The 225,543-nt window shown below is 72.2% G+C and carries 219 protein-coding genes and 8 tRNA genes (2 of these 227 cut by a window edge); 138 read left to right on the top strand and 89 right to left on the bottom strand.

The genetic code is table 11. The features are described 5' to 3' along the window. A protein-coding gene (locus tag E5082_RS19670; protein WP_135792572.1) for a ribonuclease FAU-1 family protein crosses the window boundary here: on the bottom strand, positions 1-87 show its start. 411 nt of this gene lie to the left of the window's left edge; the window shows 87 of its 498 coding nt (coding positions 1-87); it begins with the start codon at positions 85-87; its stop codon lies beyond the left edge, outside the window. After that, positions 68-997 (bottom strand): GNAT family N-acetyltransferase, encoded by a 930-nt coding sequence (locus E5082_RS19675; protein WP_167514103.1) that lies wholly within the window; start codon positions 995-997, stop codon positions 68-70. The genes E5082_RS19670 and E5082_RS19675 overlap by 20 nt, the downstream gene beginning before the upstream one ends. Before the next feature lie 70 nt (positions 998-1,067). Here E5082_RS19675 and E5082_RS19680 point away from each other — a divergent pair, with 70 nt between their 5' ends. Further along, entirely contained in the window at positions 1,068-1,433 is a 366-nt protein-coding gene (locus tag E5082_RS19680; protein WP_167514104.1) for a GntR family transcriptional regulator, read from the top strand. Positions 1,434-1,440: 7 nt separating this feature from the next. Here E5082_RS19680 and E5082_RS19685 read toward each other — a convergent pair whose 3' ends face one another. Continuing rightward, positions 1,441-2,211, bottom strand: coding sequence for a DUF72 domain-containing protein (locus E5082_RS19685; protein WP_135792573.1), 771 nt, complete (start codon positions 2,209-2,211; stop codon positions 1,441-1,443). Between the two features lie 89 nt (positions 2,212-2,300). Continuing rightward, on the bottom strand, positions 2,301-3,419 hold the full coding sequence (locus E5082_RS19690; protein ID WP_135792574.1) for a DUF5925 domain-containing protein: 1,119 nt from the start codon (positions 3,417-3,419) through the stop codon (positions 2,301-2,303). A gap of 110 nt (positions 3,420-3,529) precedes the next feature. Between E5082_RS19690 and E5082_RS19695 the strand changes: the two genes are divergently transcribed. Continuing rightward, entirely contained in the window at positions 3,530-4,945 is a 1,416-nt protein-coding gene (locus E5082_RS19695) for a GH39 family glycosyl hydrolase (protein ID WP_135792575.1), read from the top strand. Between the two features lie 15 nt (positions 4,946-4,960). Here the strand turns inward: E5082_RS19695 and E5082_RS19700 are convergent, their stop codons facing one another. The 5 genes from E5082_RS19700 to E5082_RS19720 all read right to left on the bottom strand — a co-directional run bounded on the left by E5082_RS19700 (position 4,961) and on the right by E5082_RS19720 (position 11,897). Next, on the bottom strand, positions 4,961-8,470 hold the full coding sequence (locus E5082_RS19700; protein ID WP_135792576.1) for a lipopolysaccharide biosynthesis protein: 3,510 nt from the start codon (positions 8,468-8,470) through the stop codon (positions 4,961-4,963). After that, complete coding sequence (locus E5082_RS19705) at positions 8,463-9,263, bottom strand: polysaccharide deacetylase family protein (protein ID WP_135792577.1); 801 nt, start codon at positions 9,261-9,263, stop codon at positions 8,463-8,465. Before E5082_RS19705 ends, E5082_RS19700 begins: the two co-directional genes overlap by 8 nt. Next, complete coding sequence (locus E5082_RS19710) at positions 9,260-10,246, bottom strand: glycosyltransferase family 2 protein (RefSeq protein WP_135792578.1); 987 nt, start codon at positions 10,244-10,246, stop codon at positions 9,260-9,262. The genes E5082_RS19705 and E5082_RS19710 overlap by 4 nt, the downstream gene beginning before the upstream one ends. After that, positions 10,243-11,061 (bottom strand): glycosyltransferase family 2 protein, encoded by an 819-nt coding sequence (locus E5082_RS19715; RefSeq protein WP_135792579.1) that lies wholly within the window; start codon positions 11,059-11,061, stop codon positions 10,243-10,245. The genes E5082_RS19710 and E5082_RS19715 overlap by 4 nt, the downstream gene beginning before the upstream one ends. Before the next feature lie 350 nt (positions 11,062-11,411). Further along, positions 11,412-11,897, bottom strand: a complete 486-nt coding sequence (locus tag E5082_RS19720; protein ID WP_308437563.1) for a hypothetical protein — start codon at positions 11,895-11,897, stop codon at positions 11,412-11,414. 276 nt (positions 11,898-12,173) lie between these two features. Between E5082_RS19720 and E5082_RS19725 the strand changes: the two genes are divergently transcribed. Next, a complete protein-coding gene (locus E5082_RS19725) occupies positions 12,174-12,968 on the top strand; it encodes an SGNH/GDSL hydrolase family protein (RefSeq protein ID WP_135792580.1) in 795 nt (264 codons plus the stop codon). A gap of 68 nt (positions 12,969-13,036) precedes the next feature. Here E5082_RS19725 and E5082_RS19730 read toward each other — a convergent pair whose 3' ends face one another. The 4 genes from E5082_RS19730 to E5082_RS19745 form a co-directional block, all read right to left on the bottom strand. Beyond that, entirely contained in the window at positions 13,037-14,575 is a 1,539-nt protein-coding gene (locus tag E5082_RS19730; protein ID WP_135792581.1) for a serine/threonine-protein kinase, read from the bottom strand. A 45-nt stretch (positions 14,576-14,620) separates the two neighbouring features. Beyond that, positions 14,621-16,267 (bottom strand): HoxN/HupN/NixA family nickel/cobalt transporter, encoded by a 1,647-nt coding sequence (locus E5082_RS19735; RefSeq protein ID WP_135792582.1) that lies wholly within the window; start codon positions 16,265-16,267, stop codon positions 14,621-14,623. After that, positions 16,264-17,646, bottom strand: coding sequence for a tetratricopeptide repeat protein (locus E5082_RS19740; protein WP_190045355.1), 1,383 nt, complete (start codon positions 17,644-17,646; stop codon positions 16,264-16,266). Before E5082_RS19740 ends, E5082_RS19735 begins: the two co-directional genes overlap by 4 nt. 97 nt (positions 17,647-17,743) lie before the next feature. Further along, positions 17,744-19,279: a DUF4331 domain-containing protein gene (locus E5082_RS19745; RefSeq protein ID WP_135792583.1), complete on the bottom strand. Its 1,536-nt coding sequence runs from the start codon at positions 19,277-19,279 to the stop codon at positions 17,744-17,746. Between the two features lie 158 nt (positions 19,280-19,437). On the opposite strand from E5082_RS19745, the gene E5082_RS19750 reads away from it, so the two are divergent. The 3 genes from E5082_RS19750 (at position 19,438) to E5082_RS19760 (ending at position 21,235) form a co-directional block, all read left to right on the top strand. Then, the gene (locus E5082_RS19750) at positions 19,438-20,025 is read left to right on the top strand and encodes a sigma-70 family RNA polymerase sigma factor (protein ID WP_086690663.1); all 588 of its coding nucleotides are present in this window, start codon (positions 19,438-19,440) and stop codon (positions 20,023-20,025) included. Then, positions 20,022-20,837 (top strand): anti-sigma factor, encoded by an 816-nt coding sequence (locus tag E5082_RS19755; RefSeq protein ID WP_135792584.1) that lies wholly within the window; start codon positions 20,022-20,024, stop codon positions 20,835-20,837. The genes E5082_RS19750 and E5082_RS19755 overlap by 4 nt, the downstream gene beginning before the upstream one ends. A gap of 128 nt (positions 20,838-20,965) precedes the next feature. Further along, on the top strand, positions 20,966-21,235 hold the full coding sequence (locus tag E5082_RS19760; RefSeq protein WP_135792585.1) for a hypothetical protein: 270 nt from the start codon (positions 20,966-20,968) through the stop codon (positions 21,233-21,235). Positions 21,236-21,329: 94 nt separating this feature from the next. Here the strand turns inward: E5082_RS19760 and E5082_RS19765 are convergent, their stop codons facing one another. From E5082_RS19765 to hmgA, 4 genes are read right to left on the bottom strand one after another with little or no spacing between them, the layout of a single operon-like run. Next, positions 21,330-22,526, bottom strand: a complete 1,197-nt coding sequence (locus E5082_RS19765) for a CaiB/BaiF CoA transferase family protein (RefSeq protein ID WP_135792849.1) — start codon at positions 22,524-22,526, stop codon at positions 21,330-21,332. Between the two features lie 47 nt (positions 22,527-22,573). Next, positions 22,574-23,710 (bottom strand): type ISP restriction/modification enzyme, encoded by a 1,137-nt coding sequence (locus E5082_RS19770; RefSeq protein WP_135792850.1) that lies wholly within the window; start codon positions 23,708-23,710, stop codon positions 22,574-22,576. 44 nt (positions 23,711-23,754) lie between these two features. Further along, positions 23,755-24,504, bottom strand: a complete 750-nt coding sequence (locus E5082_RS19775; RefSeq protein WP_135792586.1) for a GntR family transcriptional regulator — start codon at positions 24,502-24,504, stop codon at positions 23,755-23,757. Between the two features lie 60 nt (positions 24,505-24,564). Continuing rightward, a complete protein-coding gene (gene hmgA / locus E5082_RS19780; RefSeq protein ID WP_135792587.1) occupies positions 24,565-25,914 on the bottom strand; it encodes a homogentisate 1,2-dioxygenase in 1,350 nt (449 codons plus the stop codon). Positions 25,915-26,109: 195 nt separating this feature from the next. Between hmgA and E5082_RS19785 the strand changes: the two genes are divergently transcribed. The 3 genes from E5082_RS19785 to E5082_RS19795 all read left to right on the top strand — a co-directional run bounded on the left by E5082_RS19785 (position 26,110) and on the right by E5082_RS19795 (position 30,243). Then, entirely contained in the window at positions 26,110-26,724 is a 615-nt protein-coding gene (locus tag E5082_RS19785; protein ID WP_135792851.1) for a TetR/AcrR family transcriptional regulator, read from the top strand. A 90-nt stretch (positions 26,725-26,814) separates the two neighbouring features. After that, positions 26,815-29,073 carry a molybdopterin oxidoreductase family protein gene (locus E5082_RS19790; RefSeq protein ID WP_135792588.1) on the top strand — a complete coding sequence of 753 codons (2,259 nt, stop codon included), beginning with the start codon at positions 26,815-26,817 and terminating at the stop codon, positions 29,071-29,073. Positions 29,074-29,160: 87 nt separating this feature from the next. Beyond that, positions 29,161-30,243, top strand: coding sequence for a zinc-binding dehydrogenase (locus E5082_RS19795; protein ID WP_135792589.1), 1,083 nt, complete (start codon positions 29,161-29,163; stop codon positions 30,241-30,243). A 21-nt stretch (positions 30,244-30,264) separates the two neighbouring features. On the opposite strand, the gene E5082_RS19800 is transcribed toward E5082_RS19795, so the two are convergent. The 3 genes from E5082_RS19800 to E5082_RS19810 are packed head-to-tail and all read right to left on the bottom strand — an operon-like array spanning position 30,265 to position 32,631. Continuing rightward, positions 30,265-31,197 carry a DMT family transporter gene (locus tag E5082_RS19800; RefSeq protein WP_135792590.1) on the bottom strand — a complete coding sequence of 311 codons (933 nt, stop codon included), beginning with the start codon at positions 31,195-31,197 and terminating at the stop codon, positions 30,265-30,267. A 38-nt stretch (positions 31,198-31,235) separates the two neighbouring features. Then, a complete protein-coding gene (locus tag E5082_RS19805; protein WP_135792591.1) occupies positions 31,236-31,949 on the bottom strand; it encodes an ArsR/SmtB family transcription factor in 714 nt (237 codons plus the stop codon). 40 nt (positions 31,950-31,989) lie between these two features. After that, a complete protein-coding gene (locus tag E5082_RS19810; protein ID WP_135792592.1) occupies positions 31,990-32,631 on the bottom strand; it encodes a TetR/AcrR family transcriptional regulator in 642 nt (213 codons plus the stop codon). Between the two features lie 106 nt (positions 32,632-32,737). Between E5082_RS19810 and E5082_RS19815 the strand changes: the two genes are divergently transcribed. The 3 genes from E5082_RS19815 to E5082_RS19825 all read left to right on the top strand — a co-directional run bounded on the left by E5082_RS19815 (position 32,738) and on the right by E5082_RS19825 (position 34,959). Further along, the gene (locus E5082_RS19815) at positions 32,738-33,892 is read left to right on the top strand and encodes an acyl-CoA dehydrogenase family protein (protein WP_135792852.1); all 1,155 of its coding nucleotides are present in this window, start codon (positions 32,738-32,740) and stop codon (positions 33,890-33,892) included. A gap of 76 nt (positions 33,893-33,968) precedes the next feature. Continuing rightward, positions 33,969-34,277 carry a YiaA/YiaB family inner membrane protein gene (locus E5082_RS19820; protein ID WP_030812545.1) on the top strand — a complete coding sequence of 103 codons (309 nt, stop codon included), beginning with the start codon at positions 33,969-33,971 and terminating at the stop codon, positions 34,275-34,277. Between the two features lie 58 nt (positions 34,278-34,335). After that, a complete protein-coding gene (locus E5082_RS19825) occupies positions 34,336-34,959 on the top strand; it encodes a TetR/AcrR family transcriptional regulator (protein ID WP_135792593.1) in 624 nt (207 codons plus the stop codon). A 22-nt stretch (positions 34,960-34,981) separates the two neighbouring features. Here E5082_RS19825 and E5082_RS19830 read toward each other — a convergent pair whose 3' ends face one another. Then, positions 34,982-35,443 (bottom strand): MaoC family dehydratase, encoded by a 462-nt coding sequence (locus E5082_RS19830; RefSeq protein WP_086695364.1) that lies wholly within the window; start codon positions 35,441-35,443, stop codon positions 34,982-34,984. A gap of 106 nt (positions 35,444-35,549) precedes the next feature. Here E5082_RS19830 and soxR point away from each other — a divergent pair, with 106 nt between their 5' ends. Then, positions 35,550-36,026 (top strand): redox-sensitive transcriptional activator SoxR, encoded by a 477-nt coding sequence (gene soxR / locus E5082_RS19835; protein ID WP_135792594.1) that lies wholly within the window; start codon positions 35,550-35,552, stop codon positions 36,024-36,026. Next, positions 36,013-36,735: a hypothetical protein gene (locus E5082_RS19840; protein ID WP_135792595.1), complete on the top strand. Its 723-nt coding sequence runs from the start codon at positions 36,013-36,015 to the stop codon at positions 36,733-36,735. Before soxR ends, E5082_RS19840 begins: the two co-directional genes overlap by 14 nt. Here E5082_RS19840 and E5082_RS19845 read toward each other — a convergent pair. Beyond that, positions 36,720-37,442, bottom strand: a complete 723-nt coding sequence (locus E5082_RS19845) for a 3-keto-5-aminohexanoate cleavage protein (protein ID WP_135792596.1) — start codon at positions 37,440-37,442, stop codon at positions 36,720-36,722. The genes E5082_RS19840 and E5082_RS19845 overlap by 16 nt on opposite strands. A gap of 20 nt (positions 37,443-37,462) precedes the next feature. After that, entirely contained in the window at positions 37,463-38,065 is a 603-nt protein-coding gene (locus tag E5082_RS19850) for a hypothetical protein (RefSeq protein WP_135792597.1), read from the bottom strand. 256 nt (positions 38,066-38,321) lie between these two features. Between E5082_RS19850 and E5082_RS19855 the strand changes: the two genes are divergently transcribed. Then, positions 38,322-41,114 (top strand): penicillin acylase family protein, encoded by a 2,793-nt coding sequence (locus E5082_RS19855; RefSeq protein WP_135792598.1) that lies wholly within the window; start codon positions 38,322-38,324, stop codon positions 41,112-41,114. 40 nt (positions 41,115-41,154) lie between these two features. Here E5082_RS19855 and E5082_RS19860 read toward each other — a convergent pair whose 3' ends face one another. After that, entirely contained in the window at positions 41,155-42,396 is a 1,242-nt protein-coding gene (locus E5082_RS19860) for an exo-beta-N-acetylmuramidase NamZ family protein (protein WP_135792599.1), read from the bottom strand. Between the two features lie 182 nt (positions 42,397-42,578). On the opposite strand from E5082_RS19860, the gene E5082_RS19865 reads away from it, so the two are divergent. Both E5082_RS19865 and E5082_RS19870 read left to right on the top strand, forming a co-directional pair. Continuing rightward, positions 42,579-43,352: an SDR family oxidoreductase gene (locus E5082_RS19865; RefSeq protein WP_135792600.1), complete on the top strand. Its 774-nt coding sequence runs from the start codon at positions 42,579-42,581 to the stop codon at positions 43,350-43,352. A gap of 97 nt (positions 43,353-43,449) precedes the next feature. Then, positions 43,450-44,043 (top strand): TetR/AcrR family transcriptional regulator, encoded by a 594-nt coding sequence (locus E5082_RS19870; RefSeq protein WP_135792601.1) that lies wholly within the window; start codon positions 43,450-43,452, stop codon positions 44,041-44,043. A gap of 54 nt (positions 44,044-44,097) precedes the next feature. On the opposite strand, the gene E5082_RS19875 is transcribed toward E5082_RS19870, so the two are convergent. The 6 genes from E5082_RS19875 to E5082_RS19900 form a co-directional block, all read right to left on the bottom strand. Further along, on the bottom strand, positions 44,098-45,312 hold the full coding sequence (locus tag E5082_RS19875) for an acyl-CoA dehydrogenase (RefSeq protein ID WP_135792602.1): 1,215 nt from the start codon (positions 45,310-45,312) through the stop codon (positions 44,098-44,100). 5 nt (positions 45,313-45,317) lie between these two features. Next, entirely contained in the window at positions 45,318-46,340 is a 1,023-nt protein-coding gene (locus E5082_RS19880) for a phosphotransferase family protein (protein WP_135792603.1), read from the bottom strand. A 274-nt stretch (positions 46,341-46,614) separates the two neighbouring features. Beyond that, complete coding sequence (locus tag E5082_RS19885) at positions 46,615-46,929, bottom strand: DUF202 domain-containing protein (protein WP_135792604.1); 315 nt, start codon at positions 46,927-46,929, stop codon at positions 46,615-46,617. Beyond that, a complete protein-coding gene (locus E5082_RS19890) occupies positions 46,926-47,318 on the bottom strand; it encodes a YidH family protein (protein WP_135792605.1) in 393 nt (130 codons plus the stop codon). The genes E5082_RS19885 and E5082_RS19890 overlap by 4 nt, the downstream gene beginning before the upstream one ends. Positions 47,319-47,339: 21 nt before the next feature. After that, a complete protein-coding gene (locus tag E5082_RS19895) occupies positions 47,340-47,855 on the bottom strand; it encodes an NUDIX domain-containing protein (RefSeq protein ID WP_135792606.1) in 516 nt (171 codons plus the stop codon). A 17-nt stretch (positions 47,856-47,872) separates the two neighbouring features. Then, positions 47,873-48,784 carry a DMT family transporter gene (locus E5082_RS19900; RefSeq protein WP_190045354.1) on the bottom strand — a complete coding sequence of 304 codons (912 nt, stop codon included), beginning with the start codon at positions 48,782-48,784 and terminating at the stop codon, positions 47,873-47,875. 325 nt (positions 48,785-49,109) lie between these two features. On the opposite strand from E5082_RS19900, the gene E5082_RS19905 reads away from it, so the two are divergent. From E5082_RS19905 to E5082_RS19915, 3 genes are read left to right on the top strand one after another with little or no spacing between them, the layout of a single operon-like run. Then, on the top strand, positions 49,110-50,084 hold the full coding sequence (locus tag E5082_RS19905) for a hypothetical protein (protein ID WP_373310088.1): 975 nt from the start codon (positions 49,110-49,112) through the stop codon (positions 50,082-50,084). Positions 50,085-50,133: 49 nt separating this feature from the next. Next, positions 50,134-50,889 (top strand): molybdopterin-dependent oxidoreductase, encoded by a 756-nt coding sequence (locus tag E5082_RS19910; protein ID WP_229918949.1) that lies wholly within the window; start codon positions 50,134-50,136, stop codon positions 50,887-50,889. Continuing rightward, positions 50,873-51,499 (top strand): cytochrome b/b6 domain-containing protein, encoded by a 627-nt coding sequence (locus E5082_RS19915; RefSeq protein WP_135792610.1) that lies wholly within the window; start codon positions 50,873-50,875, stop codon positions 51,497-51,499. Before E5082_RS19910 ends, E5082_RS19915 begins: the two co-directional genes overlap by 17 nt. Before the next feature lie 10 nt (positions 51,500-51,509). On the opposite strand, the gene E5082_RS19920 is transcribed toward E5082_RS19915, so the two are convergent. The 3 genes from E5082_RS19920 to E5082_RS19930 form a co-directional block, all read right to left on the bottom strand. Continuing rightward, a complete protein-coding gene (locus tag E5082_RS19920; protein ID WP_135792611.1) occupies positions 51,510-52,274 on the bottom strand; it encodes an SDR family oxidoreductase in 765 nt (254 codons plus the stop codon). A gap of 8 nt (positions 52,275-52,282) precedes the next feature. Beyond that, positions 52,283-53,680 carry a GntP family permease gene (locus E5082_RS19925; RefSeq protein ID WP_135792612.1) on the bottom strand — a complete coding sequence of 466 codons (1,398 nt, stop codon included), beginning with the start codon at positions 53,678-53,680 and terminating at the stop codon, positions 52,283-52,285. Positions 53,681-53,778: 98 nt separating this feature from the next. After that, positions 53,779-54,291: a gluconokinase gene (locus E5082_RS19930; protein ID WP_135792613.1), complete on the bottom strand. Its 513-nt coding sequence runs from the start codon at positions 54,289-54,291 to the stop codon at positions 53,779-53,781. A gap of 141 nt (positions 54,292-54,432) precedes the next feature. Here E5082_RS19930 and E5082_RS19935 point away from each other — a divergent pair, with 141 nt between their 5' ends. Next, positions 54,433-55,134, top strand: a complete 702-nt coding sequence (locus E5082_RS19935) for a FadR/GntR family transcriptional regulator (protein WP_086693408.1) — start codon at positions 54,433-54,435, stop codon at positions 55,132-55,134. Positions 55,135-55,142: 8 nt separating this feature from the next. Here E5082_RS19935 and E5082_RS19940 read toward each other — a convergent pair whose 3' ends face one another. Both E5082_RS19940 and E5082_RS19945 read right to left on the bottom strand, forming a co-directional pair. Next, positions 55,143-55,553, bottom strand: coding sequence for a YchJ family protein (locus tag E5082_RS19940; protein ID WP_373310085.1), 411 nt, complete (start codon positions 55,551-55,553; stop codon positions 55,143-55,145). A gap of 73 nt (positions 55,554-55,626) precedes the next feature. Beyond that, a tRNA-Leu gene (locus E5082_RS19945) sits at positions 55,627-55,714 on the bottom strand. A gap of 187 nt (positions 55,715-55,901) precedes the next feature. On the opposite strand from E5082_RS19945, the gene E5082_RS19950 reads away from it, so the two are divergent. The 3 genes from E5082_RS19950 (at position 55,902) to E5082_RS19960 (ending at position 58,620) form a co-directional block, all read left to right on the top strand. After that, positions 55,902-57,227 carry a M20/M25/M40 family metallo-hydrolase gene (locus tag E5082_RS19950; protein ID WP_135792614.1) on the top strand — a complete coding sequence of 442 codons (1,326 nt, stop codon included), beginning with the start codon at positions 55,902-55,904 and terminating at the stop codon, positions 57,225-57,227. Between the two features lie 147 nt (positions 57,228-57,374). Next, a complete protein-coding gene (gene chpH, locus E5082_RS19955; protein ID WP_135792615.1) occupies positions 57,375-57,608 on the top strand; it encodes a chaplin ChpH in 234 nt (77 codons plus the stop codon). 121 nt (positions 57,609-57,729) lie between these two features. After that, a complete protein-coding gene (locus E5082_RS19960) occupies positions 57,730-58,620 on the top strand; it encodes a chaplin family protein (protein ID WP_135792616.1) in 891 nt (296 codons plus the stop codon). Between the two features lie 94 nt (positions 58,621-58,714). Here E5082_RS19960 and E5082_RS19965 read toward each other — a convergent pair whose 3' ends face one another. Further along, entirely contained in the window at positions 58,715-58,903 is a 189-nt protein-coding gene (locus tag E5082_RS19965) for a DUF5703 family protein (RefSeq protein WP_046732800.1), read from the bottom strand. Between the two features lie 47 nt (positions 58,904-58,950). On the opposite strand from E5082_RS19965, the gene E5082_RS19970 reads away from it, so the two are divergent. Then, positions 58,951-59,646, top strand: coding sequence for a hypothetical protein (locus tag E5082_RS19970; protein WP_135792617.1), 696 nt, complete (start codon positions 58,951-58,953; stop codon positions 59,644-59,646). Positions 59,647-59,702: 56 nt separating this feature from the next. Here E5082_RS19970 and E5082_RS19975 read toward each other — a convergent pair whose 3' ends face one another. Further along, positions 59,703-62,099: an ATP-dependent DNA helicase gene (locus E5082_RS19975; protein WP_167514107.1), complete on the bottom strand. Its 2,397-nt coding sequence runs from the start codon at positions 62,097-62,099 to the stop codon at positions 59,703-59,705. Further along, on the bottom strand, positions 62,096-63,079 hold the full coding sequence (locus tag E5082_RS19980) for an aldo/keto reductase (RefSeq protein ID WP_135792619.1): 984 nt from the start codon (positions 63,077-63,079) through the stop codon (positions 62,096-62,098). The genes E5082_RS19975 and E5082_RS19980 overlap by 4 nt, the downstream gene beginning before the upstream one ends. 170 nt (positions 63,080-63,249) lie before the next feature. Between E5082_RS19980 and E5082_RS19985 the strand changes: the two genes are divergently transcribed. Beyond that, positions 63,250-64,305 carry an LLM class F420-dependent oxidoreductase gene (locus E5082_RS19985; protein WP_030812647.1) on the top strand — a complete coding sequence of 352 codons (1,056 nt, stop codon included), beginning with the start codon at positions 63,250-63,252 and terminating at the stop codon, positions 64,303-64,305. A 209-nt stretch (positions 64,306-64,514) separates the two neighbouring features. Then, positions 64,515-65,303 carry a ferritin-like domain-containing protein gene (locus tag E5082_RS19990; protein WP_135792620.1) on the top strand — a complete coding sequence of 263 codons (789 nt, stop codon included), beginning with the start codon at positions 64,515-64,517 and terminating at the stop codon, positions 65,301-65,303. A gap of 1 nt (position 65,304) precedes the next feature. Here the strand turns inward: E5082_RS19990 and corA are convergent, their stop codons facing one another. Further along, positions 65,305-66,303 carry a magnesium/cobalt transporter CorA gene (gene corA / locus E5082_RS19995; protein WP_135792621.1) on the bottom strand — a complete coding sequence of 333 codons (999 nt, stop codon included), beginning with the start codon at positions 66,301-66,303 and terminating at the stop codon, positions 65,305-65,307. A gap of 100 nt (positions 66,304-66,403) precedes the next feature. Between corA and E5082_RS20000 the strand changes: the two genes are divergently transcribed. The 4 genes from E5082_RS20000 to mshC all read left to right on the top strand — a co-directional run bounded on the left by E5082_RS20000 (position 66,404) and on the right by mshC (position 69,948). Continuing rightward, positions 66,404-67,090: a histidine phosphatase family protein gene (locus E5082_RS20000; protein ID WP_135792622.1), complete on the top strand. Its 687-nt coding sequence runs from the start codon at positions 66,404-66,406 to the stop codon at positions 67,088-67,090. 106 nt (positions 67,091-67,196) lie between these two features. Further along, on the top strand, positions 67,197-67,787 hold the full coding sequence (locus E5082_RS20005) for a DUF3090 domain-containing protein (RefSeq protein ID WP_135792623.1): 591 nt from the start codon (positions 67,197-67,199) through the stop codon (positions 67,785-67,787). Further along, complete coding sequence (locus E5082_RS20010) at positions 67,751-68,596, top strand: SCO1664 family protein (RefSeq protein WP_135792624.1); 846 nt, start codon at positions 67,751-67,753, stop codon at positions 68,594-68,596. The genes E5082_RS20005 and E5082_RS20010 overlap by 37 nt, the downstream gene beginning before the upstream one ends. A gap of 122 nt (positions 68,597-68,718) precedes the next feature. Continuing rightward, positions 68,719-69,948 (top strand): cysteine--1-D-myo-inosityl 2-amino-2-deoxy-alpha-D-glucopyranoside ligase, encoded by a 1,230-nt coding sequence (mshC, locus tag E5082_RS20015; protein WP_135792625.1) that lies wholly within the window; start codon positions 68,719-68,721, stop codon positions 69,946-69,948. Between the two features lie 59 nt (positions 69,949-70,007). Here the strand turns inward: mshC and E5082_RS20020 are convergent, their stop codons facing one another. From E5082_RS20020 to E5082_RS20040, 5 genes are all read right to left on the bottom strand, one after another. After that, positions 70,008-71,003, bottom strand: a complete 996-nt coding sequence (locus tag E5082_RS20020; RefSeq protein WP_135792626.1) for a PAC2 family protein — start codon at positions 71,001-71,003, stop codon at positions 70,008-70,010. 483 nt (positions 71,004-71,486) lie between these two features. Further along, the gene (locus E5082_RS20025; protein ID WP_135792627.1) at positions 71,487-73,106 is read right to left on the bottom strand and encodes a glycerol-3-phosphate dehydrogenase/oxidase; all 1,620 of its coding nucleotides are present in this window, start codon (positions 73,104-73,106) and stop codon (positions 71,487-71,489) included. 40 nt (positions 73,107-73,146) lie between these two features. Then, entirely contained in the window at positions 73,147-74,685 is a 1,539-nt protein-coding gene (gene glpK / locus E5082_RS20030; RefSeq protein ID WP_135792628.1) for a glycerol kinase GlpK, read from the bottom strand. A gap of 89 nt (positions 74,686-74,774) precedes the next feature. After that, positions 74,775-75,566, bottom strand: coding sequence for an MIP/aquaporin family protein (locus tag E5082_RS20035; RefSeq protein ID WP_135792629.1), 792 nt, complete (start codon positions 75,564-75,566; stop codon positions 74,775-74,777). A 219-nt stretch (positions 75,567-75,785) separates the two neighbouring features. Further along, positions 75,786-76,550: an IclR family transcriptional regulator gene (locus tag E5082_RS20040; RefSeq protein ID WP_135792630.1), complete on the bottom strand. Its 765-nt coding sequence runs from the start codon at positions 76,548-76,550 to the stop codon at positions 75,786-75,788. A gap of 293 nt (positions 76,551-76,843) precedes the next feature. Here E5082_RS20040 and metH point away from each other — a divergent pair, with 293 nt between their 5' ends. The 4 genes from metH to E5082_RS20060 all read left to right on the top strand — a co-directional run bounded on the left by metH (position 76,844) and on the right by E5082_RS20060 (position 84,917). Continuing rightward, positions 76,844-80,362, top strand: a complete 3,519-nt coding sequence (gene metH, locus E5082_RS20045) for a methionine synthase (protein WP_135792631.1) — start codon at positions 76,844-76,846, stop codon at positions 80,360-80,362. Positions 80,363-80,492: 130 nt separating this feature from the next. Then, positions 80,493-81,233 (top strand): HAD family hydrolase, encoded by a 741-nt coding sequence (locus E5082_RS20050; protein ID WP_135792632.1) that lies wholly within the window; start codon positions 80,493-80,495, stop codon positions 81,231-81,233. A gap of 435 nt (positions 81,234-81,668) precedes the next feature. Beyond that, positions 81,669-83,273 (top strand): ABC transporter substrate-binding protein, encoded by a 1,605-nt coding sequence (locus tag E5082_RS20055; RefSeq protein WP_135792633.1) that lies wholly within the window; start codon positions 81,669-81,671, stop codon positions 83,271-83,273. Positions 83,274-83,342: 69 nt separating this feature from the next. Beyond that, complete coding sequence (locus tag E5082_RS20060) at positions 83,343-84,917, top strand: ABC transporter substrate-binding protein (RefSeq protein ID WP_229918948.1); 1,575 nt, start codon at positions 83,343-83,345, stop codon at positions 84,915-84,917. A 59-nt stretch (positions 84,918-84,976) separates the two neighbouring features. Here the strand turns inward: E5082_RS20060 and E5082_RS20065 are convergent, their stop codons facing one another. Both E5082_RS20065 and E5082_RS20070 read right to left on the bottom strand, forming a co-directional pair. After that, positions 84,977-85,648 carry a response regulator gene (locus tag E5082_RS20065; protein WP_030812688.1) on the bottom strand — a complete coding sequence of 224 codons (672 nt, stop codon included), beginning with the start codon at positions 85,646-85,648 and terminating at the stop codon, positions 84,977-84,979. A gap of 15 nt (positions 85,649-85,663) precedes the next feature. Continuing rightward, positions 85,664-86,593, bottom strand: coding sequence for a RecB family exonuclease (locus E5082_RS20070; protein ID WP_135792635.1), 930 nt, complete (start codon positions 86,591-86,593; stop codon positions 85,664-85,666). 165 nt (positions 86,594-86,758) lie between these two features. Here E5082_RS20070 and E5082_RS20075 point away from each other — a divergent pair, with 165 nt between their 5' ends. The 3 genes from E5082_RS20075 to E5082_RS20085 all read left to right on the top strand — a co-directional run bounded on the left by E5082_RS20075 (position 86,759) and on the right by E5082_RS20085 (position 89,908). Beyond that, positions 86,759-88,144, top strand: coding sequence for a site-2 protease family protein (locus E5082_RS20075; protein WP_135792636.1), 1,386 nt, complete (start codon positions 86,759-86,761; stop codon positions 88,142-88,144). 53 nt (positions 88,145-88,197) lie between these two features. Beyond that, complete coding sequence (locus E5082_RS20080) at positions 88,198-89,100, top strand: tRNA (adenine-N1)-methyltransferase (protein ID WP_030812697.1); 903 nt, start codon at positions 88,198-88,200, stop codon at positions 89,098-89,100. 220 nt (positions 89,101-89,320) lie between these two features. Then, positions 89,321-89,908, top strand: a complete 588-nt coding sequence (locus tag E5082_RS20085) for a hypothetical protein (protein WP_135792637.1) — start codon at positions 89,321-89,323, stop codon at positions 89,906-89,908. Between the two features lie 68 nt (positions 89,909-89,976). Here E5082_RS20085 and E5082_RS20090 read toward each other — a convergent pair whose 3' ends face one another. Then, positions 89,977-90,279: a ferredoxin gene (locus E5082_RS20090; protein WP_135792638.1), complete on the bottom strand. Its 303-nt coding sequence runs from the start codon at positions 90,277-90,279 to the stop codon at positions 89,977-89,979. A gap of 285 nt (positions 90,280-90,564) precedes the next feature. On the opposite strand from E5082_RS20090, the gene arc reads away from it, so the two are divergent. The 6 genes from arc (at position 90,565) to prcA (ending at position 96,728) form a co-directional block, all read left to right on the top strand. Continuing rightward, positions 90,565-92,331 (top strand): proteasome ATPase, encoded by a 1,767-nt coding sequence (gene arc, locus E5082_RS20100; RefSeq protein ID WP_135792640.1) that lies wholly within the window; start codon positions 90,565-90,567, stop codon positions 92,329-92,331. A 233-nt stretch (positions 92,332-92,564) separates the two neighbouring features. Beyond that, complete coding sequence (gene dop / locus E5082_RS20105; RefSeq protein WP_341866578.1) at positions 92,565-94,076, top strand: depupylase/deamidase Dop; 1,512 nt, start codon at positions 92,565-92,567, stop codon at positions 94,074-94,076. A 167-nt stretch (positions 94,077-94,243) separates the two neighbouring features. Continuing rightward, positions 94,244-94,462 (top strand): ubiquitin-like protein Pup, encoded by a 219-nt coding sequence (locus E5082_RS20110; RefSeq protein WP_135792641.1) that lies wholly within the window; start codon positions 94,244-94,246, stop codon positions 94,460-94,462. A gap of 44 nt (positions 94,463-94,506) precedes the next feature. Next, positions 94,507-95,100 carry an endonuclease VII domain-containing protein gene (locus E5082_RS20115; RefSeq protein WP_135792642.1) on the top strand — a complete coding sequence of 198 codons (594 nt, stop codon included), beginning with the start codon at positions 94,507-94,509 and terminating at the stop codon, positions 95,098-95,100. Further along, positions 95,052-95,897 carry a proteasome subunit beta gene (gene prcB / locus E5082_RS20120; RefSeq protein ID WP_135792643.1) on the top strand — a complete coding sequence of 282 codons (846 nt, stop codon included), beginning with the start codon at positions 95,052-95,054 and terminating at the stop codon, positions 95,895-95,897. The genes E5082_RS20115 and prcB overlap by 49 nt, the downstream gene beginning before the upstream one ends. Positions 95,898-95,963: 66 nt before the next feature. Beyond that, entirely contained in the window at positions 95,964-96,728 is a 765-nt protein-coding gene (gene prcA / locus E5082_RS20125) for a proteasome subunit alpha (RefSeq protein WP_135792644.1), read from the top strand. Positions 96,729-96,809: 81 nt separating this feature from the next. Here the strand turns inward: prcA and E5082_RS20130 are convergent, their stop codons facing one another. After that, on the bottom strand, positions 96,810-97,826 hold the full coding sequence (locus E5082_RS20130; RefSeq protein ID WP_135792645.1) for a LacI family DNA-binding transcriptional regulator: 1,017 nt from the start codon (positions 97,824-97,826) through the stop codon (positions 96,810-96,812). Between the two features lie 140 nt (positions 97,827-97,966). Between E5082_RS20130 and E5082_RS20135 the strand changes: the two genes are divergently transcribed. From E5082_RS20135 to E5082_RS20210, 16 genes are all read left to right on the top strand, one after another. Then, positions 97,967-99,226 (top strand): MFS transporter, encoded by a 1,260-nt coding sequence (locus E5082_RS20135; protein ID WP_135792646.1) that lies wholly within the window; start codon positions 97,967-97,969, stop codon positions 99,224-99,226. A 9-nt stretch (positions 99,227-99,235) separates the two neighbouring features. After that, positions 99,236-100,597, top strand: coding sequence for a Pup--protein ligase (pafA, locus tag E5082_RS20140; RefSeq protein WP_030812727.1), 1,362 nt, complete (start codon positions 99,236-99,238; stop codon positions 100,595-100,597). Positions 100,598-100,741: 144 nt separating this feature from the next. Beyond that, entirely contained in the window at positions 100,742-101,743 is a 1,002-nt protein-coding gene (locus E5082_RS20145) for an FKBP-type peptidyl-prolyl cis-trans isomerase (RefSeq protein ID WP_135792647.1), read from the top strand. Between the two features lie 74 nt (positions 101,744-101,817). Then, positions 101,818-102,198, top strand: a complete 381-nt coding sequence (locus E5082_RS20150; RefSeq protein ID WP_135792648.1) for an FKBP-type peptidyl-prolyl cis-trans isomerase — start codon at positions 101,818-101,820, stop codon at positions 102,196-102,198. A gap of 181 nt (positions 102,199-102,379) precedes the next feature. Continuing rightward, positions 102,380-103,333: a helix-turn-helix transcriptional regulator gene (locus E5082_RS20155; protein ID WP_135792649.1), complete on the top strand. Its 954-nt coding sequence runs from the start codon at positions 102,380-102,382 to the stop codon at positions 103,331-103,333. Between the two features lie 17 nt (positions 103,334-103,350). Further along, entirely contained in the window at positions 103,351-104,346 is a 996-nt protein-coding gene (locus E5082_RS20160; protein ID WP_078858540.1) for a helix-turn-helix transcriptional regulator, read from the top strand. A gap of 56 nt (positions 104,347-104,402) precedes the next feature. Further along, entirely contained in the window at positions 104,403-104,636 is a 234-nt protein-coding gene (locus tag E5082_RS20165; protein ID WP_229918952.1) for a hypothetical protein, read from the top strand. A 31-nt stretch (positions 104,637-104,667) separates the two neighbouring features. Continuing rightward, positions 104,668-104,862: a hypothetical protein gene (locus tag E5082_RS20170; protein ID WP_086693401.1), complete on the top strand. Its 195-nt coding sequence runs from the start codon at positions 104,668-104,670 to the stop codon at positions 104,860-104,862. Between the two features lie 257 nt (positions 104,863-105,119). Beyond that, the gene (gene tatA, locus E5082_RS20175; protein WP_135792650.1) at positions 105,120-105,395 is read left to right on the top strand and encodes a Sec-independent protein translocase subunit TatA; all 276 of its coding nucleotides are present in this window, start codon (positions 105,120-105,122) and stop codon (positions 105,393-105,395) included. A gap of 90 nt (positions 105,396-105,485) precedes the next feature. After that, on the top strand, positions 105,486-106,382 hold the full coding sequence (gene tatC, locus E5082_RS20180; RefSeq protein ID WP_135792855.1) for a twin-arginine translocase subunit TatC: 897 nt from the start codon (positions 105,486-105,488) through the stop codon (positions 106,380-106,382). Positions 106,383-106,504: 122 nt separating this feature from the next. Then, on the top strand, positions 106,505-109,357 hold the full coding sequence (locus E5082_RS20185; protein ID WP_135792651.1) for a DEAD/DEAH box helicase: 2,853 nt from the start codon (positions 106,505-106,507) through the stop codon (positions 109,355-109,357). Positions 109,358-109,650: 293 nt separating this feature from the next. Beyond that, a complete protein-coding gene (locus E5082_RS20190) occupies positions 109,651-111,294 on the top strand; it encodes an ATP-binding protein (RefSeq protein WP_229918947.1) in 1,644 nt (547 codons plus the stop codon). Continuing rightward, a complete protein-coding gene (locus tag E5082_RS20195; RefSeq protein WP_030812755.1) occupies positions 111,291-111,698 on the top strand; it encodes a roadblock/LC7 domain-containing protein in 408 nt (135 codons plus the stop codon). The genes E5082_RS20190 and E5082_RS20195 overlap by 4 nt, the downstream gene beginning before the upstream one ends. Then, positions 111,695-112,105 carry a DUF742 domain-containing protein gene (locus E5082_RS20200; protein WP_135792652.1) on the top strand — a complete coding sequence of 137 codons (411 nt, stop codon included), beginning with the start codon at positions 111,695-111,697 and terminating at the stop codon, positions 112,103-112,105. The genes E5082_RS20195 and E5082_RS20200 overlap by 4 nt, the downstream gene beginning before the upstream one ends. Continuing rightward, complete coding sequence (locus E5082_RS20205; RefSeq protein ID WP_135792653.1) at positions 112,086-112,715, top strand: GTP-binding protein; 630 nt, start codon at positions 112,086-112,088, stop codon at positions 112,713-112,715. Before E5082_RS20200 ends, E5082_RS20205 begins: the two co-directional genes overlap by 20 nt. A 44-nt stretch (positions 112,716-112,759) precedes the next feature. Continuing rightward, positions 112,760-114,280: a cytochrome P450 gene (locus E5082_RS20210; RefSeq protein WP_229918946.1), complete on the top strand. Its 1,521-nt coding sequence runs from the start codon at positions 112,760-112,762 to the stop codon at positions 114,278-114,280. A 9-nt stretch (positions 114,281-114,289) separates the two neighbouring features. Here E5082_RS20210 and E5082_RS20215 read toward each other — a convergent pair whose 3' ends face one another. Then, positions 114,290-115,243, bottom strand: coding sequence for a pseudouridine synthase (locus tag E5082_RS20215; protein ID WP_135792654.1), 954 nt, complete (start codon positions 115,241-115,243; stop codon positions 114,290-114,292). Between the two features lie 70 nt (positions 115,244-115,313). Between E5082_RS20215 and E5082_RS20220 the strand changes: the two genes are divergently transcribed. Beyond that, complete coding sequence (locus E5082_RS20220; RefSeq protein WP_135792655.1) at positions 115,314-115,895, top strand: GNAT family N-acetyltransferase; 582 nt, start codon at positions 115,314-115,316, stop codon at positions 115,893-115,895. Positions 115,896-115,904: 9 nt separating this feature from the next. On the opposite strand, the gene E5082_RS20225 is transcribed toward E5082_RS20220, so the two are convergent. Then, on the bottom strand, positions 115,905-116,747 hold the full coding sequence (locus E5082_RS20225; protein WP_135792656.1) for a siderophore-interacting protein: 843 nt from the start codon (positions 116,745-116,747) through the stop codon (positions 115,905-115,907). Positions 116,748-116,859: 112 nt separating this feature from the next. Further along, positions 116,860-117,780 carry a 5'-3' exonuclease gene (locus E5082_RS20230; RefSeq protein WP_135792657.1) on the bottom strand — a complete coding sequence of 307 codons (921 nt, stop codon included), beginning with the start codon at positions 117,778-117,780 and terminating at the stop codon, positions 116,860-116,862. 187 nt (positions 117,781-117,967) lie between these two features. Here E5082_RS20230 and E5082_RS20235 point away from each other — a divergent pair, with 187 nt between their 5' ends. The 4 genes from E5082_RS20235 to E5082_RS20250 all read left to right on the top strand — a co-directional run bounded on the left by E5082_RS20235 (position 117,968) and on the right by E5082_RS20250 (position 122,500). Then, positions 117,968-119,050, top strand: coding sequence for a quaternary amine ABC transporter ATP-binding protein (locus E5082_RS20235; RefSeq protein WP_135792658.1), 1,083 nt, complete (start codon positions 117,968-117,970; stop codon positions 119,048-119,050). Next, positions 119,043-120,851, top strand: a complete 1,809-nt coding sequence (locus E5082_RS20240; protein WP_135792659.1) for an ABC transporter permease/substrate binding protein — start codon at positions 119,043-119,045, stop codon at positions 120,849-120,851. The genes E5082_RS20235 and E5082_RS20240 overlap by 8 nt, the downstream gene beginning before the upstream one ends. Positions 120,852-121,197: 346 nt before the next feature. After that, positions 121,198-121,770 carry a helix-turn-helix domain-containing protein gene (locus E5082_RS20245; protein WP_135792660.1) on the top strand — a complete coding sequence of 191 codons (573 nt, stop codon included), beginning with the start codon at positions 121,198-121,200 and terminating at the stop codon, positions 121,768-121,770. A gap of 10 nt (positions 121,771-121,780) precedes the next feature. Beyond that, the gene (locus E5082_RS20250) at positions 121,781-122,500 is read left to right on the top strand and encodes a helical backbone metal receptor (protein ID WP_135792661.1); all 720 of its coding nucleotides are present in this window, start codon (positions 121,781-121,783) and stop codon (positions 122,498-122,500) included. Here E5082_RS20250 and E5082_RS20255 read toward each other — a convergent pair. Then, positions 122,412-123,533 (bottom strand): TDT family transporter, encoded by a 1,122-nt coding sequence (locus E5082_RS20255; RefSeq protein WP_135792662.1) that lies wholly within the window; start codon positions 123,531-123,533, stop codon positions 122,412-122,414. The genes E5082_RS20250 and E5082_RS20255 overlap by 89 nt on opposite strands. Positions 123,534-123,603: 70 nt before the next feature. On the opposite strand from E5082_RS20255, the gene E5082_RS20260 reads away from it, so the two are divergent. Next, a complete protein-coding gene (locus E5082_RS20260) occupies positions 123,604-124,518 on the top strand; it encodes a LysR family transcriptional regulator (protein ID WP_135792663.1) in 915 nt (304 codons plus the stop codon). Here the strand turns inward: E5082_RS20260 and E5082_RS20265 are convergent. Both E5082_RS20265 and E5082_RS20270 read right to left on the bottom strand, forming a co-directional pair. Beyond that, entirely contained in the window at positions 124,515-125,213 is a 699-nt protein-coding gene (locus tag E5082_RS20265; protein ID WP_135792857.1) for a gamma-glutamyl-gamma-aminobutyrate hydrolase family protein, read from the bottom strand. The two genes, E5082_RS20260 and E5082_RS20265, sit on opposite strands and share 4 nt — an antisense overlap. Positions 125,214-125,256: 43 nt before the next feature. Continuing rightward, positions 125,257-125,994 (bottom strand): FadR/GntR family transcriptional regulator, encoded by a 738-nt coding sequence (locus E5082_RS20270; RefSeq protein ID WP_135792664.1) that lies wholly within the window; start codon positions 125,992-125,994, stop codon positions 125,257-125,259. 91 nt (positions 125,995-126,085) lie between these two features. Between E5082_RS20270 and E5082_RS20275 the strand changes: the two genes are divergently transcribed. The 4 genes from E5082_RS20275 to E5082_RS20290 all read left to right on the top strand — a co-directional run bounded on the left by E5082_RS20275 (position 126,086) and on the right by E5082_RS20290 (position 130,962). Next, entirely contained in the window at positions 126,086-127,444 is a 1,359-nt protein-coding gene (locus E5082_RS20275; RefSeq protein WP_135792665.1) for a glutamine synthetase family protein, read from the top strand. Between the two features lie 69 nt (positions 127,445-127,513). After that, entirely contained in the window at positions 127,514-128,884 is a 1,371-nt protein-coding gene (locus E5082_RS20280) for an aldehyde dehydrogenase family protein (RefSeq protein WP_135792666.1), read from the top strand. Continuing rightward, positions 128,885-129,673 carry a 3-oxoacyl-ACP reductase gene (locus E5082_RS20285; RefSeq protein WP_135792667.1) on the top strand — a complete coding sequence of 263 codons (789 nt, stop codon included), beginning with the start codon at positions 128,885-128,887 and terminating at the stop codon, positions 129,671-129,673. 50 nt (positions 129,674-129,723) lie between these two features. Continuing rightward, on the top strand, positions 129,724-130,962 hold the full coding sequence (locus E5082_RS20290) for an HAD family hydrolase (protein WP_135792668.1): 1,239 nt from the start codon (positions 129,724-129,726) through the stop codon (positions 130,960-130,962). Positions 130,963-130,969: 7 nt separating this feature from the next. Here E5082_RS20290 and E5082_RS20295 read toward each other — a convergent pair whose 3' ends face one another. Then, positions 130,970-132,172 (bottom strand): amino acid deaminase/aldolase, encoded by a 1,203-nt coding sequence (locus E5082_RS20295; RefSeq protein ID WP_135792669.1) that lies wholly within the window; start codon positions 132,170-132,172, stop codon positions 130,970-130,972. Positions 132,173-132,445: 273 nt separating this feature from the next. Here E5082_RS20295 and E5082_RS20300 point away from each other — a divergent pair, with 273 nt between their 5' ends. Further along, on the top strand, positions 132,446-133,630 hold the full coding sequence (locus E5082_RS20300) for a hypothetical protein (RefSeq protein ID WP_229918945.1): 1,185 nt from the start codon (positions 132,446-132,448) through the stop codon (positions 133,628-133,630). Continuing rightward, entirely contained in the window at positions 133,627-134,796 is a 1,170-nt protein-coding gene (gene mycP / locus E5082_RS20305; RefSeq protein ID WP_135792670.1) for a type VII secretion-associated serine protease mycosin, read from the top strand. The genes E5082_RS20300 and mycP overlap by 4 nt, the downstream gene beginning before the upstream one ends. On the opposite strand, the gene E5082_RS20310 is transcribed toward mycP, so the two are convergent. Further along, the gene (locus E5082_RS20310) at positions 134,797-135,486 is read right to left on the bottom strand and encodes a serine hydrolase (protein ID WP_135792671.1); all 690 of its coding nucleotides are present in this window, start codon (positions 135,484-135,486) and stop codon (positions 134,797-134,799) included. A 51-nt stretch (positions 135,487-135,537) separates the two neighbouring features. Between E5082_RS20310 and E5082_RS20315 the strand changes: the two genes are divergently transcribed. Next, positions 135,538-136,269 carry an SseB family protein gene (locus E5082_RS20315; protein ID WP_135792672.1) on the top strand — a complete coding sequence of 244 codons (732 nt, stop codon included), beginning with the start codon at positions 135,538-135,540 and terminating at the stop codon, positions 136,267-136,269. Positions 136,270-136,272: 3 nt separating this feature from the next. Here E5082_RS20315 and E5082_RS20320 read toward each other — a convergent pair whose 3' ends face one another. After that, positions 136,273-136,629, bottom strand: coding sequence for a DUF1844 domain-containing protein (locus E5082_RS20320; protein ID WP_030812829.1), 357 nt, complete (start codon positions 136,627-136,629; stop codon positions 136,273-136,275). A gap of 411 nt (positions 136,630-137,040) precedes the next feature. On the opposite strand from E5082_RS20320, the gene infC reads away from it, so the two are divergent. From infC to E5082_RS20365, 9 genes are all read left to right on the top strand, one after another. Next, entirely contained in the window at positions 137,041-137,703 is a 663-nt protein-coding gene (infC, locus tag E5082_RS20325; RefSeq protein ID WP_086691928.1) for a translation initiation factor IF-3, read from the top strand. A gap of 113 nt (positions 137,704-137,816) precedes the next feature. Beyond that, positions 137,817-138,011, top strand: coding sequence for a 50S ribosomal protein L35 (rpmI, locus tag E5082_RS20330; RefSeq protein WP_018549118.1), 195 nt, complete (start codon positions 137,817-137,819; stop codon positions 138,009-138,011). 105 nt (positions 138,012-138,116) lie between these two features. Next, positions 138,117-138,500, top strand: coding sequence for a 50S ribosomal protein L20 (gene rplT / locus E5082_RS20335; RefSeq protein WP_030812835.1), 384 nt, complete (start codon positions 138,117-138,119; stop codon positions 138,498-138,500). Positions 138,501-138,687: 187 nt separating this feature from the next. Then, positions 138,688-139,548, top strand: coding sequence for a TrmH family RNA methyltransferase (locus E5082_RS20340; protein WP_135792673.1), 861 nt, complete (start codon positions 138,688-138,690; stop codon positions 139,546-139,548). A 51-nt stretch (positions 139,549-139,599) separates the two neighbouring features. After that, positions 139,600-140,715 (top strand): sensor histidine kinase, encoded by a 1,116-nt coding sequence (locus E5082_RS20345; protein WP_135792674.1) that lies wholly within the window; start codon positions 139,600-139,602, stop codon positions 140,713-140,715. Between the two features lie 136 nt (positions 140,716-140,851). After that, entirely contained in the window at positions 140,852-141,973 is a 1,122-nt protein-coding gene (gene pheS, locus E5082_RS20350) for a phenylalanine--tRNA ligase subunit alpha (RefSeq protein ID WP_135792675.1), read from the top strand. Beyond that, positions 141,973-144,486, top strand: a complete 2,514-nt coding sequence (gene pheT / locus E5082_RS20355; RefSeq protein WP_135792676.1) for a phenylalanine--tRNA ligase subunit beta — start codon at positions 141,973-141,975, stop codon at positions 144,484-144,486. The genes pheS and pheT overlap by 1 nt, the downstream gene beginning before the upstream one ends. A gap of 394 nt (positions 144,487-144,880) precedes the next feature. After that, the gene (locus E5082_RS20360) at positions 144,881-146,221 is read left to right on the top strand and encodes an NsdA family TPR-like regulatory protein (RefSeq protein WP_135792677.1); all 1,341 of its coding nucleotides are present in this window, start codon (positions 144,881-144,883) and stop codon (positions 146,219-146,221) included. 96 nt (positions 146,222-146,317) lie between these two features. Continuing rightward, positions 146,318-146,857 (top strand): NUDIX hydrolase, encoded by a 540-nt coding sequence (locus tag E5082_RS20365; protein ID WP_135792678.1) that lies wholly within the window; start codon positions 146,318-146,320, stop codon positions 146,855-146,857. Here E5082_RS20365 and E5082_RS20370 read toward each other — a convergent pair. Then, positions 146,851-147,108 (bottom strand): hypothetical protein, encoded by a 258-nt coding sequence (locus E5082_RS20370; protein WP_030812856.1) that lies wholly within the window; start codon positions 147,106-147,108, stop codon positions 146,851-146,853. The two genes, E5082_RS20365 and E5082_RS20370, sit on opposite strands and share 7 nt — an antisense overlap. A 212-nt stretch (positions 147,109-147,320) precedes the next feature. Next, complete coding sequence (locus E5082_RS20375) at positions 147,321-148,193, bottom strand: 3-hydroxybutyryl-CoA dehydrogenase (RefSeq protein WP_190045352.1); 873 nt, start codon at positions 148,191-148,193, stop codon at positions 147,321-147,323. Between the two features lie 169 nt (positions 148,194-148,362). On the opposite strand from E5082_RS20375, the gene E5082_RS20380 reads away from it, so the two are divergent. Continuing rightward, entirely contained in the window at positions 148,363-149,619 is a 1,257-nt protein-coding gene (locus tag E5082_RS20380) for a glycoside hydrolase family 10-like protein (protein ID WP_135792679.1), read from the top strand. Between the two features lie 15 nt (positions 149,620-149,634). Here E5082_RS20380 and E5082_RS20385 read toward each other — a convergent pair whose 3' ends face one another. Both E5082_RS20385 and E5082_RS20390 read right to left on the bottom strand, forming a co-directional pair. Next, positions 149,635-149,832 carry a DUF1918 domain-containing protein gene (locus E5082_RS20385; protein ID WP_135792680.1) on the bottom strand — a complete coding sequence of 66 codons (198 nt, stop codon included), beginning with the start codon at positions 149,830-149,832 and terminating at the stop codon, positions 149,635-149,637. 19 nt (positions 149,833-149,851) lie between these two features. Then, positions 149,852-150,763, bottom strand: a complete 912-nt coding sequence (locus E5082_RS20390; protein ID WP_135792681.1) for a DMT family transporter — start codon at positions 150,761-150,763, stop codon at positions 149,852-149,854. Here E5082_RS20390 and E5082_RS20395 point away from each other — a divergent pair. After that, complete coding sequence (locus E5082_RS20395) at positions 150,762-152,195, top strand: aminotransferase-like domain-containing protein (RefSeq protein WP_190045351.1); 1,434 nt, start codon at positions 150,762-150,764, stop codon at positions 152,193-152,195. The genes E5082_RS20390 and E5082_RS20395 overlap by 2 nt on opposite strands. Positions 152,196-152,318: 123 nt before the next feature. Further along, positions 152,319-152,912: a histidine phosphatase family protein gene (locus tag E5082_RS20400; RefSeq protein ID WP_135792682.1), complete on the top strand. Its 594-nt coding sequence runs from the start codon at positions 152,319-152,321 to the stop codon at positions 152,910-152,912. Here the strand turns inward: E5082_RS20400 and E5082_RS20405 are convergent. Both E5082_RS20405 and E5082_RS20410 read right to left on the bottom strand, forming a co-directional pair. Beyond that, positions 152,894-153,340: a DUF6314 family protein gene (locus tag E5082_RS20405; protein WP_135792683.1), complete on the bottom strand. Its 447-nt coding sequence runs from the start codon at positions 153,338-153,340 to the stop codon at positions 152,894-152,896. The genes E5082_RS20400 and E5082_RS20405 overlap by 19 nt on opposite strands. Beyond that, a complete protein-coding gene (locus E5082_RS20410) occupies positions 153,337-153,570 on the bottom strand; it encodes a hypothetical protein (RefSeq protein ID WP_135792684.1) in 234 nt (77 codons plus the stop codon). The genes E5082_RS20405 and E5082_RS20410 overlap by 4 nt, the downstream gene beginning before the upstream one ends. 479 nt (positions 153,571-154,049) lie before the next feature. Here E5082_RS20410 and rox point away from each other — a divergent pair, with 479 nt between their 5' ends. After that, on the top strand, positions 154,050-155,528 hold the full coding sequence (rox, locus tag E5082_RS20415; protein WP_135792685.1) for a rifampin monooxygenase: 1,479 nt from the start codon (positions 154,050-154,052) through the stop codon (positions 155,526-155,528). Here rox and E5082_RS20420 read toward each other — a convergent pair. Then, positions 155,479-157,359: a GMC family oxidoreductase gene (locus E5082_RS20420; RefSeq protein ID WP_135792686.1), complete on the bottom strand. Its 1,881-nt coding sequence runs from the start codon at positions 157,357-157,359 to the stop codon at positions 155,479-155,481. The genes rox and E5082_RS20420 overlap by 50 nt on opposite strands. Positions 157,360-157,500: 141 nt before the next feature. Here E5082_RS20420 and hchA point away from each other — a divergent pair, with 141 nt between their 5' ends. Next, positions 157,501-158,373: a glyoxalase III HchA gene (hchA, locus tag E5082_RS20425; protein ID WP_135792687.1), complete on the top strand. Its 873-nt coding sequence runs from the start codon at positions 157,501-157,503 to the stop codon at positions 158,371-158,373. 3 nt (positions 158,374-158,376) lie between these two features. Here the strand turns inward: hchA and E5082_RS20430 are convergent, their stop codons facing one another. Both E5082_RS20430 and E5082_RS20435 read right to left on the bottom strand, forming a co-directional pair. Continuing rightward, positions 158,377-159,117 carry a VOC family protein gene (locus E5082_RS20430; RefSeq protein WP_135792688.1) on the bottom strand — a complete coding sequence of 247 codons (741 nt, stop codon included), beginning with the start codon at positions 159,115-159,117 and terminating at the stop codon, positions 158,377-158,379. A 45-nt stretch (positions 159,118-159,162) separates the two neighbouring features. After that, positions 159,163-159,696 (bottom strand): hypothetical protein, encoded by a 534-nt coding sequence (locus tag E5082_RS20435; RefSeq protein WP_135792689.1) that lies wholly within the window; start codon positions 159,694-159,696, stop codon positions 159,163-159,165. 73 nt (positions 159,697-159,769) lie between these two features. Between E5082_RS20435 and E5082_RS20440 the strand changes: the two genes are divergently transcribed. From E5082_RS20440 to E5082_RS20450, 3 genes are all read left to right on the top strand, one after another. Continuing rightward, positions 159,770-160,099: a deoxyxylulose-5-phosphate synthase gene (locus E5082_RS20440; RefSeq protein ID WP_135792690.1), complete on the top strand. Its 330-nt coding sequence runs from the start codon at positions 159,770-159,772 to the stop codon at positions 160,097-160,099. A gap of 101 nt (positions 160,100-160,200) precedes the next feature. After that, positions 160,201-160,365 carry a WCX domain-containing protein gene (locus E5082_RS20445; protein WP_208766245.1) on the top strand — a complete coding sequence of 55 codons (165 nt, stop codon included), beginning with the start codon at positions 160,201-160,203 and terminating at the stop codon, positions 160,363-160,365. Between the two features lie 114 nt (positions 160,366-160,479). After that, the gene (locus tag E5082_RS20450; protein ID WP_135792692.1) at positions 160,480-161,529 is read left to right on the top strand and encodes an anti-sigma factor; all 1,050 of its coding nucleotides are present in this window, start codon (positions 160,480-160,482) and stop codon (positions 161,527-161,529) included. Here E5082_RS20450 and E5082_RS20455 read toward each other — a convergent pair. After that, positions 161,526-162,110, bottom strand: a complete 585-nt coding sequence (locus tag E5082_RS20455) for a CGNR zinc finger domain-containing protein (RefSeq protein ID WP_135792693.1) — start codon at positions 162,108-162,110, stop codon at positions 161,526-161,528. The two genes, E5082_RS20450 and E5082_RS20455, sit on opposite strands and share 4 nt — an antisense overlap. Positions 162,111-162,192: 82 nt before the next feature. Between E5082_RS20455 and E5082_RS20460 the strand changes: the two genes are divergently transcribed. Continuing rightward, positions 162,193-163,416 carry an epoxide hydrolase family protein gene (locus E5082_RS20460; protein WP_135792694.1) on the top strand — a complete coding sequence of 408 codons (1,224 nt, stop codon included), beginning with the start codon at positions 162,193-162,195 and terminating at the stop codon, positions 163,414-163,416. A gap of 293 nt (positions 163,417-163,709) precedes the next feature. On the opposite strand, the gene E5082_RS20470 is transcribed toward E5082_RS20460, so the two are convergent. Further along, the gene (locus E5082_RS20470) at positions 163,710-164,540 is read right to left on the bottom strand and encodes a hypothetical protein (protein WP_135792861.1); all 831 of its coding nucleotides are present in this window, start codon (positions 164,538-164,540) and stop codon (positions 163,710-163,712) included. A gap of 131 nt (positions 164,541-164,671) precedes the next feature. Between E5082_RS20470 and argC the strand changes: the two genes are divergently transcribed. From argC to E5082_RS20495, 5 genes are read left to right on the top strand one after another with little or no spacing between them, the layout of a single operon-like run. Further along, the gene (gene argC, locus E5082_RS20475) at positions 164,672-165,700 is read left to right on the top strand and encodes an N-acetyl-gamma-glutamyl-phosphate reductase (protein WP_135792695.1); all 1,029 of its coding nucleotides are present in this window, start codon (positions 164,672-164,674) and stop codon (positions 165,698-165,700) included. Then, a complete protein-coding gene (gene argJ / locus E5082_RS20480) occupies positions 165,697-166,848 on the top strand; it encodes a bifunctional glutamate N-acetyltransferase/amino-acid acetyltransferase ArgJ (RefSeq protein WP_135792696.1) in 1,152 nt (383 codons plus the stop codon). The genes argC and argJ overlap by 4 nt, the downstream gene beginning before the upstream one ends. After that, entirely contained in the window at positions 166,845-167,759 is a 915-nt protein-coding gene (argB, locus tag E5082_RS20485; protein ID WP_135792697.1) for an acetylglutamate kinase, read from the top strand. Before argJ ends, argB begins: the two co-directional genes overlap by 4 nt. Next, positions 167,756-168,952 (top strand): acetylornithine transaminase, encoded by a 1,197-nt coding sequence (locus E5082_RS20490; RefSeq protein ID WP_135792698.1) that lies wholly within the window; start codon positions 167,756-167,758, stop codon positions 168,950-168,952. The genes argB and E5082_RS20490 overlap by 4 nt, the downstream gene beginning before the upstream one ends. A gap of 7 nt (positions 168,953-168,959) precedes the next feature. Next, the gene (locus E5082_RS20495; RefSeq protein ID WP_030812919.1) at positions 168,960-169,502 is read left to right on the top strand and encodes an arginine repressor; all 543 of its coding nucleotides are present in this window, start codon (positions 168,960-168,962) and stop codon (positions 169,500-169,502) included. A 28-nt stretch (positions 169,503-169,530) separates the two neighbouring features. Here the strand turns inward: E5082_RS20495 and E5082_RS20500 are convergent, their stop codons facing one another. The 5 genes from E5082_RS20500 to E5082_RS20520 form a co-directional block, all read right to left on the bottom strand. Continuing rightward, the gene (locus E5082_RS20500) at positions 169,531-170,271 is read right to left on the bottom strand and encodes an FAD:protein FMN transferase (RefSeq protein ID WP_373310087.1); all 741 of its coding nucleotides are present in this window, start codon (positions 170,269-170,271) and stop codon (positions 169,531-169,533) included. Positions 170,272-170,326: 55 nt separating this feature from the next. Then, positions 170,327-171,094, bottom strand: a complete 768-nt coding sequence (locus E5082_RS20505) for an FMN-binding protein (protein WP_190045350.1) — start codon at positions 171,092-171,094, stop codon at positions 170,327-170,329. Between the two features lie 17 nt (positions 171,095-171,111). Then, the gene (locus tag E5082_RS20510) at positions 171,112-172,494 is read right to left on the bottom strand and encodes a ferredoxin reductase family protein (RefSeq protein WP_167514108.1); all 1,383 of its coding nucleotides are present in this window, start codon (positions 172,492-172,494) and stop codon (positions 171,112-171,114) included. 88 nt (positions 172,495-172,582) lie between these two features. Beyond that, complete coding sequence (locus tag E5082_RS20515) at positions 172,583-173,278, bottom strand: L,D-transpeptidase family protein (RefSeq protein ID WP_135792699.1); 696 nt, start codon at positions 173,276-173,278, stop codon at positions 172,583-172,585. Between the two features lie 3 nt (positions 173,279-173,281). Continuing rightward, entirely contained in the window at positions 173,282-173,869 is a 588-nt protein-coding gene (locus E5082_RS20520; RefSeq protein WP_135792700.1) for a pyridoxamine 5'-phosphate oxidase family protein, read from the bottom strand. A gap of 91 nt (positions 173,870-173,960) precedes the next feature. Between E5082_RS20520 and E5082_RS20525 the strand changes: the two genes are divergently transcribed. The 5 genes from E5082_RS20525 to E5082_RS20545 all read left to right on the top strand — a co-directional run bounded on the left by E5082_RS20525 (position 173,961) and on the right by E5082_RS20545 (position 179,907). Further along, on the top strand, positions 173,961-175,154 hold the full coding sequence (locus E5082_RS20525; RefSeq protein ID WP_190045349.1) for an argininosuccinate synthase: 1,194 nt from the start codon (positions 173,961-173,963) through the stop codon (positions 175,152-175,154). Between the two features lie 93 nt (positions 175,155-175,247). Continuing rightward, entirely contained in the window at positions 175,248-176,708 is a 1,461-nt protein-coding gene (gene argH, locus E5082_RS20530; RefSeq protein ID WP_135792702.1) for an argininosuccinate lyase, read from the top strand. A 101-nt stretch (positions 176,709-176,809) separates the two neighbouring features. After that, positions 176,810-177,781 carry an aldo/keto reductase gene (locus E5082_RS20535; RefSeq protein ID WP_135792703.1) on the top strand — a complete coding sequence of 324 codons (972 nt, stop codon included), beginning with the start codon at positions 176,810-176,812 and terminating at the stop codon, positions 177,779-177,781. 54 nt (positions 177,782-177,835) lie between these two features. Next, a complete protein-coding gene (locus E5082_RS20540) occupies positions 177,836-178,387 on the top strand; it encodes a TetR/AcrR family transcriptional regulator (protein ID WP_135792704.1) in 552 nt (183 codons plus the stop codon). After that, positions 178,384-179,907: an MFS transporter gene (locus tag E5082_RS20545; protein WP_135792705.1), complete on the top strand. Its 1,524-nt coding sequence runs from the start codon at positions 178,384-178,386 to the stop codon at positions 179,905-179,907. Before E5082_RS20540 ends, E5082_RS20545 begins: the two co-directional genes overlap by 4 nt. Positions 179,908-180,002: 95 nt before the next feature. Here E5082_RS20545 and E5082_RS20550 read toward each other — a convergent pair whose 3' ends face one another. Then, the gene (locus E5082_RS20550; protein WP_373310086.1) at positions 180,003-180,632 is read right to left on the bottom strand and encodes a lysophospholipid acyltransferase family protein; all 630 of its coding nucleotides are present in this window, start codon (positions 180,630-180,632) and stop codon (positions 180,003-180,005) included. A 329-nt stretch (positions 180,633-180,961) separates the two neighbouring features. Between E5082_RS20550 and E5082_RS20555 the strand changes: the two genes are divergently transcribed. The 3 genes from E5082_RS20555 to E5082_RS20565 all read left to right on the top strand — a co-directional run bounded on the left by E5082_RS20555 (position 180,962) and on the right by E5082_RS20565 (position 183,287). Further along, on the top strand, positions 180,962-182,137 hold the full coding sequence (locus E5082_RS20555; RefSeq protein WP_135792706.1) for a glycerophosphodiester phosphodiesterase: 1,176 nt from the start codon (positions 180,962-180,964) through the stop codon (positions 182,135-182,137). A gap of 101 nt (positions 182,138-182,238) precedes the next feature. Next, positions 182,239-182,745: a sigma-70 family RNA polymerase sigma factor gene (locus E5082_RS20560; protein ID WP_135792707.1), complete on the top strand. Its 507-nt coding sequence runs from the start codon at positions 182,239-182,241 to the stop codon at positions 182,743-182,745. Positions 182,746-182,789: 44 nt separating this feature from the next. Further along, positions 182,790-183,287: a GNAT family N-acetyltransferase gene (locus tag E5082_RS20565; RefSeq protein ID WP_130339775.1), complete on the top strand. Its 498-nt coding sequence runs from the start codon at positions 182,790-182,792 to the stop codon at positions 183,285-183,287. Positions 183,288-183,309: 22 nt separating this feature from the next. On the opposite strand, the gene E5082_RS20570 is transcribed toward E5082_RS20565, so the two are convergent. Then, positions 183,310-183,729: a hypothetical protein gene (locus E5082_RS20570; RefSeq protein ID WP_135792708.1), complete on the bottom strand. Its 420-nt coding sequence runs from the start codon at positions 183,727-183,729 to the stop codon at positions 183,310-183,312. A 1-nt stretch (position 183,730) separates the two neighbouring features. Continuing rightward, entirely contained in the window at positions 183,731-184,090 is a 360-nt protein-coding gene (locus E5082_RS20575; RefSeq protein ID WP_031180113.1) for a hypothetical protein, read from the bottom strand. Positions 184,091-184,664: 574 nt separating this feature from the next. Here E5082_RS20575 and E5082_RS20580 point away from each other — a divergent pair. From E5082_RS20580 to E5082_RS20620, 9 genes are all read left to right on the top strand, one after another. Then, positions 184,665-185,705 carry a methionine ABC transporter ATP-binding protein gene (locus E5082_RS20580; protein WP_135792709.1) on the top strand — a complete coding sequence of 347 codons (1,041 nt, stop codon included), beginning with the start codon at positions 184,665-184,667 and terminating at the stop codon, positions 185,703-185,705. Next, positions 185,702-186,436 carry a methionine ABC transporter permease gene (locus tag E5082_RS20585; RefSeq protein ID WP_135792710.1) on the top strand — a complete coding sequence of 245 codons (735 nt, stop codon included), beginning with the start codon at positions 185,702-185,704 and terminating at the stop codon, positions 186,434-186,436. Before E5082_RS20580 ends, E5082_RS20585 begins: the two co-directional genes overlap by 4 nt. A 78-nt stretch (positions 186,437-186,514) precedes the next feature. Then, complete coding sequence (locus tag E5082_RS20590; RefSeq protein WP_135792711.1) at positions 186,515-187,345, top strand: MetQ/NlpA family ABC transporter substrate-binding protein; 831 nt, start codon at positions 186,515-186,517, stop codon at positions 187,343-187,345. Positions 187,346-187,400: 55 nt separating this feature from the next. After that, complete coding sequence (locus E5082_RS20595) at positions 187,401-188,234, top strand: MetQ/NlpA family ABC transporter substrate-binding protein (protein ID WP_135792712.1); 834 nt, start codon at positions 187,401-187,403, stop codon at positions 188,232-188,234. 150 nt (positions 188,235-188,384) lie between these two features. Next, the gene (locus E5082_RS20600; RefSeq protein WP_135792713.1) at positions 188,385-189,023 is read left to right on the top strand and encodes a GNAT family N-acetyltransferase; all 639 of its coding nucleotides are present in this window, start codon (positions 188,385-188,387) and stop codon (positions 189,021-189,023) included. A 97-nt stretch (positions 189,024-189,120) separates the two neighbouring features. Further along, positions 189,121-190,338 (top strand): precorrin-6y C5,15-methyltransferase (decarboxylating) subunit CbiE, encoded by a 1,218-nt coding sequence (gene cbiE, locus E5082_RS20605; protein WP_135792714.1) that lies wholly within the window; start codon positions 189,121-189,123, stop codon positions 190,336-190,338. A gap of 384 nt (positions 190,339-190,722) precedes the next feature. After that, positions 190,723-193,995, top strand: a complete 3,273-nt coding sequence (gene cobT, locus E5082_RS20610; RefSeq protein WP_135792715.1) for a nicotinate-nucleotide--dimethylbenzimidazole phosphoribosyltransferase — start codon at positions 190,723-190,725, stop codon at positions 193,993-193,995. Between the two features lie 160 nt (positions 193,996-194,155). Continuing rightward, complete coding sequence (gene cobA / locus E5082_RS20615; RefSeq protein WP_135792716.1) at positions 194,156-195,391, top strand: uroporphyrinogen-III C-methyltransferase; 1,236 nt, start codon at positions 194,156-194,158, stop codon at positions 195,389-195,391. A gap of 31 nt (positions 195,392-195,422) precedes the next feature. Further along, positions 195,423-196,244, top strand: coding sequence for a TrmH family RNA methyltransferase (locus E5082_RS20620; protein WP_135792717.1), 822 nt, complete (start codon positions 195,423-195,425; stop codon positions 196,242-196,244). Here E5082_RS20620 and E5082_RS20625 read toward each other — a convergent pair. Beyond that, complete coding sequence (locus E5082_RS20625) at positions 196,226-197,536, bottom strand: serine/threonine-protein kinase (protein ID WP_135792718.1); 1,311 nt, start codon at positions 197,534-197,536, stop codon at positions 196,226-196,228. The two genes, E5082_RS20620 and E5082_RS20625, sit on opposite strands and share 19 nt — an antisense overlap. A 590-nt stretch (positions 197,537-198,126) precedes the next feature. Between E5082_RS20625 and E5082_RS20630 the strand changes: the two genes are divergently transcribed. The 3 genes from E5082_RS20630 to E5082_RS20640 all read left to right on the top strand — a co-directional run bounded on the left by E5082_RS20630 (position 198,127) and on the right by E5082_RS20640 (position 199,775). Beyond that, positions 198,127-198,303 carry a hypothetical protein gene (locus E5082_RS20630; RefSeq protein ID WP_086695998.1) on the top strand — a complete coding sequence of 59 codons (177 nt, stop codon included), beginning with the start codon at positions 198,127-198,129 and terminating at the stop codon, positions 198,301-198,303. 155 nt (positions 198,304-198,458) lie between these two features. Next, complete coding sequence (locus E5082_RS20635) at positions 198,459-199,400, top strand: phosphotransferase family protein (RefSeq protein WP_135792719.1); 942 nt, start codon at positions 198,459-198,461, stop codon at positions 199,398-199,400. 81 nt (positions 199,401-199,481) lie between these two features. Further along, positions 199,482-199,775, top strand: coding sequence for a TFIIB-type zinc ribbon-containing protein (locus E5082_RS20640; RefSeq protein ID WP_135792720.1), 294 nt, complete (start codon positions 199,482-199,484; stop codon positions 199,773-199,775). Between the two features lie 52 nt (positions 199,776-199,827). On the opposite strand, the gene E5082_RS20645 is transcribed toward E5082_RS20640, so the two are convergent. From E5082_RS20645 to E5082_RS20665, 5 genes are all read right to left on the bottom strand, one after another. After that, positions 199,828-199,899: transfer RNA gene (locus E5082_RS20645), tRNA-Val, on the bottom strand. Between the two features lie 62 nt (positions 199,900-199,961). Next, positions 199,962-200,033: transfer RNA gene (locus tag E5082_RS20650), tRNA-Val, on the bottom strand. A 26-nt stretch (positions 200,034-200,059) separates the two neighbouring features. After that, positions 200,060-200,131, bottom strand: a tRNA-Val gene (locus E5082_RS20655). A 1-nt stretch (position 200,132) separates the two neighbouring features. Then, positions 200,133-200,206, bottom strand: a tRNA-Cys gene (locus E5082_RS20660). Between the two features lie 38 nt (positions 200,207-200,244). Beyond that, positions 200,245-200,317: transfer RNA gene (locus E5082_RS20665), tRNA-Gly, on the bottom strand. Positions 200,318-200,496: 179 nt separating this feature from the next. Between E5082_RS20665 and E5082_RS20670 the strand changes: the two genes are divergently transcribed. From E5082_RS20670 to E5082_RS20680, 3 genes are all read left to right on the top strand, one after another. After that, entirely contained in the window at positions 200,497-201,570 is a 1,074-nt protein-coding gene (locus E5082_RS20670; RefSeq protein WP_135792721.1) for a chorismate-binding protein, read from the top strand. Further along, positions 201,567-202,388 carry an aminotransferase class IV gene (locus tag E5082_RS20675; RefSeq protein WP_135792722.1) on the top strand — a complete coding sequence of 274 codons (822 nt, stop codon included), beginning with the start codon at positions 201,567-201,569 and terminating at the stop codon, positions 202,386-202,388. Before E5082_RS20670 ends, E5082_RS20675 begins: the two co-directional genes overlap by 4 nt. Positions 202,389-202,458: 70 nt before the next feature. Continuing rightward, complete coding sequence (locus E5082_RS20680; RefSeq protein WP_135792723.1) at positions 202,459-203,283, top strand: GNAT family N-acetyltransferase; 825 nt, start codon at positions 202,459-202,461, stop codon at positions 203,281-203,283. Positions 203,284-203,287: 4 nt separating this feature from the next. On the opposite strand, the gene E5082_RS20685 is transcribed toward E5082_RS20680, so the two are convergent. After that, a complete protein-coding gene (locus tag E5082_RS20685) occupies positions 203,288-203,812 on the bottom strand; it encodes a DsbA family protein (RefSeq protein ID WP_135792724.1) in 525 nt (174 codons plus the stop codon). Positions 203,813-204,055: 243 nt separating this feature from the next. Here E5082_RS20685 and E5082_RS20690 point away from each other — a divergent pair, with 243 nt between their 5' ends. Both E5082_RS20690 and E5082_RS32435 read left to right on the top strand, forming a co-directional pair. Next, positions 204,056-204,499, top strand: a complete 444-nt coding sequence (locus E5082_RS20690; RefSeq protein WP_135792725.1) for a hypothetical protein — start codon at positions 204,056-204,058, stop codon at positions 204,497-204,499. Positions 204,500-204,688: 189 nt separating this feature from the next. Continuing rightward, complete coding sequence (locus E5082_RS32435; protein ID WP_165425682.1) at positions 204,689-204,841, top strand: hypothetical protein; 153 nt, start codon at positions 204,689-204,691, stop codon at positions 204,839-204,841. Positions 204,842-204,913: 72 nt separating this feature from the next. On the opposite strand, the gene E5082_RS20695 is transcribed toward E5082_RS32435, so the two are convergent. Then, positions 204,914-205,474, bottom strand: a complete 561-nt coding sequence (locus E5082_RS20695) for a CGNR zinc finger domain-containing protein (RefSeq protein WP_135792726.1) — start codon at positions 205,472-205,474, stop codon at positions 204,914-204,916. Positions 205,475-205,762: 288 nt separating this feature from the next. Next, a complete protein-coding gene (locus E5082_RS20700) occupies positions 205,763-206,176 on the bottom strand; it encodes an SsgA family sporulation/cell division regulator (RefSeq protein WP_135792727.1) in 414 nt (137 codons plus the stop codon). A gap of 190 nt (positions 206,177-206,366) precedes the next feature. Between E5082_RS20700 and E5082_RS20705 the strand changes: the two genes are divergently transcribed. From E5082_RS20705 to E5082_RS20715, 3 genes are all read left to right on the top strand, one after another. Then, positions 206,367-206,819: a TIGR02611 family protein gene (locus tag E5082_RS20705; protein ID WP_135792728.1), complete on the top strand. Its 453-nt coding sequence runs from the start codon at positions 206,367-206,369 to the stop codon at positions 206,817-206,819. A 61-nt stretch (positions 206,820-206,880) separates the two neighbouring features. Beyond that, positions 206,881-206,952: transfer RNA gene (locus E5082_RS20710), tRNA-Val, on the top strand. A gap of 282 nt (positions 206,953-207,234) precedes the next feature. Further along, positions 207,235-207,306 (top strand) — tRNA-Val (locus E5082_RS20715). A 72-nt stretch (positions 207,307-207,378) separates the two neighbouring features. On the opposite strand, the gene E5082_RS20720 is transcribed toward E5082_RS20715, so the two are convergent. Beyond that, complete coding sequence (locus E5082_RS20720) at positions 207,379-208,104, bottom strand: 3'-5' exonuclease (RefSeq protein ID WP_135792729.1); 726 nt, start codon at positions 208,102-208,104, stop codon at positions 207,379-207,381. A 169-nt stretch (positions 208,105-208,273) separates the two neighbouring features. On the opposite strand from E5082_RS20720, the gene E5082_RS20725 reads away from it, so the two are divergent. The 3 genes from E5082_RS20725 to thrS all read left to right on the top strand — a co-directional run bounded on the left by E5082_RS20725 (position 208,274) and on the right by thrS (position 212,143). Beyond that, complete coding sequence (locus tag E5082_RS20725; protein WP_135792730.1) at positions 208,274-208,840, top strand: DUF4365 domain-containing protein; 567 nt, start codon at positions 208,274-208,276, stop codon at positions 208,838-208,840. After that, complete coding sequence (locus E5082_RS20730; protein ID WP_135792731.1) at positions 208,837-210,072, top strand: hypothetical protein; 1,236 nt, start codon at positions 208,837-208,839, stop codon at positions 210,070-210,072. Before E5082_RS20725 ends, E5082_RS20730 begins: the two co-directional genes overlap by 4 nt. A 94-nt stretch (positions 210,073-210,166) precedes the next feature. After that, complete coding sequence (gene thrS / locus E5082_RS20735) at positions 210,167-212,143, top strand: threonine--tRNA ligase (protein ID WP_135792732.1); 1,977 nt, start codon at positions 210,167-210,169, stop codon at positions 212,141-212,143. A 31-nt stretch (positions 212,144-212,174) separates the two neighbouring features. On the opposite strand, the gene E5082_RS20740 is transcribed toward thrS, so the two are convergent. Continuing rightward, on the bottom strand, positions 212,175-212,834 hold the full coding sequence (locus E5082_RS20740) for a potassium channel family protein (protein WP_135792733.1): 660 nt from the start codon (positions 212,832-212,834) through the stop codon (positions 212,175-212,177). Positions 212,835-212,901: 67 nt separating this feature from the next. Between E5082_RS20740 and E5082_RS20745 the strand changes: the two genes are divergently transcribed. Further along, positions 212,902-213,462: an HIT family protein gene (locus E5082_RS20745; RefSeq protein WP_135792734.1), complete on the top strand. Its 561-nt coding sequence runs from the start codon at positions 212,902-212,904 to the stop codon at positions 213,460-213,462. A 6-nt stretch (positions 213,463-213,468) separates the two neighbouring features. On the opposite strand, the gene E5082_RS20750 is transcribed toward E5082_RS20745, so the two are convergent. Further along, on the bottom strand, positions 213,469-215,112 hold the full coding sequence (locus E5082_RS20750; RefSeq protein ID WP_135792735.1) for a hypothetical protein: 1,644 nt from the start codon (positions 215,110-215,112) through the stop codon (positions 213,469-213,471). A gap of 197 nt (positions 215,113-215,309) precedes the next feature. After that, positions 215,310-217,508 (bottom strand): elongation factor G-like protein EF-G2, encoded by a 2,199-nt coding sequence (locus tag E5082_RS20755; protein WP_135792736.1) that lies wholly within the window; start codon positions 217,506-217,508, stop codon positions 215,310-215,312. 279 nt (positions 217,509-217,787) lie between these two features. Between E5082_RS20755 and pgsA the strand changes: the two genes are divergently transcribed. The 10 genes from pgsA to ruvB all read left to right on the top strand — a co-directional run. Next, complete coding sequence (gene pgsA / locus E5082_RS20760) at positions 217,788-218,456, top strand: phosphatidylinositol phosphate synthase (protein WP_135792737.1); 669 nt, start codon at positions 217,788-217,790, stop codon at positions 218,454-218,456. Next, a complete protein-coding gene (locus E5082_RS20765; protein WP_135792738.1) occupies positions 218,453-219,361 on the top strand; it encodes a phosphatidylinositol mannoside acyltransferase in 909 nt (302 codons plus the stop codon). The genes pgsA and E5082_RS20765 overlap by 4 nt, the downstream gene beginning before the upstream one ends. Further along, complete coding sequence (locus E5082_RS20770) at positions 219,358-220,566, top strand: glycosyltransferase family 4 protein (RefSeq protein ID WP_135792739.1); 1,209 nt, start codon at positions 219,358-219,360, stop codon at positions 220,564-220,566. The genes E5082_RS20765 and E5082_RS20770 overlap by 4 nt, the downstream gene beginning before the upstream one ends. After that, positions 220,563-221,105 (top strand): LemA family protein, encoded by a 543-nt coding sequence (locus E5082_RS20775; protein ID WP_030810699.1) that lies wholly within the window; start codon positions 220,563-220,565, stop codon positions 221,103-221,105. Before E5082_RS20770 ends, E5082_RS20775 begins: the two co-directional genes overlap by 4 nt. A 127-nt stretch (positions 221,106-221,232) precedes the next feature. Further along, positions 221,233-222,138: a pyridoxal 5'-phosphate synthase lyase subunit PdxS gene (pdxS, locus tag E5082_RS20780; RefSeq protein ID WP_030810697.1), complete on the top strand. Its 906-nt coding sequence runs from the start codon at positions 221,233-221,235 to the stop codon at positions 222,136-222,138. 12 nt (positions 222,139-222,150) lie between these two features. After that, positions 222,151-222,756 (top strand): pyridoxal 5'-phosphate synthase glutaminase subunit PdxT, encoded by a 606-nt coding sequence (pdxT, locus tag E5082_RS20785; RefSeq protein ID WP_135792740.1) that lies wholly within the window; start codon positions 222,151-222,153, stop codon positions 222,754-222,756. 79 nt (positions 222,757-222,835) lie between these two features. Continuing rightward, positions 222,836-223,588 (top strand): YebC/PmpR family DNA-binding transcriptional regulator, encoded by a 753-nt coding sequence (locus tag E5082_RS20790; RefSeq protein WP_086693874.1) that lies wholly within the window; start codon positions 222,836-222,838, stop codon positions 223,586-223,588. A gap of 206 nt (positions 223,589-223,794) precedes the next feature. Further along, positions 223,795-224,370 carry a crossover junction endodeoxyribonuclease RuvC gene (gene ruvC, locus E5082_RS20795; protein WP_135792741.1) on the top strand — a complete coding sequence of 192 codons (576 nt, stop codon included), beginning with the start codon at positions 223,795-223,797 and terminating at the stop codon, positions 224,368-224,370. Continuing rightward, on the top strand, positions 224,367-224,972 hold the full coding sequence (gene ruvA, locus E5082_RS20800) for a Holliday junction branch migration protein RuvA (protein WP_135792742.1): 606 nt from the start codon (positions 224,367-224,369) through the stop codon (positions 224,970-224,972). Before ruvC ends, ruvA begins: the two co-directional genes overlap by 4 nt. Before the next feature lie 30 nt (positions 224,973-225,002). Next, positions 225,003-225,543, top strand: partial view of a Holliday junction branch migration DNA helicase RuvB gene (ruvB, locus tag E5082_RS20805; protein WP_135792743.1) — the 5' portion only. It continues 530 nt past the right edge of the window; only the first 541 of its 1,071 coding nucleotides appear in the window; it begins with the start codon at positions 225,003-225,005; the stop codon falls past the right edge of the window.

Below are 225,543 nucleotides of genomic sequence, written 5' to 3' on the forward strand. Positions count from 1 at the left end.
CGCCGCCGGGTAACGGATCTTCGTGCGCCCCGCCTTGACGAGGACGACTTCCAACTGGTCGGCTGTGTCAGCCGAGTTCACGGACATACCGCACCTCCGTGGCACAGAACTCGTAGCCGAGCCACTTGTTGATGGCGATCATCGGGCCGTTGCCCGCGTCGTTCCCGGTGAACGCCTCGGTGTGGCCGGCCGCGCGCGCCCGGTGCAGCGAGTGCAGCTTGGCGAGCTTGGCCAGGCCCCGGCCCCGGTGGGCGCGGGAGGTACCGGTCATCGCGGTGAAGTAGCGGGTGGCGCCGTCGGAGTAGGCCACGCTGAAGGCGACGGGGCGGCCGTCCACCACCGCGACCACCGTCAGGTCGAGGTCCAGCAGCGGGTGCTCCCAGGTCTCCGCCAGCCACGCCTCGTAGTCGGAGTAGGCGATCGTGACCTCGCCGGGCTCGTCCGCCACGGTCTCGGCGTCCAGCTCGAACAGCGGGCGGGGGTCGGCCGCGAAGTCGGCGGCCGTGCGCAGCTCCACCCCGGCCGGGGTCTCCGGGAGCGGCGGGAGGGTGCCGTGCGCCAGGTCGAGGCGGAGGAAGCGGGCCGGGCGGCCGGCCCGGTAGCCGTGCCGTTCGGCGAAGCGCACGCTGGCGGGCTCGTCCAGCACCCAGGAGTACAGCCGGGTGGCGCCCAGCGACGCGAGGTACTCCTCGGCGGTGGCGACCAGCAGATGCCCCGCGCCCCGGCCGGTGCGCTCCGGGTGGACATGGACGTTGACGTACGCCTGTCCCGGCTCCGTGCTCTCGTGCGCGAGCGCCACCTGCGCCGTGCCGATCACCTCGCCGTCCTCCTCCGCGACCAGCGAGCGGAACTTCGCGTCCGGATGGCTCCGGGTGAGGACATGGCGTACCGACTCGGGGGTGAACAGGATGTAGGGCAGCGCCAGCCGTCGGACCCGGGCGAAGCCCTCGGTGTCGGCCGGCACGTCGGGGCGCAGGTCGCGCACGAGTACGGTCATGAGCAGGCACCGTACGGGCGGGACCGCCGGAGTGCCTCTCATTTTTCGCCCGGTGCGGGAGAATCGCCCTGTGAGCCTGAGGATCCACATCGATGACAGCGCGCCGCCGTACGAGCAGGTCCGGGCGCAGATCTCCGAGCAGGCGCGGGCGGGCGCGCTCCCGGCCGGGTACCGGCTGCCCACCGTGCGCGGCCTGGCTGAGTCCCTCGGCCTCGCCGTGAACACCGTCGCCAAGGCGTACCGCGCGCTGGAGGCGGACGGCGTGATCGAGACCCGCGGCCGCAACGGCACCTTCATCGCCGCCCCCGCCGCCACCCGCGAGGCCAGCACCGCCGCACAGGCGTACGCGGAACGCGCCCGCCGCCTCGGCCTGGACCACGACACCGCCCTGGCCACCGTCCGCGACGCACTCCGCGCCGGCTACGGCACCGACTGACCGGCGCTCACCGCCGCGCCCAGGGCTCCGGTGTCCGCGTGACCTCCAGCCCCGCCCGGCGGGCCAGGCTGCCGAATTCGGCCGCGTCCTTGACCGCCGCGCCTCTCGGGTCGTTGTTGAAGTAGGCGTAGACGTCCTGGCCCTCCGGCCAGGTGGTGGCGATGCGGTCGACCCAGGACTGGAGTGCCTGGGTGCCGTACCGGGGCCAGGGCTTGGCGCGGCCGCGGTGGAAGCGGACGTAGCCCCAGTCGGCGGTGCGCCACAGCGGGCCGGCCGGGCGGCCCAGCTGGTCCGCCCAGCACAGGGCGGCCTTCCGCGCCTCGAGCACCTCACGGGTCTGCGGGGTCCACCAGGAGTCGTGCCGTGGTTCGACCGCCACCCGGGTCTTCGCCGGGAAGCAGGCCAGGCAGGCGTCCAGCAGCGGGGGATCCGCGCGCAGGGTCGGCGGGAGCTGGAGCAGCACCGGCCCGAGGGCCGCGCCCAGCCCCTCGGCGTGGCTCATCAGCCGGTGCACCGGCTCCTCGGGGTCCCGCAGCCGCTTGATGTGGGTCAGATAGCGGCTCGCCTTCACCGCCACCACGAAGCCCTCGGGCAGCCGGTCCCGCCACGCCTCGAAGTTCTCGCGGGACGGCAGCCGGTAGAACGCGTTGTTCAGCTCCACCGTGGCGAAGTGCTCCGCGTACTCCTCCAGCCACCGGCGCACCGGTACGCCCGCCGGGTACAGCACGCCCCGCCAGCTCTTGTACTGCCACCCCGACGTACCGACGAACAGGGTCATGGGTCCATCAAAACATCCGCGCGCGGGCCGGGCGGGCGGACGGACCGCGCCCACCGGAACGGCCCACTCCGGGATGCGGGCCCGCGCGGTTACAGGTACAGCCCCGCGTCCGCCCCGTCCCGCGCCCCCGGCACCGAGGTCGGTGCCGTGCCCCGCCGCAGCGCGTACAGCTCGGCCAGCGTCGAGCCGTCCCGGCCCAGCTCGTTCTGCAGCTCCGGGGCCTGGTCGCCGAGCCAGCTCACCGCCTCCGGGCGGGTCAGCGGGCCCACCTCGATCCGGGCCAGACAGCGGCCGGGCCGGACCACGGCCGGGTGCAGCCGCTCCAGGTCCTCGTTGGTCGTGACCCCCACCAGGACGTTGCGGCCCTGGCCCAGCAGCCCGTCGGTCAGGTTCAGCAGCCGGGACAGCGCCTGGCCCGCGGTGTGCCGGGCCTCGCCCCGGATCAGCTCGTCGCAGTCCTCCAGCAGGAGCAGCCGCCAGCGGCCCTTGCCGGTGCCGTCCTCCTCGCCGATGGCGATGTCCATCAGATAGCCCACGTCGGAGAAGAGCCGCTCCGGGTCCAGTACGCAGTCCACCTGGCACCACTCCCGCCAGGACCGGGCCAGCGTGCGCAGCGCGGAGGTCTTGCCGGTGCCCGGCGGGCCGTGCAGCAGCAGGAGCCGGCCCGCGATGTCCTCCGGTGTGGTCTCCATCAGCCGGTCCATCGCCCGGGCCACCGGCGCGGTGTAGTTGGACCGCACCTCCTCCCAGGTGCCGGCCGAGATCTGCCGGGTGGTGCGGTGCGGGCCGCGCCGGGGCGAGACGTACCAGAAGCCCATCGTCACGTTGTCCGGCTGCGGGGCGGGCTCGTCGGCCGCGCCGTCGGTGGCCCGGCCCAGGACCTCCTTGGCCAGCTCGGCCGTGGTCGCGGTCACCGTGACGTCCGCGCCCCGGTTCCAGCGGGAGACCAGCAGGGTCCAGCCGTCGCCCTCCGCGAGGGTCGCGCTGCGGTCCTCGTCCCGTGCCACCCGCAGCACCCGGGCGCCGTCGGGCAGCAGGGTCGCCTCGGAACGGACCCGGTCGATGTTGGCCGCGTGCGCGTACGGCTGCTCACCCGTGGCGAAACGGCCGAGGAACAGCGCGTCGACGACGTCGGAGGGCGAGTCGGAGTCGTCGACGTTCAGCCGGATCGGCAGCACGTCGTGCGGGTTCCGCGGGTTCACAGACATGTCGCCATGATCGGGCACCGGCACAGCGCGCGCACGGCAATTCCGCCGCTTGTCCCCAGGTGTTCCCAACTCACGCCCGACGCCGGGTTTCCGCCGTTACTGTGGAGCTGATGGGCAGTCATCGGTGGTACACGGGGGCACGGAGGTGGCGGCTCACCGCCCTGCTCGGCGTGTGCGTGACCGCACTGGCCCTGCTGGTGACCCTCCTGAACACCCTCCCCGGACGCGGCGCCGACACCAGCGGCACCACCCGCGACGGCGACCGGCCGCACGGCACGCCCGCCGCCCGGTCCGGGCCCGTACGCCCCGATGTGGGCTGGGGTTTCACCCACACCCAGTACAGCGCCGACCAGGGCGGCGGGAGCGAACGTGTGGCCCGGCTGCTCAAGGGCGACCGCGGACTCCCGCAGGACCAGGCCGTGATGGGCTGGGGCGCCGACAATCCCGAACCGGTGAAGGGGCGCTACGACTTCGGCGCCCTGGACCGCCGTATCGACTTCATCCGCGCCTCCGGCGGCACCCCCGTCATCACCCTGTGCTGCGCCCCCGACTGGATGAAGGGCGGCAAGGCCGGTGTCGGTGCCACCGACTGGAGCCAGGACTCGCTGGAACGGGCGCCCGCCCCGGAGCACTACCAGGACTTCGCCGACCTCGCCGCCACCGTCGCCCGCCGCTACCCCGACGTACGGCACTTCGTCGTCTGGAACGAGTTCAAGGGGTTCTGGAGCGAGACGAAGGGCCGCTGGGACCACGAGGGCTACACCAAGCTGTACAACCTGGTGCGGGCGGCGCTGAAGAAGGCCGACCCGGACAACCTCGTCGGCGGTCCCTACCTGCCCATGGACAGCGTCGACCCCCGCGCCTCCGACGCCTCCGCCCGGGTGCGCGGGCCCTGGGGCGCGATGGACCAACGCGTGCTGGACGCCTTCGACTACTGGAACGCCCACAAGTCCGGCGCCGACTTCGTCGTGGTCGACGGCTCCAGCTACACCAACGACGACGAGCTGCTCCCCGACGAGTTCGCCGCCACCGCCAAGTTCACGGCCGTGGGGGAGTGGGTGCGCGAGCGCACGCACGGCCTCCCGCTGTGGTGGGCCGAGTACTACGTCGAGCCCGCCGACTCCCGGGACCGGCGCGCGGGCTGGTCCGAGGACCGCCGGATCGCCGTGCACGCCGCCGGGCTGATCGCCATGGCCCGGGGCGGCGCCGAATCCGGCTTCTACTGGAACCCCGAGAGGAAGAGCGGCGCCGACTGCCCCGGCTGCCTGTGGACCCCGACCGGCGACAGCGACGGCGGCCGCGAACTGCCCATGTACGGCCTGGTGTCCCGCTTCGGCAAGGCGTTCCCGCCCGGCACCCGGTACGCGAAGGTGTCCGTCGCCGCCGACGACCGGCCCAACCTCCGCGTCCTGGCGAGCCGGGACACCGTCCTCGTGGTGAACACGCTGGACCGCCCGGTCAGCGCCCTCGTCGACGGCAAGCGGTTCCAGATGCGCGGCTACGAGGTGAAGTGGCTCGGCCGCTGAACCACTTCACCCCCCTCAGCTCATCGTGAGGAACCGCTGCACCAGCGAGGCCAGCACCACCGCCAGCAGCGGCAGCGCGAACCAGAACACGCTCTGCGACCGCCGCAGCCGTCCCACGCTCGGCCGGCCCGCCACCCGGAGCACCTCGCGCCCGGCGAGCAGCAGGATCAGCACCCCGGCGGCGAGCGCGCCCACCACCGACCACGGTGTCCAGGTGATCTGCGGCCCGACCGGACCGGGGTCCGGCTCGGGCACCGCCGCCGATCCGCCGCCGCGCAGCGCGTACACAGTCGCGTCCCCGTTCACCAGCACCTTGGACAGCTCGGCACGGCCGTCCAGTGTCCGGGTCAGCCGGGACTCCCAGGACGCCGGGTAGCCCGCGTCCAGCTCCAGATAGCGGACCTGGCTCTCGTTGACGATCAGGTACGAGTTGGGGCCCGCGTCCTTCAGCGACTTCACCAGCCCGGACACCAGCACCGGGTCGGGAGGGGCGAGCGTCGGCACATAGGTCACCCGCTCCATGTCCCGTGCGCCCCAGGCCAGCGCCGGAGTCACGTCGTTGACCGTGTCGGTGGTCAGCCACAGCAGCCGTACGGTCGGCTTGTCATGGGCGTACACCCAGTTCATCGCCGCGACCTCGCCGGGCCGGGTCCGTTCGAACGGCTCGTTGCCCCAGCGGGCCACCAGGAAGCCGCCGATCAGCAGCAGTCCCGCGAGCAGCGCGGCGGGCGCCCCCAGGCTCATCCGCCGCCGCTCGTCCGCACCGGTACGCGGGAACAGCGCGAGCGCCCCCAGCAGGGCCGCGCCCGGCAGCGCGAACATGAAGACGCGCAGCGCCATCTCCCCGCCGTACGACTGCATGCCGAAGCCGAGGAACGGTACGAACGCGAGGACCAGCAGGGAGCGTTCGCGGTAGCCGTGCCCGCGGCGCCGCCACCAGCCCCAGCAGGCCAGCGCCAGCACGGAACCGGCCAGCAGCACCCGCGTGTACAGCACCAGCTTGTGGGTCGAACTCCCGCCCGCGATACGGCCGGAGACGGAGGTCGACACATTGCCGCCGACCCCGCCGAGGCCGCCGAACAGCTCGTCGAAGTGCCCCGACCAGTACGGCTCCGCCATGAAGCCCACCCACACCGCCACCACCACGGCGAACAGCAGAGGCAGCCCGCGCAGTTCGCAGCGGCGCAGCAGCACCAGGGCCGCGAGCACCCCCAGCATCACGAACGGGGTGAGCTGGTGGGCCGGGACGCAGGCCAGGAACAGGGCGATCAACACCATCAGCAGCACGACCCGTTGGCGCCGGTCGGTGGGCTCCACCTCGGCCTCGCCGGGCCGGAACCGGGACCAGATCATGTGCGGGGCCCGGAACCACACCAGCAGGATCGCCACGAACACCAGGTACAGCAGATAGGTGAAGCCCTGCGGGGAGAAGTAGTCCTGCCCGACCCAGCCGCTCAGCGCGAACAGCCACACCCCGGTCCACCGGGCCCGCCAGCTCGCCCGGAGCGACCGGGCGAGCAGGAACATCGGGGCCAGGTAGGCGAGTTGGACCGCCGTCGGCCACCAGCGGATCACCTCGGTGAAGTCCGACACCCCGCACGCCTCGGCGACGAAGGCGGTGACCGCGAAGAAGCCCGGCCAGCTCCAGCGGGCGTCCAGGTCGGGCACGGTCGAGCCGGTGCGGTCGATGTGGTCCAGGAAGCCCAGGTGTTGCCAGGCCGTGGGGAACCGGGGCGCGCTCTCGATCACGGCGGGCAGCGCGTGCAGCGAGAACACCGTCGCCACCAGGGTGAGCAGCAGCAGCGCCCGGTGTTCCCGGCGCAGCCTGAGCAGCGCGGCGAACACCGTGACCAGCAGCGCGGCACCGGCCAGCGTCGGCAGCGGCAGCACCGAGACCAGACCGAGGCCGCCCATCCGGTCCAGGTCGGCGTCGGTCAGGCGCAGCGCCGGGAGCCAGTACAGGAGGAGTCCGGCGGTGAGGAGGCAGCCGAGGACCAGGCCGGTGCGGGTCGGGGAGCGCCGGCGCCGAGGCGGGGGAGGCCCGGCGGGGGCCCGCTTCTCTGCCGGCGGAGCGACCGGCGGGGCCACGTCGAAGGGCGCGTCCGCCTGCTCGGTCTCCTTGACCCAGGAGGGCGCCGGCCGGGCGGCCTCGCGCGGTCCCAGATCGGCCAGGTCGCCGTCCGGGGCCGCGGTAACCGGGCCGGGCCGGATCACCTGCCACAGGCGCGGCGCGGCGACGGCCACGATCACCGCCAGGCTGCAGATCTCCGCGACGCCCGCGCCGGTCAGCCCCATCCGGGGCAGGAGCAGCAGCGTCAGGGCCAGCACCAGCACGCACAGCAGCCCTTGGAGCCAGGCCAGTCCGGCGGTCCGGCTCTGTGCCCGGAGCACCGCGAAGTACGTCTCCATCACCACCCGCAGCACCGCGCCGACCGCGAACCAGCGCAGCAGCGGGGTCGCCGCGTCGGCGTACCCCGCGCCGAACACGCCGAGGATCCACGGGGCGCCGACGAAGAGGACGCCCGCGACCGGCAGCATGATCCGGGCCATCCGTTTCAGCGCCGCCCGCGTGTTGGCGGCCAGCCGCGCCGGGTCGTGTGAGCCCTCCACGGTGAGGGAGGCGCCCATGTTGATGGCGAGCAGGTTGGTGGTGCCGCCGATGGTGGTGGTGATGTAGAAGTACGCGTTGTCCTCGGCGCTGACCTGCGACGCGATGATCACCGGGACGAGGTAGACCACCCCGAGCGAGAACAGCGAGCCGGTGTAGTCGCCGGCCAGGAACCGGCCGATCTCCCGCAGCGTCGGCGGATGCGCCCGCCCCTCGGTCGCCGCCGTGTGCCGGGGTACCAGCCGCCGGAACACCAGCCAGCCCAGCGGGAGTACGGAGGTGGCGATGGCCGCGACCCAGGAGACGAACACCCCGGCGGTAGGGATCGCCACCGCGAACGCCACCAGCAGCCCCAGCTTCACCGCGGAGAACACGGTGTTGCCCACCGGCACCCACGGCGCGCTGCGCAGCCCGGTCAGCACCCCGTCCTGGAGGGTCAGCACGTTCCAGGCGACGACCGCCGCGAGGAACCCGAGCCCGTTCACCGGGCCGTGCAGGAACCGGTACGACGGCCCCCACACGTCCAGTGTCAGCAGGAAGACTCCCGCCGCCACCGCCACCACCAGCGAACTTCCGGCGTAGGTACGGAAGATCAGCCGAGCGGTGGCGCGTCCGGCGACCGGGATGAAGCGGGCCAGGGCACCGGTCAGGGTCACCGCGGTCAGCCCTGCGAGGAGCTTCATCGCGGCGATGGCGGCCGAGCCCTGCCCGACCGCCGACTCCGAGTAGTAGCGTGCCGCCGCCAGCCAGAAGCCGAGACCGAGGACGGCGGAGATGCCGGTGTTCAGCATCAGCGCGTAGGCGTTGCGGAACAGCGGGTTGCCGCCGAACGCGCGGCCCAGTAGGGGCAGTCGCGGGCGGCGCCCCGGCGCGGAGACGGCCGGGGCGGCCTCTTGGGCGGTGGTCGTGTCAGACACGGGAGCGGATGGCCTTCCGGCAGACCTGGCGTGTTCTTCGCACGAGTGCGTATCCCTTGGTGAGCGCACGGTCCCTGGCGAAGTTCCGTGCGATGGACCGTCCTTCGAGCAGCCGCTCGAACTCGGCCACCCCCGTGCTTCGCCGCACGGTGACCCGGCGGAGCGCGTACGGGCCCTGCCGGCGCCGGGCCAGCGCGTTGCCGACCGCCAGCGCCTGGGTGTACCCCGCCGCCCGCACCGCCTGGCGGACACGGCGGCTGGAATAACCGTAGGGGTAGGCGAACGACAGCGGGCGGACGCCCAGTTCGTCGGTGAGGATGCCGGTGCTGTGCTCCAGCTCGGCGGCGAGCGTGGCGTCGTCCAACTGGTCGAGCTGCGGGTGGCTGTGGGTGTGGCCGCCGATCTCCACACCGCTGTCGGCCAGTTCGCGCACCTGGTCCCAGTCGAGCATGGCGTCCAGGCCGCCCCCGGTGTCGTACGGGCCCCTGAGCCAGCCGGTGGAGGCGAACAGGGTGGCCGGGAAACCGTGCTTGGCGAGCACCGGCAGGGCGTGCCGGTGGACGCCCTCGTAGCCGTCGTCGAAGGTGATCAGCACGGGCCGGGCGGGCAGCGGGCGCCGGTGGCGCCAGTGCGCCGCGAGCGCGGCGGTGGTGAGCGGGGTCAGTCCCAGGTCGCCGATGAGCGCCATCTGCTCCGCGAACGCCTCCGGCGCGACCGACAGGGCGCGGGTCGCGTCGTTGGGCGCGGCCGCCACCGCGTGGTACATCAGGATCGGTACGGCCGTCCCGGTCATCCGCCCACCTCCACCGGCGGCACCGCGAACCGGGGGCCGCCGCGCCGGGCCCGTACGCTGCCCACCACATAGCCGCCGGCCGCGCCGAGCACGCCCGCCACGATCGCCCCGGCCCGTCCCGCGCCGCCCGGCCGGGCGAGCACCGCGTCCCGCAGACCGCGCGCGATCCCGGCGGGCAACACCCGTGTGGTGTACCGGCGTTCCGACTCCAGCCCCTTCGCCGCGCCCACGCTCCGGGCCACCAGCGCCTTGGACAGGCCCTCGGCGTACGTCCGGGTGCGGAAGTAGGCGAAGCGCTCGCGGACCTCCGGCACCCGGTGGTGGATCACCGCACGGTCGTCGATGAGGAGCACGGCGTCGGGGCGGGCGCGGCTGATCCGGATGCACAGTTCGGTCTCCTCGCAGCCCAGCGGGCGCCGGTCGCCGTCCCGGCCGATCCCGGTGGCGAAACCGCCCGCCAGCTCGAACGCGGTGCGCCGGAAGGAGGCGTTGCCGCCCAGCACGTTGCGCACCCGGACCCGGCCGGGCGGCAGCCCCCGGTAGGTGCAGCCCACCACCCAGTCGAACTCCTCCGGGAACCACGGCGGGCGCCGCCCCGAGGCCCACACCGGCTCGGTCCGGCCGCCGACCGCCAGCACGCGCGGGTCGGCGTACCCCTCGGCGAAGTGGCGCAGCCAGTCCCGTCCGGCCACCGCGTCGTCGTCGAGGAACGCGATCACCTCGCCCTTCGAAGCGGCGACCCCGGTGTTGCGGCCCGCGGACAGGCCGCGCGGACCGGCGTTGGCGAGTACCCGGACCGGGCCGTCCGCCTCCTTGTACTCGGCGGCCAGCCGGTCCAGCAGGGCGGTGTTGTGGTCCACCACCAGCAGGGTCTCCAGCGCCGGGTGGGACTGGGCGCGCACCGAGGCGACCGCCGCGAGGATGTCCTCCCAGCGGTCCTCGGTGTACACGCAGATCACGACGGAGACGGCCGGAGCGGTCAAGACGCCGCTCCCCGCCGGGAGTCCGCCAGCGGCGAGCGGCGTCCCCGGCGCAGCGCGCGGCGGTTGGAACGCTCCTGGAGGATCACTCTGAGCACCCGGAGTCCGTCCCGCACGGCCCGCAGATTGCTGGTGCCGTGGATGCGGAGGTACTCGTGGCTGGGGATCTCCTGCACCTTCAGGCCGGCCTTGACCACTCTGATGTTCATCAGCGTCTCGACCTCGAAGCCGGTGCAGTCCAGGTCGATCTTGTCCAGGCAGTGCCGCCAGAAGGCGTTGTAGCCGTAGCAGAGGTCGGTGTAGCGGGCGCCGAACTTTCGGTTGACGACCGTGCACAGCGCCCAGTTGCCCAGCTTGCGGATCAGGGTCATGTCATCGGTGCCGCCGCCGTTGGCGAACCGGGAGCCCTTGGCGAAGTCGGCGCCGGAGACCAGCGCGGAGACATAGCTGACGATCTCGTTGCCGTCGGCCGAGCCGTCCGCGTCGACCATCACGACGATGTCGCCGGAGCACGCCTCGAACCCGCTGATCAGGGCGTCCCCCTTGCCCTTGCCGCGCTGGGCGACCACCTTCACGTCCGGCCACAGCGAGCGGGCCACGTCCACGGTGTCGTCGGTGGAGTCGCCGTCGACCAGGACCACTTCATGGATCCAGTCCGGCAGCGTCTTGAACACGTACGGCAGGTTCTCCGCCTCGTTCATGGCGGGGATCACCACGCTCACCGGCGGAGTGATCGCCAGGTGCGAGGAGATGGGCCGGTAGTGGGCCGCGAGCAGCGGTTCGCGGTCCGGACCCGGCGTGCGCAGAACAGAACTCATGACTGTGGTCCCTCTCGTCCGGTGGACCGCCCGCCCCTCGGGCGGCCCGGCTGTGTGTCCGGTTCGAAAGGGGGGTTCTCGTCCCTGGCCGCGGCACGGCGAAAAGCGCTCCGGGCCGGAAAGGACGAGCTGGCAAAGCTGACCGGGCCCCCGAGCGTGCAGGGACCTCCGGTCGCGCGGCACGGCCCGGTCACCTGGTGCGGTCACCGAGCACGGCACCCCCCTACCGCGCCTCACCCCGGTGCGTCACGGCTCCGAGCCCTCCCCTGAACCGTGGGCGACGGACCGATCGGGTGAGATGTACGACGGTATTGACGATAGAAGCAGAATCGCAAGACCTGGACGTGGTCTCACGAATCAGTTGGTTTGGCCGTTACGAAACTTTGGCCTGTTTTACTCCCCTCCGGTGTCCCCTCCCGCGAACCCGCCCCCTGTCGCACCCAGGTGGCCAGGAGGATCAGCAGGCTGAGCACGGTCACGGCGACGATCCCGCCGGTCACCGACCAGCGGTGCACCGTCAACATGGCCTGGGCGACCAGCATGTCGAGCGCGACCGCCCCCGCGAGCGCGGCGATGAGCCGGCCGAAGGGGTCGAGCCCGCGCAGCGCCATGGCGATGGCCAGGGCAGGTGCGGCGAGCAGGAAGAACAGCGCGCACGGTCCGCGCAGCGGTGAGCCGGAGTCCGTCAGCGCGAGCAGCGCGCCGCACGCGGCGGTGCCGGCCGCGGCTCCGGCGAGCAGCGCCGGCAGGTCCCTCCCCGGACCCGCCCGCTCTGCGCCTTCGCCGTCCGCCGTGGAGCCATCTGCCGTGGATCTGTTGCCAGTTGAGGACCGCATGGGCCGACTTTGCCCCCCGACGCGCCGGATGCCGGGCTTCAATGTGGCCCAGCCGCTCGGAGGGCGTCAAGACGACCTCTGTCCACAGGCCGCTTCTGGGGCAATCTGGCCGAACCCGACTACGTCATGTGCTATGTGGCGGGTCGTCAACGAGGCGCACACCACCCGCGATCGGCCGGACGATTGAGGGGCGAAATTGTTTTGGCATGGACACTTCCCGTCAACGCGCGTAGCTGGTACCAAAGTTGTGGCAGAGATCCTGCTAAGGGAGGTTCCATGAGACGTACCCGAATTGCGGCATACGTGGCTTCACTCCTCCTCGCCACCGGCTTCACCCTCGCCGGTGCCGGATCGTCGCAGGCCGCCACGGGCGGCTACGTGGCGCTCGGCGACTCCTACTCCTCCGGGGTGGGGTCGGGCAGTTACATCAGCTCCAGCGGCGACTGCGACCGCAGCACCAAGGCGTACCCGTACCTCTGGAACGCCGCGCACGGCCCGTCCTCGTTCGCCTTCAACGCCTGCTCGGGCGCCCGCACGGACGACGTCCTCGCGAACCAGCTCGGCTCGCTCAACTCCTCCACCGGCCTGGTGTCCATCACCATCGGCGGCAATGACGCCGGCTTCGCCGACGTCATGACCACCTGTGTCATCTCCTCCGACAGCACCTGTCTGTCCCGGATCAACACCGCCCGCGCCTACGTCGACTCCACGCTGCCCGGCAAGCTCGACGCCGTGTACAACGCGATCAGCGCCAAGTCCCCCTCCGCCCGCGTGGTCGTCATCGGCTACCCGCGCTTCTACCTGCTCGGCCAGACCTGCCTCGGCCTCTCCGAGACGAAGCGCTCCGCGATCAACAGCGCGGCCGACTACATGAACAGCGCCATCCAGAAGCGCGCCCAGGCCCACGGCTTCGTCTTCGGCGACGTCCGCACCACCTTCACCGGTCACGAGATCTGCTCCAGCAACTCCTGGCTGCACAGCGTCAACTGGACCGACATCGGCGAGTCCTACCACCCCACCGCGGCCGGACAGTCCGGCGGCTACCTCCCCGTGCTCACCAACGCCGCCTGACCCACGCGGCCCGCAAGGGTGACCCCGTGAAAGTGAGCCGTACGGAAGTCACTCGCACGAGCGAAGTATCAGGGTGTGCCGGAGGATGAAGCGGAGGCCCCGTCCGACGGGGTCTCCGTCGGCTCGTCGCACGTCACGGTGAACGGCACCTCGTCGGACGTGACCCGCTCCGGCTCGCGCACCTCCACACTGATGGCATTCTCCGACGTGCCGTCCTCGTCGTTCGTCCGCACGGTCACCCGCGCCTGCCGCGTCCGCTCCCCGCCCTCGGGGAAGGACAGCGTGCGCCACTCCTCGCCCTCGAACGAGCCGTGCTTCAGCTTCCACCGGTAGCGCACCTCGGCGGGCAGCCGCCCCACGGTGAACGTCGCGGTGAACACCGGCGATCCGGCCTCCGGCGGCGGACAACTCCCCTGGTAGTGCGTGTGCGTTCCGGTCAGGGACACCCGTACCGACTGCGCGGGCTCACTGCTGCTCGGCGGGGCGCTGCTGCTCTTCGAGGGTGACGGCTCATGGCTGGTCGGGGTGGGGGAGCGGGGCTCGCCGGTCTTCGTCACGGTCGCGCCCGGGGTGCTTTTGCCCTCGTTCCGGTCGCCGTCGTCCCGCTGCAGCAGGGTATACGTCAGCCCGGCCAGCGCGAGGACCAGGGCGAGCACGCCGATGACCAGGACGACGCCCGCCCGCCGCTCGCGCACCGGCGGCCCCGGATCGGGTTCGCCCTCCGGCAGCAGGACGGTCGGCGGGGGCGGCGGTACGTACGCGACACGGGTCGTGGGGGCACCCCCGGCCGCGATCAGTCGCAGGTCGCGCGCGGCCTGTTCGGCGGGCAGCCGTTCCTCGGGGTCCTTGCGGAGGAGGCCCTCGATGACCGGAGTGAGGGGGCCCGCGAGGTGCGGGGGCGGCAGAGGCTCGTCCACCACGGCGCGCAGGGTGGAGAGCGGGGTGTCGTGACGGAACGGGGAGCCGCCCTCCACCGCCGCGTACAGCAGCACACCCAGCGACCACAGGTCCGATCCGGGGCCCGGAGTACGGCCCAACGCCCGCTCGGGGGAGAGGAATTCGGGCGAGCCGATCACCTCTCCGGCCATGGTCAGCGCCGAGCTGCCCTCGACCGAGGCGATACCGAAGTCGGTCAGCACCACCCGGCCCTCGTCGGACAGCAGCACGTTGGCCGGCTTCACGTCCCGGTGCAGTACGCCGACCTCGTGCGCGGCGCGCAGCGCGTCCAGCACCTCGGCGCCGACGCGGGCCGACTCCGTCACGGACAGCGGGCCGGTCGTCTCCAGGATGTCGGCGAGCGAGCGGCCGCGCACCAGCTCCATGACGATCCAGGGGCGGCCGCCCTCCATCGCCACGTCGTACACCGTGACCACGTTCGGGTGGGCGACCCGGGCCGCCGCCCACGCCTCGCGCTCCAGGCGGGCGTACATCCGCTCCACGTCCCCGGCGGGCAGCCCGGCCGGGGCGCGTACCTCCTTGACGGCCACCTCACGCCGCAGCACCTCGTCGTGGGCGCGCCACACCGTGCCCATGCCGCCCTCGCCCAGCGGGGACAGCAGACGGTAACGGCCGGCGATCAACCGATCGCGTCCCGGCTGTTCTGACACGGGCTCCCCCCACGGCACGTTTCGCGAATCCTGACCAAACGTAACTCAGCCGACAGCGCTTGCGACCCCCTTGAGCATCAATCCGGCGCCCAGCACCAGCACGGCCAGCGCGGAGGCCAGAGGGATCGTGCGGCGGAGCAGGACGGTGAGGGGGTGGGCGTGACGGGCGGGGTTCCGGTCCAGGAGGCGTCCGGCGACCGCGCCGAGCCTGACCACCGCGAAACCGGCCGCGGTCAGGGTCAGGGCCAGGCCGATGCCGTACGCGACGACCAGGAGGAGGCCGAACCATGCCTGGCCCAGGGCGGCGGCGCCCACCAGGACGACCACGGCGGAGGGGCTGGGGACGAGGCCACCGGCGAAGCCGAGGAGGAGGGTGCCCTTGAGGGTCGGGGCGGTGGGGTGGGAGTGGGTGTGGCCGCCGTGGGTGTGGGTGTGTGCTTCCGTGCCATGGTGTGTGCCCACATGTGTCTCTGCACCGTGGGTGTGGGTGTGTGCTTCCGCGCCATGGTGTGTGCCCCCATGGGTCTCTCCGCCGTGGGTATGGGTGTGTGCTTCCGAGCCACGGTGCGTGCCCACATGGGTCGCCCCACCAGCACCCCCACCCACCAGCGCCAGCGCCCGCACCTTCACCCCGGCGTCCGGTACGTGCTCATGCGTATGCCCCGCCTGAGCCACCCGCCCCCGCCAGGCCCGCCGTACGAGGTTCACCCCCGCCCCGAGTACCAGCGCACCGCTCGCCACCCCCAGCCACGCCACCACCGAGGGTGTCGCGGCGGAGCCGGCCGTCACCAGGAGTCCCAGCGCGACCACCCCGAGGGTGTGGGTGACGGTGACCGAGGCGGCCAGCGGGAGCACGTCCCGCAGCCGGGCCCGGCCGCCCCGGGCGGCAGCGGCGGCGGCCATCAGCGTCTTCCCGTGCCCCGGTGCGAGCGCGTGGGCCGCGCCCAGGCCGACCGCGATGAGCAGGGCGAGCGTGGCGAAGCCGAGGGTGAGGTCGCGCCGGGCGACCAGGTCGCCGAGGGCCTGGGTCCAGCGGTCGGCGCCGCGCGGCAGCACCGAGGCGCCCGGCGCGTCCCGCTCCGGGGAGAGGGCGGCCCCACCGGGCCGGAGCGTGAGCCGGGCGGTGGAGGTGTCGGCGGGTGAGGACAGCAAACCGGCCGGGTAGGTGGTGAGTTCACGCGAGACCGACTTCCGCGGCACGTCGGACCGGCTCAGCGTCATCCGGTCGCCCCGCGCCGTGATCTCCCGCCACCCCGGCCCGGACGACACCCCGGCGCTGTGGAAGCCGACGCTCACTGTCGCGCCCTCGGGCAGCGGGGCCGACTCCGCGCACTTAAGCCGCAGGGTGTCCAGCCCCGCCTGCCCCGGCCGCAGCTCGGCCCGCGCGGCCGACACCGTGAGGGTGATCCGGCGCCCGCCCACGGTGACCTCGCTGCCCCGCGCCGCCTCGGCACAGCGCAGCTCGGCCCACCGGGCGGTGCCGAGCCGTGCCAGGTCCGGCTTGGCCTGGGTCGCGGGGATCTCCGCCAGGTCCTCGACATGGGTGACGTGGAGCGTGCCGGGAGCGGCGACCAGTCCGTCGTACTGGTTGACGGTGAAGTTGCCCAGCGGATGCGCGTCCGCCGCCGGGGCGAGGCCGAGCAGCAGGGCGCAGGCGCCCGCGAGGACGGCGAGGGGACGGCGGAGTCTCACTTGGCCGCCTCCAGTGCCTTGCGGGCCTCGGCCGCACCGAGCGGGGAGAAGCCGGGGTTCAGCTTCAGCGCCGCCGCCAGGGAGGCCCGGCCCTCCTTCGTGTGTCCGGTGGCGAGTTCGACGACGCCCCGGTGGTAGAGGAAGGACGCGTTGCGGTAGCCGGTGGCGGTGGCCTCGCGGGCGTGCGCGAGGGCCTCCGTGTCGTGGCCGTTGACGTGCAGCGCCCAGGCGAGGGCGTCGGCCGTGTGGACGGTGTGCCGGCGGGCCCACTCGGCGCGCGCCGCGCGCAGGGCGGCCGCCTTGTCGCCGTGGTCGGCGGCGGCCAGCGCGGTGTCGAGGTCGGCGTCGACGCCGTTGGCACGGGCGAGCGCGATCCACGCCTGGACGAGCGTGTACTGCCGGCGTGCCTTCTCCCGGTCACCCGCGCCGCCGCGCGCCTCGTACAGCTCGCCGAGCGCGACCAGCGAGGTGGGCAGCGGGGCACGGGCGACGACCGCCTCGAGCCCCTTGACGGCGGCGGCCTGCTGCCCGCTCGCCGCCTGGGCGCGGGCCCGGCCCTCCAGCGCGGGGAGGTAGGTGTCGTCGGCGGCCAGGGCGCGGGCGTACTGGGTGAGCGCGGTCTTGTAGTCGCCCTGGTTCCAGGCGAGTTGGCCGAGCTGGGCGGCCACGTAGGCGATGTCGCCGGGGGAGGTCGCGCCGGTGAGCGCCTGCTGGAGGACGCGCCGGGCCGTGGTGACGTCGCCGCGCAGCTCGTGCACGTAGGCGTACCGGGTGAAGACGGGGATGCCGGGCCTGCGGGCGTCGGCGGTGTCGGCGGCGCGTGCCGCCTCGGCGTACCGGCCGAGTTCGACCAGGGCGTCGATGCGGGAGCACAGGGCGCGTTCGTCGTAGGGGTTGTGCTTCAGGACGCGGTCCGCGTCGGCGAGGGCGCCGGTGAAGTCGTGGCGGGCCGCGGCGAGAGCGGCCTGTCCGGCCACCGCCCTGTCGTTGCCGGGGGCCAGAGCGAGGGAGCGGCGGAGCGCGGCCTCGGCCTGCGGGTAGCGGGCCGGGTCGCCCTTGGTGCGGGCCTGTTCCACATAGGCCAGGCCGAGGGTGGCCCAGCCGTCGTGGTCCTTCGGCTGCCCCTTCAGGTGGGCCTGGAGCGCGGCTACGGCCGCGTCCGGGTCGGCGCCCGCCAGCGCGCCGGGGTCCAGCGCGGCGGAGGCGGCGGCCGGAGCGACCCGCCCGCCGTCCCGCGCGGCCCCGAAGGCGACCGCGCCACCGGTCAGCGCGACGGCCAGCAGGGCGGCGGACGCCACCCGCCACGCCGTCCGGCGGCCCGGAGCGCGGCCGTCCGGTGTGCCGTCGGTCTGCTCGTCACTACTCGTACGCGGGCCCATCGCCCTCTCCTGGTTCGCCTGATGGTGGTCGGGAAGACCGGCGCGGCCCGCCGTGGGGGAAGAGGTACGGGCCGCGCCGGTCGCTTTCGGGGGCGGCTCAGTACGCGCGGCGCATCCGGCGGCGCCACCAGCCGACGACGGTGCCGAGCAGCAGGATTCCGGCCGCGCCCGCCGCCGCCGAACCGGCGATCAGCACGGTGTTGCCGGTGCCGCCCGTTGCCGAGGCCGGACTCAGGGCGTCACCGAGCTGGCTCTTGACGTCGGCGCCCGCGGTCGTGCCCTTGGCCAGCGCGCCCCGTGAACCCGCCGTGGGCTGGGCGACGTAGGGGAAGGACTTCTCGAACTTCTTGTCGTTGGCGTCCACCGCGTCGCCCAAGTCGTTCTTGGCGCCCAGGAGTTCGCCCTCGACGACCTGGAGGGCCTCGTCGATCACGTCGTCGGTGAGCCGGCGCCCGTTGGGGAAGCCCGCGTTGTCACCGTCGAGCACGCCGAGCCGCTTGGGGTGCATGGTCGGCTTGATCGAGGTGTTCAGCCGCAGCTGCTCCGAAGGACGCACGTTCGGGGGCTGGTTGAGGCCCTTGACGCCCTTCAGGAAGACGTCGACCAGGTCGTTGCGCGGCTCGGCCGGGGCGTCGATCTTGTAGATGCCCTCGATGAGCTTGGGCAGCTCCGGGTTGGTGACGTTCTTCAGGAACTGGGCGTCGTGCGAGGGCTGGGAGGCGTTGAAGCGGTCCTTGTCCGCCTGCGGGTTGACCACCTCGTTGACCAGCGGGTTGCCGAGGCGGGAGACCTGGCTGTAGTAGCCCTGGGCGTTGCGGCGCTGGGTGGTGGACCAGATGCCGACGACCGGCTGGTCCGCCGACTGCCGGATCAGGTCGTTGGGGACCTGGAGGGCGATCGTGTTGACGTTGTAGCCCTTGAGGGTGTCCCGGCCGACCTCGCTGAGGTTGCCCCCGTACAGCAGGTCGAAGACGCGCAGGTCCAGGAAGAACGGGTCGTCCGCCTGCCCGGCGAAGGTCGCCGCCCCGCCCGCCGTCTTGTACACCGCCTGGGAGCGGAGCTTGCCGTAGTCCGGCATGGACGCCTTGCCCACGTTGGACGGTGCCACCGGCACGTCGTCCGCCACCTTCGTCCGGGACATCGCGTGGCCGCCCTTCATGCGGACCAGGTCGAGGTCGTAGGTCTGGGTGATGTTGAGGTCGGGGTCGTCCAGGCTGGTGACGGGGCCCGTGTTGTAGAGGAACGTCTTCCCGTTCTTCGTCCGCGTCTTGAAGGTGTAGCGGAAGAGGAGGTCGTCCTGGGCGTCGCCGTCGCTGTCGATGTGCAGGTCGTACTGCGCGTCGTCGGCGAAGGTGTAGAAGTTCGGGCCGCCCGCCGGCTCCTCGAACGGTATCCAGTCGGCCACGATCGTCGTCGTGTCCGGCTTGTCGGGGCTGACGAACGCGTACAGGTCGGTGTTGTCGTACTGCGGGGTGCCCGAGATCAGCGGGGCCTCCCGGTGGGAGGAGGCGGAGGCCGCCCCCGGCTCCAGCGTGGCGACACCGGCGGCCGCGAGCCCACCGGCGGCGAGCGCGCCGCAGATGAGAGGGACCAGGCCCTTGCGTGCCGTGCCGCTTCTGGCGAAGAGAGTCATGCCGTCCGTCCTCGAAATCCGACTTGCTTGACGGACGGGTATACGGAGCGGTCGGCGACCGCGGATTGGCCGGAGCGGAACTTTCTTTTTCCTTTTTTCCGACCCGCGTTTTCGGCTCTCCGATCCGTATCAACCGCCGGAGGTGTGCGTTCGTGCGGATGCGAGGGGTCACCGGCACGGCCGGGTGCGGCCACGGCCGGGGTGAGGGTGCGGAGGTACTGCTGGTGCGCGTGGCGGGCGGCGACCACCAGGCGTTCGAGGAGCTGTACGGCCTGATCTCCGGGCCGGTGTTCGGACTGGTGCGGCGGGTCGTGCGCGACCCCGCCCAGTCCGAGGAGGTCGTCCAGGAGGTGCTGCTCGAACTCTGGCGCTCCGCGGCCCGGTTCGACCCGGCACGCGGGAGCGCCCTGTCCTGGATACTCACCCTCGCCCACCGCCGGGCCGTCGACCGGGTGCGCAGCGCCCGCGCGGCCGGCGAACGCGAGCAGCGCGAGGCCCTGCGCGCCGGGGAACCCGCCTTCGACCACGTCACCGAGGAGGTCGAGGCCGGACTGGAACGGGAGTGGGTGCGCCGCTGTCTGAGACGGCTGACCGACCTCCAGCGCCAGTCCGTCACCCTCGCCTACTACGACGGCTACACCTACCGCGAGGTCGCCGAACGGCTCTCCCTGCCGCTCGGCACCGTCAAGACCCGGATGCGCGACGGCCTGAACCGGCTGCGCGGCTGCCTCGGAGGTGCCGCGTGAGCGTCTTCACCCGTCTTCTGCGCCGCGAGGACCCGCACTCGCTGGCCGCCCCCTACGCCCTGGACGCCCTCGACCCCGCCGAGCGGCGCCGGTTCGGGAAGCACCTCGCGGGCTGCGGCCGCTGCACGGCAGAGGTCCGCGAACTGTCCGAGGACGCCGTCCGGCTGGCCTGGTCCACCGCCGCCCCCGCCCCGGCCGCCCTGCGCGAACGCGTCCTGGCCGCCGTACGCACCACCCCGCAGGAACCGGCACCGGCCGGCCGGCCGCGCACCGCCCAACTGCCGCCACACGTATGGGGAGTCCAGCCACCACCCGCCCGCGCCCGGCGGGCCGGGCCGCGCCCGCTGTTCGTGCCGTTCGCCACCGTGACGGCCGCCGCCGCCCTGGTCATCGCCTCGCTCTTCGCCGTCCAGACGCACCGCACCGAGGGACGGCTCGCCGCCGAGCGGGCGCGGGCACGTGACATCGCCCACGTCCTGGCCGCTCCCGACGCCCGCGCCACGGCCGGCACCGACGGACACGGCCGCGCGCTCGCCGTCGTCGCCTCGCCGTCCGAGGGCCGCGCCGTCGTCACGCTGAGCGGATACGGCAGCCCCTCCCGCGGCCGCGTGCATCAGCTCTGGCTCACGCGCCCCGGCGCCGGGCCCCGGTCTCTCGGCCTTCTCAGCGGCGACACGCCCTTGGCGGTGAAGGGGCTCGAGAAGTCCGCGGTGTCACTCGCGGTGACCGTCGAGCCGAACGGCGGTTCCGCACACCCCACTGGCCAGCCCGTTGTCCAACTCACCCTGAAATCAGTCGGATTCGGAGAGTAGTCAACTAGGGATGATCAACCGCCTTGTGGGGAAGGTGAATCCCGTGGCCGAGATACACGCATGCCCTATGGGGACGATAGGGTTACTCTGCCCGTGGGCCGGGTGGATTCGTACGGGTGGGGAGTGACATGGAGCAGATAGCAATGCGCAGCAGGGCCAGGGTCCCTGCGATCACCTGCGGCAGTGGTGCGACCAGCAGGCGTCTGGACCGCCACCTCGCGGTGCTCGGCGGACCCGCCATACCGCGGCAGAAGACGGTCGAGGCGACGTCGCTCATGCGTGAGCTGACCGCGCGGGACACCGTGCGTCAGCGCAGCGACCGGCGCGTCCGCGTCAGCCGGGTCTCTCTCTTCGCCCCCTTGCGCCGGCTGCGCCGGTCGCTCTTCGGCAGCCACTGAGCCGTACCGAGCGGACTCCCCGGAGTCCCGCCCGGTTCCGGCCCGGCCCCGCCGAACAGGCGCCCGCCCCGCAGTTCCGCGTGTCACCCCGCGCTCAGGCCGCCACACCGTCCCGGCGCAACGCCGCGATCTCGTCGTCCGTCATCCCCACGGCACGGAGCAGCGCGTCGGTGTGCCGGCCGAGCGCGGGCACGTCCCCCAGCCGCGTCTCCGCGCCGCCCGGCAGCGTGATGGGCGGCAGCAGCGCGCGCAGCGGCCCCACCGGCGAACCCACCCGCCGCCACCGCTCCCGCGCCGCGAGCTGCGGATGTTCGGCCAGCTCCGCCAGATCCCTGATCCGCGCACAGGCGATCCCCGCCGCCTCCAGCCGCGCCAGCGCCTCGTCCGCCGTCATCTTGCCCAGCGCCCCGGCGACCAGCGCGTCGGTCCGCTCCCGCCCGGCCACCCGCGCCGCGTTGGTGGCGTACGCCGGGTCGTGCGCCAACTCCGGTCTGTCCAGTACCAGTTCGGCCAGCCGTCGCCACTCCCGGTCGTTCTGCACCGACAGCAGCACCCGGCCGCCGTCGGCGGTGGCATAGGAGTCGTAGGGCACGATGACGGCGTGCGCCAGGCCGGTGCGCGCCGGGGGTTCGCCCCCGTGCATCGTGTGGTGCAGCGGGTGTCCCATCCACTCGGCGAGCGCCTCCAGCATCGACACCTCCACCGGACCGCCCCGCCCGGTCGTGCCGCGCCGCACCAGCGCGGCCAGCACTCCGGAGAAGGCGTACATGGCCGCCGCGATGTCCGCCGCCGGGATGCCCGCCTTCACCGGCCGCTCGGGCGTGCCGGTGACCGACACCAGCCCCGCCTCGCACTGCACGAGCATGTCGTACGCCCGCTTGTCCGCGTACGGTCCCGAGCCGCCGTACCCCGAGATGTCCACGGCGATCAGGCGCGGGTCGGCCGCGCACAGGGTGGCCGCGTCCAGGCCGAGGCGGGCCGCCGCGCCGTGCGCGAGGTTCTGCACGAACACGTCCGCGTCCGCGATCAGCCGCCGTACGACGTCCAGGCCGCGCCGGTCCTTCAGGTCCAGCGCGATGGACTCCTTGCCCCGGTTGCACCACACGAAGTGCGAGGCGAGGCCCTCGGCGGCGGTGTCGTAGCCGCGCGCGAAGTCACCGCCGTCGACCCGCTCCACCTTGATCACCCGGGCGCCCAGATCGGCCAGTTGACGGGTGGCGAAGGGCGCGGACACGGCCTGTTCGACGGCGACGACGGTGACGCCCTCCAGGGGCGGCGGCAGCAGGTCCATGCCCGCGATGATCTCCCGGCGGGCCCCCGCTGTCACCCGGCACTCTGCTACAGCAGGGCGAACTGCCCCTCCGGGCCCTCCTCCTGGTGGTCCAGCACCGAGGCGGGGCGGCGGGTCGGGGGCGCGGGTGGGAGAACTCCGGCCGTGCGCAGATCGGTTCCCGTGATCGGCTCCGGCACCGGCTCCGGGCCGGGGAGTTCGGTCAGGAGGGTCAGCACCGTGATCAGCTCCAGCAGCTCCGAGGTCCAGCTCTGGGGCCAGGTGCGGGGGCCGATCGCGGCCAGGGTGCCCGGTTCGCCGGGGGTCGTACGGGCCGCGAACCAGGCCTCCAGCGTGCGGACCCCGGCCACCTCGTGCTCCCAGGCCGCGCGCGGGACGGGGGAGACCCGGCCCTCGTCCAGGTACAGGGTCTCGTCCTCGGCGTCGTGGCGCAGGGTGCGCGGGTACGGGGGCAGCGGCGCGCGGACGTACGGGCGGCGGCCGCCGGGCAGCTTGGGGCGCTCCCCGTCCCGGCGCATCAGCCACAGCGCGCGCCGGCCCGCCTCCACACCCCGCGCCCACACCTCCCGGTCCCCGGTGAGCGGCACGGTGAGGTCGGCCTGGACGGCGGCCAGCGTCCACGCCAGCACGTCCGCCGCCGTGGGCCGGGAGCCGAGCCGCGCGGCCAGCTCGTCCAACAGGCCCGGCACCAGGTTGGGTTCGGCGCCGCCGGGACGCCGGTACAGCGGGCGGATACGCCCCGTCGCGAGGGTCGGCGGCAGCGAGGTCGCCAGCAGCCCGGCGCCCGCCTCCACCACGAACACCTGGTGCTCGTCCGCCACCCGCCACAGCTCCGGGCGGGCGAGGTCGATCAGCCGGTGGTCCGGGATCAGCCAGCGCTCGTCGAACGGCGCCGCCAGCACCCGCACCGGCTCCGGACACGGCCCCGAGGCCCGCGCCAGCCGCTCGGTACCCGTGTTCCGGCCGGGCAACTGGGCCACCGCCGAGTTGACGGTGCGCGACCGGGTCGGCTCCAACAGGGCCTCCCGCTCCGCCCCCTCCGCCGCCAGCAGAGCAGTCCAGCGGGCCTTCAGGGACGCCGGATCGGGTGCCGTCGGCCAGGCGCGGCCCGGTCGCAGCGGTGCGACGGACCACGGCATGAGGTCCGCCAGCGGCGGCGCGTCCTCGTACGTCACGCCCGGAATGCTACGGCCTCGGCCCGCACGGGGTACGGGAACGGGGGCGGCGCTCAGGTCGCCTCCAGGGTGACGGTGAAGGAGAAGCGGTCGCCCCGGTAGTGGATGACGGCCACGTCCAGCACCCGCCCCGCGGAGTCGTAGGTGACCCCCGTGTAGTGCAGGATCGGGCTCAGCAGCGGTACCTCCAGCAGGCGGGCGGTCTCCGGGTCGGCGAGCCGGGCCTCCACCGTGTCGGTGATCCGGCTGATGTCGGCGCCCACCACGTCCCGCAGCACCTTGGTCATCGGCCAGCGGGCCAGATCGGCCGGGTCGACCCGGTCGGCCAGTTCCGGGCGCACATGGTTGACGGCGTGGTTGGTCGGCTCGCCGGTCTTCGCGTCCCCGCGCAGCCGGTGGTAGACCGCCACCTCGGCGAGGTCCGGGAAGTGCTCCGCCCACAGGGGCGGCACCGGAACCCGCGCCACGTCCAGCAGTTCGGCCGTCATCCCGGACTGCTGGGCCACGATCGCGTCCACCGAGCCCAGCAGCCTGACCGGCGCCCCGCGCCGTGCCCCCGGCTCGATGAAGGTGCCGCGCCGCCGGTGCCGGCTGATCAGCCCCTCGTCCTCCAGCTCCTTCAGCGCCTGCCGCATCGTCAGCACGCTCACTCCGTAGTGCCCGGCCAGCCGCTCCTCGGTGGGCAGCCGCAGCGGGTCCTCGGGGGAGCGGCCCAGGATGGAGGCCCGCAGCGACTGCGACACCTGGTACCAGAGCGGCAGCTTGCGGTTCAGGACGATCGAGTCCGGGGCGAAAGAGGTCACTCGGCTATCCGTACCTGTCCGGACCGGTCGGCGCAACGGAGCGGTCGCACATGGGAGTTGTCACGAGGTGCGGAAGTGCGGCTCCAGTCCGCGCCACACGTCGTCGTAGCCCCGCTGGAGGTGGTCCGCCCGGGCCGCCTCCGGGGTGAGGGCGATCGGCCAGCGGGTCTCGAACATGAAGGCCAGCCCGTCGTCGATCCGCTGCGGGCGCAGCTCGGCCGCGCTCGCCCGGTCGAAGGTCTCCCGGTCCGGGCCGTGCGCCGACATCATGTTGTGCAGCGAGCCCCCGCCGGGCACGAACCCCTCCGCCTTGGCGTCGTAGGCGCCCTCGATCAGGCCCATGTACTCGCTCATCACGTTCCGGTGGAAGTACGGCGGCCGGAACGTGTCCTCGCCGACCAGCCAGCGCGGGGCGAACACCACGAAGTCGGCGCCCGCCAGACCCGGAGTGTCCGAGGGGGAGGTCAGGACCGTGAAGATGGACGGGTCCGGGTGGTCGTAGGAGATGGTGCCCATCACATTGAACCGGCGCAGGTCATAGGCGTAGGGCACATAGTTGCCGTGCCAGGCGACCACGTCGAGCGGGGAGTGGTCGTAGGTCGCCGTCCAGAGGTTGCCGCAGAACTTGTTGACCACCTCCACCGGGCCCTCGACGTCCTCGTACGCGGCGACCGGCGCCCGGAAGTCGCGCGCGTTGGCCAGGCCGTTGGCGCCGATGGGGCCCAGGTCGGGGAGCCGGAAGGGCGCGCCATAGTTCTCGCACACATAACCCCGTGCCGAGTCGTCCAGCAGCTCCACACGGAACCGGACCCCACGGGGGATGAGGGCCACCTGTGCGGGCTCCACATGGAGGCGGCCGAACTCCGTGTGCAGCAGCAGTCCGCCCCGCTCGGGGACGAGCAGCAGCTCCCCGTCGGCGTCCGAGAACACGCGCTCCATCGAGGAGTTGGCGTGATACAGGTGCACGGCCATGCCGCTGCGCTGGGTCGCGTCGCCGTTGCCGCCCAGCGTCCACAGGCCGGCCAGGAAGTCGGTGCCCGGCAGTGGCTCGGGCAGCGGGCTCCAGCGCAGCCGGTTGGGGTCGGGCACGGTCTCGGTGAAGGGGGCGGTGCGGATCGCGCCGTTGGCGGTGCGGGTGAAGGCGGGGTGCGCGGCCGAGGGCCGGATGCGGTAGAGCCAGGAGCGGCGGTTGTGGGCGCGGGGCTCGGTGAACGCCGTCCCGCTGAGCTGTTCCGCGTACAGCCCGAGCGGTGCGCGCTGCGGTGAGTTGCGGCCCTCGGGCAGGGCGCCGGGCACCGCCTCGGAGGAGTGTTCGTTGCCGAACCCGGTCAGGTACGCCAGTGCCTCGGCGGTCTTCCGCGCTCCCCCACGCTCGAACCCGCTCGCGCGGGAGGTACCCCCATCGGTCATGATCGCTCCCTTGCGCACGCTTCTCCGGCATTCCTATGGAGCACCGTAGGAATGCCGGGGGGTGTGCGCAAGAGGCGGACGCGCCCTTCACCCGGCCGGGGCGCGAGAACCGGCCGCCCGGAGGACGTACGCAGGACGTAGGGGGACGTGCGAGGACTCCCCGCCCTTCTCGGCCTGCCCGTGGCGAGGCATCATGTGGCCGTGCCCCATGTGACATCCCTCCGCCGCGCCCCCGTTCAGCGGCGCAGCGCCGAACGGCTGACCAGAATCCTCGACGCCTGCGCCGCCCTCCTGGACGAGGTCGGCTACGACGCCCTGACCACCCGCGCGGTCGCGGAGCGGGCCGGGGTGCCCATCGGCTCGGTGTACCGCTTCTTCGGCAACAAGCGGCAGATGGCCGACGCCCTCGCCCAGCGCAACCTGCGCCACTACACCGAGCACGTCACCACCCGGCTGAAGGAGGCGCCGCCCGGCGACTGGCGGGCCGCGATGGACGTCGTCCTGGACGAGTACCTCGGTATGAAGCGCACCGCGCCCGGCTTCGCCCTGGTGGACTTCGGCAACCAGATACCGGTCGGCACCCGCGGCGCCGCGCCCAACACCCGCGTCGCCGACCGGCTGGGGGGACTCATCGCCGGCTATCTCGGCCGCACCCCCGACGACGACCTGCGCCGCGTCCTGCTGGTGGCCGTGGAGAGCGCGGACACCCTCATCCAGCTCGCCTTCAGCACCGACCCGGACGGCGACCCGGCGATCATCCACGAGACGCGGGAGCTGCTGCGGGCCTATCTGGGCCGCGTACTCGACTGAAACCGGCCCACAGGGCTCCCCACCATGCCTACCGGTCGGTATGCTCGCCCGAGCCGGTACGGCCGTGCCGTCGACCCTCCGGGAGGACCCGTGCCCCGCACCGCCCTGCGAATCTGCCCCCTGTGCGAGGCCACCTGCGGCCTGACCCTCACCATCGAGGGCACCCGCGTCACCGCCGCCCGGGGTGACCGGGACGACGTGTTCAGCAAGGGCTTCATCTGCCCCAAGGGCGCCTCCTTCGGCGCGCTGGACGCCGACCCCGACCGGCTGCGCACCCCGCTGGTCCGCGAGAACGGCGAGCTGCGCGAGGCCAGTTGGGAGGAGGCGTTCGACGCCGTGGCGCGCGGCCTGCGTCCCGTCGTGGAGCGGTACGGCGCCGACGCCCTCGGGGTGGTTCTCGGCAACCCCAACGTGCACACCATGGCCGGTGCCCTCTACCCGACCGTGCTGCTCGGCGCGGTCCGCACCCGCTCCCTGTTCACCGCCTCCACGGTCGACCAGATGCCCAAGCACGTCTCCAGCGGCCTGCTGTTCGGCGACGCCAACGCCATCCCGGTGCCCGACCTGGACCACACCGACCACCTCCTGCTGATCGGCGCCAACCCGCTGGAGTCCAACGGCAGTCTGTGCACCGCGCCCGACTTCCCCGGCAAGCTGAAGGCGCTCAAGGCGCGCGGCGGACGCCTCACCGTGGTGGACCCCCGCCGCACCCGCACCGCCAAACTGGCCGACCGGCACCTCGCCATCCGGCCCGGCGCCGACGCCCTGCTCCTCGCCGCGATGACCAACGTGCTGTTCGAGGAGGGACTCGTCGACCTCGGGGACCTCGCGCCGCACGTCGACGGGCTCTCCGAACTCCGCGAAGCGATCGAGGACTTCACCCCCGAGGCCGTCGCCGGAGCCTGTGACGTCGACCCGGACACCATCCGCGCCCTCGCCCGTGAACTCGCCGCCGCCCCCACCGCCGCCGTGTACGCCCGCATCGGCAGCTGCACCGTCCCGCACGGCACCCTGGCGAGCTGGCTGGTCGACGTGCTCAACACCCTCACCGGCAACCTCGACCGCCCCGGTGGCGCCCTCTTCCCCCAGGCCGCCACCGACCGCACCCCCCGTCCGGCGGGCCCCGGCCGGGGCTTCTCCCTCGGCCGCTGGCACTCCCGCGTACGGCGACTGCCCGAGGCCAAGGGGGAGTTGCCGCTCTCCGCGCTCGCCGAGGAGATCGACACCGCCACCCCCGAGGGCGAGCCCCTGCGCGCGCTGATCGTGATCGCCGCCAACCCGGTGCTGTCCGCGCCCGACGGCAACCGGCTCGACAAGGCCCTGGGCTCGCTGGACTTCATGGTCAGCGTCGACCCCTACCTCAACGAGACCTCCCGCCACGCGCACGTCGTCCTGCCCCCGCCGCCGCCCGCGCAGAGCCCGCACCACGACTTCGCCTTCAACACCCTGGCCGTCCGCAACCAGGTCCGCTACACCCGGCCCGCCGTCCCGCTGGAGCCCGGCCGGATGGCCGAGACCGAGATACTCGCCCGGCTGATCCTCGCCGCGAGCGGCATGCACGGCGCGGACCCGGCAGCCGTCGACACCATGGTGATCGACCAGACCCTCGGCAAGGCCGTCCAGGAACCCCACTCCCCGGTCCACGGCCGCGACCCGCGCGAGCTGGCCGCCCTGCTCACCGGCGCCGACGGACCCGAGCGCCGCCTCGACCTGATGCTGCGCCTCGGCCCCTACGGCGACGGCTTCGGCGCCCGCCCCGACGGGCTCACCCTCGCCCGGCTGCTCGACCACCCGCACGGCATCGACCTCGGCCCGCTCCGCCCGCGCCTGCCGCAGCCGCTGAAGACACCCAGCGGCAGGATCGAGCTGCTGCCCGCGCCCCTCGCCGCCGACCTGCCCCGGCTGCGCGAGGCCCTGCGTGAGCGGCCCACCGGGCTCGTCCTCGTCGGCCGCCGCCATCTGCGCTCCAACAACAGCTGGCTGCACAACGTGCCCGCCCTCACCGGCGGCACCAACCGCTGCACCCTGCACCTCCACCCCGAGGACGCCGAGCGCCTCGGTGTGCGCGACGGCGAACCGGTGCGCATCAAGGGCGCCGGGGGAGAGGTGACCGCGCCCGCCGAGGTCACCGACGCCATCCGGCCCGGCGTGGTCAGCCTCCCGCACGGCTGGGGTCACAACCGTCCCGGTACCCGGCTGGGCCACGCCGGCCGCGAACCAGGCGTCAACGTCAACCAGCTCCTCGACGGCACCCTCCTCGATCCCCTGTCCGGCAACGCCGTCCTCAACGGCATCCCGGTCCGGGTCGGCCCCGCCGGCGTCCCGGCAGCCCTGGCGCCGGAAAACTAACGCCGCTAGTTTGGTGCGCCGGCGGGCACGCGTCCGCCGGGTACCTCCGGGCCACCGTCGCCCCAGCTTCCGAGGAGACCGCGCGCGATGACCGTACGAGCCGCCGTCCTGCCCGCCGTCGGGGCACCGCTGGAGATCACCGGGATCGAACTGCCCGAGCCGGGGCCCGGCCAGGTGCGGGTGCGCCTGGCCGCCGCCGGGGTCTGCCACTCCGACCTGTCGCTGTCCAACGGCACCATGCGGGTGCCGGTACCGGCGGTGCTCGGCCACGAGGGCGCGGGCACCGTGACCGCCGTGGGGGAGGGGGTGGCGGGGCTCGTACCCGGTACGCCGGTGGTGCTCAACTGGGCTCCCGCGTGCGGAGGCTGCCCGGCCTGTGCGCGGGGTGAGGTCTGGCTGTGCGGGCACGCCCTGGAGGGCGCCGCCCGGGTCCACGCCCGTACGGCCGACGGCACCGAACTCCATCCCGGCCTCAACGTGGGCGCGTTCGCCGAGGAGACCGTCGTACCGGCCGCCTGCGCGCTGCCGCTGCCCGAGGGGGTTCCGCTCACCGACGCGGCCCTGCTCGGCTGCGCCGTCCTCACCGGGTACGGCGCCGTCCACCACTCGGCGCGGGTCCAGCCCGGCGAGACGGTCGCCGTCTTCGGCGTCGGCGGGGTCGGCCTCGCCACCCTCCAGGCTGCCCGGATCGCGGGCGCGGCCCGGATCGTCGCCGTGGACGTCTCGCCGCGGAAGGAGGAGCTGGCCCGCGCCTGCGGCGCCACCGACTTCGTCCTCGCCGACGAGCAGACCCCGCGCGCCGTCCGCGCCCTCACCGACAAGCAGGGCGTCGACGTCGCCGTGGAGTGCGCGGGCCGGGCCCAGAGCATCCGTGCCGCCTGGGAATCCACCCGCCGGGGCGGCCGCACCACGGTCGTCGGCATCGGCGGCAAGGACGAGCAGGTCACCTTCAACGCCCTGGAGATCTTCCACTGGGGCCGCACCCTCACCGGCTGCGTCTACGGCAACTCCGACCCCGCCCGCGACCTCCCGGCCATCGCCACCCACATCCGTGAAGGCCGCCTGGACCTTTCGGCCCTGGTGACGGAACACATCACCCTGAAGGACATCCCGACAGCTTTCGAGGACATGCTGGCGGGCCGGGGAGGGCGAGCGCTGGTGGTGTTCTAGGGGGAGACACCCCCTGGGGGCTCAGCGCACCCGGTCCGGGCTGGGTGCCGCGTCCGCCACCTGCGCGGGCGCCGTACGCCCCCGCGAGCGGGCCACCGCCACCCCCGCCAGGCACAGCAGGCCGCCGCCCAGCAGCACCGGCCCCGGCACCTCGCCCAGGGCCAGCCACGACATCAGGACCACCAGTGCCGGGACGGCGTACGTCGTCGCGCCCAGTTTGGCGGCGCTCGTGCGGGCCAGGGCGTACGCCCACGCGGTGAAGGCCAGTGCGGTGGGGAAGACGCCGAGGTAGACCATGCCCAGCGTGGCCGGCAGCGGGGCGCGGGACGCCTCGGAGACCAGTTGGCCGGTGAAGGGCAGGCAGGCCGCCGCGCCGATCAGGCAGCCGAACGTGGTCACCTGGAGGGCGCTCGCACGGGCCACCGCGGGCTTCTGCGCGACCACTCCGGCCGCGTAGGCGACCGCCGCGAGGAGGCAGGCCACCACCCCGAGCACCGAGGAGCCGCCGCCCCCGGCCGACATCGACAGGCCCACGATCACCGCGCCGGTGAAGGACACCGCCATCCCCGCCAGCAGCCGGGGCGGCATCGGGTCGCCGAGGAACCGGGCGGCGAACAGGGCGATCAGCAGCGGGCCGACGTTCACCACCAGGGCGGCCGTACCGGCGTCCACGCGCTGCTCGCCCCAGTTCAGGGCCACCATGTAGAAGCCGAACCAGAGCACCCCGGAGACCAGGATGCCGGGCCAGGCTCCGCGCGGCGGCCATCCCTCCCGCCGTATCGCGCACAGCACGGCCAGGGTGAGGCCGCCCGCGAGCAGCCGGCCGAGCGCGAGCGCGCCCGGCGAGTAGGCGTCACCGGCGGTGCGGATCACCACGAAGGCGGACGCCCACAGCAGCACGGTGACCACGGCCGCGGCCGCGGGCAGCAGACGATGACGCGGACTGAGGTCCATCGGACTCCTCGATCGATTCGGTGGAAAGGCAGGCGGTCTCAGACCAGCGCCCGCTCGTCGACGCCCAGCAGCTCCGCCAGCGCACGCGCCCCCTCCGGCGTCACCCGCACCGCGCGCCCCGAGCCCACGCGGGCGCACCACCCGGTGTCCAGCGCGTGCCGGCACAGCGCCGCGCCCGCCGCGCCCCCGAGATGCGGGCGCCGCTCCGTCCAGTCCAGGCAGGAGCGGGCCAGCGGTCGGCGGGTGGAGCGGTCGACGGTGATGCCCGCGTCGCCGAACCAGGCGAGACCCTCGTCGGTCAGCGCGAAGCCGGTGTCCTGGCGCAGCAGCCCGCGCGAGGTCAGCGCGTCGGTGACCGCGATGCCCAGCCGGCCGGCGAGATGGTCGTAGCAGGTGCGCCCGCGTGCCAGGGCGGACTGGGTACGGACCTCCCGCAGCGTGCGCGGGACGGCGGCCATCACGTCCTGCGGCAGATGCGCCGCCAGATCCTCGACGAGCTGCGCGGCGCGCGGGTCGGCCAGCCGGACGTAGCGGTGTCGCCCCTGGCGTTCCGTCGCCAGCAGGCCGCCCGCGACCAGCCGGTTCAGATGCTCGGTGAGTGTCGAGGGCGCGACCCGGACGTGCCGGGCGAGTTCTCCGGCGGTCCACGCGCGCCCGTCCAGCAGGGCCAGCAGACAGCCGGCCCGCGTCTCGTCGGCGAGCAGCGCGGCGAGCGAGGCGAGGGCGGTGGCGCACGGTTCGCTGGCGGTCATGTGCACAGCATGCGGGACGGACGCTTCGGCGCCCACCGAATCATGGCCGGGACTCCGGCTCCCCGTACTGCGCCTCCAGGCCGGCCAGCAGCGCCGCGAGCCCCACCTCGAAGGCCCGCTCGTCGATCTTCTCCTGCTGCTCGGCGAGGAGGTGGGCCTGCCCGAGGTGGGGATAGTCGGCGGGGTCGTAGGCGCTCGCGTCGTCCACGAAACCGCCCGCGAAGGAGCTGAGCGCGGAGCCCATGACGAAGTACCGCATCAGCGCGCCGATCGAGGTCGCCTGCGCCGGGGACCAGCCCGCGTCGACCATCCCGCCGTACACCGCGTCCGCCAGCCGCAGCCCCGCCGGACGGCGGCCGGGGCCGCGCGCGAGGACCGGGACGATGTTGGGGTGGTCGCGCAGCGCGGAGCGGTAGGAGACGGCCCAGTCGTGCAGCGCGGTCCGCCAGTCCCGCCCGTCCTCGAACATCGACAGGTCGACCTGCGCGCTCACCGAGTCCGCGACCGCCTCCAGGATCTCGTCCTTGGTGCGGAAGTGGTTGTAGAGCGAGGGCCCGCTCACCCCGAGTTCGGCGGCGAGCCGCCGGGTGGAGACGGCCTGGAGCCCCTCCGCGTCCACGAGCGCCCGTGCCGTCGCGACGATCCGGTCGGTGCTGAGAAGGGGCTTGCGCGGTCGGGCCATGGCGCACATAGTAGGGCTGCGAGCAGAAACTAGCACTGCTAATTTAAATGTACGTCTTTCAAGGGCCTTACGGGTTCCCGCTGAGGCCGTGTGGGGTGATCGCGTGGTGAACCTGGGCCTGAGCGAGGAACAGGCGGCCGTACGGCGACTGGCCCGTGACTTCGTGGAGCGCGAGATCGCCCCCCACGTCACCGCCTGGGACCGCGCCGAGGAGGTCGACCGGGGGATCGTGAAGAAGCTCGGCGAGGTCGGCTTCCTGGGTCTGACCATCGACGAGGAGTACGGCGGCTCCGGCGGCGACCATCTCGCGTACTGCCTGGTCACCGAGGAACTGGGGCGCGGTGACTCCTCGGTGCGCGGGATCGTCTCCGTCTCCCTCGGCCTGGTCGCCAAGTCCATCGCGGCCTGGGGCGACGAGGAGCAGAAGCGGCGCTGGCTGCCGGGGCTGACCTCCGGCGAGCTGATCGGCTGCTTCGGCCTCACCGAGCCCGGCACCGGCTCGGACGCGGGCAACCTCACCACGCGGGCCGTACGGGAGGGTGGGGGAGACTACGTACTGAGCGGCACCAAGATGTTCATCACCAACGGCACCTGGGCCGACGTGGTGCTGCTCTTCGCCCGCTCCACCGACGCCCCCGGCCACAAGGGCGTCTCCGCCTTCCTCGTCCCCACCGACACTCCCGGCCTCACCCGCCGCACCATCCACGGCAAGCTCGGCCTGCGCGGCCAGGCCACCGCCGAACTGGTGCTGGAGGACGTGCGGGTGCCCGCCTCCGCGATGGTCGGCGCCGAGGGCAAGGGCTTCTCCGTCGCCATGTCCGCGCTCGCCAAGGGCCGGATGTCGGTCGCCGCGGGCTGTGTCGGCATAGCCCAGGCCGCCCTGGACGCGGCCGTCCAGTACGCCGGTGAGCGCGAGCAGTTCGGCACCTCCATCGCCCGGCACCAGCTGGTGCAGGAGCTGATCAGCGACATCGCCGTGGACGTGGACGCCGCCCGGCTGCTCACCTGGCGGGTGGCCGACCTGATCGACCGGGGCGAGCCGTTCGCCACGGAGTCGTCCAAGGCCAAGCTGTTCGCCTCCGAGGCCGCCGTGCGCGCCGCCTCCAACGCCCTCCAGGTGTTCGGGGGTTACGGCTACATCGACGAGTACCCGGTGGGCAAGCTGCTGCGCGACGCCCGCGTGATGACCCTGTACGAGGGCACCAGCCAGATCCAGAAGCTCCTCATCGGCCGCGCGCTCACGGGCGTCTCCGCGTTCTGAGGCCGCGCCGTTCTGAGTACGGGTACTGAGTACCTCGGCGGATGTGGCCCGCGCCGCGTCCGCCGACACTCGTGCCATGAGCGACACACCCGTCAAGCAGCAGAGCACGGCCGCCTTCTACGGACAGGCCGTCGCCTCCTTCGCCGTCGCCATGACGGCCACCGCGATCGGCATCTACCGGCTGGACGCCAACGCCTGGGTGCGCGGCTTCCTCGCCATCGCCGTCCTCTACCTCGTCACCTCCGCCTTCACCCTCGCCAAGGTGATCCGCGACAGACAGGAGGCCGGCGAGATCGTCAGCAGAGTCGACCAGGCCCGCATGGAGGAACTCCTCACCTCCCACGACCCGTACCGCAAGACCCCGGGTCCGCAGCAGTCGCGCTAAGCGGCCGCTCACCTTCGGCGGTATGGTGGTGCTCCTGTCATCCGAGGAGGGGCGAGCGATGAGTGCGGCGGAGGAGACGGTCGGCGGCGAGGCCGACGCGTGGGCCGAGGTCACCCCGGACGCGGCCCGGCGGCTGCTCGTCGCCGCCGTGGAAGCCTTCGCCGAGCGCGGCTACCACGCCACCACCACCCGCGACATCGCGGGCCGCGCCGGGATGAGCCCGGCCGCGCTCTACATCCACTACAAGACCAAGGAAGAGCTGCTCCACCGGATCAGCCGCATCGGTCACGACAAGGCGCTCGACATCCTGCGCACCGCCGCGCGCGGCGAGGGCACGGCCACCGAGCGGCTCGCGGACGGGGTCAGCTCCTTCGTCCGCTGGCACGCCGGCCGCCGCACCACCGCGCGGGTCGTGCAGTACGAGCTGGACGCGCTCGGCCCGGACGCCCGCGCCGAGATCGTCGCGCTGCGCCGCCAGGTGGACGCCGAGGTGCGCGGGATCATCGAGGACGGCGTGGCGGCCGGCGAGTTCGACGTCCCCGACGTGCAGGGCACCACCCTCGCCATCCTGTCGCTCTGCATCGACGTGGCCCGCTGGTTCAACGTGGACGGCCCGCGCACCCCCGAGCAGGTCGGCGAGCTGTACGCGGGCCTCGTCCTGCGGATGGTCGGGGCCCACTGACCCCGGCGCCCGCCTTCCGGGATCAGAAGTAGTAGCGGGACACCGACTCCGCCACGCACACCGGCTTGTCGCCGCCCTCGCGCTCCACGGTGAAGGCGACCGACACCTGCACCCCGCCCGGCACGTCCTCCACGCCGGTGATCACCGCGGTGGAGCGCAGCCGGGAGCCGACCGGCACCGGAGCGGGGAAGCGGACCTTGTTGGTGCCGTAGTTGACGCCCATCCTCACGCCCTCGACCGCGATGAGCTGCGGCCCGAACAGGGGGAGCAGGGAGAGCGTGAGGTAGCCGTGCGCGATGGTGGTGCCGAAGGGGCCCGCGGCCGCCTTCTGCGGGTCCACGTGAATCCACTGGTGGTCGCCGGTGGCCTCCGCGAACAGGTCGATCCGCTTCTGGTCGACCTCCAGCCAGTCGGTGTGGCCGAGCTGCTCGCCCACGGCCGCCTTCAGCTCGTCGGGGGAGTGGAAGGTCCTCGGTTCTGCCATGATCCCGGCCTCTCGCGTCGTAAGTCTAAGCAACTGCTTAGCATGGTGGGGCGGGCGGCGCCTGTCAACGGCTCGCCCGGTCCGGAGGGTCGGTAGGCTCAGGACGGTGCCCCAGCTTCCCGAGAAGATCCACGAGCTGACCGTAGGCCAGTTGTCCGCGCGCAGCGGCGCTGCCGTCTCCGCCCTGCACTTCTACGAGTCCAAGGGCCTGATCAGCAGCCGCCGCACCTCCGGCAACCAGCGCCGCTACACCCGCGACACCCTGCGCCGGGTCGCCTTCGTACGCGCCGCCCAGCGGGTCGGCATCCCGCTCGCCACCATCCGCGAGGCCCTCGCCGAACTGCCCGAGGAGCGCACCCCGACCCGCGCGGACTGGGCCCGGCTCTCCGAGGCGTGGCGCTCGGAGCTGGACGACCGGATCAACCAGCTCAACCGGCTGCGCGACCACCTCACCGACTGCATCGGCTGCGGCTGCCTCTCGCTGGCCACGTGCGTGCTGTCCAACCCGGACGACGTGTTCGGCGAGCGCGCGGCCGGGTCCCGTCTGATGCGGGAGGAGCCGGGGCCGCGTGCGCACTCCTGAACTCGTCGCCGCGCTGGCGGAGATCGACGTGGTGTTCAACGGCGAGGCGAGCCGCGCCGAGTTCGGCTGCGCCCGCCACTGCTGCACCGCCGAGGACGCCGCGTACCTGCGTACCCCGCACACCCGCCTGCCGGCCGAGCTGCTGAACCGCTTCCTGCACAAGTCGCCGCAGCACTTCGCCGACCACGCCGCCGCGATGCGCCGCCTGCTGCCGCAGAGCGCGCACGCCCTGGCCGACGGCACCCTGGAGGACGCCGGGTGGATGCCGCTCGGGCTGAGCCGGGTGGACTGGCGGTCCTGGCGGGGCCCCCAGGCGCGAGCGGTCGAGGCGTTCTTCGGAGCCTGGTGGCGGGAGGCCCTCGGTGCCGCCGAGCCGCCCTACCCGGTCCGGGACATCTTCGAGATCTGCTGCTCCGTACTAGGTGAGGCGGCACCGCTGCTGGCGGCGTGGGAGGCCGGACCCGAGGCCGACGCGCATGTCGCGGACTGCGTGGAATGGTGGTCGGACGATCTTCTCGCCGACCGCTGGCCCTTCACGTGGTGGCGTCCGGACGACGAGCCCCGCGCTCGCGCCGAACTCCAGACCTGGCTGGGCGAACGCGCCCCCGCCCGCCTCCGGCCTCTCGGACTGACCGACCTCGCCGACCGCACGGCCCTCCTCGCGCTGCCGTACGACGCCCGCTGGAACGACCCCTACTGGTCCCGCTGAACCGCGTATTCGGTCAGTCCCGCCGCCACCAATCGGGCGTTGGACAGGGCTCGTTCACCGCCCGGCAGGAACAGCGTGTCCTCCAGGCCGATACGAGTCGCCAGTCCCAGCCGTCCGGCCAGCCGCAGCACGGGCCACGCGCCGCCGTCCTCGCCATGCAGCAGGACGGGACGGCCGTGCGCCGTGCCCAGTTCGGTGAGCAGGGCGTGCGCCGACGCCACGGCGGTCGCCGGACCGGTGTCCGTCACCTCCGCCAGTACCCGCAGCACGCGCGGCCCCAGCGGGGAGACGGCGAAGCGCGCCGCGCCCTCGGTGCCCGACCAGATGCCCGCCTCGACCCCGACGCCCCGCCTCAGCAGCAGCGCGGCAAGCTCCTCGGCTCCCGGCTCGTGCCAGTTGACCGAGGCGAAGTCGGGCAGCACCGACCAGGAGCGCACCCGCTCCAGCCGCGCGGCCGGATCGGGTTCCGCCCAGGCGCCGGTGGTCACCCCGACCGGCACCCCGGCGAGCCGGCGCAGTGCCTCGACCACGGGCCCGACGACGCGTGCGGACAGGGACTCCCGCCCGCACGGCGTCCGGGGATGCGCATGCGCCTCCGTGGCCCCGGCGGCGACCGCCTGCGCGGCCGACCGCGCCAACTCCTCCGGCGCCAGCGGGACTCGGGCCCCGTCCGCCGCCGTTCTGCTCCCGTTCAGACAGACCTGCACCCCACCATGGTGCCGCCCCGTCAGGCCGACATCAGCAGCCGCTCCCGCCGCGCCGAGGCCAGCGCGTCGTCGGTGAGGACCGGACGCGGCACCAGGATGCCGCAGTCCGTGCACACCGGCCCGGCCGAGGGCTCGTGATCGAGGCCGTACCGCCACACCAGCCGCTCGCCGTCGCAGACCGGGCACACCGACCCCGGCCGGCGCTCCAGGGCGCTGATGATCCGGTGCAGTACGTCGGCCAGCGGCTCACGGGGGTGCAGCCGCGGGTCGTCGCACCAGGCGACACCGAAGCCGCCCCAGGTCATCCGGTGCCAGTCGTCGACACTGCCCGGCCTGCGCAGGCCGTCGTGCTTCTCCTTCTTCCGGCGCTCGGCGAAATCGGCCTCGTAGGTCAGCCACACCGCGCGCGCCTGCTCCAGCTCCACCAGTGCGGCCACGAGCCGCGCCGGGTCGGGAGAGCGGTCCTCCGGGCCGAAACCGGCCCGCCCGCACAGATGGTCCCAGGTCGCCCGGTGCCCGTAAGGAGCGAACCGCTCCAGGCACTTGCGCAGTGAGTAGCGCCGCAGCGCCAGATCGCATCGCGGATCGCGCACCTGTCTCGCCAGACTTCGGAATCCGGCCATCGCCCTGCACCTCCGTCACACCTGTGTCCGCTCTTCGGTCACCTCGGCGTCGCCGTACGGCTGTCGCGCGACGTCGCCGGATAGACGTGTCGCGGGCAGATCCGGCTCCATCCGATTTCCGATGGCCTCCCATAACGCGTTCCGTGTTGACCGCCGGGCATCCGCCCGACCGGCCGCGGAACTTGACGCATGTTCACCTTTCTTCGCGGGGATACCGGCGGTAACGTCCGGCCCACCCCCGTCGGGAGGAGCTGCCATGCCACGGCGCACCCCACGTAACGCGTTGTCCGACAGACTCAGAACTCCTCGCACACTCTCCGGGTTCCTGAAGACGGCCTCGATATGCGTCCTGATCGCCGGTTGTCTTTCACCGCTCGGTCAGGCGGCGGCCGCCACAAGCGCTCCCACCGCGACGAACGACTACTGTTCCGGCCAGTGTTCGGACATCCTTCCGCCGGGTGAGAACGGCAATGCCACCCTGGCGCAGATCCTGCTCAACCAGGCTTTCGGCACCCAGCCGGCGCATGCCGAGGACCAGCTCGGCCCCTACGCGAATCTCGCCACCGGCCACCCCGGCCTGACCGACGCGAAGATCAACAACTTTTTCAACGACGCCTCGTTCGGCGTCCCCGCCGCCCAGGTCGCCTCCACCGAGAGGCCCGCCGGGCGCACCGACGTCACGATCGTCCGGGACAAGAAGACCGGAGTGCCCCACATCACCGGCACCACCCGCTACGGCACCGAGTTCGGCGCCGGTTACGCGGCCGGGCAGGACCGGCTGTGGCTGATGGACGTGTTCCGGCACGTGGGCCGGGGCCAGTTGACCGGCTTCGCCGGCGGCGCCCCCGCCAACCAGGGCCTGGAGCAGGAGTTCTACCGCCAGGCGCCCTACACCGAGGCCGACCTCCAGGCCCAGATCGACGGCGCCGTGGCCCGTAACGGCGAGCGCGGACAGCAGGCCCTCGCCGACGTCACCGCCTACCTGGACGGCATCAACGCCTACATCGACGCCTCCGACAGCGGCCGTTACTTCCCCGGCGAGTACGTCCTCACCGGCCACAAGGACTCCATCACCAACGCCGGCACCATCGACCACTTCAAGGTCACCGACCTGGTGGCGCTCGCCTCGGTGGTCGGCACGCTGTTCGGCTCCGGCGGGGGCGGCGAGGTGAACAACGCCCTCTCGCTGATCGCCGCCCAGTCCAAGTACGGCGTCGAGGAGGGCACCCGCGTCTGGGAGTCCTTCCGGATGCGCAACGACCCCGAGGCCGTCCTCACCCTCCACGACGGACAGCGCTTCCCCTACGCCACCCGCCCCGACAGCCCCCGCGGCCAGGCCCTGCCCGACGCCGGCTCGGTCACCCAGGAGCCGCTGGTCCACGACCGCACCGGCAGCGCGGGCACCGCGAGCGCCAGGAGTTCCTCCACCGCCGCCGCGAAGGACACCCTCAGCTCCGCCCGGCGCGGCATGTCCAACGCCCTCGTGGTCAGCGGCAAGCACACCGCCAGTGGCCACCCGGTGGCCGTCTTCGGCCCGCAGACCGGCTACTTCGCCCCGCAGCTCCTGATGCTCCAGGAGATCCAGGGCCCCGGCATCAGCGCCCGCGGCGCCTCCTTCGCGGGCCTGAGCATGTACGTCGAACTGGGACGCGGCCAGGACTACTCCTGGAGCGCCACCACCTCCGGCCAGGACATCATCGACACCTACGCCGTCGAGCTGTGCCAGGACGACCACCACTACCTCTACCGGGGCACCTGCACCGCGATGGAGCAGGTCGAGCGGAAGAACGCCTGGAAGCCCACCGTGGCCGACGGCACCGCCGCCGGTTCGTACACCATGCGGGTGTGGCGGACCAGGTACGGGCCCGTGCAGTACCGGGCGACCGTCGGCGGGAAGAAGGTCGCCTACACCACCCTGCGCTCCTCCTACCTGCACGAGGCCGACTCCATCATCGGCTTCCAGATGCTCAACGACCCCGGCTATGTGAAGGGCCCCGAGGACTTCCAGAAGGCGGCCCAGCACATCAACTTCACCTTCAACTGGTTCTACGCCGACTCCGCGCACACCGCGTACTACAACAGCGGCGACAACCCGGTCCGCGCGGCCGGTGTCGACGCCGAGTTCCCGGTGTGGGCCCAGCCGGCCTACGAGTGGCGGAACTGGGACCCGGCCGCCAACACCGCCGACTACACCCCGGCGGGCGAACACCCCAACTCCGTCGACCAGGACTACTACATCTCCTGGAACAACAAGCAGGCCGAGGCGTACACCGCCGCGCCCTGGGGCGAGGGCTCGGTGCACCGGGGCGACCTTCTCGACGACCGGGTGAGCAGGCTGGTCGCGCAGGGCGGGGTCACCCGGACCAAGCTGGTCCAGGCGATGGCGGACGCGGCCCTGGCCGACCTGCGCGCCGAGGACGTGCTGCCCGAGCTGCTCAAGGTCGTCAACTCGGCGCCGGTGGCCGACCCGACTGCGGCGGCGGCCGCGGCCAAGCTCCAGACATGGCTGGACGCGGGTGCCAGGCGCACCGAGACGTCGGCGGGGTCGAAGAAGTACGCCGACTCCGACGCGATCCGCGTGCTGGACGCCTGGTGGCCCCTGCTGGTGAAGGCCGAGTTCGAACCCGGCCTCGGCAGCGGCCTGTACGGCGCCTTCACCGCCAACCTCCCGGTGGACGAGGCACCCTCCGCCGGGCACGGCCCGACCGGATCGCACGCCGGAAGCTCGTTCCAGTACGGCTGGTGGAGCTATGTCGACAAGGACATACGGGCGGTGCTCGGTGAGCCCGTACAGGGCGGCCTGGCCCGCGAGTACTGCGGCGACGGCAGCCTCTCCGCCTGCCGGGACGTCCTGCTCGGCACGCTGAAGCAGGCCGCCGGGCTCACCGCCGCCCAGGTCTACCCGGGCGACGAGCTGTGCCCGGCCGGGGACCAGTGGTGCGCCGACTCGATCCAGCAGCGCACCCTGGGCGGCATCAAGCACGGCAACATCAGCTGGCAGAACCGGCCGACCTACCAGCAGGTCGTGGAGTACACCGCGCACCGCTGACGGCCCGTGAGCGGCGGCTCCCGGTACGGGGCCGCCGCGCTCAGCGGTACATCAGGTACTTCGCCCGCACCCGGCGGAAGGCCGTCAGCTCACCGTGCCAGGCGGCCGCCACCTCTTCCGCCCCGGCCCCGGCGTCGATCATCGTGCGCACCCGCTCCGAACCGGTCAGCTTGTCGATCCAGTTGTCCGGCCGCCAGGCGAACCCGTCCCACACCCGCCGTGCCGTCACCAGCAATGTCACCCCGGTCAGCACCGGGTCGAAGGCCGCCGGATCGTGCACATGGAGCTGCACCCCGCCGACCGTCTTCCCCTGGAACTTGGAGAACGTCGGCGCGAAGTACGCCTCCCGGAACCGCACCCCCGGCAGCCCCGCCCTGTTCGCCTCGCGGGCCCAGCGCCCGTCGATGCCCTCCGCGCCGAGGAGTTCGAAGGGGCGGGTGGTGCCCCGGCCCTCGGAGAGGTTGGTGCCCTCGAACAGACAGGTCCCGGAGTACACCAGGGCGGTGTCCGGGGTCGGCATGTTCGGGCTCGGCGGCACCCAGGGCAGCCCGCAGTCGCCGAAGAACATCCCGCGACGCCAGCCCGTCATGGTCACCGTCTCCAGCGGCACCGGCTTGTCCAGGAACTCTCCGTTGAACAGCCGGGCCAGCTCCGCCACGGTCATCCCGTGCGCCTGCGCGATCGGCCGCCGGCCGACGAACGTGGCGAACTCCTCGTGCAGCACCGGCCCCAGGGCGGCCCGGCCGGTCACCGGGTTCGGGCGGTCCAGCACCAGGAACCGCTTGCCCGCCAGCGCCGCCGCCTCCATGCAGTCGTACAGTGTCCAGATGTACGTGTAGAAGCGGGCGCCCGCGTCCTGGATGTCGAAGACGACCGTGTCCACCCCGGAGGCGGTGAAGACGTCGGCGAGCGCCTGGCCGCTCTTGAGATACGTGTCGTACACCGGCAGCCCGGTCGCCGGGTCGTTGTAGCGCCCCTCCGAGCCGCCCGCCTGGGCGGTGCCCCTGAAGCCGTGCTCGGGGCCGAAGACGGCGGTCAGCCGCACCCGGTCGTCCGCGTGCATCACGTCCACGATGTGCCGGACGTCGCGGGTGACGCCGGTCGGGTTGGTGACGATGCCGGCCTTCCGGCCGGCCAGCGGGGCGTAGCCGTCGGCGGCCAGCCGCTCGAACCCGGTGCGCACCCGGTGCCCGGCGCCGGCGTCCGAGGCGGGGGCCGGGACCCCGGCCCCGACGGCGGCCGTAGCGGTGGTGGCGAGCATGCTCCGTCTGGACAGCGTCATACGGGACCTCCGTGAGCGCGGCGGGTGTCATGACCACGGGGACGCTAGCGCCTGGCGGCCCGCCAGGGAACGCGCCGGACCGGGAGCCGTCGGGGATTCCCCTTCCCTCCGGCATACCGACTGGTTAGTCTGGCGCCGCGGCGGCGTGACCGCCGCGCACAGCCACAGCTCGAAGGAGGCCGCTGGTGGAAGCCGTGCAGGACGCCGGAGTCGTCGTCACCGGGGCGGGCGGGGGGATCGGGGCGGCTCTCGCCCGCCGGTTCGCCGCCGAGGGTGCCCGGGTCGTCGTCAACGACCTCGACGCCGAGAAGGCCAAGGCGGTGGCCGAGGAGATCGGGGGCATCGCCGTGCCCGGCGACGCCTCGGGCATCGTCGCCGAGGCCCGTGCGGCGCTCGGCGGCGCCATCGACGTGTACTGCGCCAACGCGGGCGTCGCCTTCGAGGACGGCACCCCCGGCGGCCCGCTGGACGAGCGGTCCTGGGCGGTGTCCTGGGACGTCAATGTGATGGCCCACGTCCGCGCCGCCCACGACCTGCTGCCCGGCTGGCTGGAGCGGGGCGGCGGCCGGTTCGTCTCCACCGTCTCCGCCGCCGGACTGCTCACCATGATCGGCGCCCCCTCCTACAGCGTCACCAAGCACGGCGCGCTGGCCTTCGCCGAGTGGCTGTCCCTCACCTACCGCCACCGGGGCGTGAAGGTGCACGCGATCTGCCCGCAGGGTGTGCGCACCGACATGCTGTCCGCCACCGGCAGCGCCGGCGACCTGGTGCTCCAGCCGACCGCGATCGAGCCGGCCGAGGTCGCCGACGCGCTGTTCGCGGGCATGGCCGAGGACCGCTTCCTGATCCTGCCGCACCCCGAGGTGGCCGAGTACTACCAGGCCCGCGCGGCCCAGCCGGACAAGTGGCTGGGCGGCATGAACCGGCTCCAGCGCGCCTGGGAGGACTCCCGCTGACCCGGCCCCGCCGGGGGATGGGAAGATCCTCCGGCGGGGAACCCTTCCCGCCCCAGTGACGACAGTCGGCGACCCGACGGAAAGGCAGGTGGCGGCAGTGCCCAGGAACACGGACGGAGACGCCACACCCGTCCCCCGGCGGCTGCTGGACGCCGCGACCCGCCTCTTCGCCGACCAGGGCTACGACCGCACCTCGGTGCAGGAGATCGTCGAGGCCGCCGGAGTCACCAAGGGCGCGCTCTACCACTACTTCGGCTCCAAGGACGACCTCCTGCACGAGGTCTACGCGCGCGTGCTGCGCCTCCAGCAGGAGCGCCTGGACGCCTTCGCGGACGCCGACGAGCCGGTGGAGAAGCGGGTGCGGGACGCGGCAGCCGACGTCGTCGTCACCACCATCGACAACCTCGACGACGCGATGATCTTCTTCCGCTCGATGCACCACCTGAGCCCCGAGAAGAACAAGCAGGTCCGCGCCGAACGCCGTCGCTACCACGAACGGTTCCGGGCGCTCATCGAAGAGGGCCAGCGCGAGGGCGTGTTCTCCACCGCCACCCCGGCCGACCTCGTCGTGGACTACCACTTCGGCTCGGTCCACCACCTCTCCACCTGGTACCGCCCCAAGGGCCCGCTCACCCCGCAGCAGGTCGCCGACCACCTCGCCGACCTCCTGCTGCGCGCCCTGCGCCCGTAGCGGCAACGCGTAAGGGGCGCCCGCAGTGGAGGGCGCCCCTTACAACAGGTGCTTTTACAGGTACTTCTTCAGCTCACGCCGGGCCAGCGAGCGCTGGTGCACCTCGTCGGGGCCGTCCGCCAGCATCAGCGTGCGGGCCCCCGCGTACAGGTCGGCCAGCGGGAAGTCCTGGCTCACCCCGCCCGCGCCGTGCAACTGGATCGCCCGGTCCAGGATCTCCACCACCGCCCGCGGAGTGGCGATCTTGATGGCCTGGATCTCGGTGTGCGCGCCCCGGTTGCCGACGGTGTCCATCAGCCAGGCCGTCTTCAGCACCAGCAGCCGGAGCTGCTCCACCGCCACCCGCGCGTCCGCGATCCAGTTCTGCACCACCCCCTGCTGCGCCAGCGGCTTGCCGAACGCGGTACGCGACACCGCCCGCCGGCACATCAGCTCGATGGCCCGCTCGGCCATGCCGATCAGCCGCATGCAGTGGTGGATGCGCCCCGGACCGAGCCGGGCCTGAGCGATGGCGAAGCCGCCGCCCTCCTCGCCCACCAGGTTGGCCACCGGCACGCGCGCGTGGTCGAAGACGACCTCCGCGTGCCCGCCGTGCGAGTGGTCCTCGTACCCGAAGACCTGCATGGCCCGCTTCACGGTCACACCGGGCGTGTCCCGCGGGACCAGCACCATCGACTGCTGACGGCGCAGGTCCTCGCCGTCCGGGTCGGTCTTGCCCATCACGATGAAGATCTTGCAGTCCGGGTTCATCGCCCCGGAGATGTACCACTTGCGGCCCGTGATGACGTATTCGTCACCGTCCCGCTCGATGTGGGTGGTGATGTTGGTGGCGTCCGAGGAGGCCACCTCCGGCTCGGTCATGGCGAACGCCGAGCGGATCTCCCCGGCCAGCAGCGGCTCCAGCCACTGCTTCTTCTGCTCGTCCGTGCCGAACTGCGCCAGCACCTCCATGTTCCCGGTGTCCGGTGCCGCGCAGTTCAGCGCGGTCGGCGCCAACTGCGGGGACCGGCCGGTGATCTCGGCCAGCGGCGCGTACTGGAGGTTGGTCAGCCCGGCACCGTACTCGGCGTCGGGCAGGAAGAGGTTCCACAGGCCCTGCCGCCGCGCCTCGGCCTTCAGCTCCTCCACCACCGCCGGGGTGTCCCAGGGGGAGTCCAGCAGCGCCCGCTGCTCCTCGGCGGTCTTCTCGGCCGGGTAGACGTACTCGTCCATGAAGGCGAGGAGACGGGTGCGGAGTTCCTCGGTGCGCGCGTCGAACGCGAAGTCCATCTGCTCTAGCCTTCCTGAAGCGTGGTCAGTCCGTGGTCGATGAAGACGGGCACCAGGTCCCCGATGCGGTCGAAGCCGCTGCCCACCGTCTGGCCGAGGGTGTACCGGTAGTGGATGCCCTCCAGGATCACGGCGAGCTTGAACCAGGCGAACGCGGTGTACCAGTTGACGTCCGAGACATCGCGGCCGGAGCGCTCCGCGTACCGCTCGATCAGCTCGGCGGGCGTGGGGTGGCCGGGGGCCTCTGCGGTGGTGGAGACGGGGGAGTGGGCCATCCCGAGCGGCTGGCTGTACATCACCAGCAGGCCGAGGTCGGTGAGCGGGTCGCCGAGGGTCGACATCTCCCAGTCGAGGATGGCCTCGATCCGGTCGCCCTCGCCGATCAGCACGTTGTCCAGGCGGTAGTCGCCGTGCACCACGGCCGGCGCCGGGGAGGTGGGCAGCGAGCGGCCGAGGGCCGCGTGCAGCTCGTCCACGCCCGCCAGTTCGCGGTTGCGGGAGGCGTCGAGCTGCTTGCCCCAGCGGCGGAGCTGGCGGTCCAGGAAGCCCTCGGGCCGGCCGAAGTCGGCGAGCCCCACCTCGGCGGGGTCCACCGCGTGCAGCTCGACGAGGGTGTCCACCAGCGACAGCACCGCGTTCCGGGTGCGCTCCGCACCGAGCGGCGCGAGCTGGTCCGCCGTGCGGTACGGGGTACCCGCGACGAACTCCATCACGTAGAACGGGGCGCCCAGCACCTCGTCGTCCTCGCACAGCAGCACCGGCCGGGGGACCGGCACGCGGGTGGGGTGCAGGGCGCTGATCACCCGGTGCTCGCGGCGCATGTCGTGCGCGGTGGCCAGGACGTGGCCCAGCGGCGGGCGCCGGACGACCCAGCGGGAGGTGCCGTCGGTGACGGCGTAGGTGAGGTTCGACCGTCCGCCCTCGATCAGCCTGCCGGTCAGCGGACCGGTCACCAGGCCGGGCCGCTCACGGTCGAGCAGCGCGCGCAGCCGGTCGAGATCGAGTCCGGGCGGGTGGTCGGCGCTCATACATCACTCCTACGAACGGGTGAACAGGAACGCGTCACATGATGCCGACCGGTCGGTATGCCGTCCAGTGTGTGCACCGTAAAGCGTGCGCCGACGTGACCGGACACACGCCGGGCGCCGCGTGTCCGGCGTGGTCGCGGAGGGCTCGGCGGGTGGGGGCGGTGACGACGGACAGGCTATGCGTGAACGCCGCGAACCGCCCGTATCGGGACACCGGGGTTGCGCGGCTGGTGAACACCCTTGTACGCGTCCGCGAAGATCGGCAAGACACCCCTTAGCTCACCAGCACCCCCGCGCACAGCGCCAGCGCCACCGCGCACCCCGTCGCCGCCCATGCCAGGCGCGGGGTGAGCGTGGGCGGTTCCGGGCTCGCCGCCAGGGTGCGGATGCGCAGGTGGGCCAGGGCGAGGAGGGCCAGCCAGCACACACAGCACAGCAGGACCAGCACCGCCCCGGTCGTGGGGCCGGCGGCGCGGACCGACGCCCGTATCGCCAGCACCGCGGTCACCGTGCCCGACAGGGTCGTACGCCGCCACGCCAGCCGGGTGCGCTGCGGCTGGAGCCCCGCGTCGCGGGCCGGAGCGGTCATCCCGCCCATCCGGCCAGCACCACCACGACCATCACCACCGCGACCACCGCCACCAGCAGGCTCAGCACCGCCGGGAACCGGGACACCGGCAGGTCATCGCCCCGCCGCATCGCCTGCTCGCAGCGCATCCAGTGGTGCACGGCCCGCAGCGCGCACAGCACCCCCGCGCCCAGCAACGCCAGCGCCAGCGCCACCCGCCACGCCCAGCGCAGATGCGGCAGGAACTGGTCCACCGCGAAACCGCCGCCGATCAGTGCCAGCGCGGTCCGCAGCCAGGCCAGGAAGGTCCGCTCGTTGGCCAGCGAGAACCGGTAGTCCGGGGTGGTGCCCTGGTCCCGCACCCGCTCGGGTTCGAGCCAGAGCCGGACGTTGCGTACGAATTCGCTCACACGCCGGACCCTACCGGCGCGTCACCCGGCCGCCCGGAACGCCCTCAGCCGCTCGTGCGCGGCCAGCCCGTCCGGCACCCACTCCCACTCGCCGACCCGCGCGGCCACCTCCTCGTCGGTGAGGAAGGCGTGCCACTGCACCTCCTCCACCTGCGGTCGCACCGGCAGGTCGCAGCGGACCTCGTACACCGCCGACCACCAGCCGTGCCCGGCCTCGTCCTCATAGAGGAACTTGAAGAGGTACTCCGGCCCGGGCAGCCCGCTCACCCCCAGCTCCTCCTCCGCCTCGCGCAGCGCCGCCTCGTCGTAGGACTCGCCCGCGCCGACCACCCCGCCCACGAAGAGGTCGTACAGCGCGGGGAAGACCAGCTTGGTGGCGGTGCGGCGGTGCACGAAGAGGCGGCCCTCGGCGTCGCGGACCTGGACGAAGACGCAGCGGTGGCGCAGCCCCCTGGCGTACGCCTCGCCGCGCGGGGCCTGAGTGACGACACGGTCGTGCTCGTCCACGATGTCGAGGATCTCGTCGGCGGGGTTCATCCCGCCATCCAAGCAGCTCAGTTGCGCTGCAGATCCCGTACCGGCCGCTCCTCGGCCGTGCCGCACGGCATCGCCGGGTGCATGCCCAGCAGCACGATGCCCCCGACGATCGCCGCGAGCCCGGCCGCCTCCCAGGCCAGCGCCCCGGTGTCGGTGTGCAGCCGGTCGCCGAGGAAGCCGACCCCGCACAGGATGCCCGCGAGCGGCTGGGCGGCGGTCAGGGCGGGCAGCGACATGCGCAGCGGCGCCGTCTCGAACGCGCTCTGCACCAGCAGCAGCCCGGTCACCCCGAGCGCCAGCACCGCGTACGGATGCCCGCCTGCGAAGAGTTCGGTGAAGCCGCCCTCCCGGAAGCGGATGCTGCTCACGCGGGTCAGCGCGTCCTGCACGCCGTAGAGGAGCCCGGCGGCCGTCGCCAGCAGCACCGGGCTCCCTGTGGTGCGCGAGCGTTTCGCCCAGCCGGCCAGCGCCAGCGCCACCCCCACCGTCACGCCGAGGATCAGCCAGTGCCGCACCGGGTCGGTGACGGCGGTGCCGCCGCGCGGCCGGCCGGCAAGGATGAACGTGCTCACCCCGCCCGCCAGCAGCACCAGCCCCGCCCAGCCCTGCCGGCCCACCGGCTGGCCGGTCTGGTGGCGGGAGAGGGCGAGCGCGAACAGCAGGTTGGTGGCGAGCAGCGGCTCCACCAGCGAGATCTCCCCGTTGCCGAGCGCCACCGCGCCCAGCGCCATGCCGGCCACCATCAGCGCGGTACCGCCCAGCCAGCGCGGCACCCGCATCAGGTCGAGCAGCAGCCGGAAGGACAGGAAGTCGCTCGGGGGCGCCTCACGCGCGACGTTCTGCTGAAGCACGAACCCGAACCCCAGGCACGCCGCGGCACTCACGGCGAGGAGGAGAACCAGAACGGACACGCTGCGTACCTCGATCATCGGCCGGGCCACGATTGCGTAGGCCGACTGTAGCGCCCCGCAAGGCCGGGACTGTGGAGAGTGCCCGGAACCGGACACGTTTCGGGGGAACCGCCCCGTCATGTTCCGTCTCCCCGCCCCCCGGCGCCATGGCGTACGCCACACCCGCCGCCCCCGGACCGGACTGACCGACGCCGACCAGGGAACCTGTGCCCCAAGTCCCTCTGCTGCCGCGGCGGTTGGACGGAGCAACACTTCGATTCCGCTTGACGCAAACCTAGGCGGGGAGTTTGCTGTGAGTGATCGGCCGATGGCAGCCCGAAAAACAGGAAGTCCCGCGGTGCCCCTGACCCCGCCCCCGCCCGTCACAGACCGGGCCCCCTCGGACCCGCCCGGCGGCCTCGCCCCGGAGCACTCCGGCACCTTCGACGCCGCCCTCGGCGACGCCGAACTCCTCGCCGCGCGCGCCGCCCTGGGCCAGGGCCGCTGGCAGTCCGCCCGCTCCCTGCTGCTGCACACCGGCGACGAGTGGGACCGCCGGGGCCACCGGGTCACCGTGCTCGCCGCCGGTCCCGGCGCCCACAGCCTGGCCGGGCAGTGGCTGCTCGCCGAACCCGGTTCCGCCGACGCGGCCACCCTGCTCGCCCTCGCCCTGGTCCACCGCGCACTGCGCGGCGAGGGGGACCCCGAGCACGCCCGCGCCTCCTGCCGCACCGCCGCCGGCCTGGCACCCGCCGACCCCACCCCCTGGCTCGGCCTGCTCCTGCTGGCTCGCGCCCTCGGCCCCGAGGCCGAACTGACCGCCGCCTTCAAGGAACTGCGCGCCCGCCACCCCGAGCACCACCACGGCCACCACCTGCTCATCGCCGGCCTCGCCGAACGCCCGCCCGGCGGCCCCGAGTCCCACGAGGCGTACGACACGGCCGAGCGCGCCGCCGCCGAGGCCCCCGCCGACTCCCCGCTCGCCGTCCTCCCGGTCGTCGCGTACGCCGAACGCCACCGCGTCCTCGCCGCCGCCGGTCTCGCCCCGGCCGTCCCCGGCCCGGCCCCCTGCGCCCACTGGACCGGCCCCCGCGCCCGCCGGGTGCTGCGGGCCGCGTTCGACTGGTGGCTGGAGTGGGAGCACGACGAACACCCCAGGCGCCACCTCGACCTGAACCACCTGGCGTTCGCCATGTCCGCCGCCGGGCGCCCCGCGGAGGCCGCGGCCCTCTTCCACCGCATCGGCCCGCACGCCACCCGCGCCCCCTGGTCCTACACCGGCCAGGACCCCTCAGCCGCCTTCCACCGGGCCCGCGCCCATGCCCTGGCCACCGGCTGACCCCCGGAAACACTGGCCCCACGGCCTGCACCCGTGCTCGAATGACGACGTGACCCCCGACCCGGACCGGCACGCCCCCGACCCCGCCGAAGACCCCGACGCGCACGGCAGGCCCATCGGCCGCCGACTCTTCCTCGGCACCCTCGGCCTGGGCGCGCTCGGCGTCGCCACCGCGCCCTGGCTGCAACGCGGCGCGGAGAACGCGCTCGGCGCCCTCTCCGGCCAGGACCCCACCGGCCTGAGCGGGCTGCTCCCCAACGGCGGCGGCTTCCGGTACTACTCCGTCGCCGCCTCCGTCCCGCACAAGGGCCCCGCCGACTACAGGCTCACCGTCGACGGCCTGGTGGACCACCCCCGCGCCTACACCCTCGCCGACCTGCGCGCACTGCCCCGCACCCGGCTGACCAGGGACGTCCAGTGCGTCACCGGCTGGCGTGTGCCGGGCACCCCCTTCGAGGGCGTCCGCCTCGGCACCCTGCTGGACGCGGCCGGCGTCCGCCCCACCGCCCGGGCCATCCGCTTCACCTGCTTCGACGGCACCTACACCGAGAGCCTCACCCTGGACCAGGCCCGCCGCCCCGACGTCCTGGTGGCGCTGCGGATGCAGGGCAAGGACATCGGCCACGACCACGGCGGTCCCGTCCGCCTCTATGTCGCCCCGATGTACTTCTACAAGTCCGCCAAATGGCTCTCCGGCATCACCGTCAGCGACCACGTCGAGCCCGGTTACTGGGAGAGACTCGGCTACGACGTCGACGCCTGGGTCGGCCGCTCGAACGGACGGACCGATGACCCTACGAGCTGACACCCCGGTGCCCACCAGCGCCCGCGTCCACCGCTTCACCCCCGCCGAACGCTGGGTCCACCGCACCAGCGCCGCCCTCATGGCCGTCTGCGTGGCCACGGCCGCCTGCCTCTACGTGCCCCAGCTCGCCGTGATGATCGGCCGCCGTGAACTCGTCGTACGCGTCCACGAATGGGCCGGGCTCGCACTGCCGGTGCCGGTGCTGCTGGGCCTCATCTCGCGGGCGTTCCGCGCCGACCTGGGCGCGCTCAACCGGTTCGGCCCGCACGACCGGCGCTGGCTGCGCGCCGCCCTGCGCCGGGACCGGCGGTACGCGGAGCGCCCCGCGGGCAAGTTCAACGCGGGGCAGAAGGTCTACACGGCCTGGATCGCCGGGGCCGTCCTGGTGATGCTCGGCACCGGCCTGATGATGTGGTTCACCCACCTCACCCCGCTGCTGTGGCGCACCTCGGCCACCTTCGTGCACGACTGGCTGGCCCTCACCGTCGGCGTGGTGCTCGCGGGACACATCGGCAAGGCCCTCGGCGATCCGGAGGCACGGCGGGGACTGCGCACCGGCACCGTGAGCCGGGAGTGGGCGGAGCGGGAACACCCGCTCTGGCGCCCGTGACCCCGCGTCCTCAGAGCACGCTCGTCATGCCGCCGTCGACGTAGAGCACCTGGCCGGTGACGAAGTCGGCGGCGGGGGAGACCAGGAACAGCAGCCCGCCGACCAGGTCCTCGGTACGCCCCCAGCGCCCGGCCGGGGTCCGCCCCCGCACCCACGCGCTGAACTCGGCGTCCTCGACCAGCGGCCGGGTCAGCTCGGTCTCGATGTAACCGGGCCCCAGCCCGTTGACCTGCACGCCCTGCGGACCCCAGTCCGCGCACATGCCCTTGGTGAGCATCTTCAGCGCGCCCTTGGTCGCCGCGTACGGCGCGATGCCGGGGCGGACCACCTCGCTCTGCAGCGAGCACACGTTCACGATCTTGCCGCGGCCGCGCCGGGTCATCCGCCGGGCGGCCTCGCGGCCGGTGAGGAACGCGCTGGTGAGATTGGTGTCGAGGATGCGGTGCCAGTCGGAGTCGGTGAACTCCAGGAGCGGCGCCCGCAGTTGCATCCCGGCGTTGTTGACCAGGATGTCCAGCGGGCCCACCCGCTCCTCGACCTCGGCGATCCCGGCGGCCACCGAGGGGCCGTCGGTCACGTCGAACACCGCCGTGTGCACCAGGCCGCCCGGCAGTTCCGCCGCGGCCCGCGCGAGGCGGTCACCGTCACGTCCGTTGAGGACCACGGTGCAGCCCGCCTCGGCGAGACCACGGGCCAGGGCGAGTCCGATGCCCCGGCTGGAACCGGTGACCAGGGCCGTACGGCCGCTGATGTCGAAGAGAGGGTGAGCCGTCATCGCCGCTCCTAGATGACCAGTGACAGCAGCAGGACCAGGGCGCCGGCGACCACCGAGATGATGGTCTCCATCACCGACCAGGTCTTCACCGTCTGGCCGACACTCAGGCCGAAGTACTCCTTCACCAGCCAGAAGCCGGCGTCGTTGACATGGCTGAAGAAGAGCGAACCGGCGCCGATGGCCAGCACCAGCAGGGCGGTGTGCGTGGTCGACATGTCGGCCGCGAGCGGCGCGACCAGACCGGCCGCCGAGACCGTCGCCACCGTGGCGGAGCCGGTCGCGAGGCGGATCGCCACCGCGATCAGCCAGGCCAGCAGCAGCGCCGGGATCGACCAGTCCTTGGAGATGTCCAGGATCATCTGGCCCACACCGCAGTCGATCAGCGTCTGCTTGAAGCCACCGCCCGCGCCGACGATCAGCAGGATGCCGGCGATCGGCATCAGGCCCTTCTCGACGGTCTGCTGGAGTCGGCCCTTGGTGAAGCCCGCGGGGCGGCCCAGCGTGAAGAAGCCGACGATCACCGCGGCGAGCAGCGCGATCAGCGGGGAGCCGACCACGTCGAAGACCCGCTGGGTCATGTTGGCCGGGTCGTCGATGACGATGTCCACCAGGGCCTTCGCCAGCATCAGCACCACCGGCAGCAGCACGGTGGCCAGCGTGGCGCCGAAGCCCGGACGGCGCTCAAGGCTCTCCGAGGCGCGCTCCGGGATCATCCGGTCCGGCGCCTGGACGTCCACCCAGCGGGCGGCGACCTTGGAGAACAGCGGACCGGCGATGATCACGGTCGGGATGGCGACCACGATGCCGAGCGCCAGGGTGACACCCAGGTTGGCCTTGACCGCGTCGATCGCGACCAGCGGGCCGGGGTGCGGCGGGATGAGGCCGTGCATCACGGACAGACCGGCCAGCGCCGGGATGCCGATGCGCATCAGCGAGTAGTTGCCGCGCCGGGCGACCATCAGGACGACCGGGATCAGCAGCACGATGCCGACCTCGAAGAACAGCGGCAGACCGATCACGGACGCGATGAGCACCATGGCCCACGGCATCGCACGGCCGCCCGCCTTGGCGAGGATCGTGTCGACGATCTGGTCGGCGCCGCCGGAGTCGGCGAGCAGCTTGCCGAGGATCGCGCCGAGCGCGATCAGCACACCGACACCGGCGACGGTGCTGCCCAGGCCGGTCGTGAAGCTCACGATCGCCTTGTCGAGCGGGGCACCGGCCACCGCCGCGAGCACCAGCGAACCGATGGTCAGGGCCAGGAAGGCGTGCAGCTTGAACTTGGTGATGAGAAAAACGATGACGGCGATGCCCGCCAGGACGGCTATGCCCAACTGGGCGTGGCCGGCCGAGGTGATCGGCTGGACGGTGTCCGCTGCCAGCATCTCGACGCTGAGTCTGGTCACGGGATTCCCTTGCGGTTACGGGGATTCGGGGGACATGAGGGGGGTGGAGAAAAGGGGGTACTGCGGGTACTGCGTTTACTGCGGTCCGTCGAGGGGGACTACGCGGCGGCGAACGCGGCCAGAGCCTCGGCCGCCCGCTCGGTGATCTCCTCGGGGGACCCGCTGACGTCGACGGCGACACCCGCCTCGTCCGCCTGGAGCGGCTGGAGCGTGGCGAACTGCGAGTCCAGCAGCGCGGTCGGCATGAAGTGGCCCTGACGCTGGGACATCCGGCTCTCGATCAGCTCACGGCTGCCGGTCAGGTGCACGAACACCACACCGGGGGCCTCGGCCCGCAGCCGGTCGCGGTACGACCGCTTCAGCGCCGAGCTGCTGACCACCCCGCCGAGTCCCGCCCGGCCGTGCGCCCAGCGCCCGATGGCATCGAGCCACGGCCACCGGTCGGCGTCTTCCAGGGGGGTGCCCGCCGACATCTTGTCGATGTTCGCCTGCGGGTGGAAGTCGTCGCCCTCGGCGTACGGGACGCCCAGCCGGGCGGCGAGCAAAGGACCGATCGTGGTCTTGCCCGTCCCGGCGACGCCCATCACGACGACGACCTGGGGGGTGCGCATGACTGCCTCGCTGTCTTCTTCGACATCGACGCCGTACTCCGGCGTCGATGTACTGAAACCCATTAGGTACGACAAATTCAAGTGGGTGTGACATATAAGTCTGACTTTTTATGGCTGTGATCCAGGCCGTACGCTGAGTGCATGAGCACACCGGGCCGGGGGCTGCACGGCCGCGTACTGGACACCCTCGGCCCCGCGATCACGGCGGGCGAGTACCCGCCGGGCAGCGTGCTGCGTACCGACGAACTCGCTCAGCAGTTCGACGTCTCCCGCTCCGTCATGCGCGAGGCGGTGCGCGTGCTGGAGTCCATGCACCTGGTCGCCTCCCGTCGCCGCGTCGGCGTCACCGTCCGTCCCAAGCACGAGTGGAACGTCTACGATCCGCAGGTCATCCGCTGGCGCCTCGCGGGCGCCGACCGCCCGCACCAACTGCGCTCGCTGACCGTGCTCCGCTCCGCGATCGAGCCGGTCGCGGCGGGCCTGACCGCCCGCAACGCCACCGCCGAGCAGTGCGCCGAACTCACCGAGTGCGCCCTCGGCATGGTCGCCAACTCACGCGGCCACAAACTGGACCAGTACCTGATCCACGACATCGCCTTCCACCGGATCATCCTCACGGCGTCCGGCAACGAGATGTTCGCCCGGCTCGGGGACGTCGTCGCCGAGGTCCTCGCGGGCCGCACCCATCACGACGTGATGTTCGCCGACCCCGACCCGCCGGCTGTCACCCTGCACGTCCGGGTCGCCGAGGCCGTCCGCGCCGGCGACAGCGCCCGCGCGGAGGAACTGACCAGGGAGATCACCGTGGGCGCGCTCCAGGAACTCGACATCCTGGTGCCGTAGGGCGGGGTTCAGTCGAGGAACTCCCCGTCGACGTACACCCAAGCCCCGTCCACCCGCTCGAACCGGCTCCGCTCATGCAGCGAACCGCCCCGGTACGAGGCCCGGAACGTCACGGTCCCGGTCGAGTGGAAGGCCGAACCGCCCTCGGTGTCCAGGATCTCAAGACCCGTCCACCGCATCCCGGGATCGAGGTCGAGCTCTTCGGGCCGCGTCCGCGGATGCCAGGTCCGCACCAGATACGCCACGTCCCCCACCACGAACGCGCTGTACCGCGACCGCATCAGCGCCTCCGCGCTCGGCGCGGCGACGCCCCCCGAATGGAACCGCCCGCAGCAGTCGGCGTAGCCCCCCGGCAGTCCACAGGGGCAGAAGGCGGGAGCGGCGGTACGGGAAGGCGTACGGGAGGTGCGACGGGCCATGCGCGCCATTGTGCCGGACCGCGCCCGGACCCCGGAAAAGCAGAAGGACCCCTGATCAACAGGGGTCCTCCAGTGGTGTCCGAGGGGGGACTTGAACCCCCACGCCCGATAAAGGGCACTAGCACCTCAAGCTAGCGCGTCTGCCATTCCGCCACCCGGACAAGGTGTCTGTCGTGCGGGGTGTGCCCCGCGGCGACGAAGGAAACATTACCAGGCTTTCGAGGGTGTCCGATCACCCCCGGCCCGGCCCCCCGCTGTGTGAACGCCCTGTGGCGGGGTGGACGGGAACGGGCCGGGCAGGGGGAGGATGGGGGTGACCCACCAGCAGTGACAGCGGGAGGAAGCAGCGTGAGCGAGACGGACACGGCCAGGGGCGTCACCGGTGAGGACGAGGTCGTGGACCTCTGCCGCGAGCTGATCCGGTTCGACACCAGCAACTACGGCGACCACTCCGGCCCCGGCGAGCGCGCCGCCGCCGAGTACGTCGCCGGGAAGCTCGCCGAGGTCGGCCTGGAGCCCAAGATCTTCGAGTCGCATCCGGGGCGCGCGTCCACCGTCGCCCGCATCGAGGGCGAGGACCCCTCCCGGCCGGCACTGCTGATCCACGGCCACCTGGACGTCGTACCGGCCAACGCGGACGACTGGACTCACGACCCCTTCTCCGGCGAGATCGCCGACGGGTGCGTGTGGGGGCGCGGGGCCGTCGACATGAAGGACATGGACGCGATGACCCTGGCGGTCGTCCGCGACCGGCTGCGCAGCGGGCGCAAGCCCCCGCGCGACATCGTCGTCGCCTTCCTCGCCGACGAGGAGGCGGGCGGCACCTACGGCGCCCGGTACCTGGTCGACAACCACCCCGAGCTGTTCGAAGGCGTCACCGAGGCGATCAGCGAGGTCGGCGGGTTCTCCTTCACGGTGAACGAGCAGCGGCGGCTCTATCTGATCCAGACGGCCGAGAAGGGCATGCACTGGATGAAGCTGACCGTGGCCGGCACCGCCGGGCACGGTTCGATGATCCACCGGGACAACGCCATCACCGAGCTGTCCGAGGCGGTCGCCCGCGTCGGCCGCCACAAGTTCCCGGTACGGGTCACCAAGACCACCCGCGCCTTCCTGGACGAACTCGGCGACGCGCTCGGCACCGAACTCGACCCCGAGGACATGGAGTCGACCCTCGCCAGGCTCGGCGGCATCGCCAAGCTCATTGGCGCCACCCTCAGCAACACCGCCAACCCGACCCAGTTGACCGCCGGTTACAAGGTCAACGTCATCCCCGGCGAGGCCACCGCACACATCGACGGCCGGTTCCTGCCGGGCCATGAGGATGAGTTCCTCACCGACCTCGACCGGCTGCTGGGCCCGAACGTGCGGCGCTCGGACGTCCATGCGGACAAGGCCGTCGAAACCAGCTTCGACGGTGCCCTCGTGGAGGCCATGCAGTCCGCACTGCTGGCCGAGGACCCGATCGCGCGTGCGGTGCCGTACATGCTCTCCGGCGGTACGGACGCCAAGTCGTTCGACGACCTCGGTATCCGCGGCTTCGGCTTCGCGCCGCTCAAGCTGCCCCCGGAGCTGGACTTCGCCGGGATGTTCCACGGCGTGGACGAGCGGGTTCCGGTCGACGGGCTGCAGTTCGGCGTGCGGGTGCTCGACCGGTTCATCGACGCCTCCTGACGGACGCCGCCGTGGGTAATCAGGCAGGCGTACGAGATCAACTGAGAAGAGTGAATGCGACGATAAGCTCGTAGCTCGATTACTCCCTCCTCGTTACTCGTGATGTGACCCCGCACCTTGGGGCCGCCTTTCCAACTAGGAGGAATAATGATCAAGAAGGTCGTCGCTGCCGCGGTTGCCACCGGTGGACTGGTCCTCGCGGGTGCGGGCATGGCCGCCGCCGACGCCGGTGCCGGCGGTGCCGCCGTGGGTTCGCCGGGCGTCCTGTCCGGCAATGTCGTCCAGGTGCCGGTGCACGTTCCGGTGAACGTCTGCGGCAACACGGTCGACGTGATCGGGCTCCTGAACCCCGCCTTCGGCAACGCCTGCGTCAACGACTGACGTCAGCCCTTCACAAGGCGTCTTCAGCGAACCGTCGGCCCCGGAAGCGCGATTCCCGCGCTCCGGGGCCGACCGGTTCCGCACCCAGTCGAAGCAGGTACATCCCAGGGGGGATCAGAACATGCGACAGGGCACCCGTAAGGGCCTGATGACGATGGCGGCCGCGACCGGAGTGATCGCGGCGGCCAGTGGATACGCGCACGCCGACGCGGGCGCGGCCGGCTCCGCCGCCCGCTCGCCCGGCGTGCTGTCCGGCAACACCGTGCAGGTCCCGGTCCACGTACCGGTGAACGCCTGCGGCAACACCGTCGACGTGGTGGGCCTGCTCAACCCGGCCGTCGGCAACGCCTGCGGCAACGGCGCGCGCGGTGCGTCGGGGGGAGCGCACGCGGGCGCCCGCACCACCGACTCACCGGGGGTCGGCTCCGGGAACACCGTCCAGGTGCCGGTGGACGTGCCGGTCAACCTGTGCGGGAACAGCGTCGATGTGATCGGCGTGGGGAATCCGGCCGGGGGCGATCAGTGCGGGAACGGGGGGCACGGGCGGGAGCATGGGACTCCGCCGGGCCGGCCCGGCAATCCGGGGACGCCGGGGCATCCGGGCCACCCCGGCGGACCCGGGCACCACGGGGACTGCCCGCCCGGACACCAGGGACACCACCCCGGTCACCCTGGGACTCCAGGCAACCCCGGCCACCCTGGGAACCCCGGCACTCCTGGGAACCCCGGCACTCCAGGCAACCCTGGGAATCCCGGTACGCCCGGCAACCCTGCGCACCCCGGAACTCCGGGCAGCCCCGGTCAGCCGAGCAACCCCGGCACGCCCACCACCCCCTCCACCGGCGGGGGCCACACCCCGCAGGGGGCCTCCCAGGCCGGCTACGGCCACGCCTCAGGCGGGCAGCTCGCGCACACCGGTGACGACCTGCCCCTCGGCCTCGCGCTGTCGGCCGGCGCGGGCGCGGTCCTCGCGGGCGCGGTCCTGTACCGCAAGGCGCGCAACGCGGCCTGACCCGACGGGCCACCCGTAAGAGCCGGCCACTCGCAGGACGGAGCGGGCCCCTGCCGCAGGACGGCGGGGCCCGCTTCCGGTCATGTGCTCCCGCTCACCACGTGGCCCGCACCTGGCGGATGATCCGCCGGCGCAACCGCACCCTGCGGCTGCCGTCGCGCATGAGGCTCAGTCGGTCCAACTCCCAGTGTCCGTACTCGGCATGGTCCGTGAGTAGACGCGTCGCCTCCTTGCGGGACACCCCGCGGGGGACGTACACGTCGACAAATTCGTATTCCGGCATCGCATCTATTGTGCGGGCTGGTGCCCGGTACGGATAGCGTCTGCACTATGTCTGATGCTGCGCAGCCCACCGCTGCCGAGGTACGCGCCGCCGCCGAGGCGGTCAAGACCGCGCTCGACCGCCACCTGGCGGCCGTCGAACGCAGGACGGGTGACGACGACCCGGCCGTCCACGAGGCGTTCAATCAGCTTGCGGCGGCCGGCGAGGTGTACGACGAGCTGCTCTACGACCGCTACGACGAGGTCACCCCCTTCGAGATCCCCGGAGCCGACGACTCGCTGCCGCCGTACACGGGCCCGGAGGAGCCCCACGCCGTCAGCGTCCTGATCCGCCGCGACTACACGGTGGCCGAGCCCCCGCGGCTGCTGGCCCAGGCCCAGCGGGTGGAGGCCGCCGAGTTCGAGGACGCCCTCACCGAGGACGACACCGCGAACACGGTCCCCGGCGCGCTGGGCATCCTGTTCGGCGAGTTCGAGCCGGACGAGATCGCGTCCCGGCACCGTGAGTTCGGTCTCGCGGAGGGTGACTCCACCCTCTGGGTCACCGCGGCGGAGGAGGCGGCCGAGCCCGGCGAATGGCTGGAGGCCCCGTTCGAGGAGGCCGACCCGCAGCATGTGATCTGCCGCTTCGACGTCAGCGCGGTCTTCGACCGGGACGACAGCGACGACGACGCCGACGTGCCGGGCACGCTCCTGGAAGAGCTGGCCGACGACGATCTGGAGCCGCTCGACCGCGACCGGTGAACGCGCGGCGGTGCCCGTACCGGAGCACTCCGGTACGGGCACCGCCGTGTCCGGGCTCAGCCCGCCGGAGGGAGCTGCACGCGCAGCAGCGTCCGCAGCCGGGTCGTACGCGGCTTGGCCACGCTCTCCGCGACCGCCCTCGGCAGCGCCTGCTCCACACCGTGGACGACGGACAGGTGCCGGTCCGCCCGGCCGAACGCGGTGTACACCCACGGCCTGGTCAGCACGTTCGCCGCGTCACCGGGGAGCACCACCACGGCGGCGGGCCAGCGGCCGCCCACCGCCTGGTGCGCGGTCAGCGCCCAGCCGTGCCTGACCCGGCTCTCCACCAGCTCCCGGGGGACGACCACGGGCGCGCCCGCGCACTCCAGGTGCAGCCCCTCCGCGTCCGCGCGGACCACACGCCCCGGCACCGTACGGCCCGGCGCGGGGGAGTGGACGATCCGGTCGCCGGGGTCGAAGCCGCCGAAGCGGCCGGGGCCGGGGTTCAGCCGCTCCTTCAGGACCGTGTTGAGCGCGCGGGTGCCGGCGGCGCCGCCGTGGCCCGGCGTGATCACCACTGTCTCCTCGGGCGGGACCCCGAACGCGCGCGGCACCGAGTCAGCGACCAGCTGCACGGTGCGGTGCACCGCCTCGCCCGCGTCCCGGACCGGGACGATCACGATCTCCTTGCCGGGTGCCTCGACCTGGACCAGCTCGCCCACCCCGATGCCCGAGACCAGTTCACCGAGCGGGCCGGGGTCGGGGACGCGGGAGGCGACCTGCGGGCAGGCGGGGACGGCGAGCAGGTCGGCGAAGACCCGGCCCGGACCGGCCGACCACAGCACCGCGGGGTCGCCGCTGAGCACGAGGCGTGCGCCGTCGGGCAGCGACTCGGCCAGCATCGCGGCGGCCTCCACGTCCAGCTGGGGCGCGTCCAGGACGATCAGCAGGTCCAGGTCCAGCGCGCCCTCCGCGTCGCGGCCCGGGCCCGAGGCGCCGGACAGCAGGCCCGCGACCGTGCCCACGGCTCCGCCGGGCTCCTCGCCCAGGTACGCGGCGAGGCGCCGGGCGCCGTCGGGGGTGTGGCAGACCGCGAACGCGCGCAGGCCCGCCGCGCGGGCGGCGCCGAGCAGCGCGGCGGGTTCGGATCGGGCCGCCTCGCCGCCGGTGTGCAGTACCAGGCCGTGCCCGGCGACCTGGCGGGCCAGGTCGGCCGCGCCCCTGGTCAGCGCGCCCACGGCCGCCTCCCAGGGCTCCTCGGTCTCCTTGGGCACCGAGTTCACCAGCCGGGCCAGCGCGTCCGCGAGGCTCTCCTCGGCGAGGGCGTACCGCTCCAGACCGGCGAGGACACGGACCGGGACCTCCTCCTCGTCCGTCCCGGCCGCGGCCGACTGGGCTCCGGGTTCCTCCAGGGCGTCCTGGAAGACCAGGGCGTCGCCCTCCGCGAGCGCGCTCTGCACCGCCTCGTCGGGGTCCGGCACCGTCCGCTTGCCGAGAGCCTCGGTGAGGGCGGGCAGGTCCAGCGCGGTGTGCCCGGCGACGGCGGCCTGCTCCAGCAGCCACACCGTCAGCGCGCGCCCGCGCCGCTCGTCGTCCGGACGGCACTCCGCGCCCAGCAGGGCCCGCGCGAACCCGTCCGCCTGCTCCGGCCGCACTCCCGCGACCCGCAGCAACTGCCAGGGATCGGCGCGCAGCGTGTCCTCGGCACCGTCCCCGAGGGCGGCCGCCGCCTGCGGCGCCAACGCCTCCGGCGCTCCACCCTCGGCAAGCACCGCCCACACCGCCCCCACGGTCTCCGCGTCCGGCGCGGCCGTCACCGGCACGGGCTCCGGTCGCCGCACCGGCTCCGGCGCGGGCCGCCGGGGCGCGGGAGCGGCCTCGACGAAGGTGGGCGCGCTCGCCTTCTCCCCGCTCTCCACGGCCCGCACGGCGGCCAGCAGATCAGCCGCCCTGCCGCTCAGCTTCCCCCCGCTCTCCACAGGCCCCTGCCGCTCCGCCTTGCGCCGGGCGATCCGCTCCCGCTCCACCCGCTGAGCAGCCAACTCGGCTTCAGCCTCGGAGGGAGCACTCGCACCCTCAGCGGAGCCCGACGCACCGGCCTCGGCCGCCGGGCCGCCGTTCTCCACGTCGCCGGCGTCCACTTCGGCTCCGCCGTCCCCGGTCCCGGAGACCGCGCCCGCGTCTTCGGGGGCCCCGGCGGACGGCGTCCGGGCAGACGCATCGGCGCCGTCCGTGCGGCCACCGCTCCTCGGCTCACCGTCGTCCGGCGCGCCGGCATCGTCCCGGCGGTCGCCGGCCGTCTCGGCCGCCTGGGCAGTGGGCTCCGCACCGCCCCCGGACACCTCGGCCCCGCCGTCCCCGGCAGCCCCCGTCGCGACTTCCGTCGCTCCGCCGGAGGTGCCCTCGGCCGGGGTGGGGGCCGGGGAAGCGGCCCCTTCCGTGTCGCCGGCAGGCGTCTGCTCCGTGGTCACAGGGTGCTCCAGTCGTGATCGGGGTAGCGGTGCACCGGGGCCGACACGTCGTCCAGCGCCCGGCAGATCTCGTCAGGAAGACTAAGCGCCTCCACTGACAACGCCGCCGCGAGCTGCCGTGCGTTGCGCGCGCCGACGACCGGGGCGGTGACACCGGGTCTGTCCCGGACCCAGGCGAGGGCCACCTGGAGCGGGGTCACCGCGAGCCCGTCGGCGGCCGTGCTGACCGCGTCCACGATCCGGCTCGCGGTGTCGTCGAGATACGGCTCGACGAAAGGCGCCATGTGCTCGGAGGCACCGCGCGAGTCGGACGGCACACCGCCCCGGTACTTCCCGGTCAGCACGCCCCGGCCCAGCGGGGAGGAGGGCAGCAGGCCGACGCCGAGGTCGAGCGCGGCGGGGAGCACCTCGCGCTCGGCGCCCCGCTGGAGCAGGGAGTACTCGAGCTGGGTCCCGGCCAGCCGGGTACGGACGCCCGGCGCGGCGAGCTGCCAGGTGGCGGCCTTGGCGAGCTGCCAGCCGCAGAAGTTGGACACCCCCGCGTACCGCGCGCGCCCGCTGCTGACCGCGAGGTCGAGCGCCTGGAGCGTCTCCTCCAGGGGGGTGGAGGGGTCATGGCAGTGGATGTGCCACAGGTCGACATGGTCGGTGCCCAGCCGCTCCAGCGAGGCGTCGAGCGCGGCGAGCAGATGCCCGCGGGAGCCGTCGGCCGGGCGGTCGGGATCGGGCACGCTGCCGGCCTTGGTGGAGATCACCAGGTCCTCGCGGGGCACCAGGGAGTCCGTCAACCGCCCGAGCAGATACTCGGCCGCCCCGTCGCCGTACACGTCCGCGGTGTCGACGAGGGTGCCGCCCGCTTCCCAGAACGCCTTCAGCATGTCCGCGGCGTCGTGCTCCTCGGTGTCCCGGCCCCAGGTGAGGGTGCCGAGTCCGATCCGGGACACGCGCAGGCCGGTACGGCCGAGATGCCTCTGCTCCATGAGCGCGAGATTACTGGCCAGAGCTGCTGCCGTGGGTTGCCTGTGGACAACGGGACCCGGCCGCGACACCCGGCCGGAACACCCCCGTGACACCCGGCCGGGGTGGGCCGCGCGGGAAAGGATCGCTAAGGTCGGCCGCAGATACGTTACTTGCGAGTAAGGGGATCGGCATGCAGCTCGGGATCAACCTCGGCTACTGGGGCGCCGGGATGGACGGGGACAACCTGGCCGTGGCGCAGGAGGCCGACCGGCTCGGCTACAGCGTCTGCTGGGCCGCCGAGGCGTACGGCTCCGACGCCGCCACGGTGCTCACCTGGGTCGCCGCGCAGACGGAGCGGATCGACGTGGGCTCCGCGATCTTCCAGATCCCGGCCCGCCAGCCCGCCATGACGGCGATGACCGCGGCGACCCTGGACTCCCTGTCCGGCGGCCGCTTCCGCCTCGGCCTCGGCGTCTCCGGCCCCCAGGTCTCCGAGGGCTGGTACGGCGTCAAGTTCGACAAGCCGCTCGCCCGCACCCGCGAGTACGTGGACATCGTCCGCAAGGCGATGACCCGCGACCGCCTGTCGTACGAGGGTGAGCACTGGACGCTGCCGCTGCCCGGCGGCCCCGGCAAGCCGCTCAAGCTGACCGTGCACCCCCAGCGCGAGCACATCCCGCTCTACATCGCCGCCATCGGCCCGAAGAACCTGGAGCAGACCGGCGAGATCGCCGACGGCGCCCTGCTGATCTTCCCCTCCGCCGAGCACCTGGAGGACACCGCCGTCTCCTACCTGCGCGCGGGCCGGGAGAAGGCGGGCAAGACCCTCGACGGCTTCGACATCTGCCCCACCGTGCCGCTCGCGCTCGGCGAGGACGCCGACGTGACCCGGCTCGCGGACACCTTCCGTCCCTACACCGCGCTCTACGTGGGCGGCATGGGCAGCCGCAAGCAGAACTTCTACAACCGGCTCGCCCAGCGCATGGGGTACGAGAAGGAGGCCGCCGAGATCCAGGACAAGTACCTGGCCGGTGACAAGGACGGCGCCGCGGCCGCCATCCCGCACGACCTCATCGACAAGACCACCCTGCTCGGCTCGGTGGACCGCATCGCCGACCGGATGGCGGCCTATGCGGCGGCCGGCGTCACGACTCTCACCCTCGCCCCGGCCGGCTTCACCCTGGAGGAGCGGCTCGCGGCCCTGCGCGGCGGCGCCGAGGCCCTGGAGCGCGCCGGCCTCGCCTGACGCCGGCCGGGGGAGAGGCTCGCGGCCGTGGTGGGGGCTCGGGGGGTCTTCCCCGCCACGGCCGTCACGGGGAACAACGCGCCGGGCCGGACGCGGTTACGCCCCCACGCGTCCCTCCTTCGGCCCAGCGCGGATGTCCTCCTGTTGCGCGCCCCCTTGACCCGCATTTGACTACTTCTCTGCGGAATCGTGCAGAGAGGGGCCCCGCGATGCTTACGGCCAAAAGCCTGTTCCAGGAGATCCTCGACGACGACGCGTCCTTCCGGCTCTTCTGCTCCATCGCCGCCGGCGGCGAGTCCCAGGGCGGCTGGGAGAACGGCAGGATCGCCGCCCTGGTCCCCGAGAGCGCACGCGGGCTGGCGCCCCGGATCGCCCGGCACGGCGCCGACGAGGACAAGCACGGCCGCATCTTCGAGGCCCTGTTGCGCAAGCGCGGCCTGAAGCCCGTGGAGGTCCCGCCCGACACCGACTACACGATGCTCCTCGAACGCCACGGCATCGGGCTCGCCCACGACAAGCTCAAGGCCGACTGGCCGCTGACCGAGCAGGACATCGTCACCTACCTCGCGCACAGCCGGGTCACCGAGCAGCGGGCCTCCGAGCAGATGCGGATGCTCCTCAGGCACTTCGGCGACCATCCCGACCTCGGCCGCGCGGTGCGCATGATCTCCCACGACGAGGACAACCACCTGGCCTACTGCCACGAGGAACTCCTTCGCCTGGCGTACCAGGGCCACGGCCGGACCATCCAGCGCATCCTGCGCCAGAGCGCGCTCGCGGAGATCCGGATCTACCGGGACGTCAGCCTCGCCGTCATGGCGCACATGGGCCGCCTCCTTCGCTGGTCGGCCGCGAGGAACGCGCTCCTCGCGGCCGGCATCCACGCCCTGTACGCGTGGGAGCGGGCCGTCGGCTGGCGCCGCATGGTCACCCTGGAGATGCCCGAGCGGCGCGACGCCCTCGGCGGGGCCGCCCCCAGGGCGACCGAACTCGTGTGAGCTACAACCAGCCGCGCCGCTTGAAGTTCCGGTACAGCAGCAGCTCCAGCACCACCATCACCGCGACCACCGCGGGGTAGCCCCACACCCAGTGCAGCTCCGGCATGTGCTCGAAGTTCATGCCGTAGACGCCCGCTATCAGCGTCGGGATCGCGGCCATCGCCGCCCAGGACGAGATCTTGCGCATGTCGTCGTTCTGCCGCACACCCATCTGCGCCAGATGCGCGGAGAGGATGTCGGACACCAGCCGGTCCAGGCCCTCCACCGACTCGTTGACGCGGGTCAGGTGGTCGTTGACGTCCCGGAAGAACGGCCGCGCCGAGGTGTCCACGAACGGCACCGGGGTCGCGGACGGCCCCATCCCCGCCAGCCGGGTCATCGGCACCGTCAGCGGCACCGTCGCCCGGCGGAACTCCAGCACCTGCCGCTTGAACAGGTAGATCCTGGAAGCGGTGTCCCGTGACCCGGCGTCGGACGGGGAGAACACGTCCGCCTCCAGCTCCTCCAGGTCCGTGCCCAGCTCGGTCGCGACATCCAGGTACTGGTCCACGGTGGCGTCCGCCACCGCGTACAGGACGGAGGTCGGGCCGTGCCGCAGTTTGTCCGGGTCCTCCTCCAGCCGCCGCCGTACCTCCGGCAGCGGGGAGGGCTCGCCGTGCCGCACCGTCACCACGAAGGAGTCGCCGAGGAAGAGCATGACCTCGCTCGTGGTCACCGTGTCGCGCGCCGACTCGTAGGCCACCGGCTTCAGCACCACGAACAGCGAGTCGTCGTACGTCTCCAGCTTCGGGCGCTGGTGGGCCTTCAGGGCGTCCTCGACCGCCAGCGGGTGCAGCCCGAAGACCTTGCGGACCTCTTCGAAGTCGTCCGCAGCCGGATCGTGCAGCGCGATCCACACGAACGCGTCGTCGGACGCGCGCGCCTCCCGCAGGGCTTTCGCCGGGTCGTCGGACGAATCGGTCCGACGCCCGTCACGGTAGATGGCACAGTCGAAGATCACGGAGCGCATTCTCCCGCCGTCCTGCCCCGAACGTACTCAGGGTCTCCATCATTGTGCGCCCCCGGTCACCGCCCGGGGGCGCCGGTCTACGCTGGGCCGCATGCCCACCCTGATCCTCGTTAGGCACGGCCGTTCTACCGCCAACACCGCGGGGCTCCTCGCCGGCTGGACCCCCGGCGTCGCCCTCGACGAACGCGGCGCCGAGCAGGCCGCCGCCCTGCCGGGCCGCCTCGACGCCCTGCCGCTGGCCGAGATCGTCGTCAGCCCCCTCCAGCGCTGCCAGGAGACCATGCGGCCACTGCTGGACGCCCGCCCCGATCTCACTCCCCGCACCGACGACCGGATCGGGGAGTGCCACTACGGCGACTGGTCGGGCCGCAAACTGGCCGAGCTGAAGGACGAACCCCTCATGGAGGTCGTCCAGACGCACCCGTCCGCCGCCGCCTTCCCCGGCGGTGAGTCCCTGCGCGAGATGCAGACCCGCGCGGTCGCGGCCGTACGCGACTGGAACGCGCGCGTGGAGAGCGAGCACGGCCCCGACGCCGTGTACCTGATGTGCTCCCACGGCGACATCATCAAGTCGATCGTCGCCGACGCCCTCGGCCTCCATCTCGATCTGTTCCAGCGCGTCTCGGTGGAGCCCTGCTCGGTCACCGCGATCCGCTACACCCGGCTGCGGCCCTATCTGGTCCGCCTCGGCGAGACCGGCGACCTCGCCTCGCTGGCCCCCCGCGAGACGCCCCCCGACGACGACGCACCGGTCGGGGGCGGTGCGGGCGCACCGTGATCGCCGCCCGCAGTAGGGTGAGGCGGTCGGCCGCACGGTGTGCCCGCACGCCCGTACCGACCACTTGAACCGCTCGAACGATCACCGAACCCAATGGAGACAGGACGTGTCCCGTCAGGTGTTCCTCTACGACCCGCCGGACCGCTTCGTGGCCGGCACGGTCGGACTGCCCGGACGCCGTACGTTCTTCCTCCAGGCCACCGCGGGCCCGCGGGTGACCAGCGTGGCCCTGGAGAAGGCCCAGGTCGCCGCGCTCGCCGAACGCATGGACGAGCTCCTCGACGAGGTCGTGCGGCGCAGCGGCGGCAATGCCGCGGTGCCCGCCGTCGCCCCGGCCGAGATCGCCGACACCGGCCCGCTGGACAGCCCCGTCGAGGAGGAGTTCCGCGTCGGCACCATGGCGCTCGCCTGGGACGGCGAGGAACAGCGCATGGTCGTCGAGGCCCAGGCCCTGGTGGAACTGGACGCCGAGACCGCCGAGGACCTCGCCGAGGCCGAGGAACGCCTCCTCCAGGACGAGGAGAACGGACCCCCGATGCTGCGGGTCCGGCTCACCGGCGCGCAGGCCAGGGCCTTCGCCAAGCGCGCCCTGGACGTCGTCAACGCCGGGCGGCCGCCGTGCCCGCTGTGCAGCCTCCCGCTCGACCCGGAAGGACACGTATGTCCGCGCCAGAACGGATACCGCCGGGGAGCGTGAGCGCCGCGGACACGGAAACCGGCGCGGACGCCGCCGAACTGCTCGCCCACGGCGAGCTGACCGTACGCGGCCGCATCCGGGACGCCTCCAACGCCGCCCTCTTCTGCACCGTCACCCTCGACGGCCAGGAGGCCACCTGCGTGTACAAGCCGGTCGCCGGGGAGCGCCCGCTGTGGGACTTCCCCGACGGCACCCTGGCCGGCCGTGAGGTCGCCGCCTACGAGGTGTCCAAGGCCACCGGCTGGGACCTGATCCCGCCGACCGTGCTGCGCGAGGGGCCCTTCGGCGAGGGCATGTGCCAGCTCTGGATCGATGTGAGCACCGGCGCCGAACTCCTCGCGCTCGCCGAGGGCGAGGAGGCCGGGCCCGGCTGGAAGGCCATCGGTCTCGCCGAGGTCGGCGAGGGCCGCACCGCCCTGCTCGTGCACGCCGACGACGACCGGCTGCGCCGCCTCGCCGTCCTGGACGCCGTGATCAACAACGCCGACCGCAAGGGCGGCCACCTCCTGCCCACCGTCGCCGGGCACCTCTACGGCATCGACCACGGCGTCTCCTTCAACGCCGAGAACAAGCTCCGCACCCTGCTGTGGGGCTGGGCGGGCGAACCCCTCACCGAGGACGCCGTCGAGGTCCTCGCCTCCTTGCGCGACAGCCTCGCCGAGGGCGGAACCCTGGCCGCGAAGCTCGCTCCGCTGCTCACCCCGGCCGAGATCGACGCCACCCGCGCCCGCGTCGACAACCTCCTCGCCACCGGCCGCCACCCCGAGCCCACCGGTGAGTGGCCCGCCATCCCCTGGCCCCCGGTCTAAGCCGGGCGGGCACGGACGAGCACAGCCGGACGCCCCGCGCAAGAGCGCCCATCCGGCCATCCGGCCGCCTTGGGCGCGATCCGGTTCGTAGCCCCAGCTCATGGCCGGTTACGCTCATGTACATGCATGCCTGGCCCGCTTCCGAGGTCCCCGCCCTGCCTGGTCAGGGCCGCGACCTGAGGATTCACGACACCGCGACCGACGGTCCGGTCACCCTCGACCCCGGTCCCGTCGCCCGGATCTACGTCTGCGGCATCACGCCGTACGACGCGACCCACATGGGTCACGCGGCGACCTACAACGCGTTCGACCTCGTCCAGCGCGTGTGGCTCGACACCAAGCGGCAGGTCCACTACGTCCAGAACGTCACCGACGTCGACGACCCGCTGCTGGAGCGCGCGACCCGCGACGGCGTCGACTGGGCCGACCTCGCCGTGCAGGAGACCACCCTGTTCCGCGAGGACATGACCGCCCTCAGGATGCTCCCGCCCCAGCACTACATAGGCGCGGTCGAGGCCATACCCGGCATCGTCCCGCTCGTGGAACGGCTGCGGGACCTCGGCGCGGCCTACGACCTCGACGGCGACATCTACTTCTCCGTCGACGCCGACCCGCACTTCGGCCAGGTCTCGAACCTGGACGCGGCCGCCATGCGCGTGCTGTCCGCCGAGCGCGGCGGCGACCCGGACCGGCCCGGCAAGAAGAACCCGCTCGACCCGATGCTGTGGCTCGCGGCCCGCGAGGGCGAGCCGAGCTGGGACGGCGGCACGCTCGGCCGGGGCCGCCCCGGCTGGCACATCGAGTGCGTCGCCATCGCGCTGGACCACCTGGGCATGACCTTCGACGTCCAGGGCGGCGGCTCCGACCTCGCCTTCCCGCACCACGAGATGGGCGCCTCCCACGCCCAGGTGCTCACCGGCGAGTTCCCCATGGCCAAGGCGTACGTGCACGCCGGCATGGTCGGCCTGGACGGCGAGAAGATGTCGAAGTCGAAGGGCAACCTCGTCTTCGTCTCCGCGCTGCGCCGCGACGGCGTCGACCCGGCCGCCATCCGGCTCGCCCTGCACTCCCACCACTACCGCTCCGACTGGGAGTGGACCGACCAGGTGCTCCAGGACGCCGTGGACCGTCTCGGCCGCTGGCGCGCCGCCGTCTCCCGCCCGGACGGCCCCTCGGCCGACGCACTGGTGGACGAGGTCCGCGAGGCCCTGGCGAACGACCTGGACGCGCCCGCCGCGCTCGCGGCCGTGGACCGCTGGGCGGCCCGTCAGGAGGCGGAGGGCGGCACGGACATCGGCGCCCCGGGCCTGGTCAGCCGCACCGTGGACGCGCTGCTCGGCGTGGCACTCTGAGCGGGTTGAGCTGAGGGACGAGCGGGGGCGGTACCCGACCGGGTACCGCCCCCGCTTTCTCAGTCCTCCGAGCCGTCCGGCTCGTCGCCGCCCTCGGACGCGCCCGGCGCCTCCGGCTTCGGGGGCTTGGGCGGACGGGTACGGCCGCTCGGCGTGTCCCGGCGGTACGGCCCGCTCTCCGAACCCTCCGCCGTGGCGTGGCCGCCGGGGCCGCCGACGTCCCGGCGCCGCAAGTACCGCTCGAACTCGCGCGCGATGGCCTCGCCGGACGCCTCCGGCAGCTCGGCGGTGTCGCGGGCCTCCTCCAGCGTCTGCACGTACTCCGCGACCTCGCTGTCCTCGGCCGCCAGCTGGTCCACGCCCGTCTGCCAGGCCCGCGCGTCCTCGGGCAGCTCGCCCTGCGGTACACGCAGGTCGAGCAGGTCCTCGAGACGGTTCAGCAGCGCCAGCGTGGCCTTGGGGTTGGGCGGCTGGGAGACGTAGTGCGGCACCGCGGCCCACAGCGACACCGCGGGCACCCCGGCGTGCGTGCACGCCTCCTGGAGCACTCCGACGATGCCCGTCGGGCCCTCGTACTTGGTCTCCTCCAGGTTCATCCGGCGCGCCAGGTCACCGTCCGAGGTGACCCCGCTGACCGGGACCGGGCGGGTGTGCGGGGTGTCGCCGAGCAGCGCGCCCAGGATCACCACCAGCTCCACGCCGAGTTCGTGGGCGAAGCCCAGCAGTTCGTTGCAGAACGAGCGCCAGCGCATCGACGGCTCGATGCCGCGCACCAGCACCAGGTCACGGGGCTTGTCCCCGCCGACGCGGACCACCGACAGCCGTGTCGTCGGCCAGGTGATCTTGCGTACGCCGCCTTCCATGAAGACCGTGGGGCGGTTCACCTGGAAGTCGTAGTAGTCCTCGGCGTCCAGCGCCGCGAACACCTCGCCCTTCCACTCGCGTTCCAGATGCGCGACCGCCGTGGAGGCGGCGTCACCGGCATCGTTCCAGCCCTCGAACGCGGCCACCATGACTGGGTCGATCAGCTCGGGAACACCCTCCAGCTCGATCACCCAGTGCCTCCTTCCGACGTGCTCTCGCCTGACCACCCAACCTTACGGCGTCCTACGGGAGCCTCAGCAGCCCCCTCACAAGGGGCTGAACGGATCACTGCCCCGAACCCCGGCCCCGAACACCCCGCGGCGGAGCCTGCTCCCAGGCACCGTCCACCGGACCGCCCTGGCTCCGCACCCCTGCCCCGCCGCCCGCCAGGTGCGACTGCAGCCGCAGGTGCCGGAACTCGAAGCACGCGCCCGACCTGCGCAGCACACCCGGTGGGCGTCCTTTAGGAACGCCATCAGCCGCCACGAGGCCGAGGCGGCGCCGCGTCCGCGCCGTACTGTCGGAAAGATCCGTTTTAGCCGTAGACAGGGTGGTGAACGCACCCTTTGAAACACGTTCGAGGGAGCGCGCGGGAGTGTTCGGGGGCGGATGGAGGCGCGGACACGCGCCAGGGGCGGTTCCGCCGAAACGGAAACGCCCCTGGGAAGCGCCTGTCACTGCTTCTTGTCGAGCACCTCACCCACCCGCGCGCGCACCTCGTCCGTGGCCAGGCCGCGGATGGTGAGCGTGGTGCGGCGGCGCAGCACGTCGTCCGGGGTCTCGGCCCACTCGTGGTCGCGGGCCCAGACCACCTGCGCCCAGATCTCCGGCGCGTCGGGGTGGACCCGCTCGGCCAGCTCCGGGTGCTCGTTGGCCAGGCGGGCGATGTCGAAGGCCAGCGAGCCGTAGTGGGTGGCCAGGTGGCGGGCGGTGTCGGCGCCCATGCGCGGACCGGGCGCCGGACGGTCCACCAGCAGCCGGTGCTCGACCGCGCGCGGGTTGGCCACACCGGGCAGCGGCAGCCGCTTGGGCAGCTCCGACACCGGCTCGAAGTCGTCACCGAGCGGGCGGCCCGGCAGCTCCTCCAGCTTCTTCAGCACGGTCCGTCCGATGTGCCGGAACGTGGTCCACTTGCCGCCCGCCACCGAGAGCATCCCGCCCGGACCCTCGGTGACCACGGTCTCCCGCTTGGCCTTCGCGGTGTCACCGGGCCCGCCGGGCAGCACACGCAGTCCGGCGAAGGAGTAGGTGATCAGATCCCGCTGGAGCTGCTGGTCCCGGACGGAGAACGCGGCCTCGTCCAGGATCTGGGATATGTCCGACTCGGTGACCGACACGTCCCCCGGGTCACCCTCGTACACCTCGTCGGTGGTGCCGAGCAGCAGCATGTCCTCCCACGGCAGGGCGAACGTGATGCGGTACTTGTCGATCGGGGTGGCCAGCGCCGCCTTCCAGGGGGCGGTGCGCTTCAGGACCAGGTGCGCGCCCTTGGACAGGCGGATCGAGGGGGCCGCGTGCGGGTCCTCCATCCGGCGCAGGTGGTCCACCCAGGGACCGGTCGCGTTCAGCACCAGACGGGCGTCGACGCCGAACTCCTCGCCGGTGAGCCGGTCCTTCAGCTCGGCGCCGGTGACCCGGCCGCGCGTGGTGCGCAGCCCGGTGACCTCGGCGTGGTTCAGCACGACCGCGCCCGCGTCGACGGCCGCGCGGACCGTCATCAGCGCCATGCGGGCGTCGTTCATCTGGTCGTCGCCGTACACGGCCACGGCCTTCAGGTTGTCGGTGCGCAGCTCGGGCACGTCCTGCGCGGCCTTGGCCGGCGAGAGCAGGTGCCCCACGCCGTCGCCGAACGCGGAGAGCGCGGAGTAGGCGAACACGCCCGCGCCGAGCTTGGCCGCGCTGTGCGGGCCGCCCTTGTACACCGGCAGGTAGAAGGTGAGCGGGTTCGCCAGGTGGGGGGCCACCTGGCGGGAGACCGCGCGCCGTTCGAAGTGGTTCTCCGCGACCAGCTTCACCGCGCCGGTCTGGAGGTAGCGGAGCCCGCCGTGGAGCAGCTTGGAGGAGGCGGAGGAGGTGGCTCCGGCGAAGTCGCCGGCGTCGACCAGCGCCACCCTGAGCCCGGACTGCGCGGCGTGCCAGGCGGTGGAGATGCCCAGGATGCCGCCGCCGATCACTAGGAGGTCGTACGACGCCCGCGCGAGCTGCTCCCGGGTCTCGGCGCGGCTCGGGTTGGAGCCGGAGGCCGGGTGCGTGCCCAGGGCAGGTACGGACTGCAGGGTGGTGGGACTGGTCATGTCGGGTACTTCACTCCTCGTCGGAGCCGGACCTGGCGGGTCAGCTCTCGTCCTCGAGCCAGCCCATGGACCGTTCGACGGCCTTGAGCCAGTTCTTGTACTCACGGTCGCGGGTCTCCGCGTCCATGCGGGGGGTCCACTCGGCGGCCCGGCGCCAGTTGGCGCGCAGCTCGTCCGTGCCGGACCAGAAGCCGACGGCGAGACCGGCGGCGTAGGCGGCACCGAGACAGGTGGTCTCGGCGACCATCGGGCGCACCACGGGGGCGTCGAGCACGTCCGCGAGCTGCTGCATCAGCAGGTTGTTCGCGGTCATGCCGCCGTCCACCTTGAGCGTGGTCAGCTCGACCCCGGAGTCCTTCGTCATGGCGTCCGCGATCTCCCGCGTCTGCCAGGCGGTGGCCTCCAGGACGGCGCGCGCGAGGTGCGCCTTGGTCACGTACCGGGTCAGGCCGGCGATCACACCGCGGGCGTCGGAGCGCCAGTGCGGGGCGAACAGGCCGGAGAAGGCCGGTACGAAGTAGGCGCCGCCGTTGTCCTCGACCGAGAGCGCGAGGGTCTCGATCTCGGCGGCGGTGGAGATGAGGCCCATCTGGTCGCGCATCCACTGCACCAGCGAGCCGGTGACGGCGATGGAGCCCTCGAGGGCGTACACGGTCGGCTTGTCGCCGATCTTGTAGCCGACGGTGGTGAGCAGGCCGGCGTAGGAGTTGATGATCTTCTCGCCGGTGTTCATCACCATGAAGGTGCCGGTGCCGTAGGTCGACTTGGTCTCGCCCTCGGAGAAGCAGGTCTGGCCGAACAGGGCCGCCTGCTGGTCGCCGAGCGCGGAGGCGACCGGGGTGCCGCCGAGCAGGTCGCCGAGGCTGCCGCCGGTGATCTCGCCGTAGACCTCGGCGGAGGAGCGGATCTCGGGGAGCATCTGCTCCGGCACCCCGATGGACTCGCAGATCTTCTTGTCCCACTCCATGGTGTGCAGGTTCATCAGCATGGTGCGCGAGGCGTTGGTGACGTCGGTGACGTGCTGGCCGCCGTTGACACCGCCGGTCAGGTTCCAGATGACCCAGCTGTCCATGGTGCCGAAGAGGATGTCGCCGGCCTCGGCGCGCTCCCGCAGGCCCTCCACGTTGTCCAGCAGCCAGCGGGCCTTGGGCCCGGCGAAGTAGGACGCCAGCGGCAGGCCGGTCTCGCGGCGGAAACGGTCCTGGCCGACGTTGCGGCCCAGCTCGCGGCAGAGGGCGTCGGTACGGGTGTCCTGCCAGACGATGGCGTTGTGGACGGGCTCACCGGTGTTCTTGTCCCACAGCACGGTCGTCTCGCGCTGGTTGGTGATGCCGATGGCCTTGATGTCGTCGCGCGTGATGTTCGCCTTGGCGATGGCGGAGGCGACGACCTCCTGGACGTTCGTCCAGATCTCGTTCGCGTCGTGTTCGACCCAGCCGGGCTTGGGGAAGATCTGCTCGTGCTCCTTCTGATCGACGGAGACGATGCGGCCGTCCTTGTCGAAGACGATGCAGCGCGAGGAGGTCGTGCCCTGGTCGATCGCCGCGATGAAGGGGCCTGCGGTGTGGGCGTCGGTCACTTTGTGCTCCTGGGAGATCCGAGGTGAGGGTGGCGGTGTGTACGGCGCTTACTCGAATAATCGGTGCTTTTCGCGCAAATCGTTACTCATCAAGCAAAAGCGACGTTGTAGATGCCCGCCGCGATCGCGGCGCCGATGAGTGGACCGACGACCGGCACCCAGGCGTAGCTCCAGTCCGAACCACCCTTGTTGGGCAGCGGCAGCAGCGCGTGCACGATGCGCGGTCCGAGGTCACGCGCGGGGTTGATCGCGTATCCCGTCGGACCGCCGAGCGACAGGCCGATCGAGACGACCACCAGGGCCGTGATCAGCGCGCCCACCGGGCCCAGACCGTTGCCCTCGTTGTTCAGGCCCTGCGTGAGGACCGCCAGCACCAGCACGATCGTGCCGATGATCTCCGTCAGAAGGTTCTGCACCGCGTTCCGGATCTCCGGACCGGTGGAGAAGATGCCCAGTACCGGGCCCGCGGCCGCCTCCTCGGCCTCGACCGCCTTGACCGTGTCCTGCGCGCCGGGCCCGCCGACGATCTCCTGGTCGGTCAGGTGGGCGCGGAACTGGCCCAGGTAGGCCACCCAGACCAGCGTCGCGCCGATCATCGCGCCCAGCAACTGGCCGCCCCAGTACGCGGGGAGCGTGCCGTAGTCGTGGTCCTTGATCGCCAGCGCGAGGGTCACGGCCGGATTGAGATGCGCGCCGGAGAGGGGCGCCGAGGTGTAGACGGCCGTCAGAACGGCGAAACCCCACCCGAAGGCGATGGCCAGCCATCCGGCGCCGCGCGCCTTGGACGCCTTCAGTGTCACGGCGGCACACACGCCGCCACCGAGCAGGATGAGAACGGCGGTACCTATGGTCTCGCCGATGAAGATGTCGGAGCTGGACACCCGCGACTCCTTTGTCATTGGTCCAGGGAAACCCGGCCCTTGGCGCTGCCCCACCCTAACGCGTAATACCGATAGGTGTTCGACAATGCCGACCGATGGACGGGAGTCTCGCTTTCGGCGCGCGCACGCGTCAAGAGTTCCGGGGGCGAAAAAAAGCACAGAACGCCGGATCGTTACGGACGGGGGCACAGCAGACCGGTCCTCCGCGGAAGGCCGTGCTCAGAAGCGGGCGGCGCCCAGGTCGCGGGAGACCGCGCGGGCGCAGTCCCGCACCGCCGCGACCAGCTCCGGACGCGGCTCGCCGTCCCGGCACAGCCGCTCCACGGCGCCGGCGATCCCCACCGCGCCCACCGGCATCCGGCGCCGGTCGTGGATCGGCGCGGCGATCGACGCCACGCCCTCCCAGGTCTCCTCCAGGTCGGCCGCGTACCCGCGCGCCCGCGTGAGGTCCAGGAGGTGCTCGAACTCCTCCGGCGCGCACACCGTACGGTCGGTGAACGCCTTGCGGGAGGAGTCCAGCGCCTCGCTGTGGGCCACCGGGTCGTAGGCGGCGAGCACCTTGCCGAGCGCCGTGGAGTGCAGGGGCTGCATCGCACCGATCTCCAGCACCTGACGGCTGTCGTCCGGGCGGAAGACGTGGTGCACGATCAGCACGCCCTGCTGGTGCAGCACGCCCAGGTACACGCTCTCCCCGCTGGAGCGGGCCAGGTCGTCGGTCCACACCAGGGCCCGCGCCCGCAGCTCGTGCACGTCCAGGTAGGTGGTGCCCAGCCGCAGCAGCTCCGCGCCCAGCTGGTAGCGGCCCGAGGCCTCGTCCTGCTCCACGAAGCCCTCGTGCTGGAGGGTGCGCAGGATGCCGTGCGCGGTGCCCTTGGCCAGGCCCAGCGACGAGGCGATGTCGGAGAGGCCGAGCCGCCGCTCGCCGCCCGCGAGCAGGCGCAGCATCGCGGCCGCCCGTTCGAGCGACTGGATGTTCCGTGCCATCGCCGTCCTGCCTCCGTCCGCATCGGCCACCGCCGAGCCATCCCTCACGCGTTCGGCAATGCCGAACATTACCGGTCCATGTCGATCTCCCGCCAATGAGCAGGGGTTGGGCCGGCACACCCGTCGGGTTCCGGCCACCGCACCCACCGGCCGGACTCCGCCATCCGCGTCCGTGTCGTGGACGCCTGTGCCCATCCAAGCCCACTGGCGGTTACTCTGGCGCCGTGCCCCACCCCGGCCCCGGCCGGAGCGGGCGCATAGCCGACAGCCGTCGCATCCAAGGGAGCCCCTTCATGGCCTCGTCGCCGACGTCCCCTTCCGCCGACAGCCGGACCCGTGCGTCCGCGCTCCGTCAGGCACTCGCCACCCGTGTGGTGGTCGCCGACGGAGCCATGGGCACCATGCTCCAGGCCCAGGAACCCACGCTCGACGACTTCCAGCAGCTCGAGGGCTGCAACGAGATCCTCAATCTCACCCGGCCCGACATCGTGCGCTCCGTGCACGAGGAGTACTTCGCGGTGGGCGTCGACTGCGTCGAGACCAACACCTTCGGCGCCAACCACTCCGCCCTCGGCGAGTACGACATCGCCGAGCGCGTCCACGAACTCTCCGAGTCCGGCGCCCGCGTCGCCCGCGAGGTCGCCGACGAGTTCACCGCCCGCGACGGCCGCCCCCGCTGGGTCCTGGGCTCCATGGGGCCGGGCACCAAGCTGCCCACCCTCGGCCACGCCCCGTACACCACCCTGCGCGACGCCTATCAGCAGAACGCCGAGGGACTCGTCACCGGTGGCGCCGACGCCCTGCTGATCGAGACCACCCAGGACCTCCTCCAGACCAAGGCCGCCGTCCTCGGCGCCCGGCGGGGCCTGGACGCCCTCGGCATCGACCTGCCGGTCATCGTCTCGGTGACGGTCGAGACCACCGGCACCATGCTGCTCGGTTCCGAGATCGGCGCCGCGCTCACCGCGCTGGAACCCCTCGGCATCGACATGATCGGCCTGAACTGCGCCACCGGCCCCGCCGAGATGAGCGAGCACCTGCGCCACCTCGCCCGCAACGCCCGTATCCCGCTGGCCTGCATGCCCAACGCCGGCCTCCCCGTCCTCGGCAAGGACGGCGCGCACTACCCGCTCACCGCCCCCGAGCTGGCCGACGCCCAGGAGACCTTCGTCCGCGAGTACGGCCTCTCGCTGGTCGGCGGCTGCTGCGGCACCACGCCCGAGCACCTGCGCCAAGTCGTCGAGCGGGTCCGCGACCTCAAGCCCTCCGAGCGGCAGCCGCGGCCCGAGGCGGGCGCCGCCTCGCTCTACCAGTCCGTGCCGTTCCGCCAGGACACCTCCTACCTCGCCATCGGCGAGCGCACCAACGCCAACGGCTCCAAGAAGTTCCGCGAGGCCATGCTCGAGGCCCGCTGGGAGGACTGCGTGGAGCTGGCCCGCGAGCAGATCCGCGAGGGCGCGCACATGCTCGACCTCTGCGTGGACTACGTCGGCCGCGACGGCGTCACCGACATGGCCGAACTCGCCGGCCGCCTCGCCACCGCCTCCACCCTGCCGATCGTGCTCGACTCCACCGAGGTCGACGTCATCCAGGCCGGCCTGGAGAAGCTCGGCGGCCGCGCGGTGATCAACTCGGTGAACTACGAGGACGGCGACGGCCCCGACTCCCGCTTCGCCAAGGTCACCCGGCTCGCCCGCGAGCACGGCGCCGCCCTGATCGCGCTCACCATCGACGAGGAGGGCCAGGCCCGCACCCCGGAGAAGAAGGTCGAGATCGCCGAACGGCTCATCGACGACCTCACCGGGAACTGGGGCATCCGCGAGGAGGACATCCTCATCGACACCCTGACCTTCACCATCTGCACCGGTCAGGAGGAGTCCCGCAAGGACGGCATCGCCACCATCGAGGCCATCCGCGAACTCAAGCGGCGCCACCCGGACGTCCAGACCACGCTCGGCCTCTCCAACATCTCCTTCGGCCTCAACCCGGCCGCCCGCATCCTGCTCAACTCCGTCTTCCTCGACGAATGCGTCAAGGCGGGCCTGGACTCGGCCATCGTGCACGCCTCCAAGATCCTGCCCATCGCCCGCTTCAGCGAGGAAGAGGTGCAGACCGCCCTCGACCTCATCCACGACCGCCGCGCCGAGGGCTACGACCCGCTGCAGAAGCTGATGGCGCTCTTCGAGGGCGCCACCGCGAAGTCGCTGCGCGCCGGCAAGGCCGAGGAACTGGCCGCGCTGCCCCTGGAGGAACGCCTCAAGCGCCGCATCATCGACGGCGAGCGCAACGGCCTCGAAGCCGACCTGGACGAGGCACTGACGGACCGCCCCGCCCTCGACATCGTCAACGACACCCTCCTCGACGGCATGAAGACCGTGGGCGAACTCTTCGGCTCCGGCCAGATGCAGCTTCCCTTCGTGCTCCAGTCCGCCGAGGTCATGAAGACGGCGGTCGCGCACCTCGAACCGCACATGGAGAAGTCCGACGCCGAGGGCAAGGGCACGATCGTGCTGGCCACCGTGCGCGGAGACGTCCACGACATCGGCAAGAACCTCGTGGACATCATCCTGTCCAACAACGGCTACAACGTCGTCAACCTCGGCATCAAGCAGCCCGTCTCCGCGATCCTGGACGCCGCCGAGGAGCACCGCGCCGACGTCATCGGCATGTCCGGCCTCCTGGTCAAGTCCACGGTGATCATGAAGGAGAACCTGGAGGAGCTGAACCAGCGCGGCCTGGCCGCCGACTACCCGGTGATCCTGGGCGGCGCCGCCCTCACCCGCGCCTACGTGGAGCAGGACCTCCACGAGGTCTACGAGGGCGAGGTCCGCTACGCCCGTGACGCCTTCGAGGGCCTGCGCCTGATGGACGCCCTCATCGGCGTCAAGCGCGGCCTGCCCGGCGCGCGGCTTCCCGAGCTGAAGCAGCGCCGGGTCCGCGCCACCCCCGTCGCCGACCTCCCCGAGGAGACCCCGCAGGAGGGTCACGTCCGCTCCGACGTGCGCACCGACAACCCGGTGCCCACCCCGCCGTTCTGGGGCACCCGCGTGGTCAAGGGCATCCAGCTCAAGGAGTACGCGTCCTGGCTGGACGAGGGGGCCCTCTTCAAGGGCCAGTGGGGGCTCAAGCAGGCCCGCACCGGCGACGGTCCCTCCTACGAGGAGCTGGCCGAGACCGAGGGCCGCCCCCGGCTGCGCGGCCTGCTCGACCGGCTCCAGACGGAGAACCTGCTGGAGGCCGCCGTCGTCCACGGCTACTTCCCCTGCGTCTCCAAGGACGACGACCTGATCATCCTGGACGAGGACGGCAACGAACGCACCCGCTTCACCTTCCCCCGCCAGCGCCGGGGCCGCCGGCTCTGTCTCGCGGACTACTTCCGCCCGGAGGAGTCCGGCGAGCGGGACGTGGTCGGCCTCCAGGTCGTCACCGTCGGCTCCCGGATCGGCGAGGAGACCGCCAAGCTCTTCGAGGCCAACGCCTACCGCGACTACCTCGAACTGCACGGCCTGTCCGTCCAGTTGGCCGAAGCGCTGGCCGAGTACTGGCACGCCCGCGTCCGCGCCGAACTCGGCTTCGCCGGGGAGGACCCCGCCGGCATCGAGGACATGTTCGCCCTGAAGTACCGGGGCGCCCGCTTCTCCCTCGGCTACGGCGCCTGCCCCAACCTGGAGGACCGCGCCAAGATCGCGGATCTGCTCCGGCCCGAGCGGATCGGCGTCCACCTCTCCGAGGAGTTCCAGCTCCACCCCGAGCAGTCCACCGACGCCATCGTCATCCACCACCCCGAGGCGAAGTACTTCAACGCCCGCTGACCAGCCCGGTCGGCGGACACGCGCACACAACAGGCGCTTCGGGCGCAAGCGACGTATGCTGGTCGGTCCACCGCAGGCCGGTTCCCTTCCCGGGAACCGGCCTGATCGTCCCTCAAGGAGGTGCGCCCGGATGACCAGCACGGTCCCCGCGCCCGGAACCCTTCCCCAAGCTCTCGACTCCGCTCGACCAGGGCAGACCCCTACTGCCGAAGGGTCCGCCCTGCAAGCGGTCCTCCTCGACATGGACGGCACCCTGGTGGACACCGAGGGATTCTGGTGGGACGTCGAGGTCGAGGTCTTCGCCGCCCTCGGGCACACCCTCGACGAGTCCTGGCGGCACGTCGTCGTCGGCGGCCCCATGACCCGCAGCGCCGGCTTCCTCATCGAGGCCACCGGCGCCGCCATCACCCTCGCCGAACTCTCCCTCCTGCTCAACGACGGCTTCGAGGCCCGCATCGGCAGTCACCTCCCGCTGATGCCCGGCGCCGCCCGGCTGCTCGCCGAACTCCACGAGCACAACATCCCGACCGCCCTGGTCTCCGCCTCCCACCGGCGCATCATCGACCGCGTGCTGACCGCGCTCGGCCCGCACCACTTCTCCCTGTCCATCGGTGGCGACGAGGTCTCCCGCACCAAGCCCCACCCCGACCCCTACCTGCTGGCCGCCGCCGGACTCGGCGCCGACCCCGCCCGCTGCGCCGTCATCGAGGACACCGCCACCGGGGTCGCCGCCGCCGAGGCCGCCGGCTGCCACGTGGTCGCCGTGCCCTCCATCGCCCCCATCGTCCCGGCCGAACGGCGCACCGTCGTACCCTCGCTGGAACAGGTCGACCTGTCTTTTCTGCGCGGCCTGATGACACTCACGCACTAGGCGTTCACCCAGCGTGCGAAAACAATGCTGACCAGGGGCGCAATTCCCCGGAGTTGCGCCCCGGCGGAAATTGCCCGCCCGTCGAACCGGTTGAATTCCGGTATCCCGGACCGCAGTTGACACTGTGACGTTCGCCACTCCAGCCGGTCTCGACAACGTCCCCCCGAGTGTGCAGAAAACGGCGCCGAACGCCCCGTCCGCGCGCCCATGTGTCCCGATTGATGGACCGTTGTACGAATCCTGCCCCTGTCGGTTTTTCGGTGCGTCCACACCCGGTTTCACTGCGTGATGAGCCCTCAACTCCAGGGACCTCGAAGCGCCCTGCGGGTGCGGACTAATGTCGACGCGACAACATCGCAGCAACCCCCGTGACCCGCCGCGCCCATCCGAAGCTTGCCGGTTCACGGAACCGAACAGCTCTGGAGAACGTCCAGCATGAACCGCAAGACTCTGGTGCTGCCGGCAGTGGCCGGCCTGCTCACGCCGGTTCTCGCCGCGTGCGGCGGAACCGACAGTGGGGCCAAGAACGGCGACCCCATCGTCGTCGGCACCACGGACCGGTTCACGGCCACGAGCGACGCCCCCGCGCCCCTCGACCCCGCCTACGCCTACGACGTCGGCACCTGGAACATCCTGCGTCAGGCCGTGCAGACGCTGATGACCCAGCCCAAGGGCGAGGGCAGCCCCGTCCCGGAGGCCGCCGAGAGCTGCAGCTTCACCGACACCGGCAACGAGCGCTTCGCCTGCAAGCTGCGCAGCGGCCTGAAGTTCGCCTCCGGCGACCCGGTCACCGCCGCCGATGTGAAGTTCTCCATCGACCGCGCCATCAAGCTCGAGGCCGACAGCGGTGTCGCCGCCCTGCTGAACACCGTCGACACCGTCGAGACCCAGGGCGAGCGCGAGGTCATCTTCCACCTGAAGACGGCCGACGCCACCTTCCCGTTCAAGCTGTCCACCCCGGTCGCGGGCATCGTGAACCCCAAGGACTACGCCAAGGACAAGCTGCGCGACGGCTTCGAGGTCGACGGCTCCGGGCCGTACACCTTCAAGGCGCAGGTCAAGGGCGACGCCATGGTCAGCGCCACGTTCACCAAGAACCCCCTGTACAAGGGCAGTTCCGAGCTGAACAACGACAAGGTGGAGATCCGCTCCTTCGACGGCGCCGACGCGATGGGCGCCGCCCTGGAGCGCGGCGACATCGACGTCATGAGCCGCACCATGTCGCCGAGCCAGATCCAGAAGCTCGACGGCGGTTCCGACGGGCACGCCGACCTCGTCGACATGCCGGGTCTAGAGATCCGCTACCTCGCCTTCAACACCAACGCGCAGACGGTCAAGGACAAGGCCGTCCGCCAGGCCATCGCCCAGGTCGTCAACCGCGGCGAACTGGTCTCCAAGGTCTACGGCACCCAGGCCGAGCCGCTGTACTCCCTGGTGCCCGCCACCCTGACCGGCCACTCCAACTCGTTCTTCAACAAGTACGGCGACCCGAGCGTCGCCAAGGCCAAGCTGCTGCTCGCCAAGGCCGGCGTCACCGCCCCGCTCAAGCTGACGCTGCACTACACCACCGACCACTACGGCTCCGCCACCAAGCAGGAGTTCGAGGTCCTGCAGAAGCAGCTCAACGACAGCGGCCTCTTCGACGTCACCATCCAGGGCCACCCCTGGGCCACCTTCCGCCCCGCGGAGCAGAAAGGCCAGTACGACGTCTACGGCATGGGCTGGTTCCCCGACTTCCCCGACGCCGACAACTTCCTGGCGCCGTTCCTCGACAAGGACAACTTCCTCGGCTCGCCGTACGCCAACAGCACGATCGAGCGGACGCTGATCCCCGAGTCCCGCCGCGAGGCCGACCGCCTCGACGCCGCCAAGAGCCTCACCGAGATCCAGGACACCGTCGCCGAGGACGTCCCCGTGCTGCCGCTGTGGCAGGGCAAGCAGTACGTCGCCGCACGGGACGACATCACGGGCACCTCGTACGCCCTGAACTCCTCGTCCACGCTTCAGCTGTGGGAGCTCGGCCGTGGTGTGAGCGGCTGACGTCTCCCGTACCCGGAGCCGCGACGGCGGCTCCGGGCCACGAACCGACGACAAGGCACTGCTGTGAAGATGAGCACCCAGTGGCCGGTCCTGCCCGTGGTGGCGGGGCTGGCCTGCGGCCTGTTGACCGGCTGCGGCTCCGGGACCGACGATGCCAGGGGCACCGGTCAGGCCATGGTGATGGGGATGTCCGACGACGTCCTGGCGACCGACCCGGCATCGGGCTACGACCCCGGCTCCTGGCTGCTGTTCAACAACGTCTTCCAGTCGCTGCTCAGCTTCCCCAACGGCGGTACCCAGCCCCAGCCCGAACTCGCCAAGTCCTGCGTCTTCGGTGACACCCGGGCCACCCTCTTCCGGTGCGAACTCAAGCCCGGCCTGAAGTTCAGCAACGGCGACTCCCTCACGTCCGAGGACGTCAAGTTCTCCTTCGACCGCCTGCTGAAGATCAACGACCCCGCCGGTCCGGCTGTCATGTTCCCGACGCTGGAGCGGGTCGAGACACCGGACGCCAAGACGGTCGTCTTCCACCTCAACGCCCCCGACGCGACCTTCCCCAGCAAGATCGCCTCCGGTGCCGGCTCCATCGTCGACCACCGCCAGTACGACGCCGGCGCCCTGCGCACCGACAGCAAGGCCGTCGGCTCCGGCCCCTACAAGCTCGACTCCTTCGACAAGGGCCGGGCCGTCTTCTCGGTCAACTCCCACTACCGGGGCACCGCCGACATCCAGAACTCCGGCGTCACCCTCAAGTTCTTCCACGGCGACCAGAAGGCCCTGAAGAAGGCCCTCCTCGGCGGCGACATCGACATCGCCTACCGCGGCCTGAGCGCCACCGACATCACCGACATCGACGCCCAGGAAGGCACCAAGGGCATCGACGTCATCGAGGGCAGCAGCGCCGAGGTCCAGCACCTCGTCTTCAACATGAAGGACCCCGTCGCCGGAAAGCTCGGCGTACGCAAGGCCATCGCTCACCTGCTCGACCGCGACGCCCTCATCCACAACGTCTACCAGGGCACCGCCACCCCGCTGTACTCGATCATCCCGGCCGGCATCATCGGCCACAACACCGCCTTCTTCGACACCTACGGCGCCCGCCCCTCCAGGGCCAAGGCCGCCCAGGCCCTGCGCGCCGACGGCATCACCGGCAAGGTCCGGCTCACCCTGTGGTCCACCCCGGCCCGGTACGGCCCCGCCACCGACGCCGAACTGCGCGCCGTCGCCCAACAGCTCAACGCCAGCGGCCTCTTCGAAGCCGACGTCAAGTCCGTCCCCTTCGGCCAGTACGAGAAGGACATCGCCGCCGGCAAGTACGGCGTCTACGTCAAGGGCTGGGTGCCCGACTACCCGGACGCCGACAACTTCACCGCGCCCTTCTTCGGCAAGGGCAACGTGCTCTCCAACCACTACGACAACAGCCGCCTCACCGGCACCCTGCTCCCGGCCACCGCCGCCCAGAGCGACCGCGCCGCCACCGACAAGGACTTCGCGCAGGTCCAGGACATCGTCGCCGACGAACTGCCCATCCTGCCCGTCTGGCAGGCCAAGCAGTACGCCGTCGTCCGGGACGGCGTCTACGGCCTCGAGTACTGCCTCGACGCCTCCACCGTCTTCCGCTTCTGGGAACTCAGCAAGAGCTGAACCCCGCCGGGGAACACCGAGGGCGCCCTCCCACCGGAAGGGCGCCCCCGAAGTCATGACTACTGCGCGCCCGGCCGCACCAGACCGCTCTCGTACGCGTACACCGCCGCCTGCACCCGGTCCCTCAGGCCCAGCTTCGTCAGCACATGCCCCACATGGGTCTTCACCGTCGTCTCGCTCACGAACAGATCCGCCGCGATCTCCGCGTTCGACAGCCCCCGCGCCACCAGCTTCAGCACCTCCACCTCACGGTCCGTCAGCGTGTGCAGCGTGCTCGGCGCCGGCTCCTCGCCCGACGGCAGATGCGTCGCGTACTTGTCCAGCAGCCGCCGCGTGATGCTCGGCGCCAGCATCGCCTCACCCGCCGCCACCACCCGGATCGCCTGCACCAGCTCGTCCGCCGGAGCGTCCTTCAGCAGGAACCCGCTCGCCCCCGCCCGGAGCGCCTCCACCACGTACTCGTCCAGATCGAACGTCGTCAGCACCAGCACCTTCGCCGGACCGTCCCGCTCCGGACCCGTGATCTGCCGGGTCGCCTCCACCCCGTCCATCCGGGGCATCCGGATGTCCATGAGCACCACATCCGGCTGCAGCGCACGCACCTGATCGAGCGCCTGCAGACCGTCACCGGCCTCACCGACGACCGCCAGATCCGGCTCCGCCTCCAGAATCATCCGGAACCCGGTACGCAACAGCGGCTGGTCATCGACCAGAAGGACGCGGATGGCCACCTGAGAACTCCTTCGCTAGACCGGCCCCATTCTGCCCGCCCCCCGCGCGCCCGACTCCGCCGCCCTCACGGCGAGCGGATAGGGCGGGGGAGTACCCCCGAACTCCGGACACACCGCCTGGTGATCGCACCAGCCGCACAGCTTCGTCGGCCGCGGCCGCCACACCCCCGACTCCGTCGCCTCCCGGATCGCCGCCCACAACGCCAGCAGCTTCCGCTCCACCCGCTCCAGATCCGCCGGCACCGGGTCGTACGTCAGCACATCACCACTGCCGAGATACACCAGCTGCAGCCGGCGCGGCACCACCCGCTTCAGCCGCCACACCACCAGCGCGTAGAACTTCATCTGGAACAGCGCGTCCTCCGCGTACTCCGGGCGCGGCGCCTTCCCCGTCTTGTAGTCGACGATGCGCACCTCACCCGTCGGCGCCACATCCACCCGGTCGATGATCCCGCGCAGCCGCAGCCCCGAATCCAGCTCCGTCTCCACGAACAGCTCACGCTCCGCCGGCTCCAGCCGCGTCGGGTCCTCCAGCGAGAACCAGCGCTCCACCAGCCGCTCCGCCTCACCCAGCCAGCGCGCCAGCCGCTCACCCTCCGGATCACCCTCGAACAGCTCCGCGACCTCCGGCCGGCTCTCCCGCAACCGGTCCCACTGCCCCGGGACCAACGACTTCGCCGCCGGCGCCGTACGCTCCGCGGCCGGCGCGTCGAACAGCCGCTCCAGCACCGCGTGCACCAGCGTGCCCCGCGTCGCCGCCTCACTCGGCTTCTCCGGCAGCCGGTCGATCACCCGGAACCGGTACAGCAACGGACACCGCATGAAATCGCTCGCCCGCGACGGAGACAGCGACGACGGCGCCACAGCGACCCGCACCACACCCTCCGCGCCGCCCTCGCCACCCGAAACGCCCTCGGGGGCACTCTCCACACCGCTGCTCTCCATGACCCAAGACCATACGGCCCGGCACCGACAGCGCCCCAGCCGCACACCTCACGCCCCCTCCACACCAGGGTGCCGGAGCGGACCGCGCCACCCGGGCCGCATACCATCGACCCGAGACCCTTCCGCCCGGCCACGCGCGGAAGACGCTTCGAACGAGGGGACACCGTGGACGTGACCGGCGGGAACGGGCAGCCGCAGCCGGACGAGAACCACCCGGCCGACCACCCCCCAGCGCCTCCGACCCCGAACCCGGAACACGACCCCGAAAGCGAGTCCGAACGCGATCAGGGCCATCCCGGCAAGCCCCGGCCCGACGACACCGCCGACCGCACCGGGCACGAACACCGCTCCCTCGCCCACGCCGGCATCGCCCGCACCGACCCGCCCCCCGAGCGCCCCAGGGAACCCGGCGGCGGCATCCTCATGGGCCGCCCCTTCGGCGTACCCGTCTACGTCGCCCCCAGCTGGTTCCTCGTCGCCGCCCTCATCACCTGGGTCTTCGGCGGCCAGCTCGACCGCGTCCTGCCCGAACTCGGCGCCCTGCGCTACCTCGTCTCCCTCTTCTTCGCGGTCGCCTTCTACGCCTCCGTCCTCGTCCACGAACTCGCGCACACCATCGCCGCCCTCCGCTTCAAACTCCCCGTCCGCCGCATCCAGCTCCAGTTCTTCGGCGGCGTCTCCGAGATCGAGAAGGAAGCCGAGACACCCGGCCGCGAATTCGTCCTCGCCTTCGTCGGGCCCCTGCTCTCCCTCGTCCTCGCCGGACTCTTCTACCTCGCCCTCAAACCCGTCGAACCCGGCACCGTCCCCGGCGTCCTCCTCGCCGGGCTGATGATCTCCAACCTGATCGTCGCCGTCTTCAACCTGCTGCCCGGCCTCCCGCTCGACGGCGGCCGCATGCTCCGCGCCGTCGTCTGGAAGATCACCGGCCGCCCCATGACCGGCACCGTCGCCGCCGCCTGGGTCGGCCGCGCCCTCGCCGTCTCCGTCCTCATCGGACTGCCCCTGCTCAACCAGTCCGGCGCCCTCGGCGGCGACCGGGACGTCAGCGGCATGGACACCGTCACCGACGCCCTGCTCGCCGCGATCCTCGCCGCCATCATCTGGACCGGCGCCGGCAACAGCCTCCGCATGGCCCGGCTGCGCGAACACCTCCCCGACCTCCGCGCCCGCACCCTCACCCGCCGCGCCGTCCCCGTCCAGAGCGACACCCCCCTCTCCGAAGGCCTGCGCCGCGCCAACGCCGCCGGCGCCCGCGCCCTCGTCGTCGTCGACGCCGACGGCACCCCCCTCTCCCTCGTCCGCGAGGCCGCCATCGTCGGCGTCCCCGAACACCGCCGCCCCTGGGTCCCCGTCAGCGAACTCGCCCAGGACCTCACCGACGGCATGCGCGTCTCCGCCGAACTCTCCGGCGAGGAACTCCTGGACACCCTCCGCGCCACCCCCGCGACCGAGTACCTGGTCGTCGAGAACACCGGCGAGATCTACGGCGTCCTCTCGGCGGCCGACGTGGAGCGCGCCTTCGTGAAAGCCATGGCGCGCCCCTCCTAGCGGTACCGGGGAGCGTGGTCGGCGCCCCCCTCTCCTGCCGGTAGGCTGGTCACATGTCCGAACCGACCGGTGCCGCCCGCAGGCGCGGGCCCTTCAAGGTCGGGGACCAGGTTCAGCTGACCGACCCCAAGGGCCGCCACTACACGTTCACGCTCGAAGCCGGGAAGAACTTCCACACCCACAAGGGCTCCTTCCCGCACGACGAACTGATCGGCGCTCCCGAGGGCAGCGTTGTCCGCACCACCGGCAACGTCGCCTACCTCGCGCTGCGCCCCCTGCTCCCCGACTACGTCCTGTCCATGCCCCGCGGCGCCGCCGTGGTCTACCCCAAAGACGCGGGGCAGATCCTGGCCTTCGCCGACATCTTCCCCGGCGCCCGCGTCGTCGAAGCGGGCGTGGGCTCCGGCTCGCTGAGCAGCTTCCTGCTGCGCGCCATCGGCGACCAGGGCATGCTGCACTCCTACGAGCGCCGCGAGGACTTCGCCGAGATCGCCAAGCAGAACGTCGAGCGCTACTTCGGCGGCGAACACCCCGCCTGGCAGCTCACCGTCGGCGACCTCCAGGACAACCTGTCCGACACCGACGTCGACCGCGTCATCCTCGACATGCTCGCCCCCTGGGAATGCCTCGAGGCCGTCTCCAAAGCCCTCGTCCCCGGCGGCATCCTCTGCGCCTACGTCGCCACCACCACCCAGCTCGCCCGGACCGTCGAGTCCATCCGCGAGATCGGCTGCTTCAACGAGCCGACCGCCTGGGAGACGATGATCCGCAACTGGCACATCGAGGGCCTGGCCGTCCGCCCGGACCACCGCATGATCGGCCACACCGGCTTCCTGCTCACCGCACGCCGCCTCGCCGACGGCGTCGAGCCGCCCATGCGCCGCCGCCGCCCCGCCAAGGGCGCCTACGGCGAGGACTACGCCGGCCCCAACGCCGACGGCGGCGCGGGCCGCTGACCCGCACCACCCCGCACCACACCAGGGCGCCGTGCCCCCACCTCCCGCCACGGGAACCAGGGGCACGGCGCCCTCGCGTTCCCCCCTCGCAGACGACATGCGCCAGACACCCCCGCACCCCGCCGAATCCGCACCCGCCCCCGCCGTTCCCACCCACCGTGACGTGTGACACCATGCTGGCCACCCCTTCACCGGCACAGCCCCACAGGAGACCCTCCTAGTGCAGCAATCCGCCGTCCCGGAGCTCGCCCGCACGGACACCCGGCCCATCCACTGGGTCGCCACGGCCACCGCGGTCGCCGGCGTGATCGCACTGTCCTCCCTCGTACAGCCCGGCCCGGCCACCGCGGCCCAGCCGGCCACCACCACCGAGGCCAGGCCCGCCCCCGCGCCCACCGCCACCACCCCCCCCGGCACCACCGGCGTCGCCTTCCCCCTCGACTGCGGCCCCGTCAAAGCCGTCGTCGCCCACAAAGCCGACGGTGACCTCGACGGCGACGGCAGACCCGAGACGGTCGCCGTCGTCCACTGCGACGCCGCCATGGGCACCCCGCCCGACGCCGTCTACGTCCTCACCCGCAACGCCACCGACGGCAGCCCCCGCGTCGTCGCCACCCTCGTCCAGCCCGCCGAGCGCCTCACCGCCACCGACCTCGCCATCCGCGACCGCACCGTGACGACGACCCTGCTCGGCTACTCCACCGACGACATACCCAGCTGCTGCCCCGACGTCAGGAAACCGGCCGCCTGGCACTGGAACGGCCACGCCTTCCTGCGCTCCACCCCGGCCGACACCCGAGGCGTCTGACCCCCCGAACGCACAAGACGCGCGCATGCCACCGCACGCGCGCGTCCTTCACGGGGGTCCGTCCAGGCTCAGTCCGCCCCGGGCCCGAACACCTCGACCTTGTCCGAAACCCGGCGCACATGGATGCACGCCCCCGGACACTCCTTCGCCGAATCCACCACGTCCGTCAGCAGCGGCAGCGGCACCGGCGTCGCCGCCCCCACGGCCTGCAGCAACTCGTCGTCGGCGTCCTTCACATAGGCCAGCCCGTCGATGTCCAGCTCGAACACCTCCGGCGCGTACTGGGCGCAGATCCCGTCACCGGTACACAGGTCCTGGTCGATCCAGACCTCCAGCGCCTCGCCGTCCGGGGCCTCCTGCTGCACGCTCATCTCTCCTGACCTGGATTCGCCGGACCCGTGTGCCCGGCGGCTGTCGAACACCCCGACCCTACCCCCGCCGCCCGCTCTCCCACCGTCTGCGCCCGGGCGGCAGGCGGATCACCCGGAACAAGCGGCTTCCACGTCACGTTCAGTGGGTATCCCCTCCGTGCGAGAGGGAGCGCACCGGGTGACCGACGACACACCTTGACAGTCTTTGTGATCTAGGGGTTTCAATCGACACCCACCCAGGTAGGGTCTGGAAGCGTCCAGCTCCCCTTGGAGGAGGTGAGGACCGTGGCAGCCCACGACGACGACATCAACCGCGGGATCCGCTCGGGACGAGGGTCCGACGACCCCGCCGGGCAGATCGCCTATCTTGAGCAGGAGATCGCCGTCCTGCGCCGCAAGCTCGCCGACTCTCCGCGGCACACGAGGATTCTCGAGGAGCGGATCGTCGAGCTTCAGACCAATCTGGCCGGCGTCTCCGCACAGAACGAGCGGCTGGCCAACACACTCCGCGAAGCCCGCGACCAGATCGTGGCCCTCAAGGAGGAAGTCGACCGGCTCGCCCAGCCGCCCGCCGGCTTCGGAGCCTTCCTGCAGGCCAACGAGGACGGCACCGCCGACATCTTCACCGGCGGCCGCAAGCTCCGCGTCAACGTCAGCCCGAGCGTCGAACTCGACGACCTCAGGCGCGGCCAGGAAGTCATGCTCAACGAAGCGCTCAACGTGGTCGAGGCCATGGAGTACGAGAGCGTCGGCGACATCGTCACCCTCAAGGAGATCCTCGAGGACGGCGAACGCGCCCTGGTACTGGGACACACCGACGAGGAACGCGTGGTCCGGCTCGCCGAACCGCTCCGGGGCATCACCATCCGCCCCGGCGACGCCCTCCTCCTCGAACCCCGCTCCGGCTACGTCTACGAAGTCGTGCCCAAGAGCGAGGTCGAGGAACTCGTCCTCGAAGAAGTCCCCGACATCGGCTACGAACAGATCGGCGGACTCGGCGGCCAGATCGAGGCCATCCGCGACGCCGTCGAACTCCCTTACCTCTACCCCGACCTCTTCAAGGAGCACGAGCTGCGCCCGCCCAAGGGCGTCCTGCTCTACGGCCCGCCCGGATGCGGTAAGACCCTGATCGCCAAGGCCGTCGCCAACTCGCTCGCCAAGAAGGTCGCCGAAGTGACCGGACAGGCCGCGGGCAAGAGCTTCTTCCTCAACATCAAGGGCCCCGAGCTGCTCAACAAGTACGTCGGCGAGACCGAGCGGCAGATCCGCCTCGTCTTCCAGCGTGCCCGTGAGAAGGCCAGCGAGGGCACCCCCGTCATCGTCTTCTTCGACGAGATGGAATCCCTCTTCCGCACCCGCGGCTCCGGCGTCAGCTCCGACGTCGAGAACACCATCGTCCCCCAGCTCCTCGCGGAGATCGACGGTGTCGAGGGCCTCCAGAACGTGGTCGTGATCGGCGCCTCCAACCGCGAGGACATGATCGACCCCGCCATCCTCCGGCCCGGCCGGCTCGACGTGAAGATCAAGATCGAGCGCCCGGACGCCGAAGCCGCCAAGGACATCTTCGGCAAGTACCTCACCGAGCGCCTCCCGCTGCACTCCGACGACCTCGGCGAGCACGGCGGCGACAAGGAGATCACCGTCCAGAGCATGATCCAGACGGCGGTCGAGCAGATGTACGCCGAATCCGAGGAAAACCGCTTCCTGGAAGTCACCTACGCCAACGGAGACAAGGAAGTCCTCTACTTCAAGGACTTCAACTCCGGCGCCATGATCGAGAACATCGTCGGCCGCGCCAAGAAAATGGCGATCAAGGACTTCCTCGACAAGAGCCAGAAGGGCCTCCGCGTCTCCCACCTCCTCCAGGCATGCGTGGACGAGTTCAAGGAGAACGAGGACCTGCCCAACACCACCAACCCCGACGACTGGGCCCGCATCTCCGGAAAGAAGGGCGAACGGATCGTCTACATCCGCACCCTCATCACCGGAAAGCAGGGCGCGGACACCGGACGCTCCATCGACACGGTGGCGAACACCGGTCAGTACCTGTAAAAGGCGGAGCGGCTGCGGATGCCCGCCACGGGCATCCGCAGCCGCTCGCTTTTCAGGCCACGACCGGAGCAGTCAATGACGCAAATGATCTCCCCACCAGTGCAAAGGCGTTCTAGGCTCTTTCCTACCGCCGAGTCGCGCAGTGCGGGGACGGGCACCGCACACGCACCGGAGCGCCAGCGGTACGCGAGCAGCACCCAAGACAGAGGGTGCCGCCGGGCAAGGAGGGCCGCATGACCGTACGGCGAGTAATGGGCATCGAGACGGAGTACGGCATCTCCGTCCCCGGCCACCCCAATGCCAATGCCATGCTCACCTCGTCCCAGATCGTCAACGCCTACGCGGCCGCGATGCACCGGGCCCGCCGGGCCCGCTGGGACTTCGAGGAGGAGAACCCGCTGCGCGACGCGCGAGGCTTCGACCTCGCCCGGGAGGCCGCCGACTCCAGCCAGCTCACCGACGAGGACATCGGCCTCGCCAACGTCATCCTCACCAACGGCGCCCGGCTCTACGTCGACCACGCCCACCCCGAATACAGCGCCCCCGAGGTCACCAACCCGCGCGACGCCGTCCTCTGGGACAAGGCGGGCGAACGCATCATGGCCGAGGCCGCCGAACGCGCCGCCGCGCTGCCCGGCGCCCAGCCCATCCACCTCTACAAGAACAACACCGACAACAAGGGTGCCTCCTACGGCACGCACGAGAACTACCTGATGAAGCGGGAAACCGCCTTCTCGGACATCGTGCGCCACCTGACGCCCTTCTTCGTCTCCCGCCAGGTCTTCGCGGGCGCCGGCCGCGTCGGCATCGGGCAGGACGGCCACGAACACGGCTTCCAGCTCAGCCAGCGCGCCGACTACTTCGAGGTCGAGGTGGGCCTGGAGACCACCCTCAAGCGGCCCATCATCAACACCCGCGACGAACCCCACGCGGACGCCGAGAAGTACCGCCGCCTCCATGTGATCATCGGCGACGCCAACCTCTCGGAGATCTCCACCTACCTCAAGCTGGGCACCACCGCACTGGTCCTCTCCATGATCGAGGACAACTTCATCGCGGTGGACCTCGCGGTCGACCAGCCCGTCCGCACCCTCCACCAGGTCTCCCACGACCCCTCCCTCCAGCACCTCGTCACGCTCCGCAGCGGACGCACGCTCACCGCCGTGCAGTTGCAGATGGAGTACTTCGAGCTGGCCCGCAAGTACGTCGAGGAGCGCTACGGCGCCGACGCCGACGACCAGACCAAGGACGTCCTCGTCCGCTGGGAGGACACCCTCACCCGGCTGGAGAACGACCCCATGAGCCTGGCCGCGGAACTCGACTGGGTCGCCAAGCGGCAGCTCATGGAGGGCTACCGCCGCCGCGACGACCTCGACTGGGACGCGCCCCGGCTGCACCTGGTCGACCTCCAGTACGCCGACGTGCGCCCCGAGAAGGGCCTCTACAACCGCCTGGTCGACAAGGGCCGCATGAAGCGGTTGCTGGACGACGCGGAGGTCGAGCGGGCGCGCACGAAGCCGCCGGAGGATACGCGGGCGTACTTCCGGGGGCGGTGCCTGGAGCAGTACGCGGACGACGTGGCCGCGGCCTCCTGGGACTCGGTCATCTTCGACCTTCCCGGCCGCGATTCGCTCCAGCGGGTGCCAACCCTGGAACCGCTTCGCGGAACGCGAAATCACGTCAAGGAGCTGCTGGACCGGTGCCGGACCGCTGATGAGCTGGTCAGGGTGCTGTCAGGCAATTGAAACCCCGGTCCGGGGCATTGATTCGGCTCCCTTCGCAGGGTGGAAATCCCGGCGTGAGGGAATCATCGAGATGGCCCCCGTACGTTCCTGGAACTACGGGGCCGATGTCGGACCCGGCTTGTAGGGTCTGATCATCAGCGAACGGCGAACTGAGCGGGGTGAGGGTTATGGCGACCAAGGACACCGGCGGCGGCCAGCAGAAGGCCACACGCTCCACCGAAGAGGTCGAGGAGCAGACCCAGGAAGCGCAGGGCTCCGAAGACCTCAAGGAACGACAGGAAAAACTGACCGACGACGTGGACTCGGTCCTGGACGAAATCGACGATGTCCTCGAGGAGAATGCCGAGGATTTCGTGCGCTCATTCGTTCAGAAGGGTGGCCAGTAGGCCATTCTTCCTTCGAATCGTAGGTAGCGGTATCGGGGGACTCGGTGGGGCAAGAAGAGAGGCCGAAGCGTTGCTCGCGGTGCGGGGAGACCAAGCCGCGAGCAACCTTCGCCCGTAACAGATCGACCCGCGACGGATTACAGGCTTACTGCCGTCCGTGCGCGGCGACGTATCACCAAACCCGTCAAGTGGCGAAGGGCAAGAACGTCCGGCCGAGGGTGGAGACGCCGGAGGGATACAAATTCTGTCGCAGATGCGGGGAGATCAAGCCGCACAGCGAGTGGCATCGCAACGCGACGGCCTCCGACGGTCTCTCGACGAGTTGCAAGGCGTGTCGGGCGGCGAAGGGCCGTGCAGACCACCTCAAACGCCAGTACGGCATCACGGAAGCCGAGCGTGACGCCATGATCGCCTCGCAGCGGGGGCTCTGCGTGATCTGTCTGGATGCCCCAGCCGTTCATGTGGATCACTGCCACGAGACGGGTAGGGTCCGTGGCGTACTGTGCTTTAACTGCAATTCCGGCCTTGGTCTGTTGAGGGACGACCCTGACACCGCTCGCCGGGCCGCCGCCTATCTGGAAGGAAACTCGTGGAAGCCAATACTCGTGGCACCGGGCGTCTACCAGCTGCCTTCCTGACGCCTGGGTCGTCCTCCTTCATGGACTTCCTGTCGGACCATCAGCCGGAGCTGCTGCCGGGCAAGCGGACGCTGCCGCCGGTGCAGGGCGTGATCGAGGCCCCGCACGGGACGACGATCGTGGCAGTGACGTTCCCCGGAGGCGTCGTCCTCGCCGGTGACCGCAGGGCCACGATGGGCAATGTCATCGCCCAGCGGGACATCGAGAAGGTCTTCCCGGCGGACGAGTACTCCGCGGTCGGCATCGCCGGCACGGCGGGCCTGGCCGTGGAGATGGTCAAGCTCTTCCAGCTGGAGCTGGAGCACTTCGAGAAGGTCGAAGGCGCGCAGCTCTCCCTGGAGGGCAAGGCGAACCGCCTGTCGACGATGATCCGCTCCAACCTCGGCATGGCCATGCAGGGCCTGGCCGTGGTCCCCCTGTTCGCGGGGTACGACCTGGACCGCGACAAGGGCCGTATCTTCTCGTACGACGTGACGGGTGGCCGCAGTGAGGAGCACAACTTCGCGGCGACCGGCTCGGGTTCGGTGTTCGCGCGCGGTGCGATGAAGAAGCTGTTCCGTGACGACCTGACCGAGGAAGAGGCCGCCACCCTGGTGGTGCAGGCGCTGTACGACGCGGCCGACGACGACTCGGCGACCGGTGGTCCCGATGTCGCGCGCCGGATCTATCCGATCATCACGGTGATCACCGACGACGGTTTCCGCCGGCTGACCGAGCAGGAGGCGTCCGAGCTGTCGCGCGCGGTGCTCCAGCGGCGGCTGGAGGAGCCGGACGGTCCGCGGGCCGCCCTGCTCTGAGCGGGCGCTCTCGGTCTTCGCAGTGAGGTGATCCCAGTGACCATGACAGAAAGGGACGGATAACCGGTGTCGACGCCGTTCTATGTCTCACCCCAGCAGGCCATGGCGGACCGCGCCGAGTACGCCCGCAAGGGCATCGCGCGCGGTCGCAGCCTGGTGGTCATGCAGTATGCCGACGGGATCGTGTTCGTCGGTGAGAACCCGTCCCGTGCGCTGCACAAGTTCAGCGAGATCTACGACCGGATCGGCTTCGCGGCCGCCGGCAAGTACAACGAGTACGAGAACCTGCGTATCGGTGGTGTGCGGTACGCGGATCTGCGTGGTTACACCTATGACCGTGACGACGTGACCGCGCGCGGTCTGGCGAACGTGTACGCGCAGACGCTGGGCACGATCTTCTCGTCGGCGGCCGAGAAGCCGTACGAGGTGGAGCTGGTGGTGGCGGAGGTCGGTGAAACGCCGGAGGGTGACCAGATCTACCGGCTGCCGCACGACGGTTCCATCGTGGACGAGCACGGTTCGGTGGCGGTCGGCGGCAACGCGGAGCAGATCAGCACGTTCCTGGATCAGCGGCACCGGGACGGGATGAGTCTGGCGGAGGCGCTGAAGCTGGCGGTGCAGGCGCTGTCGCGGGACACCAACGGCGGTGAGCGGGAGATTCCCGCGGAGCGTCTTGAGGTGGCGGTGCTGGACCGGACGCGGCCGCAGAAGCGGAAGTTCAAGCGGATCGTGGGTGGCCAGCTGTCGCGACTGCTGGCGGCGAACGGCGCGGCGACCGAGGCGGAGAGCGCGGAGGATCCGGACGAGGTGTCCGGCTCCGAGAAGGAGTGAGGCGCGCGCTGCGCGGTGTGTGTTGAGGTGCCCTCGGCCGGTTTCCGGCCGGGGGCACTTTGTGTGTGGCGCGGGAGAGCCTCAGGAGGGCCGTGGCGGGGCCGTGGAGGCTCGGGGGATGAGCTGGACCGGGATGTCCCCGTGCGGGGGCTCGCGGCCGTCCAGGACGGCGAGGAGGGCCTGCATGCCGCGTTCTCCGAAGAGTTCGGCGTCGAGGCGGACGGTGGTCAGCTCGGGGTCGAGGGCGGTGGCGAGGGCGAGGTCGTCGAGGCCGGTGACGGAGAGGTCGTCGGGGATGCGCAGGCCGAGGCGGCGGGCGGCCTTGTAGGCGCCGGCGGCGAGTTTGTCGTCGTCGCAGACGATGGCGGTGGGGCGGGGGCCGGGCGTGGTGAGGGCGGTCTCGGTGGCGGCGCGGGCGGCGTCGATGGTGATGGGTGCGTGGGCGGTGGTGAGCCGGGTGCCGGGTGTGGCGGCGAGGCGGTCGGCGAGTTCGCGGGCGCGGATCTGGAAGGTCCAGGAGGGGATGTCGGCGGCGAGGTGGAGGAGGTGGCGGTGGCCGAGGCCGAGGAGGTGGTCGGTGACCTGGCGGACGCCGTCGGTGATGTCGAGGTTGACGGTGGCGGCGCCGAGGCTGCCGGCGGGGTCGCTGTCGAGCATGACGAGGGGGAGCTGGTCGCCGCTGATGGCGGTGAGGGCGTCGGCGGCCATGGAGGAGGCGATGACGCCGTCGAGGGCGGCCTGGGCGCTGGCGAAGGGGTCGCGGGCGGGGCCGACGCCTTCGGGGGAGGGGTAGAGGACGACGCCGAAGCCGTGTTGTGCGGCGACGCGGGCGGCTCCGGTGTAGACGCCGGCGAAGAATTCGGTGGTGAGGGCGGGGACGACGAGGAGGACGGTGCGGGTGTGGCCGAGGCGGAGGTTGCGGGCGGCGAGGTTGGGGCGGTAGCCGAGGTCGGTGGCGGCCTGGCGGACGCGCTGGGCGGTGGTCTCGGAGACGCGGCCGCGCCATTTTTCGCCGAGGACGAGTGAGACGGCGGCCTGGCTGACTCCGGCCGCGCGGGCGACGTCACGGCTGGTCGGGCGCGTGCTGCTGCGTGCCACCGCGGGCGTGCTCCTCTGGGTGCTGTGTGGACGGTCGGACAGCGCTCATGGTACGTATGAAAGCGCTAGTTATACGTAACACTTCGGGGACATCGCGACGGCGGTCGGGGGTGCCGGAGCGGCCGCTGAAGGGGCGGGACATGGCGACGGGTTATCTGGAGATCCTGCGGGCGCGGCACGCGCTGCGCCTGCTGACGGGGACGCTGGTGGGCCGGCTGCCCAACGCGGTGGCACCGATCGCCATGGTGCTGTTCGTGCGGGCGGAGGGCGGTACGTACAGCCTGGCGGGTGCGCTGGCGGCGGTGTACGGGGTGGCGAACGCGGTGGGCCAGCCGCTGCTGGGGCGGCTGGTGGACCTGTACGGGCAGCCGAGGGTGCAGTTGCCGGCGGCGCTGGCGTCGGCGCTGGCGATGGCGGGGTTCGCGTTCTGCGGGATCGGTCCGCTGGGGCTGGCGTACGCGCTGGTGGCGCTTGCGGGGTTGTGCACGCCGCCGCTGGAGGGCGGGCTGCGGGCGCTGTGGCCGTCGGTGCTGCGCCGGGGGGACCAGGTGCACACGGCGTACGCGCTGGACGCGGTGGCGCAGGAGGTGATGTTCACGGTCGGGCCGCTGCTGGTGACGCTGTGCGTGTCGGTGTGGTCGGAGCGGGCGGCGCTGCTGGTGCTGAACCTGGTGGGGGTGCTGGGGGCGTTGTCGGTGGTGGTGTCGGCGCCGTCGCGGGCGTGGCGTTCGGAGCCGCGGGAGGCGCACTGGCTGGGGGCGCTGCGGTCGCCGGGGCTGCTGGCGCTGCTGGGGGCGTTCCTGTTCGTGGGGATCGCGATGGGGTCGATCACGGTGGCGTCGGTGTCGTACGCGGACGGGCACGGTGGTGACGCGGTGTACGGCTGGATGATGGCGGGGCTGGGCCTGGGTGCGCTGGCCGGCGGGACGGTGTACGGGGCGCGGCGGTGGTCCGGGGTGCCGGAGCGGCGGCTGAGGGTGCTGGTGGCGCTGCTGGCGGTGTGTTACCTGCCGTTGCTGTGGATGCCGGGCGTGGTGGCGATGGTGCTGCTGTCGGTGGTGTCGGGGGTGTTCCTGGCGCCGTGCATCGCCTGCGCGTTCATCATCGTGGACCGGCATGCTCCGCCGGGGACGGTGACGGAGGCGTTCTCGTGGCTGGTGACGACGTTCATGGTGGGCGCGTCGGTGGGGACGGGGCTCGCGGGGCCGGTGGTCCAGTCGGGTGGGGCGTCGTGGGGGTTCGCGCTGCCGGGGGTGGCGGGGGGTGTGTCGTTGCTGGTGCTGCTGGCCACGGGACGGGTGCTGACGGCTCCTGTCGGGGGCGGTGTGGTTGCGGCTTCATCGGAAAATGATCCAGATCGTGCTGCCGAACCCCGTTTCAGTTCAGGGGATCGGGCGTAATGTTCACTCATGGACCGCCGCATTTTCGGGCTGGAGAACGAGTACGGCGTCACGTGCACGTTCAGGGGACAGCGGCGTCTGTCTCCTGACGAGGTGGCGCGGTACCTCTTCCGCCGTGTCGTGTCATGGGGCCGCAGCAGCAATGTCTTTCTGCGGAACGGCGCCCGGCTGTATCTCGACGTGGGCTCACATCCGGAATACGCGACACCCGAGTGTGACAATGTGACCGAGCTGGTCACCCACGACAAGGCCGGCGAGCGCATTCTCGAGGGACTCCTGGTGGACGCGGAACGACGCCTGCACGAGGAGGGAATCGCGGGCGACGTCTACCTCTTCAAGAACAACACCGACTCGGCGGGCAACTCCTACGGTTGCCACGAGAACTATCTGGTGGCGCGGCACGGGGAGTTCTCCCGGCTCGCGGACATCCTCATTCCGTTCCTGGTGACCCGGCAGTTGCTGTGCGGGGCGGGCAAGGTGCTCCAGACGCCGCGTGGTGCGGTGTACTGCGTGAGCCAGCGGGCGGAGCACATCTGGGAGGGCGTGTCGTCGGCGACGACGCGTTCGAGGCCGATCATCAACACCCGTGACGAGCCGCACGCGGACGCCGAGCGTTACCGGCGGCTGCATGTCATCGTGGGCGACTCGAACATGTCCGAGACGACGATGCTGCTGAAGGTCGGCGCCACCGATCTGGTGCTGCGCATGATCGAGGCGGGCACGGTGATGCGGGATCTGACGCTGGAGAACCCGATCCGGGCGATCCGCGAGGTCAGCCACGACATCACCGGCCGGCGCAAGGTGCGTCTGGCCAGTGGCCGGGAGGCGTCGGCGCTGGAGGTGCAGCGCGAGTACTTCGACAAGGCGGTGGACTTCTGCGACCGCCGGGGCATCCGTACGGGCACGGTCGCGCAGGTGCTGGAGCTGTGGGGCCGGACGCTGGACGCGATCGAGACGGAGGACCTGGACCGGATCGGTACCGAGATCGACTGGGTGATGAAGTACAAGCTCATCGAGCGGTACCGCGAGAAGCACAACATGACGATGTCGCATCCGCGGGTCGCGCAGATAGACCTCGCGTATCACGACATCCACCGGCGTCGTGGGCTGTACTACCTGCTGGAGAAGAAGGGTCAGGCGGCGCGGATCTGCAATGACCTGAAGATCTTCGAGGGCAAGTCGGTGCCGCCGCAGACGACTCGGGCGCGGCTTCGCGGTGACTTCATCCGGCGGGCGCAGGAACAGCGCCGGGACTTCACGGTCGACTGGGTGCATCTGAAGCTCAACGACCAGGCGCAGCGCACGGTGTTGTGCAAGGACCCGTTCCGTTCGGTGGACGACCGGGTGGAGAAACTGATCGCCGGAATGTAGGAGCGGTCCCTCCGGCCGCGGCTTTTGGCGCCGTATTGCCTTCGAGCGCCACACGGGCGCCGTACGTTTCCGTACGGCGCCTTTGTCACGCCGTAGAGTTGCGCGCACCAATCCGCAAGATCGACCGATTACGAGGCATCTCCCGTGCGCCGACGCTCACTCCTCCTGGCCGCCGTTCCCGCTGGACTGGTCACGCTCGCCGGGTGCGGCGACGGTGATTCGAAGTCGAGCAGGGCGAGTGCGTCGCCGTCGCCGTCGGCCTCGTCGCCTCCGCCGCCGAAGATCGTGGACGGGCCGCTGCCGCCGATCACGGCGGGGACGAAGTTCGGGGAGAAGCCGACGGTCGCCAAGGGGACGGGGGAGCCCTCCAAGGACCTGGCGGTCCGTACGGTGATCGCGGGCAACGGCCGCCCGGTGGCGGAGAACGACTTCATCAAGGCGAACTACCTGGGCCAGATCTGGAGCACGGGGAAGGTCTTCGACAATTCCTACGACCGCAATCCGCTGGTGCTGCAGCTGGCGCAGGGCAGCATCATCGACGGCTGGCGGTACGCGCTGACGGGGAAGAAGATCGGCAGCCGGGTGGAGATCGCGGTGCCGCCGGCCTGGGGGTACGGGCCGTCGGGCAATGAGCAGGCGGGGATCAAGGGCACGGACACGCTGGTGTTCGTGATCGACCTGCTGGACTCCTACAACACCAAGAGCTCGGCGAAGGGCAAAGTGGTCCCGCAGACGGACCCGGCCCTGCCCAAGGTGGCCACGAACACCGACGGCAACCAGCCGAAGGTGACGCTGCCGAAGGCGGACCCGCCGAAGAAGCTGGTGTCGAACTACATCATCGAGGGCGACGGGGACGAGGTCACCAGGAAGCAGGCGGTCCTGTGCCAGTTCCAGGGGCTGGAGTGGCAGGGCGGCCGGACGTTCCAGAAGACGTACGGCTCGGGGCGCCTGAGCCAGTTCTCGGTGGAGCAGATGGAGCAGGTCGTCAAGGGTCTGGCGCAGGGGATCACAGGGAAGAAGGTCGGCAGCCGGGTGCTGATCGTGGTGCCGCCGGACCTGGGCTACGGGGACAACCCGCCGAGCGGCAGCGGTATCAAGAAGGGCGCCACGCTGGTCTTCACGGTGGACATCCTCGCGGCGATGTAGCACGCCGGGCGCCCAAGCTGCGGGGATGACAGACTGTCCATGTTTCGTTTCGTACACACGCGGGAGCTTTTGACGTGAGCATCGACAAGCCCGAGGTCGACTTTCCGGGCGGCGAGCCGCCGAAGGACCTTGAGATCAAGGACATCTGGGAGGGCGACGGCGAGGTCGCCGAGGCGGGCGACGTCGTCAAGGTGCACTACGTGGGGGTCGCGTTCTCCACGGGTGAGGAGTTCGACGCTTCCTGGAACCGCGGTACGCCGCTGGACTTCCAGCTCGGTGTCGGCCAGGTCATCCAGGGCTGGGACAAGGGTGTGCAGGGCATGAAGGTCGGCGGCCGCCGCCAGCTGGTGATCCCCGCGCACCTCGCGTACGGCGACCGGGGTGCCGGCGGCCGGATCGCGCCGGGCGAGACGCTGATCTTCGTCTGCGACCTGGTGGGCGTCGCCAAGCGCTGACCCGACCGGTCACGCCTGATCGTTTGTGCATTCAGTGGGGCCCGCGCCTGGTGCGCGGGCCCTTCTTCTTTGACCGCCCTCGTCCGTAATGGCCCTCGTTCTTCGCTTCGGCTTTTGCCGCGCCACCTGGGAGCGGTACGGTCGACGGTCGGAAGCACATGAGGGAAGGCGTAGGGCGTCGATGGCCATTGCCAAGGCCGAGCGGTTGATGAACCTCGCGCTGTGCCTGCTCGGCGCACGGCGGCCGCTCAGCAAGCGCGAGCTGCGCGGGTCCATCGAGGCGTACCTGGAAGCGGGGTCGGACGACTCCTTCAACCGCATGTTCGAGCGGGACAAGGACGACCTGCGCGAGCTGGGCCTGGTCATCGAGACCGTGGAGAACCTGGAGGGCGAGGTCGGCTATCTCGCCCGCCGTGACAGCAACCGGCTGCCCGCGATCACCCTGGACGCCGAGGAGGCCGCCGCCCTGGGCCTGGCCGCCAAGGTCTGGCAGCAGGCCCGGCTGGCCGGCGCGGCCAGCGGCGCCCTGCAGAAGCTGCGCGCGGCGGGGCTGCCCGAGGACGTCGACCCCTACGGCTCGCACGGCGCGCTGGAGCCCCGCATCCCCGTGCACGAGGCCGCGTTCGAGCCGCTGATGCTGGCCTGCCGGGACCGCCGTCCGGTGGTCTTCGACTACCGCAAGGCGTCCGCCGCGCACCCCGAGACCCGGCACGTGGAGCCGTGGGCGCTGGAGTGCTGGCGCGGCCACTGGTACCTGGCCGGCTTCGACCGCGAGCGCGGCGCGGAGCGGGTCTTCCGGCTGTCCCGGATCACCGGCAAGGTCCGTGCCCGCGGTACGGGCTTCACCGCGCCGGTGCCGGACGTGGTGACCGTGCGGGAGACCGTACGGGGCTGGGCGGGGGAGACCGCCGACCGCTCCGCGCTGATCCGGCTGCGCCGGGGCGCCGGCTACCCGTTGCGGGCCAGGGCCACCAAGGTGCGCGAACTGGGCGACGGCTGGGACGAGTTGGAGATTCCGTACGGGCACGGGCTGGATGCCTGGCTGGTGGAGTTCGGGCCGGACGTGGTGGTGCTGGAACCGGCCGAGCTGCGGGCGGACGTGGTGGACCGGCTGCGTGCCGTGGCCAAGGGCTGAGAGCGGAGCGAAACACCATGGCAGGCAAACCGGCGAGGCCCGTGAACGCCATCGACCAGACCCGGCGGATGCTGTCGCTGGTCACGTATCTGCGCGAGCGCCCCGGCGCCCGGATCGCGGACGTGGCCCGCGCCTTCGGCATCACCGAGGACGAACTCGTCTCCGACCTGGACGTGCTGCCCATGTGCGGCACCAGCTTCCGGGGCGGGGACCTGCTGGACATCGACACCGACGGCGAGCGGATCTGGTGGCACAACCCGGCCGCGCTCGGCGAGGACGCGGCCGAACCGCTCCGGCTCGCCGCCGACGAGGCGACCGCGCTGCTGGTGGCCGCCCGGGCGGTTGCCACCCTGCCCGGCCTGCGCGAGAGCGACCGGCAGGCACTGGTACGGGCCACCGCCAAGGTGGAGACCGCCGCCGGCGAGGCGGCCGGGGCCAGCTCCCGGCTGTCGGTGACCTTCGAGTCCGAGGGCGGGGTCTTCGCCGACGTCGACCGGGCCATCTCCGAGCGGCGCCGGCTCTGGGTGCGCTACTACTCCCCGGCCCGCGACGAGCTGACCGAGCGGGAGATCGACCCGATCCGCCTGGTCACCATGGGCCACACCTATGTCGAGGCGTGGTGCCGCCGCTCGGAGGCCCGCCGCACCTTCCGGCTGGACCGGGTCGCGGAGATCCGGATTCTCGACGAGCCGGCCGCGCCGCCCGAGATAGAACCGCGCGACCTGTCCGAGGGTCTGGTGCAGCCCGCCGCCGAGGACCCCGAGGTCGTGGTCGAGGTCGGCCCCGGCGGCCGCTGGGTCGCCGAGTACTACCCGCACGACACGGCCGAGGAACTGCCCGACGGCGGCCTGCGCATCACCCTGCGCACCCCCGACCCCGCCTCGCTGCGCCGGCTCGCCCTGCGGCTCGGCCCCGACGGCCGGATCGTGTCGCCGCCCGACCTGGCCGACCGCGCCCGCCGGGCCGCCCGCGAGGCGCTGGCCGCGTACGAGGGGCGGGAGCACACGCCGTGAACGAGACCTCGGTGTCCGATAGGCGCGAGGTGACGGCGGCCGCCGCCTTCGCCGGGATGCGGCGCGTCGTCCCCGTGGTGTTCAAGGCGGCCTGCCCCGACTGCCGGGGCCGGTTCGAACTCGCCGCGAACGCGCTCCGGCTGGCCATCGGCGGCTCCAGCCGGACCACGTTCTACTCCTTCACCTGCCCCGAGTGCGGCTCGGCCGTGCGCAAACCCGCCGGGGACCGGATCGTGCAACTGCTCAGCGGGGCCGGGGTGCGGACCCTGCGGCTGCACTCCACCGTCTGAGACGGCTGCGGCACGGTCTAGGCTCGTCCCCATGTTCTGGCCGATGTTCGCGGTAGCCATGGGATTTCTGGGTCTCGCTGTACTGGGGGTGCTCGCCGTACGCGTCTTCGTGGCCGCGCGGCAACTCGGCCTCCAGGTCGCCGACTCCGGACGCCGCATCAGCCGCGCCGCCGAGGACCTGGAGCGGGCCGCGGTGAGCACCGCCCGCGCCGCCGACACGCTCTGACCTGTGGGACGGCCGGGACGCCGGAAACGCAACAAGCGGTTTGCGTCACTTCGCCCTGTCATGCGGGACAGGCGTACGGGTACGCTGCTGGTCGCGGTGCGAAGAACGAGGCGCGTACCGCGGACCGGGAGTACGCACGGGGATTGCCTCTCGTTTACCCCTGAGCGTTACGATCGCTGCCGGCACGACCATCCGGACGCTTGTCCGAGCGGTCGGACAGCACCCCCACCCCCGCCTCGGTGAGAAGGTACTAACTCATGATCGGAAGGCTCGGTCCTACCGAGATCATTCTCATTCTCGTCGTCGTCTTCCTGCTCTTCGGCGCGAAGAAGCTTCCGGACATGGCCCGCTCGCTGGGCAAGTCCGCGCGCATCCTCAAGAGCGAGGCCAAGGCGATGAAGGAGGAGAACAACACCTCCACGCCTCCGGCCTCCGGCGAGCAGCCCCCCGCGCAGCGCACCATCCAGGCCGCCCCCGGCGACGTGAACAGCGCCCGCCCGGTCAACGAGCCCACGGACACCACCCAGCGCTGACCCGCGGCCGCACCACCGGCCTGCCGCACGAGATGAGGACGTGGGTTGCTCAAGTCTGCCCGCAAGAAAGAGAAGGACCCCGAGGGGCGGATGCCCCTCGTGGAGCACCTGCGCGAGCTGCGCAACCGGCTCGCGAAGGGCATGCTGGCGATCACGGTCGTCTCCGTGGTGGCCGCCTTCTACAGCCAGGACCTGATGTCCTTCCTCTCGCAGCCGGTCCCGCGCTGCACCGGGGGCCTGGGTGAGTCCACCGGAGGCTCCTGCGCGGTCATCGCCTACACCGACCTGCTGTCGCCCTTCACCACCACGGTGAAGGTCTGCTTCATGGCGGGCGTGGTCATCTCCAGCCCCGTCTGGCTGTACCAGCTGTGGGCGTTCGTCGCCCCGGGCCTGCACCGCAACGAGCGCAGGTACACCTACGGGTTCGTGGCCGCGGCGGTGCCGCTGTTCATGGCGGGCGCCTGGCTCGCCTACACGATCCTGCCGATCAGCATGCGGGTGCTGCTGGGCATCACCCCCGACGGCTCGGCGAACATCCTGCCGATGGACAAGGTCCTGGACTTCATCGTCCGGATGATCCTCATCTTCGGCGGCGCCTTCGAGCTGCCGCTGCTGCTGGTCATGCTGAACTTCGCCGGTGTGGTGACCGGGCGCCGCATGGCCGGCTGGTGGCGCGGTGTGGTCATGGGCGTCTTCGTCTTCGGCGCCGTCGCCACCCCCACCACGGACCCCTTCGGCATGATCGCGCTGGCCGGACCCATCGTGGTGCTGTACTTCATCGCCGTCGGTATCGCGCTGCTCAACGACCGCCGCCGCGAGCGTGCCGACGAGGCGGCCGAGCTGGACGACGACGAGGCCTCGCCGCTGGACCACCGGCCGGAGCCGGTCGCCGGCCCCGAGCGGCTGACCGCCGCCGTCCCCGAGCAGGCCCGCCCGGCCGAGGCCCTGCCGCCGGGCCGGTACGAGGGCTACGACGACGTCACCTGAGCGCGTACCCGTGAGCGAGGGGCCGGACGGATCTTCCGTCCGGCCCCTCGTCCATGCGGGCGCCCGCCTGCGCGGGCAGGTCGGAGTCGGGCGTTCCGTTCCGGTGGGCGTGGGAAGCGATAATGATCGTCCTGTTGTCGGTGCGGGCCGGTACGCTCGAAAGCACGATGACAGAGGACCTCTCACCGGCCGAGCGGTACGCGGCGTCCCGAGTGCGGGCCGCCGAGCAGGCCACCGCGCTCGCGGGCTTCCGCGAGATGTACGACTTCGGCCTCGACGACTTCCAGGTGGAAGCCTGCTCTGCACTCGAGAGCGGGAAGGGCGTCCTGGTGGCCGCCCCCACCGGCTCGGGCAAGACGATCGTGGGCGAGTTCGCCGTCCACCTCGCCCTGGAACAGGGCAAGAAGTGCTTCTACACGACACCCATCAAGGCGCTGTCGAACCAGAAGTACGCCGACCTGTGCCGCCGCTACGGAGCCGACAAGGTCGGCCTCCTCACCGGTGACAACAGCGTGAACTCCGACGCCCCGATCGTCGTCATGACGACCGAGGTGCTGCGGAACATGCTGTACGCGGGCTCCCAGACCCTCCTGGGCCTCGGCTACGTGGTCATGGACGAGGTGCACTACCTCTCCGACCGCTTCCGGGGCGCCGTCTGGGAAGAGGTGATCATCCACCTGCCCGAATCGGTGACCCTGGTGTCGCTGTCGGCCACCGTGTCCAACGCCGAGGAGTTCGGCGACTGGCTGGACACCGTGCGCGGCGACACCGAGGTGATCGTCTCCGAGCACCGCCCCGTACCGCTGTTCCAGCACGTGCTCGCCGGGCGGCGGATGTACGACCTGTTCGAGGAGGGCGAGGGCAGCAAGAAGGCCGTCAACCCCGACCTCGCCCGGCTCGCCCGGATGGAGGCCACCCGGCCCTCCTACCAGGACCGCAGGCGCGGCCGCGCCATGCGCGAGGCCGACCGGGAGCGGGAGCGCAGGCAGCGCCAGCGCGCCTGGACGCCGAGCCGGCCCGAGGTCATCGAGCGCCTGGACGCCGAGGGCCTGCTGCCCGCCATCACCTTCATCTTCAGCCGCGCCGCCTGCGAGGCCGCCGTCCAGCAGTGCCTGTACGCGGGCCTGCGGCTCAACGACGAGGAGGAGCGGGAACAGGTCCGCGCCCTGGTCGAGGAGCGCACCGCGAACATCCCGCCGGAGGACCTGCACGTCCTCGGCTACTACGAATGGCTGGAGGGCCTGGAGCGCGGCATCGCCGCCCACCACGCCGGCATGCTGCCGACCTTCAAGGAGGTCGTGGAGGAGCTGTTCGTACGCGGGCTGGTCAAGGCCGTGTTCGCCACCGAGACCCTGGCCCTCGGCATCAACATGCCCGCCCGCTCGGTGGTGCTGGAGAAGCTCGTCAAGTGGAACGGGGAACAGCACGCCGACATCACCCCCGGCGAGTACACCCAGCTCACCGGCCGGGCCGGCCGCCGGGGCATCGACGTCGAGGGCCACGCCGTGGTGCTGTGGCAGCGGGGGATGAGCCCTGAGCACCTCGCCGGGCTCGCGGGCACCCGCACCTATCCGCTGCGCTCCAGCTTCAAGCCGTCGTACAACATGGCGGTCAACCTGGTCGAGCAGTTCGGGCGGCACCGCTCGCGGGAGCTGCTGGAGACGTCGTTCGCGCAGTTCCAGGCGGACAAGTCGGTCGTCGGGATCTCCCGGCAGGTGCAGCGCAACGAGGAGGGGCTGGAGGGCTACAAGGACTCCATGACCTGCCACCTCGGCGACTTCGACGAGTACGCGCGGCTGCGCCGCGAACTCAAGGACCGGGAGACCGAGCTGGCCCGGCAGGGCGCCAACCAGCGGCGAGCCGAGGCCGCCGTCGCCCTGGAGAAGCTCAAGCCGGGCGACATCATCCACGTGCCCACCGGCAAGTACGCGGGCCTCGCGCTCGTGCTCGATCCCGGCCTGCCCGCCGGGCGGACCGGCGGCCCCCGGGGTTTCGACCACCACGACGGGCCCCGCCCGCTGGTGCTCACCGCCGAACGGCAGGTCAAGCGGCTGGCGTCGATGGACTTCCCCGTCCCGGTGGAGGCGCTGGACCGGATGCGCATCCCGAAGACGTTCAACGCCCGCTCCCCGCAGTCCCGTCGGGATCTCGCCTCCGCGCTGCGCACCAAGGCCGGGCACATCCCGCCGGAGCGCGCCCGCAAGAAGCGTTCGCAGGCCGCCGACGACCGGGAGATCGCCCGGCTGCGCACCGCGATCCGCGCACACCCCTGCCACGGCTGTGACGACCGGGAGGACCACGCCCGCTGGGCCGAGCGCTACCACCGGCTCCAGCGCGACACCTCGCAGTTGGAGCGGCGCATCGAGGGCCGCACCAACACCATCGCGCGGACCTTCGACCGGATCGTGGCCCTGCTGACCGAACTGGACTATCTCCGGGGCGACGAGGTCACCGCCAACGGCAAGCGGCTCGCCCGGCTCTACGGCGAGTTGGACCTGCTGGCCAGCGAATGCCTGCGCGAAGGCGTGTGGGAGGGGCTCGGCCCCGCCGACCTCGCCGCCTGTGCCTCGGCGTTGGTGTACGAGGCACGGGTCAGCGACGACGCGATGACCCCCAAGCTGCCCTCGGGACCGGCCCAGGCCGCGCTGGGGGAGATGGTGCGGATCTGGGGTCGGCTGGACGCGCTGGAGGAGGACTTCCGGATCAGCCAGACCGAGGGTGTCGGGCAGCGGGAGCCGGATCTGGGGTTCGCGTGGATCGCCCACCAGTGGGCCTCGGGGAGGGGGCTCGACGAGGTGCTGCGGGAGGCGGAGATGCCCGCGGGGGACTTCGTGCGGTGGACCAAGCAGGTGATCGACGTGCTCGGGCAGGTTGCCGCGGCGGCTCCCGCGGAGGGCTCGACGGTCGCCAGGAACGCGCGCAAGGCTGTTGATCAACTGCTGCGGGGGGTTGTCGCCTACTCGTCCGTGGGGTGAGTTTCCGCGCGGGTGCGGGTGGGCCGTGGCTGGTCGCGAGGTTCCCCGCGCCCCTGAGGGGTCGGCTCGGCCGGCCCCTCTTCGCATGCCCGTGTGGCACTACCCAACGTGTTCGAACGGGTGCTCGCTGTGCAAATAGGGGTGACGGTACTCCTGTTGCGCGGGGGATTTCAGGTGCTTGCCGAATATGACACGGGGGTGTCCCGGTCGGAATAGGCTCGCCCGCGGCGGACCCGGTTGAGATGAATTCGGGCGCCTGTTCCCCTATATACCGTTCTTCCCAGAAGGCATCCATGGTGAGTGTTCAGAAACCTCCCGGTGTCCGTGAACGTCCCTACGCGCAGGTGTTGTTGCCGCCCGCCCTGATGATGGCCGCGGTGACCGCGGCCGCCGTGTTCCTGGTGCCGGGCTCCGCCCGGATCGCCGTCGCCTGCTGCGGGCTGGTGGCCACGCTGCTGCTGCTCGCCACCGCGAGCGAAGTGGTGCGGCGGGGGCGTCAACTCCGGGCCGCCGAGGCCGAGAACGCCCGGCACACCGCGTATCTGGAGCACCGCATCGCCGCCCATGACGCGGAGATCGTCCGTCTCGGCTCCGAGGTGCTGCCCCTCGCGCTCGCCCGGCTGCGCGGGGGCGAGCGGCTGCGGGACGTACTGCGCCACGTCGTCGACGAGGACCCCGAGCTGCGTCATCTCCCGCCCTCCCAGCGCGAGTTGCTACGCGTGGCGCTGCGCGGGGCCGAGCACGAGATCAACATGCGGGACGCCACCCAGCGGGCGTTCGTCACCACCGCCCGGCGCGTGCAGGCCATCGTCCACCAACAGGCCAAGGAACTAAGGGAGATGGAGGAGGACCACGGCCGCAACGCCGAGGTCTTCGACGACCTGCTGCGCGTCGACCACGGCACCGCGCTGATCGGCCGGCTCGCCGACTCCATCTCGGTGCTCGGCGGCGGCCGTCCGGGCCGCCAGTGGCCGGTGCCCGTCTCGCTCTACAGCGTGCTGCGGGGCGCGATGTCCCGCATCCTGGAGTTCCACCGGATCAACCTCGCCTCGATCGTCAACATCAACATCAAGGGCACCTCGGTCGAGCCGATCATCCACGCGGCGGCCGAGCTGTTCGACAACGCCACCCGTTACTCACCGCCCTCGACCAAGGTGCACGTCACCGCCTTCGAGGTGCAGACCGGCCTCGCCATCGAGATCGAGGACGCCGGGGTCAGCCTCAGCGAGGAGGGGCGGGCCCGCGTCGAGCAGATGATCCTGGACGCCCGCGCCGACGACGACGCGCACAACCTCGGCGACAGCCCCCGGCTCGGCCTGGCCGTGGTCGGCCGGCTCTGCAACGCCTTCGACATGGACGTCTCGCTGCGCGCCTCGGCCTACGGCGGCGTCCGCGCCATCCTCGTCGTGCCCCGCGACATGCTCACCACCGAACCGGGAGTCGGCGCCGCACACGGCATCGGCGCCACCGCCGTGCCGATGCCGGAACTCGGTGCGCTGGAAGGGCCCAAGCGCCCGCCCAAGCGCCGCCGCCCCACCGCGCCCCGCATCCCCGCCCCGGCCTCGATGGAGGACGACGTCCCCGAGGTCACCGAGTGGACGGCGAACGGACTGCCGCAGCGCCGCAGCCGGGTGACCGTACCGCTCAGCCAGCGCTACGCCGAACAGGCCGCCATCGAACAGGCCGAGCGCGAGGGGCGCCCCACCATCTGGTCCCGGACCCAGCCCGAACCGGAGCCCGAGCCCCCGGCCGACCCCGAACGGCAGAAGCTCCTCGACCGCGAACCGGGCATGTGGGTCGACGCCTTCTGGGAGGGCATGAAGAAGGGCAACGAAGGCGCCCACCCGACCGACTTCACCCGGAATCCGACCGCCTACCTGCATCTGATCGACGACTCGGCCGACACCGGCGCCGGCGACGAGGGGGAGCCCAAGTGATCCAGCAGCGTGCCAACTTCGACTGGATGCTCAAGCAACTGCACGACGGCGTACCCGGCATCGAGATGATCGTGGTGCTCTCCTCGGACGGCCTGCGCATCGCCCGCTACGGCGGCGACCCCGACGCCGCCGACCGGGTGGCCGCCGCCTGCGCCGGCGTACAGAGCCTGGCCGGGGCGGTCGCCCAGGAACTGCCGGGCAGCAGCGGTGAGATGAAGCTCGTCGTCATCGAGATCGACGGCGGCTACTTCTATCTGATGGCCGCCGGTGACAACGCCTACCTCGCCGTCCTCGCCGACGTGGTCTGCGAGCCCGGCCGGATGGGCGGCATGATGCGCGACCTCGTCGTCCGGATCGGCGCCCACCTCACTTCTCCGCCCCGGCGCGGCGGGCAGGCCGTATGACCCCGCGCCGCAAACGGCGCCTGCCGCAGGAGGCGCCCTCCCCGCCGCCCCTCGCCCCGGACGCGGGCGAGGAGGCGGAGGCCGGGAGCCCCGAGCGGCTGTACGCCGTCACCGGACTGCACGACGGCGGGCGGGCCCAGCTCGATCTGGTCACCCTGATCGTGGCGCGCTCGGCGCCCCCGCCGTCCGGCACCCCCGAGCAGGCGGCCGTGCTCCGGCTCTGCTCCGCGCCCCTGTCCGTGGCCGAACTCTCGGCCTACCTCGACCTGCCGTTCAGCGCGATGACCGCGCTGATCACCGAGCTGATCGGCGCCGACCTGGTGCAGGCCCGCGCCCCGATCGTCCGCCAGGCGCTCCCCGACCGGACCCTCCTCGAAGCGGTGATGCATGGACTTCAACGCCTCTGACGCCGTCCCCGCGATCCCCGGCCCGCGCACCGAGGAGCGGCTCCCGCAGACCGCCCAGGCCGCGGTGAAGATCGTGATCGTGGGCGGTTTCGGCGTCGGCAAGACCACCATGGTCGGGTCGGTCAGCGAGATCAGACCGCTGACCACCGAGGAGACCATGACCCAGGCCGGCATCGGCATCGACGACAACTACGGCTCCGAGACCAAGACCGCCACCACCGTGGCCATGGACTTCGGCCGCATCAGCATCACCGAGAAGCTGGTGCTCTACCTCTTCGGCACTCCCGGCCAGGAACGGTTCTGGTTCCTGTGGAACCGCCTCTTCGAGGGCGCGCTCGGCGCGGTCGTCCTGGTCGACACCCGCCGCCTGGACGTCAGCTTCGACGTCATGGGCCGCCTGGAGGAACGCGGTGTGCCGTTCATCGTCGCCGTCAACTCCTTCCCGGACGCGCCCCGGCACCCCGTCGAGGAACTGCGCGGCGCGCTCGACCTGGCCCCGGAGATCCCGATCGTCGAGTGCGACGTACGGCGCCGCGCCTCCAGCCGGGACACCCTGCTGACGCTGATGCACTTCCTGCACTCCCTCGCCCGGTCCGGCGCCCTGACCTGAGCGGGCGCGCGAACCCCACCAGCCGTTTCCCGAAAGCGATCACCGTGACGCCTGAACCCCAGACCCCGACAGGCACCCCCGACACCGCCCCCGGCCCGCCGCCGGGCTGCCCCGCGCACGGCACCGGCCCCGGCGGCCTGCACCGGCTGTACGGCCCGGACGCGCTCGACCTGGACGACCTCTACGAGCGGCTGCGCGAGAAGCACGGCCCGGTCGCCCCCGTCCTCCTCCACGACGACGTGCCCATGTGGGTGGTCCTCGGGCACGCCGAGAACCTGCACATGGTGCGCAGCCCCTCGCAGTACACCCGCGACAGCCGGGGCTGGACCCCGCTGCTGGAGGGCATGGTCAAGCCCGACCATCCGCTGATGCCGCACATCGCCCGGCAGCCGATCTGCGCGCACGCCGAGGGCGACGAGCACCAGCGGCTGCGCGCGGCCGTCACCGCCGCCATGGACACCATCGACCACCGGGGGCTACGCCGCTCCATCAACAGCTCCACCCAGGAACTCGTCAACCGCTTCTGCGGGCGCGGCCGGGCGGACCTGGTCTCCCAGTTCGCCGAGCACCTGCCGATGGCCGTGATGTGCGAGATCCTCGGCATGCCCGAGGAGTTCGGCGACCGGATGGTGCAGGCCGCCCGGGACGCGCTCAAGGGCACGGACACCGCCATCCAGAGCCACGCCTACGTCATGGAGGCGCTCAGCGGGCTCACCGCCCGGCGCCGGGCCCGTCCCGAGGACGACATCACCAGCCACCTCATCACGCACCCGGCGGGGCTCAGCGACGACGAGGTCCGCGAGCATCTGCGGCTGCTGCTGTTCGCCGCGTACGAGACCACCGCCAACCTGCTGGCCAACGCGCTGCGCATGGTGCTGACCGAGCCGGGGTTCCGCGCCCGGCTCAACGGCGGCCAGATGACGGTGCCGGAGGCGATCGAGCAGTCGCTGTGGGACGAGCCGCCCTTCAGCACCGTCCTCGGCTACTACGCCAAGCAGGACACCGAGCTGGGCGGGCAGCGCATCCGGCGCGGCGACGGGCTGCTGTTCGCGCCCGCACCGGGCAACGTCGACCCACGCGTACGGCCCGATCCGACCGCGCACATGAAGGGCAACCGGTCCCATCTCGCCTTCGGCGGCGGCCCGCACGAATGCCCCGGCCAGGACATCGGGCGGGCCATCGCCGACATCGGGGTGGAGGCCCTGCTCACCCGGCTGCCGGACATCCGGCTGGAGTGCGCCGAGGAGGATCTGCGCTGGCGGTCCTCCATCGCGTCCCGGCATCTGGTGTCGCTGCCGGTGCTGTTCGACCCCAAGCCGAAGCAGGACGTCAACCGGGCGCCCAGCATGTCCTCCCTCCACCCGCACCGGGCCGAGGCACCGGTGCCGCAGCCGCGCGCATGGCTGGAGGAGAAGGCGGAGGACAAGGCGGCGCAGCGGGTGGAGGGGGCGGAGCGGGTGGAGCCGGTGCCGCCCGCCGAGCCGGCCGGGTCCTGGCCCGCGTCGTCGGGGAGCGCGCCGCCGAGCCGCTGGCAGCGGATGTGGCGGTGGCTGCTGGGGGAGTAGGCCCCCCGGTCAGGCGCCCGCCCACTCCGCGGGCGACGTCCACGCCTGGAGTGTGCGCCGGCTGACGAAGCTGTGCCGGGCGCCGGTCAGCGGATCGGTGAACTCCAGTCTGCGCGCCAGGAGTTGGAGGGGGCGGCGGAAGTCGCCGGGCGCGGTGACCGGGGCCACCTCCGGGTAGAGGGGGTCGCCGAGGATGGGGACGCCGAGCGAGTTCAGGTGTACCCGGAGCTGGTGGGTCTGGCCGGTGGCGGGCAGCAGGCGGTACCGGGCCAGCCCGTCCCGCTCGCGGCGGGCGTCGATCTCCACCCGCGTCACCGCGTTGGGCTCGCCCGCCACCTCCCGCGCGGCCAGCACCCCGCGCTCCTTCAGAATCCGGCTGCGCACGGTCCGGGGCAGCTGAAGCTCCGGGTCGTGCCGGGCGACGGCCTCGTACTCCTTGTGCACCCGGCGGTCGCGGAACAGTCCTTGGTAGGCGCCGCGTTCGCCGGGGCGGACGGTGAACAGCACCAGTCCGGCGGTGAGCCGGTCCAGCCGGTGCGCGGCGCCGAGTCCGGGCAGGCCGAGGTCGTGGCGGAGGCGGGCGAGCAGGGTCTGAAGGACATGGGAGCCGCGCGGGGTGGTGGCCAGGAAGTGCGGCTTGTCGGCGACGACGATGTGCTCGTCCCGGTACACCACCTCGACCGGGAACGGCACCGGCACCTCCGGCGGCAGCTCGCGGTGGAACCACACGAACATCCCCGGCCGGTACGGCGCGTCCGGCGCCACCGGCAGCCCGTCGGCGCCCACCACCGCCCCGGCGTGGAACATCGCCTCCACCACGCCCGGACCGGCGCCCGTCAGCCGCGCCACCAGATGCTCGCGCACCGTGGCCCCCACCCCGTCCACGGGCAGCCGCACCCGCACGGGGTCGACGCCCCGGCGCTGGGGGAGCGGGGCGGGCGGTGGCTGTGTACGGCGTCTCATCAGGTGTCCCAGGTTACGGGGGCGGCCCAATCCGGTTGGCCCGCCGCCCGGTGCTTGGCAGGATGCCGGCATGCCGTATCTGACCAGCCCCGTGCTGCCCGAAGGAACCCTCTCCCGCCGGCCGCAGCCGGAGATCCCGGCCGCGGCCGGGCTGCGCCTGCGCCCCTGGCGGGCCGAGGACGCGCCCGCCGTCCACGCGGCCTTCCAGGACCCGACGCTCAACCAGTGGCACGCCAGGTCCTGCGACTCCCCCGAGGAGGCCGCCGGCTGGATCGAGGACTGGCACGGGCAGTGGACGCGCGAGTGCGACGCCCAGTGGGCCGTGGTGCGGGCGGACAGCGGTGAGCTGTGCGGCCGGGCCGCGCTGCGGGAGATCCGGCTGGGGGACGGTGTGGCCGAGGTGGCGTACTGGACGGTGGCGTCGGCGCGCGGGCAGGGCGTGGCCCGGCACGCCACGGACGCGCTGGTGCGCTGGTCGTTCGACGAGATCGGCTTCAACCGGCTGGAGCTGATGCACGCCACCGCCAACGAGGCGTCCTGCCGGGTCGCCACCAAGGCCGGGTTCGCGGTGGAGGGCACCCGACGCCGGGCGCTGCTGCACCCGGACGGCTGGCACGACATGCACCTGCACGCCCGGCTCAGGGGCGACTGACCCGCCGGTTCACGCGGCCGCGTTCTCCTGCTCGGCCTCGATCCGCGCGTTCCACTCCGGCTTGCTGGCCTGCCAGCCGTCCTCGTTGTGGCCCAGGCGCCAGTAGCCGGAGATGGACAGGTCCTCGCGCGGGATCCGCGCCTCGACCCGCAGCATCCGGCGCAGCTCCTTCACGAAGGACGCCTCGCCGTGCACGAACGCGTGCGGACGGCCCTCGGGGAACTCCAGCGCCCGTACCGCCTCCAGCAGGGCCTCGCCGACCGGGCGGTCCCCGCGGTGCAGCCAGACCACCTCCACATCGGAGTCGATCTTCTGCTCCTCCTCGGGCCCGGCCACCTCCACGAAGGCGTGCGCGGGCGTGCCGGCCGGCAGGGTCTCCAGGGCGCGGGCGATGGCGGGCAGCGCGCTCTCGTCCCCGACGAGCAGATGCCAGTCGGCCGTCAGGTCGGGGGTGTAGGCGCCGCCGGGGCCGAAGAAGCGCACGGTCTCGCCGGGGCGCACCCGGGTGGCCCAGGGTCCGGCGAGACCCTCATCGCCATGGATGACGAAGTCGAGGGTCATCTCCCGGTGCTCGGCATTCCAGGCGCGCACGGTGTACGTACGGGTCACCGGCCACTGCTCGCGGGGGAGTCCGGCCCGGATCGCCTCCAGGTCGAACGGCTCCGGGTAGGTCATCCCGTCCACCGGGGCGAAGAGCAGCTTCACATAGTGGTCGGTCCAGGTGTCGGCCGAGAAGTCGGCCAGTCCGGCGCCGCCGAGCACGATCCGCTGGACGTGCGGGGTCAGCCGCTCGGTGCGTACCACCTGGGCGGAATGGAGCTTGCGCGGCTTTCGCCCCGGACGCTCTGCCATGACGGCCTCCTGCTGCCTTGGTTAGGTTTACCTAAGCTAGCACCTCGCTCCGGGGTCCCTCCGGTGCCGGGGACCCCTTCGTTCGAGGATTTCCCTTGCGGAGGGGCGGTATTCACGCCTCCAGGGTGGTCAGCAGTCGCTGAAGGGAGCTGCCCAGGCCCCAGCGGGCCGCGAGCGCGTCCAGTGCGGCGGGGTCGCGCGGGGTGTGCGGCAGTGCGGTGTCCACCTCGGGCAGGGGGACGTCGTCGGCGACCCGGACGACCTTCGGGGCGACCGCGAGATAGGGGGCGGCCTCGGTCAGGCGCTTGCGCTGGGTGGGGGTGAGCTTCGCCTTCGGGTCGTCCACGGCGGCGACGATTCCGGCCAGGTCCCCGAACTCGGCGAGCAGCTTGGCCGCCGTCTTCTCCCCGACGCCGGGCACGCCCGGCAGGCCGTCGCTCGGGTCGCCGCGCAGCAGCGCCAGGTCCGCGTAACCCCGGCCGTCCACGCCGTACTTCTCGCGCAGCCACGCCTCGTCGGTGAGCTGGAGGGTGCCGACGCCCTTGAGCGGATACAGGACACGGATGTCACGGGCGTCGTCGACCAGTTGGTACAGGTCGCGGTCGCCGGTGACGATGTCGACCGGGCCGTCCGCTCGGGCGGTGAACGTGCCGATCACGTCGTCCGCCTCGTATCCGGCCACGCCCACGCGGGCGATGCCGAGCGCGTCCAGCACCTCCTCGATGACCGGGACCTGCGGGGAGAGGGTGTCCGGGACCTCCTCGGCGTCCGGGGCGCCCTCGTGCTCCTCGGCCACCCGGTGCGCCTTGTAGGAGGGGATCAGGTCGACCCGCCACTGGGGGCGCCAGTCCGCGTCCATGCAGGCCACCAGCTTGTCCGGGCGGTGGTCCTTGACCAGGCGGTCGATGAAGTCCAGCAGTCCGCGCACCGCGTTCACCGGGGTGCCGTCCGGCGCCCTGACCGAGTCCGGCACGCCGAAGTAGGCGCGGAAGTACAGGGAGGCGGTGTCGAGAAGCATCAGTCGTCCGGTCACGCTCGCATCATGCCGCACCGCACCGACAGCGGACCCGCGCGCCGGGCCCACGGGTGTGACCTGGGACACTTCGGCGTTTGGCTGAAATGCGACCGGGCAGGCGCCGCGCGCCGGAACGAGGCAATTGCTTACCAAGCGACAACTATCCCTCGTTTCCTGCTTGTTGCCGCCTAGCCGAGGGACATGCATGACCGCGAGAATCGAAGCGGAACATCTCTACAAGGTGTTCGGCAGACGACCGGACCAGGCCGTGGAACGGCTCGAACAGGGCGCCGACCGCGACGAGCTGCGTGCGGAGGGCAGCACCGCCGCCGTCATCGACGTCTCCTTCGCCGTCGCGCCGGGGGAGATCTTTGTTGTCATGGGCCTGTCCGGCTCGGGCAAGTCCACTCTGCTGCGCACGCTCAACGGCCTGCTCACACCGACCGCGGGCCGGGTCCGCTTCGACGGGCAGGACCTCACCGCGCTCGGCGACCGCGAACTGCGCGAGGTCCGGGCCGACAAGATCAGCATGGTGTTCCAGCACTTCGCGCTCTTCCCCCACCGCAGCGTCCGTGACAACGCCGCGTACGGCCTCGCCGTGCAGGGCGTGCCCCGCGCCGAGCGCGAACGCCGCGCCGACGAGGCGCTCGCCCTGTGCGGGCTGGCCGGCTGGGAGGACTCCTGGCCGGACGAACTCTCCGGCGGCATGCAGCAGCGCGTCGGCCTCGCCCGCGCGCTCGCCACCGACGCCGACCTGCTGCTGATGGACGAGTCCTTCAGCGCCCTGGACCCGCTGATCCGCCGCGACATGCAGGACCAGCTCCTCGAACTGCAGAAGACGCTGCGCAAGACCATCGTCTTCATCACCCACGACCTCAACGAGGCCATGCGCCTGGGCGACCGCATCGCCGTCATGCGCGACGGCCGCATCGTGCAGACCGGCACCGCCGAGGACATCCTGCTGCGCCCCGCGGACGACTACGTCGCCTCCTTCATCCAGGACGTCGACCGCTCCCGCGTGCTCACCGCGTCCGCGGTCATGGACACCGACGTGCGCGGCGACGAGGCCGACTGCGCCTGCGAGACCGCCGAGCCCGGCACGCCGTTCACCGAACTGTGCGCGCTCAGCGCCCGCCTGAGCCACCCGGTCGCCGTCCTCGACGCCGACCGCACCGTGGTCGGCGTCGTCCCCGAAAGCCGTCTGGTCGGCTTCCTCGGCGACGAGCGGGGAGACCCGATCGCCTGCGACCACCCCCGCGACGACAGGAAGGTGACCGCCCGTGCCTAGGCTTCCGCTCGGCGACTGGGTCGACTCCGGGGTCGACTGGCTGGTCGGCCACCTCTCCTGGCTCTTCGACGCCATTCGCGCCGTCCTGGAGGGCATGTACGACGGCATCGACGCCGTCCTCACCGCCCCGCAGCCCCTGCTGCTCGCCGGCATCCTCGCCGTCCTCGCCTGGTGGCTGCGCGGACTGCTCGCCGGTGTCCTCGCCTTCGCCGGATTCGCCCTGGTGGACTCCCTCGACCTGTGGGAACGGGCCATGTCCACGCTCTCGCTGGTGCTGGTCGCCACCATCATCGCGCTGGTCATCTCGGTCCCGCTCGGCATCTGGGCCGCCCGCTCCCGCGCGGTGAGCGCCACCCTGCGCCCCGCCCTGGACCTGCTCCAGACCATGCCGTCGATGGTGCTGCTGATCCCGGCCATGCTCTTCTTCGGGCTCGGCACCGCGGCCGGTGTCGTCGCCACACTGATCTTCGCGCTCGCCCCCGGCGTCCGGATGACCGAGCTGGGCATCCGCCAGGTCGACGCCGAACTGGTCGAGGCCGCCGAGGCGTTCGGCACCACACCCCGCGACACCCTGTGGCGGGTGCAGCTCCCGCTCGCCCTGCCCACCATCATGGCGGGCGTCAACCAGGTCATCATGCTCGGCCTGTCCATGGTCGTCATCGCGGGCATGGTCGGCACCGGCGGCCTCGGCGGCGCCGTCAACGAGGCCATCGGCCAGCTCGACATCGGCTACGGCTTCGAGGCGGGCGTCGGCATCGTCGTCCTCGCCATCTACCTCGACCGGGTCACCGGCGCGCTCGGCACCCAGCTCTCCCCGCTGGGCCGCCGCGCCGCCGCCAAGGCCCGGCCCACCGCCTTCTCGTACCGGCCGCGCCCGGCCGTCGCCGTCGTCGCGGTGGTCGTGCTCGCGCTGGTCGCGGGCGGGCTCGGGGTCTTCGGGCCCGGCGCCACCAAGTCCACCGCGTCCGGTACGGACATCGGGCAGGGCAAGGAGATCAAGCTCGGGTACATCCCGTGGGACGAGGGCATCGCCTCCACGTTCCTGTGGAAGGAACTGCTGGAGCGGCGCGGCTTCAAGGTCAGCGTCACCCAGTACGCGGCCGGCCCCCTCTACACCGGCCTCGCCACCGGCCGCCTGGACTTCGAGACCGACTCCTGGCTGCCCACCACGCACGCCGAGTACTGGAAGAAGTACGGCGACCGGATGGAGGACCTGGGCAACTGGTACGGCTCCACCTCCCTGGAGCTGACCGTCCCGTCCTATGTGAAGGACGTGAACTCCCTGGCCGACCTGAAGGACCACGCAGCCGAGTTCGACGGCCGGATCATCGGCATCGAACCCAGCGCGGGCATGATGGGCCTGCTCAAGGACAAGGTGCTCGACCAGTACGGGCTCAAGGGCAAGTACCAGGTCGTCGACGGCTCCACCCCGGCCATGCTGACCGAGCTGAAGCGGGCCTACGCCAAGAAGCAGCCCGTGGTCGTCACCCTGTGGTCCCCGCACTGGGCCTACAGCGACTACCGGCTGAAGAAGCTCAAGGACCCGGCCGGCGCCTGGGGCAAGGGCGACACCGTGCACACCCTCGCCCGCAAGGGGTTCAGCGCGGACAACCCCGAGGTCGCCCAGTGGCTGAAGGACTTCTCGATGACCGAGGAGCAGCTCACCGGCCTGGAGGCCCGCATCCAGAAGGCCGGCAAGGGCAAGGAGCAGGACGCCGTCCGCGCCTGGCTCAAGGAGAACCCCGGGCTGGCCGACACCTGGGCACCGGCCGGCAAGGCCGGGCAGGAAGCGGCCGGATGAGATGAGGGGGCGGACGCCCACCCGCGTCCGCCCCCGGGGGCCGGTCTCACCACCGTAGAGATCCGGCCAACCACGGAGCGCCATGGAACCCGTCTTACGGGAACACCTGGGGACGCCCGGGCCTTGAAGCAGGTGAACGCCGCGGAAAGCCGGGGCAGGACCAGGCGTCCGGCGGGCCGCGGCACTGGCGCGAACCGTGGGGTACTCGCCCTACGACGGCGCCGGATGTGAGAGGCGCGTGAAACGGTTTGCCGAACGTGCGTAGGGTGCAGACAACTCAGGACGGGGACGCCCGGCACGGGGCGTCCGGGCAGCCGCGCCACGCGTGAAGGAGGGAGCCGCAGCGATGGGCGACCACAAAGAGCGACAGCCCGTGCGGGTCGGCGCGGCCGTCCGGCGGCGCCGCCGGACGCTCGAACTCACCCTCGCGGTCGTGGCCGAGCGCAGCGGTCTCTCGGTGCCCTTCCTCAGCCAGGTGGAGAACGACCGGGCCCGCCCGAGCCGGACCTCCCTGGAGAAGCTGGCCGACGCGCTGCGCACCACGGCGGTGGAACTCCTCGCCGCCGCCGACCCCGCGTGCAGCGTCGACGTCGTACGCGGTGAGCCGCTCGCCGAGGGCGACTTCACCGCCCGGACCCGCGCCCTGGTGCGCGGCCACCACCAGTTGCACGCCTCCGAGTTCACCGGCGACCACGACGCCGGGCGCGAGTTCCAGCACCGCAACGACGAGCTGATGTACGTGGCCGACGGCGCGGTCGAGATCGAGGCCGAGGGCCGCGCCTACCGGCTCGGCCGGGGCGACACCCTGTACCTGACCGGCGGTGTCCGCCACCGCTGGCGCGCCACCGTGCCGGACACCCGGGTGATCGTGGTGGCCGTCGCCGAGCACATCGAGGCGGTCCAGGACCGGGCACGGTAGGAAGGTCCTGATGCGGGTCGTCTCCCTGGTGCCGTCGCTGACCGAGGCGGTCGCCGTGACGCTGCCCGGTGTTCTCGTCGGGGCCACCGACTGGTGCGAACGCCCGGCGGACCTCGCTGTCGAGCGGATCGGCGGCACCAAGAACCCCGACACCGCGCGGATCGCCGCCCTCGAACCCGACCTCGTGATCGCCAACGAGGAGGAGAACCGCGCCCCCGACCTCGACGCCCTGCGCGCTGCGGGCGTCGAGGTGCTGGTCACCGAGGTACGGACCGTGGTGCAGGCGTTCACCGAGCTGGAGCGGGTGCTGTCGGCGTGCGGCGCCACGAGCCGGCCCGGCTGGCTGGACCGCGCCGAGGCGGCCTGGGCCGCGCTGCCCGATTCGCGGCGGCCGGTCAGCGCCGTGGTGCCCGTCTGGCGCCGCCCCTGGACGGTGCTCGGCCGGGACACCTTCGCGGGCGACGTCCTGGCCCGCCTCGGGGTCCGGCACCTCTACGCCGATCACGCCGAGCGCTACCCCCGCATCCCGCTGGACGAACTGAACGCGGCGGCCCCCGAGCTGGTCGTCCTGCCCGACGAGCCGTACCGCTTCACCGCCGACGACGGCCCCGAGGCGTTCCCCGGCCTGCCCTGCGCCCTCGTCAGCGGACGGCACCTGACCTGGTACGGACCCTCGCTGCTCGAAGCTCCCCGCGTGCTGGCGGAGGCGCTGGCAGCAGCGCCCCGCTGAGCAGGCCGCGTACGGTACCGGTGGCCGCCGCGGCCCAGACGATGAGCAGCAGGGCGTACAGGCCGACCGCCAGCCCCGCGTACCCGGCAAGGCCGGTGTGCCGGGCCAGGGAGGCCGCGGCGGTGACGCACGTGCCGACCGGGAAGGTGAGCCCCCACCAGGTCGGCGCGAACCGCATGCCCCGGCGCCGCGCCCGCACCAGCTGCGCGGCGGCGAACGCCAGCCACAGCAGCGCGAAGCCCATGACGGGCACCCCGTACAGCACGGCGAACACCGCGAGCCCCCGGTCGTACGGCGCCGGGACGACGCCCGGCGCCAGGTCCGCGATCGCGCCGGTGGCGGTGGTCGACTGGCCCAGTGGGCCGAGGACCAGGAACAGGGCCGGGGTCAGCGCGAGCGGCAGCGGACCGTGGAGCAGCAGGCGGGCGAGGAGCAGCGGGAGCATCAGCAGTGTGGCCAGCAGGCTCAGCCCGAACAGCGCCAGACAGCCCAGCAGCAGGGTCTCGCGGGGCTGGCCGGGCGGCAGATACGGCACCAGGGCGGGGCCCAGCGCGGCCGACACCATCGGCGCGACCAACGGCAGCAACCATACGGGGGTGGCGTCGGCGAGGGTGGGCCGGTGCCGGGTCACCATCAGGTACGGCACCGCCACGGCCGCCGCCAGTCCCAACGCGGTACCGGCGGTGAAGAGGACGGCGTCCAGCGCCACGGCCGCTCGGGTGCCGATCCAGTACCGGCCGGCCGGGAGCGCGCCGCCGCCGACCGCGAGGAGGGCCATGGCGGTGCAGCCGTGGAAGGGGGCCGTCGCCGGGTCGAGGAGGTGTTGGCGGGCCTGGTCGCGGTGGTGGGTCCAGTGCAGGGCGCGGGCCGCGAGGAGGACGAGCAGCAGGAGCAGGGAGAGGGTCCACAGGGCGGCGCAGAGCCACGGGATGTGGGAGGGGAGGGCGGCGCCCGCCGAGCCGACGATCGCCGTGCCCATGACGGCGGCGTACCAGTTCGGGCCGAGGTGGCGGAGGCGGGCTGCGGTGACCATGGGATCAGCTTCCTGGCCCGGGTCGGCGCTGACCAGGGAGTTGCTTTCTATGGGGACATAAGGTGGTCTTATGAGCGAAGAGCAGGCGAGGAGCGGTTCGCTGGCGCACCGGGTGCCCGAGCTGGGCGCGCTGGAGCTGCTGCTGGCCGTGGCCCGGCTGGGCAGCCTGGGCGCGGCCGCGCGCGAGCTGGGCATCACCCAGCCCGCCGCCAGCAGCCGGCTGCGCTCCATGGAACGGCAGCTCGGCGTCGCCCTGGTCGACCGCTCTCCGCGCGGCTCCCGGCTCACCGACGCGGGCGCGCTGGTCACCGACTGGGCACGGCAGGTCGTGGCGGCGGCGGAGGTGTTCGACGCGGGCGCGCAGGCGCTCCGGGCCACACGGGACTCCCGGCTGCGGGTCGCGGCCAGCATGACCATCGCCGAGTACCTGCTGCCCGGCTGGCTGCTCGCGCTGCGCGCCGGGCGGCCGGACACGGCGGTGTCGCTGCTCGCGGGCAACTCGGCCAAGGTCGCCGAACTCCTGCTCGCGGGCGAGGCCGACCTCGGCTTCGTGGAGGGGCTGACCGTACCCGCCGGGCTGGACTCGGCCGTCATCGCCCACGACCGGCTCACCGTCGTCACCGCGCCCGCCCACCCGTGGGCCCGCCGCCCTCGCCCCCTGACGACGGCGGAACTCGCCGCCACTCCCCTCATCCTCCGCGAACGCGGCTCCGGCACCCGCCAGGTCCTCGACGCCGCCCTCGGCGCCCCCGCCCGCCCCCTCATCGAACTCTCCTCCACCACGGCCGTGAAGGCCGCCGTGATCAGCGGCGCGGGCCCCGCCGTCCTCAGCGAACTCGCCGTCGGCGAGGAACTCGCCACCCGCCGCCTGATCGGCATTTCGGTGGACGGGGTCCCGCTGCGCCGGGATCTGCGGGCGGTATGGCCGACGGGACACCGGCCCACGGGGCCGGCGAGGGAACTGCTGTCCCTGACGCGCGGCTAGGACCCGGTTCCGCCCGCCGCGGTGACCAGTGCCCGCATCACCCGGTCGTCCGTGCCCATCTCCGGGTGCCACTGGACGCCCAGTACCCAGCCCTCGGCGGAGGGGAGTTCGACGGCCTCGATCGTGCCGTCGGCCGCGTGGGCGGAGGGGGTGAGGGCGGGGGCGAGGTGGCCGATGGCCTGGTGGTGGTAGGTGGGGACGCTGGTGCCGTCGGGCTGGATGGAGGCGTAGAGGGTGCCCGGTACCGGGTGGACGGGGTGGGCGCCGAAGACGCCGACCGCCTCCGTGTGGCCGTCGAGGTGCTGGACGAGCGTGCCGCCGAGGGCGACGTTGAGGAGCTGCATGCCCCGGCAGATGCCGAGGAGGGGGACGTGGGCGGCCAACGCGGCCTCGATCAGGGCGAGTTCCCAGGCGTCGCGCTCCGGGGCGGGCGGACCGCAGCGGGGGGAGCGTTCGGCGCCGTAGTGGACGGGGTCGACGTCGGGGCCGCCCGCGACGACCACGCCGTCCAGGCGGGCCACCACCTCCGGGGCCAGCGCCGGGTCGTCCGGCGGCAGCAGGGCGGGGAGGCCGCCGGAACGGCTCACCAGGCGGGGGTAGGCGGCGGGGAGCAGCGCCGCCTCCAGCTCCCAGACGCCCCAGCGGGCGCCCGCCTCCAGATACGTACTCACGCCGATCAGCGGCCGTCCGCCCATGTGCCCTCCAAAGGTGCTCACGCATACCTTTGCAGAGCCGGGGTCAGGCCAGGAAGCCCCGCAGGAGCGCCGCCGTGCCCGCGCAGTGCTCCCGTGCGATCTCCCGCGCCGCGTCCGCGTCCCTGTCCAGCACCGCCTCCACCAGCGCGGTGTGCTGCCGCTGGGAGTGCTCCAAGTTCCGTACCAGCAACGGGATGCAGTCCAGCAGGTCGTTGACGCCCGCCCGGACCGCCGCGTACTGCGCCGCCAGCGACGGCGAGCCGCACAGCCCGGCCAGCGTCAGATGCAGCAGGGTGTCCCGGCGCCGGTAGTCCGCGAGCGGCGCGTCCCGTGTGTGGTCCAGCGCCCGCCGCAGCCGCACGACGCCCTCCCCGGACAGCCCGTGCGCCGCGCACAGCCCGGCCGCGCCCACCTCCAGCACCTCGCGGAAGCGCAGCACGTCCTCGATGTCGACCTCGGCCGTGCGGCGCCGCAGCTCGTCCTCGCCGGCGCCGTCCGAGCGGCGCAGCACGAACGTGCCGCCGTAGCGTCCGCGCCGCGACTCCACCAGACCCTGGTCGTGCAGCACCCGCAGCACCTCGCGCAGCGTCACCCGGCTGACGCCCAGCCGCTCCGCCAACTCCCGCTCGGCGGGCAGCCGTTCACCGTCGGGGACGAGACCGAGCCGGACCACCTGGAGGATCTGCTCCAGCGCCTCCTCGAAGCCGTTGCCCGCCCGCACCGGACGCAGCACCGCGCCCAGCCGGTCGCCCCCCTCGCGCGCCCCCGTATTCCCCGCCATCCGGTCGCGCCCCCTTCCCAAGCAATGGTTCCCCGCCATACCTTATGGCTCCCCGCCGGACCGCGCGCAGCACGTCCCAGGAGGCTCTCCCGTGGCAGACCGCACACCCCCGCTGAGCATCGAGGAACTGCGGGCGCTGGTCGCCGGCGGTGAGATCGACACCGTCGTACTGGCCTTCCCCGACATGCAGGGGCGGCTCCAGGGCAAGCGGTTCGCCGCCCGCTTCTTCCTCGACGAGGTACTCGACCACGGCACCGAGGGCTGCAACTACCTCCTCGCGGTCGACACCGAGATGAACACCGTCGACGGCTACGAGATGTCCTCCTGGGACCGGGGGTACGGCGACTTCGCCATGCGCCCCGACCCGGCCACGCTGCGCCGCCTGCCCTGGCATCCCGGCAGCGCGCTGCTCATGGCCGACCTCGCCTGGGAGGACGGCGCCCCGGTCACCGCGGCCCCGCGCCAGATTCTGCGCCGCCAGCTGGAGCGGCTCGCCCGCCTGGGGTACACCGCCCAGGCCGGTACCGAGCTGGAGTTCATCGTCTTCCGGGACAGCTACGAGCAGGCCTGGGACACCGGCTACCGGGGGCTGACCCCGGCCAACCAATACAACATCGACTACTCCATCCTCGGCACCGGCCGCGTGGAGCCCCTGCTGCGCCGGCTGCGGAACGAGATGGCGGGCGCGGGCCTCACCGTCGAGTCGGCCAAGGGGGAGTGCAACCCCGGCCAGCACGAGATCGCCTTCCGCTACACCGAGGCCCTGCGCACCTGCGACCAGCACGCGGTCTACAAGACGGGCGCCAAGGAGATTGCCAGCCAGGAGGGGATGGCGCTCACCTTCATGGCGAAGTTCAACGAGAAGGAGGGCAACTCCTGCCACATCCACCTCTCGCTCGCCGACGAGCACGGCCGCAGTGTGATGGCCGAGGGCGACGGCATGTCCGAGGTGATGCGGTACTTCCTGGCCGGACAGCTCGCCGCGCTGCGCGACTTCTCGCTGCTTTACGCGCCCAACATCAACTCCTACAAGCGGTTCCAGCCCGGCTCCTTCGCGCCCACCGCCGTCGCCTGGGGCCACGACAACCGCACCTGCGCCCTGCGCGTCGTCGGCCACGGCCCCTCGCTGCGCTTCGAGAACCGGCTGCCCGGCGGTGACGTCAACCCGTACCTCGCCGTCGCCGGACTCGTCGCCGCCGGACTGTACGGGGTCGAGCAGCGGCTCGAACTGCCCGAGCCCTGCGCGGGCAACGCCTACGCCGCCGAGTACGAGCACGTGCCCACCACCCTGCGGGAGGCCGCCCAGCTCTGGGAGACCAGCCCGATCGCGAAGGCCGCGTTCGGCGAGGACGTCGTCGCCCACTACGCCAACATGGCCCGCATCGAGCTGGCCGCCTTCGACGCCGCCGTCACCGACTGGGAACTGCGCCGCTCCTTCGAACGGCTGTGAACAGGCCGCCGGCAGTGAACACCCGTAACCCGCGCACACCTGGGAACGCCCGTGAAAGGTGACACCTCCTTGACGGACCCGCACGAACTCCACGTGGTCAACCCGGCCACCGAGGAGACCCTCGCCACCGTCCCCGCCGCGAGCGCCGAAGACGTGGCCGCCGCCGTCGCCCGCGCCGTCCCCGCCCAGCGCGCCTGGGCCGCCCTCGCCCCCGCCGACCGGGCCCGGCTGCTGCGCCGCTTCGCCGACACCGTCGACGCGCACACCGAGGAACTCGCCCTGCTGGAGGTCCGCGAAGCCGGCCACACCCTCACCAACGCCCGCTGGGAGGCCGGCAACGCCCGCGACCTGCTGCTCTACGCGGCGGGCGGCGCCGAACGCCTGACCGGCCGTCAGATCCCGGCACCCGGCGGCTGGAACGTCACCTTCCACGAACCCCTCGGCGTGGTCGGGGTCATCGCCCCCTGGAACTTCCCGATGCCCATCGCCGCCTGGGGCTCCTTCCCGGCGCTCGCCGCGGGCAACGCCGTCGTCCTCAAGCCCGCCGAGACCACCCCGCTCACCGCGCTCCGTCTGGCCGAACTCGCCCTGGAGGCGGGCCTGCCCGAGCACCTCTTCCAGGTGCTGCCGGGATACGGCCACACCGCCGGACGCGCCCTGGTGGACCACCCCGACGTCGCCAAGATCGTGTTCACCGGCTCCACCCGCACCGGACACGAGGTCGCGGAGCGCTGCGCCCGCCTGCTCAAGCCGGTCACCCTCGAACTCGGCGGCAAGAGCCCCAACATCGTCTTCGCCGACGCCGACCTGAAGGCCGCCCTCGACCCCTTCTCCTTCCTCGACAACGCCGGCCAGGACTGCTGCGCCCGCACCCGCGTCCTGGTCCAGCGCGAGGTCTGCGACGAGGCCCGCGCCTTCCTCGCGGACGCCCTCGCCGCCGTGATCGTCGGCGACCCGGCCGACGAGAAGACGCAGATGGGCCCGCTGATCTCCCGCACCCAGCTCGACCGCGTCCGCTCCTACGTCCCCGACGGCGCCCCCGCCCTGCGCGGCACCGCCCCGGACGGCCCCGGCCACTGGTTCCCGCCGACCGTGCTCACCGACGCGGCCCCCGACAGCCCGGCCGCCCGCGAGGAGATCTTCGGCCCCGTGGCCGTCCTGCTGCCGTTCGACGACGAGCGGGACGCGATCCGGCTCGCCAACGACACCCCCTACGGGCTCTCCGGCTCCATCTGGACCCGTGACCTCGGCCGCGCCCTGCGCGTCTCCGGGGCCGTCCGCGCGGGCAACCTGTCCGTCAACTCGCACTCCAGCGTCCGCTACTGGACCCCGTTCGGCGGCTTCAAGCAGTCCGGACTCGGCCGCGAACTCGGCCCGGACGCCCTGACCGCCTTCACCGAGACCAAGAACGTCTTCCTCAGCACGGAGGGGCCCGCTTAAGTGACCGAGACCGAAGCTCCCGTCTGCCGCCGCCTGGTCGGCCGTACCGCCGTCGTTACCGGAGCCGGCAGCGGCATCGGGCTGGCCACCGTCCGCAGGCTCGCCGCCGAGGGCGCCCGCGTGGTCTGCGCCGACATCGACGAGGCCGCCGGCAAGGCCGCCGCCGACGAGGTGGGCGGACTGTTCGTGAAGACCGACGTCACCGACCCCGCGCAGGTCGAGGCGCTGTTCCGGGCCGCCCACGACACCTACGGCAGCGTCGACATCGCCTTCAACAACGCCGGTATCTCCCCGCCCGACGACGACTCCATCCTGGACACCGGCCTGGAGGCGTGGAAGCGCGTGCAGGAGGTCAACCTGACCTCCGTCTACCTGTGCTGCAAGGCCGCGCTGCCCTACATGCGGCGCCAGGGCCGGGGTTCCATCATCAACACCGCGTCCTTCGTGGCCCGCATGGGCGCGGCCACCTCCCAGATCTCCTACACCGCGTCCAAGGGCGGGGTGCTCGCCATGTCCCGCGAACTCGGGGTGCAGTTCGCCCGCGAGGGCATCCGGGTCAACGCGCTGTGCCCCGGCCCGGTCGACACCCCGCTGCTCCAGGAACTGTTCGCCACCGACCCCGAGCGGGCCGCCCGCCGCCTGGTGCACATCCCGCTCGGCCGGTTCGCGCGCGCCGACGAGATCGCCGCCGCCGTCGCCTTCCTCGCCAGCGACGACGCCTCCTTCGTCAACGCCACCGACTTCCTGGTGGACGGCGGCATCTCCGGCGCGTACGTCACCCCGCTCTAGTCGGCGCGTACCCCACCACCTCCCGACGAAAGGTGTACGGTCCCCGTCCCATGCGACAGCTACTCGCCTGGTCCCTCGCCGCGGCCGCCGCCCTCGCGGCCGCCCCCGCCCTCGCCCCCACCGCGGCGGCCGCCGACACCAAGTGCCCGAAGTTGAGCACCAGTTGGTACGGCAACAACCGCGCCCGCCTGCAACAGGTCATCGACGCCCACGGCACCTGTTCCGGACACCGCGGCGCGGTCGCCGCGTTCGACTGGGACAACACCGTCACCAAGAACGACGTCACCGACGCCACCCTCTCCTGGGCCCTGCGCCACGACGCGCTGCCCCGCCCCGCCCGCTGGAAGGACACCAGCGCCTGGATGACCGACGCCGGAGACCGGGCGCTCACCGCCGCCTGCGGCACCGGCACCGGCTCCCTGCGCACCTCCGACCGCCCCGCGTGCACCGACGAGATCGTGGAGATCCGGGAGAAGGGCACCACGATGAGCGGCGCCGCCGCCTTCGCCGGCACCTGGAACCACCGGCGCACCGTCCCGCAGTACGCCTGGGTGCCCCAGCTCTTCGCGGGCCGCACCCCGGCCCAGCTCTCCTCCTACGCGGCCGCCGCCCGCACCGAGGCGCTGGCCGCGCCGATCGGCGCCACCCGCACCCTGGGCACCCACACCGTCCCGGCCTACGTCCGCTACTACGACCAGCAGCGCGACCTCATCCGCACCCTGAAGCGGGCCGGATTCCGGGTGTACATCGTCTCGGCCGGCTCCGAACCGGTCACCGAGGTCTGGTCGCGCGGGGTCGGCGTCGACGCCGCGCACACCATCGCCATCCGCTCCGTCCTCGACCACCGAGGCCGCATCACCACCCGCAACGAGGGCTGCGGCGGGACCGGGGTGAACAAGGGCGACGTCATCCCGTACATCGACGGCAAGCGGTGCTGGATCAACCAGGACGTCTACGGAATCCACGGGCCCGCCGCCTGGCAGAAGCAGCCATGGAAGAAGCGGATCGCCCTCGGCGGCGGCGACGCGGACACCGACGTCACCTTCGTCTCCGACGCCACCGGCGCCCACCTGGTCCTCAACCGCAACAAGGCCGAGCTGATGTGCCGGGCCTACGACGACGCGGACGGCCGCTGGGTGATCAACCCGATGTTCATCGAGCCGCTGCCCCGCAAGGCCGGCCCGTACCCCTGCTCCACCACCGCCTACAACGCCCCGGACGGCGGCCGCACCCCGGTGCTCCGCCCGGACGGCTCCGTGGTGCCGGACCAGGCGGACACGGTGTACTGAGGGGCCGTCAGAGGAAGGTGTGCCCCTCACCCCGGTAGGTGGGCACGGTCGCGGTGACCGTGTCCCCCTCCACCAGGTGCAGCATGTCGAAGCGCTCGCACAGCTCGCCCGCCTTGGCGTGCCGGAACCACACCTTGTCGCCGATCAGCAGATCGTCGGCGGGCGAGCCCAGCAGCGGGGTCTGCACCTCCCCGGCGCCCTCCTGCGGGTCGAAGCGCAGACCCTGAGGCAGATACGGCACCGGCAGCCGGTCCGGGCCGGCCGCGCCCGACGCCGGATAGCCGCCGCCCAGCACCGTCACCGCGCCCACACCGGGACGCCGGACCACCGGCAACGCGAACAGGGCGGCCGGACGGCCCGTGAACGACGTGTAGTTGTCGAACAGCCGGGGCACGTACAGCCCCGAACCGGCCGCGATCTCCGTCACCGCGTCCTCGGCCGCGGTGTGCTGCACACTGCCCGTGCCGCCGCCGTTGACGAACTCCAGCTCCGGCGCCACCGCCCGCACCGCCCGTACGGCGGCCCCGCGCCGCTCCGCCAGCTCCCGCCGGGCCGCCGCCTGCATCAGCCGGACCGCCCGCGAGCGCACCGGACGCCCGGCCACCGCGTCCCCCACCCCCGCCACATGCCCCTCGTACCCCATGATCCCCACCAGCCGGAATCCCGGACGCCGGGCCACCGACCGGGCCAACTCTGCCAGTTGGGCGGGGGAGTGCAGCGAAGAGCGGCGGGCGCCCACCCTCACCCGGCCGCCGAACAGCCGCAGCGAGGTGTCCAGCTCCAGGCAGACCCGCACCACTTCACGCCCCCCGGCGCGGGCGGCGTCGATCAGGTCGAGCTGGGCCACGTCGTCCACCATCACCGTGACCGAGGCGGCCAGCTTGGGATCGGCGGCCAGCTCGGCGTACCCGGCGCGGTCGGCGGACGGGTAGGCCAGCAGCACGTCGTCGAACCCGGAGCGCGCCAGCCACAGCGACTCGGCCAGCGTGAACGACATGATCCCCGCGAAGCCCTCCCGCGCCAGCACCCGTTCCAGCAGGGCCCGGCAGCGGACCGACTTGGAGGCGACCCGGATCGGTTTGCCGTTCGCCCGGCGCACGAGGTCGGCCGCGTTGGCGTCGAAGGCGGCCAGATCCACGAGGGCGAGCGGGGCTTCGTAGGCGGCGGTGGCCCGGTCGTACCGGGCCCGGTCGGCGGCACGCGCAGTCATGACGGCAGCCTGCCAGACGCGATTACCCGAGGGTAGGGGGATGTTCCGGGCAGATGCCCCGACGGCGTCGGCCGGTTCCGTCCCGGCCGCCCGGAACCCGTAAAGTGACGCGCACGTACGGCGGAGAACACCCGGCCGCAGCGCTGAACCGGGATGCCGGTACAGCCGTACGGGTATGCGTGCCCGGACGGAACTCGTCCGACGGGCCGCGGCCGCCGACCACGACGGCCCGCGTACGAGCAGTCGGCCCGGTCGCCAGGAAACGGGGGGTGCATGAGCACGGAAGCGCGCCGCGCCCCGTTCCCTCCGCGCCCCACCGACGACCCCGCGCCCGCCGAGACGGAAGCCCAGACCGAGGAAGAACCCTCGGTGTTCGCCCCGCGCCGCCCCCTCGAACGCCCCCGGGAGACCCGGCCCCCCGTCCCCGAGGCCCCGATCACCACGCCTCCGCCGCCCCCGCCGGCCTCCGCCCGCTTCCCCGACGCCCCGCCGCCCCGCACCCCGGCCGTGACGCCGACGGAGACCACCGCCCGGCTGCGGGTACCGGCCGGCCCCGAGCCCGCCGCCCAGGTGCCGCCCCCGCCCGCCTGGAGCCCGGCGCCCGTGCCGGACCCGGCCCTCTCCTGGAACGCCCCCTGGCCGGTGGGCGCGTTCGGGCAGCCCGAGCCGTACGAGGAACCTGTGCGCGGCCTCGGCCCGCTGGCCCGGCTGCGCAGCCGCACCGGTGTCGCCGCCGTCTGCGTCGTGCTCGGGCTCGGCCTCATCGGCGGTGCCCTGGCCGGGAGTTGGCTCACCGGTGAGGACGGCGAGCGCACCGCGGACAGCGGCTTCGCCGCGGCCGGGTCGCTCTGGCACAACGTGCCCGTCGACCAGCTCTTCCCGCCCACCGTGCAGGGCACCGGCGCCGGACCGGGCGGAGCCGACCGGAGCTGGACCCGGATCGCGGTGGCCCCCGACACCGGCTGCGCGGGAGCCTTCGACCCGCTGCTGGCGCGCGCCCTCGCCCCCGTGGGCTGCGCCCGCCTGCTGCGCGCCACCTACACCGACGCCACCCGGACCCATGTCACCACCGTGGGACTGCTGTTCACCAAGGCCGACCCCGCAGCCATGGCCGGGCTCGCCGCCCGCTTCAGAAACGAGCGCCTGGACCGGCGCACCGACCTGCTGCCCCTGCCGTACGCCGCCAAGGGCACCCCCGCCGCCGGGTTCGGCGCGAAGCAGCGCGCGAGCTGGACGGTCAGCGTCCTCACCGACGCGCCCATCGTCGCCTTCGCCGTCTCCGGCTGGGCCGACGGCCGCACCGTCGACACCCCCGAGCCCGCCCCGGACGCGGTGCGCTCCGGCGCCACCTCCGCACCCGCGCAGGCCGGTCTCGGCAACGAGGCCCAGGGGCTCGCCGACCGTATCCAGCGCAAGCTCCGCCAGACCGTCAGCCCGGCCACGGAGAAACCGTCATGAGGCGCCGTACCCGCACCGCGTCCAGTCTGCTGCTCGCGGCCGGCCTCGCCCTGCTCCCCGCCGCCACCGCCCACGCCGACTCCATCCGCGCCCAGCAGTGGGCACTGTCCGCGCTCCATCTCGACGAGGCGTGGCGCACCACCCGGGGGCAGGGCGTCACCGTCGCCGTGCTCGACACCGGTGTGGAGGACGACCACCCCGACCTCGCGGGCAACGTGCTGCCCGGCAAGGACATGGTCGGCTTCGGCGCCGGGCCCGGCGACCGCGCCTGGGCCCGGCACGGTACCGCCATGGCCGGGATCATCGCCGGTCACGGGCACGGGCCAGGTGACGGCGCCGGGATCATGGGCGTCGCGCCCAGGGCGAAGATCCTCCCCGTACGGGTCATCCTGGAGGACAAGGACCCCGCCCGCGCCAAGGCCCGCGTCACCCGCGGCAACGCCCTCGCGGACGGCATCCGCTGGGCCGCCGACCACGGCGCCGACGTCATCAACCTCTCCCTCGGCGACGACTCCGACTCCGCGCACCCCGAGGCCGGCGAGGACGAGGCCGTGCAGTACGCCCTCGGCAAGGGCGTCGTCGTGGTCGCCTCGGCGGGCAACGGCGGCGACAAGGGCGACCACGTCTCCTACCCGGCCGCCTACCCCGGCGTCATCGCCGTCACCGCGGTCGACCGCTACGGCACCCGCGCCTCCTTCTCCACTCGCCGCTGGTACGCCGCCGTCAGCGCGCCCGGTGTGGACGTCGTCATCGCCGACCCCGACCACCGGTACTACGAGGGCTGGGGCACCTCGGCCGCCTCCGCCTTCGTCTCCGGCGCGGCGGCCCTGCTCAAGGCCGACCGCCCGAAGCTCACTCCGGCCCAGGTCAAGAAGGTGCTGGAGGACACCGCGCGGGACGCCCCCACGGGCGGCCGCGACGACTCCCGAGGCTTCGGCATGATCGATCCGGCCGCCGCCCTCAAGGCCGCCACGACCCTCCAGCCGGACACCCTCCACCCCGCCACCTACGCCAGGAAGTACTTCGGCCCGGGCCCGGACACCTCCGGTTCCGCCTCCTCCGGCACCGGCTGGGCAGCCTGGGCGGCGGGCGCCACGGGCACCGCGCTCCTGATCGCGGCGGCCGTGGTGATCCGGCGCGGCCGCAGGCCGGGCACCCCCGACTGATCACGCCGGGTCGGCGAAGGCCCGTACCGCCGCCCGCGCCGCCGACTCCACCAGGGCGATGCCCTCCGCCCGGCTCGACGTGCCCTCGGTGAGGACCGCCAGCAGACGGTCGCCATGGGCGCCCGACGCCCGGCCGACGCTGTGCACCACCCAGCGCCCGGTCGCGTCGCGCGGGAACCAGCCGTTCTTCAGCGCGCCGGGGCCCACCGCCGAGACACCCCATCGCTGGCCGGGCACCACGGAGGCCATCAGGGTGGCCAGACAGGCGCGCGAGGCCGGGGTCAGTACGGGGGAGGGGGCGAACACGTGCCGAAGCAGGGTCAGTTGGTCCCGTGCCGTGGTGCGGGTCAGGCCCCAGTAGCCGTTCGTGCCGCCCACCGTCGCGGTGAGGCCGAGGCGGCGGTGGGCCGCGTCCAGGCCGGGGGCGCCGCCGATCCCGTGCCACATCTCGGTCGCGCAGTCGTTGTCGCTCCGGCCGATCATCCGCGCGGCCCGCTCCCGCTCCGCTCCCGTGAGGTCCCGGTCCGCGTCCTGGGCGCCGAGCAGCAGCGCGGCCAGGATGCCGACCTTGACCACGCTCGCCGCGTCGAAGGAGCCGCCGCCGTACACCGCGCTCCGACCGGAATCCGGATCGAGCACGCCCGCCGACAGCCGGGCTCCCTCGGGCACCGCCACCCGCAGCGCTCGCATCGACGCCTCCCGTCGGCTCGGTCCCGTACCGCTCCCGATAGGGTCGGGAGCGTGGTGAACAAGAACATTCCCGACTCCGGGTTCTCCGACGACGACGGCTCCGCCGATCCCCGGCTGAGTGCCGCGCTCGCGGCCTGGGCCGAGGACCGGGCGGCGCTCGGGCCGGTGCTGGAGGCTCTCAAGGGTGCCCGGCTGCTCGTGCCCGTCGTCGCCGTGCTCGGTGAGGCCGAGGTGGACGAGAACGGGCTGCGCCGGGAGAAGACCAGCGACATGGCCGTTCCCACGCTGAAGGCCGCCGGGCGCACCGCGCTGCCCGCCTTCACCTCCACCGCGTCACTGGCCCGCTGGGACCCCGCCGCCCGGCCGGTCGCCGTACCGCTGCACCAGGCGCTCCAGGCCGCCGCCCACGAGAAGGCCGACACGGTCGTGCTGGACCTCGCCGGGCCGGTGCCGTTCGAGCTGACCGGTCCCGCGCTGCTCGCGCTGGCCGAGGGCCGTACCAGCGTGGACCCGCTGACCGACCCCGCCGTGGTGGCCGCCGTCCGCGCGGCCGTCGCCGCCGAGCCCGCCGTGCGCTCCGCGCACCTGGGCCCCGGCGAGGCCGACGGCACCCTGGCGCTCGTCCTGGACCCGGCCGTGCCGCCCGCGCAGGCCGCCCGCGCGGTCGCCGAGCGGCTGGCCGCCGACGAAACGCTGAGGGCCCGCCTGGTGCGCGGCCTCGACCTGGCACTCCTGCCGGCCGGAACCACCCCTCCGGGCGAGCCCCTGTTCGCGCGTGACTGACGACTAGCCGTAGACCGCCCCGGTGTACTTCTCACCGGGGCCCTGGCCCGGCTCGTCCGGGACGAGGGACGCCTCGCGGAAGGCGAGCTGGAGCGACTTCAGGCCGTCGCGCAGCGGGGCGGCGTGGAAGGAGCTGATCTCGGTCGTGCTCGCGTCCAGCAGGCCGGCGAGGGCGCTGATCAGCTTGCGGGCCTCGTCCAGGTCCTTGTACTTCTCGCCCTCCTCGCTCAGCCCGAGCTTCACGGCGGCCGCGCTCATCAGGTTGACGGCGACCGTCACGATCACCTCGACGGCGGGGACCTCGGCGATGTCGCGGGTCATGGCGTCGAAGTCGGGCGTCTCAGGGGAGGTCTCACTCATACCCCACACGATAGGCGCCGGTCCCCGGCACCTCCCGACCGGACCCCGGCCCGCACGGCCGGGAGACACGAGATTGGCTGCCGCGCGCCGCTCCTGCTAACCTGGTGTAACGACCGGCCGGACGAGTACGCCCACGCGGCGAGCACTCCGGCCCACAAGTGGAGGCTTCGAGCTCCCACCCGACCACCCTCACGGGCGGCGGGTCACCGGTCAGACGGATTCGTCGCCCAGGCGGCGGACACCGTCCGAGAGCGCGCCCCGCGGCCATCGCGGCGGTGTTCCGGTAGTTCGAGGAGCCCCGCATGTGATCGTCCGGGGCATTTTTTGTGCTTCGGCGCGGTTAGGTCTTACTGATACAGACGTTACGCGGCTGTCCGCCAGACCGTCGCGTGGTGCTACCGAGGAGGATCCATCAGCGCCGAGCCCCGCATCAACGACCGGATTCGCGTTCCCGAGGTGCGACTTGTCGGTCCCAGTGGCGAGCAGGTGGGCATCGTCCCGCTGGCCAAGGCACTGGAGCTTGCGCAGGAGTACGACCTGGACCTGGTCGAGGTCGCGGCGAACGCCCGTCCGCCCGTGTGCAAGCTCATGGACTACGGGAAGTTCAAGTACGAGTCGGCCATGAAGGCCCGTGAGGCGCGCAAGAACCAGGCGCACACGGTCATCAAGGAGATGAAGCTCCGGCCGAAGATCGACCCGCACGACTACGACACCAAGAAGGGTCACGTCGTCCGGTTCCTCAAGCAGGGCGACAAGGTCAAGATCACGATCATGTTCCGTGGCCGTGAGCAGTCCCGCCCCGAGCTGGGCTACCGACTGCTGCAGCGTCTCGCGGAGGACGTCCAGGACCTCGGGTTCGTCGAGTCGAACCCGAAGCAGGACGGCCGAAACATGATCATGGTCCTCGGTCCGCACAAGAAGAAGACCGAGGCGATGGCCGAGGCCCGCCAGGCGCAGGAGGCCCGCAAGGCCGACGCGAAGGCCAACCCCGGCCGCTCGCAGAACGCCGCGGACGCCGAGACCGCCGAGGACGTGGACGTCGAGGCCCCTGCCGAGGCTCCCGCCGAGGCGTGATCCCGAGGGACCGAAAAGTCCCGACGGAACCAACCGATAAGAGAGCGACGCTCCACCGTGCCCGGTTTCACGACCGGGCACCGGAGCGCCACCGACGAGGAGATAACGGCGCTATGCCGAAGAACAAGTCGCACAGCGGTGCCAGCAAGCGCTTCAAGGTCACCGGCTCCGGCAAGGTGCTCCGTGAGCGCGCCGGCAAGCGCCACCTGCTCGAGCACAAGTCGTCCCGCGTGACGCGCCGCCTCACCGGCACCGCCGAGATGGCTCCGGGCGACGCCGCGAAGATCAAGAAGCTTCTCGGCAAGTGACGTCGCGGCGCCTCTAGCGCGCCGTACGCCGACACCGGGACCCAATCGTTTTCGGGTCGTGTGAGTCCGAGTCCACTCACCGGCCCCGCTACAAGGAGTTAACAAGTGGCACGCGTCAAGCGGGCAGTCAACGCCCACAAGAAGCGCCGGGCGATCCTCGAGCAGGCTTCCGGCTACCGTGGTCAGCGCTCGCGCCTGTACCGCAAGGCCAAGGAGCAGGTCACCCACTCGCTGGTCTACAACTACAACGACCGCAAGAAGCGCAAGGGTGACTTCCGTCAGCTCTGGATCCAGCGGATCAACGCCGCTGCCCGCGCCAACGGCATCACCTACAACCGCTTCATCCAGGGTCTGAAGGCCGCGAACATCGAGGTCGACCGCAAGATCCTGGCCGAGCTGGCCGTCAACGACGGCACCGCGTTCGCGGCGCTCGTCGAGGTCGCCCAGAAGGCGCTCCCGGCCGACGTGAACGCGCCGAAGGCCGCGTGACGCTGCGCTGGCCTTGAGCCGGTTGTTCTTCAGGACCCGCAGGCTATTTTGCTTGCGGGTCCTGCTGTTGGGGCGGGCGGTGCGTGTGTTCTCGGGTGCGGCTCCGTGGTGGCTGGTCGCGCAGTTCCCCGCGCCCCTGTGAAAACCCCGCTTACCGTTGGGATCTCGGTCGAAGGTGATTAGGAACATGGGCTCCGGCAACCCTGAGTTGATCTCTCCTCGTTCCGCGCGGGTGAGTGCCGCGCGGCGGCTGGGGAGGCGGAATTTCCGGGGGAAGGAGCGGCTGTTCCTCGCGGAGGGGCCGCAGGCCGTGCGGGAGGCCGCGGGGCACCGGGTGGACGGAGGGTCCACGCTGGTGGAGCTGTTCGCCACCGTCGAGGCCGCGGAGCGGTACGCCGACATCATCGCCGGGGCACGTGCCGCGGGCGCGCGGGTGCACCTCGCCGACGAGGACGTCATCGCCGACATCTCCACCACCGTCACCCCGCAGGGTGTCGTCGGCGTCTGCCGGTTCCTGGACACCCCGTTCGAGGACATCCTCGCCGCCCGGCCCAAACTGGTCGCAGTCCTCGCGCACGTCCGCGATCCCGGCAACGCGGGCACGGTCCTGCGCTGCGCGGATGCCGCCGGTGCCGACGCGGTGATCCTCACCGACGCCTCCGTGGACCTGTACAACCCCAAGGCCGTACGCGCCTCCGTCGGCTCCCTCTTCCACCTGCCCGTCGCCATGGGCGTCCCCGTGGAACAGGCCGTACAGGGGCTCAAGGACGCCGGGGTGCGCATCCTCGCGGCCGACGGCGCCGGGGACCGCGACCTCGACGAGGAGCTGGACAAGGGCGCCATGGGCGACCCCACCGCCTGGGTGTTCGGCAACGAGGCGTGGGGACTGCCCGAGGAGACCCGCGCCCTCGCCGACGCCGTCGTCAGCGTTCCCATCCACGGCAAGGCCGAGAGCCTGAACCTGGCGACCGCCGCCGCCGTATGCCTCTACGCGTCGGCGCGCGCACAGCGCGCTCCCGGAGGCTGCCGTTCCGTCACCCGGAGCTAGTAGGGTGACCCACTCGGGGGCCCTGCGCAGGCTGAGAGGTGGGGTACGGGGATGAGTGTGGTCGGCACGAGTGCGGCGCCGGACGGGCGGGACGCGCGCGCGTTTCCCGCCGACGTGATCGACCCCGACCAGCTCCCCGACGGGCTCGTCGTCGCCGACGAGCACGGCCGGGTCGTACGGTTCAACGCCGCCGCCGCCCGGATCACCGCCGTCAGCCCCGCCGACGCCCTCGGCCGGCCGCTGGAGAAGGCGCTGCCGCTGGAGGACCTCGAGGGCCGGCGCTGGTGGCAGCTCACCGACCCCTACGGCGGCCTCGCCATCCGGGTCCGCCAGCCCGAGCGGAACCTGCTGCTGCCCGGCGGCCGCGAGGTCCTGGTCGCCGCCCGCTACGTACGCGACGAGCCTCTCGGCCCGCTGCGCCGCCTGGTCGTCACCCTCCGGGACACCGACGCCCGGCGCCGCACCGAGCGCAGCCACGCCGAGCTGATCGCCACCGTCGCGCACGAGCTGCGTTCCCCGCTGACCTCCGTCAAGGGCTTCACCGCCACCCTGCTGGCCAAGTGGGAGCGGTTCACCGACGAGCAGAAGCGGCTGATGCTGGAGACCGTCGACGCCGACGCCGACCGGGTCACCCGGCTCATCGCCGAACTCCTCGACATCTCCCGCATCGACAGCGGCCGGCTGGAGGTGCGCCGCCAGCCCGTCGACATCGCGGCCGCCGTCGGCCGGCACATCCAGGCCCATGTCGCCGCCGGCCAGGCCGCCGACCGCTTCCTGCTCCGCGTCGAGCACCCGCTGCCCGCCCTGTGGGCCGACCCCGACAAGGTCGACCAGGTGCTCAGCAACCTGCTGGAAAACGCGGTGCGCCACGGCGACGGAACCGTCACAATCGATGTCACGCCCGCCCCGTCCCCGCGCGAGGGCGAGGAGACAGCCACGTCGGTCACGGTGAGCGACGAGGGGCCCGGCATCCCGGAGGAGTCCATGAACCGCGTCTTCACCCGCTTCTGGCGGGGCAGCAAGCGCGGCGGCACCGGCCTCGGGCTCTACATCGTCAAAGGCATCGTCGAGGCCCACGGCGGCACCATCACCGTCGGCCGCGCCCCCGGTGGCGGCGCGCGGTTCCGATTTACGTTGCCCGTGAGCGCCCCGGCCTACCTGGCCTGAGCCGCCCGCGGGCCATTCGCCCAGCCCGTCCCCGTTAGACTCGGCCCCTGGCACCTTTGTGTCCGCACGCGGCCCGCCGGGACCCCCTCGGGCGGTGACGGGACCACCAGCCACCCAATCGGAAGCACGGGAAGAGATGTCGGCACCGAATAAGTCGTACGACCCTGTCGAGGTCGAGGCGTTGAAACCGGAAGAGATCGAGCGTATGCGGGACGAGGCGCTCGCCGCCTTCCGTGCCGCGGACTCCCTCGAGGCACTCCACGAGGCCAAGGTCGCCCACACCGGCCCGGCCTCCCCGCTGTCCCTCGCCAACCGCGAGATCGGCGCCCTGCCCCCGCACGCCAAGGCCGACGCCGGCAAGCGGGTCGGCATGGCCCGCGGCGCCGTCAACAAGGCGCTGGCGGCCCGCCAGGCGGAGCTGGAGGCCGAGCGCGACGCGCGGGTGCTGGTCGAGGAGGACGTCGACGTCACCCTGCCGTACGACCGCGTCCCCGCCGGTGCCCGGCACCCGCTGACCACGCTCTCCGAGCGCATCGAGGACATCTTCGTGGCCATGGGCTACGAGGTCGCCGAGGGCCCCGAGGCCGAGGCCGAGTGGTTCAACTTCGACGCGCTCAACATCGGCCCCGACCACCCGGCGCGCGGCGAGGCCGACACCTTCTTCGTCCGCGGCGAGCAGGGCGGCACCGAGTCCGGCGTCGTGCTCCGCACCCACACCTCGCCCGTGCAGATCCGCTCCCTGCTGGAGCGCGAGCTGCCGGTCTACGTGATCTGTCCCGGCCGCGTATACCGCACGGACGAGCTGGACGCCACGCACACCCCGGTCTTCCACCAGGTCGAGCTGCTCGCCGTCGACGAGGGCCTGACCATGGCCGACCTCAAGGGCACCCTGGACCACATGGTCCAGTCGCTGTTCGGCCCGGACATGAAGACCCGGCTGCGGCCGAACTTCTTCCCGTTCACCGAGCCGTCCGCCGAGATGGACATGGTGTGCTACGTCTGCCGCGGCGCCTCCGTCGGCAATCCCGACCGGCCCTGCCGCACCTGCTCCAGCGAGGGCTGGATCGAGCTGGGCGGCTGCGGCATGGTCAACCCCAAGGTGCTGACCGCCTGTGGTGTCGACCCGGAGAAGTACAGCGGGTTCGCCTTCGGTTTCGGCATCGAGCGGATGCTGATGTTCCGCCACAACGTCGAAGACATGCGAGACATGGTCGAGGGTGACGTCCGATTCACCCGGCCGTTCGGGATGGAGATCTGATGCGTGTCCCGCTTTCCTGGCTGCGGGAGTACGTCGACCTGCCGGAGTCCGAGACCGGCCGTGACGTACAGGCCAAGCTCATCGACTCCGGCCTCGAGGTCGAGACCGTCGAGCAGCTCGGCGCCGGCCTGAAGGGTCCCCTCGTCGTCGGCCAGGTGCTGACCATCGAGGAGCTGGAGGGCTTCAAGAAGCCGATCCGCTTCTGCACGGTCGACGTCGGCACCGCCAACGGCACCGGTGAGCCGCAGGAGATCGTCTGCGGTGCCCGCAACTTCGCGGTCGGCGACAAGGTCGTCGTGGTCCTGCCCGGCGCGGTGCTGCCCGGCGACTTCGCCATCGCCGCGCGCAAGACGTACGGCAAGACCTCGCACGGCATGATCTGCTCCACCGACGAGCTGGGCATGGGCGACGACGGCACCCACGGCATCATCGTGCTGCCGCCGGAGACCGAGGTCGGCAAGGACGCCATCGAGCTGCTCGAGCTGGTCGACGAGGTGCTGGACATCGCCGTCACCGCCAACCGCGGCGACTGCCTGTCCATCCGCGGCGTCGCCCGCGAGACCGCCATCGCCTACGGCCTGCCGCTGCGCGACCCGGCCCTGATCGACGTGCCCGCGCCGAACGCCTACGGCTACCCGGTGAAGGTCTCCGACCCGATGGGCTGCGACCGCTTCACCGCCCGCACCGTCACCGGTCTGAGCCCCGAGGCGCGGTCCCCGATCTGGCTGCGCCGCCGCCTGCAGAAGGTCGGCATGCGCCCGGTCTCGCTGGCCGTGGACGTCACCAACTACGTGATGATGGAGCTGGGCCAGCCCCTGCACGCCTACGACCGCACCTCGGTCCAGGGCGCCATCGGGGTCCGCCGCGCCGAGGAGGGCGAGAAGCTGCGCACCCTCGACGGGGTCGAGCGCACGCTGCACGCCGAGGACCTCGTCATCACCGACGAGCGCGGCCCCATCGGCCTGGCCGGGGTCATGGGCGGCGCGAACACGGAGATCGCCGACCACGACGACACCGAGCGCTCCACCTCGGACGTCGTGGTGGAAGCGGCTCACTTCGACGCCGTCTCCGTCGCGCGTACGGCCCGCCGGCACAAGCTGTCCACCGAGGCGTCCCGCCGCTACGAGCGCGGTGTCGACCCCGAGGCCGCCGCCGCTGCCGCGCAGCGCACCGTGGACCTGCTGGTCCTGCTCGCGGGCGGCACCGCCGAGGCCGGCGTCACCGAGATCGTCGCGCCGTCCGCGCCGCGCACGATCGCCATCCCGGCCGACCACCCGGACAAGGTCGCGGGCGTCACCTACGGCCGCGAGACCGTCGTCCGCCGTCTCCAGGAGATCGGCTGCGACGTGTACGGGCAGGACGAGCTGATCGTCACCGTCCCGTCCTGGCGGCCCGACCTCATCGAGCCCAACGACCTCGCGGAGGAGGTCATCCGGCTGGAGGGCTACGAGAACCTGCCCTCCACGCTGCCCAGGCCCCGCTCCGGCCGCGGCCTGACCCACCGCCAGCGGCTGCACCGCCGGATCGGCCGCGCCCTGGCCGGCGCGGGCTACGTCGAGGCGCCGAACTACCCGTTCGTCTCCGAGCAGGTCTTCGACCAGCTCGGTCTGGACGCCGGTGACCCGGCCCGCCGCGTGGTGAAGCTGGCCAACCCGCTCAACGACGAGGAGCCCGCGCTCCGCACCACGCTGCTGCCCGGCCTGCTGGGCGCGCTGCGCCGCAACGACGGCCGGGGCTCGCACGACCTGGCGCTGTTCGAGACCGGCCTGGTCTTCCTGCCGCGCGAGGCCGCCGCTGTCGCCGGGCACCTGCCGGTCGACCGCCGGCCCACCGACGAGGAGATCGCCCGCCTGGACGCCACGCTGCCCGAGCAGCCGCGCCATGTGGCCGTCGTCCTCACCGGCGCCCGCGAGCAGGCCGGCTGGTGGGGCAAGGGCCGCCCGGCCGACTGGGCGGACGCCGTCGAGGCCGCCCGGACCGTCGCCCGCGAGACCGGTGCCGAGCTGGTCGTGCGCAAGGCCCAGTACGGCCCCTGGCACCCCGGCCGCTGCGCCGAGCTGGCGGTCGTGGTGGACGGCACCGAGCGCGTCGTCGGCCATGCGGGCGAACTCCACCCGCGCGTGCTCAAGGCCCTCGGCCTGCCCGAGCGCACCTGCGCGATGGAGGTCGACCTGGACGCCCTGGAGGAGGCCGGCGACGACACCCCGCAGGCGCCCGCCATCTCCACCTTCCCGGTCGCCACGCAGGACGTCGCGCTGGTCGTCGACAAGCCGGTGCCGGCCGCCGACGTGGAGGCCGCGCTGCGCGAGGGCGCGGGGGAGCTGCTGGAGTCCATCCGGCTGTTCGACGTGTACGAGAACCCGGAGCAGCTCGGCGAGGGCCGCAAGTCCCTGGCGTACGCGCTGCGCTTCCGGGCCGCCGACCGCACGCTGACCGTGGACGAGGCGTCCGCCGCGCGCGACGCCGCGATCGCCGTGGCGAACGAGCGCACGGGCGCGGAGCTGCGCGGCTGACCCCTGCGAGAAGCCGAAGGCACCGGCCGGTCACGGACTCGATCCGTGGCCGGCCGGCGCCGTTCCCGGCGCCCGCCGGGCCGGGTGCCCGGCCGCCGCCGCGCGAACGCGAGGCCGGTGGCCAAAGGGCCGTACCGGCGACGCGGTACCGGTTCCGCGCGGCGGTGAAAGGCGGGGCTCCGCCCGACACCCGGGGGCGCTCGGCCGGACCGCCGCCTTGTTGAGGGGGAGCGGGCGGCCCGCCCCGCCTCTGGTGAGGCGGGGGACCCAAGTGAAGCGGCCCGGCCCGCGCGCCGGACAGTGCGCGCGGGGCGCGGATGCGCGCACTCCGTTCACACCCCGTGTGAACCCGTTCGCACTACGCTTACGGCACCACGCCACTCGGGGGGCCACCATGCAGCCCAACACTCTGCTCGACGCGATCCTGGACGAGGCGGGGATCTCGCACGCCGGGCTCGCCGCACACGTCAACCAGGCGGGCCGCCGCCGGGGACTCGCCCTCAGATACGAACACACCGCCGTCGCCCGCTGGCTGAAGGGCCAGCGGCCGAGAGGCCAGGTGCCGGACCTGATCTGCGAGGTGCTCGCGGGACGGTTACGGCGCCCGGTCACGCTGGACGACATCGGTCTCGGCGTACCGGGTGAACCGGCCACCGCGCACGCCGGCTCGCTCTCCGGCTTCGTGGAGCGGGCCACCGCCCTGTGGCGCTCCGACGAACAGCAGCGCCCGCACGTCCTGGGCGCCCCCGCCGTCACCGGCACGCCCGCCGTGATGCCGGTGTGGGAGTGGGAGAACCCGCCGGAGGACGTCGACGTCTCGCGCGGCGGACACCTCCGGGTCACCGAGGCCGACATCGGCACCCTGCGGGCGGCCCGCACCCACTACGAGCAGATGTACCGCAAGACGGGCGGGGTGGCGACCCGCACCCGCATCGTCGGCTTCCTCAACGCCGAGGCCGCGCCCCTGCTGCGCGGCAGCTACCCCGACGACACCGGCCGTCAACTGCACCGCGCCACCGGCGGGCTGGTGGCCGTCGCGGGCATCTGCGCCTACGACTCCGACGCCCACGGCCTGGCCCAGCGCTACTTCCACCAGGCGCTGCGGCTGGCCAAGGCGAGCGGCGACCGGGGGCTGGGGGCGTACGTGATAGCGCTGCTGGTCAACCAGTCGCTGTTCATGCGGGAGTACCGCCAGGCGGTCGCCTTCGCGGAGGCCGCGCTGCGTACGGCGGGCCGCCACATCACCCCGGCGCTCGCCTCCGACCTGTACGCGATGCAGGCCAAGGCGTACGCGCACCTCGGTGACGGGGGCGGCGCGCTGTCCTGCATCCGGCGGGCGGAGTCGGCGGCCGGGCAGATCCGGCCGGGCACCGAGCCGGACGAGACGGGATACGTCCAGCCGGGCCTGGTGAACGTCCAGGTGGCGGAGGCGCTGCTGAGCCTCGGTGAGCTGTCGGCCGCGCGGGAGCACGCGGCGGCGGCCGTGGACACCCCGGCGCACGACCGGGGCCGGGTGCACCGGCTGGCGATGCTGAGCACGATCGAGCTGCGGCAGGGCAACGCCGACAAGGCGGTGGCGACGGCCGTGCAGATGGCCGAGCAGGCACGCGGCATGGAGTCCCAGCGGCTGCGCGACCGGCTCCGGGCGGTCCGCGAGTACCTGGTGCGCTGCGGCTCGGCCGGCACCGCGGACGCCGCGGAACTGATCGACGGCGCGCTGCGCGTCCCGCTGTAGCGGGCGGGGGCGCGCGCCGCCGAAGCGAGCGCCCTGTAGGCCGGGAATAGTCCCTGCTGCGATATTGCCACTTACTCGGCGGAAGGTGGCAGAACCGTGCAGTGGACGAAACAGAACGAACAAACTGTGTACGCGAATCGCTGGTTCAGCGTCAATCTGGCGGATGTCGAGCTGCCCAACGGCTCACATCTGGACCACTTCCTGATCCGGCTCCGTCCGGTCGCCGTCGCCACGGTGGTCAACGAGGCCAACGAGGTCCTGTTGCTGTGGCGGCACCGCTTCATCACCGACAGCTGGGGCTGGGAACTGGCTGCCGGGGTCGTGGAGGACGGCGAGGACATCATGACCGCGGCCGCGCGGGAACTGGAGGAGGAGACCGGCTGGCGGCCGGGGCCTCTGCACCACCTGATGAGTGTGGAGCCGTCCAACGGCCTCACCGACGCCCGGCACCACGTCTACTGGTCCGACCAGGGTGAGTACACCGGTCATCCCGTGGACGACTTCGAGTCGGACCGCCGTGAGTGGGTCCCGCTCAAACTCGTCCCCGACATGATCGCCCGAGGGGAGGTCCCGGCCGCCAACATGGCGGCCGCGTTACTCCTGCTGCACCATCTCCGGCTCGTCGACGGTCAGTGAGCCAGCGCCTGCCAGACGGCGACGGCGAGCGCCCCCAGGGCGGTGAGCGCGGCCACCGAGGTCAGTGGCCAACGGGCGTGTTCGAGGGACTTCACCCGGGAGTTCAGCTCGTCCAGCTCCTTGGCGGTCTCCTCGGTACGGTGACTGAGCAGGGCCAGCCCGCCTTCGACGCGCGCGTAGGCGACGTCGAGGCGGCGGCGTAACTCGGCCAGTTCTCCGTGAACCACGGCCTGCTCCGGTTCGACGGTCACGGGTCCACTCCTCTCAGTGGTCGGACGGGACGACTCCGCATCCCTTGCATGCGCATGCAGAGTCAACCGCCCTGGTGGGCCCGTGGGGAGCGTGTGCGAACGGCATATGCGAGCCCCCGGCGCACACGGAGTGTGAAACACATGGACCCGGCACTCATATGAGTGCCGGGTCCATGTGCGATCGACACGTGTGCGATCACCGCACAGTCTGCTCAGTACGTGTAGAAGCCCGACCCGGACTTCCGGCCCAGCCGGCCCGCCTCGACCATGCGCTGGAGCAGCGGGGGAGCGGCGTACAGGGGCTCCTTGTACTCGGCGTACATGGAGTTGGCGATCGAGACGATCGTGTCCAGGCCGATGAGGTCGGAGAGCTTCAGGGGGCCCATCGGGTGGGCGCAGCCCATCTCCATGCCGTTGTCGATGTCCTCACGGCTGGCGATGCCGGACTCGAACATGCGGATCGCGGAGAGGAGGTACGGCACCAGCAGCGCGTTGACGACGAAGCCGGAGCGGTCCTGCGCGCGGATGGCGTGCTTGCCCAGCGTCTTCTCGGCGAAGATCTGCGCCCGGCTGAGCGTGCCCTCGGAGGTGGTGAGGGCCGGGATCAGCTCGACCAGGTTCTGCACCGGGGCCGGGTTGAAGAAGTGGATGCCGATCACGTGGTCGGGGCGCGAGGTGGCGACCGCCAGCTTGACCAGGGGGATGGAGGAGGTGTTGGAGGCCAGGATCGCGTCCGGGCGGGTCACCACCTGGTCGAGCACCTGGAAGATCTCCGTCTTCACCTGCTCGTTCTCCACCACGGCCTCGATCACCAGATCGCGGTCGGCGAACTCGCCCAGGTCGGTGGTGAAGCTCAGCCGGGAGAGGGCCGCGTCGCGCTCCTCCTCGCTGATCTTGCCGCGCTCGGCCGCCTTGGCCAGGGAGTTGTGCAGCCGGGTGCGGCCGTACTCCAGGGCGTCGCCGGTGGTCTCGGCGACCTTCACGTCCAGTCCCGCGCGTGCGCACACCTCGGCGATGCCCGCGCCCATCTGGCCGCAGCCCACGACTCCGACGCGCGAGATGTCTCCGGCTCGGAAGTCCGTCACATCGTCCCCTTCGCTGGTTCTCCGGCTCGTGCAGGGCGTCCGGATTCGGTGCCTGCTCCGATCGTGCACGTTACCGCCAAGTATCGATGATCGATCGACGGGGTAGGGACAAGCCGTGCCCCGGGGACGATCCGTCACGGGGCGGACCCGGAGCGTGGGGGAGGTACCGATGGCGGCTCGCGCGGTGACCGGGACGCGTACGGGGGTGGCGGCCGTCTCGCGGCGGACGCTCGCCCTGGGCGCGCTGGCCGCTCTGGCGACGGCCGGGAGCACCCCGGCGTACGCCTCCGGTCGGCACCGCCGGGAAATGCGCGGGGTCTGGCTCGCCACGGTCGCGGGTCGGGACTGGCCCTCGCGGCCGGGGCTCCCGCCCGAGGAGCAGCGGGCCGAGCTGGTCGCCCACCTCGACCGGGCGGTGGCCGACCGGCTGAACACCGTGATCTTCCAGGTGCGCCCGACCGCCGACGCCCTGTGGCCCTCGCCGTACGAGCCCTGGTCGGAGTACCTGACCGGCACGCAGGGCCGCGACCCCGGCTGGGACCCGCTGGGCACCGCCGTGCGCGAGGCCCATGCGCGCGGCCTGGAGCTGCACGCGTGGTTCAACCCGTACCGCATCGCCAACCACACCGACCCCGGCCGGCTCACCCCGGACCACCCGGCCCGGCTCCATCCGGAGTGGGTGGTGCCCTACGGCGGCAAGCTGTACTACAACCCCGGCCTGCCCGAGGTCCGGCGCTTCGTCCGGGTGGCCATGCTGGACGCGGTCGCCAAGTACCCCGTGGACGCGGTGCACTTCGACGACTACTTCTACCCGTACCCGGTCGCCGGGCAGACCTTCGACGACGATGCCGCCTACGACGCGTACGGCGGCGGCTTCGAGGACCGGGCCGCCTGGCGGCGCGACAACATCGACCGGCTGGTGCGGGAGGTCGGGGCGGGCATCCGCCGGGTACGGCCCGGCACCCGCTTCGGGATCAGTCCCTTCGGCGTCTGGCGCAACGCAGCGACCGACCCGCACGGCTCCGACACCCGGGCGGGCGTGCAGACGTACGACGACCTGTACGCGGACACCCGGAAGTGGGTGCGCGAGCACTGGATCGACTACATCGTCCCGCAGATCTACTGGAACATCGGCTTCTCGGCCGCCGACTACGCCAAGCTCCTCGACTGGTGGGCGGCCGAGGCCGCGGGCACCCGGACCCGGCTGTACGTGGGAGAGGCGCTCTACAAGGCGGGCGCGGCGGGACAACCCCCCGCCTGGCAGGACCCCGCCGAACTTTCCCGGCATCTCACCCTGGCCGATGAATATCCGCAGGTGCGCGGGCATGTCTTCTTCGCCGCCCAGGACTTGGCCCGCGATCCGCTGGGCGCGATGGCACGGGTGGTCGCCGACCACTACCGCCGGCCGGCGAGCCCCCCGCGCTGACCCCGTTGTGTTCCGCTAGCTCGTCTCGTCCTCGTGGTGGCGGACCTGGCAGTCCGGGCCGGGCGACATGATGGCCTCGTGCCCGTCCTCGAAGCGGACGCGGTAGGGCGGTTCGCCCTCCTGGCCGATCACTTCGACCACTTCGGTGACCTGATCGTGTTGGCCGACCACCCGTCCGTGCTGGACAAGGTGGTCGCCCTTCGTAGCGCGCATGGTGAGGCCCTCCTCACGGTCACGACCGTTGGGTGATGGCGATGCACACGAGCACGGCGACCGCGGTCACCGGGGCCGCCGCAGGGACGTGCTCGCCCAGTAGCAGTGCCGACCACACCAGTGTGAGCAGGGGCTGGGCCAACTGCAACTGGCTGGCCCGCGGGATGCCGACGGCCGCCATGCCCCGGTACCAGAGGAGCAGCCCGAGGAACTGCGAGCCCACCGCCACCCACAGCACCCCGGCGATCCCGTGCGCGGTGAGCCGCACCGGCTCGTGCCCCAGCGCCACCGCGGTGCCGAGCGCGCTCAGCGGCAGGCACAGCACCAGCGCCCAGCCGATGACCTGCCAGCCCGGCATGACCCGGGCGAGCCGGCCGCCCTCGGTGTACCCGGCCGCGCAGATCAGCAGGGCCGCGAAGAGATAGACGTCCGCCCTGGTCAGGGCGCCGCCGCTCTGGGTGACCGTGAACGCCGCGACGGCCGCCGCGCCGGCCAGGGCCGCCGTCCAGAAGCGACGCGAGGGGCGTACGCCGGTGCGCAGGGCGGACACCGCGGCGGTGGTCAGGGGCAGCAGGCCCACGACGACGGCCGCGTGCGCGGTGGTCGAGGTCTGGAGCGCGAGCGTGGTCAGCAGCGGGAAACCCAGCACCGTGCCGATCCCGACCATCGCCAGCCCCGGCAGATGGCGGGCCGCGGGCAGCGGCACACGCAGAAGCAGCAGGCAGGCGCCCGCGACCAGGGCCGCGAGGACACCCCGGACCGCCACGAGCGACCAGGGCCCGAAGCTCTCCAGACCCCAGGCGGTGGCCGGGAAGGTGAGGGAGAAGGCGACGACACCGAGGGCCGCCTGGCCGGTGCCCACGAGGAGGGGCTCGCGGGGTGCGGTGACTGCTATCGCGGTCGTATCGGTAGCGCTACTCTGTGCTCTCATGAACGAGCGTAGCAGTGTGCGAGAGCTGGCGGAACAGTTGCGTAGAGAGCTGGACCGCTACTCACCTGGTGGAAAGCTCCCGTCCAGCCGCGCGCTGGTCGAGCGGTTCCGGGTCAGCCCGGTGACCGTCTCCCGTGCACTGGCCCAGCTCGCCGCCGAGGGCCTGGTCGTCACCCGGCCCGGCGCGGGCGCCTTCCGGGCCGGGCCGCGCGCCGCGACCCCGCCCGCCGGGGACACCTCCTGGCAGGAGGTCGCGCTGAGCGCCGACGCCGCCGGAGACGTCGTACCGCGCACCGTGGACGCCTCCGGGGTCATGGTCTCGCTGCCCGCGCCGCCGCCCGGAGTGCTGGAGCTGAGCGGCGGCTACCCGCACCCCGGCCTCCAGCCCGAGCAGGCCATGGCCGCCGCGCTCGCCCGCGCCGGACGGCGGCCCGGCGCCTGGGGCAGGCCGCCGCTGGAGGGGCTGCCCGAGCTGCGGGAGTGGTTCGCCCGCGGCATCGGCGGGTCCGTCACCGCCGCCGAGGTGCTCATCGCGGCCGGCGGCCAGTCCGCGCTGGCCACCGCGCTGCGCGCGCTCGCCCCGCCCGGCGCGCCGGTCCTGGTCGAGTCGCCCACCTACCCCGGCATGCTGGACCTCGCCCGCGCCGCCGGCCTGCGGCCCGTACCGGTGCCGGTCGACGCCGACGGCGTACGCCCCGACCTGCTGGCCGACGCCTTCCGCGCCACCGGGGCCCGCGTCTTCGTCTGCCAGCCCCTGTTCCAGAACCCGACCGGCGCCGTGCTCGCCCCCCACCGCCGCGCCGAGGTGCTGCGCATCGCCCGCGCCTCGGGGGCCTTCGTCATCGAGGACGACTTCGTACGCCGTCTCGCGCACGCCGACGCGCCCGAACTGCCCCGGCCGCTGGCGGCGGACGACCCGGACGGGGTCGTGGTGCACGTCGGCTCGCTCACCAAGGCGACCTCGCCCAGCTTCCGGGTGGCCGCCCTCGCCGCGCGCGGGCCCGTACTGGAACGCCTGCGCGCCATCCAGGTCGTGGACAGCTTCTTCGTGCCCCGGCCGCTCCAGGAGGCGGCGCTCGAACTCGTCGGCTCACCGGCGTGGCCGCGCCATCTGCGGTCGCTGTCGGCCGAGTTGGCGGTACGCCGGGAGGCGATGACCGGGGCACTCGGACTGCATCTGCCCGAACTCGCCCTGCCGCACATCCCGTTCGGCGGCTTCCACCTCTGGCTCCGGCTGCCCGACGGCGTCACGGAGTCCGCGCTGACCGCCGCCGCGTTGCGCGCGGGCATCTCCGTCACCCCCGGCCGGCCCTACTTCAGCGCCGAACCCCCGGCGGCCCATCTCCGGCTGAGCTTCGCCGCGGTCGCGAGCACGGGGGAGATCGCGGAGGGGGTGCGGCGGCTGCGGTCGGCGTGGGACGAAGTGCGGTGAACTCGACCAAATCGAAGCGGAAACGGGGCGTCGAGACAGCGGGGACGGTGTTTTCCGGTCACCCTCACAGTGGCCCGCGTGATGGCTCTTGACCGGCCCCCGTACGGGGATCACCATCACCGCATGCCACTTCGGGTGACGTTCGTGGCCGCAGCGCACGGTTCCCCGTCGCACGCGGAGCGGTTCCAGGACGACCGGCCGCTGGACCAGGCGGGCTGGGACGAGGTGCAGCGCGCCGTCGGGTATCTGCTGCCGCTCGCGGCCGCCGAGTTGCGCTACTGCTCCCCGACCCCACGCAGCCGCGCCACCGGCGATGCGCTCGGGTACGCCCCGCTCTCCCAGCTGGCCCTGCGCGACTGCGACATGGGGCGCTGGCGGGGGCTGACCCTGGCCGAGGCGATGGCCCGCGAGCCGCAGACGGTGGACGCCTGGCTCGCCGACCCGAGGGCCAGCCCGCACGGCGGCGAGTCGATGCTCGCCTTCATCTCACGGGTGGGCGGCTGGCTCGACACCCGGCCCGGCGACGACCACGCCCGCATCGTCGCCGTGGCCGAACCGGCCGTGATCCGCGCGGCCCTCGTCTACGCCCTCCAGGCACCGCCGTCCGCCTTCTGGAGCATCGACGTACGGCCGCTCTCCACGATCACCGTCGCCGGCCGCGCGGGCCGCTGGACCCTGCGGCTGGACGCGGTGTCGCCTCAGCCCTCGCGCACGTAGTCCGTGGTGAGCACGAGGTCCTTCTTCGGGCCGCCGACCCGCCACACCGAACGCCAGTGGTCGGCGTCGGTCACGGTGAACTCGCCCCGGTAGAAGTCGGCCGCGCAGGGGTGCCCGGCGATGTGCCGCGCGCTGCGCAGGTCCAGGTCGTGGAAGGGCCGTCCGTCCGCGAACCGCACGTCCGCCGTGCCCGGCTCCGCCCCCGCCATGAACCGCAGTGTCCGTGTCGCGGGCCGCGTCACGCCCTGCCAGGTGAACTCCCCGGCCTCCTCGTGCAGCAACCCGCCGTCCAGCGGGCTGAATTCGGTGTGCCCGGCGAAGTACCCCTCGTCCGCGCCCGCGAGGTCCCGCACGGTACGGGTCACCCGCCACCGCCCGGCGAGGAACCCGAGCGTGTCGGCCACCGGCCGGCACTCGCCGCCCGTCACCGCGTCCTCCTGAAGGGCCCGTCGGGCGAGTCCGCAGGCGTCTTCCGCTCGGCCTGCGCCCGGATCTCCTGGTGCGCGGCATGGCTGGTCGCCCGGAACGCCTCCTCGTACGCGGCCAGCACGCCCCCGGCGCCACCCCGCCGCCGCACGTAGAGCGCCAGCCAGGTCAGCGCCCCCAGCACCACCGCCAGCCCGCCGCACAGGCTCAGGTACGGCACCCACGCATCCATGCCCCGAGCTTACGGTCCGCCCCTCAGCCGGTCACCCCCCTCCACCGGCAGCCACCGCTCCGCGTCGGGGAACGCCAGGCGGGCGGAGGCACCCCGGACCCGACATCCCGTGCCCGCCTCCGCCGGGTGCCTACGGCGGAGTACTCCACCCTCAGGGGACTCGCCACCAGGCACCGGGGCGCGGTGGCGGCCACGGGCAGGGACGCGGTGACACGGGCGTAGCCCCGCGTCCAGGGCGCGGTGGGGAGATCGGGCTGGAGCCCGTCGAGAGCGTCGAGAAGGTCCCCCGGAAAACAACGAAGGCAAGAGGTCAGGGACCTCTTGCCACTCTCAAGATATAGCGCACGGGGGGCCTTGCGGCAAGGCCCCCTCGGTGTCGCAGAATGGGCGGCCGCGGTCGGGAGTGAGGGAAATGGGGCGCTCGCGGAGTTTGCCCCTGTCTGTCGGCCGACGGGCCATTTCGTTGATGGGGCGGGTTGATGTTCGATGTGATCGTGGTCGGCGGCGGGCCGACCGGGCTGATGCTGGCCGGCGAGCTGCGGCTGGCCGGAGTGGGTGTCGTCGTGCTGGAGAGGCTGGCCGAGCCGAGCAGCCAGTCCCGCGGCCGCGGCCTGCACGCGCGCAGCGTGGAGGTGATGGACCAGCGGGGCCTGCTGGACAGGTTCCTCGCGGAGAGCGAGAAGTTCCAGGCCGGAGGCCTGTTCGGCGGGATCATCAAGCCGTGGCCGGACCGGCTGGACACGGCCCACCCGTACGGCCTCGCCACCCCGCAGGCCGTCACCGAGCGTCTCCTCGGCGCGTGGGCCCGCGAACTCGGCGCCGAGATCCGGCGCGGACAGGAAGTGGTCGCCCTGAGCCAGGACGCGGACGGGGTCACCGTGGGACTGGCCGACGGCACCGGCCTCCGCGCCCGCTACGCCGTCGGCTGCGACGGCGGCCGCAGCACGGTACGCAAGCTGCTCGGCGTCGGCTTCCCCGGCGAGCCCGCCTCGGTCGAGACGCTGCTCGGCGACATGGAGGCCACCGAGGACCCGGCGACCATCGCCGCGGTCGTGGAGGAGGTCCGCAGGACGCAGCTGCGGTTCGGCCTCTCGCCCGACGTGGACGGCCAGAAGGGGGTGTACCGCGTCATCGTGCCCGCCGACGGCGTCGCCGAGGACCGTGCCGCCCCGACCCTCGCGGAGTTCCAGCAGCAGCTACGGGCCGTCGCCGGCACCGACTTCGGCGTGCACTCACCCCGTTGGCTGTCCCGCTTCGGCGACGCCACCCGGCAGGCCGAGCGGTACCGCGTCGGCCGGGTCATGCTGGCCGGAGACGCGGCCCACATCCACCCGCCGGCCGGCGGACAGGGACTCAACCTCGGCGTCCAGGACGCCTTCAACCTCGGATGGAAGCTCGCCGCCGAGGTGTGCGGCTGGGCCCCGGACGGCCTGCTCGACAGCTACCACGCCGAACGCCACCCGGTGGGCGCCCGCGTCCTGACGACCACCCGCGCCGCGATGACCCTCCTCGGCACCGACCCCGGCGCCACCGCACTGCGCGAACTCTTCGCCCGCCTCATGGACTTCGAGGAGGTCAACCGCCACATCACCGGCATGATCACCGCCGTCGACATCCGCTACGACCTGGGCGAGGGCCATGAACTCCTCGGCCGCCGGCTGCGGGACGTCAAGCTCAAGCAGGGACGCCTCTACGAGCACACCCACACCGCCCGCGGCCTGCTCCTCGACCAGACCGGACGCCTCTCGGCCGAGGGCTGGACGGACCGCGTGGACCACCTCGTCGATGTCAGCGACGAACTCGACGTCCCCGCCGTGCTGTTGCGCCCGGACGGCCATGTCGCCTGGGCGGGGGAGAGCCAGGAGGAGCTGCTCGCCCACCTGCCCAAGTGGTTCGGCGAGGCCGAGGTCACGGCGCCGGGTACTCCGCCAGCAGCGCCTCGCTCGCCTTCTCGCTGACCAGGTAGACCGCGGAGGCGATGAACAGGCCGGGGATGTCGGGGAACACCGACGCGTCCACCACCCGCAGGCCCTCCACTCCGCGCACCCGGAAGTCACCGTCCAGCACCGCCAGCCGATCGTCCGCCGTGCCGATCCTGGCGGTGCCGCACGCGTGGTGTCCCCAGGACTGGGTCCGCGCCCACTCCTTGAGCTGGTCGTCGGTGCGCACCTCGGGCCCCGGCACCAGCTCGCCCTTCACGCCCGCCTCCGAGGCGTTGCCGATCACGTCACGGGCGATCCGCAGCCCGTCCACCAGGCCGTCCAGATCCTCCTCCCAGCCCGGTGTGCCCTCGGAGAAGTAGTGGAACCGGATCTCGGGCGGTTCGGTGGGATCGGTGGAGCGCAGGGTCACCGAGCCGCCCCGGTTCTTGGTGTGTCCCTTGAGCACGACCACGCCCAGCCGGTTCCGGCCGTGGGTGGCGTCCTCGGCGTAACCGGGGTAGTAGCCGTGGAAGTCGAGCGGCATCGTCAGCAGCATGAGGTCGGAGTCCCCGTCCGAGACGCTCGACCTGGCGATGAGGGCGGCGAGCTGGCCATTGGTGCCGTAGGGGCCGCCCCGGTCGGCGTACCACTCGCCGATCAACTCGTCCTGTTCCTCGCCCGCGAGCGGCACGTCCAGCGACGAGCCCTCGAACAGCGGGTAGTCCTGGTCGAGTTCGGCCACCACGGATGCCTCGTACCGGTCGTGCAGATTGCGCCCCACACCGGGTGCGTCGACGCGTACGGGGATGCCGAGCCGCTCCAGCTCCTCGCGCGGTCCGATGCCGGACAGCATGAGCAACTGGGGAGTGTTGTAGGTGCCCCCGGCCAGGACGACCTCGTTGCGCGCGTACGCCGTGCCTTCGCTCACCGCGTCCTCGTCCCCGTCCGCCGTGCCCGGCCGCAGCCGGCACGTACGGTCCGACGAGGCGCCGTACGCGCGGTGCTGCTCGCGGTACGCGACCCCCACCGCGCGGTCGCCGTCGAACAGCACGCGCGTGACGAGGGTGTTGGTCCTGATCGTCAGCAGGTCCCCGACCCGGTGGCGGACGTCGAGCAGCCGCTCGCGAGTGCCGTTGCGGGTGCCGCCGTCGACCGAGACCGGGATGAAGCCCATGCCCTGGAAGTCCGGCGGGGTGTCGGCCGCGTTGGGGTCGCGGGGGAGGGGGACGTCGTCGGGGATGCCGAAGCGGTCGCGGGCGGTGCGTTCGACGGCGCCGACGATGTCGAGGAAGCGGGGTTCGCGGGACGCCAGGGAGGGTGCGGCGCGGGTCGTACCGAGCCAGCCCTCCCTGCCGTGCCGGGACTTGGCGTCCCGCTCGGCCGGAGTCTCGCCGGGGAGCGGCTCGGCGTCCTGGCCCTGCCAGTTCTCCAGGCGCCGGAAGCGTTCCCGCATCGCCTCCTCGCTCCACCCGGAGTCACCGGTCAGCTCCACCAGGCGCTGCCACTCCTTGCCCTGCGGGAACAGCATGATCAGCGCGTTGACCGTCGTACTCCCGCCGAGCGAGCTGCCGCGCGGGTACAGCACGCCGTCCTCGGCGCCGGTGAACTTGTGGTCCTCGCGCCGGGTCGCCGGGTCGTCCCAGTGGCGTACGAAGAAGCTCCACGCCATGTCGGGGTCCTCGCTGGCGAACGCCTGCATGATCGGGATCGAGTAGTACGGGCAGTCGTGTTCGTCGCCCGCCTCCAGCACCCCCAGGACCCGGTGCCCGGCCAGGGCGAGGCCGGCGGCCAGGGGGCCGCCGCCGGCGCCCGAGCCGACGACGACGAAGTCGAATTCCCGGGCGGTCTCCGGTGGCTGCTGAGGCATCCCGTCTCCTCCACGCGCTCCCCCCGGCCACTCTGCACCCGCGGGGCCGCGCCCGCCACATCATGCGGGTGACCTGGGGGGTGTCTACGTTGGAGAAAAGGGACGTTTCCCCTGCCAGCCCCTGCCCCACGGAGGTCTGCCATGTCGGACGCGACCGACCTGAGCAAGGACCCGGCTCCCGACCCGGCCGAGGACAACGCGTTCTTCCCGTCCCCGTACTCGCTGAGCAAGTACACCGCTCCGAGGACCGATTTCGACGGAGTCCAGCACAAGGGCGCCTGCACCGGCGGGCGGTGGAAGGTGCTGATGATCGGCACGGACGAGCGGTATCTGCTCACCGAGAACGGCAAGTTCTTCTCCACCGGCAACCATCCCGTCGAGATGCTGCTCCCGCTGCACCACATGATGGAGGCGGGCTTCGACGTGGACGTGGCCACCCTCAGCGGCAATCCCGTGAAGCTGGAGCTGTGGGCCATGCCGGAGGAGGACAAGGCCGTCATGGAGACGTACGAGGCGATCAAACCGCAGCTGAAGGAGCCGCTGAAGCTGTCCGAGGTGGTCGCGGACAAGCTCGGGCCCGAGTCGGACTACCTCGCCGTCTTCATCCCCGGCGGGCACGGTGCGGTGATCGGGCTCGCGGAGAGTGAGGACGTGACCGAGACGCTGGACTGGGCGCTCGCCAACGACAAGTACGTGATCACCCTCTGCCACGGCCCGGCCGCGCTGCTCGCCGCGGCCCGGGGCAAGGACAAGTCGCCCTTCGACGGCTACTCGCTCTGCGTCTTCCCCGACGCCCTCGACACCGGTCCCAACCTCGAGATGGGCTACCTTCCCGGCCGGCTGCGCTGGCTGGTCGCCGACCTGCTGGAGAAACAGGGCGTCGAGGTCCTCAACTCCCAGATCACCGGCCAGACCCACCAGGACCGCAGACTCCTCACCGGTGACAGCCCGCTCGCCTCCAACGCGCTGGGGCTGCTGTCGGCGGACGTGCTGGTCGAGGCGGCGAAGGAGTGAGGCTCAGGGCAGCGCGAGTACGCAGAAATCATGGCCCTCGGGGTCGGTGAGGCAGGTCCACGGTACGTCGCCCTGGCCGATGTCGAGGTCGGTGGCGCCGAGGGCCTTCAGCCGGGTGACCTCCGCCGCCTGGTCGTCGCCGGGGTGGGGGAGCAGGTCGAGGTGGACGCGGTCGGGCGCCGTGTCCGCAATGGGGGAGCGGAACAACTCCATGTACGGACCGGTGCCGTCGGCCGACCGCAGCAGCACGAGGTCGTCGGTCGACCGGTGCACGGTCCAGTCCAATGCCTCGCCCCAGAACCGGGCCGTCGCCGACGGCTCCGCACAGTCCATGACCACCGCCGCGATCGGCCCGGTGTCCCGGTACCGCTCCCGAGGCTCCAGCACACAGAACTCGTTCCCCTCGGGATCGGCGAGCACCACCCACGGCACGTCGCCCTGCCCGATGTCGAGCGCCGTGGCGCCGTGCTCCTTCAACCGCGCGACCAGCTCCGCCTGGTGATCCAGGGACGTCGTGGCGAGATCGAGATGCGTGCGGTTCTTCGCCGCGGTCCTGCTCTCCGGTACCGGTACGACATCCACTCCGACCACCACGGGGTCCGGCCACACCAGCCCTCCGGCAGGCCCGACGTAGGTCGTCACACCGGGACGGTAAGCAGTCCACCCGAGCGCCTCGGCCCAGAACCGCCCGACCACCGAGGCGTCAACGGCCTTGATATTGACGTGCACAGGTCGCAGTCCCATGGCGGTGATCCTATGCGCGGGTCCGCGAGGACATCGGGAGGTTGATCACAGGTGCTCGAAGAACCTGGTCCACCAGGTCGCCTCGCCCGCGTGCGGCCCGTAGCTCAGTACGGATGCGCCGGGCGGCTCGTTCGCGAGCCAGGTCACCCCGTCGTAGCGCAGGTGCAGCAGCCGCAGGGGCACGGTCCGGCACCCCAGTTCCGCCAGCGCGCTCTCGACCCGGTGGCGGTCCGCCGCCGACAGCGCCCCGTCCGCGACGGCGTCGGCCAAGTCGGCGTGGCTGTCGGGCAGTGGCGTGGTCACCGCGGCGAGCCGCCCGTAGTTGCTCAGCCGGACACCGAGAGGGACACCGGCTTCGGTGAGGGCGGCCGGCACACCCACCTCGAAGTAGTAGCTGGCGTCCTGCGTCACGTCGAGGGAACAAGGCCCCCCGAACTCATCCGACAGCCGCTCGCTCAGCGCCGACGCCCGCGCCTTGGCCTCCCCGTAGTCGAACCCGTCGGGGAACTCGGCATGATCCGGGCCGGGAAGCCGGTCCAGGGAGCGGAGCAGATCGAGTATCCGCTGGTCGTCGTGCATGAGGCCGATCCTAGGCGGACGCCCACGCCGAGAAACGGCGGCCCCTGCGCGGAATGATCTCTACGCTGGTCCCGTGACCCACGGAAAGACCTCTTACGTCTGCCTCTCCTGCCGCGTCTCGTACAAGCAGTGGTACGACCGGGCCAGGCAGCGGACCTGTCCTGGCTGTGCCGGGCCGTTGATCCACGCGGGGTCGGCGTTCGCGGCGCCCCGGCGGCGGGATGTGGCGGGTTGGCGGACGTTGGCCGTGCTGCTCCGGGCCGGGGTGGGGTTCCACAAGAGTTGCTGTGGTGGGCCGGGTGAGCGGCCCCGGACGCTGCGGGAGGTACGGGAGCGGGTGACGTACGCGCGGCGCGAGGGGACCTCGGTCGCCGCCGCGCTCGGGCAGCGGCACCTGCCGTAGCCGGGGGCCTTACAGGCGCCGTCGGAGGTGCCGGAACGCACGGTATACCGGGACGTGCCCGGCCGGTATCGCTCGCCTGCGCTACTTCGCGCCGCAGGCACGTGAGCCGCGCGGAGCCGGGCCCCGACGGGCACCGCCACGCCTCCGTCCACGTCGGGAGCCTCACCCACGCCGCGGCGGAACTCCTCCGCCCGGGGCCGGACGTGGAGGTACTGGCCCCGGCCGGACTCCGGGAGCGCCTCGCGGCGCCGGCGCTGTACGCGTGAAGTGAGCGCCTGATCCGGCCACTTGGGCCGGCCCCCGTGTCGGCACTCTGTGTCATTATGCGGACGCGTCCCAGGGGAGTGGGCCGCGGTTCACTGATCACCAAGGGGTGCGGGATGGGCGCGGGTACGGAGCCGGACGGTTCGTCCAGGTCGGACGAGGAGTGGGAGCGGTTCCTGCGCGAGTCGGTGGCGGGCACCGCCGATGCTCCCAAGGAGCCGTCGGCGCGGGCCCGCGAGGTGGCGAGGCGGCTGCGCGCCGAGCCCGACCGAGGTCCGGACGGCTGGCGCAGCTTCCCGCCCGAGCGGCCCCGACGGCGCGTGGGCCGGTACGTGGTCGGACTGCTGGCCGTGTCGGCCCTGCTCTTCCTGGCGCTCGCGCCCGGACGGGTGGTGGACCTCGTCACCGGTTCCGGCTCGTCGCGGCCGGACGCCCAGCGCCCCACCGCGCAGGACCCGTTCCGTGGCTCACCGGCGGCGACCTGGGCGAGCGGAGCGGCGGGGATCACCATGCCGAAGCAGGCCGGGGCGGTCGGCTGGATGAGCGCGGCCGAGGTCGAGCGGGCCTTCATCCGCAGCCGGGACTTCCTCGTCGCGTCCAGCCTGGACCGGGGGGTGCTGCGGGGCGAGCGCCCCGAGAAGGCGATCGCGCTGATCAACCCGCACCAGAAGGACGTCCAGCACCTCCTGAAGACCGCCTTCCGAACCCCGGGCGGGAAGAACGACCCCCTCCTCCTCTTCAGCCGCTTCCAGCCCGCCCGCGCCCACCTGGTCGGCGACGTGGTGAAGACACGTGGCGCGCTCACCTACCGGGAGGGCGAACGCGGCGCCCTCCAGGTGACCGCCGACGTCACCTTCGTCTACCCGGTCGCCCGCACGGGCGGCGACGACGAGATCCTGCGCACGATCGTCCGCCGCGAACTGGTCCTGAGCTGGGACGACCCCGACAAGGTCGTCACCGAGCCCGGCACCTTCTCGATCACCTCGTACAAGTACGTCACGACCAACGGCGGCTGCGGCACCCCCACGGGCTACCTGGTCCCGCCCTTCGGCCCGGACCGCCACGCGGACGGGTCCGGCGAGGAGATCGACCCGTACGACCGGGACACGCCGTTCGGCCGGGGCGGGTCCCCTGAGGACGAGTGCGGCAGGGCGACCCGGTCCTAGGGGGTGTCACTGGGTGCCGGCCGTCCACTGTGACGGCCGGCATTGAAGCGCGCCTTCTTCTGGCGATTCCCGCACGTGTTCATGTCGCACCATCTGCGGGTGCGGCTGCGGCTGGTATCGAAGAAGGCGGCTCGGCAGGTCGGTGAGGCGCACAGGGCCAGCCTTCCGTCTCGTTCGCCCGAGATGAGGCAGATCGCGTCGGCGGCGATCACGCCGAGGGCGTCTTCCACGGCGGAAGCCGGGCCGAGCCGCCATTGCCGCTCGCCCTCGGGCGTCAGGACGGCCGCGGCCCGACCCCGCGTACTGCGGCTGTTGATGGCGTGGACGGCAGGCGCCGGGAGAGCGTCCCCGATCGCGGCCGCTGTGGCGGCGGCGTGGATCGATTCCCTCAGTTCCCGTGCGAGGTCGAGCTGGGCGGTGGTGCAGGAGTCCACGGCGAGGCCGTACACGGCCAGCCAGTCGACGAGTCGCTGCGGGGTGGGAATGCGCTCCACGGCATCGCCGTGCCGCTCCGACAGAGTCCCCGTGAAGCTGGTCGAGAGCACCGAACCGAGGCGGAAGTCAGGGAAGCCGGTACGCATGAGAACCACCATAGCCGGTTGCGGCGTGGCTCGGAGAGCTGTTAGAACCGTCATAGCCGGTTCCGTGAAGCCAGGAGGTCTCGTGCCCCGTACGACCAGCGACGTGCAAGCATTCGAAGCCCGCGCGACCGACGCCGACCTCGACGATCTGCGCGCGCGACTGGCCGCGGCGCGCCTCCCGGAAGCCGAGACGGTTCATGGCGCCCCGGCCGGCTCCCGACGGTGGGGGCAGGGCGTTCCCCTCGCCGACCTTGTCGATCTCGTGCACTACTGGCGCACCGGGTACGACTGGCGGTCCTTCGAGGAGCGCCTCGACCGGATCGGCCAGTTCCGCACGGCCATCGGCGGTCTGGGCATCCACTTCCTGCACCGCCGATCCGCGCGCCCGGATGCCACTCCTCTGATCCTGACGCACGGTTGGCCGGGCAGCATCGCCGAATTCACCGATGTGGTGGAGGAGTTGGCGGACCCGGAGGACGCGGACGCGCCGGCGTTCCATGTGGTGGTCCCGTCGCTGCCGGGCTTCGGATACAGCGACAAGCCGGCCACCACCGGGTGGGGAACCGAAAGGATCGCGGCCGCCTGGGTCGAACTGATGGGAAGGCTCGGCTACGACAGGTTCGTGGCCCACGGCGGCGACTGGAGAGGCAACATCACCACGGTCCTCGGCGGCAGGTTCCCGGCGCATGTTCTCGGCATCCACAGCAACTTCGCGGAGGGGCCGCCCGGACTGAGCATGGACGGGCTGACGGAGGTCGAGCGCCGGTGGGCCGAGGAGACCCATCACTTCTGGCACCACCGCGCGGCGTACGCGAAGCAGCAGGCGACCCGGCCGCAGACCATCGGCTATTCGCTTGTCGACTCACCGGTCGGCCTTCTCGCCTGGATTCTGGACAAGTTCGCCGAGTGGTCGGACACCGAGGACAGCCCGTTCGAGACGATCTCCCGGGACCGCGTTCTCGACGACGTCACCCTGTACTGGCTGACGCGGACCGGCGCATCGGCCGCCCGTATCTACTACGAGAGCCACAACTCACTCGACCCCGGCCTCCGGGTCGACGTCCCGTCGGCGATCACCATGTACCCCCGCGACATCGAGAAGACTCCACGCACGTGGGCACAGGAGCGGTACCGCCGGATCGTCCGCTGGAGGTCACCCGAAGCCGGGGGTCACTTCCCGTCACTGGAGGTCCCCGAGTACTTCGTCCAGGACCTGCGAGAGGGCCTCGCGGCCGTGCTGGCCACCCACCCGTCTGGATCGACGTCCGGATTGGACGGCTCGCTGGACAGTGACCTGGCGGGTTGACGGAAGCAGCGTCGTCTGTCCGGCGCCCCCCACGATGTGCACGGGACTACCTGGCTGACCTGGGCCGAGGTGGACACCACGGATTGGCAGGAGACCAACTCCTCAGGCACACGAACGCCGCCTCAGCCGCAGGGGACGACACCGACTGGAGCCGGGTCTGGAGCGTCATGCGCATACCCAGCGAAGTCCACGGGGCCGAGAACGTACGCCTCGTCGTCTGGTTCCACTGACTCGCAGCTGAGCAACCGGTTGGCCACTGAGTGTTGTAGTTGGCCGGAGTCACGTACCGACGTCTACCGCCCGATCCGGCGGGCCGTGCGGGATTGCGTGCGCAAGGCAGGCAGCCGGGCAGTCTCTTCTGCTCCAGCCAGGCTCTCGCCCAAGGTCAGCAGCGAGAGGAGCCGCACCGGCCGACCAGCGGTGGCGGCGGCCTCCAGTTTGTGGTGTCCGTCCAGGAGGAAGTGGGTCAGGCCCCAGTGCACGAAGTAGTCCTCTCCCCGGTCGATGGCGGGCTGGCACACGTCCAGGGTGGAGATCGCCACCGCCGTGGGGACCGTTCCCTGGTCCATGAGCGCGATGTATTCCTCGACCCGCTTCCGCTCGTTCCACGACGGGGGAACCATGGGCACGACGAACTCGTAGAGGTGGGCGTCCGAGTCGACCGCGGTCTCGAAGGTCCGGTAGTACGGGGTGTGCGGGTACTCCGGAAGGCCCCAGAACTGATCGATTCCCCACGTCGTGACCTGTTCGCCGCTGAAGTAGTCGCCCTCTCTGCCGGGGGTGACCAGCCGGGGTTCCACCTCCAAGAGCAGCGGAAGGTACTCGCCCTTCGGCAACAACGTGCCGAACGCATCGATCACGCCACCGTCGTCCGGATCATCCAGCGTTCCGGTGAGCCGTTTCTGCATGCTCTCCAGGGACAACTTCTCCCGCGCGGTCTCCAGCCGGCGGAACAGGAGCGGGCACGTGCCGCAGTAGAAGCTGAGCTCGAAGGCAGGCTCGTCGTTGACCACGAGCAAGCGGCGCCGCGGTCCGCCGCCGAGCTCCTGCAGTTCCGTATCGAAGTTCAGCCGCGCCTCGGAGGCTGGGATGCCGAGACTGCGGGGGTCGCCCGTTTTGATCATCACAGGTCGACCGTACGGGACGCCGGACGGGCCAACTGCGACGCTCAGTCACACGGGGACCGCCCCTTCGTACACCTGATTGCATAAACCTGCGGCACTACGTATAGTCATGCCAAGCGAAGGAGGTTGGCATGGTGGTGCGCGCGGCGGTGGCCGGGGCCAGTGGGTATGCGGGCGGGGAGTTGCTGCGGCTGCTGCTCGGGCATGCCGGGGTCGAGGTCGGGACGCTCACCGGGCACTCCAGTGCCGGGCGGCGGCTGGGGGAGCTGCAGCCGCAGCTCGCGCCGCTGGCCGACCGGGTACTGGCGGAGACGACCGCCGGGGCGCTGGCCGGGCACGACGTGGTGTTCCTGGCGCTGCCCCACGGGCAGTCCGCTGCCGTCGCCGAGCAGCTCGGCCCGGACGTGCTCGTGATCGACCTCGGCGCCGACTTCCGGCTTGCCGACCCGGCCGACTGGGAGCGGTTCTACGGCTCCCCGCACGCCGGCACCTGGCCCTACGGTCTGCCCGAACTCCCCGGCGCGCGCGCCGCGTTGGAGGGTGTCAAGCGCATCGCCGTACCCGGCTGCTACCCCACCGCCGTCTCCCTCGCCCTCTTCCCCGCCTACGACGCCGGGATCACCGAGCCCGAGGCCGTGATCGTCGCCGCCTCCGGCACCTCCGGGGCGGGCAAGGCACCCAAGGCGCATCTGCTCGGCAGCGAGGTCATGGGCTCCATGACCCCCTACGGCGTCGGCGGCGGACACCGGCACACCCCCGAGATGATCCAGAACCTCAGCGCGGCCGCCGGGGAGCGGGTGAGCGTCTCGTTCACCCCGACCCTCGCCCCCATGCCCCGCGGCATCCTCGCCACGTGCAGCGCCAAGGCGCGCGCCGGGGTCACCGCGGAAGCGGTCCGCGCGGTCTACGAGAAGGCGTACGCCGACGAGCCGTATCTGCGGCTGCTGCCCGAGGGGCAGTGGCCGGCCACCGGCGCCGTGACCGGCTCCAACGCCGTCCAGGTGCAGGTCGCCCTGGACGCGGAGACCGGCCGGGTCATCGTGATCAGCGCCATCGACAACCTGACCAAGGGCACCGCGGGCGGTGCCGTACAGAGCATGAACATCGCCCTCGGGCTCGACGAGACCACCGGGCTTTCCACGATCGGAGTCGCACCTTGAGCGTCACAGCGGCCAAGGGATTCACCGCGGCGGGCATCGCCGCCGGGATCAAGCAGAACGGCAACCCCGACCTGGCCCTCGTGGTCAACACCGGCCCCCGACGGGCCGCCGCCGGTGTCTTCACCTCCAACCGCGTGAAGGCCGCCCCGGTGCTGTGGTCGGAGCAGGTCCTCAAGAGCGGGCAGATCAGCGCGGTCGTCCTCAACTCCGGCGGCGCCAACGCCTGCACCGGCCCCCGCGGCTTCCAGGACACCCACGCCACCGCCGAGAAGGTCGGCGAGGTCCTCGGCCGCGGCGCCATCGAGGTCGCCGTCTGCTCCACCGGCCTCATCGGCGTCACCCTGCCCATGGACAAGCTGCTCCCCGGCGTCGAGAAGGCCGCCGCCGCCCTGAGCGAGCACGGCGGCGAGAAGGCCGCCCTCGCCATCAAGACCACCGACACCCACCACAAGACCGCCGTGGTGAGCCGGGACGGCTGGACGGTCGGCGGCATGGCCAAGGGCGCCGGCATGCTCGCCCCCGGCCTCGCCACCATGCTCGTCGTCCTCACCACCGACGCCGACCTCACCGACGCCGAGCTGGACAAGGCGCTGCGCGACGCCACCAGGGTCACCTTCGACCGGGTCGACTCCGACGGCTGCATGTCCACCAACGACACCGTCCTGCTGCTCTCCTCCGGCGCCTCCGGCATCACCCCCGGCTACGACGACTTCGCCGACGCCGTCCGTGAGGTCTGCGCCGACCTCGGCCGCCAGCTCATCGGCGACGCCGAGGGCGCCAGCAAGGACGTCAAGGTCGAGGTGATCAACGCGGCCACCGAGGAGGACGCCGTCGAGGTCGGCCGGTCCATCGCCCGCAACAACCTCCTCAAGTGCGCCCTCCACGGCGAGGACCCCAACTGGGGCCGGGTACTGTCCGCCATCGGCACCACCAAGGCCGCCTTCGAGCCCGACCGGCTGAACGTCGCCATCAACGGCGTCTGGGTCTGCAAGGGCGGCTCGGTCGGCGAGGACCGCGACCTGGTCGACATGCGCTACCGCGAGGTGCACATCGTCGCCGACCTCGCCGCCGGCACCGAGACCGCGACCATCTGGACCAACGACCTGACCGCGGACTACGTCCACGAGAACAGCGCGTACAGCTCATGAGCACCCCCACGCGGAAGCACACCGCCCTGCCCAAGGCGCAGACCCTCGTCGAGGCGCTGCCCTGGCTCACCCGCCACCACGGCCGCACCGTCGTCATCAAGTTCGGCGGCAACGCCATGGTCGACGAGAGCCTGAAGGCCGCGTTCGCCCAGGACGTCGTTTTCCTGCGCCACGCCGGCCTGCGGCCCGTCGTCGTGCACGGCGGCGGCCCCCAGATCAGCGCCGCCCTCGACCGGCACGGCATCGTCAGCGAGTTCAAGGCCGGTCTGCGCGTCACCACCGAGGACGCCATGGACGTCGTACGGATGGTGCTCGCCGGGCAGGTGCAGCGCGAGCTGGTCGGCCTGCTCAACCAGCACGGCCCGCTCGCCGTCGGCCTCACCGGCGAGGACGCCCACACCATCACCGCGACCCGGCACCGGCCCAGGATCGACGGCGAACTCATCGACATCGGACGCGTCGGCGAGATCACCGAGATCGACACCGGCGCCATCCAGGCCCTGCTCGCCGACGGCCGTATCCCGGTCGTCTCCTCGATCGCCCGCTCCGAGGACGACGGACATGTCTACAACGTCAATGCTGATACGGCGGCTGCGGCACTCGCTGCTGCGCTGGGCGCCGAAACCCTCATGGTCCTCACCGACGTCGAGGGCCTCTACGAGGACTGGCCGCACTCCGACGAGGTGATCAGCCGCCTCACCGCCACCGAGCTGGAGAAACTGCTGCCCGACCTCTCCTCGGGCATGGTGCCGAAGATGGAGGGCTGCCTGCACGCCGTACGCAACGGCGTGCGCACCGCCCGCGTCATCGACGGCCGGGTCCAGCACTCGATCCTGCTGGAGATCTTCACCGACGAGGGCATCGGCACCATGGTCGTGCCCGACGAGCCGGACACACCGGGGGAGTCATGAGCAACGAGGAACTGACCGCGCGCTGGCAGGGCGCGCTCATGAACAACTACGGCACCCCGCGCCTCCCCCTGCTGCGGGGCGAGGGGACGGCCGTCTGGGACGCCGACGGCAAGCGGTACCTGGACTTCGTCGGCGGTATCGCGGTCAACGCCCTCGGGCACGCCCACCCGGCGGTCGTCCGCGCGGTGAGTGAGCAGATCGGCACCCTCGGCCACGTCTCCAACCTGTTCGTCGCCGAGCCGCCCGTCGCCCTCGCCGAGCGCCTGCTGCGGCTGTTCGGCCGGGACGGCAAGGTGTTCTTCTGCAACTCCGGCGCCGAGGCCAACGAGGGCGCGCTGAAGATCGGCCGGCTCACCGGGCGCACCCACATGGTGGCGACCGACGGCGGCTTCCACGGCCGCACCATGGGCGCCCTCGCCCTCACCGGCCAGCCCGCCAAGCAGGAGCCGTTCCACCCGCTGCCCGGCGACGTCACACACGTCCCGTACGGCGACCCGCAGGCGCTCGCCGCCGCCGTCACCCCGGACACCGCCATGGTGATCATTGAGCCGATCCAGGGCGAGAGCGGGGTCGTGGTGCCGCCGCCCGGCTACCTCAAGGCCGCCCGCGCCATCACCGCCGCCACCGGCGCGCTGCTCGTGCTGGACGAGGTGCAGACCGGCGTCGGCCGCACCGGCGACTGGTTCGCCTACCAGGCCCACGAGGGCGTACTGCCCGACGTCGTCACCCTCGCCAAGGGGCTCGGCGGCGGACTGCCGCTCGGCGCCACCGTCGCCTTCGGCCGCGCCGCCGACCTGCTGCGGCCCGGCCAGCACGGCACCACCTTCGGCGGCAACCCGGTCGCCTGCGCCGCCGGACTGGCCGTCCTGGACACCATCGAGGACGAGGACCTGCTCGCCAACACCAAGCGGCAGAGCGAGGCCCTGCGCGCCGGGATCGAGGCGCTGGACCACCCGCTGGTCGACCATGTCCGGGGTGCGGGCCTGCTGCTGGGTATCGTGCTCACCGGGCCGCACGCCACGCAGGCGCAGGCGGCGGCCCAGGAGGCCGGGTTCCTGGTGAACGCGCCCGCCCCCGACGTCGTGCGGCTCATGCCCCCGCTGAACCTCCGCGACGACGAGGTGGACGCCTTCCTCCAGGCGCTGCCCGGCATCCTCGACGCAAGCACCGAGGACGGACGACCCCGAGAATGAGACGACGATGAGCCAGGCGCAGGACCACGATCAGGCGGCGGGCGGACCCGCCGTACCGCAGACCCGGACGGCCCGACACCGCCGGATCGTGGACATCCTCAACCGGCAGCCGGTGCGCTCGCAGAGCCAGCTCGCCAAGCTGCTCGCCGACGACGGGCTGAGCGTCACCCAGGCGACGCTCTCCCGCGACCTGGACGAGCTGAACGCGGTCAAGATCCGCAACACCGACGGCGACCTGATCTACGCGGTGCCCAGCGAGGGCGGCTTCCGCACCCCGCGCGCCCCGCTGGGCGGCTCCGCCAAGGAGGAGCGGATGCGGCGGCTCTCCCAGGAGCTGCTGATCTCCGCCGAGGCGTCCGCGAACCTCGTCGTGCTGCGCACCCCGCCGGGCGCCGCCCAGTTCCTCGCCTCGGCCATCGACCAGGCCGAACTCCACGACGTCCTCGGCACCATCGCCGGCGACGACACCCTCATGCTGATCAGCCGGGACGCCACCGGCGGCCAGGCCCTCGCCGACCACCTGCTGCGCCTCGCCCAGAACGCGCCGTAGGCCGCCGGCGGGCTGCGGGGGGTCCCGCTCAGCCCAGCCGGGTCGCCAGACCTCCCGTGCAGCGGACCTCGTCGCCCGCGGTGATCAGCAGGCCCTCCACGTCCGGGAGGGACTCCAGCCAGGCCAGGCCCGCGCGGGAGCCCATCGCGAAGGCGGCGGTGGCCCAGCAGTCCGCCCAGGTCAGCCGGGGTGCCACCACCGTCACGGCGACCAGGTCGGTCACCGCGGAGCGGCCGGTGCGCGGGTCCACGATGTGCGCGCCCCGCTCGGCCGTGCCCGAGGTCGCCACCGCCAGCTCGTCCGCGCCGGCCGCCGACACCACCGCCGCCAGCCCGCCCGGCCGGAGCGGATCGGCCACGCCCACCCGCCAGGCCCGGTGCGGCTCGGGCGCGCCCACCATCTGGACGTCACCCCCGCCGTTCACGCTCACTCCGCATACCCCGGTGACGGCGGCCAGCGTGCGCGCGGCCCGCTCGGCGGACCAGCCCTTGACGATGCCGGTCGGGTCGAGCGTCCCCCGGTACCGGGTGCTGAACCAGCCGTCGCTCACCCGCTCCGCCTCGGCGGCCAGCGCCAGCACCTCGCGCACCTCGGGAGCGCACTGCTTTGGCGTCAGCTCCTCACGGGCCAGCCGGGACACCTCGCTGTCCGTGCGGTAGGTGCTGAACACCGCGTCGGCCCAATGCAGTTCCGCGACCGCCGTCTCCAGCGCCGCGCGCACCTCGCCGGGGTCGCCGCCGCGCACGTCGAAGGAGAAGACGGTCCCCATGACCTCCTCGGCATGCCGCAGCACATGCGGTGTCCCCGCCCGCTCGGCCACCGTCTCAGCCACCGGCCTGGTCCAGCGCGGACTGGAGCGACTTCTTGTACCCGGTGCTGGTGTAGGTCGCCCCGGACACCGAGTCGATCTCCGCGCTGCCCGCCGCGACCGCCGCCCGGTTCAGCCGGGGTACCGCCAGCGCGGTCTTCTCGTCGCTCGTCGGGCCCTTGGGTGCCTGGACCGCCTCCGCCTTGGTGATCTTCTTCCCGCTGAGCGTGATCCGCACCTGGACGGCCCCGTACGGCGTCTGCTCCGTGCTGCCGGTGACCGTACGGGCCTGTGCCGCACCCGAACTGCCGCCCCCGGAACCCTTCTTGACCTGGTCCAGTGCCGACTGGAGCGACTTCTTGTATCCGGTGCTGGTGTACGTCGCCCCCGACACCGAGTCGATGTCCGCGTTCTGCGTCGCGAGGACCGCCTGGTTCAGCCGGGGCACCGCGAGGGCGGTCTTCTCGTCGCTCGTCGGGCCCTTCGGCGCCTCGACGGCCTCCGCCTTGGTGATCTTCCCGCCGCTGACCGTCAGCCGGACCCGCACGGCTCCGTACGGCGTCTGCGCCGCGTCCCCGGTGACCGTGCCGGCCTGGCCGGACGCCGGCGCACCGCCGCCGGACCCGCCCTGCGGCGACTCCTGCGCGGCCGCCGACGCCGGCGGGGCGGCCGCCGAGGCCGACGCCGGGTCGGACGCGGGCTTCAGCGACAGCAGCAGCACGACACCGGACACGGTGGCCGCGGTGGCCAGCATCACGCGACGGATGGGGTGGCTCTTCCTCATGGCTTCTGGAGCTCCGCTCACATCTCGAACGACTCGTGATGGATGCGCCGGGCGGGGACCCCCGCGCCGCGCAGTGCCTCGTACACCGCCTGCGCGAAGCCGGGCGGCCCGCACATGAAGACGTCGTGGCGGTCGATGTCGGGCATCTTGCGGCGGAGGTTCTCCGCCGAGATGTCCGGCCGCTCGCCCTCCGGGCTGTTCACCGCGTACATCAGCCGGGCGCCCCGCTCCTCGGCGATCGCGGCCAGCTCGTCCCACAGGGCGAGGTCCTGCGTGGTGTTGGCCCGGTACAGCAGGGTGATGTCACCGGCGGCACCCGGCAGGGTCTCGAACAGCGCGCGCATCGGCGTGATCCCGACCCCGCCCGCCACCAGCAGCACCTTGCCCCGGCTGCGCCGCTGCGCGGTGAGCGCCCCGTACGGGCCCTCCGCCCATACACGTGTGCCCGGCTCCAGTTCGCGCAGCCGCGCGCTGTGGTCGCCGATCGCCTTGACGGTGATCCGCAGCATGCCCGGCCGGGGCGCCGCCGAGAGCGAGTACGGGTGCGAGCTGAACCGCATCCCCGGCGCCAGGAACCGCCAGCGGAAGAACTGTCCCGCCTCCGCGCCCATCCGGTGCAGCTTCCGCCCGGAGATCAGCACCGACACGATCCCCGGCGACTCCTCGATCACCGCCTCCACCCGCATCCGGTGCCGCAGGTTCAGCCGGACCGGCACGATGACCCGGTACCACAGCACCAGCGCGGTCACCACGCCGTACAGCACGTACCAGAAGGTCTTCGCCATCGGCTCGACCGCGAAGTCGTTGCCGGTGGTGATCTGGTGCCAGAAGGTCAGGAACACCGCCGCGTAGGTCAGCAGGTGCACGTGGTACCAGGTGTCGTACGGCAGCCTGCGCCGGACCGCGCCGATGGAGGAGAGCCCGATCACCACGAACAGGCCGGTGCCGATGGCCGCCTTGCCCATGTCGGGGAGCTGGTTCACCGAGTCGACGGTCTGCTGGACGATGTCGCCGAGCGTCTTGCCCGCCTGGAGGGCGTATCCCCACATGATGAGGAAGACGTGCGCCAGGACCAGGCTCAGCGTGTAGCGGCCGCTCATCGCGTGCCAGCGGGCCACCCGGTCCGAGCCGACCCGCCGCTCCAGCGCCGGTACGCGCGCCATCTGCAGCACGACCAGCGCCATCAGGTACCCGGCCAGCAGCCCGGTGATCCGCCCGGCGTTCAGGACCCGGCCGGCGTTGTCGGCGATCGAGGGGGTGTTGTGCCACCAGAGCCACAGCACGGCCGCCGCGCCCGCCCACACCGCGAGCAGCAGCGGGACGGCCGGCGAGCGGCGCGGGCGGATGCGGCGCATCGTCTGGCGGCGGGCGGCACGTCCGCCTGCGAGCGTGGTGGTCACGGTTCCTCCGGGGGACTTGACCCTTGGCCCACACATACGTGCGGTGCGGGCGGAGTGTTCAGCGTCCCGGCGGGCGACCTGACGGGGGTCAGTGACGGACGAGCGCGGTGGCCCCGCCCTCCGTTCCGATGGCGATGTGCGGGTGCCTGGACGGGTCGGTCCAGCGGAGGATCTCCGCCATGGCCTCAGGGGGCACGGAGACGCAACCGGCCGTCGCCCCCTTGCCGTTGACGTGCAGAAAGATGCCCGCGCCGCGCCCGCGCACCGGGTGGTGGTAGTTGAAGCCGATGACGAGGGCGTGGGCGTACTGGGTGGTGTAGGAGACCAGGCGCTCGGCCTCCGAGGCGCGGCAGTCGGCGGGGAGGGGGTCCACCCAGCGGTTGTAGGCGCGGGAGTCGTTGTCCTGGCACCACCAGGAACCCTCGGCGACCGGACGGTACTTGACGCGCGTCCCGGCCGGGGCGGCCTCGGTGCCGAAGCCGAACGGCAGGTCGTACAGCCCGGCCGGTGTCGTACTGGTGCCCTGCTGCCGTGAGGTGCCCTCCACCAGGCCGCCCGAGCCGAACCGCGCGGGCGCCGTCCCGGCCGCCGTCCACCGCCCCTGCCGCAGGTCCCACCAGGTGAGGGTGCCGGTGGTGGAGCCCGCGTCCGGGGCCTCGGCGGTGATGAGCTGGGTGCCGCCGCCGGTGTCCGCGAGGCGCTCGGGCAACGGCGTGTCGGCCGGCGTGAGACCGAGCGCGCAGAAGGAGGCGGAGACGAGGGCGGTGACCAGTCGGCGGCGCATGGCTCAGACCGTAGAGGGCGGCAGCGGCAACGGCAGGCCGGGCAGCCCGTCGATGCTCGTCGCGATGTGCTCCTTACCGGTGAAGTAGTCGCTGAGCGAGGCGTCGTCCTCCCTGCTGAACCGCCTGCGGTGCGAATCGCGGTCCTCCTCGTAGACCATGCGGGGCACGGCGTACCCGCACGAGTCCCGCACCAGCTCGGCGTGCACCACGATGATCGCCCGCAGGCCGTGCGGGGCCGGGTCGATGCCGGGGAAGGCGGCCAGCAGCTCGCCGAAGCGCGGGTCGTCGCGGAAGACCGGCTCGCCCCGGCCGTGCACGCGCACGATGTTCGGCGGGCCCTGGAAGGCGCACCACATCAGGGTGATCCGGCCGTTCTCCCGCAGGTGCGCCACGGTCTCCGCGTTGGAGCCCGCGAAGTCGAGATACGCCAGCGTCAGCTCGTCCAGCACGACGAACGAGCCCTTGAGGCCCTTGGGGGAGAGGTTCACCGTGCCGTCGCCGGCCAGGGGTGCGGTCGCCGTGAAGAAGAGGGGCTGCTCCTCGATGAATCTCCGGATCTTGCCGTCGATGCGTTCATACGTCTTTCCCATGCCCGCTGCCTACCCCACCTCCGCGATTGACGAATCATGCGGAGTTCTGCATACTCATGCATATCAGCGAATGCACGTGAGGAGAGAACCCGTGACCGAGCGCGTCGTACTCGCCTACTCAGGCGGACTGGACACCTCCGTCGCCATCGGCTGGATCGCCGAGGAGACGGGCGCCGAGGTCATCGCCGTTGCGGTGGACGTCGGCCAGGGCGGCGAGGACCTGGACGTCATCCGCAAGCGCGCCCTCGCGTGCGGTGCCGTCGAGGCCGAAGTGGCCGACGCCAAGGACGAGTTCGCCGAGGAGTACTGCCTCCCGGCGATCAAGGCGAACGCCCTGTACATGGACCGCTACCCGCTGGTCTCCGCCCTCTCCCGGCCGACGATCGTCAAGCACCTCGTCGCCGCCGCGCAGAAGCACGGCGCCACCACGGTCGCCCACGGCTGCACCGGCAAGGGCAACGACCAGGTCCGCTTCGAGGCCGGCATCGTCGCCCTCGCCCCCGACCTGAAGTGCATCGCCCCGGTCCGCGACTACGCGATGACCCGCGACAAGGCGATCGCCTTCTGCGAGGCGAAGAACCTCCCGATCGCCACCACCAAGAAGTCCCCGTACTCCATCGACCAGAACGTCTTCGGACGCGCCGTCGAAACGGGCTTCCTGGAGGACATCTGGAACGCCCCGATCGAGGACATCTACGAGTACACCTCGAACCCGGCCGAGGCCCGCGAGGCCGACGAGGTCGTCGTCACCTTCGAGCGCGGCGTGCCGGTCGCCATCGACGGCCGCCCGGTCACCGTCCTCCAGGCCATCCAGCAGCTCAACGAGCGCGCGGGCGCCCAGGGCATCGGCCGGATCGACATGGTCGAGGACCGCCTCGTCGGCATCAAGTCCCGCGAGGTGTACGAGGCTCCGGGCGCCATCGCCCTGATCACCGCCCACCAGGAGCTGGAGAACGTCACCGTCGAGCGTGAACTCGCCCGCTACAAGCGGCAGGTGGAGCAGCGCTGGGGCGAACTGGTCTACGACGGCCAGTGGTTCTCCCCGCTCAAGCGGGCGCTGGACGGCTTCATCACCGAGGCCAACGAGCACGTCTCCGGCGACGTCCGGATGACCCTGCACGGCGGCCGCGCCGTCGTCACCGGCCGCCGGTCCCAGTCGTCGCTGTACGACTTCAACCTCGCCACCTACGACACCGGCGACACCTTCGACCAGGCCGCGGCCAAGGGCTTCATCGACATCTACAGCCTGTCGTCGAAGATCGCCGCCAAGCGGGACCTGGCGTAAGCAGCGTCGTTATCAGTCAGCAGAGGGAAAGCCGCCTCCTCACCTGCGAAGGTGGGGAGGCGGTGGCACACCACGAGCTCGAGGAGCAACGCAGTGAGCAGCAAGAGCGGTGACGTACGGCTCTGGGGCGGCCGTTTCGCCGACGGTCCCGCCGAGGCCCTGGCGAAGCTGTCCGCGTCCGTCCACTTCGACTGGCGGCTCGCCCCCTACGACATCGCCGGGTCCCGCGCCCACGCGCGGGTGCTGCACACGGCGGGCCTGCTCACCGAGGACGAGCTGACCCGGATGCTCGCGGGGCTCGACCAGCTCGAAGCCGACGTGGCCTCGGGCGAGTTCGTGGGCACCATCGCCGACGAGGACGTGCACACCGCGCTGGAGCGCGGCCTGCTGGAGCGGCTCGGCCCCGATCTCGGCGGCAAGCTCCGCGCGGGCCGCTCGCGCAACGACCAGGTCGCCACGCTCTTCCGGATGTACCTGCGCGACCACGCCCGGATCATCGGCGGCCTGATCGCGGACCTCCAGGACGCCCTGGTCGGCCTCGCCGAGGCCCACCCGGACGTGGCGATGCCCGGCCGCACCCACCTCCAGCACGCCCAGCCGGTGCTCTTCGCCCACCATGTGCTGGCCCACGTCCAGTCCCTCGGCCGGGACGCCGAGCGGCTGCGCCAGTGGGACGAGCGCACCGCCGTCTCGCCGTACGGCTCCGGCGCGCTCGCCGGTTCCTCCCTCGGCCTGGACCCCGAGGCGGTCGCGCGTGACCTCGGCTTCGAGCGGGGCAGCGCGGGCAACTCCATCGACGGCACGGCCTCGCGGGACTTCGCCGCGGAGTTCGCCTTCATCACCGCGATGATCGGCATCGACCTCTCGCGGATCGCGGAGGAGATCATCATCTGGAACACGAAGGAGTTCTCCTTCGTCACCCTGCACGACGCGTTCTCCACCGGCTCCTCGATCATGCCGCAGAAGAAGAACCCGGACATCGCGGAGCTGGCGCGCGGCAAGTCCGGCCGGCTGATCGGCAACCTCACGGGCCTGCTGGCCACGCTGAAGGCGCTGCCGCTCGCCTACAACCGGGACCTCCAGGAGGACAAGGAGCCCGTCTTCGACTCCTGCGACCAGCTCGAGGTGCTGCTCCCCGCCTTCACCGGCATGATCGCCACCCTCACCGTCCACCGCGAGCGCATGGAGGAACTGGCCCCGGCCGGCTTCTCCCTCGCCACCGACATCGCCGAGTGGCTGGTCCGCCAGGGCGTCCCGTTCCGCGTCGCCCACGAGGTGGCGGGGGAGTGCGTCAAGGTGGCGGAGTCCGAGAACAAGGAACTCGATGCCCTCACCGACGACCAGTTCGCCAAGATCTCCCCCCACCTCACCCCCGAGGTCCGCACGGTACTGAACGTCAAGGGCGCACTGGCGTCCCGCAACGGCCGGGGCGGTACGGCGCCGAGCGCGGTGGCGCTGCAACTGGCCGAGGTGAAGCAGGACCTGGCCACCCAGCACGAATGGGCCAAGGCCAAGGACAGCGCCGCCCAGGGGCGCGGGGAACCGCGCGACTAGCCACAAAGGCCCGCAGCCGCCCAGGAGCCGGACCCCCCGAGCTCCTGGGCGGCCGGTTACGTTGGTCACGCGCCCCCTGGAGCCGACCGAACGGACCCGCGATGCCTTTCGCCCGCCTCTCCTCCGCCACCACCCCCACCTGCCACCTCGGCCTCGGCCTGGCCGCGGTGGGCCGCCCCGGCTACATCAACCTGGACCGGGCCCGCGACCTGGGGGACGACCGGAGCGCCGAAGCGCTGCGCACCCGCACCCACGAACTCCTCGACGCCGCATACGCCCAAGGCGTCCGCTACTTCGACGCCGCCCGGTCCTACGGCCGCAGTGAGGAGTTCCTCGCGGACTGGCTGAAGGCTCACCCGGAGGCCGACGACGTGGTGGTCGGCAGCAAGTGGGGATACACCTACACCGCCGACTGGTCCACCCACGCCGACCAGCACGAGGTCAAGGACCACACCCTCCCCACGTACGAGCGGCAGCGCGCCGAAACGGCCGAACTGTTCGGCGACCGGCTGGACCTCTACCAGATCCACTCCCTCACCCCCGACAGCCCCGCGCTCACCGACCGCGCCCTGCACGCCCGCCTCGCGGAAGCGGCCGCAGGCGGCCTCACCATCGGCTTCTCCACCAGCGGCCCCGCCCAGGCCGACACCGTCCGGGCCGCCCTGGAGATCACCGCCGACGGCGCGCCCCTCTTCCGCACCGTGCAGTCCACGTACAACGCGCTGGAGACCTCGGCCGGCCCCGCCCTGGCGGAGGCGCACGACGCCGGGCTCACCGTGATCGTCAAGGAGGGCATGGCCAACGGCCGGCTCGCCCCGGAGCACGCGCCGGACGCCCTGCGGGACATCGCCGAGGAGACCGGCCTCGGCGCCGACGCCGTAGCCCTGGCGCTGATCCTCTGCCGCCCCTGGGCCGGTGTCGTCCTGTCCGGCGCCGCGACCGTCGCCCAGCTCGGCTCCAACCTCCACGCCGCCGCCGTCGACCTCACCGACGACCAGCGGACCCGCCTCGACACCCTCGCGGAGGACCCGCACACCTACTGGGCACGGCGTGGCGAGCTGCCCTGGCACTGAGACCCGCATGCCCGTGTTGAGACACTCATGTCTCAGGCGAGGTATCCTGGTCTCATGGCTCTCGACCGTGACCACGTGCTGCGCTCCGCCGCCGCCCTGCTGACCCGCAAGTCCACCGCGACCATGGACGAGGTCGCGCGCGCCGCCGGGATCAGTCGTGCCACGCTCCACCGCCACTTCGCCGGACGTGACGCCCTGGTCCGCGCGCTGGAGGCGCTCGGCATCGCGGAGTGTGAGGCGGCGCTCAACCGCGCCCGTCTTGACGAGGGTCCCGCCGCCGACGCCGTACGCCGTCTGGTCCGCGAGATCCAGCCGGCCGCCGGACTGCTCGCCTTCCTCTACGGCGAGAACCAGCTCTGGGAGGGCGAGGGGCAGAACACCGGATGGCTGGGCCTGGACACCCGGATCAGCGCCCTCTTCCAGCGCGGCCAGCGCGACGGCGAACTCCGTATCGACCTCACTCCCGGCTGGCTCACCGAAGCCTTCTACGGCCTGATCACCTCGTGCGCCTGGGCGACGGTGGACGGCCGCGTGGCCCCCCGTGACTTCCCCACGATGGTCGCCGAACTGCTGCTCGGCGGCGCGCTGCGCAGGGCGGAATCATGACCAGCACCCTGCGGCAGCCCGTACCCGTCGAGACCGAGCCGCGTCCCGGCCGCTGGCTGGCGCTCGCGGTGCTGGTCCTCGCCGTCCTGCTCGTGGCCGTCGACGCCACCGTCCTCGGCCTCGCCACCCCCTACATCAGCGAGGACCTGCACCCCTCCGGCACCCAGCTGCTGTGGATCGGGGACGTCTACTCGTTCGTCATCGCCGGACTGCTCGTCTCCATGGGCAGCCTCGGCGACCGCGTCGGCCGCAAGCGCATCCTGTTGTGCGGCGCGGCCGCGTTCGGCGCGATCTCGGTGCTCAACGCCTACGCCGGCACGCCCGGCCTGATGATCCTGTCGCGGGCCCTGCTCGGCGTGGCGGGGGCCACCCTGATGCCCGCGACCCTCGCGCTGATCCGCAACCTCTTCCACGACCCGCGCGAGCGCAGCCTCGCCATCGGCGTCTGGGGCGCCACCGCCTCCGCCGGCACGGCCGTCGGCCCGATCGTGGGGGGCTTCCTGCTGGAGCACTTCTGGTGGGGCTCGGTGTTCCTGATCAACCTGCCGGTGATGGCGGTCCTGGTCCTGGTCGGCATCCGCACCCTGCCCGAGTCCCGCGACCCGGACCCGGGTCCGTGGGACCTGGCGAGCGTGCTGCTGTCGCTGGTCGGCATGCTCGCGCTGGTCTACGCGGTCAAGGAGGCCGCCACCCACGGCTTCGGCCCGCTCACCCCGGCCACCGGCCTGCTGGGCGCGGCCGCGCTGTACGGCTTCGTCCGGCGCCAGCTCACCCTGCCGGCCCCGCTGCTGGACATGCGGCTGTTCAGGCACCGGGGCTTCAGCGGGGCGGTGCTCGCGGATCTGCTGACCGTGCTCGGGATGTCGGGGCTGGTGTTCTTCCTGTCCCAGTTCCTGCAACTGGTCCAGGGCAGGCACCCGTTCGAGGCGGGTCTCGCCGAACTGCCCGCCGCTGTCGGCGCGGTGGTGGCCGGCCTGATCGCGGGCCGCGCGGCCCGCCGCTTCTCGGTACGCGCGGTGGTCTCCGGCGGCCTCGCCGCGATCGGCGTCTCCCTCGCCGTCCTCACCACGCTCGACGCCACCACCGGCTATCCCCTGCTCGGCGCCGCCCTGCTGATCGTCGGCACCGGCGCGGGCTTCTCCTTCACCGTCACCTCCGACGTGATCCTCTCCAGCGTCGACAAGAACCGCGCCGGCGCGGCCTCAGCGGTCTCGGAAACGGCCTACGAACTGGGCGCGGCCCTGGGAATCGCCCTGCTGGGCTCCATCGTCACCGCGGCCTACCGTGACTTCGCGGCCCCGCCGGGCACCCCGGAATCGGCCCACGAGTCCCTGGGCGCGGCGGTGGAAGCATCGGCGGGGATGCCCGCCCCGACGTCCAAGGCGTTGCTGGAAGCGGCCAGAGAGTCGTTCGTGCACGGCCTGCACCTGGCGTCGGGAGCAGGAGCGGTGGTGTTGCTGACGGCCTCGGCGGCAGCATGGCTCCTGCTGAGGAACCAACGGCTCGACAGGGGTCTTTAGGGGCGCGGGGCTGTGCCGATCGTGCGGCTGCCGCCGCGGGAGCGCGACCGGCCCCCGCACACCCGCACCCGGAAGACGGCCGAATCGCCGAAGGCTCAGGCGGCCTTGGCCTTCGTGGCGTACATGTCCACGTACTCCTGCCCGGAAAGCCGCATGACCTCGGCCATCACGGAATCGGTGACCGCCCGCAGCACATACCGGTCCCGGTCCATCCCCTCGTACCGGGAGAACTCCATCGGCTCGCCGAAGCGCACCGTGACCTTCCCCGGCCGGGGAAAACCCTTTCCGCCGGGCTGAAGCTTGTCCGTCCCGATCATGGCGAACGGCACCACGGGCGCCCCCGTCATGAGCGTCAGCCGGGCAATCCCCGTACGCCCCCGGTAAAGCCGCCCGTCGGGAGAACGCGTCCCCTCGGGATAGATGCCGAAGACCTTGCCCTCCTCAAGAACCCGGCGCCCGGTCATCAGCGCCGCCACACCACCGTTGGCGCCGTCCCGGTCCACCGGAATCATGCCGACCCCGGTGAAGAACCAGGCCATGGCCCGCCCCTTGATGCCCTTGCCGGTGACGTACTCGTCCTTGCCGATGAACTGCACCTGCCGCTTGGACACCACAGGCAGCACGATCGAGTCGATGAACGTGAGGTGGTTGCCCGCCAGGATCACCGGGCCCTCACCGGGGATGCGCTCGAGGCCCTCCACCTGGGGGCGGAACATCAGGCGCATGGCCGGCGCGAGCACTGCCTTGATGAGCGCGAAGCGGGACAACGGGTCCTCCAGGCCGAGCGGACGATATGAGTCTGTGCAGGTGAGGACATTACTCGCGGCTACGGGAAAAGCGCACATCGGGCCGCGCGATTCACCGAGGTCTTACGTGTTGTTGACACCGGCTCATCCGCCACGGAACCCCCCGGCGTGCCATCGGCCCGCATCCGCGTGTTCCTCCCGAGGTCTCCCCTCCGTCATGTCCACGCCCCTACGATCGGCGCGCACCCCAGGAGACACAGCACAGGTCAGACCCACGAAGACCTTCGTAACGACAGCGGGAGACGCGTATGGAAAGCGACCGGACCAACCAGCCCTCGCGCGCGACCGGACGGCGCGCGGTCCTCGGTGCGGCGGTCCTCGGCGCGGGCGGCGCGGTCCTCGGGCTGCCCTCCGCCGCCCGGGCGGCGGACACCCGGACGGCCGGGTCCGGCGGACGCGGCCTGAAGGGCCTGCCGGTGCCGACGATCATCGGCCACCGGGGCGCCAGCGGCTACCGCCCCGAGCACACCTTCGGCTCCTACGACCTCGCGCTGGAACTCGGCGCCGACATCGTGGAGGCCGGTGACCTGGTGCCCACCAAGGACGGGCATCTCGTCTGCCGTCACGAGCCCGAGATCGGCGGCACCACCGACGTCGCCTCGCACCCCGAGTTCGCCGGCCGCAGGACCACCAAGGTCCTGGACGGCGTCTCCGTCACCGGCTGGTTCACCGAGGACTTCACACTCGCGGAGCTGAAGACGCTGCGCGCCGTCGAGCGCATCCCGGCCAACCGCCCGCACAACACCCTCTACAACGGCCGCTGGGAGATCCCCACCTTCGAGGAGGTGCTGAAGTGGCAGGACGCCCGCACCCGTGAGCGTGGCCGCCAGGTGTGGATCTACCCCGAGCTGAAGCACCCGACCTACTTCCGCCGCCTCGGCCTGGACCCGGAGCAGCGGGTGGCCAAGCTGCTGCGCAAGTACGGCAAGGACACCCGCAATTCGCCGGTCGTCCTGCAGTCCTTCGAGCCGACCAGCATCCAGCGGCTCAACCGGATCGTCGACAATCCGCTGGTCGTCCTCCTCGACGCCGCGGGCACCCGCCCCTACGACTTCGTCGCCACCGGCGACCCCCGTACGGTGGCCGACCTGGTCACGCCGAAGGGGCTGCGCGAGATCGCGGGGTACGCCCAGGGCATCGGCCCCACCCTGGACCTGGTCATCCCCAAGAAGTCCGACGGCACCCTGGGCGAACCGACCCGGCTGGTCGCCGACGCGCACAAGGTCGGCCTGATCCTGCACCCGTACACCATGCGCAACGAGAACCCGTTCCTCCCGGCCGAGTTCCGCAAGGGCAGCGACCCGGACGGCTACGGGGACGTGTTCGGCGCGTACCGCGCCTACTTCGCGACTGGGATCGACGGCGTCTTCACCGACAACGCCGACACCGGGGTGCTGGCCCGCGCCGACTTCCTGGGCCACTGAGGCCGGGCGGAGCGTCAACACCTGCGCCCCGCGCCCGCTGATCCGGGTGACAGCGCGCCGTCCCGGAAACCCGCCTGCCGGGACGGCGCGTCTCGACGCATATGACCCACGACCTGCTGACCGAGCTGCGCCCGCTCCTCACCGCGGAGGCGTCCGCCGAGGCATATGCCTCCGGGAGCGAACCCGGCGATCTGGAACAGGCCGTCTGGCTCCGGCTGCTGGAGCGGCTGCAGAGCCAGGGCCCGCCCCCGGACCCGTCCGGCTGGCTCCGTGACGCCGTACGCGACGAAGGGCGGCTGAGCCGCCGTACCCACGGCGTGGAGCGGCCCTACGACGACGAGCCCGCCGACGACACCCGGCCCGGCCCCGAACAGCTCGCCCTCAGCGCGGCCCGGCACCGGGTGGTGCGGGACGCGGTCCGCAGGCTGCCCGGCCGCTGTCCGCGCATCATGGCGGCCCTGCTCTCCCCGCGCGATCTCACCTACCGCGAGATCGCGGGGGAGTTGGGCATCTCACAGGGCAGCCTCGGACCGGAACGCTCCAGATGTCTGGGATGTCTGCGACGAATGCTGGCGGCGGAGGTTGCCAGTGCCGAAGCACGGGGATAGAGGTGGGGGACAACAGCGATCAGGTGAGCGGGAGGCATGCGCACATGGGCATGAGCGTGACCATCTCGGCGGCGGCCGAGCCGGACGCGGAGCAGATCTTCCGGCTCCAGTACCTCTGCTTCCAGAGCGAGGCAGCGCGCTACGGGAACTACCGCATCGACCCGCTGGTGCAGAGCCTTGACCAGGTGCGCGAGGAGGTCGCCGCCGACTGCGTCTTCGTCGCCCGGCTCGGGGACGAGGTGGTCGGCTCGGTGCGCGGCCGGCTCACCGAGGACGGCGCGGCCGCCATCGGCATGCTGTGCGTCCACCCCCGCCTGCAGGGCCACGGCATCGGTGCCCGTCTGCTGGGGGCGGCCGAGAAGGCGCTCGCCGAGCAGCGCGGCGCCACCACGTACCGGATGCGCACCGGGCACCGCAGCGAGAGCGGGCTGCGGCTCTGCCGCAAGCTGGGCTACCGGGCCGTGGGGCGCTCGCTGGGCGCCGACGGCGTCGAGATGATCGTCCTGGAGAAGCCGGCCGCCGCCTACGCGGCCACGGCCTGACACACCTTGGGGGCAGGCGGTCTCAGGCCGCCTGCCGCCGCCGCGCCGCGCGCAGCCAGTACAGCGCGGTCAGGGGCAGCAGTACGGGGATGAAGACGTACCCCATCCCGTAGTCCGACCACACGGTCGCGTCCGGGAACGCGGACGGCTCGACCAGCGTCCAGGTGCCCACGATCAGCACCCCGGCCAGCTCGGCGGCGCAGCACACCACCGCCGCCCGGCGGGCCCTCTCGCCGCCCCGGACCAGGGTGTAGGTGATGAACCCGTACACCACGCCCGCGAGCGCCGACAACGAGTAGGCGAGCGGTGCCCGGTCGAACTCCGTGGCGATCTGGTAGACCGAGCGCGACACGGCGCCGACCACCATCACGCCGTAGAACCAGACCAGCAGCATGCCCGGCCCGCTGATCAGCCGGGCCGGCTTCTCCTCCAGCGCCGTCATGTCAGCCTCCCCAGATGTCAAAGAGCCGTACTTCGAGAACGGCCAGCACCACGCCGCCCGCCGCGACCGTCACCGAACCCCAGCGCGTGCGCTCGGCCAGCGACATGAAGCCCGCCGCCGGGACGCACGCCAGCGCGCCCAGCAGATAGGCCACGAAGATCGTGGTGCCCTGGTCCGGCTTCTCGCCCCGCGCCAGCAGCACGATCCCGACGACCAGCTGGACCACGGCCAGCAGGGACACCACGGCCATGCCGATGAAGTGCCAGTCCTTGGTCGGCTGGTCCCGGTGTGCGGCCCAGCCGCACCAGGCCGCCAGCAGCAGCGCGGCGATCCCGGTCACCAGCGTCAGGGCATTGAGCATGCGGAGACCTTATTACGGCCGAATCGGACGCCCGTCGCCGCCCCCGGCACCGGAACGAGCGCCGTGGTGTTGGCCACAGCCGCCCGTGCCGCAGGGCCCGGTGCCGCTCCTCTCCCATCCGCTCCTGTCCCTTGCTGACGCGGGTGACCCGGCGCTCACCTGGGACGGCGCGTCTCACCGGCACCATCCACGCCTGTCCAGCATGTGGACGGGCCTCTCCGGTTCGCGCGACCGGTCTGGTTTACTGACCGCATGACCACGACGAGCAGCCGCACCCTTGCGACCGAGGCGACCCACACGCCCGGTGCTCGTTGTATGTGTCGCATGACGTGCCGAATGCGCGCCTTCTAGAGGGCCCCCGCACCACCGACGAGCCTCGCGCCCCGAAGCGAGAGCCATGGCCCGGCCCGGCTCCGGAACACCGGCGTACCGGACCCCGTGCCGTTCGCGCACACGCTGTTCTCCCCGGTTCACTCGCCACCGCGAGAACCGTGCCGCGTCCCTGAAATGCAATCCCATGCACCTGTGCCTGGCCACACCCGCGCCCGGCACTCGACAGTGACGGAAACCCCCTGTGATCACCACCTCGGGCCTGACCAAGGTCTACCGCTCACGCGGCCGTGAGGTCACCGCCCTCGACGGCGTCGACCTCCACGTCCGCGAAGGAGAGGTCTACGGCGTCATCGGCCAGTCCGGCGCCGGAAAGTCCTCCCTGATCCGCTGCGTCAACCTGCTGGAGCGCCCCACCGCCGGCACCGTGACCGTCGCCGGACAGGACCTCACCGCCCTCGCCGGCCGCGGACCGCGCGCGGGCCGGGAGCTGCGCCGGGCCCGCAGCCACATCGGCATGGTCTTCCAGCACTTCAACCTGCTGTCCTCGCGCACCGTGCAGGACAACATCGAGCTGCCGCTGGAGATCCTCGGGAAGTCCGGCAAGGAGCGCTCCCGCAAGGCGCTGGAACTGCTCGACCTCGTCGGTCTCGCCGACAAGGCCAAGTCCTACCCGGCCCAGCTCTCCGGCGGCCAGAAGCAGCGCGTCGGCATCGCCCGCGCCCTGGCCGGCGACCCCAAGGTGCTGCTCTCCGACGAGGCCACCAGCGCCCTCGACCCGGAGACCACCCGCTCCATCCTCCAGTTGCTGCGCGACCTGAACCGGCAACTGGGCCTGACCGTCCTGCTGATCACCCACGAGATGGACGTGGTGAAGTCGATCTGCGACTCCGCCGCGCTCATGGAGAAGGGACGCATCGTGGAATCCGGCACCGTCAGCGAACTGCTGGCCACCCCCGGCTCGCAGCTGGCCTCCGCCCTGTTCCCGGTCGGTGGTGAGGCCAGTGCCGATGACCGCACCGTCCTCGACATCACCTTCCACGGCGAGGCGGCCACCCAGCCGGTCGTCTCCCAGCTGGCCCGCACCTACAACATCGAGATCTCGATCCTCGGCGCGGCCATCGACACCGTCGGCGGCCTCCAGATCGGCCGGATGCGCATCGAACTGCCCGGCCGCTACGAGGACAACGTGGTGCCGGTCGGCTTCCTGCGCGAGCAGGGCCTCCAGGTCGACGTGGTCGACGCCGAGGGTGAGCCGGTTCTGGTGACGGAGGGTGCGAAGTGACCTGGTCCGAGATACAGCCGCTGTTGTCCCAGGCGTGTTCCGAGACGTTCTCGATGGTGCTCTGGTCCACCCTGATCGCCATCGCCCTCGGCCTGCCGCTGGGCATCCTCCTCGTCCTCACCGAGCGCGGCGGACTGCTCCAGAACGTCGTCGCCAACAAGGTGATCGGCCAGGTCGTGAACGTCGGCCGCTCGATGCCGTTCATCATCCTGATGGTCGCGCTGATGAGCTTCACCCGCTGGGTGACCGGCACCACCATCGGCACCACCGCCGCGATCGTGCCGCTCGCCATCGGCGGCATCCCGTTCTTCGCCCGGCTGGTCGAGACGGCCGTCCGCGAGGTGGACGGCGGACTCGTCGAGGCCGTGCAGGCCATGGGCGGCAACAGCTGGACCATCGTCCGCAAGGTGCTCGTCCCCGAGGCGCTGCCCTCGCTGATCGCCAGCACCACCACGACGATCATCGCGCTCATCGGCTACTCGGCCATGGCCGGCACGGTCGGCGGCGGCGGACTGGGCGACCTCGCCGTCCGCTACGGCTACCAGCGCTTCGAGACCGGACTGATGTGGATCACCGTCGGCATCCTCGCCGTCGTCATCTCCCTCATCCAGTTCGCCGGTGACTTCGCCGCCCGCTCCCTGCACGGCCGTGGCGGCTCCGGACCGGTGCCGAAGCTGCGCCTGCTCAAGGCCAAGGAGCCGGCCGCCGCCGACATCTCCAAGGTCGCCTGAGCGCCCCCGGGCCCCCTCAAGACTTCCCGGCCACCCAAGTCCGGGTTCGCACCACCTCTTTAAGGAAAGGCACTTTTCGTGCGTAACACCGCCAAGCTCACCACCGCCGTCCTCGCCGCCGGAGCCCTCACCCTCGGTCTCTCCGCCTGCGGCTCCGGGAAGGACTCCGGCTCCACCGACACCAGCGGACCGCTGATCGTCGCCGCGAGCCCCACCCCGCACGCCGAGATCCTCGACTTCGTTCAGAAGAACCTGGCGAAGAAGGCCGGACTCGACCTGCAGGTCAAGGAGTTCACCGACTACATCACGCCGAACACGGCCACCGAGGACGGCTCGGTCGGAGCCAACTACTTCCAGAACCAGCCGTACCTCGACGACTTCAACAAGAAGCGCGGCACCCACATCGTGCCCGTCGTCACGGTTCACCTGGAGCCGCTCGGCCTCTACTCCCACAAGGTCAAGAAGGTCGACGACCTCAAGAGCGGTGCGACCGTCGCCGTCCCCAACGACGCCGTCAACGAGGCCCGTGCGCTCAAGCTGCTGGCCGCCGACAAGCTGATCACCCTCAAGGACGGCGTCGGCTCCGAGGCCACCCCCGCCGACATCACCAAGAACCCCAAGAACCTGAAGTTCAAGGAGGTCGAGGCGGCCCAGACCCCGCGCTCCCTGGACGACGTGGACGCGGCGGTCGTCAACGGCAACTACGCCATATCCTCCGGCCTCAAGCCCGCCAAGGACGCCATCGTCCTGGAGTCCGCGAAGAACAGCCCCTACGGCAACTTCCTCGCGGTCAAGAAGGGCAACGAGAACGACCCCCGGGTCAAGAAGCTGGCGAAGCTGCTCACCTCGCCCGAGGTGAAGAAGTTCATCGAGGACAAGTACCAGGGTTCCGTCATCCCCTCGTTCTGATCCCGCTGACCGCACCCGGCAGCCGGACCCCGACCGCTCTCAAGGGGATCGACCCATGCGCAAGACCACCTGGCTCGCGGCGGCCACCGCCGCGGCCCTCTCGCTCGGCCTCACCGCCTGCGGCTCAGGCTCCGACACCGGCAAGGGAGGTGCCGACGACGGCCCGCTCGTCGTCGGCGTCACCCCCGTCCCCGCCGGTGAAGTGCTGCACCACATCGACGACAAGCTCGCCGCGAAGGCCGGACTGAAGCTGGAGATCAAGGAGTTCACGGACTACGTCCTGCCGAACACCGCGCTCCAGGAGGGCACGCTCGACGCGAACCTCTACCAGAACCAGCCGTTCCTCGACGACTTCAACAAGTCCAAGGGCACGGAGCTGGTCTCGGTGGTGAAGGCGTACCTGCCGCCCATGGGCGTCTACTCCCACAAGGTCAAGGACGTCACCAAGCTCCGCGACGGCGCCACCGTCGGCGTGCCCAACGACCTCACCAACGAGGCCCGTGCGCTGAAGCTGCTCGCCTCGGCGGGCGTCATCGAGCTGAAGCCCGGCACGGGCGCCGACGCCTCCCCGGCCGACGTCACCGGCAACCCCAGGCACCTGAAGTTCCAGGAGATGGAGGCCGCCCAGCTTCCGCGCTCCCTGGACGACATGGACGCCGCCGTCATCAACAACAACTTCGCCCAGGACGCGGGCCTCAGTCCCACCAAGGACGCCGTGTACCTGGAGTCCGCGAAGAACAACCCCTACGCCAACCTCCTCGCGGTCAAGAAGGGCAACGAGGACGACCCGCGGGTCGAGAAGCTGGCGAAGCTGCTGACCTCGCCCGAGGTGAAGAAGTTCATCGAGGACAAGTACAAGGGGTCGGTCCTGCCCGTCAGCGGCAGCTGAACCGGCGCACCGGGCCCGCCCCCCGCCTCCCGGAACGGGCGGCAGGGGGCGGGCCCGTGCGTGCGTTCCGGTGCTGTCATGCTGCATGCTGGGCAGTTCAGCGGGGCCCTGACGGACCCTCACGAATCATCGAAGGTTACGGAGCGGCGCATGACTAGCACCTTCCCCAACATCTCCATCTCCACGGAGCGGTTGGGCTTGCGTCCCCTCGACGAGGGCGACCTGCCCGCCCTGGCCGAGATGATGAACGACGAGCAGGTGGCCGCCTGGACGGACGTGCCCCAGCCCTTCACCGAGGAGGGCGCCCGCCGCTGGATCACCCAGTACGCGCCCGCCGAACGCGCCGCCGGACGCGGCATCGACCTCGCCGTCACCGAGTTCCTCACCCAGCGCCTGGTGGGCGTCGTCCAGCTCGGGAAGACCAACTGGCGCATCCGGTCCACCGAGATGTCGTACATCATCGCCCCCTGGGCCCGCGGCGAGGGCTACGCCTCCGAGGCCGCGCTCGCCACCGCCAAGTGGCTCTTCGGCGACCAGCGCTTCGAGCGCATCGAACTGCGCACCGCCGCCGACAACACCGCCTCCCAGCAGGTCGCCCAGAAGATCGGCTGCATCAGTGAGGGCGTGCTCCGCAACGCCTGCATAGTCCACGTGCGCACCGAGGACGGCACCTGGACCGACATGCGCACCGACTTCATCGTATGGAGCCTGCTGCCGGAGGACCTCGAGGGCAGCGACGAACAGCTCGCCGACAGCCGGGGCTTCGGCTCCTACGCCCAGTGGAACTGACCCCGCCCCGCCGCCCGGCCGGGCCGGACCACCAGGTAATCTCACCAAGCCCGTACCGGGGCACTGACGACACACCGACACCTGGAGACTGACGACGATGGCCGACCGGGTCACGGTGATCGGCTGGGACGGCTCGCCGCTGACCGAAGCGGCACGCGGCGCCCTCGGCGCCGCCACGCTCGTGGCGGGCGCCCCCCACCACCTGGCGCTCCAGGAGATCCCGGCCGACGCCGAACGCGTCCGCCTGGGCAGCGTCGCCCTGGCCGCCCGCCGGATCGCCGGCCACCGCGGCACCGCCGTCGTGCTCGCCGACGGCGACCCCGGCTTCTTCGGCGTCGTCCGCACCCTGCGCGCACCGGAGTTCGGCCTGGAGGTCGAGGTCGTGCCGGGCGTCTCCTCCGTGGCCGGTGCCTTCGCCCGTGCGGGCATGCCCTGGGACGACGCCCATGTGGTCGTCGCACACCCCCGCACCCTGCGCCGCGCGGTCAATGTGTGCCGCGCCCACAGCAAGGTCGCCGTCCTCACCGCCCCCGGCGCCGGCCCCGCCGAACTCGGCCTGCTCCTGGACGGGGTGCACCGCACCTTCGTCGTCTGCGAGGAGATGGGCACCGAGAACGAGCGTGTCAGCGTCCTCACCTCCGACAAGGCCGCCGACCACACCTGGCGCGACCCCAACGTCGTCATCGTCATCGGCGGACCCCAGACCGCGCTCGTGGGCGACGGCTGGATCGCCGGCCGCGACCCCGGCACCGGCCCGCGCGGCTGGACCCAGCCCGACGAGGTGTACGGCGGCGTCCTGGGCGAGGGCGAGAACGAACTGCTCCGCGCCGCCCAGCTCGCCCGGCTCGGCCCGCGCACCGGCGACCTGGTGTGGGACATCGGCTGCGGCTCCGGCGCCTTCGCCGTGGAGGCCGCCCGCGCCGGTGCCGCCGTGCTCGCCGTCGACGCCGACCCCGAGTCCTGCGCCCGTACCGACGCCGCCGCCCGCCAGTTCGGGGTCCAGCTCCAGATCGTGCGCGGCGAGGCGCCGCACATCCTGGAGAACCTGCCCGAGCCGGACGTCGTACGCGTCGGCGGCGGGGGAGCGGCCGTCGTCTCGGCCGTGGCCGACCGGCGCCCACAGCGCATCGTCGCCCACGCGGCCACCCGGGACGCCGCCGAACTCATCGGCCGGGACCTCACCGAGCACGGCTACCGCGTCGAGTGCGCCCTCCTCCAGGCCGTCGGACTCGACACCAAGTCCTGGACGGAGAACGAGCGGAGCGTCGTCTTCCTCCTCGGCGGCGAACTGCCCCCGCGCGAGACCGCGCGCTGAACCGCCACCGCTCTTCCGGACCGGTTCGCCCCGTGATCGGTTTGTCGTACCGCGCGCGGTAGGCTGGCCGATCGTTGTACCGCACCCGCGGTCCGGAAGTTCGTTCGTCAATGTCCGGAAAGCTCGCCCGCTTTGGGGCGGTGGGTGAGGTACGGCAAAACCGGAGGACGCGCAACGTGGCGCAGTCCACAACGGGCTGTCACGTGATCTCGCTGTCACGACGGCCGAACGGCCGCGAGAATGCCACCGAATGGCTTTGTCGCCATTTCTGGCGGGTCGTTCGTGCCGATGCGCACGGACGCTCGTTCTCACTACGGGGCGGTCGGTGCGCCGTTCCGGGTGAGCTGGTCGTAGGAGCACTAAACCGATGGGCGAGGGGTACGCATGACCGACACCGGCCAGGTCCCGGCCGAGGGACAGCCGGAGAGCGCAGGCATGGTGGAGCAGCCGGGCCTCGGGCACGGCGCGTACACCTACCTCGCCGAGGCGCCCGCCGAGGACGAGGACCTGTTGCTGCCGGGCGCTCAGGGCGCGTGGGGCAACGAGCTGCCGCCCCCCGCCCCGGCACCGATCGTCGAGGCCGTCCACCAGCCCGACGCCCATGAGACGGCGGGCCGGGACACCGGCTCCGTCGACCTCGGCGGCGTACGGCTGCCCGAGCAGGGGCCGGGCCCGGTGCAGCCGCCGCGCCGCCCGCTGCACCTCGGCCCGCCGATCCCGGACGCCTCCGCCAGCCCCGTCCGCTCCCTCGCCGACCGCGGCCCCGCCGGTGCGCCGGTACGGCCCTTGGCCGGGCCGGAGTATCTCGACGTGCAGGCGCTGCCCGACCCGGTCCCGCAGGCCGCCGCGCCTTGGGGTGCGGGACCGGTGGAGGGTGTGGCGCCGGCCGCCGAAACGGTTGTTCCGGAGCAGGGCGTTCCTGAGGCTGTGGCGCCGGAGCAGGTTGTTCCTGAGGCGGTTGTTCCGGAACAGGTCGTTGCTGAGGCCGTTGCCCCGGAGGCGGTCCTCCCGGAGGCAGTTGTGCCGGACGCGGTTGCCCCTGAGGCAGTCGTCCCGGACGAGCTCGCCCCGCAGGAGGTGGTCCCGGAGACGGCCCTGCCGGAGGCTGTCCTGCCCGTCGCCGAGAGCGCGCCGGTAGAGCCCGTCGAGCCCGCGGAGGCCGCGCAGGCCGCCGTGGACCGGCTGACCGCTCAGGCCGAGGTCGCCGGGGTCGCCGTCGAGGAGGCGCCCCAGGCCCCCCTCGCGGCCGAGATCCCCGAGCCGGAGGTGGCCGAGGCGGTGCTGGAGGCCGTGCCCGACGCGGCTCCGGGACACGAGGCCGAGGCGGCCATCGAGGAAGCCCTGGTCCAGGTCGCGGAGGTTCCTGCCGAGGAGGCGCCCGAGACCGTGGCGGCCCCGGTCGAGGAGGCCCCGCAGAGCGTCGAGCCCGAGGTCCTGCTCGCCCCGGTGCAGGAAGTCGTGGAGACCCCCGTACCGGAGCCCGTACCCGCCCCCGAGCTCGAAGTCCCCCTCCCCGCCGCGGAGTCCCTGCTCCCCGAGCACGAGGACACCCCGGCGGCCGCCCCGCAGCCCCCCGTCTTCGAGCCCCCGGCCCCCGTGGAGGCGCACGAAGCCCCCTCCGGCCCCCAGCTCCAGGTCCCCGAGGAAGCGCCCGCCCCGGCGGAGCCGCTGCCCTCCGTTCTGCCGCAGGAGCCGCACCCGGAGCAGCCGCTCGGCCAGTTCGTGGCCGTCGACGGACAGGTGCCCACCACCCCGCACCTGGCGCCCACCCCGCCGCAGCCGCTGATCCTCCCCGACCTGAACGCCGTCGCCCCGCAGGGCCCCGTGGCCGAGGCACCGGAGCCGGCCCTCGTCCAGCACGCCGAGGACCTCGCCACCACCGACGCCGACCAGGACGAGGACCCCGAGCCGGCCCTCCCGCCGGGCCCGGCCGCGCCCGCCTACAACGACGCCGAGCGCGAAGCCGTACTGAAGGTGATCCGCGAGCGCCGCGACATCCGCAACGGCTTCCGCAGCGACCCGATCCCGCACGACGTACTGCTGCGCGTCCTGGAGGCGGCCCACACCGCCCCCTCGGTCGGCCACTCGCAGCCCTGGGACTTCGTCGTCATCCGCTCCGCCGACACCCGGCGCGCGATGCACGACCTCGCCATGAGCCAGCGCGAGGCGTACGCCAAGTCGCTGCCCAAGGGCCGGGCCAAGCAGTTCAAGGAAATGAAGATCGAGGCCATCCTCGACACCCCGGTGAACATCGTCGTCACCGCCGACCCCACCCGCGGCGGCCGCCACACCCTGGGCCGGCACACCCAGCCGCAGATGGCGCCGTACTCCTCCGCGCTCGCGGTGGAGAACCTCTGGCTCGCCGCGCGCGCCGAGGGCCTCGGTGTCGGCTGGGTCAGCTTCTTCGACGAGCGGGAGATGGTCCGCGCGCTCGGCCTGCCCGAGCACCTGGAGGTCGTCGCCTACCTGTGCGTCGGGTACGTCGACGAGTTCCCGGACGAACCCGAGCTGATGCAGGCCGGCTGGTCCAAGCGCCGCCCGCTGTCCTGGGTGGTGCACGAGGAGACGTACGGCCGCCGCGCCCTGCCCGGAGAGGACCCCCACGACCTGCTTGCCGAGACCGTCGCACAGATCCGCCCGCTCGACGCCAAGGCGCTCGGGGAGGCGTGGGAGCGGCAGAAGCGCATGACCAAGCCGGCCGGCGCGCTCGGCATGCTGGAGATCATCTCCGCGCAGCTCTCCGGCCTGTCCCGGCAGTGCCCGCCGCCCATCCCGGAGCCCGCGGCCGTGGCCGTGTTCGCCGGTGACCACGGTGTGCACGCCCAGGGCGTCACCCCGTGGCCGCAGGAGGTCACCGGGCAGATGGTCGCCAACTTCCTGGGCGGCGGCGCGGTCTGCAACGCCTTCGCCAACCAGGTCGGCGCCGAGGTGTGCGTGGTGGACGTCGGTGTCGTCGCCGACCTGCCCGCCACCCCCGGCCTGCTGCCCCGCAAGATCCGTGGCGGCACCTCCGACATGACCACCGGGCCCGCGATGACCCGCGAGGAGGCCAGAGCCGCCATCGAGGTCGGCATCGAGACCGCCCGCGACCTGGTCGCCGCCGGGAACAAGGCGCTGCTCACCGGCGAGATGGGCATCGCCAACACCACCTCCTCCGCCGCGCTGATCTCCGTCTTCACCGGCGCCGACCCGGCCGAGGTCACCGGCCGGGGCACCGGCATCAACGACGAGACCCTGGCCCGCAAGACCGAGGTCGTCCGCCGCGCGCTGGAACTCCACCAGCCGGACCCGGCCGACCCGATCGGCGTCCTCGCGGCCCTCGGCGGCTTCGAGCACGCGGCCATGGTCGGCCTGCTGCTGGGTGGCGCGTCGCTGCGCACACCGGTGATCCTGGACGGGGTGAGCGCCGGTGCCGCCGCGCTGGTCGCCCGTGCCATCGCCCCCGAGGTGCTGGCGGCCTGCATCGCCGGTCATCGCAGCGCCGAGCCCGGCCATGTGGCCGCGCTCAACAAGCTGGGCCTGCGCCCGCTGGTCGACCTCGACCTGCGCCTGGGCGAGGGCACCGGCGCGCTGCTGGCGCTGCCGCTGGTGCAGAGCACGGCCCGCGCGATGCACGAGGTGGCGACGTTCGACTCGGCGGGCGTCACCGAGAAGTAGCGTCACCGAGAAGCAGCCGACGGCCACGGGCGGTCCGGTCCGGCGTTCACCAGCCGGACCACCCGTGCCCCACCCGGGGCCCAGACATTAAGATCCGCACGTCAGGGCCGCTCCGAAGGCGCGGCGCGCCCACCGCACACCGCACGAGGAGCCGCACCTCATGGCCGAACACCCCGCCTACCCCGTGGGCCTCCGCCTGACCGGTCGCCGCGTGGTCGTCCTCGGCGGCGGCCAGGTCGCCCAGCGCCGCCTCCCGGCGCTGATCGCCGCGGGCGCCGACGTCCTCCTCGTCTCCCCGGAGGCCACCCCCTCCGTCGAGGCGATGGCCGACGCCGGCGAGATCACCTGGCTGCGCCGCCCGTACGCCGAGGGCGACCTCTCCGGCGCCTGGTACGCCCTGATCGCCACCAGCGACGCCGTCGCCAACGCCACGGCCTCCGCCGAGGCCGAGGCGCACCGCGTCTGGTGCGTCCGCTCCGACGACGCCGACCAGGCCACCGCCTGGACGCCCGCCACCGGCACCAGCGAGGGCGTGACCGTCGCCGTCCTCACCACCAGCGCGCGCGGCCGCGACCCCCGGCACACCGCCGCCATCCGCGACGCGGTCGTGGCGGGCCTGCGCGACGGAACCCTGGTCGCCCCGCACCACCGCACCCGCACGCCCGGTGTCGCCCTGGTCGGCGGCGGCCCGGGCGACCCGGACCTGATCACCGTCCGGGGCCGGCGGCTGCTCGCCGAGGCCGATGTCGTCATCGCCGACCGGCTCGGCCCGCGCGACCTGCTCGCCGAACTCCCGCCGCACGTCGAGGTCATCGACGCGGCCAAGATCCCCTACGGGCGGTACATGGCCCAGGAGGCCATCAACAACGCCCTGATCGAGCACGCCAAGCAGGGCAAGTCCGTGGTGCGGCTGAAGGGCGGCGACCCGTTCGTCTTCGGCCGGGGCATGGAGGAGGTGCAGGCGCTCGCCGAGGCGGGCATCCCCTGCACGGTGGTCCCCGGCATCTCCAGCTCGATATCGGTGCCGGCCGCCGCCGGGATACCCGTCACCCATCGCGGGGTCGCCCATGAGTTCACCGTGGTCAGCGGCCATGTCGCCCCCGACGACGCCCGCTCCCTGGTCGACTGGCCCGCGATGGCCCGCCTGAGGGGCACCCTCGTCGTCCTGATGGGCGTCGACAAGATCGGGAAGATCGCCGAGGCCCTGATCGCCCACGGCAAGGCCCCCGAGACCCCCGTCGCGCTCGTCCAGGAGGGCACCACCGCCGCCCAGCGCCGGGTGGACGCGACGCTGGCCACCGTGGCGGAGACCGTACGCGCCGAGGCCGTGAAGCCCCCGGCGGTCATCGTCATCGGCGCCGTGGTGGACGCGACCCCGGCCACCGAACAGCCCTGACCCCTCCGGAAGAACAAGGCACCAGCACCCCGTGGCCCAGCTCATCACCGTCGACGACCCCGCCGACCCGCGCCTGCACGACTACACCAACCTCACCGACGTGGCCCTGCGCCGCAGGCGCGAACCCGCCGAGGGCCTGTTCATCGCCGAGGGCGAGAAGGTCATCCGCCGCGCGGGGAACGCCGGTTACGGCATGCGCTCGATGATGCTCACCCCCAAGTGGGTCGACACCATGGCCGACCTCATCGACGAACTGACCTGCCCGGTCTACGTGGTGAGCCCCGAGCTGGCCGAGAGCGTCACCGGGTACCACGTCCACCGGGGCGCCCTCGCCTCGATGGCCCGCAACCCGCTGCCCACCCCGGCCGAGCTGCTGGAGTCCGCCGGCCCTCACGGCGCCCCGCGCCGGGTCGCGCTCTTCGAGGACATGGTCGACCACGCCAACCTGGGCGCCGCCTTCCGCAACGCCGCCGCCCTCGGGGTGGACGCCGTACTGCTCACCCCGCGCTGCGCCGACCCGCTGTACCGGCGCTCGGTGAAGGTCTCCATGGGTACGGTCTTCGCGGTGCCGTACGCCCGCCTGGAGTCCTGGCCGCACGACGCGGACACCCTCCGCGCGCACGGATTCGAGCTGGCCGCGCTGTGCCTCTCGGAGGACTCCATCGACCTGCACGAACTCGCCGCCCGGCGCCCGGAGAAGCTCGCGCTGATGCTGGGGACCGAGGGCGACGGGCTCTCCCCGGCCGCGCTCGCGGCGGCCGATGTCCATGTGCGCATCCCGATGGAGGCCGGCGTCGACTCCCTGAACGTGGCGGCGGCCTCGGCGGTCGCCTTCTACGCCACGCGCCCCTGACCGTCCCCGGGCACGGGGGCCTGCCGCACGCCCGTACGCTGCTCGCCGCCGTCCCCGCCCAGGCCGCGCGCCGGGCCGGAACAGCCCTGTGCCACCGCGATGCCCAGCGCGACCAGCAGCGTCACCACCACGAACACGGTCAGCCGCTGCCGCAGCAGCCGGGGGTTGGCCGGGCGCAGCTTGGTCCCCGTGGTACGAGCCGGACGGCCCGCGCCACTGCGCGGAGCGGGCCGGTTGCCGGTGCCCCGACCGGACTGGCCCGGCCGGGTACCGGGCCGGGACGCGACACCACCGCGCGAAGGAGCCCCGCCCCGCGAGGGTGCGGCCCCGCGCGGCGGCGGGGTACCGGGAGCGGCCCGTCGCTGCGTGGTGCGCTGCTGGTCGGGCGAGGTGTCCGCGAGCCCCACCGAGGCCCGGTCCGACACCGACGTCCGCGGCCCGGGCGGCCGTACCTCACCGAGCCCGTGCGCCTCGCGGGCCGCGATCTCCTTGAGCCGCAGCGACAGCTGGAGCGTGCTCGGCCGGTCCGCGGGGTCCTTCGCCAGGCAGGCCCGCACCAGCGGCGCCAACGCGTCCGGCACCCCGTGCAGATGCGGCTCCTCGTGCACCACCCGGTACAGCATGACCTCGGAACTGCCGTGCCCGAAGGGGGAGTCACCGGTCGAGGCGTACGCCAGGGTCGCGCCCAGCGAGAACACGTCGGTGGCCGGGGTGACCGCCGCCCCGCGCACCTGCTCCGGCGCCAGGAAGCCGGGGGAGCCCACCGCCGTACCGACGTGGGTGAGCGTGGAGGCGCCGGTGGCCCAGGCGATGCCGAAGTCGATGATCCTCGGGCCCTTGGGGGACAGCAGGATGTTGGACGGCTTGAGGTCCCGGTGCACCACACCGGCCTCGTGCACCGCCACCAGCCCCTCGGACAGGGCCGCGCCGATCGCCGCCGTGTCGGCCGCGTACAGCGGGCCCTCCTCGGCGACCTTGTCGTGCAGGGACGGGCCGGGCACGTACTGCGTGGCGAACCAGGGCCGCTCGGCCTCCAGGTCCGCAGCCACCAGCCGCGCCGTGCAGCCGCCGCGGATGCGCCGGGCCGCCGACACCTCGCGCGCGAACCGCGACCGGAACTCCTGGTCCTCCGCGAGATCGGGCCGGATCACCTTCAGCGCGACCCGCTGGCCCTTCTTGTCCGAGCCGAGGTAGACCACGCCCATCCCGCCCGCGCCGAGCCGTCGGTGAAGCCTGAACGAGCCGACGACGCGCGGGTCCTCGCGCCTCAGGCGCATCATCGCCATGTTCATCCCCGCTGCCCGGTCCCTGTGACGTGCCCAGCTTACGTTTCCACGGCCGCCCGCGCGCAGAGGCCGCGCCCTCTCGGGCCGATGGATTGCGCCTACCCCACGCCCGAGGTGAAACGCGGTCAGCGACACGGATCTTGCTGTGTGGTTGATGTAAGGACGTCGTCAACCCTGTGAGCAGGGGCGGAGGTTGACTTCTGGTCAACGGTCAGTAGCAGTCATCGTGCCGTCGGGCAGGGGAGGGGCGTCCGGCCGCCGCCGCGACGCCCTGCGGTGCTCTTCCTCCCGCATGCCGTGCCCCCGGACGGTCAAAGTGACTGAAGTCACGGCAATCCACCTCTGGGAGGAGACGCCGGGGGGCCGGCCCTCGACCCTTCCGGGAAGACCCTGAGACTCCACCGCACGTCTCCAACCAGGGGAGTACGCGCGGACAGGAGGCTCATCCTCCGGGAGGCCCGCCATTCGGTACGAGGGCATGACGCCCGCCCGGCACCGCGAACCTAGATTTGAGGTCAAGCGGCGGGCCCGGCGCTCGCCCCCCGAGGCCACGCGCCCGCCGCTGCCAACAACCGAATCGGCCGGGAGAAGGAACCATGGCCCCCACGGCACCGAGGCGCGACACACTCCTCCGACGCCGCACGGGCCGCCGCCACCCCCTGGTGGCGACCCTCATGGCCCTTCCCCTGGCGGCCCTGCTCCTGCTCGTCTTCGACGGCTGGGAGACGGTGGCCACACAGGCGTCGTCCGTGGGTGCGATGCTGGGCCGCTGAGAAGCGGTCCAGGCCCGGAAGAGCGGTCCGGGTGGATCTCCCTTACATCCAGAAACCCCGTGGGGACGGGGGTGCGACGGACGGCACGCAATGCCGGCGCAGCTGGGGAGCTGCGCCGGCATTGCGTTTCCGCCCGCCCAGTACGCTCACCTCCCGTGACAACGGAAACAGCCCCGGCCCTCACGGCCCGGCTCAAGGCGGCTCTCCACCCCGGCGACGGGCCGTGCGCCTGCGTCTGCGGCGCGCTGGCCGACCGCCCGGACGCCACCGTCGTCCGGCACGGCGCGACCGTCGCCAAGGCCCACGCCCCGGACACCGACCGGCACGAGCTGGCCCACCGCCTCACCGTCGCCGCCCGCCTCCCCGGCATCCTGCTGCCCCCGCACACCACGGCCCCGGCCCGCCTGGACGGCCGACTCGTCACCCACTGGCCCTACGGCACCCCCGTCGACCGGGACGACCCCGACGCCGCGCCCTGGGAAGCCGCGGCCACCCTCCTCGCCCACCTGCACCGCACCCCTCCACCCACGGGACTGCCCCCGATGCGCGGCCCCGCCAAAGCGGCCCTGGCCGTGGCCCGCCTGCGCCGCACCCTGACCGCCCACCCCTCCACCGAGGGCCGGCCCGTCCTGGCCGCCTGGGCCGCCCTCCCGCCCTGGGCCCGCGCCGAAGCCCCCGCCCCCGGCACCGCGTTCCTGTGCCACGGCGACCTGCACCTCGGCCAGCTGGTGCGCCACCCCGCCCCCGGCGGACCCTGGCACCTCATCGACGTCGACGACCTCGGACTCGGCGCCCCCGCCTGGGACCTCGCCCGTCCCGCCGCCTGGTACGCCTGCGGCCTCCTCCCGCCCGGTGAATGGCTCCGCTTCCTGACCGCCTACCAGGCGGCGGACGGTCCGGCCGTGCCCCGGGGGGCCGACCCCTGGCCCGTACTGGACGTCCCGGCCCGCGCGCTCACCGTGCAGACCGCCGCCCTCGCCCTCACCAAGGCCCTCACCGCCGGGCGCCCGCTGGACGAGGTGGAGCGGGCCGTCGTGGACGCCTGCGCGCGAATGCCGGGCGTCCCCGCCCAGTTGGCCCGCGATTTCCTCAAATAGGCTGCAACCGGCCGGGGCGGGAAGGAGTCTGTCCTGGGGAAACACCAAGCAGGACCCGACGGCGAGGAGTTGAGCCGAACCATGCAGTGTCCGAAGTGCCATGCGCCGATGCACACCTACAACCGCAACGGCATCCAGATAGAGCAGTGCGACGGCTGCCGCGGCATCTTTCTCGACTACGGCGAGCTGGAGGCGCTGACCCGCCTGGAGTCGCAGTGGTCCCAGCCCGGCCCGCCGTCGCCCGCCCCGCAGGGCTACCCCGCCGCGCCCGCCCCCGCCTGGGGCGCCCCGCAGCACGGTGGCCACCCCGGAGGCGGCCACTACGGCGGCCACCACCGCCACAAGAGCTTCGGCCACATGCTCTTCTCCAGCTGAGACACGAAGAATCCCCCGGCCGTACAAGACGGCCGGGGGATTCCTCGGTGTGTGGACGATACTGGGATTGAACCAGTGACCTCTTCCGTGTCAGGGAAGCGCTCTCCCGCTGAGCTAATCGTCCTCGGGACCACGATCGATCGACACCGTCGATGTCACTCCATGGAGCGGATCATGGGCACTGCGTGCGCGATACTGGGATTGAACCAGTGACCTCTTCCGTGTCAGGGAAGCGCTCTCCCGCTGAGCTAATCGCGCGGGATGGGACCTTCTAGAAGATCCAGTGGACGATACTGGGATTGAACCAGTGACCTCTTCCGTGTCAGGGAAGCGCTCTCCCGCTGAGCTAATCGTCCTTGGAGGTGGAGACGGGATTTGAACCCGTGTAGACGGCTTTGCAGGCCGTTGCCTCGCCTCTCGGCCACTCCACCAGGAGCGTAGGGATCGGGAAGACACCCTACTTCCTGCGAGCGGACGACGAGGCTCGAACTCGCGACCTCAACCTTGGCAAGGTTGCGCTCTACCAACTGAGCTACGTCCGCTTGTCGTTTCGGTCGGCTTGCGCGTCCCGGCGACGTGTTGAACTCTAGCGGATTCCTGAGCCAGCACAAAAACGCGTTTGCGCAGCGTGCTGCGGTGCACCCGGCGGCCACCCCGGTCAAGGGTCCCGCGGGCCACCCGTCCGGCTCGGCTTTCGGACACCCGGCCTAGACTCGGCCATGTGCTCCACCTCCCGGCCGTCGCCTCCTCCCGGACTCCGCTGGCCCGCTTCGGCGACCGCCTCGCCACCGGCCTCCTCGACGTCACCAGCGACCCGGCCGCCCTCGACTCCACCGGCTTCTGGGCCGTCGTCGCCGACTTCGAGGGCGCGCTGACCTGCGCGCGCTTCGCCGACGTACGGCACGCGCCCGTCCCCGCCCCGGTACCGGGCGCGTGGCAGGGTCCGGCCCCCGAGGAGTGGACCAGCTCCCTGGACCGCGCCGCCTACATGAGCGCCGTGCGGCGCATCCGGGAGCACATCGCGGCCGGCGACGTCTACCAGGCCAACCTCTGCCGGGTGCTGAGCGCGCCGGTCGGCCCCGACGCCGACGTGGACGCCCTCACCGCCCTGCTGGCCCGCGGCAACCCGGCCCCTTATGCGGGCACCGTACGGCTGCCGGAGCACGGGGTGGAGATCGCCACCGCCTCGCCCGAGCTGTACCTGCGCCGGACCGGCCGCACCATCGAGTCCGGGCCCATCAAGGGGACCGGCCGCACCGAGGCGGACCTGCTGGAGAAGGACCACGCCGAGAACGTGATGATCGTGGACCTGGTCCGCAACGACCTCGGCCGCGTCTGCGCCACCGGCAGCGTCACCGTCCCCGAGCTGTGCGTCACCGAGAAGCACCCCGGACTCGTCCACCTCGTCTCCACCGTCCGCGGTGAACTGCGCGAAGGCACCGGCTGGTCCGAGCTGCTCGCGGCCACGTTCCCGCCCGGCTCGGTCACCGGCGCCCCCAAACCGAGCGCCCTCGCAGTCATCGCCGCCCTGGAGACCGCCCCGCGCGGCCCCTACTGCGGCGGCATCGGCTGGGTCGACGCCGACCGGGGCACCGCCGAGCTGGCCGTGGGCATCCGTACGTTCTGGATCGACCGGTCCGCCGACGGTCCGGCGGCCCTCCGCTTCGGCACCGGGGCCGGGATCACCTGGGGCTCCGACCCGTCGGCGGAGTGGCGCGAGACCGAACTCAAGAGGGCCCGGCTGCTCACGGTAGCGTCGGGTCAGTACCAGGAAAGTGGAAAGGCCCGCACATGAGCATCTGGCTGGACGGCGCCCTGCGGGACGCCACCACCGCGACCGTCTCCGTCTTCGACCACGGTCTCACCGTGGGCGACGGCGTCTTCGAGACGCTGAAGGCGGTCGACGGCAAGCCGTTCGCGCTCACCCGGCACCTCGACCGGCTGACCCGCTCCGCCCGCGGCCTCGGCCTGCCCGACCCCGACCACGAGGAGGTCGCCCGCGCCTGCGCGGCCGTGCTGGAGGCCAACCCCATGCCGCTCGGGCGGCTTCGGGTCACCTACACCGGCGGCCAGGCCCCCCTCGGCTCCGAACGTGGCGAGCACGGCCCGACCCTGGTCGTCGCCGCGAGCGAGGCCACCCGCCGCCCCGACTCCACGGCGGTCGTCACCGTCCCCTGGATCCGCAACGAACGCGGCGCCCTCACCGGCCTGAAGACGACCTCGTACGCCGAGAACGTGGTCGCACTGGCCCGCGCGCACGAACAGGGCGCGTCCGAGGCGCTGTTCGCCAACTCCGTCGGGCAGCTCTGCGAGGGCACCGGCTCCAACGTGTTCGTCGTCCTCGACGGCGAGATCCACACCCCGCCGGTCCCCTCCGGCTGCCTGGCCGGCATCACCCGCGCGCTGACCGTCGAGTGGACCGGCGCCAAGGAGACCGACCTCCCGCTGGACGTTCTGGAGCGCGCCGAAGAGATCTTCCTGACCTCCTCGCTGCGCGACGTCCAGGGCGTGCACCGGGTCGACGGCCGTGAACTGCCGGGCGCGCCGGGCCCGGTGACCGCCAAGGCCATGCGGATCTTCGAGGAGCGCTCGCGCGCCGACCTGAACCCGTGAGACCCCATCCGCCCGGCGGGCGCCGGTAATTGGGCTGAACCGGCGCCGCCGAGCGGGTACAACTCCCGTGATGACGACGACACTGCGGCCGACCGAGCCGCTTCAGCAGCACGCGGACGGCACCCGTTCGCGCCGCTTCCAGGTGTGCGTGAACAGCCGCCCGGCCGGTGAGATCCACCTGGCCACCTCGCCGTTCCTCGGCCCCTCGGTGGCCCGTGTCACCGCCCTGCGGATCGACGAGCCCGACCGGCGGCGCGGCCGGGGCACGGTGGCCATGCTCGCCGCCGAGGAGGTGGCGCGCAGCTGGGACTGCCGCCAGATCGAGCTGACCCTCCCGGCGGAGAACGAGGCCGCGTCCCGCCTCGCCGACGCCCTCGGCTACCTCCTCCGCAACCGGGGCATGCGCAAGCGGCTCGGGGACGAACCCCCGCGGCTCCCGCCCGGCAGCACCGCCCGCCCCATGACCGAGGCCGAGTTCACCGCCTGGCAGGAGGCGGAACGGGAGCGGTACGCGGGGGAGTGGATCGAGCGCGGCGTCCCCGAGGCCGACGCCCACGCCAAGGCCCGGCACGACCACGCCACCGTCCTCCCGGACGGGCTCGCCACCGAGGGGGTCTGGTTCGGCGTCCTGGAGCACGAGGGAACCCCGGTGGGCCACGTCTGGCTGGGCCACCGCGAGGGCGAGCGCTGGATCTACGACATCCAGACCGACGAGGCCCGGCGCGGCCGGGGCCACGGCCGCGCCCTGATGCTCCTCGCGGAGGCCCGCACCATCTCCGAGGGCGGCCGCGCCCTCGGTCTCAACGTCTTCGCGGGCAACACCCCGGCCGAGCGGCTGTACGAGTCGCTCGGCTACGGGACGACGTACCGCACGCTGACCAAGCCGCTGCTGTAGCGGCTCAGGCCCCCGTGCCAGCCAGCAGGCGGTCGGCGATCTCCTCGATCCGCTCGCGCAGCCCGTCCTGACTCCTGCCGCCGTCCAGGCGCTCGCCGCCGATGACATAGGTCGGGGTGCCGGTGACGCCGATCGCCTTGCCCTCGGCCTGGTCGGCGTCCACGATCAGGATGTGCCGCCCGTCGATCAGGGCGACCTCGAACTCCTCGGCGTCCAGGCCGAGTTCACGGGCCGTGTCCACCAGCACGGCCTCGCCCCGCCGGTCCAGCTCCTCGGTCCGCGCGAGCACCGCCTCGATGTACGGCCAGCCCTGCCCCTGTTCCACCGCCTCCTCGGCGGCCTGGGCGGCGGCGAAGGAGTGCTTGTGCTTCTCCAGCGGGAAGTGCCGCAGCCGGATCTCCAGCCGGTCGCCGTAACGGGCGCGCAGGGCGCGTACGTCGTCCAGGGCGCTGCGGCAGTCGGGGCACTGGAGTTCGCACCAGATGTCGAGCACGACGGGCTCGGGGTGCGCGGGGGAGGTGTCGCTCATGCGACCCAGTCTTCCAGGCGGGCCCGGCCCGGCCCAATCCCGGCGGTGGGCACCCTGCCTGGTGGGGACCCCGAGGGGGGCCGGGGGCATCCCTGAGAAGTCCCTGATCTCCGGGCCGGACCGTGGCCCCGCCGGGGGCGGACGGTGCAGGATGGAAGGGGACGAAGCGCACCGCCGGTGCCCTCGTTGCCCCCGGCCCGGAACACCGGACCGCAGGACCGACCGACCCGCCAGGAGGACCGGATGCTCGCCGAGACCGTCTGCTCCGCCGTGTCCGCGGCGGGCCTGGGCATCGCCGCGGTCACCGCCTACCGCAAGCGCTTCCTGACCGCACTGCGCATAGCCGCCTACTCACTGATCCCGGTCGGCCTGGTGATGACGGGCGCCGTCGGCTGGCTGGCCAGTACCGCCTTCAGCCCGCTGGCCTGGGCCGGGTTCGGGGTGCTCGGCGCGTCCTGGGCACTCTTCGCCCTCGTCCGCGCGGTGGAGCACCGCCGGGGCGCCCGCACCGCGCGGGCGACCGCCGCCGGCGGTCCGGCCGCCCCGGTGAGCCCGTCCGCCTCGGCGCCCGCTCTGGGCCGGAAGGCGGGAGAAGGCTCCCGGCCCGCCTCGGCGCCTCCTGCTTCCCAGTCCTCCTCGGACGACTTCAGCGACATCGAGGCCATCCTCAAGAAGCACGGCATATGAGCCACTGGCATATGCCAGCGCCCATGATCTGGACATGACGGGCCTCTCGCCACATGCCGTCACCCCGCGCACGAAACTGTTCACCACGCGGAGCGACGCGAAAGCTACGGCACGAATTCGGCGCAGTCCCGCACTTTACGTGTGTGCTGATCGCGTACAGGGCCGGGCCTGGTCCATCATCACCGCGAGATGGTCGACACGACACAGAGCGAGGCCGCGCCGCAGAAGGACGAGCCGCGCGGGTGCCTCTTCGCCCTTTCCCAGCCACCGCTGATGATCTTCCTGGCGGTGATCGGGTGTCTGATCCTCATGGCTGCGCTGCACGATCTGCTGTTGCTGTGAGCCGTACGCGCCCGTCCCGGCGTCACCCGCCGGGACCGGCGTCGAACCGCACCCGGCGCGACCCCACCCGGCTCAGCCGGCCGCCTCCTTGCGGCGCGCCCGGTAGGCCGCCACATGCAGCCGGTTTCCGCAGGTCCGGCTGTCGCAGTAGCGGCGCGAGCGGTTGCGGGAGAGGTCCACGAAGGCGCGCCGGCAGTCGGGGGCCTCGCAGCGCCGCAGCCGCTCCTCCTCGCCCGCCACCACGAAGAAGGCCAGCGCCATCCCGCAGTCCGCCGCGAGATGGTCGGCCAGCGAGGCGCCGGGGGCGAAGTAGTGCACATGCCAGTCGTAGCCGTCGTGGTCCGTCAGCCGGGGGGTGGTGCCCGCGGCCGCGACCAGCTCGTTGATCATTCCGGCCGCCGTGCGGGCGTCCGGCGCGGCGAAGATGCCGGCGAACCGGCTGCGGATCTCCCGCACCGCCGCCAGGTCCGGCTCGGACAGCGTGCCGATGTCACTGACGGCGTGGCCGCGGGTGAACTCCGCCAGCGCCGCCACGTCCGCCAGTCCGTCCGCCGCCGTGTCGTCCTCCGGCGCGGTGTTCACCAGATCCACCACGGTGTCGAGCGCGCACCGGGTGTCGTGGGTGATCAGCACGTTTCGCTCCCTGGCCTGAGGGTCGGGCGGGCGCCCGCCGATGGGGGCAGATGGTAGCGACAACCGGGCCCGCCGCACCGGGCGCCGCCCGACGGCGGCTCCTGCCCCTGCAACGCCCGTCCCGCCGCCGGGGTTCCCCGGACCCGGTGAGCGTCGCGTACACGTACAGCGGCGCCGCCACCGTGACTGCTCACGGTGACGACGCCGCTGGGTGCCCTATGCGGTTGTCTCGGCCCGCGCCGTCTCCCCGAGTGGACGGCGCCGGGCGGCTCGGTGGGGTGTCGTGGCCTAGTTCTCCGCCAGGATGTGTGACAGCTCCTGGTCGAGATCGAAGTGCCGGTGTTCCGTGCCGGGCGGCACGGCGGCGTCGGTTCGCTTCAGGAAGGTCTCCAGGGCCCGTGCGGGGGCCTCCAGCAGTGCTTCGCCCTCCGGCGAGCTGAGGGCGATGCAGACGACGCCCTGACCATGGCTGCGCGATGGCCAGACGCGGACGTCGCCGGTGCCGGTGGGGCGGTGCAGCCCCTCCGCGAGGAGGTCGCGGGCGAACACCCACTCGACGGTCTCTTCGGCTCCGGTGTGGAAGGTGGCGTGCACGGCGTAGGGGTCGGCCGTGTCGTACCGCAGGCCTGCGGGGACAGGCAGGGAGGACTCGCTCGACACAACGAGGCGCAGGTGCAGCTCGCAGCTGACCGTGGTGTTCATAAGCGCCAGGGCCTTTCGCTCAGTGTGCGCTCGGGGATTCGCACGTCGGCGAAATCGACATGCCACCTACGGTGCCGTTGTAAACCCCTTCGAGGGTTTTGCGTGGCTTTAGGTACCTCTTCCGGCCGAGAAGTGATACGAGATCTGCCACCATTCCAGTGACTCATTCGCTCCGGTAGGGTTTGACCGTATGAATACGGGGAGTGACGAGCCGGGTGAGGTCGCCGTGGTGCCGGACAAGGCGGAGACGGGCGAGGGGCCGGCCGGCGACGGGCTGGGCTCGCGGGCGCCGGAGTTCGTCAAGCAACGCAGGGCCCTGCACCTGAGCTGGCAGGTCGGCGTCTTCGTGATCGGCCTCGCCGTGGTCGTGGCGGGCATCATCATGCTCCCGCTGCCCGGCCCCGGCTGGGTCGTGATCTTCGGCGGCATGGCGATCTGGGCGACCGAGTTCGTCTGGGCCCAGCTGGTGCTCCGCTGGACCAAGCGCAAGGTCACCGAGGCCGCGCAGAAGGCGCTCGACCCCAAGGTGCGGCGCCGCAACATCACCCTGACCGTGATCGGGCTGGTGATCATCGGGGTGCTGGCAGGGATCTACCTCTGGAGGTTCGGCGTCGTCGCGCCCTGGAGGATCAAGGACCAGTGAGCCGGTGCCGCAGGTGGTCACAGGTACCCGCTGACATGGGGTAATGTTCTTCCTGCGCCCAGGGCGATTAGCTCAGTGGGAGAGCGCTTCGTTCACACCGAAGAGGTCACTGGTTCGAACCCAGTATCGCCCACCCTGGTCCGAAGGCCCGTCTGCGAACAGCAGGCGGGCCTTCGGCGTGTGCATGTAAAAGGCGGCGGGGATATACGGACGATATTCCGAGGGAAAGCGTCTGGATTTCCCGCAAGTGCGACAACATGCGAAATCACCGCGCCGCCAAGTCCCCTCTGCTCCCACTCCGCTGATTCCCGGTCATGTCCATCCGGCGCCGCACGCACGGCACTCGGGGCTCCTGGGGCGGGCGGCGGCGGTTTGGACTCACCCCGCCCGGACCTGTATGGTTCAGTGCGTTGCCGGGCGATTAGCTCAGTGGGAGAGCGCTTCGTTCACACCGAAGAGGTCACTGGTTCGAACCCAGTATCGCCCACCGGCACGAGGAGCCGGTCCGCACACAGCGGGCCGGCTCTTCCGCTGTCCGGGGCCGCGCACACCGCCCCGGCTACGCCGCGGCCGACAGCTCCTGGCGCAGCGGCCACTCCGTGCTCACCAGCTCCGGCGACCCGCTGCGCGCGAACCACGCCTGGAGGCCCCGCGCCTGCGCCGCGTGCCAGCCCACCTGCAACGCGTGCAACTCCGCCGGGGACAACCGCTCCAGCCGCGCCGCGAACCGGCGCCCCATCGCCCGCACCACGTCCAGCGCCGCCATCGCGTCCGCCGCCGCGTCGTGCGCGCCCCGCAGCTCCACCCCGTACTGCTCGCACAGATCGCCCAGCGTGCGGCGGCCCTTGCGGTAGCGGTCCAACTGCTTGTCCATGACCCTCGGGTCCAGCACCCGCAGCGGCGCCGACTCGAACCAGCGGTCCAGCGACGACGCCCGGTGGCGGCGCAACTCCCGGTCCAGCAGCGTCAGATCGAAGGGCGCGTTCATCACCACCAGCGGCCGGCCCATCGCCGTGTGCTCCGCCAGCTGCTGGGCTATCTCGTACACCACCGGCGCCGGCCAGCGGCCGTTGCGCTGGAGGTGCTCCTCCGTCAGCCCGTGCACCGCCGTCGCCCCCTCGGGCACCGGCACCCCCGGACTGACCAGCCAGCGGCTGATCCGCGGCCGTGTCCCCGGCGCGTCCTGGACGACGACGGCGGCCGACACGATCCGGTCGGTCTCGACGTCCACGCCCGTCGTCTCCGTGTCGAAGGCGGCCAGCGCCCCTTCGTACCAGCACGTCATCCCAACCCAACTCCTCGTCCGCACATGGCGGCTGACGATCCGTCTTCTGCCCGTTTGGTGATACCCGGCCCGTTTGCGCCGTACGCCGGGCGGAGACAACAGGAGTACGGGTCTTTGCAGTTCAGCGGCCCGCAATGGGGAAACCCCCGGTTCGGAAGGCTGTTGTCCCATGGCCATGGCGCAGCCCGAGCGGGGCGGGCTGCTGCCCGACCGCACGGGTCACCTTCGCGGCACCCTCGCCACCACCGCCTGCATGGAGACCCTGCAGGTCGGCTATCTGCACGCGGTCGCCGCCGCGGCCGGCTGCTCGCTGTCCCAGCCGTTCCCCGACAACGGCATCGACTGGCATGTCAGCCACAGCGCCCCCGGCCACACCGTGGACGACGAGGTCACCATCAAGGTGCAGCTCAAATGCACCTACCAGCTCGCCCCCCGGCCCCCCGGCCCCTCCTTCTCCTTCACGCTGGACAACGACCACCTGCGCAAACTCGCCCGCACCCCCGTCTCGGTGCACAAGATCCTCGTCGTCATGATCGTCCCGCGCTCCCAGGACGACTGGCTGCGCGCCGGACACGACCGGCTCGACCTCAGACACTGCTGCTACTGGGTCAACCTCGCCGGACACCCCGTCACCGGACGCACCCGCACCACCGTCCGCGTCCCCACCGCGCGCATCTTCGACGACCGCGCCCTCTGCGAGATCATGGCGCGCGTCGGCACCGGAGGCAGACCATGACAAGCCCGGACGAACCCCTGCGCATGCTCCGCCCCCACCCCGACGACTCCGCCTGGCACCGGCCCCCCGACCCCGCCCGCGTCGACCCCGCCGACCTCACCGCCCTGCTCCGCCGGCACGGCTGGCTCAGACGCGGCAGAGTCCCCGGACGCTACGGCCGCTGGACCCCGCCCACCCCCGCCGAAGGCCCCACCAGCCTCCTCGTCCCCGAGACCCGCGCCTTCCCCGACGCCGACGACCTCCTCGGCGAGGCCCTGCACGCCCTGGACCGCAGCGCCGCCCCCTCCGCCCGCGAGATCCTCATCGCCCTCGCCGTCCCCAGCGACGAGATCCGCTGGCACCGAGACACCCCCGCCGGACCCGTCGACGGCGCCACCCCCTGGACCCTCGACGACGGCCTGCGCGCCGCCGCCCGCCAGACCCTCCTCGCCGCCGCCCTCGCCACCCGCGCCCGCAGCGGCTACCACGGCGCCCGGCACCGCGGCCCCGCCACCGCGCTCCTCGGCGACGTCCTCCTCGGCCCCGCCGCCGAAGGCCGCACCCTCACCGCCTTCGCCCCCGCCCCCGCCGGCCGCCCCCTCACCGTCCGTCTCCACCACGCCCTGCACGCCACCCGCGAGGCCATCGACTACCAGCGCGCCACCGGCAGCACGGACGCCTTCGACGGGGCGGTGGAAGCCGGCGTCAGCCGCGAACTCACCGAGGCCCTCACCGCCCTCGTCCGGGGCACCGAGGGCGCCCGCATCGCCATCGCCTGGGCACCCGCGGCCGGCATCCCCGACGGCTGCGCCGCCTCGGCCGGGCCCGTCGAGTTCTCACCCGGCGACCTCCCCGCCCTGCGGGCCGCGGGCGCCCGCTACCTGCGCGCCGAACCCTCCGAGAGCGTCAGCGTCACCGGGGTCGTCGTCCGGCTGCGCCGGTCCGGACCGCGCGGCGCGGGCACGGTACGGCTGCGGGTGCTCGCGGGCGCCGAGGTTCCCCACCTGCGGCTCACCCTCGGCGAGGAGGACTACCGGATAGCGGGCCACGCCCACCTCGTCGGCCTCCCGGTCCGTGTGCGCGGCCGGCTGGAGCGCCGGGGCGGCTTTCGCAGGCTCACCGGCGCCACCGGGGTCGTCCCGGTACGGGTCGACGAGACCGAACGCGACCGGCTGATGAAGTCCCTCCAGGAGAACCTCGACTTCTTCGAGGAGGCATGCGGAGAGGCGTACGGGGACGGCGACGCAAAGTAACCGTTTCGCGGTCGGCGGGGGCGGGTCGGTACGATCCCTTGTGCGCGCGCTCCTGGTACGGCGCCGCACTTAAGCCTTCAGTCAGGAGAGACCGGTGTCAGACGTCCGTGTGATCATCCAACGCGATTCCGAGCGGGAAGAGCGCGTGGTGACGACGGGCACTACCGCCGCCGACCTCTTCGCGGGCGAGCGCTCCGTCATCGCCGCGCGGGTGGCGGGCGAGCTGAAGGACCTCAGCCACGAGCTGTCCGACGGCGACGAGGTCGAGGGCGTCGAGATCTCCTCCGAGGACGGTCTCAACATCCTGCGCCACTCCACCGCGCACGTCATGGCCCAGGCCGTGCAGGAGCTGTTCCCCGAGGCCAAGCTGGGCATCGGCCCGCCGGTCAAGGACGGCTTCTACTACGACTTCGACGTGGCGAAGCCCTTCCACCCCGATGACCTCAAGGCCATCGAGAAGAAGATGCAGGAGATCCAGAAGCGGGGCCAGAAGTTCTCCCGCCGTGTGGTCTCCGACGAGGACGCCCGCGCGGAGCTGGCCGACGAGCCCTACAAGCTGGAGCTGATCGGCCTCAAGGGCTCGGCCTCCTCCGACGACGGCGCGGACGTCGAGGTCGGCGCCGGCGAGCTGACCATCTACGACAACCTGGACGCCAAGACCGGCGAGCTGTGCTGGAAGGACCTCTGCCGCGGTCCCCACCTGCCCTCCACCCGCAACATCCCGGCGTTCAAGCTGATGCGCAACGCGGCCGCCTACTGGCGCGGCAGCGAGAAGAACCCGATGCTCCAGCGCATCTACGGCACCGCCTGGCCGTCCAAGGACGAGCTGAAGGCGCACCTGGAGTTCCTCGCCGAGGCCGAGAAGCGCGACCACCGCAAGCTCGGCAGCGAGCTGGACCTCTTCTCCATCCCGGAGCAGATCGGCTCCGGCCTCGCCGTCTTCCACCCCAAGGGCGGCATCATCCGCCGGGTCATGGAGGACTACTCGCGGCGCCGCCACGAGGAGGAGGGCTACGAGTTCGTCTACACCCCGCACGCGACGAAGGGGAAGCTCTTCGAGACCTCGGGCCACCTGGACTGGTACGCCGACGGCATGTACCCGCCCATGCAGCTCGACGAGGGCGTGGACTACTACCTCAAGCCCATGAACTGCCCGATGCACAACCTGATCTTCGACGCGCGCGGTCGCTCGTACCGTGAACTGCCGCTGCGTCTCTTCGAGTTCGGGACCGTGTACCGCTACGAGAAGTCGGGCGTCGTGCACGGCCTCACCCGCGCCCGCGGCTTCACCCAGGACGACGCGCACATCTACTGCACCCGTGAGCAGATGTCCGAGGAGCTGGACCGGACGCTCACCTTCGTCCTCGGTCTGCTGCGCGACTACGGTCTGACCGACTTCTACCTGGAGCTGTCCACCAAGGACCCGGAGAAGTCCGTCGGCTCCGACGAGGCGTGGGAGGAGGCGACCGAGACCCTGCGTCAGGTCGCCGAGAAGCAGGGCCTGCCGCTCGTGCCCGACCCCGGTGGCGCCGCGTTCTACGGCCCGAAGATCTCCGTCCAGGCCAAGGACGCGATCGGCCGTACCTGGCAGATGTCGACCATCCAGCTCGACTTCAACCTGCCCGAGCGGTTCGACCTGGAGTACACCGGCCCCGACGGCTCCAAGCAGCGCCCGGTGATGATCCACCGCGCCCTGTTCGGCTCCATCGAGCGGTTCTTCGCCGTGCTGCTGGAGCACTACGCGGGTGCCTTCCCGGCGTGGCTGGCTCCCGTGCAGGCGGTGGGCATCCCGATCGGGGACGCGCACGTCGAGTACCTGGAGAAGTTCGCGGCCGAGGCCAAGCGGAAGGGTCTGCGGGTCGAGGTGGACTCCTCCTCGGACCGGATGCAGAAGAAGATCAGGAACGCCCAGCGCCAGAAGGTGCCCTTCATGATCATCGTCGGTGACGAGGACATGAACGCGGGCACCGTCTCCTTCCGCTACCGCGACGGCTCGCAGGAGAACGGCATCCCGTTCGAGGAGGCCATCGCCAAGATCGAGAAGGTCGTGGCGGAGCGGGTCCAGGTCTGACCCGGACAGATCCGTACGAACCCCCGAGGCATCATCCCCGCCTCGGGGGTTCGTCGTCCTCCTCCCGCGCGAACACCTGCAGCAGCCACGACGAGAACGACCCCGTCACCGCGCCCAGCAGGGCCAGGCCGCCCGCCATCATCGCCACCGCGATGGCCCGGCCCCCCGCGGTGACCGGGACGACGTCGCCGTAGCCCACCGTGGACAGCGTGGAGCACGCCCACCAGAGGGCGTCGCCGAAGGTCCGCATATGTGAGGCCGGCGCGCCCTTCTCCTGCTGGTAGACCGCGAGCGCGCCGGTGAAGCCCATCAGCAGGGTGGAGATCCCCGAGTAGGCGATGACCCGCGCGTACAGCGGGAGCCGGGGCATGCCGCGCCGGCGCTCCACGGACTCGTAGATCCGCACGATCCGCAGCGGGCGCAGCAGCGGCAGGAGCAGGACGAGGGTGTCCAGCCAGTGGGTGCGGACGAAGCTCATGCCCTGGCCGCTGAGCCTCCAGCGCATCGCGTAGTCCACGGCGAACAGGGCCCAGCAGGCCAGCAGCAGCACCAGCCAGATGTCGTCCCAGGCGGTGCCGGGGCGGGGGGCGAGGACGAGGGCGGCGTAGGAACCGAGGAACGTCAGGGACGCCACGGTGAGCGGCATCTCGGTGCGATGCTCCCAGCGGGTCCTGGTTCTGTCGTGGTCCACCGGCCCAGCTTGGCCGTCCGGAGCCTTCCCGCCGCCCCGGCGACACGCCGCGAACGGGCGAAGCCATATGCTGCCTTGCATGACGAGTGAGCCGGAGCAGCAGATCGGAGTGGGGACGCAGGACGCGTTCCAGCGCCTGTGGACGCCCCACCGGATGGCCTACATCCAGGGCGAGAACAAGCCGAGCGGTCCGGGCGCGGACGACGGCTGCCCGTTCTGCTCGATCCCGGCGAAATCCGACGAGGACGGCCTGATCGTCCGCCGGGGTGAGCATGTGTACGCGGTGCTCAACCTGTACCCGTACAACGGCGGTCATCTGATGACGGTGCCGTACCGGCATGTGGCTGACTACACCGATCTGACCGGTCCGGAGACGGCCGAGCTGGCGGAGCTGACGAAGCAGGCCATGACGGCGCTGCGGACGGCGTCCGGGGCGCACGGGTTCAACATCGGGATGAACCAGGGCTCGGTGGCGGGCGCGGGCATCGCGGCCCACCTCCACCAGCACATCGTGCCCCGCTGGGGCGGCGACACGAACTTCATGCCGGTGGTGGGCCAGACGAAGGTGCTGCCGCAGCTGCTGGGCGACACCCGCAAGATGCTCGCGGACGCCTGGCCGGAGAGCTGAGCGCGCTCACGCGTCGTACAGGTCGGCCTTCCTCGGTGCGGGGTCCTGGACCAGGCCGCTGAGGAAGGCGGAGCGGGCGCCGAACTTCTCGGTGTCCACGCCGTTCTCCTTGAGCACCTTGATCGCGGCGGAGTGCACCACCCTGAGGACCGGGGTGGCGGCGCGCAGGGCGTCGTCGGCCATGAAGCGGTGGCGCCACGGCTGGTCGGCCCAGGCGTGCCGCAGGCCGAAGGGCTCGGGCAGGCCGATGGAGCCGCCGAGCCAGTTCAGGGTCGGCGGGAACCAGGTCAGCGGGGCGCGGACGGCGAGCCGTACGACCTCGTCGGTGGGGACCAGGGGAAGCTTGACCGTGCGGTTCTCCCACGGCTTGAGGGTCTTGGCGACCTCCTTGGTGGGGGCGGCCGGCTTGGTGTGGAAGAGCGGGTTGACCGGGCCGAGGGCGTGGCCGGTGACCTCGATGCGCAGGGTCTCGTGGAGGACGGTCACCGTGATCATCATGGTGAGGACCAGCTGGCCGTCCCAAAGGGTCCACTGGACGCCCAGGTAGTGCCGGTCGCCGCTGCCGAACTGCTGCTTGTTGCAGATCTCCTGTATGGCGTGCGGCTTGACCTGGAACGCCTCGACGTCCGTGCCCTCCGGCCGGGAGACCTCGTCGGCGTTCTCGCCGATCGGGGTGACGATCCAGTGCCGTATCGACGGGCGGGGGAAGCCGCCGGTGTTGAGGGGGCCGCGCTCCAGCAGGCTGAGCTGGTCGTGGATGGCGCGTATGACGTCCCAGCTCCGGAAGGGGTGGATCTCCCGCGGAGGGTCGGCGGAGACGAGTTCCTCGGCGAGCTGCCAGGAACCCCAGCGGGTGCCCATGCCGAGGATGCCCTTGGGGCCGGCGTAGAAGACGGAGTTGGAGCGCTGTTCCGCGCCGAGCCGGGCCAGGGACTGGCGGAGCTGTTCGGCGGCGGTCTCGCCGGGACTGCGGGGCACGGCCTCGGGGACCTTGGCGCCGACGCTGGTGCCGGAGAGCAGTCCGCCCCAGCGTTCGCGCAGGTCGGCGGCGGTGCGCTCGCAGACGCGGCGGGCCCAGAACCAGCCGAGGACGGGGACGACGACGGCGGCGCGGGTGTACCAGCCCCAGAAGCCGCCGAAGGGCAGTTTGAGCAGGAAGAGCACGGCGAGGACGCCGACTCCGGCGAGCAGCGCGGTGCCCAGTGCCCCGGCCCGGCCCTCGCGCTTGGCCAGGAACGAGCGGAGCAGGAAGACCAGGAGCCAGGCGAGGAGGCCGGGCAGGAAGATCAGGCCGCAGACGACCATCACCAGGGTCAGCTTGTTGTCGCGTTCGCGGCGGATGTTGTTGGCGGCCAGGCAGTGCTCGACGACGACCTGGGGGTCGGCGCCGAAGGACTGGATCAGGGGCTTGCGGCCGGGTGCGAGGAGGCGGTCGGCGACGGCGCGGGAGAAGGCTTCGCCCAGGTTGGGGCGGAACAGCGGGATGCGGCCGGCCTTGACGGTGGACGTGTGCCACTCGTTGTCGGCCTTCTTGATCTCGGGCATGGGGGTGTCCCGGTAGGCCGCCGAGGCCAGTGCGAGGGTCGCCGCCTGGCCCTCGTCCCCGGAGACGGGCACCTGAGGCCCGTCCCACTCCGTCCCTACCGACATTCCCGCCCCCATCGCCGCCGTGTCGCTCCTGCGGCCTTCCCGGCTTCCCCGCCGCGCACACCTGCCGAACCGGACATCGTTGCGATGTCTCGTGGCCACGGCGCCGGTTCGGCCGGTCCGGGGCCCGTCGGCCAGCGTATCGGCAGCGGTGCCCCACACGTCGGCGGACGGCCGAAGCCGCCCGCCGGTGCCGGGAGTTACGGGGTCTCACCGTCCTGTTCGCGCAGTCTCTCCGCGACTTGGGGCGGCATCGGTTCGTGGCGGGCGTAGGCGCGGCTGAAGGACGCCGTGCCGTGGGAGAGGGAGCGCAGGTCGATGGCGTACCGGCCGATCTCGAACTCGGGTACCTCGGCGCGGACCAGGGTGCGTCCGGCGCCGGTCTGTTCGGTGCCCAGGACGCGGCCGCGCCGGGTGGACAGGTCGCTCATGACGGCGCCGACGTAGTCGTCGGGGACCAGGACGGCGACCTCGGCGACCGGTTCCAGCAGGTGGATGCGGGCCTCGGCGGCGGCTTCGCGCAGGGCGAGGGCGCCCGCCGTCTGGAAGGCGGCGTCGGAGGAGTCGACGGAGTGGGACTTGCCGTCGAGCAGGGTGACGCGCACGTCGACCAGGGGGTGGCCGGCGGCGACGCCCTTGGCGGCCTGGGCGCGGACGCCCTTCTCGACGGAGGGGATGAACTGGCGGGGCACGGCGCCGCCGACGACCTTGTCCACGAACTCGATGCCGGAGCCGCCGGGCAGCGGCTCGACCTCGATCTCGCAGATGGCGTACTGGCCGTGGCCGCCGGACTGCTTGACGTGCCGGCCGCGTCCGGCCGCCTTGCCGGCGAAGGTCTCGCGCAGCGGCACCTTGTGCGGGACGACGTCGACCTGGACGCCGTAGCGGCTGCGGAGCCGTTCCAGGGCGACGTCGGCGTGGGCCTCGCCGAGGCACCAGAGGACGACCTGGTGGGTGTCCTGGTTCTGTTCGAGGCGCATGGTGGGGTCCTCGGCGACGAGCCGGGAGAGGCCCAGGGAGAGTTTGTCCTCGTCGGGCTTGCTGTGGGCCTGGATGGCGAGGGGGAGCAGCGGGTCGGGCATCCGCCAGGGCTCCATCAGCAGAGGGTCGTCCTTGGCGGAGAGGGTGTCGCCGGTCTCGGCGCGGCCGAGCTTGGCGACGCAGACGAGGTCGCCGGCGACCGCCCGGGTGACCGGGCGCTGCTGTTTGCCGAAGGCCATGGAGAGGGCGCCGACCTTCTCGTCGACGTCGTGGTCCTCGTGGCCCCGGTCGGCGAGGCCGTGTCCGGACACGTGGACCGTGTCGTCGGGGCGCAGGGTGCCGGAGAAGACACGGACCAGGGACAGGCGGCCCACGTAGGGGTCCGAGGAGGTCTTGACGACCTCGGCGACCAGAGGGCCCTCGGTGTCGCAGGGGCTCAGCTCGCGGGGGGTGCCGCCGAGGTCGGTGACGTCGGGCAGGGGGTGCTCGAAGGGGGTGGGGAACCCTCGGGTGATCAGTTCCAGGAGTTCCACCGTGCCGAGGCCCTGGCGGGCGCCCTCGGCGGCGGGTGCGGCGGCGAGGACGGGGTGGAAGGTGCCGCGGGCGACGGCCCGCTCGAGATCCTCGATGAGGGTCTTGACGTCGACCTGTTCGCCGCCGAGGTAGCGGTCCATGAGGGTCTCGTCCTCGCTCTCGGCGATGATCCCCTCGATGAGCCGGTCGCGGGCGCCCTCCAGGGTGGGCAACTGGTCCCCGCCGGGTTCGGACTCCTTGCGTTCGCCGGGGGAGTAGTCGTAGAGCTTCCGCGAGAGCAGGCCGACCAGGCCGGTCACGGGGGCGTGGCCGTCCGCTCCGGCGGCGCCGCGCAGCGGGAGGTAGAGGGGGAGGACGGCGTCGGGGTCGTCGGCGCCGAACGCCTCGGCGCACACCCGGGTCATCTCCTCGAAGTCGGCGCGGGCGGACTCCAGGTGCGTGACGACGAGGGCGCGGGGCATGCCGACGGCCTGGCACTCCTCCCACACCATCCGGGTCGCGCCGTCCACGCCGTCGGAGGCGGAGACGACGAAGAGGGCCGCGTCCGCCGCGCGCAGACCGGCCCTCAGCTCCCCGACGAAGTCGGCGTATCCGGGGGTGTCGAGGAGGTTGATCTTGATGCCGTCCCATTCGACGGGGACCAGCGAGAGCTGTACGGAGCGGTGCTGGCGGTGCTCGATGTCGTCGTGGTCGGAGACGGTGCCGCCGTCCTCGACGCGGCCCGCCCGGTTCACCGCCCCCGCGGTGAGTGCGAGGGCCTCCACCAGGGTGGTCTTGCCCGATCCGGAGGGGCCGACCAGCACCACGTTCCGTACGGACGCGGGGTGGTCGGCCGTCACTGCTCTGCCGGCGGCTCCGGGGTGTGCGTGCGTCTTGTCGCCCATGGTTCTGCCTCCCGTGCACGGTGAGGTCATCGGGGACGCGAACGCGGCGGGGTCCCGCGTGGGTGCGGCGGCTCCGGCGGCGCCCGCGGTCCTTCGAGCTTTCCACTCCCGTCATGCCGCGTCCATACGACGGACCCCCGAGGCCCCGCGGCGCCGTGTGGATGGTCACGGATCGTGCCGTGGCGGAGGGTGCCCGCCCCCGTGCGCGGGCGCGCGTGGCTACGATGGGCCAGCCGGCGGCCACCAGGGGCCACGGCGACACCGACCGTCGGGAAGGCCATGCTGAACAAGTACGCGCGTGCATTCTTCACGCGTGTCCTCACGCCGTTCGCCGCGTTTCTCATCCGGCGGGGGGTGAGCCCCGACGCGGTGACGCTCATCGGCACCGCCGGTGTGGTCGCGGGTGCGCTGGTCTTCTACCCCCGGGGAGAGTTCTTCTGGGGGACGATCGTGATCACGCTCTTCGTCTTCTCCGACCTGGTCGACGGGAACATGGCCCGCCAGCTCGGCCGCTCCAGCCGCTGGGGCGCGTTCCTGGACTCCACCCTGGACCGGGTCGCGGACGGCGCGATCTTCGGCGGCTTCGCCCTCTGGTACGCGGGCAACGGCCAGGACAACGTGCTGTGCGCGGTCTCCATCTTCTGCCTGGCCAGCGGCCAGGTGGTGTCGTACACCAAGGCGCGCGGCGAGGCGATCGGGCTGCCGGTGGCGGTGAACGGTCTGGTGGAGCGGGCCGAGCGGCTGGTGATCTCGCTGGTCGCGGCCGGTTTCGCGGGCCTGCACAAGTTCGGGGTGCCGGGCATCCAGTACCTGCTGCCGGTCGCCCTGTGGATCGTCGCGGTGGGCAGTCTCGTCACGCTGATCCAGCGGGTCGTCACGGTGCGCCGCGAGTCCGCCGAGGCGGAAGAGGCGGCCCGGCTCGACACCGGGAGCGAGGCGGCCAAGTGACCGCTGCCGAACGCCTCACCGACGGGCTGTACGGGCTCGGCTGGAGCACGGTCAAGAAGCTCCCCGAACCGGTCGCCGCCCGGCTGGGCCGTACCGTCGCGGACGCCGCCTGGAAGCGGCGTGGCAAGGGCGTCCAGCGGCTGGAGGCCAACTACGCGCGCGTGGTGCCCGGCGCCTCCCCGGAACGGCTCGCGGAGCTGTCCCGCGCGGGCATGCGCTCCTACCTGCGGTACTGGATGGAGTCCTTCCGGCTGCCCGCCTGGAGCGCGGAGCGGGTGCGCACCGGCTTCGACCCCAAGGGCGCCCACTATCTGACGGACGGCCTGGCCGAGGGCAGGGGCGTGATACTGGCGCTGCCGCACCTGGCCAACTGGGACCTGGCCGGCGCCTGGGTCACCACCACCCTCGGCATCCCCTTCACCACCGTCGCCGAGCGCCTGAAGCCGGAGACGCTGTACGACCGGTTCGTCGCCTACCGCGAGGGCCTGGGCATGGAGGTGCTGGCGCACAGCGGGGCCTCCGCGTTCGGCACCCTGGCCCGGCGGCTGCGCGACGGCGGCCTGGTCTGCCTGGTCGCGGACCGGGACCTGTCGGCCGCCGGCGTCGAGGTCGACTTCTTCGGCGAGCGCGCCCGGATGCCCGCCGGGCCCGCCCTGCTCGCCCAGCAGACCGGCGCCCAGCTGCTCCCTGTCACCCTCTGGTACGACGACTCGCCGGTGATGCAGGGCCGGGTGCACCCGCCGGTCGAGGTGCCCGGGACGGGTACCCGGACCGAGAAGACGGCCGTGATGACCCAGGCGCTGGCCGACGCCTTCGCCTCCGGGATCGCCGAGCACCCGGAGGACTGGCACATGCTCCAGCGGCTGTGGCTCGCCGACCTCGACCCGGCGAAGGGACCCGCGTGAGAATCGGGATCGTCTGCCCGTACTCCTGGGACGTGCCCGGTGGCGTCCAGTTCCACATCCGGGACCTGGCCGAGTACTTCATCCGCCTCGGCCACGAGGTCTCGGTGCTCGCCCCGGCCGACGACGACACCCCGCTGCCGCCCTACGTGGTCTCGGCGGGCCGCGCGGTGCCGGTGCCGTACAACGGGTCGGTGGCCCGGCTGAACTTCGGGTTCCTGTCGGCCGCCCGGGTGCGGCGGTGGCTGCACGACGGCGCGTTCGACGTGGTGCACATCCACGAGCCGACCTCGCCCTCGCTCGGCCTGCTCACCTGCTGGGCGGCGCAGGGGCCCATCGTGGCGACCTTCCACACCTCCAACCCGCGCTCCCGTGCCATGATCGCCGCCTACGCGATCCTCCAGGCCGCGCTGGAGAAGATCAGCGCCCGGATCGCGGTCAGCGAGTACGCCCGGCGCACCCTGGTCGAGCACCTGGGCGGGGACGCGGTGGTGATCCCCAACGGGGTCGACGTGGACTTCTTCGCCGACGCCGAGCCCAAGGCGGAGTGGCAGGGCGGCACCATCGGCTTCATAGGGCGCATCGACGAGCCCCGCAAGGGCCTGCCGGTACTGATGCGGGCCCTGCCGAAGATCGTCGCCGCCCACCCGGAGGCCCGGCTGCTGGTCGCGGGCCGGGGTGACGAGGAGGCGGCCGTAGAGGAGCTGCCCGGGGAGCTGCGCTCGCGCGTGGAGTTCCTCGGCATGGTCAGCGACGAGGACAAGGCCCGCTTCCTGCGCAGCGTCGACCTGTACGTGGCGCCCAACACCGGCGGCGAGAGCTTCGGCATCATCCTGGTCGAGGCCATGTCGGCGGGCGCCCCCGTGCTCGCCTCCGACCTGGACGCCTTCGTCCAGGTCCTCGACCAGGGCAAGGCCGGCGAGGTCTTCGCCAACGAGGACGCCGACGCGCTCGCCGAGAAGGCCGTCGCCCTGCTCGCCGACCCCGGGCGCCGGGCGGAGCTGCGGGAGCGGGGCAGTGCCCATGTGCGCCGCTTCGACTGGTCCACGGTCGGTGCGGACATCCTCTCGGTGTACGAGACGGTCACCACCGGCACCGCGGCGGTCGCCACCGACGAGCGGCCCGGCCTGTGGTCCTGGTTCGGCCTGGCCCGCGAGCGGGACGCGGAGACCGGCACCCCGTCCTCCACCGATAACCTTCGCGCGTGATCCCCACCCTCATCTGGATTCTCGTCGCACTGCTGGCGATCGGCGTCTACCTGAGCTGGACCGCCGGACGGCTGGACCGGCTGCACGTCCGCATGGACGCCGCCCGCGCCGCTCTGGACGCGCAGTTGCTGCGCCGGGCGTCCGTGGCGCAGGAACTCGCCACCTCCGGCGTCCTGGACCCGGCCGCCTCCATAGTGCTCTACGAGGCCGCGCACGCCGCCCGGCAGGCCGAGGAGGAGCAGCGCGAGGTCGCGGAGAGCGAGCTGAGCCAGGCCCTGCGCGCCGTGTTCGAGGACGCCCGCCAGGTGGAGGGCGTACGGGCCGCCCCCGGCGGCGAGGACGCGGCGCACGAGCTGGCCGAGGCGGTGCGCCGGGTGCCGATGGCCCGCCGCTTCCACAACGACGCCGTGGGCGCCGCCCGCCGGCTGCGCGAGCACCGCAAGGTCCGCTGGTTCCGGCTGGCCGGGCACGCGCCGTTCCCCCTGGCCTTCGAGATGGACGACGAACCGCCCGCCGCGCTGGTCGAACGGGTCGCCTGAGCGGGGCCCGCAGGGGCACGCCGGGACAAAACGATCCACCGGCTTCCCATTGGCCCTTGATGTGGCCCGGCCCGGTCGCGTTTCCTCGGCGGTGCAGAAACCGTCTTACCCACCAGTGAGGTCACGCGTGTCCATCATCGACAACCAGGGTCCCGAGACCGGCACCGCCCGTGTGAAGCGCGGCATGGCCGAGCAGCTCAAGGGCGGCGTCATCATGGACGTGGTCAACGCCGAGCAGGCGAAGATCGCCGAGGACGCGGGCGCCGTGGCCGTCATGGCCCTGGAGCGGGTCCCGGCCGACATCCGCAAGGACGGCGGCGTGGCCCGCATGTCCGACCCGGACATGATCGAGGGCATCATCGACGCCGTCTCGATCCCGGTCATGGCCAAGTCCCGCATCGGCCACTTCGTCGAGGCCCAGGTGCTCCAGTCCCTCGGCGTCGACTACATCGACGAGTCCGAGGTGCTCACCCCGGCCGACGAGGTCAACCACTCCGACAAGTGGGCGTTCACCACCCCCTTCGTCTGCGGTGCCACCAACCTGGGCGAGGCCCTGCGCCGCATCGCCGAGGGCGCGGCCATGATCCGCTCCAAGGGCGAGGCCGGCACCGGCAACGTCGTGGAGGCCGTGCGCCACCTGCGCCAGATCAAGGGCGAGATCGCCAAGCTGCGCGGTTGCGACCACAACGAGCTGTTCGCCGCCGCCAAGGAGCTGCGCGCCCCCTACGAGCTGGTCAAGGAGGTCGCCGAGCTGGGCAAGCTCCCCGTCGTCCTGTTCTCCGCCGGTGGCGTCGCCACCCCGGCCGACGCCGCCCTGATGCGCCAGCTCGGCGCCGAGGGCGTCTTCGTCGGCTCCGGCATCTTCAAGTCCGGCGACCCGGCCAAGCGCGCCGCCGCCATCGTGAAGGCCACCACCTTCTACGACGACCCGAAGATCGTCGCGGACGCCTCCCGCAACCTCGGCGAGGCCATGGTCGGCATCAACTGCGACACCCTCCCCGAGACCGAGCGCTACGCCAACCGCGGCTGGTAGGACCTGCACACCATGAACACCCCCGTCATCGGCGTCCTGGCCCTCCAGGGCGACGTACGGGAGCACCTCATCGCCCTGGCCGCGGCGGACGCCGTGGCCAGGCCGGTCAGGCGCCCCGAGGAACTCGCCGAGGTGGACGCCCTCGTCCTGCCCGGCGGTGAGTCCACCACCATCTCCAAGCTGGCCGTCCTCTTCGGCCTGATGGAGCCCCTGCGCGCCCGCGTGCGCGCCGGGCTGCCCGTCTACGGCACCTGCGCCGGGCTGATCCTGCTCGCCGACAAGATCCTCGACCCGCGCTCGGGCCAGGAGACCATCGGCGGCATCGACATGATCGTCCGCCGCAACGCCTTCGGCCGCCAGAACGAGTCCTTCGAGGCGGCGGTCGACGTCAAGGGCGTCGAGGGCGCACCCGTGGAGGGCGTCTTCATCCGCGCCCCGTGGGTGGAGTCCGTGGGCGCGGCCGCCGAGGTGCTCGCCGAGCACGACGGCCACATCGTCGCCGTACGCCAGGGCAACGTGCTCGCCACCTCGTTCCACCCGGAACTGACCGGCGACCACCGTGTGCACGCGCTCTTCGTCGACATGGTCCGCGCGAACCGGACACCGGAGTCCTTGTAGGATCTGCGGCGGTACCCCCCAGGCTCTCCCAGCGCCGGGGAGTCCGTATCGGATCGGGTTACGCGAAGGAGACAGGCAGATGTCCGGCCACTCTAAATGGGCTACGACGAAGCACAAGAAGGCCGTGATCGACGCCAAGCGCGGCAAGCTCTTCGCGAAGCTCATCAAGAACATCGAGGTCGCGGCCCGCATGGGCGGCGTCGACATCGAGGGCAACCCTACGCTCTACGACGCCATCCAGAAGGCGAAGAAGCAGTCGGTCCCCAACAAGAACATCGACTCCGCGGTCAAGCGCGGCGGCGGCCTCGAGGCCGGCGGCGCCGACTACGAGACGATCATGTACGAGGGTTACGGCCCCAACGGTGTCGCGGTGCTCATCGAGTGCCTCACCGACAACCGCAACCGTGCCGCCTCCGACGTCCGTGTCGCCATGACCCGCAATGGCGGCAACATGGCCGACCCCGGCTCGGTGTCGTACCTGTTCAACCGCAAGGGCGTCATCATCGTCCCCAAGGGCGAGCTGACCGAGGACGACGTGCTCGGCGCCGTCCTGGACGCCGGTGCCGAGGAGGTCAACGACCTCGGTGAGTCCTTCGAGGTGCTCAGCGAGGCCACCGACCTGGTCGCGGTCCGCACCGCCCTCCAGGAGGCCGGCATCGACTACGACTCCGCCGACTCCAGCTTCGTCCCGACCATGCAGGTCGAGCTGGACGAGGACGGCGCCCGGAAGATCTTCAAGCTGATCGACGCCCTGGAGGACAGCGACGACGTCCAGAACGTCTTCGCCAACTTCGACGTGAGCGACGACGTCATGGAGAAGGTCGACGCGTAGCGCCGCCGCGGGCTTGAGCGGTGGGCACGGGCCGGGGGGACACATCCCGCCGGCCCGTCGTCGTTGTCGGTGGCAGGGGCTAGCCTGGCGGTGTTCAGAAGATCACCGTCCACGGGCCGCGACCATCGATTGAGGGACCACGACGGTGCTCAGCCACCTCCGCGAGAGCGGCGGCGGTTCAGCCGCAAAGAAGGGTTGGGGGCGGCGTGCGGGTACTCGGGGTGGACCCCGGACTGACGCGGTGCGGGGTGGGCGTGGTCGAGGGGGTCGCGGGACGGCCGCTCACCATGGTCGGCGTCGGTGTCGTCCGTACGCCCCCCGACGCCGAGCTGAGCCACCGGCTGCTCGCCGTCGAGCAGGGCCTCGAACAGTGGCTGGACGAGCACCAGCCGGAGTTCGTCGCCGTGGAGCGGGTCTTCAGCCAGCACAACGTCAGCACCGTCATGGGCACCGCCCAGGCCAGCGCCGTCGCCATGCTGTGCGCCGCCCGGCGCGGCATCCCGGTCGCCCTGCACACCCCCAGCGAGGTCAAGGCCGCCGTCACCGGCACCGGCCGCGCCGACAAGGCCCAGGTCGGCGCCATGGTCACCCGGCTGCTCCGGCTCAGCGCGCCCCCCAAGCCCGCCGATGCCGCCGACGCCCTCGCGCTCGCCATCTGCCACATCTGGCGCGCCCCCGCCCAGAACCGGCTCCAGCAAGCGGTCGACCGCCACACGGCCCAGAAAACGGTCCAGAGAACAGCACCGCGCACCGCCCACGCAACGAAAGGCCGAACGGCATGATCGCCTTCGTCAGCGGCACCGTCGCCGCCCTCGCCCCCGACTCGGCGGTCGTCGCGGTCGGCGGGGTCGGCATGGCCGTCCAGTGCACGCCCGACACCCTGGCGAAGCTCCGCGTCGGTCAGGAGGCCCGGCTGCACACCTCGCTCGTCGTCCGGGAGGACTCGCTCACCCTGTACGGCTTCGCCGACGACGACGAGCGCCAGGTCTTCGAGCTGCTCCAGACCGCCAGCGGCGTCGGCCCCCGCCTCGCCCAGGCCATGCTCGCCACCCACCGCCCGGACGCGCTGCGCCGTGCCGTCGCCACCGCCGACGAGAAGGCCCTCACCGCCGTGCCCGGCATCGGCAAGAAGGGCGCGCAGAAACTGCTGCTGGAGCTGAAGGACCGCCTCGGCGCCCCCACCGGCGCCCCCGCCGTCGGCGCCCCGGTGAGTCAGGGCTGGCGCGACCAGTTGCACGCGGCCCTCATCGGCCTGGGCTACGCCACCCGCGAGGCCGACGAGGCCGTCACCGCCGTGACCCCGCAGGCCGAGGCGGCGGGCGGCGCCCCCCAGGTCGGCCAGCTGCTCAAGGCCGCCCTCCAGACCCTGAACCGCGCCCGCTGACCCGCGCGCATCCCGCTAGGAGCACCTGAAGTGAACTGGGACGACACGACGGACGGCGCCGCCGCGGAACGGCTGGTGGACACCGCCGCCGACCGGGAGGACCAGGCCGTCGAGGCCGCCCTGCGCCCCAAGGACCTCGGCGAGTTCATCGGCCAGGAGAAGGTGCGCGAACAGCTCGACCTCGTGCTGCGCGCCGCCCGCGCGCGCGGCGCCACCGCCGACCACGTGCTGCTCTCCGGCGCCCCCGGCCTCGGCAAGACCACCCTGTCGATGATCATCGCGGCCGAGATGGGCGCCCCCATCCGCATCACCTCCGGCCCCGCCATCCAGCACGCCGGCGACCTCGCCGCGATCCTTTCCTCCCTCCAGGAGGGTGAGGTCCTCTTCCTGGACGAGATCCACCGCATGTCCCGGCCCGCCGAGGAGATGCTGTACATGGCGATGGAGGACTTCCGGGTCGACGTCATCGTCGGCAAGGGCCCCGGCGCCACCGCCATCCCGCTGGAGCTGCCCCCGTTCACCCTGGTCGGCGCCACCACGCGCGCGGGTCTGCTGCCGCCCCCGCTGCGCG

The organism is Streptomyces griseoluteus, from assembly GCF_004784465.1.
Classification (GTDB): domain Bacteria; phylum Actinomycetota; class Actinomycetes; order Streptomycetales; family Streptomycetaceae; genus Streptomyces; species Streptomyces griseoluteus.

Coding starts and splice junctions, on each gene's coding strand:
- E5082_RS20595 (WP_135792712.1), top strand. CDS start 187,401: ATGCGCAAGACCACCTGGCTCGCGGCGGCCACCGCCGCGGCCCTCTCG.
- E5082_RS19920 (WP_135792611.1), bottom strand. CDS start 52,274: ATGACGGCTCACCCTCTCTTCGACATCAGCGGCCGTACGGCCCTGGTC.
- E5082_RS19940 (WP_373310085.1), bottom strand. CDS start 55,553: ATGGCCCGTCGCACCTCCCGTACGCCTTCCCGTACCGCCGCTCCCGCC.
- E5082_RS19725 (WP_135792580.1), top strand. CDS start 12,174: ATGAGACGTACCCGAATTGCGGCATACGTGGCTTCACTCCTCCTCGCC.
- E5082_RS20235 (WP_135792658.1), top strand. CDS start 117,968: ATGACCGCGAGAATCGAAGCGGAACATCTCTACAAGGTGTTCGGCAGA.
- E5082_RS20265 (WP_135792857.1), bottom strand. CDS start 125,213: ATGGGCGGACGGCCGCTGATCGGCGTGAGTACGTATCTGGAGGCGGGC.
- E5082_RS20745 (WP_135792734.1), top strand. CDS start 212,902: ATGCTGCCTTGCATGACGAGTGAGCCGGAGCAGCAGATCGGAGTGGGG.
- E5082_RS20260 (WP_135792663.1), top strand. CDS start 123,604: ATGAGCGAAGAGCAGGCGAGGAGCGGTTCGCTGGCGCACCGGGTGCCC.
- E5082_RS19750 (WP_086690663.1), top strand. CDS start 19,438: ATGCGAGGGGTCACCGGCACGGCCGGGTGCGGCCACGGCCGGGGTGAG.
- E5082_RS20685 (WP_135792724.1), bottom strand. CDS start 203,812: ATGAGCGACACCTCCCCCGCGCACCCCGAGCCCGTCGTGCTCGACATC.
- E5082_RS20725 (WP_135792730.1), top strand. CDS start 208,274: ATGGCCATGGCGCAGCCCGAGCGGGGCGGGCTGCTGCCCGACCGCACG.
- E5082_RS20575 (WP_031180113.1), bottom strand. CDS start 184,090: ATGCTCAATGCCCTGACGCTGGTGACCGGGATCGCCGCGCTGCTGCTG.
- E5082_RS19970 (WP_135792617.1), top strand. CDS start 58,951: ATGTCTGATGCTGCGCAGCCCACCGCTGCCGAGGTACGCGCCGCCGCC.
- E5082_RS32435 (WP_165425682.1), top strand. CDS start 204,689: ATGGTCGACACGACACAGAGCGAGGCCGCGCCGCAGAAGGACGAGCCG.
- mycP (WP_135792670.1), top strand. CDS start 133,627: ATGAGGCGCCGTACCCGCACCGCGTCCAGTCTGCTGCTCGCGGCCGGC.
- E5082_RS19830 (WP_086695364.1), bottom strand. CDS start 35,443: ATGGCAGAACCGAGGACCTTCCACTCCCCCGACGAGCTGAAGGCGGCC.
- E5082_RS20410 (WP_135792684.1), bottom strand. CDS start 153,570: ATGGATGCGTGGGTGCCGTACCTGAGCCTGTGCGGCGGGCTGGCGGTG.
- E5082_RS19900 (WP_190045354.1), bottom strand. CDS start 48,784: ATGATCGAGGTACGCAGCGTGTCCGTTCTGGTTCTCCTCCTCGCCGTG.
- hmgA (WP_135792587.1), bottom strand. CDS start 25,914: ATGACCGATGGGGGTACCTCCCGCGCGAGCGGGTTCGAGCGTGGGGGA.
- E5082_RS20010 (WP_135792624.1), top strand. CDS start 67,751: ATGTCCGCGCCAGAACGGATACCGCCGGGGAGCGTGAGCGCCGCGGAC.
- E5082_RS20495 (WP_030812919.1), top strand. CDS start 168,960: ATGAGCCAGGCGCAGGACCACGATCAGGCGGCGGGCGGACCCGCCGTA.
- tatC (WP_135792855.1), top strand. CDS start 105,486: ATGCCCCTCGTGGAGCACCTGCGCGAGCTGCGCAACCGGCTCGCGAAG.
- pheT (WP_135792676.1), top strand. CDS start 141,973: ATGCGTGTCCCGCTTTCCTGGCTGCGGGAGTACGTCGACCTGCCGGAG.
- E5082_RS20165 (WP_229918952.1), top strand. CDS start 104,403: ATGCGGCGCGTCGTCCCCGTGGTGTTCAAGGCGGCCTGCCCCGACTGC.
- E5082_RS20630 (WP_086695998.1), top strand. CDS start 198,127: ATGGCCCCCACGGCACCGAGGCGCGACACACTCCTCCGACGCCGCACG.
- dop (WP_341866578.1), top strand. CDS start 92,565: ATGACCGTACGGCGAGTAATGGGCATCGAGACGGAGTACGGCATCTCC.
- E5082_RS19795 (WP_135792589.1), top strand. CDS start 29,161: ATGACCGTACGAGCCGCCGTCCTGCCCGCCGTCGGGGCACCGCTGGAG.
- E5082_RS20455 (WP_135792693.1), bottom strand. CDS start 162,110: ATGCGTACCGGCTTCCCTGACTTCCGCCTCGGTTCGGTGCTCTCGACC.
- E5082_RS19740 (WP_190045355.1), bottom strand. CDS start 17,646: ATGGGCCCGCGTACGAGTAGTGACGAGCAGACCGACGGCACACCGGAC.
- E5082_RS20515 (WP_135792699.1), bottom strand. CDS start 173,278: ATGCGCCGCCGACTGGTCACCGCCCTCGTCTCCGCCTCCTTCTGCGCG.
- cobA (WP_135792716.1), top strand. CDS start 194,156: ATGGCCGAACACCCCGCCTACCCCGTGGGCCTCCGCCTGACCGGTCGC.
- E5082_RS19990 (WP_135792620.1), top strand. CDS start 64,515: ATGCTTACGGCCAAAAGCCTGTTCCAGGAGATCCTCGACGACGACGCG.
- E5082_RS20500 (WP_373310087.1), bottom strand. CDS start 170,271: ATGGGGACCGTCTTCTCCTTCGACGTGCGCGGCGGCGACCCCGGCGAG.
- tatA (WP_135792650.1), top strand. CDS start 105,120: ATGATCGGAAGGCTCGGTCCTACCGAGATCATTCTCATTCTCGTCGTC.
- E5082_RS20535 (WP_135792703.1), top strand. CDS start 176,810: ATGCCTTTCGCCCGCCTCTCCTCCGCCACCACCCCCACCTGCCACCTC.
- E5082_RS20505 (WP_190045350.1), bottom strand. CDS start 171,094: ATGAGGAAGAGCCACCCCATCCGTCGCGTGATGCTGGCCACCGCGGCC.
- E5082_RS20255 (WP_135792662.1), bottom strand. CDS start 123,533: ATGGTCACCGCAGCCCGCCTCCGCCACCTCGGCCCGAACTGGTACGCC.
- E5082_RS20110 (WP_135792641.1), top strand. CDS start 94,244: ATGGCGACCAAGGACACCGGCGGCGGCCAGCAGAAGGCCACACGCTCC.
- E5082_RS20000 (WP_135792622.1), top strand. CDS start 66,404: ATGCCCACCCTGATCCTCGTTAGGCACGGCCGTTCTACCGCCAACACC.
- E5082_RS20675 (WP_135792722.1), top strand. CDS start 201,567: ATGAGCATCTGGCTGGACGGCGCCCTGCGGGACGCCACCACCGCGACC.
- E5082_RS20700 (WP_135792727.1), bottom strand. CDS start 206,176: ATGAACACCACGGTCAGCTGCGAGCTGCACCTGCGCCTCGTTGTGTCG.
- E5082_RS20135 (WP_135792646.1), top strand. CDS start 97,967: ATGGCGACGGGTTATCTGGAGATCCTGCGGGCGCGGCACGCGCTGCGC.
- E5082_RS19745 (WP_135792583.1), bottom strand. CDS start 19,279: ATGACTCTCTTCGCCAGAAGCGGCACGGCACGCAAGGGCCTGGTCCCT.
- E5082_RS20450 (WP_135792692.1), top strand. CDS start 160,480: ATGGGCGCGGGTACGGAGCCGGACGGTTCGTCCAGGTCGGACGAGGAG.
- E5082_RS20250 (WP_135792661.1), top strand. CDS start 121,781: ATGCGGGTCGTCTCCCTGGTGCCGTCGCTGACCGAGGCGGTCGCCGTG.
- E5082_RS19855 (WP_135792598.1), top strand. CDS start 38,322: ATGCCACGGCGCACCCCACGTAACGCGTTGTCCGACAGACTCAGAACT.
- ruvA (WP_135792742.1), top strand. CDS start 224,367: ATGATCGCCTTCGTCAGCGGCACCGTCGCCGCCCTCGCCCCCGACTCG.
- E5082_RS20730 (WP_135792731.1), top strand. CDS start 208,837: ATGACAAGCCCGGACGAACCCCTGCGCATGCTCCGCCCCCACCCCGAC.
- E5082_RS20200 (WP_135792652.1), top strand. CDS start 111,695: ATGACCCCGCGCCGCAAACGGCGCCTGCCGCAGGAGGCGCCCTCCCCG.
- E5082_RS19800 (WP_135792590.1), bottom strand. CDS start 31,197: ATGGACCTCAGTCCGCGTCATCGTCTGCTGCCCGCGGCCGCGGCCGTG.
- E5082_RS20600 (WP_135792713.1), top strand. CDS start 188,385: ATGACTAGCACCTTCCCCAACATCTCCATCTCCACGGAGCGGTTGGGC.
- E5082_RS20215 (WP_135792654.1), bottom strand. CDS start 115,243: ATGAGACGCCGTACACAGCCACCGCCCGCCCCGCTCCCCCAGCGCCGG.
- E5082_RS20395 (WP_190045351.1), top strand. CDS start 150,762: ATGAACGAGCGTAGCAGTGTGCGAGAGCTGGCGGAACAGTTGCGTAGA.
- E5082_RS20060 (WP_229918948.1), top strand. CDS start 83,343: ATGAGCACCCAGTGGCCGGTCCTGCCCGTGGTGGCGGGGCTGGCCTGC.
- E5082_RS20050 (WP_135792632.1), top strand. CDS start 80,493: ATGACCAGCACGGTCCCCGCGCCCGGAACCCTTCCCCAAGCTCTCGAC.
- E5082_RS19930 (WP_135792613.1), bottom strand. CDS start 54,291: ATGCGCACCCCCCAGGTCGTCGTCGTGATGGGCGTCGCCGGGACGGGC.
- E5082_RS20340 (WP_135792673.1), top strand. CDS start 138,688: ATGGGCTCCGGCAACCCTGAGTTGATCTCTCCTCGTTCCGCGCGGGTG.
- E5082_RS20565 (WP_130339775.1), top strand. CDS start 182,790: ATGGGCATGAGCGTGACCATCTCGGCGGCGGCCGAGCCGGACGCGGAG.
- E5082_RS19875 (WP_135792602.1), bottom strand. CDS start 45,312: ATGGACTTCGCGTTCGACGCGCGCACCGAGGAACTCCGCACCCGTCTC.
- E5082_RS19915 (WP_135792610.1), top strand. CDS start 50,873: ATGACCCTACGAGCTGACACCCCGGTGCCCACCAGCGCCCGCGTCCAC.
- cobT (WP_135792715.1), top strand. CDS start 190,723: ATGACCGACACCGGCCAGGTCCCGGCCGAGGGACAGCCGGAGAGCGCA.
- cbiE (WP_135792714.1), top strand. CDS start 189,121: ATGGCCGACCGGGTCACGGTGATCGGCTGGGACGGCTCGCCGCTGACC.
- rpmI (WP_018549118.1), top strand. CDS start 137,817: ATGCCGAAGAACAAGTCGCACAGCGGTGCCAGCAAGCGCTTCAAGGTC.
- E5082_RS20185 (WP_135792651.1), top strand. CDS start 106,505: ATGATCGTCCTGTTGTCGGTGCGGGCCGGTACGCTCGAAAGCACGATG.
- E5082_RS20360 (WP_135792677.1), top strand. CDS start 144,881: ATGCAGCCCAACACTCTGCTCGACGCGATCCTGGACGAGGCGGGGATC.
- E5082_RS20190 (WP_229918947.1), top strand. CDS start 109,651: ATGGTGAGTGTTCAGAAACCTCCCGGTGTCCGTGAACGTCCCTACGCG.
- E5082_RS20385 (WP_135792680.1), bottom strand. CDS start 149,832: ATGCGCGCTACGAAGGGCGACCACCTTGTCCAGCACGGACGGGTGGTC.
- metH (WP_135792631.1), top strand. CDS start 76,844: ATGGCCTCGTCGCCGACGTCCCCTTCCGCCGACAGCCGGACCCGTGCG.
- E5082_RS20320 (WP_030812829.1), bottom strand. CDS start 136,629: ATGAGTGAGACCTCCCCTGAGACGCCCGACTTCGACGCCATGACCCGC.
- E5082_RS19885 (WP_135792604.1), bottom strand. CDS start 46,929: ATGACCGCTCCGGCCCGCGACGCGGGGCTCCAGCCGCAGCGCACCCGG.
- E5082_RS20220 (WP_135792655.1), top strand. CDS start 115,314: ATGCCGTATCTGACCAGCCCCGTGCTGCCCGAAGGAACCCTCTCCCGC.
- E5082_RS20555 (WP_135792706.1), top strand. CDS start 180,962: ATGGAAAGCGACCGGACCAACCAGCCCTCGCGCGCGACCGGACGGCGC.
- E5082_RS19880 (WP_135792603.1), bottom strand. CDS start 46,340: ATGAGCGCCGACCACCCGCCCGGACTCGATCTCGACCGGCTGCGCGCG.
- E5082_RS20290 (WP_135792668.1), top strand. CDS start 129,724: ATGCGACAGCTACTCGCCTGGTCCCTCGCCGCGGCCGCCGCCCTCGCG.
- E5082_RS19860 (WP_135792599.1), bottom strand. CDS start 42,396: ATGACGCTGTCCAGACGGAGCATGCTCGCCACCACCGCTACGGCCGCC.
- E5082_RS19960 (WP_135792616.1), top strand. CDS start 57,730: ATGCGACAGGGCACCCGTAAGGGCCTGATGACGATGGCGGCCGCGACC.
- E5082_RS20420 (WP_135792686.1), bottom strand. CDS start 157,359: ATGCCTCAGCAGCCACCGGAGACCGCCCGGGAATTCGACTTCGTCGTC.
- E5082_RS19980 (WP_135792619.1), bottom strand. CDS start 63,079: ATGGAGCAGAGGCATCTCGGCCGTACCGGCCTGCGCGTGTCCCGGATC.
- E5082_RS20070 (WP_135792635.1), bottom strand. CDS start 86,593: ATGGAGAGCAGCGGTGTGGAGAGTGCCCCCGAGGGCGTTTCGGGTGGC.
- E5082_RS20625 (WP_135792718.1), bottom strand. CDS start 197,536: ATGAACATGGCGATGATGCGCCTGAGGCGCGAGGACCCGCGCGTCGTC.
- rox (WP_135792685.1), top strand. CDS start 154,050: ATGTTCGATGTGATCGTGGTCGGCGGCGGGCCGACCGGGCTGATGCTG.
- E5082_RS20090 (WP_135792638.1), bottom strand. CDS start 90,279: ATGAGCGTGCAGCAGGAGGCCCCGGACGGCGAGGCGCTGGAGGTCTGG.
- chpH (WP_135792615.1), top strand. CDS start 57,375: ATGATCAAGAAGGTCGTCGCTGCCGCGGTTGCCACCGGTGGACTGGTC.
- E5082_RS19810 (WP_135792592.1), bottom strand. CDS start 32,631: ATGGCCCGACCGCGCAAGCCCCTTCTCAGCACCGACCGGATCGTCGCG.
- E5082_RS20545 (WP_135792705.1), top strand. CDS start 178,384: ATGACCAGCACCCTGCGGCAGCCCGTACCCGTCGAGACCGAGCCGCGT.
- E5082_RS20390 (WP_135792681.1), bottom strand. CDS start 150,763: ATGAGAGCACAGAGTAGCGCTACCGATACGACCGCGATAGCAGTCACC.
- E5082_RS20080 (WP_030812697.1), top strand. CDS start 88,198: ATGTCCGAACCGACCGGTGCCGCCCGCAGGCGCGGGCCCTTCAAGGTC.
- E5082_RS20040 (WP_135792630.1), bottom strand. CDS start 76,550: ATGGCACGGAACATCCAGTCGCTCGAACGGGCGGCCGCGATGCTGCGC.
- E5082_RS20750 (WP_135792735.1), bottom strand. CDS start 215,112: ATGTCGGTAGGGACGGAGTGGGACGGGCCTCAGGTGCCCGTCTCCGGG.
- E5082_RS20790 (WP_086693874.1), top strand. CDS start 222,836: ATGTCCGGCCACTCTAAATGGGCTACGACGAAGCACAAGAAGGCCGTG.
- E5082_RS20295 (WP_135792669.1), bottom strand. CDS start 132,172: ATGACTGCGCGTGCCGCCGACCGGGCCCGGTACGACCGGGCCACCGCC.
- E5082_RS20640 (WP_135792720.1), top strand. CDS start 199,482: ATGCAGTGTCCGAAGTGCCATGCGCCGATGCACACCTACAACCGCAAC.
- E5082_RS20680 (WP_135792723.1), top strand. CDS start 202,459: ATGACGACGACACTGCGGCCGACCGAGCCGCTTCAGCAGCACGCGGAC.
- pgsA (WP_135792737.1), top strand. CDS start 217,788: ATGCTGAACAAGTACGCGCGTGCATTCTTCACGCGTGTCCTCACGCCG.
- E5082_RS20270 (WP_135792664.1), bottom strand. CDS start 125,994: ATGGCGGGGAATACGGGGGCGCGCGAGGGGGGCGACCGGCTGGGCGCG.
- pafA (WP_030812727.1), top strand. CDS start 99,236: ATGGACCGCCGCATTTTCGGGCTGGAGAACGAGTACGGCGTCACGTGC.
- pheS (WP_135792675.1), top strand. CDS start 140,852: ATGTCGGCACCGAATAAGTCGTACGACCCTGTCGAGGTCGAGGCGTTG.
- hchA (WP_135792687.1), top strand. CDS start 157,501: ATGTCGGACGCGACCGACCTGAGCAAGGACCCGGCTCCCGACCCGGCC.
- E5082_RS19690 (WP_135792574.1), bottom strand. CDS start 3,419: ATGTCTGTGAACCCGCGGAACCCGCACGACGTGCTGCCGATCCGGCTG.
- pdxT (WP_135792740.1), top strand. CDS start 222,151: ATGAACACCCCCGTCATCGGCGTCCTGGCCCTCCAGGGCGACGTACGG.
- E5082_RS20470 (WP_135792861.1), bottom strand. CDS start 164,540: ATGATCAAAACGGGCGACCCCCGCAGTCTCGGCATCCCAGCCTCCGAG.
- E5082_RS19760 (WP_135792585.1), top strand. CDS start 20,966: ATGGAGCAGATAGCAATGCGCAGCAGGGCCAGGGTCCCTGCGATCACC.
- E5082_RS19985 (WP_030812647.1), top strand. CDS start 63,250: ATGCAGCTCGGGATCAACCTCGGCTACTGGGGCGCCGGGATGGACGGG.
- E5082_RS20755 (WP_135792736.1), bottom strand. CDS start 217,508: ATGGGCGACAAGACGCACGCACACCCCGGAGCCGCCGGCAGAGCAGTG.
- E5082_RS20490 (WP_135792698.1), top strand. CDS start 167,756: ATGAGCAACGAGGAACTGACCGCGCGCTGGCAGGGCGCGCTCATGAAC.
- mshC (WP_135792625.1), top strand. CDS start 68,719: ATGCATGCCTGGCCCGCTTCCGAGGTCCCCGCCCTGCCTGGTCAGGGC.
- E5082_RS20055 (WP_135792633.1), top strand. CDS start 81,669: ATGAACCGCAAGACTCTGGTGCTGCCGGCAGTGGCCGGCCTGCTCACG.
- E5082_RS19765 (WP_135792849.1), bottom strand. CDS start 22,526: ATGGACCTGCTGCCGCCGCCCCTGGAGGGCGTCACCGTCGTCGCCGTC.
- E5082_RS20550 (WP_373310086.1), bottom strand. CDS start 180,632: ATGCGCCTGATGTTCCGCCCCCAGGTGGAGGGCCTCGAGCGCATCCCC.
- E5082_RS19820 (WP_030812545.1), top strand. CDS start 33,969: ATGAGCGACACACCCGTCAAGCAGCAGAGCACGGCCGCCTTCTACGGA.
- argC (WP_135792695.1), top strand. CDS start 164,672: ATGGTGGTGCGCGCGGCGGTGGCCGGGGCCAGTGGGTATGCGGGCGGG.
- E5082_RS20400 (WP_135792682.1), top strand. CDS start 152,319: ATGCCACTTCGGGTGACGTTCGTGGCCGCAGCGCACGGTTCCCCGTCG.
- E5082_RS20225 (WP_135792656.1), bottom strand. CDS start 116,747: ATGGCAGAGCGTCCGGGGCGAAAGCCGCGCAAGCTCCATTCCGCCCAG.
- E5082_RS20720 (WP_135792729.1), bottom strand. CDS start 208,104: ATGACGTGCTGGTACGAAGGGGCGCTGGCCGCCTTCGACACGGAGACG.
- E5082_RS20435 (WP_135792689.1), bottom strand. CDS start 159,696: ATGCACGACGACCAGCGGATACTCGATCTGCTCCGCTCCCTGGACCGG.
- argB (WP_135792697.1), top strand. CDS start 166,845: ATGAGCACCCCCACGCGGAAGCACACCGCCCTGCCCAAGGCGCAGACC.
- E5082_RS20540 (WP_135792704.1), top strand. CDS start 177,836: ATGGCTCTCGACCGTGACCACGTGCTGCGCTCCGCCGCCGCCCTGCTG.
- E5082_RS20155 (WP_135792649.1), top strand. CDS start 102,380: ATGGCCATTGCCAAGGCCGAGCGGTTGATGAACCTCGCGCTGTGCCTG.
- E5082_RS20430 (WP_135792688.1), bottom strand. CDS start 159,117: ATGGGACTGCGACCTGTGCACGTCAATATCAAGGCCGTTGACGCCTCG.
- E5082_RS20705 (WP_135792728.1), top strand. CDS start 206,367: ATGAATACGGGGAGTGACGAGCCGGGTGAGGTCGCCGTGGTGCCGGAC.
- E5082_RS19935 (WP_086693408.1), top strand. CDS start 54,433: ATGAGCACACCGGGCCGGGGGCTGCACGGCCGCGTACTGGACACCCTC.
- E5082_RS20560 (WP_135792707.1), top strand. CDS start 182,239: ATGACCCACGACCTGCTGACCGAGCTGCGCCCGCTCCTCACCGCGGAG.
- E5082_RS19695 (WP_135792575.1), top strand. CDS start 3,530: ATGGGCAGTCATCGGTGGTACACGGGGGCACGGAGGTGGCGGCTCACC.
- E5082_RS19705 (WP_135792577.1), bottom strand. CDS start 9,263: ATGACCGGGACGGCCGTACCGATCCTGATGTACCACGCGGTGGCGGCC.
- E5082_RS20300 (WP_229918945.1), top strand. CDS start 132,446: ATGAGCACGGAAGCGCGCCGCGCCCCGTTCCCTCCGCGCCCCACCGAC.
- E5082_RS20160 (WP_078858540.1), top strand. CDS start 103,351: ATGGCAGGCAAACCGGCGAGGCCCGTGAACGCCATCGACCAGACCCGG.
- E5082_RS19720 (WP_308437563.1), bottom strand. CDS start 11,897: ATGCGGTCCTCAACTGGCAACAGATCCACGGCAGATGGCTCCACGGCG.
- E5082_RS19805 (WP_135792591.1), bottom strand. CDS start 31,949: ATGACCGCCAGCGAACCGTGCGCCACCGCCCTCGCCTCGCTCGCCGCG.
- E5082_RS19825 (WP_135792593.1), top strand. CDS start 34,336: ATGAGTGCGGCGGAGGAGACGGTCGGCGGCGAGGCCGACGCGTGGGCC.
- E5082_RS20690 (WP_135792725.1), top strand. CDS start 204,056: ATGCTCGCCGAGACCGTCTGCTCCGCCGTGTCCGCGGCGGGCCTGGGC.
- E5082_RS20025 (WP_135792627.1), bottom strand. CDS start 73,106: ATGACCAGTCCCACCACCCTGCAGTCCGTACCTGCCCTGGGCACGCAC.
- E5082_RS19965 (WP_046732800.1), bottom strand. CDS start 58,903: ATGCCGGAATACGAATTTGTCGACGTGTACGTCCCCCGCGGGGTGTCC.
- E5082_RS20310 (WP_135792671.1), bottom strand. CDS start 135,486: ATGCGAGCGCTGCGGGTGGCGGTGCCCGAGGGAGCCCGGCTGTCGGCG.
- E5082_RS19685 (WP_135792573.1), bottom strand. CDS start 2,211: ATGACCCTGTTCGTCGGTACGTCGGGGTGGCAGTACAAGAGCTGGCGG.
- E5082_RS19715 (WP_135792579.1), bottom strand. CDS start 11,061: ATGAGTTCTGTTCTGCGCACGCCGGGTCCGGACCGCGAACCGCTGCTC.
- E5082_RS20520 (WP_135792700.1), bottom strand. CDS start 173,869: ATGGGAAAGACGTATGAACGCATCGACGGCAAGATCCGGAGATTCATC.
- E5082_RS20170 (WP_086693401.1), top strand. CDS start 104,668: ATGTTCTGGCCGATGTTCGCGGTAGCCATGGGATTTCTGGGTCTCGCT.
- E5082_RS20380 (WP_135792679.1), top strand. CDS start 148,363: ATGGCGGCTCGCGCGGTGACCGGGACGCGTACGGGGGTGGCGGCCGTC.
- E5082_RS20205 (WP_135792653.1), top strand. CDS start 112,086: ATGGACTTCAACGCCTCTGACGCCGTCCCCGCGATCCCCGGCCCGCGC.
- E5082_RS20570 (WP_135792708.1), bottom strand. CDS start 183,729: ATGACGGCGCTGGAGGAGAAGCCGGCCCGGCTGATCAGCGGGCCGGGC.
- E5082_RS19895 (WP_135792606.1), bottom strand. CDS start 47,855: ATGAACCCCGCCGACGAGATCCTCGACATCGTGGACGAGCACGACCGT.
- E5082_RS19850 (WP_135792597.1), bottom strand. CDS start 38,065: ATGGCCGGATTCCGAAGTCTGGCGAGACAGGTGCGCGATCCGCGATGC.
- E5082_RS19675 (WP_167514103.1), bottom strand. CDS start 997: ATGACCGTACTCGTGCGCGACCTGCGCCCCGACGTGCCGGCCGACACC.
- E5082_RS20345 (WP_135792674.1), top strand. CDS start 139,600: ATGAGTGTGGTCGGCACGAGTGCGGCGCCGGACGGGCGGGACGCGCGC.
- E5082_RS20245 (WP_135792660.1), top strand. CDS start 121,198: ATGGGCGACCACAAAGAGCGACAGCCCGTGCGGGTCGGCGCGGCCGTC.